213 protein-coding genes, 1 tRNA gene and 1 riboswitch (1 of these 215 running past the window's edge) are annotated in these 228,656 nt (G+C 61.6%); of the genes, 107 read left to right on the top strand and 107 right to left on the bottom strand.

Going from position 1 to position 228,656, the window contains the following annotated elements; all coding sequences use genetic code 11:
* The 3 genes in view from RBB29_RS06150 to RBB29_RS06140 are tightly spaced (at most 4 nt apart) and all read right to left on the bottom strand, a layout consistent with a single transcriptional unit that may run on beyond the window.
* On the bottom strand, positions 1 to 1,711 hold the 5' portion of the coding sequence (locus RBB29_RS06150; protein ID WP_306113678.1) for an acetate--CoA ligase family protein. Its footprint begins 383 nt before the window's first position; the window shows 1,711 of its 2,094 coding nt (coding positions 1-1,711); the start codon lies at positions 1,709 to 1,711; its stop codon lies beyond the left edge, outside the window.
* 4 nt (positions 1,712 to 1,715) lie between these two features.
* Positions 1,716 to 2,876, bottom strand: coding sequence for an acyl-CoA dehydrogenase family protein (locus RBB29_RS06145; RefSeq protein ID WP_306113677.1), 1,161 nt, complete (start codon positions 2,874 to 2,876; stop codon positions 1,716 to 1,718).
* 3 nt (positions 2,877 to 2,879) lie between these two features.
* Positions 2,880 to 3,770 (bottom strand): 3-keto-5-aminohexanoate cleavage protein, encoded by an 891-nt coding sequence (locus RBB29_RS06140; RefSeq protein ID WP_306113676.1) that lies wholly within the window; start codon positions 3,768 to 3,770, stop codon positions 2,880 to 2,882.
* 46 nt (positions 3,771 to 3,816) lie between these two features.
* On the opposite strand from RBB29_RS06140, the gene RBB29_RS06135 reads away from it, so the two are divergent.
* The gene (locus RBB29_RS06135) at positions 3,817 to 4,947 is read left to right on the top strand and encodes a GlxA family transcriptional regulator (protein ID WP_306121109.1); all 1,131 of its coding nucleotides are present in this window, start codon (positions 3,817 to 3,819) and stop codon (positions 4,945 to 4,947) included.
* Between the two features lie 73 nt (positions 4,948 to 5,020).
* Here the strand turns inward: RBB29_RS06135 and RBB29_RS06130 are convergent, their stop codons facing one another.
* The 5 genes from RBB29_RS06130 to RBB29_RS06110 are packed head-to-tail and all read right to left on the bottom strand — an operon-like array spanning position 5,021 to position 10,485.
* Positions 5,021 to 5,959 carry a 3-hydroxyacyl-CoA dehydrogenase NAD-binding domain-containing protein gene (locus RBB29_RS06130; RefSeq protein ID WP_306113674.1) on the bottom strand — a complete coding sequence of 313 codons (939 nt, stop codon included), beginning with the start codon at positions 5,957 to 5,959 and terminating at the stop codon, positions 5,021 to 5,023.
* Between the two features lie 5 nt (positions 5,960 to 5,964).
* Positions 5,965 to 6,768, bottom strand: a complete 804-nt coding sequence (locus RBB29_RS06125) for a carnitinyl-CoA dehydratase (RefSeq protein WP_306113673.1) — start codon at positions 6,766 to 6,768, stop codon at positions 5,965 to 5,967.
* A 12-nt stretch (positions 6,769 to 6,780) separates the two neighbouring features.
* The gene (locus tag RBB29_RS06120) at positions 6,781 to 7,815 is read right to left on the bottom strand and encodes an LLM class flavin-dependent oxidoreductase (RefSeq protein ID WP_306113672.1); all 1,035 of its coding nucleotides are present in this window, start codon (positions 7,813 to 7,815) and stop codon (positions 6,781 to 6,783) included.
* A gap of 22 nt (positions 7,816 to 7,837) precedes the next feature.
* On the bottom strand, positions 7,838 to 9,001 hold the full coding sequence (locus tag RBB29_RS06115; protein ID WP_306113671.1) for an aromatic ring-hydroxylating dioxygenase subunit alpha: 1,164 nt from the start codon (positions 8,999 to 9,001) through the stop codon (positions 7,838 to 7,840).
* A gap of 2 nt (positions 9,002 to 9,003) precedes the next feature.
* A complete protein-coding gene (locus RBB29_RS06110) occupies positions 9,004 to 10,485 on the bottom strand; it encodes an aldehyde dehydrogenase (RefSeq protein WP_306113670.1) in 1,482 nt (493 codons plus the stop codon).
* 368 nt (positions 10,486 to 10,853) lie between these two features.
* Between RBB29_RS06110 and RBB29_RS06105 the strand changes: the two genes are divergently transcribed.
* Positions 10,854 to 11,354: a MarR family winged helix-turn-helix transcriptional regulator gene (locus RBB29_RS06105; RefSeq protein ID WP_306113669.1), complete on the top strand. Its 501-nt coding sequence runs from the start codon at positions 10,854 to 10,856 to the stop codon at positions 11,352 to 11,354.
* On the opposite strand, the gene RBB29_RS06100 is transcribed toward RBB29_RS06105, so the two are convergent.
* Genes RBB29_RS06100 through RBB29_RS06090 form a run of 3 tightly spaced genes read right to left on the bottom strand, consistent with a single transcriptional unit; the run spans position 11,348 to position 13,229 of the window.
* On the bottom strand, positions 11,348 to 12,103 hold the full coding sequence (locus tag RBB29_RS06100) for a DUF1194 domain-containing protein (RefSeq protein ID WP_306113668.1): 756 nt from the start codon (positions 12,101 to 12,103) through the stop codon (positions 11,348 to 11,350). The two genes, RBB29_RS06105 and RBB29_RS06100, sit on opposite strands and share 7 nt — an antisense overlap.
* Complete coding sequence (locus RBB29_RS06095) at positions 12,100 to 12,804, bottom strand: DUF1194 domain-containing protein (protein WP_371931428.1); 705 nt, start codon at positions 12,802 to 12,804, stop codon at positions 12,100 to 12,102. The genes RBB29_RS06100 and RBB29_RS06095 overlap by 4 nt, the downstream gene beginning before the upstream one ends.
* Positions 12,801 to 13,229 (bottom strand): VOC family protein, encoded by a 429-nt coding sequence (locus RBB29_RS06090; protein ID WP_306113666.1) that lies wholly within the window; start codon positions 13,227 to 13,229, stop codon positions 12,801 to 12,803. The genes RBB29_RS06095 and RBB29_RS06090 overlap by 4 nt, the downstream gene beginning before the upstream one ends.
* A gap of 186 nt (positions 13,230 to 13,415) precedes the next feature.
* Between RBB29_RS06090 and thyX the strand changes: the two genes are divergently transcribed.
* The 4 genes from thyX to RBB29_RS06070 all read left to right on the top strand — a co-directional run bounded on the left by thyX (position 13,416) and on the right by RBB29_RS06070 (position 16,343).
* Positions 13,416 to 14,321, top strand: a complete 906-nt coding sequence (gene thyX / locus RBB29_RS06085; protein ID WP_306113665.1) for an FAD-dependent thymidylate synthase — start codon at positions 13,416 to 13,418, stop codon at positions 14,319 to 14,321.
* Positions 14,318 to 14,863 (top strand): hypothetical protein, encoded by a 546-nt coding sequence (locus RBB29_RS06080; protein ID WP_306113664.1) that lies wholly within the window; start codon positions 14,318 to 14,320, stop codon positions 14,861 to 14,863. Before thyX ends, RBB29_RS06080 begins: the two co-directional genes overlap by 4 nt.
* 566 nt (positions 14,864 to 15,429) lie before the next feature.
* Entirely contained in the window at positions 15,430 to 15,876 is a 447-nt protein-coding gene (locus RBB29_RS06075; RefSeq protein WP_306113663.1) for a CAP domain-containing protein, read from the top strand.
* A 68-nt stretch (positions 15,877 to 15,944) separates the two neighbouring features.
* On the top strand, positions 15,945 to 16,343 hold the full coding sequence (locus RBB29_RS06070; protein ID WP_306113662.1) for a DUF2177 family protein: 399 nt from the start codon (positions 15,945 to 15,947) through the stop codon (positions 16,341 to 16,343).
* A gap of 50 nt (positions 16,344 to 16,393) precedes the next feature.
* Here the strand turns inward: RBB29_RS06070 and RBB29_RS06065 are convergent, their stop codons facing one another.
* The gene (locus RBB29_RS06065; RefSeq protein ID WP_306113661.1) at positions 16,394 to 16,600 is read right to left on the bottom strand and encodes a cold-shock protein; all 207 of its coding nucleotides are present in this window, start codon (positions 16,598 to 16,600) and stop codon (positions 16,394 to 16,396) included.
* 163 nt (positions 16,601 to 16,763) lie between these two features.
* Here RBB29_RS06065 and RBB29_RS06060 point away from each other — a divergent pair, with 163 nt between their 5' ends.
* A complete protein-coding gene (locus RBB29_RS06060; RefSeq protein ID WP_306113660.1) occupies positions 16,764 to 17,078 on the top strand; it encodes an arsenate reductase family protein in 315 nt (104 codons plus the stop codon).
* Positions 17,079 to 17,123: 45 nt separating this feature from the next.
* Positions 17,124 to 17,492 carry a hypothetical protein gene (locus RBB29_RS06055; RefSeq protein WP_306113659.1) on the top strand — a complete coding sequence of 123 codons (369 nt, stop codon included), beginning with the start codon at positions 17,124 to 17,126 and terminating at the stop codon, positions 17,490 to 17,492.
* Here RBB29_RS06055 and RBB29_RS06050 read toward each other — a convergent pair.
* From RBB29_RS06050 to thrS, 5 genes are all read right to left on the bottom strand, one after another.
* A complete protein-coding gene (locus RBB29_RS06050; RefSeq protein WP_306113658.1) occupies positions 17,476 to 18,042 on the bottom strand; it encodes a DoxX family protein in 567 nt (188 codons plus the stop codon). The two genes, RBB29_RS06055 and RBB29_RS06050, sit on opposite strands and share 17 nt — an antisense overlap.
* On the bottom strand, positions 18,039 to 18,800 hold the full coding sequence (locus RBB29_RS06045) for a DNA-binding domain-containing protein (RefSeq protein ID WP_306113657.1): 762 nt from the start codon (positions 18,798 to 18,800) through the stop codon (positions 18,039 to 18,041). The genes RBB29_RS06050 and RBB29_RS06045 overlap by 4 nt, the downstream gene beginning before the upstream one ends.
* A complete protein-coding gene (locus RBB29_RS06040; RefSeq protein ID WP_306113656.1) occupies positions 18,797 to 19,654 on the bottom strand; it encodes a DUF692 domain-containing protein in 858 nt (285 codons plus the stop codon). The genes RBB29_RS06045 and RBB29_RS06040 overlap by 4 nt, the downstream gene beginning before the upstream one ends.
* Positions 19,655 to 19,727: 73 nt before the next feature.
* On the bottom strand, positions 19,728 to 20,030 hold the full coding sequence (locus tag RBB29_RS06035) for a DUF2282 domain-containing protein (RefSeq protein ID WP_306113655.1): 303 nt from the start codon (positions 20,028 to 20,030) through the stop codon (positions 19,728 to 19,730).
* A gap of 255 nt (positions 20,031 to 20,285) precedes the next feature.
* The gene (gene thrS, locus RBB29_RS06030) at positions 20,286 to 22,232 is read right to left on the bottom strand and encodes a threonine--tRNA ligase (protein ID WP_306113654.1); all 1,947 of its coding nucleotides are present in this window, start codon (positions 22,230 to 22,232) and stop codon (positions 20,286 to 20,288) included.
* A 383-nt stretch (positions 22,233 to 22,615) separates the two neighbouring features.
* Here thrS and RBB29_RS06025 point away from each other — a divergent pair, with 383 nt between their 5' ends.
* The 4 genes from RBB29_RS06025 to RBB29_RS06010 all read left to right on the top strand — a co-directional run bounded on the left by RBB29_RS06025 (position 22,616) and on the right by RBB29_RS06010 (position 24,972).
* Complete coding sequence (locus RBB29_RS06025) at positions 22,616 to 22,846, top strand: hypothetical protein (RefSeq protein ID WP_306113653.1); 231 nt, start codon at positions 22,616 to 22,618, stop codon at positions 22,844 to 22,846.
* 229 nt (positions 22,847 to 23,075) lie between these two features.
* Positions 23,076 to 23,270 carry a hypothetical protein gene (locus RBB29_RS06020; RefSeq protein WP_306113652.1) on the top strand — a complete coding sequence of 65 codons (195 nt, stop codon included), beginning with the start codon at positions 23,076 to 23,078 and terminating at the stop codon, positions 23,268 to 23,270.
* A gap of 95 nt (positions 23,271 to 23,365) precedes the next feature.
* Positions 23,366 to 24,124, top strand: coding sequence for an alpha/beta fold hydrolase (locus tag RBB29_RS06015; RefSeq protein WP_306113651.1), 759 nt, complete (start codon positions 23,366 to 23,368; stop codon positions 24,122 to 24,124).
* 122 nt (positions 24,125 to 24,246) lie between these two features.
* Entirely contained in the window at positions 24,247 to 24,972 is a 726-nt protein-coding gene (locus RBB29_RS06010; RefSeq protein ID WP_306113650.1) for an alpha/beta fold hydrolase, read from the top strand.
* A gap of 3 nt (positions 24,973 to 24,975) precedes the next feature.
* Here RBB29_RS06010 and phaZ read toward each other — a convergent pair whose 3' ends face one another.
* Positions 24,976 to 26,292: a polyhydroxyalkanoate depolymerase gene (gene phaZ / locus RBB29_RS06005; RefSeq protein WP_306113843.1), complete on the bottom strand. Its 1,317-nt coding sequence runs from the start codon at positions 26,290 to 26,292 to the stop codon at positions 24,976 to 24,978.
* 104 nt (positions 26,293 to 26,396) lie between these two features.
* Between phaZ and RBB29_RS06000 the strand changes: the two genes are divergently transcribed.
* The 4 genes from RBB29_RS06000 to RBB29_RS05985 all read left to right on the top strand — a co-directional run bounded on the left by RBB29_RS06000 (position 26,397) and on the right by RBB29_RS05985 (position 30,454).
* Positions 26,397 to 28,202: an alpha/beta hydrolase gene (locus RBB29_RS06000; RefSeq protein ID WP_306113649.1), complete on the top strand. Its 1,806-nt coding sequence runs from the start codon at positions 26,397 to 26,399 to the stop codon at positions 28,200 to 28,202.
* Positions 28,203 to 28,337: 135 nt separating this feature from the next.
* The gene (locus tag RBB29_RS05995; protein WP_306113648.1) at positions 28,338 to 28,784 is read left to right on the top strand and encodes a phasin family protein; all 447 of its coding nucleotides are present in this window, start codon (positions 28,338 to 28,340) and stop codon (positions 28,782 to 28,784) included.
* A gap of 134 nt (positions 28,785 to 28,918) precedes the next feature.
* The gene (gene phaR / locus RBB29_RS05990) at positions 28,919 to 29,482 is read left to right on the top strand and encodes a polyhydroxyalkanoate synthesis repressor PhaR (RefSeq protein ID WP_306113647.1); all 564 of its coding nucleotides are present in this window, start codon (positions 28,919 to 28,921) and stop codon (positions 29,480 to 29,482) included.
* Positions 29,483 to 29,488: 6 nt separating this feature from the next.
* A complete protein-coding gene (locus tag RBB29_RS05985; RefSeq protein ID WP_306113646.1) occupies positions 29,489 to 30,454 on the top strand; it encodes a LysR family transcriptional regulator in 966 nt (321 codons plus the stop codon).
* A 3-nt stretch (positions 30,455 to 30,457) separates the two neighbouring features.
* On the opposite strand, the gene RBB29_RS05980 is transcribed toward RBB29_RS05985, so the two are convergent.
* Positions 30,458 to 32,659 carry a primosomal protein N' gene (locus RBB29_RS05980; protein ID WP_306113645.1) on the bottom strand — a complete coding sequence of 734 codons (2,202 nt, stop codon included), beginning with the start codon at positions 32,657 to 32,659 and terminating at the stop codon, positions 30,458 to 30,460.
* Between the two features lie 90 nt (positions 32,660 to 32,749).
* On the opposite strand from RBB29_RS05980, the gene fsa reads away from it, so the two are divergent.
* From fsa to RBB29_RS05960, 4 genes are read left to right on the top strand one after another with little or no spacing between them, the layout of a single operon-like run.
* The gene (gene fsa / locus RBB29_RS05975; RefSeq protein ID WP_306113644.1) at positions 32,750 to 33,403 is read left to right on the top strand and encodes a fructose-6-phosphate aldolase; all 654 of its coding nucleotides are present in this window, start codon (positions 32,750 to 32,752) and stop codon (positions 33,401 to 33,403) included.
* Between the two features lie 41 nt (positions 33,404 to 33,444).
* The gene (locus RBB29_RS05970) at positions 33,445 to 34,152 is read left to right on the top strand and encodes a DUF484 family protein (RefSeq protein ID WP_306113643.1); all 708 of its coding nucleotides are present in this window, start codon (positions 33,445 to 33,447) and stop codon (positions 34,150 to 34,152) included.
* A complete protein-coding gene (locus tag RBB29_RS05965; protein ID WP_306113642.1) occupies positions 34,149 to 35,063 on the top strand; it encodes a tyrosine recombinase XerC in 915 nt (304 codons plus the stop codon). Before RBB29_RS05970 ends, RBB29_RS05965 begins: the two co-directional genes overlap by 4 nt.
* Positions 35,064 to 35,098: 35 nt before the next feature.
* Positions 35,099 to 35,803, top strand: a complete 705-nt coding sequence (locus tag RBB29_RS05960; protein ID WP_306113641.1) for a phosphatidylcholine/phosphatidylserine synthase — start codon at positions 35,099 to 35,101, stop codon at positions 35,801 to 35,803.
* 38 nt (positions 35,804 to 35,841) lie between these two features.
* On the opposite strand, the gene RBB29_RS05955 is transcribed toward RBB29_RS05960, so the two are convergent.
* The 7 genes from RBB29_RS05955 to RBB29_RS05925 all read right to left on the bottom strand — a co-directional run bounded on the left by RBB29_RS05955 (position 35,842) and on the right by RBB29_RS05925 (position 43,759).
* Complete coding sequence (locus RBB29_RS05955) at positions 35,842 to 36,342, bottom strand: methylated-DNA--[protein]-cysteine S-methyltransferase (RefSeq protein ID WP_371931427.1); 501 nt, start codon at positions 36,340 to 36,342, stop codon at positions 35,842 to 35,844.
* Between the two features lie 145 nt (positions 36,343 to 36,487).
* The gene (acs, locus tag RBB29_RS05950) at positions 36,488 to 38,437 is read right to left on the bottom strand and encodes an acetate--CoA ligase (RefSeq protein WP_306113640.1); all 1,950 of its coding nucleotides are present in this window, start codon (positions 38,435 to 38,437) and stop codon (positions 36,488 to 36,490) included.
* Positions 38,438 to 38,523: 86 nt separating this feature from the next.
* On the bottom strand, positions 38,524 to 39,279 hold the full coding sequence (locus tag RBB29_RS05945) for an ABC transporter ATP-binding protein (protein WP_306113639.1): 756 nt from the start codon (positions 39,277 to 39,279) through the stop codon (positions 38,524 to 38,526).
* A gap of 18 nt (positions 39,280 to 39,297) precedes the next feature.
* Positions 39,298 to 40,053 (bottom strand): ABC transporter ATP-binding protein, encoded by a 756-nt coding sequence (locus tag RBB29_RS05940; RefSeq protein ID WP_306113638.1) that lies wholly within the window; start codon positions 40,051 to 40,053, stop codon positions 39,298 to 39,300.
* Positions 40,054 to 40,065: 12 nt separating this feature from the next.
* Positions 40,066 to 41,271 carry a branched-chain amino acid ABC transporter permease gene (locus RBB29_RS05935; RefSeq protein WP_306113637.1) on the bottom strand — a complete coding sequence of 402 codons (1,206 nt, stop codon included), beginning with the start codon at positions 41,269 to 41,271 and terminating at the stop codon, positions 40,066 to 40,068.
* Positions 41,272 to 41,274: 3 nt separating this feature from the next.
* On the bottom strand, positions 41,275 to 42,306 hold the full coding sequence (locus RBB29_RS05930; RefSeq protein WP_306113636.1) for a branched-chain amino acid ABC transporter permease: 1,032 nt from the start codon (positions 42,304 to 42,306) through the stop codon (positions 41,275 to 41,277).
* Positions 42,307 to 42,406: 100 nt separating this feature from the next.
* A complete protein-coding gene (locus tag RBB29_RS05925; protein WP_306113635.1) occupies positions 42,407 to 43,759 on the bottom strand; it encodes a substrate-binding protein in 1,353 nt (450 codons plus the stop codon).
* Positions 43,760 to 43,978: 219 nt separating this feature from the next.
* Here RBB29_RS05925 and RBB29_RS05920 point away from each other — a divergent pair, with 219 nt between their 5' ends.
* From RBB29_RS05920 to RBB29_RS05900, 5 genes are all read left to right on the top strand, one after another.
* Positions 43,979 to 45,274, top strand: a complete 1,296-nt coding sequence (locus RBB29_RS05920; protein ID WP_306113634.1) for a helix-turn-helix transcriptional regulator — start codon at positions 43,979 to 43,981, stop codon at positions 45,272 to 45,274.
* A 71-nt stretch (positions 45,275 to 45,345) separates the two neighbouring features.
* On the top strand, positions 45,346 to 45,714 hold the full coding sequence (locus tag RBB29_RS05915; RefSeq protein WP_306113633.1) for a response regulator transcription factor: 369 nt from the start codon (positions 45,346 to 45,348) through the stop codon (positions 45,712 to 45,714).
* Entirely contained in the window at positions 45,711 to 46,007 is a 297-nt protein-coding gene (locus RBB29_RS05910; RefSeq protein ID WP_306113632.1) for a hypothetical protein, read from the top strand. Before RBB29_RS05915 ends, RBB29_RS05910 begins: the two co-directional genes overlap by 4 nt.
* On the top strand, positions 46,008 to 48,692 hold the full coding sequence (locus tag RBB29_RS05905) for a sensor histidine kinase (protein ID WP_306113631.1): 2,685 nt from the start codon (positions 46,008 to 46,010) through the stop codon (positions 48,690 to 48,692).
* An 81-nt stretch (positions 48,693 to 48,773) separates the two neighbouring features.
* Positions 48,774 to 49,949, top strand: coding sequence for a FliM/FliN family flagellar motor switch protein (locus RBB29_RS05900; RefSeq protein ID WP_306113630.1), 1,176 nt, complete (start codon positions 48,774 to 48,776; stop codon positions 49,947 to 49,949).
* Between the two features lie 7 nt (positions 49,950 to 49,956).
* Here the strand turns inward: RBB29_RS05900 and RBB29_RS05895 are convergent, their stop codons facing one another.
* A complete protein-coding gene (locus RBB29_RS05895; RefSeq protein ID WP_306113629.1) occupies positions 49,957 to 50,820 on the bottom strand; it encodes an MBL fold metallo-hydrolase in 864 nt (287 codons plus the stop codon).
* A gap of 501 nt (positions 50,821 to 51,321) precedes the next feature.
* Between RBB29_RS05895 and RBB29_RS05890 the strand changes: the two genes are divergently transcribed.
* Both RBB29_RS05890 and RBB29_RS05885 read left to right on the top strand, forming a co-directional pair.
* A complete protein-coding gene (locus RBB29_RS05890; RefSeq protein ID WP_306113628.1) occupies positions 51,322 to 51,531 on the top strand; it encodes a hypothetical protein in 210 nt (69 codons plus the stop codon).
* A gap of 94 nt (positions 51,532 to 51,625) precedes the next feature.
* Positions 51,626 to 53,644 carry an enoyl-CoA hydratase-related protein gene (locus tag RBB29_RS05885; protein WP_306113841.1) on the top strand — a complete coding sequence of 673 codons (2,019 nt, stop codon included), beginning with the start codon at positions 51,626 to 51,628 and terminating at the stop codon, positions 53,642 to 53,644.
* Positions 53,645 to 53,719: 75 nt separating this feature from the next.
* Here RBB29_RS05885 and RBB29_RS05880 read toward each other — a convergent pair whose 3' ends face one another.
* Positions 53,720 to 53,935: a hypothetical protein gene (locus RBB29_RS05880; protein WP_306113627.1), complete on the bottom strand. Its 216-nt coding sequence runs from the start codon at positions 53,933 to 53,935 to the stop codon at positions 53,720 to 53,722.
* A gap of 153 nt (positions 53,936 to 54,088) precedes the next feature.
* On the opposite strand from RBB29_RS05880, the gene RBB29_RS05875 reads away from it, so the two are divergent.
* Complete coding sequence (locus tag RBB29_RS05875) at positions 54,089 to 54,346, top strand: DUF2312 domain-containing protein (protein WP_306113626.1); 258 nt, start codon at positions 54,089 to 54,091, stop codon at positions 54,344 to 54,346.
* Between the two features lie 6 nt (positions 54,347 to 54,352).
* On the opposite strand, the gene RBB29_RS05870 is transcribed toward RBB29_RS05875, so the two are convergent.
* Positions 54,353 to 55,198, bottom strand: a complete 846-nt coding sequence (locus RBB29_RS05870) for a hypothetical protein (RefSeq protein WP_306113625.1) — start codon at positions 55,196 to 55,198, stop codon at positions 54,353 to 54,355.
* A gap of 267 nt (positions 55,199 to 55,465) precedes the next feature.
* On the opposite strand from RBB29_RS05870, the gene RBB29_RS05865 reads away from it, so the two are divergent.
* The 6 genes from RBB29_RS05865 (at position 55,466) to mdoH (ending at position 64,389) form a co-directional block, all read left to right on the top strand.
* Positions 55,466 to 57,067 carry a thiamine pyrophosphate-binding protein gene (locus RBB29_RS05865; RefSeq protein WP_306113840.1) on the top strand — a complete coding sequence of 534 codons (1,602 nt, stop codon included), beginning with the start codon at positions 55,466 to 55,468 and terminating at the stop codon, positions 57,065 to 57,067.
* The gene (locus tag RBB29_RS05860; protein ID WP_306113624.1) at positions 57,051 to 58,268 is read left to right on the top strand and encodes a CaiB/BaiF CoA-transferase family protein; all 1,218 of its coding nucleotides are present in this window, start codon (positions 57,051 to 57,053) and stop codon (positions 58,266 to 58,268) included. The genes RBB29_RS05865 and RBB29_RS05860 overlap by 17 nt, the downstream gene beginning before the upstream one ends.
* Before the next feature lie 125 nt (positions 58,269 to 58,393).
* Positions 58,394 to 59,755, top strand: coding sequence for a tetratricopeptide repeat protein (locus RBB29_RS05855; RefSeq protein WP_306113623.1), 1,362 nt, complete (start codon positions 58,394 to 58,396; stop codon positions 59,753 to 59,755).
* Positions 59,756 to 59,787: 32 nt separating this feature from the next.
* Complete coding sequence (locus RBB29_RS05850; protein WP_306113622.1) at positions 59,788 to 60,978, top strand: OpgC family protein; 1,191 nt, start codon at positions 59,788 to 59,790, stop codon at positions 60,976 to 60,978.
* Positions 60,979 to 60,982: 4 nt separating this feature from the next.
* Positions 60,983 to 62,506, top strand: coding sequence for a glucan biosynthesis protein (locus RBB29_RS05845; RefSeq protein ID WP_306113621.1), 1,524 nt, complete (start codon positions 60,983 to 60,985; stop codon positions 62,504 to 62,506).
* Positions 62,503 to 64,389 (top strand): glucans biosynthesis glucosyltransferase MdoH, encoded by a 1,887-nt coding sequence (gene mdoH, locus RBB29_RS05840; protein WP_306113620.1) that lies wholly within the window; start codon positions 62,503 to 62,505, stop codon positions 64,387 to 64,389. The genes RBB29_RS05845 and mdoH overlap by 4 nt, the downstream gene beginning before the upstream one ends.
* A 49-nt stretch (positions 64,390 to 64,438) precedes the next feature.
* On the opposite strand, the gene RBB29_RS05835 is transcribed toward mdoH, so the two are convergent.
* Genes RBB29_RS05835 through RBB29_RS05825 form a run of 3 tightly spaced genes read right to left on the bottom strand, consistent with a single transcriptional unit; the run spans position 64,439 to position 66,299 of the window.
* Positions 64,439 to 65,287, bottom strand: coding sequence for a PHB depolymerase family esterase (locus RBB29_RS05835; RefSeq protein ID WP_306113619.1), 849 nt, complete (start codon positions 65,285 to 65,287; stop codon positions 64,439 to 64,441).
* 31 nt (positions 65,288 to 65,318) lie between these two features.
* Entirely contained in the window at positions 65,319 to 65,777 is a 459-nt protein-coding gene (locus tag RBB29_RS05830) for a rhodanese-like domain-containing protein (RefSeq protein WP_306113618.1), read from the bottom strand.
* Positions 65,778 to 65,780: 3 nt separating this feature from the next.
* Positions 65,781 to 66,299, bottom strand: coding sequence for a YHS domain-containing (seleno)protein (locus RBB29_RS05825; RefSeq protein WP_306113617.1), 519 nt, complete (start codon positions 66,297 to 66,299; stop codon positions 65,781 to 65,783).
* 335 nt (positions 66,300 to 66,634) lie between these two features.
* Between RBB29_RS05825 and RBB29_RS05820 the strand changes: the two genes are divergently transcribed.
* The 11 genes from RBB29_RS05820 to RBB29_RS05770 all read left to right on the top strand — a co-directional run bounded on the left by RBB29_RS05820 (position 66,635) and on the right by RBB29_RS05770 (position 80,826).
* Positions 66,635 to 67,762, top strand: coding sequence for an efflux RND transporter periplasmic adaptor subunit (locus RBB29_RS05820; RefSeq protein WP_306113616.1), 1,128 nt, complete (start codon positions 66,635 to 66,637; stop codon positions 67,760 to 67,762).
* A gap of 1 nt (position 67,763) precedes the next feature.
* Positions 67,764 to 70,898 (top strand): efflux RND transporter permease subunit, encoded by a 3,135-nt coding sequence (locus RBB29_RS05815; protein WP_306113615.1) that lies wholly within the window; start codon positions 67,764 to 67,766, stop codon positions 70,896 to 70,898.
* Between the two features lie 215 nt (positions 70,899 to 71,113).
* Entirely contained in the window at positions 71,114 to 73,993 is a 2,880-nt protein-coding gene (locus RBB29_RS05810; RefSeq protein WP_306113614.1) for a monovalent cation/H+ antiporter subunit A, read from the top strand.
* A gap of 1 nt (position 73,994) precedes the next feature.
* Positions 73,995 to 74,363: a Na+/H+ antiporter subunit C gene (locus RBB29_RS05805; protein WP_306113613.1), complete on the top strand. Its 369-nt coding sequence runs from the start codon at positions 73,995 to 73,997 to the stop codon at positions 74,361 to 74,363.
* Positions 74,360 to 75,901: a monovalent cation/H+ antiporter subunit D gene (locus tag RBB29_RS05800; protein WP_306113612.1), complete on the top strand. Its 1,542-nt coding sequence runs from the start codon at positions 74,360 to 74,362 to the stop codon at positions 75,899 to 75,901. Before RBB29_RS05805 ends, RBB29_RS05800 begins: the two co-directional genes overlap by 4 nt.
* A gap of 1 nt (position 75,902) precedes the next feature.
* Positions 75,903 to 76,403 carry a Na+/H+ antiporter subunit E gene (locus RBB29_RS05795; protein WP_306113611.1) on the top strand — a complete coding sequence of 167 codons (501 nt, stop codon included), beginning with the start codon at positions 75,903 to 75,905 and terminating at the stop codon, positions 76,401 to 76,403.
* Positions 76,400 to 76,687, top strand: coding sequence for a K+/H+ antiporter subunit F (locus tag RBB29_RS05790; protein ID WP_306113610.1), 288 nt, complete (start codon positions 76,400 to 76,402; stop codon positions 76,685 to 76,687). The genes RBB29_RS05795 and RBB29_RS05790 overlap by 4 nt, the downstream gene beginning before the upstream one ends.
* A complete protein-coding gene (locus RBB29_RS05785) occupies positions 76,684 to 77,076 on the top strand; it encodes a Na+/H+ antiporter subunit G (RefSeq protein WP_306113609.1) in 393 nt (130 codons plus the stop codon). The genes RBB29_RS05790 and RBB29_RS05785 overlap by 4 nt, the downstream gene beginning before the upstream one ends.
* A gap of 174 nt (positions 77,077 to 77,250) precedes the next feature.
* The gene (locus RBB29_RS05780; RefSeq protein WP_306121115.1) at positions 77,251 to 77,991 is read left to right on the top strand and encodes an ABC transporter substrate-binding protein; all 741 of its coding nucleotides are present in this window, start codon (positions 77,251 to 77,253) and stop codon (positions 77,989 to 77,991) included.
* A gap of 9 nt (positions 77,992 to 78,000) precedes the next feature.
* On the top strand, positions 78,001 to 80,298 hold the full coding sequence (locus RBB29_RS05775; protein ID WP_306113607.1) for a response regulator: 2,298 nt from the start codon (positions 78,001 to 78,003) through the stop codon (positions 80,296 to 80,298).
* A 126-nt stretch (positions 80,299 to 80,424) separates the two neighbouring features.
* Complete coding sequence (locus RBB29_RS05770; protein WP_306113606.1) at positions 80,425 to 80,826, top strand: response regulator; 402 nt, start codon at positions 80,425 to 80,427, stop codon at positions 80,824 to 80,826.
* 41 nt (positions 80,827 to 80,867) lie between these two features.
* Here RBB29_RS05770 and RBB29_RS05765 read toward each other — a convergent pair whose 3' ends face one another.
* The 6 genes from RBB29_RS05765 to RBB29_RS05740 form a co-directional block, all read right to left on the bottom strand.
* Positions 80,868 to 81,662, bottom strand: a complete 795-nt coding sequence (locus RBB29_RS05765) for a phytanoyl-CoA dioxygenase family protein (protein ID WP_306113605.1) — start codon at positions 81,660 to 81,662, stop codon at positions 80,868 to 80,870.
* A 132-nt stretch (positions 81,663 to 81,794) separates the two neighbouring features.
* Complete coding sequence (locus RBB29_RS05760; protein ID WP_306113604.1) at positions 81,795 to 82,619, bottom strand: ABC transporter permease; 825 nt, start codon at positions 82,617 to 82,619, stop codon at positions 81,795 to 81,797.
* Positions 82,619 to 83,488, bottom strand: coding sequence for an ABC transporter permease (locus RBB29_RS05755; protein ID WP_306113839.1), 870 nt, complete (start codon positions 83,486 to 83,488; stop codon positions 82,619 to 82,621). Before RBB29_RS05755 ends, RBB29_RS05760 begins: the two co-directional genes overlap by 1 nt.
* Positions 83,489 to 83,499: 11 nt before the next feature.
* Entirely contained in the window at positions 83,500 to 84,594 is a 1,095-nt protein-coding gene (locus RBB29_RS05750) for an ABC transporter ATP-binding protein (RefSeq protein ID WP_306113603.1), read from the bottom strand.
* Between the two features lie 66 nt (positions 84,595 to 84,660).
* The gene (locus RBB29_RS05745; RefSeq protein ID WP_306113602.1) at positions 84,661 to 85,701 is read right to left on the bottom strand and encodes a polyamine ABC transporter substrate-binding protein; all 1,041 of its coding nucleotides are present in this window, start codon (positions 85,699 to 85,701) and stop codon (positions 84,661 to 84,663) included.
* A gap of 107 nt (positions 85,702 to 85,808) precedes the next feature.
* A complete protein-coding gene (locus RBB29_RS05740) occupies positions 85,809 to 87,140 on the bottom strand; it encodes an FAD-binding oxidoreductase (RefSeq protein ID WP_306113601.1) in 1,332 nt (443 codons plus the stop codon).
* Positions 87,141 to 87,300: 160 nt separating this feature from the next.
* Between RBB29_RS05740 and RBB29_RS05735 the strand changes: the two genes are divergently transcribed.
* The gene (locus tag RBB29_RS05735; RefSeq protein WP_306113600.1) at positions 87,301 to 88,203 is read left to right on the top strand and encodes a LysR family transcriptional regulator; all 903 of its coding nucleotides are present in this window, start codon (positions 87,301 to 87,303) and stop codon (positions 88,201 to 88,203) included.
* 19 nt (positions 88,204 to 88,222) lie between these two features.
* On the opposite strand, the gene RBB29_RS05730 is transcribed toward RBB29_RS05735, so the two are convergent.
* From RBB29_RS05730 to RBB29_RS05680, 11 genes are all read right to left on the bottom strand, one after another.
* Positions 88,223 to 88,723, bottom strand: a complete 501-nt coding sequence (locus RBB29_RS05730; RefSeq protein ID WP_306113599.1) for a DUF3299 domain-containing protein — start codon at positions 88,721 to 88,723, stop codon at positions 88,223 to 88,225.
* A 19-nt stretch (positions 88,724 to 88,742) separates the two neighbouring features.
* Complete coding sequence (locus tag RBB29_RS05725) at positions 88,743 to 89,993, bottom strand: ABC transporter permease (RefSeq protein WP_306113598.1); 1,251 nt, start codon at positions 89,991 to 89,993, stop codon at positions 88,743 to 88,745.
* A complete protein-coding gene (locus tag RBB29_RS05720) occupies positions 89,990 to 90,721 on the bottom strand; it encodes an ABC transporter ATP-binding protein (protein ID WP_306113597.1) in 732 nt (243 codons plus the stop codon). Before RBB29_RS05720 ends, RBB29_RS05725 begins: the two co-directional genes overlap by 4 nt.
* A complete protein-coding gene (locus RBB29_RS05715) occupies positions 90,687 to 91,334 on the bottom strand; it encodes a DUF2796 domain-containing protein (RefSeq protein ID WP_306113596.1) in 648 nt (215 codons plus the stop codon). The genes RBB29_RS05720 and RBB29_RS05715 overlap by 35 nt, the downstream gene beginning before the upstream one ends.
* Before the next feature lie 31 nt (positions 91,335 to 91,365).
* Complete coding sequence (locus tag RBB29_RS05710) at positions 91,366 to 91,752, bottom strand: Fur family transcriptional regulator (protein WP_306113595.1); 387 nt, start codon at positions 91,750 to 91,752, stop codon at positions 91,366 to 91,368.
* A gap of 197 nt (positions 91,753 to 91,949) precedes the next feature.
* Positions 91,950 to 92,879 (bottom strand): DMT family transporter, encoded by a 930-nt coding sequence (locus RBB29_RS05705; RefSeq protein WP_306113594.1) that lies wholly within the window; start codon positions 92,877 to 92,879, stop codon positions 91,950 to 91,952.
* A gap of 268 nt (positions 92,880 to 93,147) precedes the next feature.
* Positions 93,148 to 93,222 (bottom strand) — tRNA-Glu (locus RBB29_RS05700).
* A gap of 124 nt (positions 93,223 to 93,346) precedes the next feature.
* Positions 93,347 to 95,092 (bottom strand): single-stranded-DNA-specific exonuclease RecJ, encoded by a 1,746-nt coding sequence (gene recJ / locus RBB29_RS05695; protein ID WP_306113593.1) that lies wholly within the window; start codon positions 95,090 to 95,092, stop codon positions 93,347 to 93,349.
* Between the two features lie 72 nt (positions 95,093 to 95,164).
* Entirely contained in the window at positions 95,165 to 96,130 is a 966-nt protein-coding gene (glpX, locus tag RBB29_RS05690; protein WP_306113592.1) for a class II fructose-bisphosphatase, read from the bottom strand.
* Between the two features lie 67 nt (positions 96,131 to 96,197).
* Positions 96,198 to 97,484, bottom strand: a complete 1,287-nt coding sequence (locus RBB29_RS05685; RefSeq protein WP_306113591.1) for a homoserine dehydrogenase — start codon at positions 97,482 to 97,484, stop codon at positions 96,198 to 96,200.
* Between the two features lie 104 nt (positions 97,485 to 97,588).
* On the bottom strand, positions 97,589 to 97,867 hold the full coding sequence (locus RBB29_RS05680; protein WP_306113590.1) for a hypothetical protein: 279 nt from the start codon (positions 97,865 to 97,867) through the stop codon (positions 97,589 to 97,591).
* Positions 97,868 to 97,974: 107 nt separating this feature from the next.
* On the opposite strand from RBB29_RS05680, the gene RBB29_RS05675 reads away from it, so the two are divergent.
* On the top strand, positions 97,975 to 98,562 hold the full coding sequence (locus RBB29_RS05675) for a TetR/AcrR family transcriptional regulator (protein ID WP_306113589.1): 588 nt from the start codon (positions 97,975 to 97,977) through the stop codon (positions 98,560 to 98,562).
* A 33-nt stretch (positions 98,563 to 98,595) separates the two neighbouring features.
* On the opposite strand, the gene RBB29_RS05670 is transcribed toward RBB29_RS05675, so the two are convergent.
* Entirely contained in the window at positions 98,596 to 99,507 is a 912-nt protein-coding gene (locus RBB29_RS05670; protein WP_306113588.1) for a pirin family protein, read from the bottom strand.
* 167 nt (positions 99,508 to 99,674) lie between these two features.
* Between RBB29_RS05670 and RBB29_RS05665 the strand changes: the two genes are divergently transcribed.
* From RBB29_RS05665 to RBB29_RS05655, 3 genes are all read left to right on the top strand, one after another.
* Positions 99,675 to 100,877, top strand: coding sequence for a hypothetical protein (locus RBB29_RS05665; protein ID WP_306113587.1), 1,203 nt, complete (start codon positions 99,675 to 99,677; stop codon positions 100,875 to 100,877).
* 89 nt (positions 100,878 to 100,966) lie between these two features.
* The gene (locus tag RBB29_RS05660; protein ID WP_306113586.1) at positions 100,967 to 101,911 is read left to right on the top strand and encodes an NAD(P)-dependent oxidoreductase; all 945 of its coding nucleotides are present in this window, start codon (positions 100,967 to 100,969) and stop codon (positions 101,909 to 101,911) included.
* Positions 101,912 to 101,977: 66 nt separating this feature from the next.
* A complete protein-coding gene (locus tag RBB29_RS05655) occupies positions 101,978 to 102,469 on the top strand; it encodes a hypothetical protein (protein ID WP_306113585.1) in 492 nt (163 codons plus the stop codon).
* Here RBB29_RS05655 and RBB29_RS05650 read toward each other — a convergent pair.
* Genes RBB29_RS05650 through RBB29_RS05640 form a run of 3 tightly spaced genes read right to left on the bottom strand, consistent with a single transcriptional unit; the run spans position 102,448 to position 105,373 of the window.
* Positions 102,448 to 103,038, bottom strand: coding sequence for a TadE/TadG family type IV pilus assembly protein (locus RBB29_RS05650; RefSeq protein WP_306113584.1), 591 nt, complete (start codon positions 103,036 to 103,038; stop codon positions 102,448 to 102,450). The genes RBB29_RS05655 and RBB29_RS05650 overlap by 22 nt on opposite strands.
* Positions 103,038 to 103,583, bottom strand: a complete 546-nt coding sequence (locus RBB29_RS05645) for a TadE/TadG family type IV pilus assembly protein (RefSeq protein ID WP_306113583.1) — start codon at positions 103,581 to 103,583, stop codon at positions 103,038 to 103,040. The genes RBB29_RS05650 and RBB29_RS05645 overlap by 1 nt, the downstream gene beginning before the upstream one ends.
* Positions 103,580 to 105,373: a vWA domain-containing protein gene (locus tag RBB29_RS05640; protein WP_306113582.1), complete on the bottom strand. Its 1,794-nt coding sequence runs from the start codon at positions 105,371 to 105,373 to the stop codon at positions 103,580 to 103,582. Before RBB29_RS05640 ends, RBB29_RS05645 begins: the two co-directional genes overlap by 4 nt.
* Positions 105,374 to 105,709: 336 nt before the next feature.
* On the opposite strand from RBB29_RS05640, the gene RBB29_RS05635 reads away from it, so the two are divergent.
* The 13 genes from RBB29_RS05635 to ribD all read left to right on the top strand — a co-directional run bounded on the left by RBB29_RS05635 (position 105,710) and on the right by ribD (position 120,165).
* A complete protein-coding gene (locus tag RBB29_RS05635) occupies positions 105,710 to 107,140 on the top strand; it encodes a Glu/Leu/Phe/Val dehydrogenase (RefSeq protein WP_306113581.1) in 1,431 nt (476 codons plus the stop codon).
* 149 nt (positions 107,141 to 107,289) lie between these two features.
* The gene (locus RBB29_RS05630; protein ID WP_306113580.1) at positions 107,290 to 107,640 is read left to right on the top strand and encodes a hypothetical protein; all 351 of its coding nucleotides are present in this window, start codon (positions 107,290 to 107,292) and stop codon (positions 107,638 to 107,640) included.
* A 127-nt stretch (positions 107,641 to 107,767) separates the two neighbouring features.
* Entirely contained in the window at positions 107,768 to 109,021 is a 1,254-nt protein-coding gene (locus RBB29_RS05625; RefSeq protein ID WP_306113579.1) for a sarcosine oxidase subunit beta family protein, read from the top strand.
* 63 nt (positions 109,022 to 109,084) lie between these two features.
* Entirely contained in the window at positions 109,085 to 109,363 is a 279-nt protein-coding gene (locus tag RBB29_RS05620; protein ID WP_306113578.1) for a sarcosine oxidase subunit delta, read from the top strand.
* Positions 109,353 to 112,283, top strand: a complete 2,931-nt coding sequence (locus tag RBB29_RS05615) for a sarcosine oxidase subunit alpha family protein (RefSeq protein ID WP_306113577.1) — start codon at positions 109,353 to 109,355, stop codon at positions 112,281 to 112,283. Before RBB29_RS05620 ends, RBB29_RS05615 begins: the two co-directional genes overlap by 11 nt.
* Complete coding sequence (locus RBB29_RS05610) at positions 112,276 to 112,833, top strand: sarcosine oxidase subunit gamma (RefSeq protein WP_306113576.1); 558 nt, start codon at positions 112,276 to 112,278, stop codon at positions 112,831 to 112,833. The genes RBB29_RS05615 and RBB29_RS05610 overlap by 8 nt, the downstream gene beginning before the upstream one ends.
* A gap of 128 nt (positions 112,834 to 112,961) precedes the next feature.
* A complete protein-coding gene (locus tag RBB29_RS05605) occupies positions 112,962 to 113,264 on the top strand; it encodes a hypothetical protein (protein ID WP_306113575.1) in 303 nt (100 codons plus the stop codon).
* A gap of 66 nt (positions 113,265 to 113,330) precedes the next feature.
* Positions 113,331 to 115,283: a DNA primase gene (gene dnaG, locus RBB29_RS05600; protein ID WP_306113574.1), complete on the top strand. Its 1,953-nt coding sequence runs from the start codon at positions 113,331 to 113,333 to the stop codon at positions 115,281 to 115,283.
* Positions 115,284 to 115,404: 121 nt separating this feature from the next.
* Positions 115,405 to 117,387 carry an RNA polymerase sigma factor RpoD gene (gene rpoD, locus RBB29_RS05595; RefSeq protein WP_306113573.1) on the top strand — a complete coding sequence of 661 codons (1,983 nt, stop codon included), beginning with the start codon at positions 115,405 to 115,407 and terminating at the stop codon, positions 117,385 to 117,387.
* Positions 117,388 to 117,662: 275 nt separating this feature from the next.
* Positions 117,663 to 118,010, top strand: coding sequence for a type II toxin-antitoxin system Phd/YefM family antitoxin (locus RBB29_RS05590; protein WP_306113572.1), 348 nt, complete (start codon positions 117,663 to 117,665; stop codon positions 118,008 to 118,010).
* Between the two features lie 65 nt (positions 118,011 to 118,075).
* Complete coding sequence (locus tag RBB29_RS05585; protein ID WP_306113838.1) at positions 118,076 to 118,489, top strand: secondary thiamine-phosphate synthase enzyme YjbQ; 414 nt, start codon at positions 118,076 to 118,078, stop codon at positions 118,487 to 118,489.
* Between the two features lie 102 nt (positions 118,490 to 118,591).
* Positions 118,592 to 119,074: a transcriptional regulator NrdR gene (gene nrdR, locus RBB29_RS05580; protein ID WP_306113571.1), complete on the top strand. Its 483-nt coding sequence runs from the start codon at positions 118,592 to 118,594 to the stop codon at positions 119,072 to 119,074.
* Positions 119,071 to 120,165 (top strand): bifunctional diaminohydroxyphosphoribosylaminopyrimidine deaminase/5-amino-6-(5-phosphoribosylamino)uracil reductase RibD, encoded by a 1,095-nt coding sequence (gene ribD, locus RBB29_RS05575; protein ID WP_306113570.1) that lies wholly within the window; start codon positions 119,071 to 119,073, stop codon positions 120,163 to 120,165. Before nrdR ends, ribD begins: the two co-directional genes overlap by 4 nt.
* 5 nt (positions 120,166 to 120,170) lie before the next feature.
* On the opposite strand, the gene RBB29_RS05570 is transcribed toward ribD, so the two are convergent.
* The 3 genes from RBB29_RS05570 to RBB29_RS05560 all read right to left on the bottom strand — a co-directional run bounded on the left by RBB29_RS05570 (position 120,171) and on the right by RBB29_RS05560 (position 124,726).
* Complete coding sequence (locus RBB29_RS05570) at positions 120,171 to 122,189, bottom strand: capsular polysaccharide biosynthesis protein (protein WP_306113569.1); 2,019 nt, start codon at positions 122,187 to 122,189, stop codon at positions 120,171 to 120,173.
* A complete protein-coding gene (locus RBB29_RS05565; protein ID WP_371931441.1) occupies positions 122,189 to 123,277 on the bottom strand; it encodes a polysaccharide biosynthesis/export family protein in 1,089 nt (362 codons plus the stop codon). The genes RBB29_RS05570 and RBB29_RS05565 overlap by 1 nt, the downstream gene beginning before the upstream one ends.
* A 156-nt stretch (positions 123,278 to 123,433) precedes the next feature.
* A complete protein-coding gene (locus RBB29_RS05560; protein WP_306113567.1) occupies positions 123,434 to 124,726 on the bottom strand; it encodes a capsule biosynthesis protein in 1,293 nt (430 codons plus the stop codon).
* A 183-nt stretch (positions 124,727 to 124,909) separates the two neighbouring features.
* Between RBB29_RS05560 and RBB29_RS05555 the strand changes: the two genes are divergently transcribed.
* Positions 124,910 to 125,494, top strand: coding sequence for a riboflavin synthase (locus RBB29_RS05555; RefSeq protein WP_306113566.1), 585 nt, complete (start codon positions 124,910 to 124,912; stop codon positions 125,492 to 125,494).
* Positions 125,495 to 125,500: 6 nt separating this feature from the next.
* On the opposite strand, the gene RBB29_RS05550 is transcribed toward RBB29_RS05555, so the two are convergent.
* The 7 genes from RBB29_RS05550 to RBB29_RS05520 form a co-directional block, all read right to left on the bottom strand.
* Entirely contained in the window at positions 125,501 to 126,541 is a 1,041-nt protein-coding gene (locus tag RBB29_RS05550) for a proline racemase family protein (protein ID WP_306121107.1), read from the bottom strand.
* 151 nt (positions 126,542 to 126,692) lie between these two features.
* A complete protein-coding gene (locus tag RBB29_RS05545) occupies positions 126,693 to 127,562 on the bottom strand; it encodes a DUF2189 domain-containing protein (protein WP_306113564.1) in 870 nt (289 codons plus the stop codon).
* Positions 127,563 to 127,776: 214 nt separating this feature from the next.
* The gene (locus tag RBB29_RS05540) at positions 127,777 to 128,430 is read right to left on the bottom strand and encodes a DUF3726 domain-containing protein (protein WP_306113563.1); all 654 of its coding nucleotides are present in this window, start codon (positions 128,428 to 128,430) and stop codon (positions 127,777 to 127,779) included.
* Positions 128,427 to 130,124: a hypothetical protein gene (locus tag RBB29_RS05535; RefSeq protein WP_306113562.1), complete on the bottom strand. Its 1,698-nt coding sequence runs from the start codon at positions 130,122 to 130,124 to the stop codon at positions 128,427 to 128,429. Before RBB29_RS05535 ends, RBB29_RS05540 begins: the two co-directional genes overlap by 4 nt.
* Before the next feature lie 43 nt (positions 130,125 to 130,167).
* Positions 130,168 to 131,154 carry a membrane dipeptidase gene (locus RBB29_RS05530; protein ID WP_306113561.1) on the bottom strand — a complete coding sequence of 329 codons (987 nt, stop codon included), beginning with the start codon at positions 131,152 to 131,154 and terminating at the stop codon, positions 130,168 to 130,170.
* Complete coding sequence (locus tag RBB29_RS05525; RefSeq protein WP_306113560.1) at positions 131,151 to 132,602, bottom strand: aldehyde dehydrogenase family protein; 1,452 nt, start codon at positions 132,600 to 132,602, stop codon at positions 131,151 to 131,153. Before RBB29_RS05525 ends, RBB29_RS05530 begins: the two co-directional genes overlap by 4 nt.
* Positions 132,603 to 132,716: 114 nt before the next feature.
* Positions 132,717 to 133,595 (bottom strand): LysR family transcriptional regulator, encoded by an 879-nt coding sequence (locus RBB29_RS05520; RefSeq protein WP_306113559.1) that lies wholly within the window; start codon positions 133,593 to 133,595, stop codon positions 132,717 to 132,719.
* 159 nt (positions 133,596 to 133,754) lie between these two features.
* Between RBB29_RS05520 and RBB29_RS05515 the strand changes: the two genes are divergently transcribed.
* The gene (locus RBB29_RS05515) at positions 133,755 to 134,768 is read left to right on the top strand and encodes an NAD-dependent epimerase/dehydratase family protein (protein ID WP_306113837.1); all 1,014 of its coding nucleotides are present in this window, start codon (positions 133,755 to 133,757) and stop codon (positions 134,766 to 134,768) included.
* A gap of 192 nt (positions 134,769 to 134,960) precedes the next feature.
* Here RBB29_RS05515 and RBB29_RS05510 read toward each other — a convergent pair whose 3' ends face one another.
* The 5 genes from RBB29_RS05510 to RBB29_RS05490 all read right to left on the bottom strand — a co-directional run bounded on the left by RBB29_RS05510 (position 134,961) and on the right by RBB29_RS05490 (position 138,837).
* Complete coding sequence (locus RBB29_RS05510) at positions 134,961 to 135,500, bottom strand: adenine phosphoribosyltransferase (RefSeq protein WP_306113558.1); 540 nt, start codon at positions 135,498 to 135,500, stop codon at positions 134,961 to 134,963.
* A 65-nt stretch (positions 135,501 to 135,565) separates the two neighbouring features.
* Positions 135,566 to 136,039 (bottom strand): DUF2269 domain-containing protein, encoded by a 474-nt coding sequence (locus RBB29_RS05505; protein ID WP_306113557.1) that lies wholly within the window; start codon positions 136,037 to 136,039, stop codon positions 135,566 to 135,568.
* Between the two features lie 2 nt (positions 136,040 to 136,041).
* Entirely contained in the window at positions 136,042 to 137,325 is a 1,284-nt protein-coding gene (locus RBB29_RS05500; protein ID WP_306113556.1) for a DoxX-like family protein, read from the bottom strand.
* A complete protein-coding gene (locus RBB29_RS05495; RefSeq protein WP_306113555.1) occupies positions 137,322 to 137,948 on the bottom strand; it encodes a LysE family translocator in 627 nt (208 codons plus the stop codon). Before RBB29_RS05495 ends, RBB29_RS05500 begins: the two co-directional genes overlap by 4 nt.
* A 1-nt stretch (position 137,949) precedes the next feature.
* Positions 137,950 to 138,837 (bottom strand): S-methyl-5'-thioadenosine phosphorylase, encoded by an 888-nt coding sequence (locus tag RBB29_RS05490; protein ID WP_306113554.1) that lies wholly within the window; start codon positions 138,835 to 138,837, stop codon positions 137,950 to 137,952.
* 198 nt (positions 138,838 to 139,035) lie between these two features.
* Here RBB29_RS05490 and RBB29_RS05485 point away from each other — a divergent pair, with 198 nt between their 5' ends.
* The gene (locus RBB29_RS05485; RefSeq protein ID WP_306121106.1) at positions 139,036 to 140,673 is read left to right on the top strand and encodes a SulP family inorganic anion transporter; all 1,638 of its coding nucleotides are present in this window, start codon (positions 139,036 to 139,038) and stop codon (positions 140,671 to 140,673) included.
* A 178-nt stretch (positions 140,674 to 140,851) separates the two neighbouring features.
* Here the strand turns inward: RBB29_RS05485 and RBB29_RS05480 are convergent, their stop codons facing one another.
* Complete coding sequence (locus RBB29_RS05480) at positions 140,852 to 141,457, bottom strand: flavin reductase family protein (RefSeq protein WP_306113552.1); 606 nt, start codon at positions 141,455 to 141,457, stop codon at positions 140,852 to 140,854.
* Between the two features lie 78 nt (positions 141,458 to 141,535).
* Here RBB29_RS05480 and RBB29_RS05475 point away from each other — a divergent pair, with 78 nt between their 5' ends.
* Both RBB29_RS05475 and RBB29_RS05470 read left to right on the top strand, forming a co-directional pair.
* A complete protein-coding gene (locus tag RBB29_RS05475) occupies positions 141,536 to 142,021 on the top strand; it encodes a GNAT family N-acetyltransferase (protein ID WP_306113551.1) in 486 nt (161 codons plus the stop codon).
* Between the two features lie 32 nt (positions 142,022 to 142,053).
* Positions 142,054 to 142,824, top strand: coding sequence for an EcsC family protein (locus RBB29_RS05470; RefSeq protein WP_306113550.1), 771 nt, complete (start codon positions 142,054 to 142,056; stop codon positions 142,822 to 142,824).
* A 3-nt stretch (positions 142,825 to 142,827) separates the two neighbouring features.
* Here RBB29_RS05470 and ptsP read toward each other — a convergent pair whose 3' ends face one another.
* The 5 genes from ptsP to RBB29_RS05445 form a co-directional block, all read right to left on the bottom strand.
* Positions 142,828 to 145,071 carry a phosphoenolpyruvate--protein phosphotransferase gene (ptsP, locus tag RBB29_RS05465; protein WP_306113549.1) on the bottom strand — a complete coding sequence of 748 codons (2,244 nt, stop codon included), beginning with the start codon at positions 145,069 to 145,071 and terminating at the stop codon, positions 142,828 to 142,830.
* 146 nt (positions 145,072 to 145,217) lie between these two features.
* Positions 145,218 to 146,456, bottom strand: a complete 1,239-nt coding sequence (locus tag RBB29_RS05460; protein ID WP_306113548.1) for an aspartate kinase — start codon at positions 146,454 to 146,456, stop codon at positions 145,218 to 145,220.
* An 82-nt stretch (positions 146,457 to 146,538) separates the two neighbouring features.
* Positions 146,539 to 147,183 (bottom strand): SDR family oxidoreductase, encoded by a 645-nt coding sequence (locus RBB29_RS05455; RefSeq protein WP_306113547.1) that lies wholly within the window; start codon positions 147,181 to 147,183, stop codon positions 146,539 to 146,541.
* A gap of 23 nt (positions 147,184 to 147,206) precedes the next feature.
* On the bottom strand, positions 147,207 to 147,620 hold the full coding sequence (locus RBB29_RS05450) for a DUF1178 family protein (RefSeq protein WP_306113546.1): 414 nt from the start codon (positions 147,618 to 147,620) through the stop codon (positions 147,207 to 147,209).
* A gap of 75 nt (positions 147,621 to 147,695) precedes the next feature.
* The gene (locus RBB29_RS05445) at positions 147,696 to 148,163 is read right to left on the bottom strand and encodes an NUDIX hydrolase (protein WP_306121105.1); all 468 of its coding nucleotides are present in this window, start codon (positions 148,161 to 148,163) and stop codon (positions 147,696 to 147,698) included.
* A gap of 192 nt (positions 148,164 to 148,355) precedes the next feature.
* Here RBB29_RS05445 and modA point away from each other — a divergent pair, with 192 nt between their 5' ends.
* From modA to modC, 3 genes are read left to right on the top strand one after another with little or no spacing between them, the layout of a single operon-like run.
* Positions 148,356 to 149,114: a molybdate ABC transporter substrate-binding protein gene (gene modA / locus RBB29_RS05440; protein ID WP_306113544.1), complete on the top strand. Its 759-nt coding sequence runs from the start codon at positions 148,356 to 148,358 to the stop codon at positions 149,112 to 149,114.
* Positions 149,111 to 149,803, top strand: a complete 693-nt coding sequence (modB, locus tag RBB29_RS05435) for a molybdate ABC transporter permease subunit (RefSeq protein ID WP_306113543.1) — start codon at positions 149,111 to 149,113, stop codon at positions 149,801 to 149,803. Before modA ends, modB begins: the two co-directional genes overlap by 4 nt.
* A complete protein-coding gene (gene modC, locus RBB29_RS05430; RefSeq protein ID WP_306113542.1) occupies positions 149,800 to 150,876 on the top strand; it encodes a molybdenum ABC transporter ATP-binding protein in 1,077 nt (358 codons plus the stop codon). The genes modB and modC overlap by 4 nt, the downstream gene beginning before the upstream one ends.
* Positions 150,877 to 151,040: 164 nt before the next feature.
* Here modC and RBB29_RS05425 read toward each other — a convergent pair whose 3' ends face one another.
* Genes RBB29_RS05425 through RBB29_RS05405 form a run of 5 tightly spaced genes read right to left on the bottom strand, consistent with a single transcriptional unit; the run spans position 151,041 to position 156,482 of the window.
* Positions 151,041 to 152,009: an ABC transporter ATP-binding protein gene (locus RBB29_RS05425; RefSeq protein WP_306113541.1), complete on the bottom strand. Its 969-nt coding sequence runs from the start codon at positions 152,007 to 152,009 to the stop codon at positions 151,041 to 151,043.
* On the bottom strand, positions 152,006 to 152,995 hold the full coding sequence (locus RBB29_RS05420) for an ABC transporter ATP-binding protein (RefSeq protein WP_306113540.1): 990 nt from the start codon (positions 152,993 to 152,995) through the stop codon (positions 152,006 to 152,008). The genes RBB29_RS05425 and RBB29_RS05420 overlap by 4 nt, the downstream gene beginning before the upstream one ends.
* On the bottom strand, positions 152,995 to 153,903 hold the full coding sequence (locus tag RBB29_RS05415) for an ABC transporter permease (RefSeq protein WP_306113539.1): 909 nt from the start codon (positions 153,901 to 153,903) through the stop codon (positions 152,995 to 152,997). The genes RBB29_RS05420 and RBB29_RS05415 overlap by 1 nt, the downstream gene beginning before the upstream one ends.
* Positions 153,900 to 154,886, bottom strand: a complete 987-nt coding sequence (locus RBB29_RS05410; RefSeq protein ID WP_306113538.1) for an ABC transporter permease — start codon at positions 154,884 to 154,886, stop codon at positions 153,900 to 153,902. The genes RBB29_RS05415 and RBB29_RS05410 overlap by 4 nt, the downstream gene beginning before the upstream one ends.
* Positions 154,887 to 154,946: 60 nt before the next feature.
* On the bottom strand, positions 154,947 to 156,482 hold the full coding sequence (locus RBB29_RS05405) for an ABC transporter substrate-binding protein (RefSeq protein WP_306113537.1): 1,536 nt from the start codon (positions 156,480 to 156,482) through the stop codon (positions 154,947 to 154,949).
* A 289-nt stretch (positions 156,483 to 156,771) separates the two neighbouring features.
* On the opposite strand from RBB29_RS05405, the gene RBB29_RS05400 reads away from it, so the two are divergent.
* Together RBB29_RS05400 and RBB29_RS05395 are read left to right on the top strand one after the other, a co-directional pair.
* Positions 156,772 to 157,623, top strand: a complete 852-nt coding sequence (locus RBB29_RS05400) for a MurR/RpiR family transcriptional regulator (protein ID WP_306113536.1) — start codon at positions 156,772 to 156,774, stop codon at positions 157,621 to 157,623.
* A gap of 188 nt (positions 157,624 to 157,811) precedes the next feature.
* Positions 157,812 to 159,476 (top strand): iron ABC transporter permease, encoded by a 1,665-nt coding sequence (locus tag RBB29_RS05395; protein WP_306113836.1) that lies wholly within the window; start codon positions 157,812 to 157,814, stop codon positions 159,474 to 159,476.
* A 1,455-nt stretch (positions 159,477 to 160,931) separates the two neighbouring features.
* Here RBB29_RS05395 and RBB29_RS05390 read toward each other — a convergent pair.
* Positions 160,932 to 162,275, bottom strand: a complete 1,344-nt coding sequence (locus RBB29_RS05390; protein WP_306115318.1) for an NAD(P)-binding domain-containing protein — start codon at positions 162,273 to 162,275, stop codon at positions 160,932 to 160,934.
* A gap of 167 nt (positions 162,276 to 162,442) precedes the next feature.
* Between RBB29_RS05390 and RBB29_RS05385 the strand changes: the two genes are divergently transcribed.
* Positions 162,443 to 163,744 (top strand): ABC transporter substrate-binding protein, encoded by a 1,302-nt coding sequence (locus tag RBB29_RS05385; protein ID WP_306115319.1) that lies wholly within the window; start codon positions 162,443 to 162,445, stop codon positions 163,742 to 163,744.
* Positions 163,745 to 163,846: 102 nt separating this feature from the next.
* Here RBB29_RS05385 and RBB29_RS05380 read toward each other — a convergent pair whose 3' ends face one another.
* Positions 163,847 to 165,088 carry a M20 family metallo-hydrolase gene (locus RBB29_RS05380; protein WP_306115320.1) on the bottom strand — a complete coding sequence of 414 codons (1,242 nt, stop codon included), beginning with the start codon at positions 165,086 to 165,088 and terminating at the stop codon, positions 163,847 to 163,849.
* On the bottom strand, positions 165,081 to 165,746 hold the full coding sequence (locus RBB29_RS05375; RefSeq protein ID WP_306115321.1) for a DUF1028 domain-containing protein: 666 nt from the start codon (positions 165,744 to 165,746) through the stop codon (positions 165,081 to 165,083). Before RBB29_RS05375 ends, RBB29_RS05380 begins: the two co-directional genes overlap by 8 nt.
* A gap of 99 nt (positions 165,747 to 165,845) precedes the next feature.
* On the opposite strand from RBB29_RS05375, the gene RBB29_RS05370 reads away from it, so the two are divergent.
* The 5 genes from RBB29_RS05370 (at position 165,846) to RBB29_RS05350 (ending at position 172,073) form a co-directional block, all read left to right on the top strand.
* Positions 165,846 to 167,426, top strand: a complete 1,581-nt coding sequence (locus RBB29_RS05370; protein WP_306115322.1) for an ABC transporter substrate-binding protein — start codon at positions 165,846 to 165,848, stop codon at positions 167,424 to 167,426.
* A gap of 148 nt (positions 167,427 to 167,574) precedes the next feature.
* Positions 167,575 to 168,522 carry an ABC transporter permease gene (locus tag RBB29_RS05365; RefSeq protein WP_306115323.1) on the top strand — a complete coding sequence of 316 codons (948 nt, stop codon included), beginning with the start codon at positions 167,575 to 167,577 and terminating at the stop codon, positions 168,520 to 168,522.
* Positions 168,519 to 170,384, top strand: coding sequence for a dipeptide/oligopeptide/nickel ABC transporter permease/ATP-binding protein (locus tag RBB29_RS05360; RefSeq protein ID WP_306115324.1), 1,866 nt, complete (start codon positions 168,519 to 168,521; stop codon positions 170,382 to 170,384). The genes RBB29_RS05365 and RBB29_RS05360 overlap by 4 nt, the downstream gene beginning before the upstream one ends.
* Positions 170,381 to 171,340 carry an ABC transporter ATP-binding protein gene (locus tag RBB29_RS05355; protein WP_306115325.1) on the top strand — a complete coding sequence of 320 codons (960 nt, stop codon included), beginning with the start codon at positions 170,381 to 170,383 and terminating at the stop codon, positions 171,338 to 171,340. The genes RBB29_RS05360 and RBB29_RS05355 overlap by 4 nt, the downstream gene beginning before the upstream one ends.
* Positions 171,309 to 172,073: a FadR/GntR family transcriptional regulator gene (locus tag RBB29_RS05350; RefSeq protein ID WP_306115326.1), complete on the top strand. Its 765-nt coding sequence runs from the start codon at positions 171,309 to 171,311 to the stop codon at positions 172,071 to 172,073. Before RBB29_RS05355 ends, RBB29_RS05350 begins: the two co-directional genes overlap by 32 nt.
* Positions 172,074 to 172,229: 156 nt before the next feature.
* Here RBB29_RS05350 and RBB29_RS05345 read toward each other — a convergent pair whose 3' ends face one another.
* Complete coding sequence (locus RBB29_RS05345; RefSeq protein ID WP_306115327.1) at positions 172,230 to 173,132, bottom strand: LysR family transcriptional regulator; 903 nt, start codon at positions 173,130 to 173,132, stop codon at positions 172,230 to 172,232.
* A gap of 94 nt (positions 173,133 to 173,226) precedes the next feature.
* Here RBB29_RS05345 and RBB29_RS05340 point away from each other — a divergent pair, with 94 nt between their 5' ends.
* A complete protein-coding gene (locus tag RBB29_RS05340) occupies positions 173,227 to 174,021 on the top strand; it encodes an aldo/keto reductase (RefSeq protein WP_306115328.1) in 795 nt (264 codons plus the stop codon).
* A 184-nt stretch (positions 174,022 to 174,205) separates the two neighbouring features.
* On the opposite strand, the gene RBB29_RS05335 is transcribed toward RBB29_RS05340, so the two are convergent.
* From RBB29_RS05335 to RBB29_RS05320, 4 genes are all read right to left on the bottom strand, one after another.
* Entirely contained in the window at positions 174,206 to 175,825 is a 1,620-nt protein-coding gene (locus RBB29_RS05335; protein ID WP_306115329.1) for a calcium-binding protein, read from the bottom strand.
* A gap of 254 nt (positions 175,826 to 176,079) precedes the next feature.
* Positions 176,080 to 176,526, bottom strand: a complete 447-nt coding sequence (locus RBB29_RS05330) for a globin domain-containing protein (RefSeq protein WP_306115330.1) — start codon at positions 176,524 to 176,526, stop codon at positions 176,080 to 176,082.
* A 377-nt stretch (positions 176,527 to 176,903) separates the two neighbouring features.
* Entirely contained in the window at positions 176,904 to 177,812 is a 909-nt protein-coding gene (locus RBB29_RS05325; protein WP_306115331.1) for a LysR family transcriptional regulator, read from the bottom strand.
* Between the two features lie 28 nt (positions 177,813 to 177,840).
* Positions 177,841 to 178,221 carry a nuclear transport factor 2 family protein gene (locus RBB29_RS05320; RefSeq protein ID WP_306115332.1) on the bottom strand — a complete coding sequence of 127 codons (381 nt, stop codon included), beginning with the start codon at positions 178,219 to 178,221 and terminating at the stop codon, positions 177,841 to 177,843.
* Positions 178,222 to 178,692: 471 nt separating this feature from the next.
* Between RBB29_RS05320 and RBB29_RS05315 the strand changes: the two genes are divergently transcribed.
* Positions 178,693 to 179,598 (top strand): LysR substrate-binding domain-containing protein, encoded by a 906-nt coding sequence (locus RBB29_RS05315; protein WP_306115333.1) that lies wholly within the window; start codon positions 178,693 to 178,695, stop codon positions 179,596 to 179,598.
* Between the two features lie 222 nt (positions 179,599 to 179,820).
* Here the strand turns inward: RBB29_RS05315 and RBB29_RS05310 are convergent, their stop codons facing one another.
* The 4 genes from RBB29_RS05310 to RBB29_RS05295 all read right to left on the bottom strand — a co-directional run bounded on the left by RBB29_RS05310 (position 179,821) and on the right by RBB29_RS05295 (position 183,425).
* Positions 179,821 to 180,318: an AAA family ATPase gene (locus tag RBB29_RS05310; RefSeq protein ID WP_371931421.1), complete on the bottom strand. Its 498-nt coding sequence runs from the start codon at positions 180,316 to 180,318 to the stop codon at positions 179,821 to 179,823.
* Between the two features lie 178 nt (positions 180,319 to 180,496).
* The gene (locus tag RBB29_RS05305) at positions 180,497 to 181,324 is read right to left on the bottom strand and encodes an NmrA family NAD(P)-binding protein (protein ID WP_306115334.1); all 828 of its coding nucleotides are present in this window, start codon (positions 181,322 to 181,324) and stop codon (positions 180,497 to 180,499) included.
* Between the two features lie 106 nt (positions 181,325 to 181,430).
* A complete protein-coding gene (locus tag RBB29_RS05300) occupies positions 181,431 to 182,435 on the bottom strand; it encodes an AraC family transcriptional regulator (RefSeq protein WP_306115335.1) in 1,005 nt (334 codons plus the stop codon).
* A 120-nt stretch (positions 182,436 to 182,555) separates the two neighbouring features.
* Complete coding sequence (locus RBB29_RS05295; protein ID WP_306115336.1) at positions 182,556 to 183,425, bottom strand: LysR substrate-binding domain-containing protein; 870 nt, start codon at positions 183,423 to 183,425, stop codon at positions 182,556 to 182,558.
* A 212-nt stretch (positions 183,426 to 183,637) separates the two neighbouring features.
* Here RBB29_RS05295 and RBB29_RS05290 point away from each other — a divergent pair, with 212 nt between their 5' ends.
* Both RBB29_RS05290 and RBB29_RS05285 read left to right on the top strand, forming a co-directional pair.
* Positions 183,638 to 185,320 carry a sodium:solute symporter family protein gene (locus tag RBB29_RS05290; protein WP_306115337.1) on the top strand — a complete coding sequence of 561 codons (1,683 nt, stop codon included), beginning with the start codon at positions 183,638 to 183,640 and terminating at the stop codon, positions 185,318 to 185,320.
* A 21-nt stretch (positions 185,321 to 185,341) separates the two neighbouring features.
* The gene (locus tag RBB29_RS05285; RefSeq protein ID WP_306115338.1) at positions 185,342 to 185,461 is read left to right on the top strand and encodes a putative transporter small subunit; all 120 of its coding nucleotides are present in this window, start codon (positions 185,342 to 185,344) and stop codon (positions 185,459 to 185,461) included.
* A gap of 153 nt (positions 185,462 to 185,614) precedes the next feature.
* Here RBB29_RS05285 and RBB29_RS05280 read toward each other — a convergent pair whose 3' ends face one another.
* The 11 genes from RBB29_RS05280 to RBB29_RS05230 form a co-directional block, all read right to left on the bottom strand.
* Complete coding sequence (locus RBB29_RS05280; RefSeq protein ID WP_306115339.1) at positions 185,615 to 186,634, bottom strand: iron ABC transporter permease; 1,020 nt, start codon at positions 186,632 to 186,634, stop codon at positions 185,615 to 185,617.
* A 1-nt stretch (position 186,635) separates the two neighbouring features.
* Positions 186,636 to 187,580: an ABC transporter substrate-binding protein gene (locus tag RBB29_RS05275; protein ID WP_306115340.1), complete on the bottom strand. Its 945-nt coding sequence runs from the start codon at positions 187,578 to 187,580 to the stop codon at positions 186,636 to 186,638.
* A gap of 13 nt (positions 187,581 to 187,593) precedes the next feature.
* Positions 187,594 to 188,379: an ABC transporter ATP-binding protein gene (locus RBB29_RS05270; protein ID WP_306115341.1), complete on the bottom strand. Its 786-nt coding sequence runs from the start codon at positions 188,377 to 188,379 to the stop codon at positions 187,594 to 187,596.
* A complete protein-coding gene (locus tag RBB29_RS05265) occupies positions 188,379 to 188,735 on the bottom strand; it encodes a DUF1636 domain-containing protein (RefSeq protein WP_306115342.1) in 357 nt (118 codons plus the stop codon). The genes RBB29_RS05270 and RBB29_RS05265 overlap by 1 nt, the downstream gene beginning before the upstream one ends.
* Positions 188,736 to 188,835: 100 nt before the next feature.
* A riboswitch (cobalamin riboswitch) is annotated at positions 188,836 to 189,048 on the bottom strand.
* 104 nt (positions 189,049 to 189,152) lie between these two features.
* Positions 189,153 to 189,434, bottom strand: a complete 282-nt coding sequence (locus RBB29_RS05260; protein WP_306115343.1) for a DUF6525 family protein — start codon at positions 189,432 to 189,434, stop codon at positions 189,153 to 189,155.
* Positions 189,431 to 190,066, bottom strand: a complete 636-nt coding sequence (locus tag RBB29_RS05255) for a DUF1826 domain-containing protein (protein ID WP_306115344.1) — start codon at positions 190,064 to 190,066, stop codon at positions 189,431 to 189,433. Before RBB29_RS05255 ends, RBB29_RS05260 begins: the two co-directional genes overlap by 4 nt.
* Positions 190,063 to 191,274: a GTP-binding protein gene (locus RBB29_RS05250; RefSeq protein ID WP_306115345.1), complete on the bottom strand. Its 1,212-nt coding sequence runs from the start codon at positions 191,272 to 191,274 to the stop codon at positions 190,063 to 190,065. The genes RBB29_RS05255 and RBB29_RS05250 overlap by 4 nt, the downstream gene beginning before the upstream one ends.
* Positions 191,271 to 192,362: a GTP-binding protein gene (locus RBB29_RS05245; RefSeq protein WP_306115346.1), complete on the bottom strand. Its 1,092-nt coding sequence runs from the start codon at positions 192,360 to 192,362 to the stop codon at positions 191,271 to 191,273. The genes RBB29_RS05250 and RBB29_RS05245 overlap by 4 nt, the downstream gene beginning before the upstream one ends.
* Before the next feature lie 78 nt (positions 192,363 to 192,440).
* Positions 192,441 to 193,364: a nickel/cobalt transporter gene (locus RBB29_RS05240; protein WP_306115347.1), complete on the bottom strand. Its 924-nt coding sequence runs from the start codon at positions 193,362 to 193,364 to the stop codon at positions 192,441 to 192,443.
* Entirely contained in the window at positions 193,355 to 194,002 is a 648-nt protein-coding gene (locus RBB29_RS05235; RefSeq protein ID WP_306115348.1) for a DUF1007 family protein, read from the bottom strand. Before RBB29_RS05235 ends, RBB29_RS05240 begins: the two co-directional genes overlap by 10 nt.
* 52 nt (positions 194,003 to 194,054) lie before the next feature.
* On the bottom strand, positions 194,055 to 195,149 hold the full coding sequence (locus RBB29_RS05230) for a zinc ABC transporter substrate-binding protein (RefSeq protein WP_306115349.1): 1,095 nt from the start codon (positions 195,147 to 195,149) through the stop codon (positions 194,055 to 194,057).
* Positions 195,150 to 195,205: 56 nt separating this feature from the next.
* On the opposite strand from RBB29_RS05230, the gene RBB29_RS05225 reads away from it, so the two are divergent.
* The 15 genes from RBB29_RS05225 to RBB29_RS05155 all read left to right on the top strand — a co-directional run bounded on the left by RBB29_RS05225 (position 195,206) and on the right by RBB29_RS05155 (position 211,658).
* Positions 195,206 to 195,724, top strand: a complete 519-nt coding sequence (locus RBB29_RS05225; protein WP_306115350.1) for a transcriptional repressor — start codon at positions 195,206 to 195,208, stop codon at positions 195,722 to 195,724.
* Positions 195,721 to 196,473, top strand: coding sequence for a metal ABC transporter ATP-binding protein (locus RBB29_RS05220; RefSeq protein WP_306115351.1), 753 nt, complete (start codon positions 195,721 to 195,723; stop codon positions 196,471 to 196,473). The genes RBB29_RS05225 and RBB29_RS05220 overlap by 4 nt, the downstream gene beginning before the upstream one ends.
* A complete protein-coding gene (locus RBB29_RS05215) occupies positions 196,473 to 197,267 on the top strand; it encodes an iron chelate uptake ABC transporter family permease subunit (RefSeq protein ID WP_306115377.1) in 795 nt (264 codons plus the stop codon). The genes RBB29_RS05220 and RBB29_RS05215 overlap by 1 nt, the downstream gene beginning before the upstream one ends.
* Positions 197,268 to 197,507: 240 nt before the next feature.
* The gene (locus RBB29_RS05210) at positions 197,508 to 198,458 is read left to right on the top strand and encodes a LysR family transcriptional regulator (RefSeq protein WP_306121114.1); all 951 of its coding nucleotides are present in this window, start codon (positions 197,508 to 197,510) and stop codon (positions 198,456 to 198,458) included.
* A gap of 135 nt (positions 198,459 to 198,593) precedes the next feature.
* Entirely contained in the window at positions 198,594 to 199,793 is a 1,200-nt protein-coding gene (locus tag RBB29_RS05205) for an efflux RND transporter periplasmic adaptor subunit (protein ID WP_306115353.1), read from the top strand.
* A 30-nt stretch (positions 199,794 to 199,823) separates the two neighbouring features.
* Positions 199,824 to 203,003: an efflux RND transporter permease subunit gene (locus RBB29_RS05200; protein ID WP_306115354.1), complete on the top strand. Its 3,180-nt coding sequence runs from the start codon at positions 199,824 to 199,826 to the stop codon at positions 203,001 to 203,003.
* Positions 203,004 to 203,316: 313 nt separating this feature from the next.
* Positions 203,317 to 204,912 carry an ABC transporter substrate-binding protein gene (locus tag RBB29_RS05195; RefSeq protein ID WP_306115355.1) on the top strand — a complete coding sequence of 532 codons (1,596 nt, stop codon included), beginning with the start codon at positions 203,317 to 203,319 and terminating at the stop codon, positions 204,910 to 204,912.
* Between the two features lie 42 nt (positions 204,913 to 204,954).
* Positions 204,955 to 205,941, top strand: coding sequence for an ABC transporter permease (locus RBB29_RS05190; protein ID WP_306115356.1), 987 nt, complete (start codon positions 204,955 to 204,957; stop codon positions 205,939 to 205,941).
* Positions 205,941 to 206,774: an ABC transporter permease gene (locus RBB29_RS05185; RefSeq protein WP_306115357.1), complete on the top strand. Its 834-nt coding sequence runs from the start codon at positions 205,941 to 205,943 to the stop codon at positions 206,772 to 206,774. The genes RBB29_RS05190 and RBB29_RS05185 overlap by 1 nt, the downstream gene beginning before the upstream one ends.
* Positions 206,771 to 208,390: an ABC transporter ATP-binding protein gene (locus RBB29_RS05180; protein ID WP_306115358.1), complete on the top strand. Its 1,620-nt coding sequence runs from the start codon at positions 206,771 to 206,773 to the stop codon at positions 208,388 to 208,390. Before RBB29_RS05185 ends, RBB29_RS05180 begins: the two co-directional genes overlap by 4 nt.
* 308 nt (positions 208,391 to 208,698) lie before the next feature.
* The gene (locus RBB29_RS05175) at positions 208,699 to 209,733 is read left to right on the top strand and encodes a TonB family protein (protein ID WP_306115359.1); all 1,035 of its coding nucleotides are present in this window, start codon (positions 208,699 to 208,701) and stop codon (positions 209,731 to 209,733) included.
* A gap of 93 nt (positions 209,734 to 209,826) precedes the next feature.
* Entirely contained in the window at positions 209,827 to 210,261 is a 435-nt protein-coding gene (locus RBB29_RS05170; RefSeq protein WP_371931420.1) for a hypothetical protein, read from the top strand.
* Complete coding sequence (locus RBB29_RS05165) at positions 210,258 to 210,899, top strand: MotA/TolQ/ExbB proton channel family protein (RefSeq protein ID WP_306115360.1); 642 nt, start codon at positions 210,258 to 210,260, stop codon at positions 210,897 to 210,899. The genes RBB29_RS05170 and RBB29_RS05165 overlap by 4 nt, the downstream gene beginning before the upstream one ends.
* Positions 210,900 to 210,924: 25 nt before the next feature.
* Entirely contained in the window at positions 210,925 to 211,272 is a 348-nt protein-coding gene (locus RBB29_RS05160; protein WP_371931419.1) for a biopolymer transporter ExbD, read from the top strand.
* Positions 211,272 to 211,658 carry an ExbD/TolR family protein gene (locus RBB29_RS05155; RefSeq protein ID WP_371931440.1) on the top strand — a complete coding sequence of 129 codons (387 nt, stop codon included), beginning with the start codon at positions 211,272 to 211,274 and terminating at the stop codon, positions 211,656 to 211,658. Before RBB29_RS05160 ends, RBB29_RS05155 begins: the two co-directional genes overlap by 1 nt.
* A gap of 52 nt (positions 211,659 to 211,710) precedes the next feature.
* Here the strand turns inward: RBB29_RS05155 and RBB29_RS05150 are convergent, their stop codons facing one another.
* The 3 genes from RBB29_RS05150 to RBB29_RS05140 are packed head-to-tail and all read right to left on the bottom strand — an operon-like array spanning position 211,711 to position 215,360.
* Positions 211,711 to 212,340, bottom strand: a complete 630-nt coding sequence (locus RBB29_RS05150) for a class I SAM-dependent methyltransferase (RefSeq protein WP_306115363.1) — start codon at positions 212,338 to 212,340, stop codon at positions 211,711 to 211,713.
* Positions 212,337 to 214,733 carry an FAD-dependent oxidoreductase gene (locus tag RBB29_RS05145; protein WP_306115364.1) on the bottom strand — a complete coding sequence of 799 codons (2,397 nt, stop codon included), beginning with the start codon at positions 214,731 to 214,733 and terminating at the stop codon, positions 212,337 to 212,339. The genes RBB29_RS05150 and RBB29_RS05145 overlap by 4 nt, the downstream gene beginning before the upstream one ends.
* A gap of 3 nt (positions 214,734 to 214,736) precedes the next feature.
* Entirely contained in the window at positions 214,737 to 215,360 is a 624-nt protein-coding gene (locus RBB29_RS05140) for a helix-turn-helix domain-containing protein (protein WP_306115365.1), read from the bottom strand.
* A 67-nt stretch (positions 215,361 to 215,427) separates the two neighbouring features.
* Here RBB29_RS05140 and RBB29_RS05135 point away from each other — a divergent pair, with 67 nt between their 5' ends.
* The 4 genes from RBB29_RS05135 (at position 215,428) to RBB29_RS05120 (ending at position 219,560) form a co-directional block, all read left to right on the top strand.
* Entirely contained in the window at positions 215,428 to 216,258 is an 831-nt protein-coding gene (locus tag RBB29_RS05135; protein ID WP_306115366.1) for a hypothetical protein, read from the top strand.
* Positions 216,255 to 217,037, top strand: a complete 783-nt coding sequence (locus tag RBB29_RS05130; RefSeq protein ID WP_306115367.1) for a sulfotransferase family protein — start codon at positions 216,255 to 216,257, stop codon at positions 217,035 to 217,037. Before RBB29_RS05135 ends, RBB29_RS05130 begins: the two co-directional genes overlap by 4 nt.
* On the top strand, positions 217,034 to 218,203 hold the full coding sequence (locus RBB29_RS05125) for an aromatic ring-hydroxylating dioxygenase subunit alpha (RefSeq protein WP_306115368.1): 1,170 nt from the start codon (positions 217,034 to 217,036) through the stop codon (positions 218,201 to 218,203). Before RBB29_RS05130 ends, RBB29_RS05125 begins: the two co-directional genes overlap by 4 nt.
* Before the next feature lie 316 nt (positions 218,204 to 218,519).
* Positions 218,520 to 219,560, top strand: a complete 1,041-nt coding sequence (locus RBB29_RS05120; protein ID WP_306115369.1) for a LacI family DNA-binding transcriptional regulator — start codon at positions 218,520 to 218,522, stop codon at positions 219,558 to 219,560.
* Here RBB29_RS05120 and RBB29_RS05115 read toward each other — a convergent pair.
* Positions 219,511 to 220,308: a GntR family transcriptional regulator gene (locus RBB29_RS05115; RefSeq protein ID WP_306115370.1), complete on the bottom strand. Its 798-nt coding sequence runs from the start codon at positions 220,306 to 220,308 to the stop codon at positions 219,511 to 219,513. The two genes, RBB29_RS05120 and RBB29_RS05115, sit on opposite strands and share 50 nt — an antisense overlap.
* Positions 220,309 to 220,402: 94 nt before the next feature.
* Between RBB29_RS05115 and RBB29_RS05110 the strand changes: the two genes are divergently transcribed.
* From RBB29_RS05110 to RBB29_RS05100, 3 genes are read left to right on the top strand one after another with little or no spacing between them, the layout of a single operon-like run.
* Positions 220,403 to 221,272: a phytanoyl-CoA dioxygenase family protein gene (locus RBB29_RS05110; RefSeq protein WP_306115371.1), complete on the top strand. Its 870-nt coding sequence runs from the start codon at positions 220,403 to 220,405 to the stop codon at positions 221,270 to 221,272.
* On the top strand, positions 221,262 to 222,092 hold the full coding sequence (locus tag RBB29_RS05105; RefSeq protein WP_306115372.1) for an Asp/Glu racemase: 831 nt from the start codon (positions 221,262 to 221,264) through the stop codon (positions 222,090 to 222,092). The genes RBB29_RS05110 and RBB29_RS05105 overlap by 11 nt, the downstream gene beginning before the upstream one ends.
* A gap of 14 nt (positions 222,093 to 222,106) precedes the next feature.
* Positions 222,107 to 224,557, top strand: a complete 2,451-nt coding sequence (locus RBB29_RS05100; protein ID WP_306115373.1) for an FAD-dependent oxidoreductase — start codon at positions 222,107 to 222,109, stop codon at positions 224,555 to 224,557.
* Positions 224,558 to 224,634: 77 nt separating this feature from the next.
* Here RBB29_RS05100 and RBB29_RS05095 read toward each other — a convergent pair whose 3' ends face one another.
* Positions 224,635 to 226,188 carry an ABC transporter substrate-binding protein gene (locus tag RBB29_RS05095; RefSeq protein ID WP_306115374.1) on the bottom strand — a complete coding sequence of 518 codons (1,554 nt, stop codon included), beginning with the start codon at positions 226,186 to 226,188 and terminating at the stop codon, positions 224,635 to 224,637.
* Positions 226,189 to 226,530: 342 nt separating this feature from the next.
* Here RBB29_RS05095 and betI point away from each other — a divergent pair, with 342 nt between their 5' ends.
* Together betI and betC are read left to right on the top strand one after the other, a co-directional pair.
* A complete protein-coding gene (gene betI / locus RBB29_RS05090; RefSeq protein WP_306115379.1) occupies positions 226,531 to 227,103 on the top strand; it encodes a transcriptional regulator BetI in 573 nt (190 codons plus the stop codon).
* Entirely contained in the window at positions 227,100 to 228,608 is a 1,509-nt protein-coding gene (gene betC, locus RBB29_RS05085; RefSeq protein ID WP_306115375.1) for a choline-sulfatase, read from the top strand. The genes betI and betC overlap by 4 nt, the downstream gene beginning before the upstream one ends.
* The last annotated feature ends 48 nt before the right edge of the window (positions 228,609 to 228,656 follow it).

Genomic DNA, 228,656 nt, shown 5'->3' with positions numbered 1-228,656 from the left:
CATCGCTGACCGCTTCCGGGTTATAGCGCGCGACGTCCTGGCGCATCTGCGCGGCGGCGGCGGCGAGGGCGTCTGCGTTTCGCAGGTTCAGCGCGACGGCACCAGCCTCGGTCTTGTGGGCGAGATCGCGGCTCATCATCTTCAAGACAATTGGAAACCCGATCTCCCGGGCGCCATCACGCAGGGCACCCGCGCCGCAAAGACGCCCCTCCGGCACTGCGATGCCTGCCGCTGCCAAATGCGCCTTGCCCTGTGCTTCGGTCAGGTAGGCCCCTGCTGCCGTGGGCCGGGGGCCGATGAGCGGGGTAGGGGCGCGGGACAGGATGCGGGCGCGATCCGTCGACCACCCGGCGGCGTCACGGATGGCATTCAATGTCTCGTGAATGCCCTGCATCGGCGCGATCCCCTCGGCCACATACCTGTCACGGATCTTCGCTCCCATGTTTTCCGGCAGGGTGGCACAGATCGCGGCGGGCAGCCCCGCAGCGCGCGCGGCCCGGGCAAAGGCCAGCCCGTCATTGAGGTAGAAATGTTCGCTCTCGTCCAGACCGGGGGCGGGGTAATCCTGCACCAGCACGGTTGCTTGCGCGGGGATCATGCTCAGAGCCGTGGCGAAAACCGGTTCGGTCTTGTCGGGCTGCCCCCAGATTGGCGTTGTGTAATCCAGCGGGTTGGAAACGGTGGCGATCGGCGGCAGCAATTCTGTCAACTCCGCCCGGGCCGCGTCGTCCGGCGCCGGAAAGGACAGGCCGATGGTCTCGGCATGATCGGCCAGCATCGTCGCCCCGCCACCCGAGCAGGTGAACCCGGCAAGTGCGGTCCCCTCGGGGGCGCCCGCGATACTCAGGAATTTCAGCGTCTCCAGCATCTGCGACGGGTTGGTCACCGCAATGATGCCGGTCCGGCGGAAGAGCGCGCGGTAAAGTGCGTCAGAGCCCGCCAGCGAGCCGGTATGACTGATGGTCAGCGCCTCGCCGATGGCCGAACTGCCGGTTTTGAGGGCCACGATGGGTTTGCCCGCCCGGATCGCTGCAAGGGTCGCGCGTTCGAACTTGGCGATATCGGACAGCCCTTCGATATGCAGGCCAATGGCGCGGACTTCATCTCGGTCCGCCATGAGGTCCACGAAATCCGCGATCTCCAGATCCGCCTGGTTGCCGACCGAGATCATGTAGGCGAGCGGCAGGGATCGTTGGCTCATGGTGATGTCCGAGGAAAACATCCCCGATTGGGTAATGATCGCCACACCTTCGCCCGCGCAGCCGCCGCCATGGGCGAAGGGCCAAAGCGCGGATTTGCCCACATAGTTGATGAGGCCATAACAATTCGGCCCGATCAGGACCATGTCGCCCAGGGCCGCTTTCAACGCCTCCTCAAGCGCGCGCCCGTCCTCATGCGCCTCGGAAAATCCGGCGGCGTAGCAGACGATGCCACCGGCGCCCATCTGCGCCAGTTCGGCAACCGCCGCCGGGATCAGCGCCGCCGGAATGGCCAGGAAAACGGCATCTGGCGCCTCGGGGAGGGAGGCGATGTCGGGCACGCATGGGTGCCCTGCCAGGGTCTCGCGTTTTGGATTGACCACCTGGATTTTCCCCGCGAACCCGGCGCGTTCGGCCTCGCCAATGGCAATGGCCGCATCCGTGCCGCCGATAAAGGCGATGTGGCGCGGGTTCAGCATCCGCTCGAAATTCCGGCGCTTGGCGGGGGTCATCGGGTTACGCGCCCAAGGGCCGGAGGATCGACCGGGAGATGATGTGGCGCTGGATCTCGGAGGTGCCGTCCCAGATCCGTTCGATCCGGCTATCACGCCAGAGCCGCTGGATCGGCAGTTCTTCCATTAGGCCCATGCCGCCGAAAATCTGCACCGTGTCATCGGCCACCTTGCCCAGCATTTCCGAGCAATAGACCTTGACCATCGCGGCATCCTCATCCGCCATCACGCCCGCATCGGCGCGGCGCACGGCATCCGCGACCAGCAAATCCGCCGTCCGCAGACCAATCGCCATATCGGCCAGCCGGAAGCCCGTTGCCTGGAACCGCCCGATGGGTTGTCCGAACTGCTTGCGGTTGGCAGCCCAGTCCGTGGCCAGTTCCAGCATCCGCTCGGCCTTGCCGCAGCAGGTCGCGCCCACCCAGATGCGGCCCATGCCGAGCCATTGCCCGGCCAGATCGAAGCCCTTGCCTTCTTCACCCAGCACATGACCGGGGCCAAGGCGCACATCGTCAAAGATGAGCTCATAGGTCTTGTAACCGCGGTTCGAGACGCATTTGTTGCCCTCGCGGAACGTAACCCCCGGCATGTCACGATCAACGAGGAAGGCCGTAACCCGTTTGCGCGGCCCACGTTTGGTCTCGTCCATCCCGGTCGTGGCAAAGACAATTGCGAAATCGGCCATCGTCGGGGCCGAGATGAAATGCTTCATCCCGTTAAGGATCCAGTCATCGCCATCGCGCCGGGCATTGGATTTCATCCCCATCGCGTCCGACCCGGCCTCGGGTTCGGTCAGGCCGAAAAGCTCGCGTTTTTCGCCGGTGACGCAGGGTTTCAGGTAAGTGTCGATCTGATCACCTTCACAAGCCAAGAGCAATTCGGTGGGCCGGGCGATCCAGGCATGTAACGCATGGCTGGTGCGGCCGAATTCACGTTCGATCACGGCCATCTGCGTGTGATTGAGCCCGCCGCCGCCGACGCTTTCGGGCAGGTTGGCCGCGTAAAGCCCCAATTCCTTGCCCTTTGCCTCAATCTCGCGGCCGATCTCTTCTGGGACCTCGCCCAGACGGTCCACTTCCTCCTCATGGGGAATGACGTGATCGTTGAAAAGCCCGCGTACCGTGTCGCGCAGCATCTCGTCTTCATGGGACAGGATCAGGCTCATGGCTTAGCTATCCGCGCCGCGGAGTTTGAGCTTGTTGCGCGCCTCCTGCGGGGTCACGGCGCGCCCGCCCATGCGTTCGATGATCTCGATCACGCGCTCAACAAGCTGTCCGTTGGTGGCCAGCACGCCACGATCAAGAAAGATGTTATCCTCCAGCCCCACGCGCACATTGCCGCCCATGGCGACGGCGGCAGCGGCCATCGGCATCTGCATCCGGCTGATCCCGAACGAGGCCCAGCTTGCACCCGCCGGCAGTTGCGCCTTCATCGCGGCCATTGTCTCGACCGTCTGATCGGCACCCCAGGGGATGCCAAGGCAGATCTGGAACATCGGCGGATCGGCGATCAACCCTTCCTCGACCATCGCCTTGGAAAAGCGGATATGGCCCAGCTCGAACACTTCCAGCTCCGGTTTGACGCCCCATTCCTTCACGAGTTCCGCCATCCGTCGCAGCGTCGGCGGGGTCGAGATGTAGATGTTGTCGCCATCGCCGAAATTCAGCGTGCCGCAGTCAAGCGAGCAGATCTCGGGCAGGCATTCCTTGATGTGGATAAGGCGTTCCTCTGGGCCGATCATGTCGGTACCGGGACCGGGCAGGGCGGGATCTTCGGCGGAGGGGATCCAGTCGCCGCCCATACCCGCGGTCAGGTTGATAACCACATCCGTGCCGCTGTCGCGGACCCGATCCACGGCCTCCTTGAAGAGCTTCGGGTCTCGCGATCCCTGACCGGTTTCGGGGTCACGCACATGCAGATGCGCGATCGCCGCCCCGGCTTTGGCCGCTTCGATCGCTGCATCGGCCACTTCCTTCGGGGTCACGGGCACATGTTTGCTCCGCCCCGTCGTATCGCCCGCGCCGGTTACGGCACACGTCACCACCACATCGAAATTCATTTGCGATCCTCCCTTTGGCGCAGTTTGCGTCGAAGATGCGCCAAAAATGTCGATTATTCGCCACCTTGGTGATATGTGTGGCGAATATTCTCACTATTGCCGATTGATCGCGCCTGTCATGACCCCGCCCGAAACCCCGCCTGCCCGGATCATCTGCGTGTTGCTGCCACGGTTCAACATGATGAGCCTGCTCGGCCTGCTCGAGCCGCTCCGAATCGCCAATTACCTGTCGGATACGCCGCTCTACGATCATGTCTATGTCTCTGCCGAAGAGGGGATGGTGACGGCCAGTAACGGCATGCGGTTGGAGACCGGCCCGTTGCCGGACAAGCTCGGGCGCGATGATCTGGTCTTCGTGCTGGGAAGCTGGGGGGCGGAGCATTATGCCAATGCCAAGCTGACCGGCTGGCTGCGGCGGCAGGAACGCGCGGGCTTGCGCCTCTGCGCCGTCGAGATGGCCAGCTATGTCTTTGCCCGCGCGGGCCTTTTGGCGGGACGGCGGGCGACAACGCACTGGTCCTATCTGCCGGGATTTCAGGAGCTTTTCCCCGATGTTCTGGCGAGTGAGCAGCTTTTCACGATTGATGGCCGCATCCTGACCTGCGCGGGGTCAACCGCCGGGCTTGACCTGATGCAGCACCTGATCCGGCAGGACCATGGTGATGCGCTGTTGGCCGAGGTTGCCGATAACATCATCCACCATCCCGTCCGGCCCGAGACGGCACCGCAGCGGCAGACATTTGGTCAGGGTCTCGAAAAACTTCCCGCCGGTGTGCGCGCGGCCGTAACGCTGATGGATGCCAACCTGAGCGATCCGATGACCGTGCCCGAGATCGCCGCCGAAGTGGGGATATCGCAGCGGCAGTTGGAGCGTCAATTTCACCGCGCTATGGGCTGCAGCGTTGTGCAGTTCGGCCTTGTCCTGCGGCTGCAGCACGCCCGGGTGCTGCTCATCTCGACCGATCTGGGCGTACGCGAAATTGCCGCTGCCTCGGGCTTCAATTCACTGTCGCATTTCGCCTATGCCTTCCGGAATTGTTTTGGCCGGCGGCCCAGTGAGTATCGGCAGGCCTGGCCGGAGCAGAAGGAGACGCCGAACTGGCCAGGGACGCTTTCCAAGTATCTGGAAACATTGCAGCTTAACCAGCGGATGCGTGACGAGAAATCGGCAGGTTAGCACCTCATGAGCTCACGCGTGTGAACAGGGGCAAGGCTCCTGTCGTACAAGCCGGATTATCCGGCCGGGCGCGTCATCCCTCCTTGAGCGCCTTCAGAACCGCAACGATCTTGCGATCCCGTTCCGCTGCCATGTCTTCGAAATGCCGGTCCCCGGCGATTTCGTTGCAGCCATCGACCATCCGGTCGCGTAATTCCTGCGTCAGCTCCGGCGCTTCCAGCCGGGTCCAGGGCCATTTGAGGGCTGGGCCAAACTGATCGAGATTGGTGGCCATGCCGCCCGCGCCGCAGGCCACATGAAAAGCCATGCATTGCCCCTGTACGACCATCCGGGGTGCAGGGCCGTTTTTCAGCGCGATATCAATGTCTTCGGGTGTGGCTTCGCCATTCGCGACCATATGCAGCGCCTCGCGCCACAGCGCCTCTTGCAGGCGGGTGGCGACAAAGCCGGGGATTTCCTTCTTCATCACCAAGGGGGCCTTGCCCGCCACCTCATAGAAATCCCGCGCCCAGGTAACGGCCTCTGGCGCGGTTTTCTTACCGCCGATGATTTCCACCAAAGGCAGAAGGTAGGGGGGGTTGAACGGGTGGCCAATCACCGTGCGCTCAGGTGTGGCGCAGTCGGCCTGAATATCGGTCATCATCATGCCCGAGGTCGAAGAGGCGATGACCACCGCCGGGGGCACGATCTCGCCTAGCTGCTTGTAAAGCGCCTGCTTCAGATCAAGCCGCTCCGGCGCGCTTTCCTGAATGAATTCAGCGCCCTCCATAGCCTCCGCAATGTCGGTGACGACCCGAAGGCGATTCCGTGAGGCCCCATCGGCGAGGCCAAGCGCCGTCAGGCTGACCCAGCCCGTATCGACGATCGCATCGAAACTGTCGCGCTCGGCGGTGTCATGGATATAGGCGGTAACGTCATAGCCCCGCGCGAGGAAATGCGCGGCCCAGCCCGCGCCGATGGGGCCCGCTCCGATCGTGGTGACGCGGGTGACCGATTTGGGATCGGGATACATGGGTCTCACTCCCCTTTGAAATTGGGTTCGCGCTTTTCGACAAAGGCCGCGACACCCTCGGCGGCATCGTCGGATTTGAGCATCTTGCGGTAGGTCGGCATCGGGTCGGTACGCATCTTGTGGAACGCCTGCTCCAGCGGCACGCATTCGATCTCGCGCTGCACTTCCTTGACTGACTGCATCGCCAATGGCGCCGACCATGCGATGGAGGCCGCCCATTCCCGTGCCGCGTCCATCAACTGGTCCTTTGGGACGACCTTGTTGACCAGCCCGTAATGGGCGGCCTCCTCGGCACTCATCCGGCGGCCCAGAAGGAACATTTCCATCGCGATATTATGCGGGATGCGCCGGGGCAGGCGTTGCAGCGCGCCCGCATCCGGGACGATGCCAAGCGGCATTTCCGGCAACCCGAATTCGACGTGATCCGCGGCGATCAGCAGGTCGCACCCCATCGCCATCTCGAACCCGCCGCCAATGGCCAGCCCGTTGATCGCGGCGATCACCGGCTTGTTGAGCGCCCAGTTCTCGGTGAGGCCGGTGAAGCCGCCAAAACCGTAATCGTCGGTCTCCCACCAGTTATCGAGGCTCATCTCACCATCGTTGAGCGCCTTGAGGTCCCAACCGGCGGAAAAGATCTTGTCGCCGCCCCCGGTCAGGATCGCACAACGCAGATCCTTGTCCTCGTGCAATTCCTGAAACGCGGCGGCGAGCGCCTGCGAGGTCGGGACGTCAATCGCGTTCACCTTGGGACGGTCCAGCGTGACCTCCAGAACATGGCCCTCGCGGACCACCTTTACGCCGTCAGACATAACCTGTTCTCCTTAGTTGAAAGCGGGGATGACTTCGTCGCAGAAGAGTTTCATCGACCTCTTCTGCGTCTCCATATCGAGCCCCATCGAGGCGTAGTAGATGAACTCATCCACCCCAAGCGCCTCATATCGTTTGATTTTTTTGATCACCTGGTCCGGCGAGCCGAAGAGCAGGTTTTCTTCGAGCATGGCGGGATCGTACTGTTCGCGGCCTTCAAGCTCTTCCAGCGGGATTTGCTTGGGGAAGCCATCCTGCACGCCACCTGCATTGCGGAACAGGTTTTCGAACTGTCCCAGCACCAGGCGGATCGCATCGAGCGCCTTCTGCCGGTCGGCGTCGTTGTCATAGACCGCCGCGTGGCGCATCATCGCAAAAATGGGCCTGAACCCGTTATCTGCCTTGATAACTGCCTCATCCAGGTGCTTTTTGTACAATTCCGCCTCGGAGAACGGGCGGGTCAGAGGCCAGCTCATCACATGGCATTTCTCGCGCAGGGCGTAATCATACGTAATGGGCGAGCGCGCCGCGACCCAAACGGGAACCTCCGCCTGCACCGGTTTGGGGCAGGAGGTTGCGGTTGGGAATTGCCAGTATTCGCCGTCATGGGCCAAATCACCCTGCCAAAGGGCGCGGACGACAGGCAGCATTTCCTGCATGTATTGCCAGGCATCGGATTGCTTCAGCCCGGGCCGCATCCGGTCGAACTCCCGCTGGTAAGCCCCTGATCCAATACCGAATTCCAATCGCCCGCCACTGATGAGGTCAAGCATTGCGGCCTCACCGGCGAGGTTGATCGGATGCCAGTAGGCGGCGGTGGCCACGGCGGTGCCAAGCCGGATGCGGTCCGTATGCTGCGCCCACCAGGTCAGGATCTGGAACGGGTTGGGCGCAATGGTCATCTCAAGCGCGTGGTGTTCGGCGGCCCAGACGATGTTGAACCCGCCCTGTTCGGCCATCTGCACCATGTCGAGCGTATGTCGCGCGACATCCTGCATGTCCGCGCTTGCGTCCATGCGCTCCAGATTGACAGCCAGTTGAAACTTCATGGATATCCTCCGCACAAGCCCGTCAGATCTGCCGGGCTTCCCCCATCATTTTCGTTGCGTACCAGTTGGCAAAACGTGCGACGTTCGGCTCCAGTAACGGCTGAAACCGACCCTGTGTCGCTGCCGGAGAGCGCAATCCGCGCTGTTGGTTCTCCAGCGCCGGAATGTCTTCGGCCAAGGCCGCGTCGAGGCGTTCGTGATAGGCCGCGATCTTGGTGTCCGATCCGGGCAGAGCCAGCGTTTCCGGCGGGAAGCAGGCCGATTGGACGACCTTGCAGCGATTGGGACCAAGCGGATAGGCCTCATAGACCCACAGCGCGTCGGTCCCGGCAGCGAAAGTCATGTTGGGAAAGACCCAAGTATAGCGCACACCCGATGCGGCGCGGCCCTTGAGCTGCGGGATGGGTGGCAGCGCCTGATTTTGCTGCCGCTCGAGCAATCCGCCAGTGCCCTCGGTCGCGCCGAACTGCGTTGCGTAGGCCCCGGTGGTCTGCTCCGCCGGGTCGGGTTGGTCATAGACCGCGTCAATCGAGTCGCGATGCACGAAGGGGAGGTGATAGTATTCGTTGAAGACCTCCAGAAAGGCCTTCCAATTGCACGCGACCTCCAGCACCTCGCGCCGGGTCGTCACCATGCCCGCCAATGGCCAAGGGGCGTGGATATCCGCGAAATCACCCAGGGCGTCGTCCAGCGGCTGTGCGGGCGGGGCCAGAGAGATGAAGGCAAACCCTAACCGTTCTTCGGCGGCATAACCGTGCAGCCCGTAATCGCTTTTGCAGAAACCTTCCGCCTCGTCCATGCGCGGGGCAGCGGCGAGGGTGCCGTCCAGCCGGTAGGCCCACGCGTGGAAAGGGCATTTCAAGCCCCGGCAATTGCCCGTGTCATCGACCAGCCGCGCGCCCCGGTGCCGACAGGCATTGGCGAAGGCGCGCAAAACCCCGTCGCGGTCGCGCAGCAGGATGATCGCGTGACCCAGTATATCGAGCGCGATGTAGTCGCCCGGTTCCGGCACCATATCTGCGCGTCCGACCCCAATCCAGCCGCCGAATACGGTCGCCGCCTCGACGTCGCACAGCCCCGCAGAGGTATAGCAGGCGGGCGGCAGCGAATGCGCCTGTTCGACCGGCGCCTGACACCGCGCGAAGGCCGCCGACAAATCTGGTGTGAAAGGAGGCAGAGCCTGCATGGTCAACGCATCACGAACGGGTTGGCCATCGGTTCGTCCGACGTGTTCATCCAGACGGTCTTGGGGCGGGTGTAATCATACATTGCCTGGAACCCGCTTTCGCGGCCATAGCCGGACCCCTTGATGCCGCCGAATTCGGCGATGGGCGAGACGACGCGATAGGTGTTCACCCAGACGATCCCAGCGCGGACCGCATCGGCCATGCGCAGGCTCCGCGCGCTGTCACGGGTGAAGATCCCGGCGGCGAGCCCGTGTTCGGTGTCGTTGGCCAGTTCAATCACTTCTTCCTCGGTCTTGAAGCGTTGCGCGCAGAGGACAGGGCCGAAAAGCTCGGTATCGACGATGCGCAAATCCTGCCGCGGGCAGGCGAGGATCGTGGGCTCAAAAAACAGCCCATCTTTGCCCTCGGGCCGTTTGCCGCCGGTCAGCACATCGGCGCCTTCGGTCACGGCATGGGCAATCTCCGCCTCGATGTGATCTCGCTGGCCCACCGTGCAGAGCGGCCCCATCTGGGTTTCCTCCAGAAGCGGGTCGCCAATCATGATCTCGCGCGCCTGTGCCACCATCCGGTCGAGGAACTCATCGGCGATGTCTTCGTGTAGATAGAGCCGCGATCCGGCAACGCAGCTTTGCCCTGTGGCGCCGAAAATTCCCGCGATGGAGGCGTTGACCGCGCTTTCGATATTGGCGTCGTCAAAGACGATGAAGGGGGACTTGCCGCCGAGTTCCAGCGACACTTCGGCGAAGTTGTTCTTTGAGTTCTCAAGCACATGGCGCGCGGCGCCCGGCCCGCCGGTAAAGGAAATCCGCGCCACCAGCTTGTGCCCGGTCAGCGCGCGACCGCAGGGATCGCCATGGCCGGTCACGATATTGACGACGCCCGGTGGAAAACCGGCCTCCTCGATGAGTTTCCCGAATTCGAGCATCGCGGCAGAGGCATGTTCCGACGCTTTCAGCACCACCGTATTCCCCGCCGCCAGCGCCGGGCCGATCTTCACTGCCACGAGGAAAAGTTGCGAGTTCCACGGGACGACGGCGGCCACCACGCCAAGGGGTTCGCGCTTGGTAAAGGCAAACATGTCGGGCTTGTCGATTGGCAGGGTCTCGCCGCTGATCTTGTCGGCGCAGCCGGCGTAGAACTGGAAGAACTCGGCGATGTACTTCGCCTGCCAGCGGGTTTCCTTGAGCATCTTGCCGGTGTCAATCGTCTCGATCCGGCCCAGCTCTTCTGATTTGTCGGCCAGAAGTTCGGCGAGCCGCCGCAGGTGTCTACCGCGCTCGGAGGGTGTCATTTTCGACCAGGGGCCCGTGGTAAAGGCGTCATGGGCTGCGCGCACGGCGCGGTCAACATCCGCCTCGGTCGCCTCGGGGACACGGGACCAGACCTCACCGGTGGTCGGGTTCCGGCTGTCGAACGTACCGCCGTCGGACGCCGCGACCCATTCGCCTGCGATCAACATCCGGTATTCCTGTATGTCGCCCATCTTCACCTCCCCGTTCGATGACCCGTGATTCTCATTCTTGACCGATCTTTCGGATTGATGTGCGAATTATCGACGCCTGATGGCGAAAAATATTCTTCATGCGCGTTGGTCATGGACGAGCAGGGGCCAATGCGTGGGGCTGTATGCGGTCTTCACTTTGCATGGACACACAGGTGGGCAGAGCGAGCACCACCGTTGTGGGCGGGCCTATATGCGCCCCGGGCGGTGTGCCTGTCGCGCGGCTCGGGCGTGATTGAGGCCCTGTTACACAGGGTAGATTAAATTTTAGACGCTATTGTTTGTGTTTAACCGATTATTGGGCATTTTCACCTTATGTTCCGTTTGAGCAGTATGTCACGGAGACAATTATGAGTTTGCACACCCCTATCAACGCGCCACTTGGCAATACGGAATTCATGAGTGGTTATCTCGATGCCCTCGCCCTGGTGGAACGTCTGCATCGGCTGTTGCTGGATGTTATCAAGGATGAGTTTGAGCGTGTCGGTGTTCTGGAGATCAACGCGGTACAGGCGCTGTTGCTTTTCAATATCGGCGACAACGAAGTGACGGCGGGCGAACTCAAGACCCGTGGTTATTACCAGGGCAGCAATGTCAGCTATAACCTCAAGAAACTGGTCGAAATGGGCTACATGCACCATCAGCGTTGCGAAATCGACCGCCGCTCGGTGCGCGTGCGCCTGACCGAAAAAGGCCGCAATATCCGCGACATCGTGAGCGGCCTGTTCGAGCGCCACGCGGAGGGGCTCAAGGGCAAAGGGGTTCTGGGCGACGATGGCATCGACCGGATCACGGCATCGCTGCGGCGGGTGGAACGCTACTGGACCGATCAGATCCGTTACATTTACTGAGGCAAGGGTTCATCCCCGGGCAAAGACACCGGGGAAGCCTGGGACAGTGAAAGGCCCGCAAGCTCTCGCAGGAGTTTGCGGGTCATCGCGTTTTCGAAATCCGCAAAATCATCTGCCGTTTCGACAAATGCACCCGGACCGCGGGTGACCTGCGCCTGGTAGTATTCCAGAAGGGTCTTCACGTTGCGAAGGTTCTTGGTGGTGTTCGCGCGGGATGCGGGGGTGATGACAAGGCCGTTAATCGTGATCCCGCCGAGTACCGCATCCGGAATAAGGCCCGGTGCGGGGCCGATATTGGCCGGACCGTCACCGGAAATGTCGAGCGTATGCTGCCAGCAATTCTGCCGTTGGTCCAGAAGGCCCGCGCCGAAAACCATTGCCGCCCCGATGGCAGTCGAGGGGTCGGTATAGCTGCCGAATGTGCCTCTGAGACGGGCTGAAATCCGGCCCAGTGTTTCCGCGTCGGTGACCGGGGTCCAATCCACCAGAAGCCGGTGCTGGTTCAGGCCGCTCCATTCGAAAATCGCAAGCTCCACCGGGGCCTGGGGCATGGCCAGGAACGCCTCCTGCACTTGCGGTGCGCGCAAGGCTGCCGCGAGGCCGTCCAGTTGAAGACGGTATTCTTCTTCATCAACAGAGCCCGAGACATCAAGACCAAGTGCCAGTGCTTGCCGGCATGCAAGGTCGGCCCCAAGGGCAGGTGCGGCCAGACATGCTGCCGTGGCGAAAGCGATCGCCCGCCGGATCATCCGCGCGGACCGGGTGCCGATTGCTCCGGTCGGGGTGTACCAATCACTAGATCGCTGATTTCCCGATAGAGCTTGCGCGTCATCGCCGCTTCGAAATCGTCGAACCCGTTGGCCACCTCTACGAAGGCGGCGGGTCCGAATTTGACCTGGTTGTGGTAGTAGTCAAGCACGTCGCCCTGATCGCCCATGATGACCAGCCCGTTGACGGTCACCCCTTCCATCGGGAAGTGCCGGTAGGCGGCGCGTGGACCAAAGCCATGGTTGTTGCGCCCGTCTCCCGACACGTCGATGACCCGGCGCGCGCAATCCGGTGCGCGTTGCAACAACAGCGCGCCATACGCCAGCCCATGGCCGATGGCCGTCGGAAACTCATCAAAACTGCGGGTCATACCGGCGAGGGTAACAACCGCCCGATCAATGTCGGATGCGCTGCGCAGTGGAACCCAATCGAGATGCAGCTTCTGCTGTGTGCGGCCACTCCATTCATAGACCGCGAGGGCCACGTCGCCCGGTGCGCCGTTCAGGATCGCGTGGCGCACGTCTTCGGAATTCAGCGCCGCGGCCAGCCCCCGGCGCTGCAGGTCGTATTCAACACCATTGACCGACGACGACACATCGAGCGCCAGAGCAAGCGCCAGCCTGCATTGCGCCTGCGCCACCCCGGCCAGCAAACACGCGGCCAGTATGGCCGCGGCCCTCACCAATGTCCCGTGTTCTCCATGCTGGCCCAAGGCTCGTGCGGGGGCAGGCTGTCGCCCTCCTGCAGCAACTCGATCGAGACATTGTCCGGGCTGCGGACAAAAGCCATGTGACCATCGCGCGGCGGCCGATTGATCGTAACGCCATTGTCCATCAGGTGCTGGCAGATGTCGTAAATGTTCTCGACCCGGTAGGCCAGGTGACCAAAATGCCGGCTGTCGCTCGGCAGCCCGTCATCCCCGTCCCAGTTATAGGTCAGCTCGACCGGGCATTCCTCCTGTCCCTCGGGCGCCATGAACACAAGTGTGAAACGTCCGCCCTCATTGTCCCACCGCCGGGTTTCCTTAAGCCCCAACAGCGCGAAAAACGCGATCGACGCGTCCAGATCCTTCACCCGCACCATCGTATGTAAATACCTGATTTTCATCCCCGCGCTCCTCCTGTTGACCTCACCCAAAGATAGCCCCGTTCGCGGGTGTGTCGACCCCCGATGGCAGATTCCTCCGAATCCCTGTTGCCCTGTCCAAATCCCCTGATATTGTCTGTACCCTCAGGTCTCTCCACCAGATATAGTGGAAGCCGACTCGCCCCTTTGATGTGGAAAGGACAACCCATGCCGCTTAGCCCCGAACAGCAGGCCGAAATCGACGAATTGCGCAGCGCGCCCACGCAGACCTTGCGCGCCACGGCGCCCGGTATGGAACAGCATCTCTATACCGCGCATCCGGTGCTCGACCACGGGTTCGTTCGGGTCATCGACTACATGGGCGACGACAACGCCATCACCCAAGCGGCGCGCGTCAGCTATGGCAAGGGCACCAAATCGGTCCAGAATGATGAGGGGCTCATTCGCTACCTGATGCGGCACTGGCATTCGACCCCGTTCGAGATGTGCGAGATCAAGCTGCACGTCAAACTACCGGTCTTCGTCGCGCGTCAGTGGATCCGCCACCGCACCGCCAACGTTAACGAATACTCGGCGCGCTACTCCATTCTCGACCGCGAATTCTACATCCCCGCGCCGGACGATCTGGCCGCGCAATCGACGATCAACAACCAGGGCCGGGGCGAGGCGCTGACCGGTGAAGAGGCCGAACGCGTGCTGCGTTACCTCCGCGATGACGCCACCCGGTGTTATGACCACTACGAAGAGATGATCTCGGACGACGGTCAGCAGGGCCTTGCGCGCGAATTGGCCCGCATGAACCTGCCCGCGAATGTCTACACGCAGTGGTACTGGAAGGTCGACCTGCACAACCTGCTGCACTTCCTGCGCCTGCGCGCCGATGCCCACGCCCAATACGAGATCCGCGTCTATGCCGACGCCATCTGCAACATCACCGCCGACTGGGTGCCGTTTGCGTACAAGGCGTTCGAAGACTACCGCATGGGCGGCGCCACCTTGTCGTCAACCGCCCTCAACTGCGTCCGCCGGATGTTGAAAGGCGAAGATGTGACGCAGGAGAACTCGGGCATGTCCAAAGGGGAATGGCGGGAGTTTAAAGGGGTGATTGGGTGAGTGAGTTTTTCACCGGAATTTGGAGTAGTTCTGCCTTTCAAAACGCGCTTTGGCTCTTTGTAGGAATTGTTGCCGGGGCTCTAGTCCAATTTGTCCTGGCTCGCATGCAAGTACGGTCGTCTGCAAACAACGCGCTCCGAGTAATGAAGACCGAGGTTGAACTGAATTTGGACGAATATGAACGTTTCAGAGAACAAATTACCAAACTAAAAGAACTGATTTCGGCTCGGCAAGTAAAGGAAGAAGAACTATTTATCCACATGGACGGATTTGACTACTCGGCAGTCAATCCGCTGGTTCAACAAGGTTTTTTCCACTACATGCTCGGTGCCGAGAAAACAAAGGAGTACTTTGCGTTCATGCGTTTTTTCAACAACAGCAATGCAAACACACTTACCGATGTATTGAGGCATCAACATCTACGCGATGAGTCGATGGCTTTCTTGAACTACATCGAGCATGAAGGCGTGAAGCTCAGTGCCGGGCTATCCGAGATAAAGACAGCCAAGCTGCGCCGTGGTTTGTTGTTGTCCCGAGAATGAAAACCGAGTTGTCGCGTTTTGGAACCTAAGCCCGGCATCGCCGGGGCGCGCCCGCGCCCGACCCGCCCCATGGGCGGGCGCGACTGCGCCGTCAGCCTCCTTCACCGGCGTTACCCATGAATTCACTGACAGCGCCATAATCACCCCGTCCACGCGCCAGCCCCGGGTCGGGCGCGGCCCTCTGTTGGGCGATCATTTGAAGTCTCGCCACCCGCGCGGGATCAAGGCCGAAGGCCGCCGCGCGATCGCCAGACCGCCCGCAAGAGCTGGCGATTGGGAGAGGTTACGCCCCGATCCGAGGTTTTCCGGATTTGGCAAGATAATGTGCATCCGAAAACGGTTGATCGCCACCCCGCGGTCTGACGATCGCGCGGCTTGCAAGCAGAGCTACAGGGTGGGATTGGCTCGTCCCTTGCCCGTCCGTTTCCACCCCAACGGTGCCATAAATCCGCCGACATTAGCAGACAACTTGCGGATGCGCGCCGATCCCGGGTCGGGGCGCGGACTTGCGTTGTGCCATTTTGGCGCATCGCGATAGGTTTTTGCACCCGTGCCGGAGATGTCTGATGCGTCTTGTTCTGATCTTCTGTCTTGCCCTCGGTTTTGCGCCGCCGGTCGGGGCGTCGGGCAATGTGGAAAACCTGAGCAGCGCGGCGATGACGCAGGTAAACAAGATCCGGGCGCGCAAGGGGCTTGCGGCGCTCAGGCCCGATGACAAGCTGACCCGCGCCGCCGGGGCACATGCGCAGGACATGATCCGCAATCGTTTCTTCAGCCATACCGGTTCCGACGGATCGACCATCGGCACCCGGGCGCGCAATCAGGGCTACGGGCCGTGCGTGATCGCTGAAAACATCGCCAAGGGGCATCCGCGCCTGGACCACGTGCTATCGGCCTGGATGGGGTCCAGGGGGCATCGGCGCAATATCCTGCATGCGGATGTCACCGAGTTCGCCCTCGTGCGGGGGAGCGGTAATGTCTGGGTCATGGTTCTGGGTCGGTCCGGATGCTGAGCCAAGATTGATCGGGGGCGGCCCTCGCCACGTATGAGATGTACCCGGTTTAACAAAGGCCCCACTCGATGCAGATTGTCGTCCTCTACCTCGTCACCGCGCTGGTTTTCCTTGGCCTCGACGCGGTCATGTTGAAAAACGTGATCCGGCCGGTCTTCGAAAAACACGTGTCGGACCTGTTGGCGGCAAGCCTGAACCTGCCGGCGGCGGTGGTGTTTTACCTCTTTTACATCGGGGGTGTCGTCTGGTTCGCCTCGCTGCCCGCTCTGCGCGAGGGCGCGCCGGTCAATGCGTTGATTTCCGGCGCGCTTCTTGGGGCGATGGCCTATGGCACCTATGAATTCACGAACCTCGCGACGCTCAGGGGCTGGCATTGGCAAATGGTGGCGGTGGATCTGGCCTGGGGGACGTTCCTCACGGGGGTGTCGGCCTGGGCAGGTGTTATGGCAGCCCGCGCCATCGGCTGATTGCCTTTGGCGAAGGCCCTGATTTCAAAGATAAAACAACCGGTTCTGTTTCAGAGCAGTTTGAGGTCGCCCGCCATCTGGCGTCCGTCTCTTCCGTCCTGCAGCTCGAACGAAACCTTCTGATTATCCGCCAGGCCCGTCAGGCCCGAGCGTTCGACCGCAGAGATATGCACAAACACATCTTTGCCGCCATCTTCGGGCTCAATAAACCCGAAGCCTTTCGTCGTATTGAACCATTTCACGGTGCCATTTGGCATGCCGCTTCTCCTTCTTGACTTCTAGTCCCCGGGAATATGCCGGGCCATGCGACGGCAGCCGCCGCGCTACCGATGATTGCATGGCGCTGACAAAAAGCAAGCGAAACCCCGTGACGTTTGCGTGTGGAGGCAGTAAGGAAGGCGCAAAAAACGAGGGGAAACCATGGTTCTGTACGGTTTGAAAAACTGTGATACGTGTCGTAAAGCGTTGAAATTGCTTCCAGATGCGGAGTTGCGCGATGTCCGGGAAGACGGTGTTCCCGAAAACGTGCTGAAATCCGCCTATGCCACTTTTGAAGGCGCTTTGTTGAACACGCGCTCTACAACCTGGCGTAGATTGGATGAGGCCGAACGCGCGCGGCCTGCTTTGGAATTGCTGGCAGATCACCCGACATTGATGAAACGGCCGTTGATCGACGACAACGGGCAGTTGCATCTGGGCTGGACCAAGGATGTTCAGGCGGCCCTTCTTGGATAGGCGTGCCTGAATGCCTATGTCGATCGGGTAAGGTGGAGGGTTCACATGCGTAACGCAGCTTTGGTTCTGGGCATTATCGGCGGGGTTTTCGCCATGCTGGTCGGGTTTTTCGGCTATGGCTATACCGAGGCCATCGAACGGTATGGCGAGATCGAAGGGCTTGCCAAGCAGGTTGACAATGTGAGCCTGACCCGCGCGGCAAGCTTCCTGTCGCCACTTCTGGCCATCGCTGGCGGGGCCATGGCATCGGCCCGGGCGCTATGGGGTGGTATTTTGATGCTGATCTCTGCCGCGTTGATGCTTGCGGCCTTCGGGTTCAGCGTTTTTACCATGTTCCCGATCGGATTCACCGTGTTGGGCGGCCTTCTGGCGATTGCCGCCGGCAAACCGGATGAGCCTAAAGCTCACTTTTAGGGGCGGTGTTGTTGGCGATCACGCGGTCGACCGAGATCGGACCGGCGCCCTTGAAGACGATCACCAGCAGCAAAAACACCCAGAGCGCGCGTTGATCCATGATGATCGAGTCGGGCACCTTGTCGAACCACGCACCGAGCGCCTTGGGCTGGTTGATGATGTTGTGGCCATAGAGGTCGGTCAACGTCTGCACCGCGACAAATCCGATCATGCCAAGCGCCGCAAGCCGCGTCATCAGGCCGATCACGATCAGCAGGGGCAGGATGAATTCCGCATAGGTCCCGGCGAGGACGACAAGGGTATGGAAGATCGTGAAGTTGGAGATGTCGTAATTCGCGGCCTCCATCGCACGGGGGAAGATTTGCGCATAGGCGTTGAAGGAGGGCACGAAAAGACCCGTGAACCCGTCGCCCAGCTTGGTCAGGCCCGAAACCCAGAAATAGAGCACGAAGAGCGCGGCAAAGAGAAAGCGCGCGATGGTTGGCAGGAGCCAGTCCGCCTTTTCCAGACCGTGGAACACGGCGTTGTGGAGGTAAATCAGGGTGCTCATGGGGCATCTCCAAAAGTGATCCGGGTGATGGCCTGCCCGGAGAGCAGGAGGCCAAGCCCGTGGGAAAGGTCAAAATCACCGCCCTCGGCCACGGCCAGGTCGTTGGCCTCGGCCAGCGTCGTCCGGCGCTGCAACGCGGTGATGAAAGCGGCGCAGCCGTCGGATACGGGCGTCATCTGCGGGTCGAATTCCGGGCGCAGGATCAGGACGTTCTGCGCGCCGCCGGTGGGTTTGGGCGCGCCGGGTTCAAGATTGTAGGCCCAGATCTGATGAATGGGCCAGGGGGAGCGGACCAGCCGTAGGGCGGGGGCCAGGTCAAACCTCAGTTCGCCCAGCCTGTCGGGATCGACGGCCTGAAGCGCGTCCGCCGCGATGGGGTCGGCATCGGCGGCGTGATAGGAGGTGCGCAGCGCCTGCTCGAGCTGCGCCACGTCCGGCAGGTACCCGATATGCGATAGCCCTTCGAAGCCCGCGAGGAAGTCGGGAAACGCCGCGCCATAGTGCATCATGATCGGCGTGTCGGGCGGGTGCTTGCGCAGGAAAATCCCGGCCAGCCCCTTGAAGTTGTCCGGCCCGAGCAGCTTCGCGATCGCCGGGAAACTCTGCTCCAGCGCCTCGGTCAGGCTAACGGCGACATTGTTGCGGTAGACGGCGAAACGGCTTCCCGCGGGCTGACCCAACCCGTCGCTGAGGCCGCCGGGTACGTCTTGCGAGGCGTCCAAAAGGGCGCTGTGGAAGGCCGTTTGTGAGACACTCATGCCGGGACCTTTTGCAACGCGGTGGCGGCGCGTTCAGCCTCTTCGGCCAGCGCAGCCCATTCCGGTACGTCGGTGTCCCATTCGATCAGGATGGGCCTGGGTCCTGCACGCTCCAGCGTATGGTCCAGCAGGGTCCAGACCGGATCGGCCACTTCGCGACCGTGGCTGTCGATCAGCAGTGGCGCGCCATGGTCGTCGGTCTCCTCGTCGTGACCGCCGAGATGGATTTCACCTACGCGGGCCACAGGGAAGGCGTCGATATAGGCGTAGGGGTCGATTTGCAGGTTGGTCGCAGAGACAAAGACGTTGTTCACGTCAAGCAGCAGGCCGCAGCCAGTGCGTTTGGCAACCTCGTCAAGGAACTCGGTCTCGGCATAGGTGCTTTCGTCGAAGGCGAGGTAGCTTGACGGGTTCTCGAGCAGCATCTGGCGGCCGACGACCTCCTGCACCTGGTCGATATGATCGGCAACGCGGCTCAGCGTGGCTTTGGTATAGGGCAGCGGCAGCAGATCGTTGAGATAATGGCTGTCATGGGTGGACCAGGCCAGATGTTCGGAAAAACTCGCCGGTCGCAGCCAGTCGCAGAGGGTCTTCAGGCGAACGAGGTGGTCGGCGTCCAACGCGCCTTCACCACCAATGCTGAGGCCGACGCCATGGACCGAAATCGCGAATTTCTCGGAGAGATGGCGGAGTTGCGCTATCGGGCGACCACCGTCCCCCATGTAGTTTTCGGCGTGGATCTCAAGCCATTCCACCGGCGTGGCATCGTTCATAACGTCGCTGAAGTGCTGCGGCTTGTAGCCGACGCCGGGGGCGGCTGGCAGTGCGGTGAAGCGGGGAGAGTTGTCCAGCATGACACAAGATCCTTGGTCAGTTCCGGCGGTAGGGTGGTACGCGCACCGGACATGCGCGCACCGGAATTCAAGTTCAGGACGGCAGGTCGCGGTCCAGCTCTTCAAGCGAGCCTTTGCGCTCGGTGCCGTCTGCCATTGCGGGCAGTTCGATCTCGGCGCAGGTGCCTGCGTCAACCAGCGTCCAGGCGTTGCCCTGGTAGTCTACGGTCGAGGTACCAGCGCAGGTTGTGCCCGCACCCGCGGCGCAGCCATTTTCACCGGCCAGAGAAACGCCGTAGCACTTTTCCTTGCTTCCTGCGGTCGCGCCAGTTGTCTGAGCGGCGATGGCAGCGGTGACAGCGCCTGCGATGGCAACGGTTTTCATCATTTTCGACATTTGGGGGGACTCCCTCATTGGTTGGATCGTATCGCCTTGGGCGATGGGTTCATCTTATCGCTGCGGTTGCGATGTGAGTTAATTAAATAGGTTGCTGGGCAAAAAACCACTCACGAGCGCGTTAGACACGTGCGTGTCAGCAAGCGTGAGGCGCAAAACAGAGGTTAAGGCACTGTTTTTTATGAATTTAGGCCGGGGTGTGCAGCCGGAAACTCGTAAATTGTTACAGTTTCCGGCTGCGTATTCGGCGGAATGTTACAGCAAATCCGGCGGGGTCGCTTCGCGGGCGAGTTCCGCTGTAACACTGTCCAGAGGCTGAACGCTGGTTTGCTTCTCGCCGAGGCGCCGGACCGAGACGGTCCCTTCCTCGACTTCCTTCATGCCGCAGGCAAGGATCACAGGCACTTTGCCTACCGAATGCTCGCGCACCTTGTAGTTGATCTTTTCGTTACGCAGGTCCGCTTCGGCGCGGATGCCTGCCGCCTGCATTTTGCCCACCACCTCGCGCACATACTCATCCGCGTCCGAGATGATCGAGGCCACGACAACCTGCCGCGGGGCCAGCCAGAACGGCAGTTTGCCCGCGTGCTCTTCGATCAGGATGCCGATGAAGCGTTCAAACGAGCCGAGCGTCGCGCGGTGCAGCATGACGGGCCGGTGCTTGGCGCCATCTTCGCCGATGTAGTTGGCATCGAGCCGCTCCGGCAGGACGAAATCAACCTGGTGGGTGCCGCATTGCCAGTCCCGCCCGATGGCATCGGTCAGCACGAATTCCAGCTTCGGGCCGTAAAAGGCCCCCTCGCCGGGGTTCAACTCCGGTTCGATCCCGGCAGCGCGGGTCGCGGACAAAAGCGCCTCTTCGGCCTTGTCCCAAACCGCGTCCGATCCCGAGCGCGTTTCGGGACGATCCGAGAACTTGACGCTGAACTCCGCAAAGCCGAGATCCTTGTAGACCTCGCTGAGAAAACGGATGAATTCGGCGGTTTCCGACTCGATCTGATCCTCGCGGCAGAAGATATGACCGTCATCCTGGGTGAAGCCGCGCACGCGCATGATCCCGTGCAGCGCGCCGGACGGTTCATAGCGGTTACAGCTTCCGAATTCGGCCATCCGCAGGGGCAGGTCGCGATAGGATTTGAGACCCTGGTTGAAGATCTGCACATGGCAAGGGCAGTTCATGGGCTTCAGCGCGTTGATCGCCTTTTCGCGGGCGTGGTCCTCGTCCACCTCGACGATGAACATGTTCTCCTGGTATTTTTCCCAGTGGCCCGACGCCTCCCACAGCTTGCGATCGACCACTTGCGGCGTGTTCACCTCGACATAGCCGCCTTTCACTTGCCGGCGGCGCATGTAGTCCTGCAGGCTGGTGTAGATGCGCCAGCCATTGGGGTGCCAGAAGATCTGCCCCGGTGCTTCTTCCTGCATGTGAAACAGGTTCATCTCGCGACCGAGCTTGCGGTGATCGCGCTTGGCGGCCTCTTCGAGCATATGAAGGTGCTTTTTCAGCAATTCCTTGCCGGTGAAGGCCACGCCATAGATCCGTTGCAGCATCTGGCGGCTGCTGTCGCCACGCCAATAGGCCCCCGCGACGCTCATCAGTTTGAAGGCGTCCGCCGGGACCTGCCCGGTATGTTGCAGATGCGGACCCCGGCACAGATCCTGCCAATCCCCATGCCAATACATGCGCAGTGGCTCATCCCCGGGGATGGCTTCGATCAGCTCGACCTTGAAAGGCTCGCCATTATCTTCGTAATGCTTGATCGCGCGGGCGCGGTCCCAGATTTCGGTTTTCACCGGGTCGCGAAGATTGATGATCTCTTTCATCTTCTTCTCGATCGCGCCGAGGTCTTCGGGTGTGAAGGGCTCTTCGCGGTCAAAGTCGTAATACCAGCCGTTTTCGATCACCGGGCCGATGGTGACCTTCACGTCGGGCCAGATCTCCTGCACCGCGCGGGCCATGATATGGGCGAGGTCATGGCGGATCAGCTCATTTGCCTGCGCCTCGTCCTTCATGGTGTGGATCGCGATATTGGCATCCGCATTGATGGGCCATTGCAGGTCCCAATGCTGATCGTCGACGGTCGCGGAGATCGCCTTTTTCGCCAGCGAGTTCGAGATATCGGCAGCGACCTGTGCAGGGGTGACCCCGGCCTCGTAGGACCGCGCATTGCCATCGGGAAGGGTAAGGGAAATCTGGGCCATCGGCCTTAAGCTCCTCGTCAGTTTGGCGCCCACGGAACGCCCGGTTGCGGGTTATGTGTTTCGCGGCCTATGTGACGCGGGCCTCCTGCCAAGTCAAGCCCGGCTGTTTTTCCTGTCTGCCGACGTGGCGCCGCTGCATGTCGTAGGTCACCAGCTTTTTGTGCAAGCGATTGATTTAACAGAGCTACATCCATTGGGTGTGCGATGGCATCCCGAAAGGTGCGCAATTGCATACGGTCTTTGTGCGCAAATGTATGCGAATGCGAAGCGTAACATATTGACGCAGAACAATAATTTTCCTGTACTAAGTTGGTATGGCCTCTATAACTATTGACATCCTACCGTTGTGGCAGGGCGTTTTGAAAGTCAGTAGGGAGGCTTGAATGACCGCGTATAACGCAAATTTTGAACTGTCCGTGGAAGACGTTGATCTGATCGAAACGGCACTGCGGCAGTCGAAGAAGGAATTGTCCAGCCAGATGATCGGTGCGGACAACACCGATGTCGTGCCGGGGGATGATGGCACCCTGCGCCAGATCCACGACCTGCTGGGCCGTCTTCACAATCAAAAGGTGTTTTACCGCCCGCGCAGGCAGGCCTATGTAGGCGGCTGAGCAGACAGCAACCGAATTTCGGGCCGGAACCGTGGTGTTCCGGTTTTTATTGTGCCTGGTTCAGGGGTGGAAGCAACGTATGCCTTGGTGCGCAAAAGTATGCGAATGTTTACGGTAATAGATTGAAACAAAAAGATATTTCCAACCTGAAATACAGGCGATAAGGTGCCGGAAAACGCCACGCTTTGTGGCGCGGGACAAAAACAACGACGGCACCGGGACAAGACAGATGGCCAGCAGTTACGATACCCACAATGACCGTACTCAGGGCAGTGGCGACGAAGGCGCGCAAATGCCTGCATTCCACAGCACCTCAGACAGCAGAGAGGCCGATGCGCCGCCAAAAGCGGTCTGGGCCGGTGTAAGAACGGGCCGCGATGGCCTTCTGGGGCGGATTGAAACGACGCTTGGCTCGATCAGTTAAGCCGTATCGTTCTGGTCCTGCGGCGTGATTGACCGCTTGCAACTTGCCTCGCAATACGGCCAACTCTCCATGACATGTTGACGATGGGGGCGGCCATGACAGCGCCTGATTTTCTGACGACACCCCAGGGGCGTCGGATCGCGTATCACCAGATGGCGGGGCGCGGACCCGGCGTCGTTTTCCTCGGCGGGTTCAAATCCGACATGGACGGGACCAAGGCCGTGCATTTGGAGGCATGGGCCGCGCTGACCGGGCGGGCTTTTCTGCGCTTTGACTATTCCGGCCACGGGCAGTCCTCGGAGGCCTTCACCGATGGCTCAATCGGCGACTGGGCGGAGGATGCGGCGTCTGCGATCACGGCACTGACCGACGGGCCGCAGGTACTGGTCGGGTCGTCCATGGGGGGCTGGATTTCGTTGCTGACGGCACGAGCGCACCCCGAGAAGGTCGCCGGGATGGTAACCATCGCCGCCGCGCCGGATTTCACCGAGGATTCGATGTGGGCCGGTTTTGACGCGGCACAGCGAACGGAATTGATGGCGCAGGGGCAAATTGCCCTGCCAAGTGACTATGGTGAGCCCTACATCATCACAAAGCGGCTGATCGAAGAGGGGCGGACAAGTCTCGTGTTGCGCGACCCGCTGCCCCTGCCGTTTCCGGTCCGGTTTTTGCAAGGTACGGCGGATGCGGACGTTGATATGTCCGTTGCCCTGCGGCTTCTGGCCCACGCTGAGGGGCCGGATATGCGCCTGACGTTGGTCGATGGCGCCGATCACCGGTTTTCCGATCCCGATTGCCTTGCCCTCATCGAGACGGCGGTGGAAGAGGTGCTGTCGCGGGTCGGCGCCACCTGATCGCAACGGATTGCCGCCCATCGGAGCGCCTTGCGGATACTAACGGTTGACGCGACAGGCTGCTGTGGCAAAGCTGAACCGGAGCTTATTCAGGCATCTGCCCCGGCAAAGGAAGAACCTCTATGCACAATCCCGTCGTGTTTTTACCGGGCATGATGTGCGATCTTCGACTTTTTGCATGGCAACTTCTGGAATTTGGCCGCGACCGGGCGGTAACGGTTGCGCCGATCACGATGGGCGAGCGGATCGAAGAGATTGCGTCGAACATCCTTGACCGGGTGCCGCCGAAATTCGCGCTGGCGGGCGTGTCGATGGGGGGCATCGTAGCGATGGAGATGTTGCGACGCGCGCCCGACCGGATCACGCGGATCGCGCTCATCAGCACCAACTCCCTGGCCGAAACGCCGCAATCGGCGGCGGAATACGAGCCGTCGATCATCAAACTGCGCTCGGGCCAGTTGGAAGAAGCGGTGAAGGCGCTGATGCCCGCCGAACATATCGCGGCGGGTGCCGGGCGGGCGGCGGTTCTGGCCGAGCTCAATGAAATGGCCAAAGACCTCGGCCCCGAGGGAATCATCAAGCAGCTCCGGGCGTTGCAGCGCCGCCGCGATTACCAATCGGTGCTGCGCAAGTGCAAGGTTCCGGCGCTTGTCATGTGCGGCGATCAGGATGGGTTGACCCCGGTGAAACGTCACCGGCTCATGGCCGAACTCATCCCCTACGCCGAGCTAAAGGTGATCGAAGGGGCGGGGCATTTGCCGACGCTGGAGCAGGCCAGCAAGACCAACGAGGCGCTGCACGGGTGGCTCAAGCAGCCCTTTGTTTTGCAGGCGGGCGCGAAAGTCTGACGCTTAGGCCGCGGCGTTCTTGTTCGCCGGCTTCTTGGTCTTGTTCTTGGATTTCTTGCGCGGCGAGGTGCGGTTACGCGGCTCGGGCGCGTCGCTGTTGGCGTCGATGAAATCCAGAACCAGCGGGCGGATATTGTTGCGCCAACTGCGTCCGGCAAAGATGCCGTAGTGACCGGCGTCCGGCTCGACATAGCTGGCCTTCTTGCTGTCCGGCAGGCTGGTGCAGAGATCAAGCGCGGCGATGCACTGACCCGGGGCCGAGATATCATCCTTGCCGCCTTCGACGGTCTTCACCGCGACATTGGTGATCTTGCCGAAATCGACCTTGTGACCATCGACGACAAATTCGTTCCGGGCGATTTCAAGGCCTTTGAAGATGCGTTCAACCGTCGAGAGGTAAAACTCAGCCGGCATGTCCATGACGGCCAGGTATTCGTCATAGAACTTGTTATGCGGGTCGCGGTCGCTGGCATTGCCTTGGGCGACGCGGGAAATCTGATCACTGAACGCCTTCAGGTGCCGGTCCTGGTTCATCGACATGAAGGAGGCGAGTTGCAGAAGGCCGGGATAAACCATGCGGCCGACGCCGGGGTATTTGAAGCCCACGCGTTGGATCATCGTCTCTTCGAGTTGGCCCATGGTGACGCGGCGGCCGAAATCCGTGACGTCGGTGGGGGTGGCATCGGGATCGACCGGGCCACCGATGAGCGTGAGCGAGCGCGGCTGCGCTTCCGGGTCCAGTTCGGCCAGATAGGCGGTGGCCGCGAGGGTCAGCGGCACGGGCTGGCACACGGCGATGACATGCAGATCCGATCCAAGCTCTCGCATGAAATCCATGAGGTAGAGGGTGTAATCCTCGATATCGAACTTGCCGGCGGAGACGGGGATGTCACGGGCATTGTGCCAATCGGTGACATAGACCTCGCAATCGGGCAGGAGCGAGCGGACTGTCGAGCGCAGAAGCGTGGCGTAGTGGCCCGACATCGGCGCCACCAGAAGGACGCGGCGGGCCATTTCCTCGCGGCCCGAGACGTCGAAATGGATCAAGTCGCCGAACGGGCGGCTCATGACCGTTTCGATGTTGATCAGGTGGTCGCGGCCATCCTCGCCGGTGATGCTCTCGATGCCCCAGTCGGGTTTCGTGACCATGCGTTGGAAGGTGCGTTCCGTCACCTCGCCCCAGGCGGCCATCCATTGAAAGGCGGGATTTGGCGCGAGGCTGAAAACCGGATAAGATGCCAGGGACAGGGCGGTGGCCCCGAGCCACTGATTGGTGTTGCGGAGGGTTTCCATCAGGTCATAGGTGGCCATGTAGCGCATCTTGATCTCCTTGGGGCCGATCGCCCGGTTCCATTCGTCGCACTGCCCCTCCCGCAATGCAACGCTATGCTGCATAGCAGAAAGTCTAGAAGGATTTATTCAATATGGCAACGCAAGACGACGTCGCAGCTGTTGATATCGACAAATTGAACGCGAATCTCGCGCGTGTCGAAGAGCTCTCGAAGCGGTTGGTGAATGCGTTTGCAAACCATAATCCGGCCAACCCTTCGCTGGGCGGCCCGTCGCCGGATTTGTTTGCAAAAGCCGCAACTTCCTATTGGACAGAGATGCTGGGCAACCCCGGGAAACTCTTCGAGAACCAGTTGGAGTTCTGGGGCAAGTCGGTGCAGCATTACATCGATGCCCAACAATTATTGCTGCAAAGCGGCGCCGAAGAGGGTGCGGATGCAGAAAAACCGCGCCCGAGCGACAAGAGATTCGCCAATCCGCTTTGGGAGACGAACCCTTATTTCAAATATATCAAAGATCAGTATCTGCTGAACGCCGAAGCCATCGAAAAGGCCGTCAGCGAGGCGGATGACCTCGATGCCAAGGATCAGCAACGGCTGAACTATTTCTCGCGGCAGATCATCGACATGATGTCGCCCACGAATTTCCTTGGCACGAACCCCGATGCGCTGGAGCGCGCGGTGCAGACCGAGGGCGAATCGCTGGTCAAAGGTCTGGAAAACCTGGTGGCTGATCTTGAGGCGAATAACGGAGAGGTCGTCGTGCGCCTGGCGGACGAGACCGCGTTCGAGCTGGGCGAGAATATCGCGACCACACCGGGCGAAGTGGTCTATCGCAACAAGATGATGGAGCTCATACAATATGCGCCGACGACCAAGAAGGTGCATGAGATCCCGCTCGTGATCTTTCCGCCCTGGATCAACAAGTTCTATATTCTTGACCTCAAGGAACAGAACAGCCTGATCAAATGGATCACGGATCAGGGTTACACGCTTTTTGTCGTCTCCTGGGTCAACCCCGATGCGTCCTTGGCGGATGTCGGCATGTCGGATTATGTCGAGGACGGGTTCCTGACCGCGATCCGTGAGGTCAAGGCGATCACCGGGCAGAAGCAGGTCAATGCGGTAGGCTACTGTATCGCCGGGACGACCCTGCACCTGACGCTCGCGCTCCTTGCCAAGCGCAAGGACAGCAGCATCAAATCGGCGACTTTCTTCACTGCGCTGACCGATTTCTCGGATCAGGGCGAATTCCTGCCCTTCCTGCAGGATGATTTCATCGACGGGATCGAGGAAGAGGTGAGCGCGCAAGGCATCCTTCGGTCCTTCATCATGGGGCGCACGATGTCGTTCCTGCGCTCGAATGACCTGATCTACACGCCCGCGATCAAGAGCTACATGATGGGAGAAACCCCGCCTGCTTTTGACCTGCTCTACTGGAACGGTGACGGGTCGAACCTGCCGGGCAAGATGGCGATGGATTATCTTCGGGGCCTGTGTCAGCGCAACGAATTCGTCGATGGCGGGTTCGAGTTGCTGGGCGAAAAGATCCATATCAAGGATGTGAAGGTACCGCTGATGTCCATCACCTGCGAGACCGACCATATCGCGCGGTGGAAAGATTGCTATCGCGGGTTCCAGATGACCGGGGCCAAGGACAAGACCTTCATCGTCTCGCAATCCGGGCATATCGCAGGGATCGTCAATCCGCCGTCCAAAAAGAAATACGGGCATTACACGAATGACGATCTGAGCCTCGGTGCCGATGCCTGGATGGAGGGCGCCGACTTCCACGAAGGGTCGTGGTGGCCGCTTTGGGAAAAGTGGCTGCGCAAGCGGTCTGGCAAGAAGGTTGACCCTAGGGAACCCGGTGATTCGAAGCATGAACCGCTGAGTCCGGCCCCCGGGACCTATGTCCGCCGCAAGGCAAATGCTTTGTGATCAAGGCTTTAGGTCGTCGTGTAAAAATTTTGCTGCAGTGCAGAAAAAAGACTTGAAATGCTGCGGCGCAGCATGCATATTCTTTGCATACGCAGAAGGGCGGTTTGGGCCGCCGAGAGCAAAAGGAACAACACAATGGCTAAAGCACAAGACATCAACACCGTAATGAAAGACATCATGGGCGCATTCCCCGTCGACACCAAAGCGATGGAAGACGCGTTCAAGAACCAAGCCGCTCTGAACGAAAAACTGTCGGGCGTTGCTCTGACAGCTGCTGAGCAGTCGGCTGAAATCTCGAACAAATGGACCAAGGAAACCCTGGCCAAGCTGAACGACATGACCAAAGCGAAATCGGAGCCTGCCGACTACGCCAAAGCCATGACCGACTTCGCATCGGCCAGCGCCGAAGTTGCCGCCGAGAACATGGCTGCCTTCGCTGAAGTTGCCAAGAAAGTTCAAATGGAAACTGTTGAGCTGCTGATGTCGGCCGGCAAAGACCTGCAAGAAGACGCAGCCAAAGCCGTCAAGAAAGCAACTGACGACGTGACTGCCGCTGCCAAGAAAGCTGCAAGCGCGAAGTAAGTAGACCATACGTGTCCGTACCCTCCCTGTCGGACGCATCAAGCGGGGGCGAGCCATTGCGGCTCGCCCTTTCTTTTTGTGCTGCAGTAGCATAAGCTATGCTGCACCGCTGCATCTTCGGGGAGGAAAGCGACTTGGCTGATAGTGATAAACCGTTGCTGATAAAGCGATATGCCAGTCGGCGGCTCTATAATACCGAAACGTCCGATTACGTGACGCTCGAGGATATTGCCGAGTTCATCCGCGACGGTCGCGAGGTGCAGATTATCGACCTGAAATCCGGTGATGACCTGACCCGGCAGTACCTCTTGCAGATCATTGCCGAGCATGAAAGCCGCGGTGAAAACGTCCTGCCGATCAACGTGCTGAACGACCTTGTCCGCAGCTACACGAACCACGCGACGAGCATGGTGCCTGAATTCCTGCAAAGCAGTTTCGAGATGCTGCGCGAAGGGCAATCCAAGATGATGGAGAACATGACCAAGGCCAACCCGCTTGCCGGAATGCCTGGCATGGAAGCCATGCGCGCGCAGCAAGAAGCCTTCATGAAGGCCATGACCGGCGGGTTGGGGGCCATGGGGTCCACTCCCGAAGCGAATGCCGACGAGGGCGAGAGCAGCGCCGATGACGACAATCTCGACGACATCAAGAAGCAGCTTGCCGACCTGCAGGACAAGCTCTCCAAACTGGGAAAATAAGCGCCGATGGCCAATAGCCCGGGCCGGATCACCCTTTGGGGTATCGAAGTTTTCATGGCCGCGGCAGATGAGCGGTCGATCTCGGCTGCGGCACGCAGGCTCGGGGCCAGCCCGTCTGCGGTAAGTCAGCAGCTAACCAACCTGGAATCGGCGGTGGGGGCGACGCTTCTGCAACGCAATGCGCGCCCCATCCGGCTGACGCCCGCGGGCGAGATCATGCACCGCCGCGCGCAGGCCATCCTGAACGAGGCCGCGCAGGCCCGCGCCGAACTGGCGATGTCGGATCTGTCGATGCTGACCCGGTTCCGGCTGGGCATGATCGAAGACCTTGAAGCCGATGTGACGCCCAAACTCCTGACCCATATGGCCGGGGAGTTGAAGGGCTGTCAGTTCCTGCTCGAAACCGGGGCGAGCCATCACCTTTATGACCAGCTCGACGCGCGCGCGCTCGATGTTATCGTGGCCGCCGAACTGGGGGCCGAAGATGACTGGGTCGAGGTCCATCCGCTCCTTTGCGAAGGGTTTACCGTTGCCGCCCCGCGCGGGGTGATCGACCCGAAGGGCAACGTGCTGCGCCAACTCCGGCGTCTGCCGCTGATCCAATACACGCAGCGGCAATATATCGGGCGGCTCGTCACCTCGCATCTCGCACGGCAGAACATCTCGCTGCCCCACCGGTTCGAACTCGATAGCTATCACGCCATCCTTGCGCTGGTCGGGCAGGGGGCAGGCTGGTCGATCCTGACCCCTCTGGCGCTGATGCGGGCGCGCCGGTTTGCGGATCAGATCGACGTTTTCGAGCTGCCTTTCGACCCGCTCTCGCGCAACATCTCTTTGACCGCGCGCAAGGGTATTTTTCAGGACATGCCCGGGAAAGTGGCCGAAACGCTCAAACCGATCCTGACCGAGAGCATCGTTGCCCCGGCGATCCGGAAGCACCCGTTCCTGGCCGACCTGATCGAGGTCTTCTGAGCGTCAGTAGAAACTCTGCGGGTCGATATCGACACTCAGGCGCAACTGGTTCGACAGGCGCATCTGCCCGATCCACTCCGCCACGGCACCTTGCAAAGCCACACCTTTCGGCGCCTTGACCAGCAGTCGCACGCGATGGCGCCCCCGGATGCGGGCGATTGGCGCGGGGGCGGGGCCGTAGACCTGTGCCCCGATCCGGCGCAGAGGCGCATCGCGGCGGGCCAGATCATTGCCGACATCAAACACCTCCTGCATGTCCGGTGAGGACAGGATGATGCCCGCCATGCGCCCGAACGGCGGCACCCCCGCATGGTGTCGCTCATTGGCCTCGGCGCGCCAGAACCCTTCTTCATCGCCCGACAGGATCGCGCGGATGACCGGGTGTTCGGGCTGGAAAGTCTGCAACAGGGCGGTACCCTTGCGGGTGCTGCGCCCGGCGCGCCCCGCCACCTGCCGCATCAGTTGGAATGTCCGCTCCGCGGCGCGCAGGTCCGACCCCTGAAGCCCGAGATCCGCGTCGATTACGCCGACTAGTGTCAGCATGGGGAAGTTATGCCCCTTGGCCACAAGCTGCGTGCCGATGATGATATCGGCGCCCCCCTCGGCAATCTCTTCGATCTGAGCCTTCAGCGCACGGGCGGAGCCGTAAAGGTCCGACGACAAGGTGGCGATCCGCGCGTCGGGGAAAAGGGCGCTCGCCTCTTCGGTCAGGCGCTCCACCCCCGGGCCAACGGCGGCGAGCTTGTCTTCGACGCCGCAGGACGGGCAAGCCTGTGGCATCGGCTTCGTTTCGCCGCATTGATGGCAGACCAGACGTTTGAGGAACCGGTGTTCGACCATGCGGGCATCGCAGTGATCGCACCCCACCTGATGCCCGCAGGCCCGGCAGAGGGTGATCGGCGCATACCCACGCCGGTTGATGAACAAAAGCGCCTGTTCGCCTGCCGCGATGCGCGATTGCACCGCCTGCTGCAGGCTGGGTGAGATCCAGCGGTTCGACGGCAGCTTTTCGGCGCGCATGTCGATGGGGCGGATGTCGGGCATCACCGCTTCGCCATAGCGCGAGGTCAGTTCCAGCTTGCGGTACTTCCCGGCCTCCGCATTGGTCCAGCTTTCGAGGCTGGGGGTCGCGGAGGCCAAAACCACCTGCGCACAACAGATCGACGCCCTGAGGACGGCCATGTCGCGCGCATTATAAAGAACGCCATCCTCTTGTTTATAGGACGTATCATGCTCCTCATCGACGATGATGAGGCTAAGGTTGCGAAACGGCAGGAAAAGCGCGGATCGTGCGCCCACGACCACCTGCGCCGCGCCCTGTCCGACCATTTTCCACACCCGGCGGCGTTCGGTCATCGTCACGCCCGAATGCCATTCCGCCGGGGCGGCGCCGAACCGGGCGGCAAAGCGGGTCAGGAATTCGGCGGTCAGGGCGATTTCCGGCAGCAGCACCAGGGCTTGCTGACCCCCGCGGATCGCTTCGGCCACGGCCTCAAGATAAACCTCGGTCTTCCCCGATCCCGTCACGCCGCGCAGCAGGGTGGTGCCATACTGGCCGGACCGCACGTTTTCGATCAGCGTGTTGGCGGCCGCCTGCTGATCGCTGGTCAGCTCCTTGCGGGCGTGGTCGGGGTTGAGCGGCGGGTAGGGCAGGTCGCGCGGCGTGGCCTCTTCATAGACGACGCCCTGCTTGACCAACCCCTTGACGACCGAGGTCGACACGCCCGCCTGTTCCGCCAGTTCCTTGAGCGTGAAAGAGAGCCCACCATAGTCGCGCAGGACCTCGATCACCCGGCGGCGCGCCTCGGTCGCGCGGTCCGGATCCCCCCGGCCCAGCCGATAGACTTTCTGCATCGACGGCGGATTGCTCAGCCCCGGCGCGCGGGTCGCAAGCCGCAGCATCGCAGGCATCGGCGTCAGCGTGTAGTCGGCCGCGCGGCGCAAGAATTCCTGCATCTCGTCCCGCATCGGGGCCACGTCCAGAACGCGGATGATCGCGCGTGCCTTCTTGAGGTCGAAACCGCCAATCCCGGGACCCCAGACAACGCCCGGCACCTTGCGCGGGCCAAGCGGCACTTCGACGAACGCGCCGAGATGACAGCCACCTTCCGGTGCCTTGTAATCCAATGTCCCGCCAAGCGGTTGCGTCGTCAGCACCGCGACCAGCGACCCGGGATCGTAAAACTCAGGCAGATCGGCGGTCAACAGGGGCTCCGGTTCAGGGGTTTCGGCAGGTCACTCTATGAGGTAAACGCTAGGAGATGAAACTCCAACCCGAGTAAATGGACCCTTGAGATGAAATTTTTCGTAGACACCGCCGAAGTCGATCAGATCGCCGAATTGAATGACCTTGGCATGGTCGATGGCGTCACCACCAACCCGTCGCTTATCATGAAATCGGGCCGTGATATCCTCGAAGTGACCAAGGAAATCGCCGACATGGTCGATGGCCCGGTCAGCGCCGAAGTGGTGGCGACCGACGCGGATGCGATGATCGCCGAGGGGCGCAAGCTGGCAAAGATTGCCGACAATATCGCGGTCAAGGTGCCGCTCACCTGGGCGGGCTTGAAGGCGTGCAACGTGCTCACGAACGAGGGCAACATGGTCAATGTGACGCTTTGTTTCTCGGCCAATCAGGCGCTTCTGGCGGCCAAGGCGGGGGCCACGTTCATCAGCCCCTTCATCGGGCGTCTGGATGATATCAACCTCGACGGCATGGAGCTGATTTCCGACATCCGGCAGATCTATGACAATTACGGCTACGAGACGCAGATCCTCGCCGCCTCCATCCGTACCGTGAACCACGCTTATCAATCCGCCATGATCGGCGCCGACGTGATGACCGCGCCGCCGAAGGTCATCAAGCAGATGGCCGAGCATGTGCTGACCGACAAGGGATTGGACGCATTTTTGAAAGATTGGGAAAAAACAGGGCAGCAAATCCTCTGAACTCGTGGTATAAGGCCGAAAAAGAAAACTGAGGCAATTTAATGAGTAGCAAGCACGAGATTGACGAGTCTCTGCGCGACCATATCATCGCGCAACCTGATGTTATCCTTGAAGATCAAGACCTTATGCGCGCGCTTGTGGCCGCGAATGAACGCGCGATGGGCGATAATATCGTCGATCTGCGCGGCATCGCGATGAAGCGGCTCGAGGCGCGGCTTGATCGTCTTGAAGATACGCATCGCAGCGTAATCGCGGCCGCCTATGACAACCTCGCCGGGACAAATCAGGTGCATCGCGCTGTTCTGCGGATGCTCGATCCGGTGGAGTTCGAATCGTTCCTGATGGACCTGGGTGGAGAGGTGGCGAGCATCCTGCGCGTTGACACGATCCGCCTTGTCCTGGAGACAGTGCAGGATGAGAACGATCCGGCGGTAAAGAAACTGGGCGATGTCCTGTCGGTGGCCGAACCGGGCTTCATCGACGCATACCTGAACACCGCCAAGACAGGATCATCGCGGCAGGTCACCTTGCGCCAGACCCATGAGGGTGACAGGCAGATATACGGCGAGGACGCGGAATATGTCCGGTCCGAAGCCTGCCTGCTTCTCGATTTTGGCGAGGGGCGGTTGCCGGGCATGCTGGCGCTTGGCTCTGAGGATCCGCACCAGTTCACGCCGCAGCAGGGTACTGATCTGCTGGCCTTCTTCGCAGGTGTCTTTGAACGGGCGATGCGCCGCTGGCTGTCATGATCTCCGCCGCCGCCCGAGATGCGCTGCAAGGCTGGCTTGAAGCCCGCAAGGCGCTTGGCGGGGCGGCGGATAACACGATTGACGCATACGGGCGGGACGTGACCGGATTTCTGGCTTTCATGACCGAACACAAGGGCGACGGGCAGGGCCTTGGCGCCCTGGCCCGGATTTCTGTCGGAGACATGCGCAGTTGGATGGCGTCCGAGCGTGGCCGCGATGTCGGTGCGCGGTCCTTGGCGCGCAAACTCTCGGCGGTCAAGAGCTTCTATCGCTGGCTCTCCGAGCGCGAGGGGTTAGAGCCGACAGCGGTCCTGGCGACGCGGTCACCCAGGTTCCAGCGTAAACTGCCGCGTCCGCTTTCACCTGAGGCCGCGCAGGAAGTTCTGGAAACCGTCGAGATGCAGCATGACACGCCGTGGATCTCGGCGCGGGATCAGGCGGTGGTGACGTTGCTTTATGGCTGCGGGTTGCGGATATCCGAAGCACTCGGCCTTTGCGGACGCGATCTGCCGCTGGAGGATGTTCTGCGGATCATCGGCAAGGGGGGCAAGGAGCGTGTCGTGCCCGTGATGCCCCCGGTGCGCCAAGCGATGGCGCATTACGTCGATCTATGCCCGCACCCGCAGGGCGATGACCTGCCAGTGTTTCGCGGACAGCGGGGGGGCAAGTTAAACCCCCGGCTGGTGCAGAAACTGATCGAAAATGTGCGCCTGCAATTGGGCTTGCCTGCAAGCGCCACCCCCCATGCCATGCGCCACAGCTTTGCCACCCACCTTCTGAATGCCGGTGGCGATCTGCGGGCCATTCAGGAGCTCCTGGGTCATGCCTCGCTTTCCACCACGCAGGCCTACACCGCCGTTGATACCGCGCGCCTGATGGAGGTCTATCAGGCGGCGCATCCCAAAGCCTGATTGCACCTAGCGGGCTTTTGCGCCATGAGGGGGCCATGACACGAGAAATCAAGGCGTTGGCCGTTCATCTCTTCACCGCCACGGGCGCGGTTTTCGCCATGCTGGCCATGTTGGCAGCCGTTGACGGCAAGTGGAGCCTCATGTTCCTGTGGCTTGTCGTGGCCTTCGTGGTGGACGGTATCGACGGCCCGCTGGCCCGGAAATACGAGGTCAAGAGATACGCGGCCCAGTTCGACGGCAATATCCTCGACATGATCATCGACTATCTCACCTATATCTTCATCCCGGCCTTCGCGCTTTTCAAATCGGGCTTGTTACCGGGCTGGACGGGTTGGTTCGCGATCATCGTCATCACCTTTTCAAGTGCGCTCTACCTCGTCGATACGCGCATGAAAACAAAGGATAATTCATTTTCCGGGTTTCCCGCCTGCTGGAACATGCTGGTGCTGGTCCTCTTTGCGATTGAACCGAATTTCTGGATCAGCCTGGTGCTGGTGGCGGTTCTGGCAGGGGCCATGTTCCTGCCGCTCAAGTTCATTCACCCGGTGCGGACCGAACGGTGGCGGCTGCTGTCGTTGCCGATGGCGCTTGCGTGGACGTTCTTTGCCGGTTGGGCCGCCTGGGTCGATTTCCATCCGCAAAGCTGGGCGCATTGGGGTCTTGTCGTCACCTCGGTCTATCTGATCTTTGCGGGCATCGCCCAGCAGATCGTGCCCCCGCGCAACAAACCCCTGATGTAGCTGATTTGCGGCCTTGTCGGCAGGGTTGGTCCAACTGTTCAGATCAACAATCCGGCCGCTTTTTCATGCTTCAATAGCCACACCTTGGTCTCCACCCCGCCCATGCCGGAGAACCCGCCTAGGGTCGTGGCGCCAAGCACCCTGTGACAGGGAATGATGACCGGGATCGGGTTGCCGCCACAGGCCCCACCGATGGCTTGGGCAGGCACGCCAAGCTCACCCGCCAGATCGCCATAGGTTCGCGTCTCCCCCAACGGGATCGCATACATCGCATCACAAACCGCCCGCTGAAGATCGGACCCGTCGACCTGCAAAGGCAAGTCAAACGCCTCCAATGTCCCGTCGAAATACTGGCGTAGTTGTTCAAGCGCCGCCTGCAATTCGGGCGTCACGTCTCCCGACGGTTCATCCACCCATCGTACGCGGAAAATCCTGCCCTCACGGGCATCGACGGTCAGCGGGCCGATTGGGGTATCGAGACTTGCAGAGGGCATGACGCCAATCTGACCGCGATCCCTGATCCCCGCAACCCGGATCATGACGGGACCTCTTGGTTATGCGCCAATCCGAGGCACGGGCCAGTGGCCCGAGACGAGATAACCGGCGTGCGCGACAGCGCACTCCTTTTGGTAACAACCGACAAAAAAACCGCCCCTGAAAAGAGGCGGTTTCAATGAAAAATCCTCAACCGCGGTTCATGCGATTTTCGATCAGGTCGTCTACCACCGCCGGTTCGGCGAGGGTCGAGGTATCCCCCAAGGCACCATAGTCATTCTCGGCGATCTTGCGCAGGATACGGCGCATGATCTTGCCGGAACGGGTCTTGGGCAGGCCGGGGGCCCATTGGATCAGGTCCGGGGAGGCGATCGGGCCGATCTCCTGACGGACCCAGTTACGCAACTCGGTCTTTAGTTCATCGGTGTATTCTTCCCCGGCCATGAGCGTCACGTAGCAATAGATGCCCTGGCCCTTGATCTCATGCGGGTAGCCCACAACCGCGCTTTCCGAGACCTTGGGGTGGGCGACCAAGGCGCTTTCCACCTCAGCGGTACCCATCCGGTGACCTGAGACGTTGATCACGTCATCGACGCGGCCGGTGATCCAGTAGTCGCCGTCGGCATCGCGTTTGCAGCCGTCGCCGGTAAAGTAATAGCCCTTGTAGTCGGCGAAATAGGTCTTTTCGAACCGCTCATGGTCGCCCCAGACGGTGCGCATCTGACCCGGCCAGCTGTCGCGGATGCAAAGCACCCCTTCGACATCATTGCCTTCGACGATCTCACCGCTTGCAGGCTCCAGCACGACCGGCTCGATGCCAAAGAACGGCTTCATCGCCGAGCCGGGTTTGGTCGCGTGCGCGCCGGGCAGGGGGGTCATCAGGTGGCCACCGGTTTCGGTCTGCCACCATGTGTCGACGATGGGGCAGCGCCCACCCCCGACGACATTGTAATACCAGGTCCAGGCTTCGGGGTTGATCGGTTCCCCAACGGTGCCGAGGATCTTGAGGCTGCTGAGGTCGCAGGCCTCGACAAAGGCATTCCCCTGTCCCATCAGCGCCCTCAAAGCCGTCGGCGCGGTGTAGAACTGGTTCACCTTGTGTTTCTCGCACACTTGCCAGAACCGGCTGGCATCGGGGTAGGTCGGTACGCCCTCGAACATCAGGGTCGTCGCCCCGTTGGCGAGCGGGCCGTAGACGATATAGCTATGCCCGGTGACCCAGCCGACATCGGCGGTGCACCAATAGACATCCCCGTCGTGGTAGTCGAAGGTCATCTGGTGCGTCAAAGAGGCATAGACGAGATACCCGCCCGTTGTATGCACAACCCCTTTGGGTGCGCCGGTGGAGCCGGACGTGTAAAGGATAAAGAGCGGATCTTCGGCGCCCATCGGCTCGGGCGGGCAATCTGCATCAACCCTGGCCTGTACCTCGTGCAGCCAGTGATCGCGCCCCTCTGCCATCGCCACGTCGCCGCCGGTGCGTTGCACGACCAGCATCTTGCAATCGTGGTCCACGTTGTTGAACGCCTTGTCGGCATTGACTTTGAGTGCGGTGTTACGCCCGCCACGTGGGGCCTCGTCGGCGGTGACCAGGAGTTTGGCCTCCGATCCGTTGACGCGGGCCGCCAGCGCATCAGGGGAAAACCCCGCGAAGACGATGGAATGGATCGCGCCAATCCGGGCGCAGGCCAGCATGGCATAGGCGGCCTCGGGGATCATCGGCATGTAGAGCACGACCCGGTCGCCCTTGCCCACGCCAAGCGCCTTCATGGCATTGGCCATCTTGCAGGTATTCTCATGCAACTGCTTGTAGGTGATGTGCTGTGCGTCCGCATTGGGATCGTCCGGTTCCCAGATGATCGCGGTCTGATCGCCCCGGGTCGCAAGGTGGCGGTCGATGCAGTTGGCGGCGATGTTCAACTGGCCGTCTTCAAACCACTTGATCGAGACGTTCCCGAAATCGTAGCTGACATCCTTGACCTTGGTGAAGGGCTTGATCCAGTCCACGCGCTTGCCCTGCTCGGCCCAGAAACCGTCGGGGTCCTGGATCGACGCGGCATACATCTCATCGTATTTCTTGGCGTCGACCAGCGCGTTGGCAGCAAATTCGGCGGAGGGCGGATAGGTATTATCGCTCATATCGGTCCCTGTCTTTGTTGTTTTGTTGAACAAACCTTGCCTGCCTCCTGAGCGGAGTGCAACCCATCAGCATGGGCAGGTCCGGTTCAGATCGCCAGGTATTCGGCGCGCAGCTCTTCGTTTTCGAGCACTTCGGAAGCTGTGCCGTCGAAGGCAATCCCGCCGGTGTCGAGGATGATGCAGCGATCCGCAAGCTCCAGCGCCCGCACGGCGTTCTGCTCCACCAGGATCGTGGTGATCCCCTGTTCCTTGATGATGCGCAGGGTCTTTTCGATCTCGTCGACGATCACCGGCGCCAAACCCTCGTAGGGCTCATCCAGCAAAAGCACCTTGATGTCCCGGGCCAGGGCGCGGGCCACGGCCAGCATCTGCTGCTCGCCGCCCGAAAGGGTCACGCCTTCCTGTTTGCGGCGCTCGCGCAGGCGTGGGAAGAGCTCGTAAAGCCGGTCGATGGACCAGCCGATGGGCGGGGCAATCTGCGCCAGTTGCAGGTTCTCCTCGACCGTGAGGCCGGGGATGATGCAACGATCCTCGGGGACGAGGCCGATACCCGCCGCCGACGCCTCATGGCTTTTCATGTTGTGCAACGGCTGATGGTCGAGCCAGATCTCACCATGGTTGAGCTGCGGGCTATCCATCCGGGCAATAGACCGGAGCGTCGTGGTCTTACCCGCGCCATTGCGGCCGAGAAGCGCCAGGATCTCACCCTCGTGGACGTTAAAGCTGATGTCCTGAACGATATAGCTTTCGCCGTAATAGGATTGCATCCCCCAGACCGACAGGAAGGCGGGGGCGGTTTCGGCGCGGTTCACGCCCTTCGAGAAATCGGGTTTGACGTTCATCTGTTCTGTCCCCCTGATTTATGCCGATTCACCAAGATACGCTTCGCGCACCTTGGGATGGCCCTTGATGTTGTCGGGCGTGTCTTCGACCAGCGGTGTGCCCTGGGCCAGAACGGTGATCCGTTCGGCCAGTGAAAACACCACGTGCATATCGTGTTCGATGATTGCGATGGTGATGTCGCGCTCGTCACTGATCTGCTTCAACAGGTCGATCGTGTTGTTGGTGTCGGCCCGCGCCATGCCGGCGGTCGGCTCGTCCAGCAGCAACAGACGCGGGTTCTGCGACAGGCACATGCCGATCTCGAGCCGCCGCTTGTCGCCCCGGCTCATCGAGGCCGAATTCATGTGCCGCTTGTCGGCCATGTTCAAGCTGTCGAGGACATGTTCCGCCTGTTCGATGATCGTCTTTTCATTCGACGAGCTTTCGATGGCGTGCATGCGGAAGGCCCCGTCACGCTTGGCGAAGATCGGGATCATCATGTTTTCCAACACGCTCAGCTCGCCGAAGATCTCGGGCGTCTGGAACACGCGGGAAATGCCCATCTGGCAGATCTCGTAGGGTTTGCGCCCCAGCACCGACTGGCCGTCGAACATCACCGACCCGGTGTCGGGAATGAGCTTACCGATCAGGCAGTTGAGCAGCGTCGACTTGCCCGCCCCGTTGGGGCCGATGATCGCGTGGACGCTGTTTTCCTCAACGCTGAGGTTCACATCGCCAAGCGCCTGCAGGCCGCCGAAACGCTTGTTGACGTTTTTGACTTCAAGGATACCCATCATTCAGTCTCCTTATTCCGCAGGGGTCGATTGGGTGGCTTCGTCATCGGTGTCCGATGATTTCCGGCGCTTGAAGAGCCGCTTGACGCGCTGGCCACCTTCGACAAGTCCGCCGGGCAGGAAGATCACGATCAGCATGAACATGACACCGAGGGTCAGGTGCCAGCCCTTGCCCACGAAGGGATAGATCAGCGTGACCATCAGGTCTTCGAGCCCCTCAGGCAGGAAGGAGAACCAGTTATGCAAAACGGTGCTGTTGATCTTCGAGAAGATGTTCTCGAAATACTTGATGAGACCAGAGCCGAGGACCGGCCCGATCAGGGTGCCGGCACCACCGAGAATGGTCATCAGCACGACCTCCCCCGAAGCCGTCCATTGCATCCGTTCGGCCCCGGCCAGCGGGTCCATCGCCGACAGAAGGCCACCGGCAAGACCGGCATACATGCCCGAGATCACGAAGGCCGCCAGCGTGTAGGGCCGCGCGTTGAGCCCGGTATAGTTCATCCGCGTATTGTTCGATTTGATCGCCCGGAGCATCATCCCGAAGGGTGAGCGGAAGATACGGATCGACAGGTAGAACATCGCGATCATGATGATGGCGCAGAGGTAGTAACCGGCGTTGAACTGAAACTCCCAGGCACCGATCTGCAGTTTTTCCGTGGCGCGCATGCTGAGGCCGAAGAGATGCGGCAGGTCCGGCGCGCTGGCCGAGTGGAAGATCTGCGGGTCGTCGGCATAGACCTGAAGGCCGGTCTCACCGTTGGTCAGGTTGAACTTGGGGTTCGACAGGACCGAATAGGCCAGCGCGAAGGACATCTGCGCAAAGGCCAGCGTCAGGATCGAGAAGTAGATGCCCGAACGCCGCAGGCTCACGATGCCGATCAGGTACGCGAAGATACCCGAGGTCACGACCGAGAGCATGATGCCCGGCAGCACGTTGTAGCCCAGCAGTTTGAACATCCACACGCAGGAATAGGAGCCCACACCCAGGAAAGCCGCGTGGCCGAAGCTGAGATACCCGGTCAGGCCGAAGAGGATGTTGAACCCGATGGCGAAGATGCCGAAGATCACGAATTTCTGCATCAGGTCGGGGTAACCGGCATTGAACTGCGCCAGCCCGGAGTCGCTTGGGAACGGGTTCAGCAGGAACGGAGCCAGCAGCGCCAGAGCCATGACGATCAGCAGGAGGTTGAAGTCTTTCTTGTTCAGTCCGAGCATGGCTTATTCCTCCATCACGCCTTTTTTGCCCATCAGACCGCGCGGACGTGTCAGCAGGACGATGATGGCGACAAGGTAGATGATGATCTGGTTGATGCCTGGGATGGTCGTGGTGGCCCAGGTGGTCGAGGCATAGCTTTCAAGCACACCAAGCAGGAAGCCGGCGGCGACAGCGCCCGGAAGCGAGCCCATGCCGCCGACCACGACGACCACGAAGCTCAGCACAAGGAAATCCATCCCCATGTGATAGTTGGGCGGGTTGATGGGCGTGTACATGACGCCCGCAAGCCCCGCGACGGCGGCGGCGATGCCGAACATGATGGTAAAGCGTTTGTCGATGTCGATGCCCAGAAGCCCCACGGTTTCGCGATCCGCCATGCCAGCCCGCACGACCATCCCGAAGGTGGTGAATTGCAGGAAGGCAAAGACCGCACCGATGATGAGGGCCGCGAAGAAGAAGTAGATCAGCCGCCAGTAGGGGTAGATGATGACATTCGGATCGAAGCCCACGAGGGTGCCCAGATCGACCGCACCGGCGAGCGCATCGGGCGCCGGGGTCGGGATCGGGTTGGCGCCGTAGAAATACTTGATGACCTCCTGCAGCACGATGGCCAGGCCGAAGGTCACGAGGATCTGATCCGCGTGGGGGCGTTTGTAGAAATGCTTGATAAGCCCACGTTCCATGATGAAGCCCACGGCAATCATCACCGGGATCGCGAAGAGGATCGCGAGCGGCACGGACCAGTCTATGATCGCGGCGCCGGTCTCGGGGCCGAACCAGTTATGGACGTAAGGGGTCTCGACCTTCAGCGGATTGCCGAGAAAGTCCTTCTGGGTCTCGTCGATGGTCACCGTGCTGAGGCTCAAGAGGCGCTGCAGGAAGACCGCGCAGAAGGCACCGATCATGAAAAGCGCACCGTGCGCGAAGTTCACCACGCCGAGCGTACCGAAGATCAGTGTCAGCCCGAGGGCGATCAGCGCATAGGCCGAACCTTTGTCGAGACCGTTAAGCGTTTGAAGAATGATTGCGTCCATTGTTCCCACCCGTGGGTTTAAGAGATGCGGCAAATATACCGGGGAAGGGCGTCAAATTCCGGCCGCACGCACCGGGGCGTGCGGCCGGAGAACAGAGGGCTTAGGCGCCCGGGTTACACTCGCCGAGGGTCGCGTCGTCACCGCCGAACATCGGGTGGTTCGGCGCATAGGTGACCTGGTCAACCGGCGTGATTTCGACGATTTCCAGCGTGTCATAGGCATTGGTCGGGTTTTGCGCGCCGCGCACAACCAAAACGTCCTTGAAGCACTGGTGGTCTTCGGCACGGTACAATGTCGGACCGTTACCGAGGCCGTCGAATTCGAACCCTTCGAGGGCTTCGACAACACCGCAGGGGTTGAACGTGCCAGCACGTTCGCAGGCATCGGCATAAAGCAGTACCTGCGCGTAGCATGTCTGCGCCGAGTTGGACGGCGGTTTGCCGTATTTCTCGCCGAAGGATTTGACGAACTGCTTGGAGCCTTCATTGTCAAGCTGCCAGTTGTAGTTCATCGAACCAAGAACACCCTTGATGTTCTCGCCCGCACCGGCGGCCATCAGTTCCGAGTAGAGCGGCACGACGATCTTGAAGTCCTTGCCGTTCACCTGCTTCGACAGCAGGTCGAACTGGATGGCGTTCGACAGCGAGTTCACCATGTTGCCGCCGTAGTGGTTCAGGACCAGCACGTCGGCGCCCGAGTTCAGAACCGGCGTGATGTAGGACGAGAAGTCGGTCGAGGCGAGCGGGGTCTTGACCGTATTCACGGTTTCCCAGCCAAGGGCCTCGGTCGAGGCGACAATCGACTCTTCCTGGGTCCAGCCCCAGTTATAGTCCGCGGTCAGGTGATAGGCGCGGCGATCCTTGCCCATCTCGTTGGCCAGCACCGGCGCCAGCGCGGCACCCGACATGTAGGCGTTGAAGAAGTGACGGAAACCATTGGCCTTGCGGTCCTTGCCGGTGGTGTCGTTGGCGTGGGTCAGACCCGCCATGAAGATCACACCTGCCTCCTGGCAGAGACCCTGAACGGCCACGGCCACGCCCGAGGACGAGCCGCCATTGATCATGATCGCGCCGTCTTTTTCGATCATCGACTTCGCCGATGCGCGCGCGGCGTCGGATTTGGTCTGGGTGTCGCCGGTCACGAACTCGACCTTCTTGCCCAGGATGCCGTTGCCCTTGAGCGCCTTCGACGTGAAGGTGTTCAGGCAGCCGCCGTCGCCTTCGCCGTTCAGGTGCTCGACCGCCAGCTGCTGCGCCAGCAATTCGTCGCTGCCTTCGTCGGCATAGGGGCCGGTCTGCGGCACGTTGAAGCCCAGCGTGACGGAACTGCCGGTCGGCTCGTTCGTATACGCAGCGGCTGAAGACGCGGTAAAGATCGTCGGCATCGCAATGCCGGCACCCGCGATGGCGCTATTTCTTAGCAGCCCGCGGCGCGTCAGGTTTGATTTGGACATTGATATCCTCCCTTGAATAATTCGAGGGGAGGGCCTCCTCTGCGCCTCCCCCGATGGCACAGTTGTGCAAAGGGATTATCGCGCAGGACAAGAAAATTTCGCAACAAATGCTTTTGGCAAAACAATATTCTTGTAAAGAAATGTACAAAGATACGCTTCCGTTTGTAAAAAAGTTTATATACCGTGTGGGAAGTCGCGCAAATCACTGGAAAAAACTTGATGGCGGAAAGCTCGATTATCGGCACCCGGATCCGCGAAAGGCGGATCCAGCAGGGGATCCGGCAATCGGAACTGGCTAAGCAGGTCGGAATATCGCCGTCGTATCTGAACCTCATCGAACATAACCGGCGCAGAATCGGCGGCAAGATCCTTAATCGTCTGGCCGAGGTTCTGGAGGTGGAGCCGTCGCTGCTTTCCGAAGGGGCCGAGGCCGAGTTGATTGCGACGCTGAACGAGGCAGCGGCGGGTCGCAGCGGGGCCGGTGAGCGCGCCGAGGAGTTTGCTGGCCGCTTCCCTGGCTGGGCGCAGCTTCTCGCCGGGTTGCATCACCAGAATGCCACGCTCGAACAAAGCGTGCGCACCCTGACCGACCGGCTGACCCATGATCCGCATCTGGCCGCCTCGCTGCACGATGTGATCTCGACGGTGACGTCGATCCGTTCCACCGCGTCGATCCTGGTCGAGACCAAGGAGCTTGAGCCGGAATGGCAGGGGCGGTTTCATCGCAACATCAACGAGGACAGCACCCGTTTGGCCGAAGGCGCGGAGGCGCTGGTGCGCTATCTCGAAGCTGCGCCAGACACCGGCGCGGAAATCAAATCGCCGCAGGATGAACTGCATGCCTTCCTGTCGGAGAAAGGGTTCCACTTTCCGGCGCTCGAAGGCGAGGCCAGCGATGCAATGGTCGAGGTGGTTTTGCAGTCCGCCGACAGCCTGCAATCCGAGGCCGCCCGGCAGATTGCCCGCGATGTCCTCTACCAGTACCGTCGGGACGCAGAGGCCCTCCCGCTCCGGGACGTGTTGGAGGCTGTGGGGCGGCATGGCGTTGCCCCCGAACGCCTGTCGGAGGCCCTCAAGACGGATCTGGCAACGCTCTTTCGGCGCCTTGCGATGCTGCCGGAGGCCGAGGTCGGCCTTGTCGGCCTGGCCATCTGCGACGGCTCCGGCACGTTGATTTTCCGCAAACCCCTGCCGGAGTTCTCGATGCCGCCGGTTGGCAGCGCCTGTACACTCTGGCCGCTCTACCAGGTATTGGCGCAGCCGCAGACCCCGGTGCGGGCGCTGGTCCGGCAGGTGGGGCGCGATGCCCAGGTGGCAAGCGCGCTTGCCGTCTCCGAAGAGGTGCGCGCCGCCAGTTTTAGCCAGCCCGCCCTGATGCGGGCGCATATGTTGATCCTGCCCGCCGCAGGGGCCGCGCAGGACGATGCGCGCGATGTCGGGGTGACCTGCCGTATCTGTCCGTTGGCGACCTGCGCGGCGCGGCGCGAGCCGTCGATTATCGAGGGCGGGTTTTGACAGAGGCGCAGACAACGATAATAGTGCGTGGGCGGGGAAACGCTGTTTGATCGGAATGGGAGGCCGGTTGAGTGGGCAGACAAGTATTGCTGATTGAAGACGAGCCGAACATTATCGAGGCGATCCGGTTCATCCTGTCGCGCGATGGGTGGGACGTGAAAACCCATTCAAACGGGGTGGATGCGGTCGATGCCGTACGCGCGCGTATGCCGGACGTCATTATCCTGGACGTGATGCTGCCGGGCAAAAGCGGTTTCGACATCCTGACGGAAATTCGCGGTGATGCCGCCCTGGCGCAGATGCCCGTGCTGATGCTGACGGCGCGGGGGCAGACCAAGGATCGCGAGATGGCCGAGCGGGCGGGGGCGAGCCATTACATGACCAAACCGTTTTCCAACGCCGAGATTCTCGAAACCGTACGGCAACTGGTCGTGACATGAGCACCGAGCCGGGCCCCGTCTTCGTCGAGCGGCGCACCTATCGCCGCCGTCGGCTGGTCGATGCGGCGCGGCTGTTGCCGGTCCTGGGCGTGGCGCTCATCTGTCTGCCGCTTCTTTGGATCAGTGACACCGGGACGACGACATCGACCACCTATGCGATGATCTATTTCTTCGGGCTATGGGTGGCGTTGGTCGTAGTGACGGGGCTTTTGGCGAAGTACCTCAAGGAAGGCACCGATCTGCGGGCAGAGGACGACAACGGCAGCAGCAGCGGACCCCCAGGGGAGGCATAGATGCCAACGCTCAACATGCTTGTCCTGGTCTGCCTGCTCTACGTGGTGCTGCTGTTTTTGGTGGCTTTCGCGGCCGACCGCGCGGCACTTCGCGGGCGGGGCAAGTGGTTGCGTTCGCCCATCGTCTACACGCTCTCGCTGTCGATTTATTGCACCGCCTGGACCTTTTATGGCGCAGTTGGATTTGCGGCGCGGTCGGGTCTGGAATTCGTCACGATCTATCTTGGCCCCACGCTGGTGATGATCGGCTGGTGGTGGGTTTTGCGCAAGATGGTGCGGGTGGGTCAGGCACAAAGGATCACCTCCATCGCGGATCTCATCAGTTCGCGGTATGGCAAGTCGAACACCCTTGCGGTTTTTGTCACCTTGCTGGCGGTGGTCGGCACGACGCCTTATATCGCGCTGCAATTGCAATCGGTTACGCTCTCCTTTGCCGCCTTTGCTGAAACCGGCCCGGACACCGCCCAAGCGATGAGCCGTCAGGCCACGGCCTTTTGGCTGGCGCTGGGTCTGGCGCTTTTTACCATCCTCTTCGGCACCCGAAACCTTGATGCCAACGAACGCCATCATGGCGTTGTCATGGCCATCGCACTCGAGGCCGTGGTCAAGCTCTTTGCGCTGCTGGCGGTGGGGGTGTTCGTCGTCTGGGGGTTGGCCGGTGGGGTCAGCGAAACACTGGCGCGGATCGATGCCTCGGAGATTGCGGAGTGGAACGTCTCGGGCAGCCGCTGGATCGGGCTCACAGCGTTGTCGGCCGCGGCGTTCCTCTGCCTGCCGCGCATGTTTCAGGTCATGGTCGTCGAGAACGAAAACGAAGATCACCTGCGCACGGCCGCCTGGGCCTTTCCGGCCTATCTGATGCTGATGAGCCTCTTCGTGGTGCCGATTGCCGCCGTGGGGCTCGACCTATTGCCGAAATCGACCAATCCGGATCTTTTCGTGTTGAGCCTGCCGCTGGCCGAGGGGCGCGAGGGGTTGGCGATCTTGTCTTTCCTTGGCGGTTTTTCTTCGGCCACGTCGATGGTGATCGTCGCGGCCATTGCGCTCAGTACGATGGTCTCAAATCATATCGTCATGCCCATCTGGCTCAACATGACCGGCGGCAATGCGGTGATCTCCGGTGATGTGCGGCAGGTTGCGCTCCTGGCGCGGCGGCTTTCCATCGCGGGCATCGTCTTCCTGGGCTATCTCTATTTCCAGATCTCCGGCGGCGGCACGGCGCTTGCCAAGATCGGCCTTGTGTCCTTTGCCGGCGTGGCGCAGTTCCTTCCGGCGATGATCGGGGGGCTCTTCTGGCGCGGCGCCACGCGCACGGGCGCTCTGGCGGGCCTGTTGATCGGCTCGGTCGTCTGGCTCTACAGCCTGTTTCTGCCCAGTTTCGGCGCGTCGATGGTGCTCTCCGAAGACATCATGCAAAACGGCCTTCTCGGGTTGAGCTGGCTGCGGCCGCAGGCGCTTTTCGGCGCCGAAGGGATGGACCCCCTGGTGCATGCGGTGATGTGGTCGATGCTCTTGAATACGAGCGGTTTCATCCTGTTCTCGCTCCTGAGCTTCCCCAAACCGATCGAAAGGTTGCAGGGCGCGCAGTTTGTCAACGTCTATGACCATTCGCCGACCACCGGCGGCTGGACCGGCGGATTAGCCCAGACAGAGGATCTGTTGATCATGGCGCAGCGGATCATGGGCGGATCGCAGGCGCAGTCCTTCTTTGCCCGCGCGGCGGAACGTCAGGGGATCGGCGGGTACCTGCCCGAACCATCCCCGGATTTTCTGCAGGCGCTTGAGCGGGAGTTGTCGGGATCGGTCGGCGGCGCGGCGGCCCATGCGATGGTCGGGCAGATCGTTGGCGGTGCGTCCGTTTCGGTCGAGGACCTGATGGCGGTTGCTGATGAGACGGCGCAGATCATGGAGTATTCCAACAGGCTCGAGGCGAAATCGACCGAGCTTACCCGCACGGCCCGGCAATTGCGCGAGGCGAATGAGAAGCTCACCCAATTGTCGCGGCAGAAAGATGCGTTCCTCAGCCAGGTCAGTCACGAGTTGCGCACACCGATGACCTCGATCCGCGCCTTCTCCGAGATCCTGCGCGACAGCGATGCGCTCAAACCCGCGGAGTCGAGCAAATATGCCTCGGTGATCCATGATGAGGCGATCCGGCTCACGCGGTTGCTCGACGACCTTCTGGACCTCAGCGTTCTCGAAAGCGGGCAGGTCAGCCTCAATGTGCAAACCGGTACCCTTGGCGATCTTCTTGACCGGGCGGCGGCCTCGGCGGCGGGCGGATCAGGCGATCTCGAGATCCGGCGCAAGCGCGGGGACGAGGATATCGTGCTCTCTACCGATCTCGACCGGCTAGCGCAGGTCTTCATCAACCTCATCGCCAATGCCCGCAAATATTGCGATGCCAACAAGCCCAGCCTGACGATTTCCACACGGGTTGCCGGTGATACGCTGCTTGTCGATTTTATCGACAACGGGACCGGTATCCCGACGGACAAGCAGGGCGTCATCTTTGAGAAGTTCTCGCGGATCGGCGACACCAAGGCCGGTGGCGCGGGGCTGGGCCTTGCGATCTGCCGCGAGATCATGGCGCGACTGGGCGGTCAGGTGACCTATCTGCCGGGGCAGGGCGGGGCCGCCTTTCGGGTCATCCTGCCGCTGCAAGAGCGTCTGGCGGCACAATAATCTGCGCCTCTAAAGGTATTCGTAACCATATCGCCTGTAGGGTCAGGCCGAACGCAGCCGGAACAGGCAGCTTTGGATCAGATGGCGACAGAAGAACAAAAATCAGTCATTCATCGCAAGGCGATGGGCGGGCGCGATGAATTCGACGCCCGGGTGATGTCACCGTCCAAGGCCCTGCGCCTGGCGCTTGCGAAGGTGTCGGCAGATTTGTTCGGGCTGGCCGTGACCGTCACGACGGTGCAGCAGGTGAAGTTGCCCAACAAGGATATCCAGGCCGAGACCGGCGATGACGGCCTCCTTCTGCTTCTGGATGGGGAGGCGGGCGCGCGGGGGGCGGCCAAGGTCGATTGTCAGTTCCTGACCGCTTTGATCGAGGTGCAGACAACCGGCAAGGTCCGCCAGGGCGAGGCGCAGGACCGCCCTTTTACGCGGACTGACGCGGCCATCGTGGCGCCGCTTCTGGATGCGGTTCTCGCCCGGTATGACAGTCAGCTTGCCGATGCCATGCTAGGATTCCTGAAGGAAAACTTCCGTTTCGGCGACATGATGGAGGATGCCCGCACGCTGGCCCTGGCGCTGGAGGCGCCGGATTTTGACCTCTATCGCCTGACACTGGATGTGGATGACGGGGCCAAGACCGGGGTCTTGACCCTGCTGCTGCCCCATCGTGAAATTGCGCCCGAGACGGAAAAGCCTGGCAAGGTGCGGCAGGAAAGTTCGGCCAGCCTTGCCAAGAACGCGCTGGAAGCGCAGGTCGCGATCGAGACGGTTCTGGCTCGCATCAAGATGCCGCTCAAGGAGATCTGCGATCTGGCGCCCGGTATGGTTTTGCCCTTGAAAGCCATGTGCCTGAAGGATGCGCAGTTGGTGGCGGGCGATGGGCAGATCGTCGCCCGGGTTCGCCTGGGGCAGATGAACGGCATGCGCGCGGTGATGTGCGTGGCGCCGCTCAGTGCTGACGCAGAGAGCGCGGTTGAGCCGGAGGAGGCGGGATCAAAACCCGGTCTGATTGCGAAAAGACCGGCGCCCAGGCAAGGGGGAGCTCATGATGTGGTGGAAGGACAGGCGCACCCGGTGCCAGAGCAACCTCAACCCGGTTCCAAGGACACGCCGCAAAACGCCGCCGAGTTGCCCGAGTTCGGACAGCAGCCAGATCAAGGGGCAGGCGGTGATGAGGAAGATGCCGATGAACTAAGCCAATCGGATCTGATGCGCGCCGCGCAATCGCTGCAGGCTTCGGTCCGCGAAGAGGCCTGAGGTTGTCCTAAAGCTTGTTGACGGGCACCTTGAAAAACACATCACCCTGTTCGTCCTCGGGTGGCATCCGTCCGGCGCGCATATTCACCTGAAGCGATGGGATGATGAGTCTCGGCATCGGCAGGGTGGCATCGCGCGTGTCACGCATCGCGACGAAATCGTCACAGGACGTACCGCCTCCCACATGCACATTGCGCGTTTTCTGCTCGGCAACGGTTGTCTCCCATGCAAACTCGTCACGTCCCGGTGCCTTGTAGTCGTGGCCGACAAAAATCCTGGTTTCGTCCGGAAGTGCCAGGATTTTCTGGATCGAGTTGTAGAGCGTTTCAGACGACCCGCCGGGGAAATCGCATCGGGCGGTGCCGAAATCGGGCATGAAAAGCGTGTCGCCCACAAAGGCCGCATCGCCGATCACGTAGGTCAGGCACGCGGGCGTGTGACCGGGGGTGTGCAGCACGTCACCGCGCAACTGCCCGATGTGAAAGCTGTCCCCTTCGACAAAAAGCTGATCGAATTGCGAGCCGTCGCGTTGAAATTCGGTACCCTCGTTGAACACCTTGCCAAAGGTATCCTGCACCACGCGGATCCGGTCCCCGATGCCGATCTTGCCGCCGAGCCGTTCCTGGATATAGGGCGCGGCAGAGAGGTGATCGGCGTGGACGTGACTTTCCAGAAGCCATTGCACGTCATAGCCCTTTTCCCTGACATATTCGATGATCTGGTCCGCCGACCGGGTGTCGGTGCGACCCGCCGCATAGTCGAAATCCAGGACCGAATCGATGATCGCGCAGGCGCTGCCCTCCGGATCACGCACGACATAGGAAATCGTATTGGTGGCGTCGTCGAAGAACGCTTTGACGTCGGGCTTCATTCTGGCCTCCCGTTACGGTGTGGTGGTTTGCCAAGTACTGCCGACAGACAAGCAATCGCGTTGATCTGTGTCAAGGCAGGCGGCTTCTCGACATGGCAAAGTTGGGCAACGGTCGGTGAGCGGGCAGATGGCACGGCACGCCGTCCTTCCATCGGCCACCACCCTGAAGATTGGGCGGCCCTTGGGAGAGTCGAGGTCGAGATTACCTTAGGTTGTGTTTGAGTGAGAATACCTGTCACACGGCCCAGAATCAGGGCGGATATGCACCGGCCAAGGGGGCCATGGGCGGCCGAGAAACTCGCGAAAGCGCAAATTTTAGAGAGATCAGCCGATTTTTGCCGAGATTAAAATTTACGCAACTGACATATTTCTGTGCAAATTCGGTGCGATGAAGGATTTACGTTCTGTTAACTCGTCGGTGCTTCACTCGTTGAGTTGCCCGACTGGAAAATGAATAATAATACCTCTATGGTTGTAAAATAACGCCTGGGAGAAGTCACTGTGAGCAATTTTGATACGCGGCTTGATCTTCTGATCCACAAGATCAAGCAGGAAAGTCCGAGCGCCCGATTTCGGCTGCAACCCCAATTGGGCCGCCTCATTGTCGAGATGGAGGCGCAGGGATCGAAAGTGCAGCGGCGCACCAAGCTGCTGAACGAAGAGTTGCTTAACGAGGCCATCGAAGCGCAATTTGACAACATGCCCGTCTGAGCACCTTTGACCTGCGCTTGCACGGCGCTGAAATCTTCGTAGTAATTGTCCCCATTGGGTAGCAAAGAGCAGCTGGGAGGGGACGTTGGCCGAAGTGAACCACCAACGGCGGTCTGGCGTCGCGATCCTGACGCTGAACCGACCCATGGCCAATGTCCTTGCGCATTCGCTGCGGACGGATTTGCAGAATGCCCTGAATAGCGCGGTTTCAGATGCGGAGGTTTCCGCGATTGTCCTAGCCGCGTCGGGGGCGGATTTCTCGTCCGGGGTCGATATCACCGACTATGACGGTCCGCCGAAATCGCCCTGGACCAACGACCTATGCCTTCAGATCGAGGCCTGCCCGAAACCGGTTGTCGCCGCGTTGCATGGCGCAGTTCTGGGCGGCGGTGCCGAATTGGCCCTGGCGGCCCACAAACGGGTGGCAGCGACAGGGACCCGGTTCGGCCTGCCCGAAGTTCTGCTGGGATTGATCCCCAATGGCGGCGCCACGCAGCGGCTGCCGCGGATGGTGGGCGCGCAGCGGGCGCTGGAGCTGATGCTGTCGGGACGGGAGTTTGGTGTTGAGGACCCGCGGCTGAAAAACCTGGTCGACGCCGTTGTCCCGGAGGGGGTCATCGAGGCAGCGGTCGAGACGGCTCTGGAACTGGCGCGGGCCGGAAAGTGGACCCGCACCCGCGACCGTATTGCCGGCTTTTCCGATCCTGTGGCGTATCAGAATGCCATTCGCGAGGTGCGGTCGAAATTGCGGAGTTCGCGATCTGCTGAGGCCGATATCGTCACTTGTGTCGAGGCGGCCCAACTGCTGCCCTACATGCGCGGGTTGGAGCTTGAACAGGTCCGCTTCGAGGATCGGCGCCGGACGCCGGATTCCCGCGCGCGGCGTCATTTCCACACATCGGAGCGGCGCACGGCGATCATGCCGGAACGGGCGCGGGGACGTCCGGCGGACGTCCAGCAGGTGGTGATCCCCGGAAGCGGTGCGCTTGTCGCGGAACTGGCGATCATGTGCCTCGATGCCGGTCTGAATGTCAGCCTGATGGCCGAAGATGTCGCGCGGACCGAATCCGTACGGGCGCGTATCGAAGAGATCTACAACGGCGCGGTCGATCACCATGTCCTGAACGCGGAGGCCCGTGACGCCCTGATGGCGCGTCTGACCCCGGCCTGGCCCGCGGAGGCTTTGCCGCAGGCCGATCTTGTCCTCGATGCCGGGCTGGTTGACCTGCAGGTGCATCATCATGCGCTCAATCCGGAAGCGATCTGGGTGTCGGTCGCCTCCGGCCAAGGCATGCCCACCACCGCGCCGCGCGATATTGCCGCGCGCCATCTCGAGGTTCGGGTGTATAGGCCAGTGATCAATACCAAGATGGTCGAACTCTGCGTGCCGCCGGGGGCCACCTCGGACACGGTGGTGACGGTGGCGCATCTCTTCAACCGTATGGGTCGGACGGTCGTGCGCTCGGAATGTGTCGAAGGCCTGGTTGGGGGCAACATGTCGGCGGCGTTTTTTGCTGCCGCACTGGCCCTGGCCAAGGCGGGTGTCGGACCGTACCGCATTGATGCGGCTGCGCGTGGGTTGGGTTTTGCCCATGGACCGTTCCTGCTCATGGACGAAGAGGGGCTCCCGAAAGTGGCCGCCCGTCTGCAGCGCCGGGTCGAGGCTGGCGGCGAAGGCGACAGCGATCTCCTGACGCCGCGGATCGCCGCGGGGGCGACTGGCCGTGGCGCGGGGCGTGGCTTTTACATCTATGATGACGGCGGTGCGCATCCTGACCCGGAGTTGAAGGATGGCGTGGGCGCGGCGCCGGTTGAGGCTGCCGTGGCCAATCCCCGCGCGGCTTTGGAGGCCGCGTTGGTAAACGAGGCGGCCCGGTTGCTTGGGGCGCAGGTGGTGCAGCGCGCGTCGGATATCGACGTGATCATGGTTCGTGGTTTCGGGTTTGATGCGCGCCGGGGCGGGCCGCTGTTTCAGGCGGATGTCACGGGTCTCTTGAGCATCCTCAACGATCTGAAGCGCTTGGCTTCGGTGTCGGCATCCCTGTGGCAACCGCACGAGATGATCGAAACCATGGTCAAGAATGGCACCGGTTTCTTTGGCCGGAAGAGCTGAGCCGCACCTAGGTGGGTCGAACAAGCCCGGGCGGTAGGATACGGACTTCTGGCTCCCAACCGCCTCGACAAGCCCTCAGGTCAGCAGAATGCCGACCACCACCAGCATCAGCCCCGTCATCGAAAGAAAAAGCGCACCGGTATTCATCGGCACGACCTGCTGCAGCTTGGCGCGCAGGGCGTCGTCATCGAGGCCGGCCTTGCGCGCCTTCCAAACGGTGACGATGCACCAGACCAATCCCGCAAGACCAAGCAGCGACACGACGGCACCTAACCAGACAAGAGCTTCCATGGGTTCGATCCTTTGGCTTTTGCGCAAGACGCACACTCCGCGCGCCTACCTGAACGCCGCCAAAACTGCAAGCTGCGGCGGCATGAAGTTGCGCCTTGCAGGGGCCGGGCGGGGAGGGTAGTCAGTGGCTTCGAACCAAGTGGAGGCAGGGCAATGGACGAGATGACAACTGATACGACATACCGGGTGACAGCGGACGAGCTGCGCCAGTTCATTGAGCGGTTCGAACGGCTTGAAGCCGAGAAGAAAGACATTGCCGAGCAGCAAAAGGAAGTGATGGCCGAGGCCAAGGCGCGTGGCTACGACACCAAGGTCATGCGCAAGGTCGTGGCGCTGCGCAAGCGCGACAAGGACGATATCGCCGAGGAAGAGGCCGTGCTTGAGATGTACAAGGAAGCCCTTGGCATGTAGCCCTCGTCACGGTGTGATGAGGTTGACCCCGGACATGCGCTCGATCGCGTAAACATCTTCGTCGTAGAGCTCGGTCATGTGGTCGATCATCTCTTCGGTCCAGCCGGGCACGTCAAGTTCTTCCTCGATGGCTTCCTCATCCGCGAACTTGTCGAGAAAGGCAGCAATGACGCGGCGTTTCTGGATTTCGGTCATGCCGGGGTGGGAACCGACATAGGAATTGAACCGCTGCAGGCCCGGTTCGGTCATAATCTCTTCGAGCAGGGCAAATTCACCTTCAAGCGCGACAGTGGGATCAAGCCCCGCCATTTCACGCATGATCTGCGCCCAGATCAGGGGGGTATCCTCGTTGCACCAGACCGTGAGGGGGATATCGGGAAACGCGGCGTTCAGCCGTTCGATCAGGTGCGACCAGCGGATGGATGTCGGATCGCCGCCGCGCAGGTATTCGGTCATTGAGGTCAGGCCGGTCGCCCCGAGGACTGCGGGCAGGAAGGTTGCCGGATTGCGGATCGCGATGAAAAGCTCGAGCCGGTCGTTCGGGAACATCTGCAGAAAAAACCCGATGCGGGCCTCGGCCGAGCTGTAGAGTTCAGCGCCGCTTGCCGCCATCTTGGGGGTCCCAAAGAAACTCGGCCCTGAAAGGATCAACCGCTCCGGTTCGAACGACAGATTTGCATTCTGCATGACCACGTCCCGGGCGCCTTCGGTAATCCCCTCCCTTGCGGCCGTTCGCAGCAGGATACGCACCGATTTGCGATAGGTGCCGGGGTTGGGAATCTCGGTCCCGTACCCCGAGAGAAGGTCGCGGTTCTTGATCAGGCATGCGCTCAGCCTGTCTTCGTCGGTCATATGTGCGCCTGCGTGGAGGACGACCTGCATCCGGGCCTCGGTTTGGTTCTGCTTTGAAAACAATATACGAGGTTTTTGCGGTAGTTAAACGGGGAAGATACCCAGCACCGTCGTCAATTCGGCGTGGCCTGCGGGGTTTGGCGCCCCTGGGGCGTGATCGTTACAAAAAGACGGTCTTGTTACACGAGGAAGTGTTTTGATACTTGGTGTCAATGGCGGCATGTACGCGGCAGGTATCGAAGAGGTGGGCAGGTGGCCAAAGGACAGATGAGAGCCGCGGATGTGCTGGCGCGCCGCCTTTATGCGGCCGGATGCCGGTGGGCGTTTGGCATGCCGGGGGGCGAGGTTCTGACGCTGGTTGATGCGCTGGAGGCTGCCGGGATTCGCTTCGTTCTGGCCAAACACGAAAACGCCGCCGGGTTCATGGCCGAAGGGACCTATCATCGCACGGGTGCGCCGGGGCTTTTGGTGGCGACCGTGGGGCCAGGGATCCTGAACGCGGTCAACGTGGTCGAGAATGCCCGGCAGGATCGCGTGCCAATGATCGTGATGTCGGGGGCCGTGGATGCCGATGAGGCGCAGGTCTACACCCATCAAGTGCTCGATCAGCAGCAGGTTTTCCGCGCGGTGACCAAGGAGAGTTTCACCCTTTCGGCTGGCGCGGCACATGTAATTGCCGACAAGGCCGTGGGCATCGCCACCGAGGGCAGGCCGGGGCCGGTTCATATCGACGTGCCGATTTCCGTAGCTGATGCACCCGCCACGGGCGACGGGGTGTTGCGCCCCGATGCGGTGGCGATGACGCCCGCGGTGGGACCGGCTTTCGACGCGGCCCGAGCGGCGCTTGCCCGGGCGCAGCGCCCTGTCATTGTCGCCGGTGTCGATGCGGTCGAGGATCGTGCCGGTGACGCGCTTCTGGCCGCGGCGGAGGCTCTTGGTGCGCCAGTCATCACCACCTACAAGGCCAAGGGCCTGATCCCCGAGGATCATCCGCTGGCGCTCGGGGGGGCGGGGTTGTCACCCAAGGCGGACAAGATCCTGCTGCCGCTGGTGGCCGGGGCCGATGTGGTGTTGGCGGCCGGATATGATCCGATCGAGATGCGCACGGGCTGGCAAAACGCCTTTGACCCCGCGCGGCAGGTGGTGATCGACATCACTGCCGAGCCCAACCACCACTACATGCACCAGGCCACCCACAACATGATCGGCAGCGTCACCGAGACCCTGCGCGCCCTGACGCCGGACGCGGTCGCAGAAACATGGTCCGATGATGCACCGGCCCGCGTGCGTGCGGAACTGCGCGAGGCCTTTGCGGTGCGCAACGATTGGGGCCCGGATGCGGTCATCGCCACCTGTCAGGAGGTTTTGCCGCCCGACACGCTGGCCACCGCCGATAGCGGCGCGCACCGGATTTTGCTGTCGCAGATGTGGGAGTGCGGTTTTCCCCGCGCATTGACCCAATCCAGCGGGCTTTGCACCATGGGCTGCGCGGTGCCGCTGGCCATCGGCGCGCAGGTGGCCGAGCCAAACCGCACGGTCGTTTCATTTTCCGGCGATGCGGGCTTCCTGATGGTCGCGGGAGAGATTTCGACCGCGGCGGAACTGGGCCTGCGGACGATCTTCGTGGTGTTCGTTGATGCGAGCCTTGCGTTGATCGAATTGAAGCAGCGGCAGCGCCAGTTGAAAAACAACGGCGTGGAATTCGGCCAGTTTGATTTCGCCGCCGTGGCGCGCGGCCTGGGCGGCAACGGGCAGCATGTACGGTCCCGGGACGAATTGCGCTCGGCGCTTGAGGCCGCCATGAACGCGGATCGCTTTACGGTGATTGCCGCAGAGATCGAAAAGAAATCCTATGACGGCATGTTCTGATCCCAAGGGTCCGCTCGATGGGCTACTGGTGCTGGATCTGTCGCGCATTCTCGCGGGGCCGACGGCCACGCAGATGTTGGGTGATCTGGGGGCGACGGTGCTCAAGATCGAAAACCCCAAGACCGGCGGCGACGATACGCGCGGTTGGGGGCCGCCCTATGCCGAGGTCAACGACGGGCAAAGCGACCTGAGCGCCTATTTCATGTCGTCGAACCGCAACAAATATTCGATCGCGGCAGACCTTTCGACCGAAGAGGGCCAGCGCCTCGTGGCCTCCCTTGCCCGGCGCGCGGATGTCCTGATCGAGAATTACAAGCCCGGCGGCTTGCGCAAATACGGGCTGGACCACGAGACGGTCTGCGCTGACAACCCCGGCCTCGTCTATTGTTCGATCTCTGGCTTCGGGCAAACTGGCCCCAACCGGGACCGCCCCGGATATGACCTGATGGCGCAGGGCTATGGCGGGATCATGTCGTTGACCGGTGCGCCGGACGGGCCGCCAATGAAGGTGGGCGTGGGGATCGCCGACGTGATGTGCGGGATGTATGCGGCGATTGGCGTGCTGGCCGCGCTGCGCCATCGCGACGCCACCGGCGAAGGGCAGCATATTGATCTGGCACTGGTCGATGCGCAGATGGCGTGGCTTGTGAATGAGGGGACGAACTACCTGACCTCGGGCCAATTGCCCGAACGGCGCGGCAATGCCCATCCCAACATCGTTCCCTACGACGTGTTCGCCGGATCCGATGGTCATGTGATCGTCGCCGTTGGCAATGACGCGCAGTTTCGACGGTTTTGCGAGGTGCTGGGTCGCAATGACCTGGCCACAGCGCCCGAATACCGCACAAACTCCGACCGGATCCGGCATCGCGATCGCCTCACACCGCAGATTGTTGAAACACTTGGCAAACTGAGCGTGGGCGAGATTTTGGAAAAGTTACAATCGGTGCAGGTTCCCTGCGGTCCGATCCATGATGTGGGGCAGGCGCTGACATCGGATCAGGCCATCGCACGTCAAACAGTGGCGCAGATACCGCATGACGGGGTGCGGGACGGTGCCGTCTCGGTTCTAGGCAATCCGCTGAAATTCTCAAAGACACCAGTGACTTACCGGCGGCCGCCGCCACGGTTCGGGCAGGATACCGATCGCTTGGCGGGCCTTTTGAGCCGGTTCGAGGGTGATGAAAAAGAAGGCAAGTAGCGCCTTTGAGGATCACTAATTCGTGAAACCGCATCACTTTCCCGCGCGCTAGCAGGCATGTGAGGTGCGAGAGAGCCGTCCACCGGTTAGGTGACTGTAACCAGGCAATAACCAAAAGGCGACCCATGCTTCATGATATCTGCACTTGTCCCGTAAGTCTGTCCCGGCGCGAAACCCTGGACGATTGGGATGCGATGACACGGGCTTTCCTTGCCCATGGCGCTGATACGCCTGTCTACCTCGGCCGTGTTCTTGAGGCCGAGCCGGGCTTTGCCATGGCCCATGCCGCCAAGAGCCTGTTTTCGATGATGATGGGCCGGCGCGAGTTGGTCGATGCGGCCCGCGCGGCCAATGCCCACGCGCAGAAGGCCTTGTCGGCGGGTGGGGCGACGCCACGCGAACGCCTGTGGTGCCAGGCGTCCGATGCTTGGATGCACGGCAGCCCCAGTCGGGCCATTGGACATATGGAAGAGGCGATGCGCCTCAACCCGGCTGACACTCTGTCGATGAAGGTAAGCCACGCGATCCGCTTTATCCTGGGCGACAATCACGGCATGCGCCGCTCGCTTGAGGCCGTGATCGGTGCCCATGGGCCGGATCATGCCCTGCGCGGCTATGCGTTGGGGTGCCTGTCCTTCGCTCAAGAGGAAACCGGGAGCTATGCCGAGGCCGAGCGCACCGGGATCGAGGCCCTGCACTACGCCAGTGACGATGCCTGGGGCCTGCACGCGGTGGCGCATGTCTATGACATGACCCACCGGCCCGATTGCGGCATCTCCCTGATCGAAGGCAACACCGACGCCTGGAACCATTGCAACAATTTCCGCTTCCATGTCTGGTGGCACAAGGCGCTGTTGCACCTCGACAAAGGGGAATATGCCCACACGCTTGACCTCTATGACCAGCAGATCCGCAACGAAAAGACAGACGATTACCGCGATTTCTCGAATGCCAGTTCGCTTTTGATGCGGCTTGAGCTCGAGGGCGTGAATGTCGGCGACCGCTGGGGTGAGCTGGCCGAGCTGGCCGAAAGCCGCAGTGACGATGGGTGCCTGGTTTTTGCCGATCTGCATTACATGCTGGCACTCGTGGGCGACAACCGCCCCGATGCGGTGGCGCGCCTGACTGCGCGGGTGGCTGAGGATGCTCAGACGGGAACCGAGGTTGCGCGCATCATGAAAGACCCCGGCCATGCGGCCGCCGAAGGTCTGGCCGCCTTTGGCGATGCGCAATACGATCGTGCCTTTGCCCATCTGGCCGCGGTACAGCCCCGGTTCCAGAACATGGGCGGCAGCCACGCGCAGCGCGACGTGTTCGAACGCCTGACCATCGAATCCGCCCTGCGTGCTGGTCGCCTAGCCGAGGCCGAGAAACTGATTTCGGCACGGACCCGCCTACGTGACGGGACAGCGGATGCCTTTGCTGATAAACGCTTGGCTTTGATTGAAGCCGCCCGTATGGCAGATCCCGCTGTAGCAGCGCAGTAATTTTGATGAGCCTCGCAGAGACGCCCCGACATATGCCCCGATCGGCTAAGCAAGATATCCTGACGGCCAAGGCCGCGCCCCTGACCGGTGTGCGCGATCCCCGTCTCGATTTCTTTCGCGGGATTGCGATGTTCATCATCCTGATTGCGCACACTCCGGGCAATTGGCTGACGCTCTGGATCCCCGCGCGGTTCGGTTTTTCCGATGCCACGGAAACCTTCGTTTTCTGCTCGGGCATGGCTTCGGCCATCGCCTTCGGCAAGGCTTTCCGTGATCGCGGCATGGCGCTTGGGACGGCGCGCGTGGCTTTCCGCTGCTGGCAGGTTTACTGGGCACATATCTGCCTCTTCTTCGCCATCGCGGCCACCATGGTGGCGCTCAACGCGGCACTGCCCGACGGGCGGAATTATATCGGGCAGCTCAATCTTTTTCCGTTTTTCAAGAACCCGACAGAGAACCTTTTGGGCCTTTTGACGTTAACCTATGTGCCGAACTACTTTGATATCCTGCCTATGTACCTGGTCATCCTGGCGATGATGCCCCTGATGGTGGCGTTGCAGCGGGTGCATATCGGTCTGATGGCGGCGGTCTCTGTGGCGATCTGGCTCAGCGCGCAGATCTGGCACTTCAACCTGCCCGCAGAGCCATGGTCCGAGCGTGGCTGGTTCTTCAATCCCTTCGGCTGGCAGCTTGTCTTCTTCACCGGTTTTTCACTGATGTCGGGCTGGATACCGGCCCCGCCCGTGGACAAGCGCCTGTTCTGGACGGCGGTGGCGATCATCGTCATCACGCTGCCCTTCGCCTATTTCCGCCTCTACAACGAATTCGCCTTCTTCAAGGAGTGGCGCAAGGAATGGGCGTTCCTAATCAACAAGACGGACTTCGGCATCCTGCGCTACGTGCATTTCCTCGCGACCGCCTATGTTGCCTGGGTGCTCGTGGGGCCGAAAGGCGTCAATATCCTGCCGCCCGCGGGCGATGGCGTGATGGCCCGGGTCTGGCGGCGGACGCTTGCGATCATCATGAAGGTGGGGCAGCAATCCCTGGCTGTTTTCGTGGCATCGATGTTCCTGGCGCGGCTTCTTGGTGTCGGATTTGACCTTCTGGGCAAGAGCCATCTGACCATGCTCCTGATCAACGGCGTGGGCTTTGCACTCATCATCGCGGTCGCCTATGGCGCGGGCTGGTTCAAGTCGCAGCCCTGGCGCGTGCAGAAGGCGTAACGCGATGCTGAGACGTGATGTCCTGACCGGCCTTTTGGCCCTTGCCGCCACCCCCGCCATCGGCGGGACCGAGGCGGCCGAACCCGGCCTGCAAACCGGCGCGCCGGTGGACTTCGACCCGTCGGAGGTTATCGAACTTGCGCGCGCCCGTGCCGCGCGGGCCTACACGCCCCGGCCGCGCATCCCCGAGGCCTGGACCAGCATCTCCTACGAAGACTATCGCAGCATCTGGTTCGATACCCGCAACGCGCTCTGGGAGGACGAGCCGGAAACGCCCCTGCGGCTCGATGTCTTCGCGCCCGGCCTCTATTTCCCGCGCCCCATCCATATTGAGATCGTGGAGGGCGGCAAATCCCGGCCCGTTGAGTTCGACCTCGGCGTTTTCGACAAGACCGACAAATTCCCCGACCTGCCGATTGACGAGACGCTGGATTATTCCGGTCTGCGCCTCAGGGCGGAGTTGGAGACACCCGGCATCTTTACCGAGTTCTTGACCTTCCAGGGGGCGAGTTATTTCCGGGCAATCGGCACGGGCGACATCTATGGCCTCTCTGCGCGCGGCCTTGCCATCGACACCGCCGGTCCCAAGGGCGAGGAGTTTCCGGATTTCGAAGCCTTCTGGCTTGAGAAGCCCGCGCCGGGGACGTCCGATTACGTGATCCATGCGCTTCTCGACAGCCCCAGTGTCGCCGGGGCCTACCGCTTTACGGTCACACCGGGACAGCCCTTGGTGATGGAGGTCGAGGCGACGCTTTTCCCCCGCGCCGAGATGAAACATGTGGGCATCGCGCCGCTCACCTCGATGTTCCAGTTCGACGAGACCAACCGCGACCGTTTCTCGGATTTCCGCCCGGCGGTGCACGATTCCGACGGGCTTTTGATCCGCAATGGCGCGGGCGAAACGCTCTGGCGACCGCTCGCCAACCCCCGCGACCTGCAGATCAGCGCGTTTGTCGATAACGGCCCGCAGGGGTTTGGCCTGATGCAGCGGGCGCGGAAGTTCAGCGATTTCGCGGACCTTGAGGCGCTTTATCATCGCAGGCCGTCGCTGTGGGTGGAGCCGCTCGAAGATTGGGGCAGGGGATCGGTCACGCTGGTCGAAATCCCGACCGATAGCGAGATTTACGACAATATCGCCGTCTACTGGCGCCCGCGCGAGGATTGGCAGCCGGGTGACGAACGCAAGCTGAGCTATCGCCTGACCTGGGGCGATCAGAACGATTACGGCAATGGCGTGCGGGTTCTTAACACCCGGATCGGGGCGGCGTTCGAGGACGGCATCATCGTCGCGATTGATTTCGAAGACGGTGCGGATATTCCCGACGATCTGGACCAGGTGGACAAGCTCATCAATGCCAGTGCCGGGGAGGTGACGACCGGCGTTCTGCAACGCAATCCCGAAACCGGTGGCCCGCGCCTTGCGTTCAAGTTCCACCCCGGCGATGCGCCGCTCGTCGAATTCCGCGCGCAGCTACGCCGTGACGGTGCGCCTTTGTCGGAAACCTGGCTTTACCGGTGGACCGCATGACGCGCTATGCCTCCTCCCATATGCCGCCGCGCGCGCCGTTGGCGTTGCAAACGCAGGATTTTGGTGTCCGGCCCGAGCCGCGTGCCAGCTACCGCGCGTCGCTGCGGGATTGGCTTTGGCGGTTTGGTGCCTTTGCCCCGGCCTGTCTTCTGACCCTGTCGCTGATCGTCGGATTGACCGACTGGTTCGCCTCGGGCGGTGTCACACTGATGGAAACGGCGGTGATCGTGCTGGTGGGCCTCACCTTCATCTGGGTCTCGCTGTCGGTCAGCACCGTGACGCTCAGCCTGATCCGGCGCGCATCGGGCGCGACCCCGCGCCGGACCGGTGGTCTGCGGGTTGTGGATGCGAACATGTCCGTGGCCCTTCTGATCCCGATCTATAACGAAACCCCGGCGGAGGTTTTTGGCAACGCCCATGCGATGCTCAAAGATCTCGCCAAGCGGCCGGATGGCCCGCGCTATAGCCTCTTTATCCTGAGCGACACCAACGATCCGGCCATCGGCGAACAGGAAGAGCGCGCCTATTTCGCCCTGCGCGCGTCGTGCCCCGAGGGTGTGAGGGTGCATTACCGGCGCCGGGCGGAAAACACCGACAAGAAGGTCGGCAACCTGAGCGACTGGATCGGCAATTGGGGCGCGGCCTATGACGCCATGCTGGTGCTTGATGCCGACAGTCTGATGAGCGGTGCGGCGATTGGGAACCTCGCACAGGAGCTTGCCAATGATCCCGATGCCGGGCTTTTGCAGAGCTATCCGGTCCTGATCGGGGCCGAAACGCTTTTTGGCCGAATGCAGCAGTTTTCGAGCACGGTCTATGGCTGGCTTCTGGCCGAGGGCGTCGCAATCTGGTCGCTCAACGAGGGCAATTACTGGGGCCATAATGCGATCATCCGCACCCGCGCTTTCGCCGAAAGCGCGCAACTGCCTTACTTGCGCGGAAGGGGCGGGCGCGAGGACCTGATCTTCAGCCATGATTTCGTCGAGGCGGGCCTCTTGCGCCGTGCCGGATGGGCCGTGCGGTTCCTGCCTCAGGGCGGCGGCAGCTACGAAGAGACGCCGCAAACGCTGATCGACTATGCGTTGCGCGACCGGCGCTGGTGCCGTGGCAATCTGCAACATCTGCGGCTACTGACGGCGCGGGGATTTCACCCGCTGACACGGTTTCACTTGCTGCAAGGCGCGATGGCGTTCCTTTTGTCGCCCGCCTGGCTGGCGCTGATCCTGATCTGGTCGATGCTGGGCATCATGAAGCCTGAAAGCACGGTCTATTTCACCGCCGCCAACCCGCTGACGCCGGTCTGGCCACAGGCGAGCGAAGTGAGCGGTTGGGTCTATCTGGCGGTGATATACGGCATGCTGCTGCTGCCCAAACTGGCAGGCATCGCGATGCTCAGCCTGCGGCCCAGGACGCGGCGTAGCTATGGCCATGTGGGCCGATTCATCGCCACCGCGGTTTTTGAAATCATCTGCTCGGTCATTTTTGCGCCGATCATGATGGTGCAGCAGAGCATCGCGGTCTTCCGCGCCTTGACCGGCCAGACCTGGACCTGGGTACCGCAAACCCGCAGCAGCGCGGGATATGGCTGGGGCTTTACTCTCTGGTTCCACAAGGTCGAGCTTGTCTTGGGCGCGGCCCTGATGGTGGCGATCTGGGCGGGCTATGCGTCGGGCTGGCTGACGCTCATCGCTCTCAGTCTGGTCCTTGCCGCGCCCCTGTCGCGGTTGAGCGCATTGCGCGTGGATCGGCGGGTGCCGTCGGTTTTCCGGCTGGATGCGCCCAACAGCTTGCGCGAACCCCGGATCTTCAAATCGGCTCTGAGCGAACGTGCCAGGATGCGCGACCTGCTGGAGCAGCAGCCCGAGGCGATGGCGGCGGAATAGCCGGTTTCCTGTGTCACCGGGGGTTTTCGCGGACCAGCCGCGCATTGCGTCACAAGGCTTCAAACCAATCCAGTGCCATATCGGCCCAGCCATCAGGTATCCTGTGCCCACCGGGAAACAGCGCCAGTTCAAGCGCAGACCCCGGCGCGCAGCGTTCCCAGGTTCGGTGCCAGAACGGACCGGAGGTTTCGAAACTGTCGGCCTTGAGGAAGTGGCAGGCATTGGTCTGCCGCCAGATATTCAGCGCGTGAAAGATATCGCCCTGGATCAAGGCGTCCGGGTCGCGGCTATCGGCCCCACGCAATACGCGCCCTTCAAGCGGGACCGTTCCGTCGGTCCAGCCATGGGTGTGCAGCATCCTGACCGGCCCGGCGCATTTCGTCGGGTGTGGGCGCCAGAAATTGCCGCCCACGGGCGCGTAGGCCGCAAAGGCATCGGGGCTGGCGCAGGCGAGATAGCTCACCATCGAGCCGCCGACCGAAAACCCGGTCAGCAGGATCCTGTCCGGGTCGATGCCATGGCGCGCCACGGCGGTATCGCGAACCGCGGCGATAAATGCTCCCTCATCGCGGGTGCTGGGGAAAAAGGGATGAAAGGCCCAGCTCAGAATGCCGCGGCCCGGGCGTTCGGATCCGGCGGGAGAGATCACCGCATAACCGCGATCCAGCAGCCGGTCGACCAATGCGCGGTTGCGGAACACCCCTTGGCCCGACCCGCCATAGCCATGCAGGAACATCACCGCCGGTGGCGGCGTTTCGGTCGCATCGGGCAGGGCGATGAAATAGGCGCCGCCCTCGATTTCGCAGGCGGTGGTCTCGCTGCAGGCTTGCGCGGGCGATGAGATTGCTGCGGTCGACAGGAGGGCCGCAAGGGCGCAGATGCGCGAAAAACCAGTCATTCAACAAACCTTTTGACGGGGTTGTCCCGGTCTACTGTGTAACGGCGACGACCGGAAGACCGCGCGCCACCCATCCGGGTCCGGCAGAGGAGCCGAGCATTCCTTCGGGGATATCCACGATATTGGTCAGGCCCGCATCGGCCAGGGCATGGGTCACCCGTCGTGACCGCACACCTGCGGCGCAGATGAAGGCGATTGGCAGATCGGGGGTATCACTGGCGGCCTGTTTGACCGCCTGCACGAAATCCGCGCGGCGCATGTCGATGGCGTGCGCGCCCGGTGCTATGCCGGTTCGCGCCCATTCATCAGGTCTGCGAATGTCCACGAGGATGAGCTTCCCTTCGTCCACAAGCTGCCGTGCTTCAGGGGCGCTCAGCGTGACATCGGTCGCGCGGGCGCTGTCGGGCCGGGTCAGAAAATACGCCCCGCCGGAGGCCCCGATTACCAGGGCCCCGAGCAGGACGCGACGATTGATGACCCCGCCCGCCACGGGTCAGTTGGCGACCGGAGCAGGAGAGGTGAAGAACGGGATCGTGATGGTCGAGGCCGGGTCAGGCTCGATCTTGGTCCAGTTGCCATCGGCGGTTTCGATCCGGCCGGGGATGTCCTCTTCCCAAAAGCCCACCACATCTTCGGTGATGTTCAGGTACAGTCTGTCATCGACGATCCGCCACAGGTGAGGGTTGCCCGGCACCTTGCCGCCCACCGACACGCCATAGGCGCAGTGGCCGTCGAATTCGGGCGTGTATTTCTCGGGGTTGGCGAGGAAGGCATCACGGTTTTCTTCGGTGGCGAAGGCAAATGTGCTGCCGTTGTGTTCGGCGGTGATGTCCTTGCGTCCGGGGACAGCTTCGGGCTGCGGCTGTCCGACCTCGGACTGCGGCAGGCTGTGATAGGCCACGACGTCATAGCCCGAGACAGCGAAACCCGTTTCGTCGATAAATTGCGGTCCGGCCCAGGCGGCCATGCCAGACGCCGCGACAAAGGTGGAAGCAAGTAGAATACGTCTCATTTGCGAGACCTCCTGTTGGTCGGTTGAGTCGAGGCCAACATAACGGGGCAGGGACCATTTACAGCCTGCCCTCGCAGGGTTGTGATGGTCTGACAATTGGCGTTACCTGATGCCATCTCTTGCCTGCTCCCGTCCCCTTTGCGCAACAATTAGGCACGCGGCGTGCGCTGCTGACATAATATTACAGGAGAGCTTGAGGCGGTCAAAAATTTATCGCCGATTGTGACCGGGGGGTGTGTGCAATACGAAAAAGTTTGGCTAGTCTCCTCTGGTTCGGTGTTTGGTTCCGTTTGTTTGATGCTGCCGGCCGGCTGGCCAACAACCCGGTATGATCCATGAAAATACGCTTGCTTACAGTTTTCGTTCTGCTCTTGGCTGCAGGTTTCCGCGGCGCGATTGCGCAGGATGGACCACCGCCCGTTACCGTCGCCAAGCCGGTGGTGAAGGAAATCATCGAAACCGACGAGTTCGTCGGCCGGTTCGAGGCCGAATCCGAGATCGAATTGCGTGCGCGGGTGTCGGGGTACCTGAGCCGGGTGCATTTCACCGATGGCCGGGTTGTCAAAAAGGGCGATCTGCTGTTCACGATCGAGCAACGCACCTTCGAGACTGCGTTGCGCCAGGCGCGGACCCAGATCAGCGTGGCGCAATCGACCTTCGACTTCGCGCAGGAGCAGCTTCAGCGCGCCGAGGCATTGGTAACGAACGGCAATATCTCGCAGAGTGCGGTGGATCAGCGGCGCGAGGCATTCCTGTCGGCGCGCGGCGCGCTCGAGCAGGCCTTGGCGGCCGAGGAACTGGCCGAGATCGAGCTGGAATTTACCGAGATCCGAGCGCCTATTTCGGGCAGGATCGACCGGCGGCTTGTCAATCCCGGCAACCTTGTGACGGCCAATGAAACGGTGCTGACGTCGATTGTCTCCAGCGATCCGGTCTATTTCTATTTCGACATCGACGAGCGGTATTTCCTCTCCTACGCCCGCGATGCAAGGGCGCGGGGCGTGCCGCTGCAAGAGGGCGGCGGGGGCCTTGAGGTGCGCGTGCAGCTTTCCGACGAGACCATTCCGCCGCAGGTTGGCGTACTAGACTTCTCCGAAAACCGTATCGACCGTGAAACCGGGACCATGCGCGTGCGCGCCGTGCTCGACAATCCCGACGACCTTCTGACGCCGGGGCTTTTTGGCCGGATCGCGGTGCCGGGCTCTTTGCCCTATGAAGGCGTGTTGGTGCCCGACGAGGCCATCGTCGCCGATCAGAACAGGCGCCTCGTGATGACCGTTGATGGCGAAGGCACGGTGGTGCCCCTTGTCGTTGCGCCGGGGCCGATGGTCGATGGCTACCGCGTGATCCGGTCCGGCCTGGACGGGTCGGAAACCATCATCATCGACGGTATCGTGCGCGCCCGCCCGGGCGGGTCCGTGACGCCGGAAATGTCGGAACTCCCGCCGGTCGCGGAGAACTGACATGGGGCGCTTTTTCGTAAACCGGCCGATTTTCGCGGCGATCGTCTCCATTGTGATGACGATCATCGGGCTGGTCGCCTATTTCCAACTCCCGATCGAGCAATATCCGCAGATTGCACCCCCCTCCATCGTTGTAAGTGCCTCCTATCCCGGGGCTGACGCCGAAACCATTGCCGCCACGGTTGCCACGCCGCTTGAGCAGGAGGTCAACGGTGTGGAGGGGATGCTTTACCTGTCGTCCTATTCCACCGCCGACGGGTCGATGAGCCTGACGATCACCTTCAAGCTCGGCACGGACCTCGATGTGGCGCAGGTGCTGGTGCAAAACCGTGTTTCTGCCGCCCTTCCGCGCTTGCCGCAGGAGGTGCGCAACCTCGGTGTAACCACGACGAAATCCTCGCCCGACCTTATGATGGTCGTGCACATGTTGTCACCGGATGAAACCTTCGATCAGCTCTACGTGTCGAACTATGCCCGCGCGCGGGTGCGGGATCGCCTGGTCCGGCTCGACGGGGTGGGCAACCTGCTGCTCTTCGGCGAACGTGAGTTTTCCGCGCGCGTCTGGCTCGACCCGGACCGGTTGGCCTCGCTCAGCCTGACGGCGGGCGATGTGGTGAACGCCTTGCGGGAGCAGAACGTGCAGGTCTCGGGCGGCTCGCTCGGCGCCCCCCCCAACCGCACGGGCAGCGCATTCCAGATTTCTGTGACGACCGCCGGCCGTCTGCAAACCCCCGAAGAATTCGGCCGCGTCATCGTCAATTCCACTGAAGACGGCCGGATCGTCCGGGTGCGTGACGTGGCGCGGGTGGAGATCGGGGCGCGGTCTTACGGTACGAATTCCTATCTCAACAACAAGCCCGCCGTCGCCATGGGGATTTTCCAGAGGCCCGGGTCAAATGCGCTTGCCACGGCGGATGAGATCATTGCCGTCATGGACGAGTTGAGTGAGGATTTCCCACCCGGCCTTGAATACCAGGTGGTCTACAACCCGACGGCCTTTATCTCGGCCTCGATCAACGCGGTTTACACCACGATTGCCGAAGCAGTGATCCTTGTGGTGATCGTTATCATGGTCTTCCTGCAAAGTTGGCGCATGGCGATCATCCCGCTGGTTGCGATCCCGATTTCGCTGATTGGGACGTTCGCGATCATGCTGGCACTTGGCTTTACGCTCAACCTGCTGACGCTCTTCGGCTTGATCCTCGCCATCGGCATCGTGGTCGATGACGCCATCGTCGTGGTCGAAAATGTCGAGAGGAATATCAAGGACGGCCAATCCCCGCGCGAGGCATCGCTTGTCACGATGGACGAGGTGTCGAGCGCCATTGTCGGCATGACGCTGGTGCTGATCGTGGTCTTCATTCCCTCGGCCTTCGTGCCTGGGATCACGGGGCAGTTCTACATGCAGTTCGCGGTGACGATTTCGGTGGCCACGATCCTGTCTGCGCTCATTTCTCTGAGCCTTTCCCCCGCGCTTTCGGCGGTCCTTCTGCGCCCGGCGGATGCTCATGGCTCGAAAAATCCGATCTCGCGGCTCTTCGATGCGTTTGGGCGTGGCTTCAACCGGGTTTTTGACGCCATCACTGCCATCTACGCGCGTATCATCGCCTTCCTCGTGCGGTCATGGGCGACCTTGTGCTTGTCGCTACTGGTTTATTTCGCCCTCTTGGGCTCGACCGTGTTGACGATTCAATCGGTCCCGACTGGTTTCATCCCCGAGACCGATCAGGGCTATGCCATTGTCGTGGTGCAACTGCCGGACGGTGCCTCGCTGGAGCGGACCGATGAAGTCATCAAACAGGCGACGGAAATCGCGCTCGAGACGCCGGGCGTCAAGAATGCCGTAGCTTTTGCCGGGTTTTCGGGTGCCACCTTCACCAATGCCTCGAACCAGGGTGTGATCTTCACCGCCTTCGAAAGTTTCGAAGACCGCGGCAAGGCGGGCCTGCCGGCGGGGGCCATTGTCGGATCGCTCTTCGGGCGGATGCAGGTGATCCGTGAGGCGTTCATCATCGCCATCGCGCCCCCCTCGGTGCGCGGCGTCGGTACCGGCGGCGGCTTCAAACTGCAATTGCAGGAAAAAGAAAGCGCCGATATGGGCCGCGTTCTGGGTGGGGCCTATGCGATCATGGGGGCCGCGCAGCAGTCCGACAAGGTGACCGGCGTCTTCACCACTTTTTCGGCCAGCAGCCCGCAGGTGTTCTTGGACATCGACCGGGTGCGCGCGCAGATCCTGAATGTCCCCATTGGAGCGATCTTTGAGACGCTCGCGATCAATCTCGGCTCGGCCTATGTCAACGATTTCAACGCCTACGGACGGTTGTTCCAGGTGCGCGCGCAGGCGGACGAAGATTTCCGTCTGGAGAACGCCGATATCGCCAATCTCAAGGTCCGCTCGGCCACGGGCGCGCTTATCCCGCTCGGGACATTGGTCGAAATCCGCGACACGGCGGGCCCTGTGCTGGTGCAGCGGTATAATCAGCTTGTTTCGGTCCCGGTGCAGGGCTCCGCCGCGCCCGGCATCTCGACGGGTGAGGCGCTGATCGAGATGGAGAAGCTGGCCGATGCGGTCCTGCCGCCGGGCATCGACTATGAGTGGACCGAGCTTGCCTTGCAGGAACGCTCACAAGGCAACACCGCGGCCTATATCTTTGCGTTGTCGGTGCTCTTGGCCTTCCTCTTCCTTGCCGCTCTCTACGAAAGCCTGACCTTGCCCTTCGCGATCATCCTGATCGTGCCGCTGTCGATCCTCGCCGCCCTGCTGGGCGTTTCCTTCCGCGGGATGGACAACAACATCCTCACGCAGGTTGGCCTGATCGTTCTGGTGGGGCTTGCGGCCAAGAACGCGATCCTGATCGTGGAATTCGCCAAACAGGCGCGCGAAGGCGGGATGGGCATCGTCGAGGCCGCGGTTGAGGCCAGCCGCCTGCGCCTGCGCCCGATCCTGATGACGGCTTTTGCCTTCATCCTGGGGGTCGTGCCACTGATGATCGCCACCGGGCCGGGCGCGGAGATGCGTCAGGCGCTTGGGACCGCGGTCTTTTTCGGTATGCTGGGCGTGACCATCATGGGCCTTTTTCTGACGCCGGTGTTTTACGTCACCATCATGCGGATCTTTTCGCGCAAGAAGGAGTGAGAGCCTTTGCAGGCAGGCCCATCATGGCCGGCGCTGACGATCCGGGCCGCCCAATCCGCGCGGTTTCCGGGTCGGTTCACGCCCCTTGAGGCCGCGCAAATGAAATTGGCGCTTTCGAATCGACTCAATTGTCGGTTTATTTGGTGAATATCTGAACTATCTTCAAAGAGCATCGAATTCAAAGAATGCTCAAAGTTCTTTAATCAGGGGGCCGTGTGTCACTTTTCCTAATCGTCGCCTTGCCGTTTCTGGGCGCGCTTCTTCCGGGTCTTATGAATTCTGCTGGACGGCAGGCCTGTGCGGGCGTGACTTTCATCGTCTCGCTTGCGGCCTTCGTGGGCCTGCTTACGAACCTGCCCGCGGTGCTTGCCGGCGACGTTGTCTTGGCGCGGGTTGATTGGCTTCCGTCGCTTGGTCTGAACTTCACGCTGATGCTCGACGGGCTCGGGTTCTTCTTTGCCGGCCTGATTTTGGGCATCGGGATGCTCATCATCACCTATGGCCGGTACTACCTGTCGCGCGACGACAATATGGGCGAGTTCTTCACCTACCTGCTGCTCTTCCAGGGCGCGATGGTTGGGATCGTCCTGAGCGATAACATCCTGCTTTTGCTGGTTTTCTGGGAGTTGACCTCGCTGTCGTCCTTCCTGCTGATCGGCTACTGGAAACACCTGCCCGAAGGGCGTCAGGGCGCGCGGATGGCGCTGGCGGTGACGGGTATGGGCGGGCTTGCGATGGTCGGTGGCATGCTGATCCTGGGGCAGATCGCCGGCAGCTATGACCTGAGCGTCATCCTGGAGAACCGCGAGCTGATCCAGGCCTCGCCGCTCTACCTGCCTGCGCTGCTGCTGATCCTGCTGGGGTGTTTCACCAAATCGGCGCAGTTCCCGTTCCACTTCTGGTTGCCGCACGCGATGGCCGCACCAACGCCGGTGTCGGCCTACCTGCACTCGGCGACGATGGTGAAGGCGGGGATCTTCCTCATGGCGCGGATGTGGCCGGTGCTGTCGGGTACGCCGGAATGGTTCATGATCGTCACCACGGCGGGCCTTGTCACAATGGTCCTGGGTGCGGTCATCGCGCTCTTCAAACATGATCTCAAGGCGCTTCTGGCCTTCTCCACGGTCAGCCATCTGGGCCTCATCACCATGCTCCTGGGAACGGGCACGGCCTTTGGTGCCTTTGCAGCTGTCTTTCACATCCTCAACCACGCGACCTTCAAGGCCGCGCTCTTTATGTCCGCGGGGATCATCGACCACGAGGCGCATACGCGCGACATTAGACGATTGGGCGGCTTGCGCAGCCTGATGCCGGTCACCTTCGTCATTGCCACGCTGGCGGCGCTGTCAATGGCGGGCATTCCTCTTCTGAATGGGTTCCTGTCAAAAGAAATGATGCTGGAGGAGGCGCATCACACAATGCTCTTCGGCTCGCATTGGCTTGTCCCGGCGCTGGCCGTCCTGGGGTCGCTTTTCTCTGCGGCCTACTGCTTCCGCTTCATCAGCCATGTGTTCCTCGGTCCGGTGCGCGACGACTATCCCGCCAATCCGCATGACCCGGGTCCCGGCATGTGGTTGCCGCCAGCCATTCTTGTGGTACTGGTCGTCGTGATCGGCGTTGCCCCCTTCCTTGTGCAGGACTTCGTGATCCTTGTTGCGAAGTCGGTGATCGGCGGTACGGCGGAACTCAAGGTCAAATATATCAAGATCTGGCACGGTCTGGTGCCTGCGCTTTACATGTCGATTGCCGCGGTGGTTGGCGGGCTGATCCTGCTGGCGATTTACCGTCCGGCCCTGCGCCTTTGGGACGCGACGCCGCGCCCCGAGGCCAAGGTGATCTTCGAAGCCATCATCGAAGGCGCCGTCGGACTGGCGCGCCGCCTGATACATCCCCTCCATGATGGCGCCTTCAGCCGGTACGGCGCGATCATGGCGGTCACGGTGATTGCCGCGGGTGTGCATGCCTATGGCACGGGCGCCGTTGGCGAGATGACCCGGGCGCTGCAGCCTGCGGGCGCGGTGCCGATTGCGGGCTGGGTCATGCTGGTGGCGGCCACCGGCGGGTTGGTCTTCTTGCACCGCAACCGGCTTCTGTCGCTCATCCTGATCGGGATCGTGGGCCTCATGGTGTCGATCGGTTTCGTCTTCTTCAGCGCGCCGGATCTTGCGATGACGCAGATCACCGTCGAGGTGGTTACCGCGATCCTGCTGCTTCTGGCGCTGAACTTCCTGCCCAACCGGACCCCCATCGAAAGCTCCGTCTTGCGGCGAACCCGTGACGGGGCGATTGCCATTGCCGGCGGCGTGGCGGCGGCGGGCCTTTCGTATCACTACCTGCTGAGGGATTTCATCGCGCCGTCGATTTCCGAATTCCACCTGGCCAATTCCTACAAGGGCGGCGGCGGGACCAACGTGGTAAACGTCATCCTTGTGGACTTCCGGGGCTTTGACACCTTTGGCGAGATCATCGTCCTCGGCATCGCGGCGCTCCTCATCTACGCGCTGACCGAAACGCTGCTTTCCGGCCCGGTTCGCGCGCGCCTTCTGAACCGCAAGCCGGATCAGCCGCGCGCGGGGGACATGCACCCGATGATGATGGTGGTTCTGACCCGGGTGATGATGCCGGTGGTGATGATGGTCGGTTTCTACATCTTCCTGCGCGGCCATAACGAACCGGGCGGCGGGTTCATCGCGGGGCTGATCGTGTCGATTGGTGTCGTGATGCAATACATGGCCAGCGGGTTCAGCTGGGCTTCGGCGCGGCTTCGGTATCCCTATCACGGGATCATCGGTGCCGGGGTTCTCGTCGCGGGTCTCACCGGGATCGGGTCTTGGTTTGTGAGCAAACCGTTTCTGACCTCGGATTTCACCTATGTCCGCATTCCGCCCTTCGACAAGTTCGAACTGGCCACGGCGGCCGCCTTTGACCTGGGCGTGTTCCTGGCGGTGGTCGGCGCGGTGATGCTGTCGCTGGAGAGTTTCTCACGGCTGGCGCGGCGGGCCCATGTCAGGGACAGCGAACATGCGATGGATATCGACCCGTCGCGGAACAAGGCGCCCGATACAGCACAAAAACCAGCAGGGGGGGAGGTGTAATATGGAACTGCTTGTCGCCTCTGCCATCGGCATTATGACGGCCGCAGGTCTTTACCTTGTGATGCGCCTGCGCACCTTCCCGGTGATCCTTGGGATGTCGCTCCTGACCTATGCAGTCAACGTTTTTCTCTTCGCGTCGGGACGCCTGACCGTCGGGGCATCGCCCATCCTGATCAAAGGGGCCGAGGCCTATACCGACCCGCTGCCTCAGGCGCTGGTCCTGACGGCCATCGTGATTTCCTTCGGGATGACCGCGGTGATCGTGATGATCGCGTTGGGCGCCTACCTGGGCGCCGGGGACGACAATGTGGATGATCAGATCCCGCCGGGTGACCCGGAACCCGAACCCGTGGCGGAGGACGCGACATGACCCATTGGATCATCATGCCCGTCGTCCTGCCCGCGATCCTCGCGCCGTTCATCGTGCTGGCCGCACGCTACCACATTGGCATTCAACGGGTTTTCTCTGTTGCAGGCGTCTCGGCGCTGATCGCGATCACTGCTGGCCTGGCCTGGCAGACGTCCGATGGCACGGTCCTCCTCTATCGTCTGGGCGACTGGGCCGCGCCCTTTGGTATCGTCGTGGTCGGGGACCGGTTGTCGACGATGATGATCCTTCTGACGGCGGTGCTGGCGCTCTTCGTGCTGCTCTTTTCGATCGGTTCCGGCTGGGACGAGCGGGGGCGGCATTTTCATGCGCTTTTCCAGTTTCAGCTCATGGGGATCATGGGCGCGTTCCTGACCGGTGACCTCTTCAACCTCTTTGTTTTCTTCGAGGTTCTGCTGATCGCTTCCTACGGTCTGATGATCCATTCCGGCGGCAATGTGCGGCTGAGGGCAGGGGTGCAATATGTGCTCTTCAACCTGCTGGGATCGACCCTATTCCTCTTCGCGCTCGGCTCGATCTATGCCGAGACCGGGACGCTCAACATGGCGGACCTGGCGCAGCGGGTGACGCTCATTGACCCGGAGGCTACAGTCGGCATTCGCGTGGCGGCCGTACTCCTGCTGCTGGTGTTTGCGATCAAGGCCGCGGTGGTGCCGCTGCATTTCTGGCTCCCGTCGAGCTATGCCGAGGCGCCCGCCCCGGTGGCGGCCCTTTTTGCGATCATGACCAAGGTGGGGGCCTATGCGATCATCCGGGTCTACACGATGATCTTCCCGCCGGATCTTGAGGTGACCGCCGGGTTACAGGGCCTGTGGCTCCTGCCCGCGGCGCTGATCTCGCTGGCCATTGGCATGGTGGGTGTTCTCGCCGCGCGGCAACTCAACCGCCTCGTGGCCTTTGCGGTGATCGGGTCGATGGGTATGGTGATGGTGTCCATCTCGCTCTTCACGCCCGAGGGGATTGCCGCGGCGCTTTACTACATCATCCATTCGACCTTCGCGGCGGCGGCGCTTTTCCTGATCGTCGATCTGGCCCGGGCAGGACGCGGTGATCTGCAATTGACCGCGGCCCCGCCGGTTTCGGGTGCAGCGATGACAGCCGGGCTTTTCTTCGTTGGCGCCATTGCGATGACCGGCCTGCCGCCGCTGTCGGGGTTCCTGGGCAAACTGCTCATCCTCGATGCCGCCTTTACCTCGCCGCTGATGGTCTGGACCTGGGCCGTAATCCTCAGCGCCAGCCTCGTGAGTGTCGTCGGGTTCGCCCGCGCGGGCAGCACGGTGTTTTGGAAGGCCGAAAGCATCCCCCATTCCGAAGATGCGGAGCTCGAGGCCCGACCCTCGACCCTGTCCTATGTCGCCGTCGGCGGGCTGATTGCGTTGCTGATCGCGCACACGGTTTTCGCCGGGCCTGTCCAGGCCTATATGAACGCGCTTTCCGCGCAGCTTTTTGCGCCAGAGCCCTATATCTCGACCGTGCTCGACTCGCCCGGCAAGCTCAGTATTCCGAAGGAGGACCACTGACATGGTGAAGATCTTCCATTGGCTGTTGCCACACCCTTTCCTGACCCTCCTGTTGGCTGTCGTCTGGATCCTGCTGCAAAATCAGGTCTCCGCCGGGATGGTCGTGTTTGGCCTGATCCTCGGGATCATCATCCCGCGGGCCACCGCCAGTTGGTGGCCCGACCGGCCACAGGGCATCCGGCTGACGCGCATGGTGTCGTATATGGTGATCGTGCTGTGGGATATCCTCGTGGCCAATGTGCAGGTGGCCTGGATCGTCCTGACCCGGCCTAATTCCAAACTGCGCCCCGCCTGGGTCGTCGTGCCATTGGACCTGGTCCAGCCCGAGGCGATCTCGGTCCTGGCCGGGACCATCACGCTGACCCCCGGAACGGTTTCTGCGGACCTGTCCGACGAGGGGCACAGCCTGCTGGTCCACGCCCTTGATACCGATGATCCCGACGCGGTGCGTGATCAGATCAAGGAGCGTTATGAGCGCCGCTTGAAGGGGATATTCGTATGAGCTTCGCATCAGACCTGATGAACATTGCCCTTATTGTCGCCTTCGTTGCGATCGGTGTGGCACAGATCATGGCGATGATCCGCCTCATCATCGGCCCTGATACGGGCGACCGGATCCTTGCGCTCGATACGATGGTGGTCAATGCAATCGGCATGATTGTCCTCTTGGGCGTGGCGCAGGGCAGCCGGATCTATTTCGAGGTTTCCCTTATCATCGCCATGCTGGGTTTCGTCTCGACCGTGGCATATGCGCGCTTCGTTCTGAGGGGGGATATCATCGAATGAGTATGGACGTGATAGCCACCTTTGCCGTTGCCATCTGCCTCTTCGTCGGCGCGATCTTTTCGCTGGTCGGCTCGATCGGGCTGTTGAAATTCAACGATTCCATGACCCGCCTGCACGCGCCGACAAAGGTTGGCACCGTGGGTGTCGGCTCGCTTCTCCTGGCGTCGATGATCCACTCCTACACCTATGGTGAGGGTTCCATGCACGAGTTGCTGATCATGGCGTTCCTCTTCGTCACGGCACCGATTTCCGCCAACTTCATTGCCAAGGTGAACATGCATAAACGGTCCTGCGACACGCCGCCGTCACCGCCCCGCGACGGGACCTGGTCGACCTACAACGTGCCGGAAGAAGATCGCGAGCTTGCCGAGGCCGATACATCGAGCTGATGCAGGCTGCTGGAGCCGGGCGAGCAGCGCAACCCAAGCGATCCTTTAAAATTTGTTAATAACACCCTAAGGTAGAAATCGCGAAGCTATGCTATTTCGAAAAATGTGGCGATTCGATCATTGCCGCAGCTCATTTGACTGGTGAATTACGGGATTGGAAAACACTTGCTGTCGGTGCTGAAGAATGTCGTCCTTGGGGCTGCGCTGTGGTTGTTGGTGGTGCCACCAGCCACCGCGCAGGAGCCGCTTACCCTTGTTGCGGATGAATGGCCGCCCTTTTCGGGGGGCGACCTGCCTGAATTGGGCATCGCGATGGATGTCACCAAGTCGGTTCTGACCCGCGCGGGGTATGAGGTTGAGGCCGCCATCCTTCCATGGCCGCGGATCGTGCACGGCGCGAAGACCGCCGAATACGATATCGTGACCAGCCTTTTCCTCGATGCCGAGATGCAGGAATTCGTCCACTACTCCGATCCGTTCTACGACACGGAAATCCGGTTTGTGCAAAAGACGGGGGGCGATGCCCGATATGACGGGCTTCAATCCCTGACGGATTACACGATCGCGGTAGGCGCGGGATTCCTTTATGAACCGGCCTTCGACGCGGCGGGGTTTCTTAACAAGTTCGAGGTGACAACCACGTTTCAGGGGCTCCAGATGGTGGCCGCCGGGCGGGTTGACCTGACCCTCGACAGCGTTGACGTCGTCCGTCACTCGATCCTCCGAGGTGATCCTGCGTTGATGGATCAGATAGAGGTACTGGATCCGCCGCTGGCCACACAGCAGGTGCATATGGCGGTCTCATTGTCGCGACCCGATCACCTCAGGGTCGTTGCGGATTTCAATCGAACGCTTGCCGAGATGCGAGCGGATGGGTCCCTGGCGGACTTGCTGGCGAAGCACGGGGTGAATTAGGGCGTTACGATGTCGAGGAAGTTCAACAACCTTCTGGCCCTCAGGTTGCTCGTCGCGGTCTTGCTCTGCAGCACGATCCTGTCGGCGCTCGCGACCTCGGTGCAGCTTTACCTGGCGTTCCGGCAGCAGGACGAAGCCCTGCAGGAGATCACCGGGGACATTGAGCGGGGCTATGGCCGCAGCCTCAGCAATGCGCTGTGGTCCTTTGACGACCGGCAGGTTGATCTTGTCCTCAATGGTGTTCATGCGCAGGCCGATGTGGCCTATCTGAAACTCTCGGCGGATGCCGGGCGCGTTTGGGAGAGAGGAGAGACGCCGGCCGGCCTGGAGTTGAGGACCGGCGTCATCGACCTGGTGCATCCCGATCCGGTCAATGGCGAAACCCGTGTGGGCACGCTGGAACTGGGGCTGAGCCGCGCGCGGATCTGGTCGAATATCTACGCGCAGATCCTTGTGGTCTTCCTGTCGAACATGGCCAAAACGGGTCTCGCCTCGATTGCAATCCTGGTGATTTTCAACCACCTGGTGAGCCGTCATCTGCGCGTCATCGGGGATTATGTCTCCAAGGCGGACTGGCTGACGCGCGACACTGACCTGGCGCTGGAAACCAACAAGCCGCAAGAGGAAAACGACCTGGAATCCGTTGTGTCGGCGGTGAATGTCACGCGGCAGCGGTTTGGCGATATTCGCCGCGACCTGAGCGCCACGTCCGAACAGTTGCGGGCGGTCCTGGACACCACCGTCAACGGGATCATCGGTCTTGACCATGACGGCACGGTCGAGGTGATCAACCCTGCCGCGCGCCACATGCTTGGCGGCAAATCGGAGCCGACGCCCTTCAAATGGCCCAAGGAGATCAAGTTTCTGCATGTCGTTGACCTGCATCCGCTTGATGCCTCTTCAGACCCAGTGAACCGCGCGCTGGCCGGTCAGACACTCACCGGCGAAACCCACCTTATGACCAGCCGCAACAGCAAGGAAAACCGTTACGTCCGCGTCTCGAGTGCGGTGGTGGATGACCCGTCCAACAGGCTGCGGTCCGTGGTTGTTCTTGACGACGTCTCGCAGCTTGAAAGGAACCGGCAGCAGGTGGAACGCAAAGGGCGGCTTGATGCGCTTGGGCAGCTAACCGGGGGTATTGCGCATGATTTCAACAATCTCCTCGCCACCATCCTTTACGCGATGCAACTGACACGCTCGGACAACATCTCCGAACGCTCCGACAGGGTGCTCAACACCGCGATTGGCGCGGTTGAGCGGGGCAGGGAGCTGACCGGCAGGCTTCTGGCCTTTGCCAAGCGCCAACCCGGCCTCACCCGGTCCCGGTCCCTTGTCGAGAGCTTCGCGGAGTTCGAGGCGCTGGCGCGTCCGACCATCGAAGAAACGGTTGAGCTTACGTTTTTGCCGCCTGACCCGGAACTGCTTGTGCATTGTGACCATGGGCAGCTCGACAACGCCCTGCTCAACCTGACGCTCAACAGCCGCGACGCCATCATGCGCAGCGGCAAGGGGAGCCGAATCGTGGTCAAGGCGCGGGCCATTGACGAGGTCGACGCCGATCTCGAAATGCGCCGCCAGGATCAGCAATCCTACATCGCGCAGGGCATGCGCGAGGAACACGCCCGGGACCAGGCCCGCGATGATGAACGCGCCTATCGCTATGTCGAAATTTCGGTCACCGACGATGGCCCGGGCATGCCCGACGCGGTCAAGATGCGCGCGATTGACCCGTTTTTCACCACCAAGGATACGAATTCCGGCACGGGTCTTGGGCTGTCCATGGTCTATGGTTTCATTCAGCAATCCGATGGCGAATTGCGGATTTACTCCGAACTCGGGTTCGGGACGACCATTCGCCTCATCCTGCCGCGGGGTACCATCGACAACGAACGTGAAAAGCCGATGACGCGCCTGCCGATTTCGCGCGGTGATGGTCAGCAAATCCTGGTTGTCGAGGACGAGGAGAGCCTGTTGCAGATGATGCAGGAACTGCTCGGCGAATTAGGCTTTAACATCGTCGTGGCCAGATCCGGCCAGGAGGCGTTGGATCTCGTTGAAGGCGGACAGGCGTTTGACCTGATGCTGACCGATATCGTCATGCCCGGCGGAATCGGCGGGTTCGAGTTGGCCAAGCGCGTTCGCGACATACGCCCCAATGTGCCGATCGTTTACATGTCGGGTTATACCGGGTTTACAACGGCCGAGATGGGGTCGGTTGTCGCGCCCTTGGTGCAGAAGCCGTGCCCCCCGGCGGAGCTTGCCAAGGTGTTGGCAGAGCAGTTGAGCCAGTTCGAGGCGGCGGATTGAATGTCATATGATCGCAGCGACCGGTGACATGAATGCTTTGCGGTGGCCTTTGAAAGAGACGGGGCTATAACAGCCGCACCGGATGGTAAAACGTGATGGGATTTTGATGTGGCCAAGATATTGTTGATGGATGACGACGTCGATTACACGTCGGTCCTGGGCGAGTTGCTGATGGATGCAAATCATTCGGTTACTGTGGTCCGCGCCGCGTCGGAGGCCTTTGAGGCGCTCAAGGAAGCGCGATATGATCTGCTCATTACCGATATCATCGTCTTCAAGGATCAGAGGTCGGTTCCCGATGGGGGAATATCGCTGATCTCCCGGCTTCGGGGGCCGCTGAGCTGGAACTTGGAGCAGTGGCAAAAAGACATGCCGATCATCGCCGTATCGGGTGCCATTCATAACCAGGGCATGTCGAGCATCCTGCAAACCGCCCGGTCGCTCGGGGCCGATTTCGCCTTGGGGAAACCCACGGATTTCAAAGAGCTTCTGCATGCCATCAACACGCTGACAGCGCGTCAGACGTAAGCTGACGGCGTTTTTTTTTGGAAAGGTGTGCCGTCGCCGGTTCAGCGATGGTAGATGACTGGAAACCAGTCTTCGCGCAGCCTCTCACCGGCTTTCATGTCATGGCCCGGAAAGGGTGGCGAGGTCGGCCCGGGTCGCTCCACGTACCGAGCATCATCGCCGATGAGCCGGAGCGAGAATGCCCGCCGCCGCGCCGCCGTCGTGTTGCCCCGCGCTCCGTGCAGCGTGCCGAAGTTGAACGCCACCGCGTCGCCCGGTGCCATGGCCCATTCCCGGACCTCCATCGCCTCGGCGTCCGGGTCCGGCACGGGCATGTATGTGTCGTCATCCGGGTAGAAACTGGTTTCAGCCAGCCACCGGGTCGGCAGGACCGGCTTGGGCCAGGCGTGGCTGCCAGCGACGCAGCGCAGGCTGGCATCGGTGACCGCATCCATGGGCGACCAGAAACTGATCGTTTGCCGGCCTTCGACGAAGTAATACGGGCCGTCCTGATGCCAGGGGGTGGGTTGCGAGGTGCCGGGTTCCTTGACCAGAACGTGGTCGTGAAACATCTGCACGCCGCGAGAGATCATCAGGTCCGCCGCCACCTCCGCCGCCGGAGAGGTGCGGATCACCTCTTCGAATTCCGGGATGCGGGTCCAGTTGCAGTAATCGTCGAAAAACCGCCCGGCTTCGCCCTCCTTGAGGTTCTCGGCCGCGTAGGGGCCGGGGTCGGTCATGTTCCGTTCGATGCCCGCGCGGATCGTCTCAACATGATCGGCGAACAGATCCTTGATGAGGACGACACCGTCGCGCTGAAAACTGTCGATATGAGCCTGGGTGAGAAGCGGGTGCATTGTCGATGTCCTTTGCCTGACGGCCTTCTTGGCGTCATGCCATATCAACTTCTGCGGCAGGTTGGAAAGATGCGATTGCGGGCAAGGGGCGGAGGATGCGCCGCCTTTCCATCCGCCCATGCCGCGCCGTTTTTAGTTGCCGGATTTGCTCCGCCCAAAGATCTGCGCCAGGGCCATCATCACGGTGGTCACCACGATCATGATGGTCGAGATCGATGCGATGGTCGGGTCGATCTGATCGCGCAGGGCGTTGAACATGTTGCGGGTGAGCGTCGGGTTGTCACCGCCCGAGATGAACATGGCCACCACCACCTCGTCAAAGGAGGTGAGGAAGGACAGCAGCGCGCTGGTGACGACGGCAAACCGGATCTGGGGCAGGGTGATGGTCAGGAACGCCTTCCATCGGGGCGCGCCGAGGGAACGTGCGGCGTTTTCCTGGTTCATGTCATAGCTCTTGAGCGCCGAGCCGGTCACGATCAGTACCAGCGGGATTGCCAGCATCGTGTGCGCGAGGACAAGCCCCGTCATCGTGTAGAGGATCTTGAGCTTCACATAGGCATAGAAGGCGCCAATCGCGACCAGCACCACCGGCACCATCATCGGCGTGATGAGCAGGACAAAGGCCGCGCGGATATAGGGCAGTTTCGACGCATGCAGCCCATAGGCCGCCAGCACACCGATCGGCGTGGCCACGAGCATCGTGAGGATCGCCGCGGTGAAGGAGGTGCGCGTGGCGCGCATCCATTCTTCGGACCCAAAATAATGATTGTACCAACGGGTGGACCATTCCTCGGGCGGGAATTCGAGATATTGCGAGTCCGAGAAAGACATCGGAATGACAATGAGCGTCGGCGTCACCAGCAGAAGCATGGTGATCCCGCAGAAGATGTAGAGCCAGAGGCGCTGGCCGTGGGTGACCTGCGTTTCCGACGCGGGGCTGCGCAACCATTTCAGCATCAGTGGCCCCCTCCGGTCATCTGTTCGAGCTTGAGGAAGCGTGACGCGATCCAGAGCACCACCACCGTGAGGACCAGAAGGACAACGCCAAGCGCACTGGCTGCGCCCCAGTTCACGAAAAGCTCGATATTCGAGACGATCTTCATCGACACCATGATGACCTTGCCACCGCCCAGCACCGCTGGCGTGACGAAGAAGCCGAGGCAGAGGACAAAGACCATCAGCGCGCCCGCGAAAAGCCCCGGGGTAGAGAGCGGGAAAAACACGGTCCAGAAGGCGCGCGCGGGGCTTGCGCCCATATTGGCTGCGGCCTTGAGGTAGTCGCGGTCGATAGCCTTCATCGCGCCATAGGTCGGCAGGACGAGGAAGGGCAGCATGATATGCACCATCCCGATCAGCGTGCCATTGAGGTTATGCACGATCTTGATCGGCTCGTCCCAGAGACCAAGGTTGATTGCCCAGTTGTTGACCAGCCCCTTCTTCTGCAGCAGCACCAGCCACGCATAGGTCCGCACCAGGAGCGACGTCCAGAAGGGCAGGAGCACGGTGATAAGGCAGAGGTTGGCGATCCGGTTGGGCAGTTGCGACATGAAATAGGCCAGCGGATAGCCGATCAGGATGCAAAGCGCGGTGGTCAGGAGGCTGACCTCGAAGGTGGTGCGGAAGATCCGCGCATAGGATTTGCGCTTGACCATGCGCTCATAGTTTTCCATCGAAAACGTGCCGTCGGCGCCGATGAAGGACACGTAGAAGAGCCAACCCACAGGGATGACGAGGATCACCAGCACCAGCAGGATCGCAGGCGAACTCAGCCCGAAGAGCTTCAGCCGTTCCAGCCTTTCATCGCGCCTCAGGCCGGCGGCGTTCATGTCCGTTGCGGTCACGGGTGCGGCTCCTCGTCTGCCAGTATCACCGTATCGGCGCTTTCTAGGCCAAGGCGAACCGTCTCGCCGGGTTTGGGGAGCGCGGCAAATGAACCGCTGCGGATCGCGCCGCGCACGGCCATTTCGGTGCCGCTGTCAAGGGCCGCATATAGTAGGAAGCTCTCGCCCTGATAGACGACTTCGCTCACCGTGGCGGTGAATTCGTTCACATCATCCGCTGCGGTGCCGGTCAGCAGATGCAGACGCTCGGGCCGCATCATCAGCGACAGGCTCTGACCCTCCGGCACAGGCCGGGTCGTTTGGAGCGTGGTTCCCCCGGCCACAAGCGCGTCGCCATCGCGGCGCACATCAAGGAAGGTGGAATCGCCGATGAAATCCGCGACAAAGCGGTTCTCGGGCTGATCGTAGAGCTGCTGCGGGGTGGCAAGCTGCATGATCCGGCCGAAATTGACCACCGCGATCCGGTCCGACATGGTCAGCGCCTCGCGCTGGTCGTGGGTGACGTAAACCGTTGTCATGCCGAGCTTTTCATGCAGGTGACGCAGTTCGATCTGCATCCGGTCGCGCAGTTTCTTGTCGAGCGCCGAAAGCGGCTCGTCCATCAGGAGGATGCGCGGCTCGAACACGATGGCGCGGGCCAGCGCCACGCGCTGCTTCTGCCCGCCCGAAAGCTGGTCGATGCGCCGCTCGCCGTAACCGCCAAGCTGTACCGTCTCAAGCGCGCGTTCGACCCGCTCGGCCATCTCGGGCTTGGGGACACGGCGCAGGCGCAGGGGGTAGCCCACATTGCCCGCCACGGTCATATGTGGAAAGAGCGCGTAGTTCTGAAAGACCATGCCCACATCGCGCAGGTGTGGCGGTTTACGGATCACCTCGTCGGTGCCGAATTTGAGGCTGCCCTGGTCCGGACGCGTAAAGCCCGCCAACACCATCAGAAGCGTTGTCTTGCCCGACCCCGACGGCCCCAGAAGCGTCAGGAACTCTCCGCTTTGCACGTCGAGCGATACGTCGTCGAGCGCATGGACCGGGCCATAGGTCTTGGTCACGTTGCGCACACTGATCGGCAGGGCGCCCTGCTTTGTCTTTGTCACTTACCTGTCCCCATCCTTGTGTCACGGGCAGAGCTTGCCCGCGACTTTTTCTTGGTTGCCGGACGCCTATTCCGTCAGCATTTCCTGATACATCTCGGCCGCAATGGTTTCCCACTCAGCATACCATTCCAGCGAGACAGGCACTTGCATGGCCGCGTTGTCCGGAGAGGAGGGCAGACCGGCGGCCACCTCGGCGGTGATTTCGCCCGTGTCATAGGCCGCCTTGTTGGTGGGGCCGTAGGTGATGTATTTGGGCAGGTCGTCCTGGTACTCCGGCTTGGAGATCTCGTTCAGGAACTCCATGGCGACGTCCTTGTTGGGCGCGCCCTTGGGGATGGCAAAGCAGTCGTAGTCTAGAAGCGCCTGGTTGAAGCTATAGGCCACGTTGGCGCCATCCTTCTTGGCATTGTCGAACCGCCCGTTCCAGCCGGTGGTCATGTCGACCTCGCCATCCTTCATGAGCTGCGCATGCTGCGCACCCGAGGTCCAGAAGACGTCGATATGGGGCTTCAACTCGCGGATCTTGTTCAGCGCGCGTTCGATCCCTTCTTCGGAGCCCAGCACCTCATAAACATCCTCGGGGGCGACGCCATCGGCCATGATCGCAGGCTCCAGCGCGCCCGCGACCTTGCCGCGATAGGCGCGTTTGCCGGGGAATTTTTCGACATCGAAGAAATCCGCCCAGCTTTGCGGGCCATCGTCGCCGAACGTGTCCGTGTTCCAGGCGTAGACCGTGGAAAACACGTCACCGCCCACGCAATACTCGGAATAGAGCGTCGGATAGAAGTTCGAGACGTCGATCACGTCGTAATCCAGCGGCTCAAGAAGCCCTTCAGCCGCGGCGCGCGCGGCCGATCCCGACCCGCTGGCCACGATATCGAGCGTGACCTGGCCCGAGCTGACCTGCAGGCGCACGTCGGACATGCCGCCATAGGTTTCCTGCTTGACCTCGATGCCGGTATTCGCGGCAGCCGGTTCAAAGAGCGCCTTGCTCTGCGCCTCCTGATACGAGCCGCCCCAGGACGCAATCGTCACCGATTTATCCGCAGCCATGGCCGTTGTTGCCAGCAATCCGGCCACAAGGGCCGTTGTTGTCTTGATCTTCATTCCGGTTTTCCTCCTTTGTTGTCTTGAACGGGCGGCGCTTTGTCATGTCGCCCTTGGTCGCCATTTTTCTGCGCCGGACAGCCTGGCGATGTACCGTCCGGGTGTTCTCATCCGATGCTCTTGGCCCTCTCATGCTGAACCCGGTCCCGCCAGCGATACCACGCCACGATCGGGGGCAGGAACCAAGGCTTTCCGGTGTAGAGGGGCCGGGTCGGGAAGGGCAAGTCGTCAAAGGCGGTTTGCCCGTCCTTAAGGCCCAGCACTTTCTGTCCCGCGCGCATGCCCAGGTAGCTGGCCATCGACACGCCCGATCCACAATACCCCATGGCATAGTGAATACCGTCATGGGTACCGGTATGGGCCAATTCATCAAAGGTATAGGCCACCGTCCCCATCCAGGAATGCGAAATGCGGGTGCCGCGCAGATCCGGGAAAATCCGGCACATGTCCTGGTAAAGTCGCGGCCCGCTGAGCGCCGGGTCAGTCTCGCCCGCCGACACACGTCCGCCAAAGAGAATGCGCCGACGATCCGGCGAGGTTCGATAGTAATAGACGACCTTGCAGGTGTCGCTCGCGATGCGGCCCGTGGGGAAAAGCCTGTCGATCAGGTCCGGGGCAAGCGGTTCGGTGGCAATCACGTAGCTGCCGATCGGTATCACCCGCCGTTGCAGCCATGGCGTCAGGCGGCCGGTATAGCCATTCGTGGCAACGATCACGTCACGTGCGCGGACCACACCCTTTTCGGTGGTGACCTCATGGCCGCCATGGATCGTCCTGATGTCGGTCGCCGCGCAATGGCCGATCACGGTCGCGCCTGCATCCGTCGCGCAGGAGAGCAATCCGCGGTGATAGCGCACAGGGTCGAGCGCCGAGTGGCGCGGAAAGATCAATCCGCCATGGTAGACGTCGGTGCCCAGTTCGGACCGTTGGTCTTGCCGCGAAACGGGCTGGGTTTCGATGCCTTCTTCGGCCTTCAGGCGCTCCGCGTCGCGCATCAGTTGCTCGTAGCTTTGCGCACTATGGGCGGCGTGAAACCGGCCGGATCGGTGGAAGTCGCAGTCGATCCCCTCGTCGGAAATCCGCGTCTCGATCCAGTCGAGTGCTGCCTCACCTTCCCCCCGGATGGCACGGGCGCGGTTGAGGCCGAATTTGGCGGAGAGCTTGCCAAGCGACGGTTTCACGCTGGTGCTGATCTGCCCGCCATTGCGGGTGCTGCACCCCCAACCCGGTGCCTCGGCATCAAGCACAAGTGTCGAGCGGCCCGCCCGCGCGGTCTCGATCGCCGCGTTCAACCCGGTATAGCCCGACCCGACGATCACAACATCCGCCGCCGTCGGCAGCGATGCGTCGATCCGTTCCGGTGCGGGGTATCCGTCGAGCCAGTATGGCGCGTCTTTCCATCCGTTGGCCCAAATCGACTGCGCGGTGGCTTCAGTCATCACGTGGCCTGCCTCCCGCCCTGCCGGTGGTTCGCCATGCTGTATCCTGGGGGCCGTTTTGCGTGAACATTTCACGACGGTAGTAACGTGACATTAATTAAGCAATTCAATATAGATAATATTTGTATTCGAAAAATTTATGCATCTTGGACGGGGTGATTTGCGACTTAAACTAAGACATCTCGAGGTCTTCAACGCCTTGTTCGATGCCGGGTCCGTGTCGCGGGCGGCGCAACGCCTCAACCTGTCGCAACCCGCGGTCAGCGTGGCTCTTGGCAAGCTGGAGGAGGAGTTGGGGTTTCGGCTGTTCCACCGTGACCGGGGTTTCTTTGCGCCCACCAACGAGGCGATCCTGCTTTACGAAGAGGTGCAGCAGGGCATCACCGCTCTCGCCCGGATCGAACAGCGCGCCGACGAGATAAGATCGGGCGCAACCGCGGGGATCAGCATCGCCACCAACGGGGCGATGTCCTATAACTTCCTGCCCCGCGTCATCGCGGATTTCCAGCGTGACTATCCCGGGACCCATGTCGAGCTGCGGGTACATAGTTCCCGTCGGATTGCCTCCTGGGTTGGCAGTCGGCAGATCGACATTGGATTGATTGACGCGCCGGTGCCCGTGGCGGGTCTTGATACGCGGCTGGTGAGCATGGAATGCGTCTGCATCATGCGCGAGGATGACCCGCTGTCTGCCCGGGAGGTCATCACCCCGCAGGATCTCGCAAATCGTCCTGTCATCGCGATCACCGGTGATCACAGTATCGACCGACAGCTTGCGCGGATCATGTCACATGCGGAAACGCCGTTGATCCACAATGCCTCAAGCTATTTCTATGCCATTGCGCGCAATCTGGTGGCGGCGGACAATGGTGTGTCGATCATTGATCCGGTGAACGGCACCGCCGCTTTGGGCGATGGTGTCACCTGGCGTCCGTTCAAACCGGTTGTCGTGCATGAATTGGCCATGATCACGAACCGCGGGCAGCCGGCGGGTATTGCCGCAGCCTTGTTCCAGGCGCGCATCAGCGAACAACTGGTGCCCTACGCTATCTCTGATCCTTGAACTGACTCGGTGGGCCAGCCTACCAGACATAGACCTCCATTTCGTCCGCGGAGATCGAATAGCCGGTCTGACCGAAATTGGTTGATTGCAATTGCGTCCGCATGGTGCCTGTCACCCAGACCGCTTCCCACAGTTGATCACCGGGCCAGGGGTCCTTGGCACTGACCATCACAAGTTGATTTGCCGGTGGGGGCGGGGTGTGGATGCAGGCGCCGACATAGGGGACCAGCATGAATTCCCTCACCCCGGCAGCCGTTACGTCGAAGGGAATGATGAAGCCGGGCATCTTGATATAGGCGCCATTCAGGGATTCGTTCAGCTTGGTGCCATTGGCGTCATAGACGGGATTCCAGGTGTCGTTGACCACGTCCATCTCGCCTTCGCCAATGATCTCCGAATACGGCACGCCGGGCGGGATGAGGTCGTCCCACATGATTTCGCGGGGCCTCTTGGAAAACGCCGCCACGGGCGCAACCGCACCCCCGGCCAGCAGCAACAAGGTGAGCCTGCGGTTCAGCATGGTGATCTCGGTTTCAGCATCATGTCCGCACCATCATACCATCTGCCAGCGACATCCGGTAGGCCCGTAACGCCGGGAAGAAGCTCACAATTGCGCCAGCGGCGATCACGGCCACCACAACAACGCCCTCGCGGATCGTGGGCGCGGTGATCGGTATCCAGAGGCCATAGGCGCTGTCGAGGATCGGCTGGGCGATCACCAGACCGGCATAGAGCAGCGCAAGGCCCAGAAGGGCGCCAATCGCAGCGGTCAGCATGGCCTCGAGGATCAGAAGGCCGAGGATCGTCCCGGGCCGCGCCCCCATCGCGCGAAAGATTGCCATTTCCCGGCGTCTTTCGTTCAGGCTTGAAAAGATCGTGGCCATCATCCCGATCAGCGCGGTCACGACCACCATCGCCGACACCGCAAGAAGCGCGGTTTCCGCAATCCCGACGATGCCCCAGAGTTCCTGTAGTGCCACGCCGGGCAGGACCGCGAGCAAAGGCTCTTCGGGGTATTCGTTGATCGCCCGTTGCAACGCAAAGGTCTGCAGCGGGCTTTCGACGCCAACAAGCGCCGCGGTCACGGCTTTTGGTGTCAGGTCCATCTGGCGGATGACCTCCACGGGGGTGGATTGCCCCGGGATCTTCGCGCCGCTTTGCCAGTCCACATGGATCGCCTCGATGGCTTCCATGCTGACGATCACGGTTCTGTCCACCGGCGTGCCGGTCTTCGCCAGGATACCCGCGACGCGAAACGGCTGATCTTCATGTTCAGTAAATGACGCGATGCCATGGGCCACCACGATCGGATCATCCACCCCGTAGTTCAGCGTGGCGGCAACATCCGCGCCGATGACCGCATCAAAGAGGTCTTCCATGACAAGACCATCCGCGATCTCAAGCGATCGGCCCTGCCGGTACTTGTAGTGTTCGAAAAAACCTTGTGTCGTTCCCATGACACGGAATTGCCTGTGGCTGTCACCAAGCGAGATCGGCACGATCCATTCGACGTCACCGCGCGCCGCGATATCCTGATAACTTTGCCAGGTGACATTGTTCGTCGCGTTGCCAATGCGAAACACCGAATAGAGCAAAAGCTGTACCGAGCCCGACCTGGCCCCGACGATCAGGTCTGTGCCAGAGATCGTGTCGGCAAAACTGGCCTTCGCCCCGGTACGCACCTTTTCAACGCCCAGAAAGAGCGCCACGGACAGGGCAATGGCAAGGATGGTCATCCCGACCGTCAGCGCCCGCGCCAGAAGCGATGCCAAGGCCAGACGCAAGATCATGCGGCCACCCGTTCGATCCGGGCGATCTCTTCCATGCGCAGAACACGGTCGAACCGATCCGCCAGCCGCGGATCGTGGCTCACCATCAGGAGGGAGGTGCCATGTGCCGATGTTTGTTGAAACAGCAGCTCCAAGAAGGCCGCTTGGCTATTGGCGTCCAGCGCGGATGTCGGCTCATCGGCGATGATAAGCGGCGGGTGACCGATCAGGGCGCGGGCCACGGCGACACGCTGCTGTTGCCCCACGCTCAGGGTCCGGGCCATGGCGGTGAACACCTCATCGGGCAGGCCAAGTTCCCGGCAGAGCGACGCGGCGGCGGCCCTTGCATCGCCCGCGCGTTTGCGCCGTTCAGGGGCGAATTGGAGGGGGAGCAGGATGTTGTCGGCCACGGTCCCGAAGGGCAGGAGATTGAATTGCTGAAAAATCACGCCGATCTGCTCGGCACGGAACCGGTCGCGGCATCCACCCGAAAGCGTGGTGATATCAGTCCCCGCGACCTGCACCTTGCCCTTCACGGGAAGGAGCGTGCCGCAGATCAGCGACAAGAGCGTTGATTTGCCGGACCCGCTTTCCCCCAGAAGAAGCACGGTTTCGCCCTCATCGACCGTGAGGTTCGACAAGGATAACGAGAACCCTGTCCTGCCGGGCCAGCGAAAACGGACCTCGGAAAGCGCAAGGACCGGTGGTGCCAATTCAGAACAGGCTCCGCAGGTCGAGCACCGGGGCATCACGCTCCACCTCGAATGCCTGCGCGCCCGAACCGGTGACGATCTGCACGTCCAGTTCCCGTGCATTTTCAAAGGTTTCAAAATAGGCGAAGTTGATTTCTGTCAGGGCCGATGGGTTCGCGCAGCTGAGCGTGTACTCCGCATGGAACTCCGAATGCTGAGCCTCATCCGCGTGGTCGTCATGGTCATCGTGCGCGGCATGCTCGTCATGTTCGCCGTGTTCTTCATGTTCGTGCGCCTCATGATCGTGCTCGTCGTGATCATGTTCTGCATGATCATGTTCGTCGTGGTCGTGGTGCTCGTCGCTTTCCAGCTTGGCGCTTGCCTGGGTTACCGAGCATTCGGCCGCATCTGGCATCACGAAAAGATCGAGAGGGGTTGCAAGCGTGGCGACAGCCGCGTCCACCGCCGCGCGATCTGCTTCGCTTTCAGCGGCGTATTCAAAGCCGACAATGTCCGCCCCGGGGGCATGGAATTCCATCGCCACGGTCGTCTCTTCGATGGCGATATTCAAAGCACCGACGCCGTGTTCATGCGCGTCAAGCTGGCGCGTGTCTTCTGCAAATGCCGGGGCCACGGCAAGAAGGGGGATCAGGGAAAGTGCGTGTTTCATGTGATGTCCAATATGGCTGAGTCAGATAAGGTCACGATGCGCAGGTTCGGCACTGCCCATGGATTTCGACGATATGGCGTTTCGCGCGGAACGCGCCGGGGTCGGTGAGCTTCGTCAGGTGCTGCAAGACGCCGCTGCCATCATGCTCTTCCACCGCTCCGCAGTCTTCACAAATCGCGAGGACAGGGACGCTTTCGGCATGATTGCACCGACAAGGCACGAAGGCACGGATGGATTCGAGCCGATGCGCGCGGCCCTGTTCGGTCAGTGCCGACAACGTGCGATAGACGGTCGGCGGTGCGATTTCCGGCTCCTGCGCCTGCAATTCTTCGAGGATCTGGTAGGCGGTCAGAGGTCTCTCACACGCATTCAGAACGCTCAAGACATCGTCCTGCCGCGCGGTGGCGCGCTTTCTCATGGTCGACCCTCCGTTGGTGAGAATTTTCTATTTTATAAAGTAACAAATCTCAAGGGGGGAGGCCCGCACCAGGATGGTCAACGGTGCCTCCATTTGAGCCATAGTGGTACCTGGCGCAATTTCGGCCAGCTATAGATCGTCAACTGTCAGCGGCACGATTGTAGACTTTGCTGCCGCCGAAAATCTCGAAGAAAAGGTCAGCTTGTGATTTTTGGCCGCCGAACTGCGAGCATTCCAGCGACCACAATGAGTGCGATTCCAGTAACCGCTACTGCATCGGGTCGTTCATCAAAAAAGACTGCTCCCCATATCAATGCAAAGCCCACATATGCGAAGTCGAACGTGCCGACGGTTGAGGCTGGGGCGGATTGATAGGCAACAGCAGTTCCAACAGACGCGACGAGGATCAGCGCCGCCAGGATCGCGATGTTTCGCCATTCTTCGGGTGACATGGCCACCCATGAAGTCGTCAAAAACCCGGCGGTGTCCAATCCCAACAACGCCCCCAGAGCCAGCCCAGCCGACCCGAAAAGAATGAAGGTCGCATTTAGCCCAAGCGCGAGTGTTGCAGGGTGCTCGTTCAGACATTTTGTTCGTGTCAGGATCATCGCCGCCGCATAAAGAATTGCGGAAAATATCGGAAGAAGTGCAGCCCACTGGAACGCCTCGCCGCCCGGGCGCAAAACGAGGATAATTCCCAGAAAGCCCAAAAAGACGCCAGCCCACTGCGTTCGGCCCACGGCCTCGTCCCCAAAAATGGCAGCGAACGCTACAATAAACAGAGGTAGGGTGTAGTAAGCAGCTGCTGCGACTGCCAATGGAAGAAGCGGAAGCGACAGGTAGTAGGCGATCCACATCAACGCCAACATGGATGATCGGACAGCAATCCAAGGAATCGACCTTGGTGCCAGTCTATGTGAGCCAAAGATCAGTAAAGCTCCGACAAGGAGAACTGGGAAGGCCAACAGAGAGCGAACAGCAAATAGCTGCCAGACACCAATACCACCGCCACCCCCGAGTGCCTTAATGAGTGCGTCGCCTAGCGAAAGTGCGAGCACGGTCCCGACTATGGTCGCCACTCCGAGACGAACATTATCAGGCGTCTTGATATCTGAACTATTGGCCATGCCCAACGTTAGCTGGTGTGGATAGAGTTGGAAAAGCTGAAGTTGACTGCAGAAACAAGTGAGTTTGGCCGCCGGACCTGCGATCGCGGAGGGTTCGACTGCCTATGGCCGGTTATTTGCGAATTTAACCGAAGACACCCGGCATTTCGTCCCTGTCCGAAGTGATTTGATGCCGAGCAATCACTGTCCAGGTGACGGGCATCATAGGAGCTGAGGATTCGCCAAAGACCATTTCACCTTTGATGCTCAAAATCTTGATGAAATAGAGTGGCAGCCCGTAGGGGAATCGAACCCCTCTTTCCAGGTTGAAAACCTGGCGTCCTAACCGATAGACGAACGGGCCATGCCTTGGCGTGAGGCGTTCTCTAGGCAAAACCCGGGGCCGACGCAAGAGGCATTTTGCAAAAAAGTGGCGTGATGGCGCCTGTAGACGGCTTATCGCCGGGTTGGACAAGAAGAACCTTATGTCAGGTCGCCGGCGCCGCGTCTTCCAGCCTCAACTGGACGGTCTGGCGGCCGCCCCAGCTATTGATGTCGAGCCGCCCAGCCAGGTGGAACCGCGCGCCTCTATGGGCCTCCAGCGCCGCGCCAAGGGGGCCGTCAAACGCGCCAAAGGCGATTGCGTCCATCTGGGGGCCGGTGCCATCGCCGAACCGCAGCTTGAGGTGGCTGTCGCCAACACGTTTGGCATAGCTGATTGCCATGTCGGGAAAGGCATATCTTGGACCCGGAGCACCGGCACCGAAAGGGCCCGCGGACTCGATCTGCTCGACGAGTTCAACCTGCGCCGCCCCTGGCATCAAAACCCCGTCCAGCCGCAGATCAGAGGGGCCGACCTCGCCGGCGCCCTGTTTCTCCAAGAGTGCCGACAGCCGCGCCATGGCCGCCTCCAACTGGTCACGTTCGACGGTCAGGCCCGCGGCCATCCGGTGGCCGCCACCCTTGACCAACAACCCCTCGACGGCCAGCCGCTGGATAGCCGCACCGAGATCCACGCCACTCACGGACCGACCTGATCCTTTGCCTTCTCCCCCTTCCAGACCGATCACGATTGCCGGGCGGTTGGTGGCTTCCTTGAGGCGGCTGGCGACAATGCCGACCACGCCCGGGTGCCACCCCTCACCGGCGGCCCAGACGAGGGGCGCATCGAGCCCGCGCGCTTCGGCCTGGGCCATCGCGGCGGCGCGGACCGATGCTTCGACGTCGCGCCGTTCGGTATTCAACTGGTCCAGACGATCCGCGAGGCTTCGGGCCTCGTTCAGATCGCTGGTGGCCAGCAATCGCGCGCCGAGATCGGCCTTACCGATGCGCCCCCCGGCATTGACCCGCGGCCCCATGACGAAACCCAGGTGATAGGCACTTGGCGCGGTGTCAAGGCGCGCCACATCCGACAGGGCAACAAGGCCGGGCCGGTGTCGTCTGGCCATGACGCGCAGGCCCTGCTGCACAAAGGCCCGGTTGACGCCCTTCAAGGGCGCGACATCTGCCACGGTGGCCAGAGCCACCAGATCAAGCATGGCCAGCAGGTCAGGCCCCTTGCGGCCCGCTTCACGCAACTGCCGCCCCGCTTCGACCAGCATCAGGAACACAACCGCCGCCGCGCAGAGATGGGCGAGCGCACCATCCTCATCCTGCCGGTTGGGGTTCACCACCGCGAGCGCGTCGGGCAATGTCTCCACGCCGAGGTGGTGATCCAAAATGACCACATTCGCGCCCTTTGCTGCCGCAACCGGCCCGTGGCTCAACGTCCCGCAGTCAACACAGATGATGAGGTCATGCGCCGCTGCCAGCTCCGCCATCGCGGGCTCGTTCGGGCCGTAGCCTTCATCAATCCGGTCGGGAACATAAAGTGTCGCGCTCAGCCCCATCTGCCGCAGCCAATCCAGAAGCAAGGCCGCAGAACTGCCACCGTCCACATCGTAGTCGGCGAAGATCGCGATCCGCTCACGCCGTTCCACCGCCCGCAGGAACCGGGCCGCGGCGGTCTCCATATCCTTCAGGCCGCGCGGATCCGGCAGCAGATCGCGCAGTTGCGGCGTGAGATAGGTCTGGGCCTCCTCAGCCGCCACGCCAAGCCGGGCCAATGTCTGGCACAAGGGCCGGGGCAGGGCGGTCTGCTGCGCCATTGCTTCGGCCAGCCGTTCCGCCTCCGCGGACGGCCCGACCCATGCCCGCCCGGTCAGAGATGAGGTGATGCCGAGATATGCGTTCACCGTCCTCTCCCCGGGCGTCCCCTTTTCATCTTGCCAAAAATACTCGCGCCGCAGGCATCCATTGCCCGCCGGTTACTCCACCGGGTTGCGATAGATCATCCGCCGGAAGGATCCGGTTTTGGACCGCATCAGCACGGTTTCGGTTTCAACGTAACCCGGGCGCCGCTTGACGCCCGACACGATCGAGCCATCGGTCACCCCGGTGGCGGCAAAGATCACGTCGCCGGTGACCATTTCATCGCGGCTGTAGATGCGGTCGAAATCTGTGATCCCCGCCTTGCTGGCGCGGCCGCGTTCATCGTCGTTGCGGAACAAAAGACGTCCCCAGATCTGCCCGCCCATACATTTCAGCGCACTTGCCGCCAGCACCCCTTCGGGCGCGCCGCCGGACCCCATATACATGTCGATGCCTGTCCGGTCCGCTTCGGCGCAGTGGATCACACCCGCCACATCGCCATCTGTTATGAGATAAACCGATGCCCCGGTCTGACGGACCTCGGCGATCATGTCCTGGTGGCGCGGGCGTTCGAGAATGCAGACCGTGATGTCGCTCGGCTTGCATCCCCGCGCCTTGGCCAGCGCCTCGACCCGTTCGGCAGGCGACATGGACAGCGACACGACATCCTTGGCATAGCCCGGTCCGATGGCGAGCTTTTCCATATAAGTATCGGGCGCATGCAACAGGGTGCCGCGTGGCGCCATCGCGATCACGGTCAGCGCATTGGGCATCGCCTTTGCCGTCAGCGTGGTACCTTCAAGCGGATCAAGCGCGATATCCACACCGGGGCCGTCACCGCTGCCGACCTCTTCGCCGATATAGAGCATCGGCGCCTCGTCGCGCTCCCCTTCGCCGATCACAACGACGCCCGCGATGTTGAGCAGGTTGAGCTGTTCGCGCATCGCATTCACGGCGGCCTGGTCTGCGGCCTTTTCATCCCCGCGGCCGATCATGTCGGCACAGGCAAGCGCCGCGGCCTCGGAAACGCGCGCCAACCCCAGGGACAGCATGCGGTCGTTGAAATCGACAGTGGCAGACATCGGCAATTCCTTAGTTTTTTGATCCATTCAGCATTATCGGGCAGGCCGCCCGGGCGCAAGCGCCGGCTCAGACGGTTTCGATCCGCAAGGCAACGGGGTCACCGTCGAGCACATCGAGGTTCGACATCGCCGCCAGAGCGACGTCCAGCGCATCGCGGGTGATCTTGTGTGTCACGATCAACACCGGGGCGGTCGTCTCGGAATGCTGGTATTGCCGCATCCGGTCGATGGAAACCCCTGCCTCGCCCAGAACGCTCGTGACCTTGGCCAATGCGCCGGGTTTGTCCTCAAGCGCCATGCGCAGATAGTAGGGCGCCGGCGTGACGGCCTTGGCCGGTTTCGCGGGGCTCAGGCCCTTGGCAGGCTGTCCGAAGGTCGAGATCCTAAAGCCGCGCGCGATGTCCATCACGTCGCCCATCACGGCGCTGGCGGTCGGTCCTTCGCCCGCGCCAGGGCCTCGCAACACGATCTGCTCGACATTGTCACCTTCCAGGACACACATGTTGGTGCCGCCTTCGAGCTGTCCCAGCGGGCTGGTCACCGGAACGAGGCAGGGCGACATGCGCTGCTCCAACCCCCGGCCGGTCATCTGGCAGACGCCCAGCAGTTTGATCCGAAAGCCCATATCGGCGGCCTGATGGATGTCGTCGATGGTGATCCGTTCGATCCCCTCCAACTCGACACCGTCAAAGTTCACCTGCGTCCCAAAGGCGACAGAGGCCAGCAGCGACAGTTTGTGACCTGCGTCGATCCCGCCCACATCAAGCGTCGGGTCGGCTTCGAGATAACCAAGCTGATTGGCCTCTTCGAACACTTCCGCATAGGGCAGGCCCGCCGATTGCATCCGGGTCAGGATATAGTTGCAGGTGCCGTTCATCACGCCCATGACGCGGGTGATATCATTGCCTGCAAGCCCTTCGGTCAGCGCCTTCACAACCGGGATGCCACCGGCAACAGCGGCCTCAAACCGGATCACGCGGCCCGCGGCCTCGGCCGCTTCGGCCAGCGCCTGACCGTGATGGGCCAGCATCGCCTTGTTGGCGGTCACGACGTCCTTGCCCGCGGCGATCGCGGCCTCGGTCGCGGCCTTGGCGGGGCCATCGCTGCCGCCCATCAGTTCCACGAAAACGTCCACATCGTCGCGCTTGGCCAGGGCCACTGGATCGTCTTCCCACGCATAATCCGAAATGTTCACGCCCCGGTCCTTATCTCGCGACCGGGCGGAGACGGCGGTGATGACCACGGGGCGACCGGCCCGATTTGCCAGAAGGTTGGCCTTTTGCCGGACGATCTTGACGACGCCGGCGCCAACGGTGCCCAATCCGGCGATGCCAAGGCGCAGGGGTGTTGTCATGGGGTTCTCCGATCCGCGTTCTGGAATGGTCTGAGGCTGCGATGTAACGGGTTCAATCGCCCCTTGCAACGCGGGTTTTGACCCGGTGGCACGGCGAAGGGGACCTATTCGATCCCGTCCTGCATCCGTTGATGGGTTTCATCGTCGATCACGTCGCGCTGAAGCCGCGCCGCGCGGGATTTGAGCCGGTCGATGCGGGCCTGGGTATCGGGCGCGGTCTCCGGTTCGATCCGTGCATCTGGCGTCTTGGCGGTCAGCGATTCGATTGGCACGAGATCGGGATAGGTTGCATCACTGTCCACGGTATCCTCGAGCTCGGGAAAATCACTGCATGCGCTCAGCGCCGCAAAAAGGGTCGGGAACAGGAAAAGGGGCAGGCGCATGGCTCGGCAGGTCCGTTTGGTCGTCTCTGACGCCCTTCATGGCATTTTAATCCCGTGCGGGGCAAGCAGGGGATTGATTTGAACGCATGTTCAGTTAAATCTTGCGCATGGCTCGAACCCAAGGCTCTCATTCGGATATTACCGGCCCGCGCGTCCGTGAGGCGGCGCTGCACCTCTTTGCGCGCCACGGGTTTGCCGCCGTGTCGATGCGCCAGATCGCAGGCGAGGTCGGCGTACAGGCGGGGGCGCTTTACAATTACACACCCGACAAGCAGACACTGCTTTTCGATCTCATGAAAGCCCATATGGATGAGCTTCTGGCCGGTTGGACGGCGCAGGGCGAGGCCGATGATCCGTTGGCGCAGTTGGAGCGGTTCACCCGCTTTCACATACGTTTCAATTCGCGGCGCCCCGAGGCGGTGTTCATCTCATACATGGAGCTGCGGAACCTGAGCGCCGAGAACTTTGCGGTCATCGAGAACCTGCGCCGGGTCTATGAGGACGCGCTTGCCGATATTCTTCGCGCCGGTGTGGCCACGGGGGCGTTTAACGTGTCGGAACCCAAGGTGGTCGCGATGGCGATCATCGCTCTGCTGACCGGCGTGAACACCTGGTATAGCGAAGAGGGGCGTCTCAGCCTTGAAGAGGTTGAGGAGGTGTACTGGACCATGGTGCGCCGGGCCGCCGCGGGGTAGAGAGGATGCCGCCGCAGAACGGCGGCATCAGGTTTAGTGCGCGGGTTTGATGAACGTGTTGTTCTGCAAATCGCGGATCGCTTGCCGCAGTTCATCCTGAGTATTCATCACGATCGGACCGTGCCAGGCCACGGGCTCGGCGATGGGCGCGCCCGAGATCAGCAGGAAGCGGATGCCGTGTTCGCCCGCCTGAACGGTGACCTCATCCCCGGTGCCAAACCGGATCAGGGTGCGATCCCCGGACATGTCGCGGATGTTGACCTCCTGACCTGCGATCTCTTTTTCCAGCAGAACGCCGGTTGGTCCCGACGCATCGGCGAAGGCGCCCGCACCCTGGAACACATAGGCAAAGGCCCGGCGGTAGGTATCCACCTTGAAGGTCTTGCGCACACCGGGCGGGACCGAGATATCGAGGTATTGCGGTTCCGCCGCGATCCCGTCCACCGGTCCGCGCTTGCCCCAGAAATCGCCCACGATGACACGCACAACCGTACCGTCATCGTCGATCACCTCGGGGATGTCCGCGGCGGCAACGTCCTGATACCGCGGGGCGGTCATCTTGAGCGACGAAGGCAGGTTGGCCCAAAGCTGGAACCCGTGCATCTGTCCCGCCGCGTTCCCATGCGGCATTTCCTGGTGCATGATGCCCGATCCGGCGGTCATCCACTGCACATCACCGGCGCCGAGCGTGCCGGTGTTGCCGAGTGAGTCGCCGTGATCGACGCTGCCGGCCAGCACATAGGTGATCGTCTCGATCCCCCGATGCGGGTGCCACGGGAAACCCTGGGCATAGGCCGCCGGGTCGTCGTTGCGGAAATCATCGAACAGCAGGAAGGGATCAAGCTCGCTCGGGTCGTGAAACCCGAATGCGCGATGCAGGTGAACCCCGGCGCCCTCGATGGTGGGTTGCGCGTTGCTTTTTTCCAAAACAGGTCTGAGTGACATGGTAATGCCCTCCTTTCCCGACAGAGCTAGGGCGCGAAAAGTTATACAACAAGCGCGCAATATGTGGGTTTGCACACCGGTTTTGTGCAAAAACCCATAGCAACGTGCGTATCGTTAAAACTATGCTAGGCTCGTACAACCAGAAGACTGCCTGAACAGGAGGGGCCGTGGCAGACGATTTCACCGAAAGCGAATGGGCGCAGATCAATGCGCATCTGGATGCGGATCCGGGGGGTTATGGCATCCCCGAGCGGCGCGCGGACTCGGTTGTGCTGCTGAGCTGGAACATCCGGAAATTCGGCGCCCTGCGCAAAGGTGACACGCTCAAGAAAACAGCGGGTGCGTTCGACATGATCACCCGCGTCTGCGCGCAGGCTGACCTGATCGCGATCCAGGAGGTGCAATCCGACAGCGAGAGCATTTACGAGTTGCGCGATCGTCTGCGCGCCGACGGGGCGCCATATGAGGTGGTCATCAGCGATGTCACAGGCCGCGCGCCCGGTTATACCGGCATGGCCGAACGCATGGCCTTTCTCTATCGCTCGGACCGCGTGCGGCGCGGCGACCTGGCCTCGGATCTGTCATTTGACCGCTCGGCGGTGTTCGACAACGTCAATGAGGCGCTGGCCAAGGTGGTGGCCAAGAAGATCGAATTGGAAGGGCAGGAGGGATTTTGGGCCCGGCTGACCAGTTGGATCAGCGGCCAGGCGCGGCTTTCGGTGGCGACGTTTCGGGGGTTCGTGCAGTTCATCCGCACCCCCCACCTGGTCGAATTCGTGATTGAGGGCCCGGCGGGGGCCTACACGTTTTACTGCGTCAATGCGCATCTGGTGTCGGGCAAGAGCAAGGACGAGCGGGAGCTGGAGTTTTTCGCCCTGGTCGAGTGGCTGATGCTGTCGAGCAAATCCATGCTCGATACGCCCGACAAGAGTTTCGTTCTGCTGGCCGATCTCAACCTCGACTTCAAGGCCAATGTGACCAAGCGGCGGGAAGCGTTCGAAGAATACATCACCACGCTCAACGTCGAAAAGAAGCTGAAGGCGCGGGTGAATTTTCCGTTTCTTGACGGGCAATACTTCACCAATGCGCGGCGCACAGAGACCTTCGATCACATCGCCTGGTTCACCGCCGACACCCGCCTGCCGCGCGGGCGGCATAATGGGTTGGCCGGGACCCTGGGCGCAGACGAATATGATTACGGCATGTTCGATTTCGTGCAGGCGTTTCTGGACGCCGGGCCGGGGGCCACGCCCGATGGCAAGCCCGACTATGGCCGCTACACCCATGACTTCACCGATCACATGCCGATCTGGGTCCGTCTGCCTTTCCCCCATGACGGACAGACCGATTTTACCGTTGCCGACGAATAACGCCGGTTTGCGGCAAACGTGTCGCAGTCAGGATAGTTTGCCCGTTTCGGCACGCTAACGTCCCCCGAAACACATAGGGAGGATCGCCCGTGAAAATCGGATTTATCGGACTTGGCAATGTCGGTGGCAAGCTGTCGGGTAGTCTGTTGCGCAATGGTGTCGACATTACCGTGCATGACCTGAATGCCGATCTGGTGGACGGTTTCGTGGCCCGCGGCGGCAAATCGGCGCGTGGTCCTGCGGAATTGATGCGTGATTGCGATGCAGTCATCACCTGCCTGCCGAGCCCTGCCGCCAGCGATGCGGTGATGCAGGAGATGCTGCCCGAAATCGGCCCCGGCAAGATCTGGATGGAGATGTCCACGACAGATGAGGCCGAGGTCAAGCGCCTTGGCGCCATGGTCATCGACAAGGGCGGCGCAGCGGTGGATTGCCCGGTTTCGGGCGGGTGTCACCGCGCCGATACCGGCAATATCAGCATCTTCGCGGGCTGCGACCGTGCCACTTTCGAGCGTATCCTGCCGCTTCTGACCATCATGGGCCGTCGGGTGCTGCACACCGGTGAGTTGGGCAGTGCGTCGATCCTCAAGGTGGTCACGAACTACCTCGCGACGGCAAACCTCGTCAGTTGCGCCGAGGCGCTGACCGTGTCGAAGGCGGCGGGCATGGACCTCAATGTCGCCTACGAGGCGATCCGGATCAGTTCCGGCACCTCCTTTGTGCATGAGACCGAAAGCCAGGTCATCCTCAACGGCAGCCGGGACATTTCATTCACGATGGACCTGGTGGCCAAGGATATCGGCCTCTTTCAGGAGGTTGCCGACCGGGCGAACGTGCCATTGGAACTCAGTCCGCTGCTGATCGACATCTTCAAGGACGGGATCGACCGTTTTGGCCCGCGCGAGCTCAGCCCTAACATCATCCGCCGCCTCGAAGAGGCTACGGGCCTTGATATCACCGCCCCCGGTTTTCCCCCGGAAATGACCGATGATGAGCCCGAGGAACCGGGTGCCGAGGTGCATCCCAAGATCTGATCGCTTGCCCCCTCGCATCCCATGCCCAAAACGGGTATGGGCAGGTCAAGGAAGGGGAGCCGATCCATGGATGACGAGATTCTGGCCACGATACAGGCATCCGGACCGCGCCGGGCCTTCGGTGTTGGGGTTCTGGGCGCGCTGGGCGTTATCTTGATCTACGTGGCGCTCTCGCAGCCGCCAGCGAACCTCTTCTGGGGCGTGTTTCTCGTTGTGATTGGCGGCGGTGCGCTCTGGGCCGGGTTCCGGATGTGGGACGCAACCCAATCGCGGATCGAACTGACCGAGACGCAGCTACGCACCAGCGATGGCACGTTGATCGCCGACGTGGCCGATATTCTGTCGCTGGACCGCGGGATGTTTGCGTTCAAGCCATCGAACGGTTTCATGCTGCGGCTCAAAAACAAAACCCCGCGCCGTTGGTGGCCAGGCCTTTGGTGGTCTCTCGGGAACCGGGTTGGCGTGGGCGGTGTCACATCCGCCGCCCATACCAAGGCCATGGCCGAGATCATCTCGGCCATGATCGCGCAGCGGGCTCAGGACGACGCTGGCGGTTGATAGCAGTAGGAGCCTTCATAGCAAAGCTGGCTCGCGAAGCGGATCTTGGTGAAAAGCCGCGTATCAATCGGCAGGGTATCACCCAGACCAACCTTGAAGGTCGGCGTGTAATCCGAGATCGATTCGACCAGGATCAGGTCTTCGCCATCATTCATGATCGGCAATTCCGAATGCGATGATGCCACGTCGGCATCGGCCAGCTCCGAATAATCACCGGTACCACGGGTTTTCGACCAGCGAATGAAGTACTTATCGTCATCGGCGTCGTAGCGGACCACCGAAATACGCAGCTGATTGACACCATCGTCGTTGGTAATGCTGTCGAACAGGCGCATGGCGTTGTCCATGTAGGTATCCGTGATACCCGCCGTTTCGCGCGACAGCATGTCGGCCAGCGTGTAGGTCGCCTTTTCGCGGGCGCTTCTGTAGCGATGAACCTCGAAGAATTCCCAGGTTGCCACCAGGGCCCAGATCAGCAGGGGCAGACAGATCACCGTCTCCACCATGACCGAGCCGTCACGTTCGCCGCAGAACCGGCGGATCACTCTATGCAGGAATGGCTTTTTCATTACGTGGGCTCCTGAACAAAGGCGGTGGTCGTTACAATCTGAACCTTGTCATCCTGGTCCTTTTGCAGCGCACGCCCCATCATCTCTTCGGGGAAGAGCGGCTCATACCGGTAGCAGGCGCGCAGAACCATCAGGTCGTTGACGCCGCCAAAGACGAAATCGTCGTCAAACACGGCCGGATCAACGGACTGGGCGTTGTCGATACATTTCGGCGTGGCGTCCAGCGTCGCATACGCGCGTAGATCGACCGGCATCATCTCGAGCCGCAGTTCGTCCTCGCAATTGGCCAGGGCCGGCGCGTTGTCACAGATCACCTGTTTGATCTGGGCGTGGTCGCTCGGGTTGCCTGTGCCTAGGCGGATTTCCCGCACCGCGATGTCCAGGCCACGTTCCATCATCGTGTGACGGATGGTGACGAAGCCAAGTTCGATCGACATGGTCATCAGCATGATGAAGGTCGGAACGATAATGACGAATTCAACCGATCCATTGCCTGACTCGTCGTCCTTCAGGCGTCGGAAATATTTACCCAACCGATGTATCATTGTGTCAACCTCAGGTTCTGGATGTTCGTCGCGATCGAGTTGAAGGCATCGTTGATGTTTACACCTTCCGCACGGTAGTATTGCGAGTGCGATGTGGCGCAATTCTTCAGCTCGGTCTCCGCAGTTCCACCCGCGTCGATTTCAAAACCGATCGTGTAGATAATGATGTCCTTGCCGGGTGCTTTCGCCGCGGTACAAGCCGACGACATCCGCGTGTTCTTCATCGAACCGGAGACATTGTTGTTGTACTTGTAGTCGCTATAGGCACCCGAACCGGTGATGTCGGAATGATAGTCCGGCGACATCAGGCCCCAGGCATCTTCCCAAGACAGCTGCTCTTCCGAGACAAGCGTGGGATCGTCGGGGTCAACAGGGTTTGCGAGGTCATATTTGAAGTCCGCAAACTCTGCCGGCGACATCCACTCTTCGTTGTCGATATCCCAATAGCGGTCGTCGTTGGCATCATAGAGGAAGTAAGCCGACACGGTATCGTTGCTGGGCTTGTAGTAGCACTTCCATTTCTTCTTGCCGCATTTCGACTCGCTGTTCGAACGCTTCGACGGCTTGTACTTGTGCTGAGCATAATCGAAGACCTGTTCGGTGTATTCGATGTGATGCAGGTCGGAGTTCGGCCCACGATAGTCGAATTGCGAGTGGGTCGACACGGTGTCCATGTCCAGCAGGCCATTCGGGTCGCTGAAATAGTAGGACGTGGTGTTTTTACCGTCGCCCATCATCACGATGACTTTCTGGGTCTCGAGCTCGTTGTATTCCGCTGGCACGTTGGCCAGGTCGGGGTTCACGACAGCCGCGACATCGTCAAATGCCGGGTCGAGCAGGGCCGCACCCCACTTGATGCCCAGGTGGCCCGACGTGTTGCCGTCTGCCTCCAGCGACTCGATTTTGGCGTGAAGCTCCGTCACGTTGTGCGAGTAGGGCAGGAAGCGGAAGTAGTCGTCGTCATAGCACGACCGCCAGCCCGAGCTCAGGGTATTGAAGTCACCGTTGACGTCGTAACGCGATGTATAAATCTGCTGCGCGTATGTCGTATCGGGATCAATGGCGGTGTCGCCGAAGTCATCCTCGGAAAACACGATACAGGTCGAGTTTTGGTGGGTTTCATCAACGGTCAGCGCCTCATAGACCGCATCGGGCGGTGTCACGCCGAAGCTGAACGGCACGATCGAGATGACAGCGTCACCTGCGTCGGCACTGTTGATGATGGTGGTCACGAACTGCTTCGCCGCAGCTTTCAGGTTGGTGAGCTTGTCGCCACGCATCGACCCCGAAACGTCAAGCACCAACGAGATTTCCAGCTTGGGAACGCGCTTTTCGGCGGTTGCACCAGCCGCGGCACTCAGGGTTTCGATGCCCATGATACGCATCAGGTATGTCTCGACGTCGATCGACGTGTTCACGGATACCTTGGCGGTGTTGAGCGTGATCTGAATATCGTCCGGACCAAATGCGTCCAGGTAGTCCGACATTCCGTTCTTCGCGAAATAGTCCTCGACGACGGCCTTCGCCGCATCGTTGTTGGGGGCGGCAGCGCCAGCGAGAGAGGCAGCATCCGCTACGGCAGCAAGGCGCGTGCGCTCCATCTCGTGTCGCATGGTATCAATACCGATGCCGGCCATCAGCATGAAGACCAGGAACATATAGATGGTGAACGCAACCACGGCGCCGTCTTCGTCCTGACGGAAACGGTTCAGCCGGGGCGTCAAATATCGCCGCAACGCGGATTTGCGGGGCGATTGCACCGTCGAATGGATTTTTGTCATATTACTCATGTCGTCACCTCTTTGGGCTAGCAGACGCCCGAAAGTACACAATGCACCAACCTCTTCATGACCAACTTCTGTGGCGAGAATATGGCGCTGAGCCTAAAAATATCTGTTAAATTACATGTAATTAGCCTCAAATTAACGACAATATCCATCGCGTCGGGGCATTGTTGGTAATTTGTTAACGATTGTGGGGAAGAGGCCTGTTGGGGGTTCCGGGCAGGGCTTCCCCGAAAACCGTGGGTGGACAAAATTGTCGCATGGTTTAACGATTGGCGTATCTCTGACGCGCACAGATCAGAGTTCTTAACAGCCGCCAGATCATTTCAGGGAGAGATAGACATGAGTGTACCAAATGAACCGAGCTTTCGCGAAAGCGTAGATTTGATGTTCAATCGTGCGGTGGCCCTGATGGATCTCCCGCCCGGGCTGGAAGAGAAGATCAGGGTGTGCAACGCGACCTACACGGTGCGCTTCGGGGTGCGTCTTCGCGGTCAGATCCACACGTTTACCGGATATCGGTCGGTGCATTCGGAACATATGGAGCCGGTCAAGGGCGGCATCCGCTTCGCCATGGGCGTGAACCAGGACGAGGTCGAGGCGCTTGCGGCGCTGATGACCTATAAATGTGCCTTGGTGGAGGCGCCGTTTGGGGGCTCGAAGGGCGGTTTGCGGATTGATCCGCGCGAATGGGATGCCCATGAGCTGGAACAGATCACCCGGCGTTTCGCCTATGAGCTGGCCAAGCGCGACCTGATCCACCCCTCGCAGAACGTCCCGGCCCCGGACATGGGCACCGGCGAACGCGAGATGGCCTGGATCGCCGACCAGTACAAGCGCATGAACACCACAGATATCAACAGCCGCGCCTGCGTGACGGGCAAGCCGATCAATGCGGGCGGCATCCAGGGCCGGACCGAGGCGACCGGTCGCGGCGTGCAATACGCGCTGCAAGAGTTTTTCCGCCATCCCGAGGATATCAAGGCGGCGGGCCTGTCCGGGACGCTGGATGGCAAGCGGGTGATCGTGCAGGGCCTGGGTAATGTGGGATACCACGGCGCCAAGTTCCTGCAGGAAGAGGATGGGTGCCGCATCACCGGCATCATCGAACGCGACGGGGCGCTCTTCAATCCTGACGGGATTGATGTCGAGGGCGTCAAGGCGTGGATTACCAAACATGGTGGGATCACAGGTTATCCCGATGCCACCCACACAGCCGAAGGTGCTGCGGTATTGGAAGAGGAATGCGATATCCTGATCCCGGCCGCACTTGAAGGCGTGATCAACATGTCCAATGCCGAGCGGATCAAGGCACCGCTTATCATCGAGGCCGCGAACGGCCCGGTCACGGCGGGCGCCGATGAGATCTTGCGCAAGAAGGGCTGCGTCATCATCCCCGACATGTATGCCAATGCGGGTGGTGTGACCGTGTCCTATTTCGAATGGGTCAAGAACCTGAGCCACATTCGTTTCGGCCGCCTGGGCCGTCGCCAGGAAGAGGCGCGCCACCAGTTGATCGTGGACGAGTTGCAGGGGCTGGACGATCATTTGGGCAAATCGTGGTCGATGACACCGGATTTCAAGCAGAAATACCTGCGCGGTGCGGGCGAGCTTGAACTGGTTCGCTCTGGCCTGGACGATACGATGCGCGCCGCTTACCAGGCGATGCGCGAAGTCTGGCACTCACGCGACGATGTCGAAGACCTGCGCACGGCGGCCTACCTGGTGTCGATCGGCAAGGTGGCGGACAGCTATCGCGCGCTCGGGCTCTGAGCCTAAACCTGATCTTGCAGACGGCGGTATCTCCGTGGGGAGGTGCCGCCGTATTGATTTGCCCACGTTGCATCGTCCATCGCCGCATGAAATAGGTGCCCGTGAAGGCATTCGAAAATACCTTATCATCCGCAACCAAGGTGAAAATCATGAAATCAACAGGATATCTCGTAACGGTCGCAATGGTGCTGGGCCTTGCCGGTTGCGGCAGCGGTGCCAATTCGGTCAGCAATCCCGGTTTTTTCAGTTTTCGAATGGAGGACGGGGTCATGATCGGGCGTTACAACCCCGAAGGTTTCACCGCCACGGAGGTGCGCAAGCTGCTCAAGGCGCAATGTGACCCTGCGGTTCTGGGTTCTTATGCCAAGCGCAGCCCTGATGCGGATGGCCTGATCGGGTTCAACGCGCGTTGCCGGAAATCCGGTCGGTTTGCCCGCGGGTCTTTCCAGGTCGAGAAGGTGGAGGGCGGCAAGGTCGTGATCGAAGCGACCGGTTCCTGAGCGGCAGCAGGTCGCGGTCAGGCCTCAATTTGTCGATATAGCGGGAGGGGTGCGGCAGGGTGGATTGCTATTCTGCGGCAAAGCCGTTTCACTGCAATCCTGTAATCACCGGGGAGGGGTCACCATCATGCGGTTCTCGGGGCTGCGCGTTCTCAAAGAGGGTCTGACCGGCAACAAGGGCTGGGGGGCGCATTGGCGCGATGCCAGCCCCCGGGAGGCCTATGACGTGGTGATCATCGGCGGGGGTGGTCACGGGCTGAGCACCGCGTATTACCTGGCCAAGAACCACGGTATCACCAACGTCGCGGTGCTGGAAAAGGGCTATCTCGGCGGCGGCAATATCGGGCGCAACACCACCATCGTGCGGGCCAATTACATGCTGCCCGGCAACGCGGAATTCTACAGCCATTCGCTGAAGCTCTGGGAAGGGCTGGAGCAGGAGCTGAACTATAACGTGATGATGTCGCAGCGCGGTCAGATCGTACTGTTCCACTCCGATGGGCAGCGCGATGCGCTGGCGCGCAAGGGCAATGCGATGCTGGGGCAGGGCGACGATGCAGAGATGCTCAGCCGCGAAGGTGTGCGGAGACATCTGCCCTATCTCGACTTCGACAATGCGCGTTTTCCGATCTATGGCGGTATTCTGCAGCGCCGGGCGGGGACGGCGCGCCACGATGCGGTGGCCTGGGGATTTGCCCGGGGGGCTTCGGACCGGGGGGTGGACCTGATCCAGAACTGCGAAGTGACCGGCATCGACATCGAAAATGGCACGGTACGCGGGGTGCAGACCACACGCGGGGCAATCCGCGCGAAGAAGGTCGCGATTATCGTCGCCGGCCGGTCGAGCCAGGTCGCGGCGATGGCGGGGATGCGCCTGCCCATCGAAAGCCATGTGCTGCAGGCATTTGTCTCCGAAGGGCTGAAGCCGGCCATCAACCACGTGGTGAGCTTCGGTATGGAGCATTTCTATATCAGCCAATCCGACAAGGGTGGGCTGGTTTTTGGCGGCCATCTCGACATGTATGCGAGCTATGCCGCGCGCGGCAATCTGCCGGGGGTCGAACATGTGATGGAGGCGGGCATGGCGCTGATGCCGATGGTCGGCAAGGCGAAAGTCCTGCGCGCCTGGGGTGGGATCATGGACATGTCGCCCGACGGCTCACCCATCATCGACAAGACACCGACCGAGGGGCTTTTTCTCAACTGCGGCTGGAACTACGGCGGCTTCAAGGCAGTGCCGGCTTCGGGCTGGGCGACGGCGCATCTGGTGGCGACCGGAACGCCGCATGAGACCGCCGGGAAGTTCCGGCTGGACCGGTTCCGGACCGGGTATGGATTGATGGATGAGGAGGCCAGCGGTGCACAGCATAACCTGCATTAGGATGGTTTCCCGGACGGTTGGAAGACTGAGTATTTCCGGCAAGGTGAAGGGGAGGTGCGGCGCATGAGGATTACCTGTCCGACATGCGGCGAACGGGACCGGCGCGAGTTCTACTATGCCGGTGCGGCGGTGGCGCTTGATCGCCCGGATGCCGGGGCGCCCCCCGAGGCGTGGGATGATTATCTCCACAATCGCGATAACCCCGCCGGGGTGACGCGCGATCTTTGGTATCACGAATATGGCTGCGCCGCATGGGTTGTCGTGACCCGCAACACGGTCACCCATGAGGTCCTCAAGACCGAGTTGGCCAGCGATGTGAAAGGGCAGGGCAATGCGGGTTGAGGGGCATGGTCTGATCGACCGGACCACGCCGGTCGGGTTTTCCTTCGATGGTCATCAATACACGGGCTATGCGGGCGACACGCTGGCCTCGGCGCTTCTGGCCAATGGCATTCGGCTCGTGGGGCGGTCCTTCAAGTACCACCGCCCGCGCGGCATCCTGACCGCGGGGAGCGAGGAGCCGAACGCGCTTGTGACCCTCGGGCTCGAGGCCGGGCAGGAGCCCAATGTGCGTGCCACCACGGCAGAGCTTTTCGAGGGGATGCTGGCACGCAGTCAGAACGCCTGGCCGTCGCTGAATTTTGATGTCATGGCGGTGAACGATCTGGCCGCGCCGTTTCTTGGGGCGGGGTTTTATTACAAGACCTTCATGTGGCCCAAGGCGTTTTGGGAAAAGCTCTATGAGCCGGTGATCCGCCGTGCCGCGGGGCTTGGGGCGCTGTCGGGCGCGCCGAATGCCGACAAATACGAGAAAGCCTTTGCCCATTGCGACCTTCTGGTCATTGGCGCCGGGCCTGCCGGGTTGATGGCGGCGCTCACGGCGGCGCGGGCGGGTGTCGATGTGATCCTCTGTGACGAGGATACGCGCACCGGCGGGCGGCTCAACGCGGAGACGCTCGAGGTGGCGGGCCAGCCGGGTGCCGATTGGGCGGCGGCGTTGACCGCCGACCTCTCCGCCATGCCAAATGTGCGGATCATGACGCGAACAACGGTCATGGGGGCCTACGATCAGGGCACCTATGGGGCGATCGAGAAACTCGCGCCTGACACGGTGATGCGCGCCGGTGCGCCGCGTGAGTGTTTCTGGCGGATTGTGGCGAAACGCGCGGTTCTGGCGGCAGGTGCGCTGGAACGGCCCGTGGCGTTTCAGGACAATGACCGCCCGGGCGTGATGATGGCGGGGGCGGTGCGCGCCTATCTCAACCGCTGGCGGGTCAGCCCGGGCAAAAATGTCGTGGTGTTCGGCAATACAGACAGCGCGCACCGTACGGCGGCGGACCTTTTGGCGGCGGGTGTGCATGTCTCGGCGCTGATCGACGCACGCCACCATGCGACCTGCGATCTGGATGTACCGTTTCACGCCGGGGCGAAGGTCGCGCAGGCCCATGGCCGCAAGGGGCTTGAGGCGGTATCGGTGGCATCGGTCAGCGGCATCGACAAGATACAGGCCGATTGCCTGGCCATGTCGGGCGGCTGGAACCCCTCGGTGCACCTGACGTGCCACATGGGCGCGCGGCCGGTCTGGAGCCCGGATCATGAGGCGTTCCTGCCGGTGGCGGGTGCTATCCCGGGGCTTGAGACTGCCGGTGCCTGCCAAGGCGATTTTTCAACCCGCGCCTGCCTTGAAGGCGGTGTTGTCGCTGCCAATCGCGCGCTGGATGACATGGGAAAGAAGGCACAATCACCCGATCTGCCGATGGCGGAGGACAGCGCATACGACATCACCGCGCTTTGGGCGGTGCCGGGCAAGGGCCGCGCCTGGCTCGATTTTCAGAACGATGTGACCGTCAAGGATGTCAAACAATCGGCCACGGAGAACTTCCGCTCGGTCGAGCATATGAAACGCTACACCACCCAAGGGATGGCCACGGATCAGGGCAAGAACTCGAACGTGGCGGCGCTGGCGGTCCTGGCGGACGCGACCGGGCAGGGCATCCCCGAGACCGGCACCACCACCTTCCGCCCGCCCTATGTGCCGGTCTCCGTCGCGTCCATGGGCGCGGGGTCGCAAGGGGCCGGGTTCGCGCCACAACGCCACATGACCTCGCACAAGGCCAGTATCGAGCGCGCCGCGCCGATGATCGAGGTCGGGCTTTGGTACCGGCCAAGCTATTTCCCCAAGCCGGGCGAGACCCATTGGCGGCAATCGTGTGACCGCGAGGTTACGATGGTGCGCACCCATGTGGGCATTGCCGATGTCTCGACCCTGGGCAAGATCGACATCCAAGGGCCGGATGCGGGGGCCTTCCTCGATTTCGTCTATACCAACACCTTCTCGACGCTGAAGGAGGGCCGTGTGCGCTATGGCCTGATGCTGCGCGAGGATGGGCATGTTATGGATGACGGCACCACGGCGCGCATCGGCCGGGATCATTACCTGATGACGACCACGACCGCGGCGGCGGGGCAGGTGATGCGCCATCTGGACTTCGTGCATCAATGCCTGTGCCCGCAGATGGATGTGCGTTTCGTCTCGGTCACCGAACACTGGGCGCAGTTCGCCATTGCCGGGCCCAAGTCGCGCGCGTTGCTGAACGGGTTGCTCGATCAGGCGATTGACGACGCGGGCTGGCCTTTCATGTCCTGCGGCGGCGTACAGGTCGGGGGCATTGGCGGCCGGCTCTTCCGGATTTCGTTCTCGGGTGAGCAGGGGTATGAGCTGGCCATCCCGGCGCGCTATGGTGACAGTCTCTTTCGTGAGTTGTTGGCCCGGGCTGAGGCGATGGAGGGCGGCGCATACGGCATGGAGGCGCTCAACATCCTGCGCATAGAAAAGGGGTTCATCACCCATTCCGAGATCGATGGCCGGGTCACGGCGTTCGATATCGGCATGGACCGGATGGTGAGCGGCAAGAAGGAATGCATCGGCAAGGCGGCGGCCGCACGGCCGGGCCTCCGGGACCCGGCGCGCCCGCAACTTGTGGGGCTGAAGCCCGTGGGCGCAGTGCAGGAATTGCTGGCCGGTGCACATCTTTTCAACGCGGATGAGGAGGCCATCAGCGCCAACGACCAGGGCTATATCACTTCGGTTGGCTATTCCCCCACCGTGGGGCATTTCCTGGGTCTTGGGTTCCTCAAGGACGGGCGGGCGCGCCATGGCGAAAAAATCCGCATGGTGGATCATCTCCGCAAGTCGGAAACGCTCTGCGAGGTGATAGATCCGGTGGTTTTCGACCCGGAAGGAGGGCGTTTGCGTGGTTGAGCTTCAAGCGAAATCCCCGTTCGAGGGGCTGTTGCCACTATCTGTCGGCTCGGTCGGTGTGTCCGAGGTTGCGCCCGGCCACCTGACCAGTATCGCGCCCTTCAGGGGGCAGGCCAAGGCATTGTCAGCAGCCCTGAAAGACGCCCACGGCATGGCCGCCCCTGCACCGAACCGTGTCACCGGCAGAGAGGGCGCGCGGGCGCTTTGGTTCGGTCATGACATGTTGATGTTGCAAGGCCCCGCCGCCGATGGCGCATTGCGCAAACACGCGGCGCTGACGGATCAATCCCACGGCTGGGCAATCGTGCGGCTGGAGGGGGCGGATGCCGCCGAGGTTCTGGCGCGCCTCGCCCCGATTGACCTGCGTGACAGTCAGTTCAAACGCGGCCACACGGCGCGCACGGAACTCAGGCACATGATGGCCAGCATCACCCGGTTGGGGCCGCAAAGCTATCAGGTCATGGTGTTTCGCGGATTTGCCGAGACATTGGTACATGATCTGAAGGTTGCGATGCAAAGCGTGGCGGCGCGGGCGGTCGGATCGGGTTGACCGCCCGGCCCCTGCAATCGGCAATCCTTTGCCACAGTCGCAAGATCCGCAAAATTCCCCCTATGCCACCTGACAATCCTGACCAGATAAGGTAGGTATTTCGCACCACTCACATCCAAGAGGTCAACATGATCCGCTCAACCGCCCTCGCCGCCCTGTTTGTCTTGCCGATGGCAGCCCCCGTGTTCGCGCAGGACAAGGAAACGCTTTGCAATACGTCGGGTGAAATCGTCGATGCGGCGGTGGCCGAACGTCTGGGTGGCGCCGATGAGCAATCCGCGACCCGCAACGTGGCCGATGCCCTTCCGGACGAAAAGGCCAATTTCAAACCGGCGGTCGAGCACCTCGTGCAATGGGTCTACACGCTTGAAAAAGAGCAGCTGACCGAAGAGGCGGCGAAATCCTACGTGCTCGCCTGCCTGTCACAGTAGAGTTACCCCCAAGAAATCACCGGCGGGTCACTGGACTCGGGGCGGCATGCGCCCGATATATGAACCATGAGCTTGCCACCCGGTTTTCTGGACGAATTGCGGACGCGCACATCACTGAGCCAGGTGGTGGGGCGCAAGGTCATTTGGGACCCGCGCAAGTCAAACCAGGGCAAGGGCGACATGTGGGCACCATGCCCGTTCCATCAGGAAAAGACCGCCAGTTTCCACGTCGATGACCGCAAGGGGTTCTACTATTGCTTCGGCTGCCACGCCAAGGGCGACGCGATCTCCTTCGTGCGCGAGACCGAGAATGTGGACTTCATGGAAGCCATACGCATTCTTGCGGCAGAGGCCGGGATGACCATGCCCGAGCGCGACCCGCAGGCGCAGGCCAAGGCCGATAGGCGCACGCAACTGGCCGATGTGATGGATATCGCGGTGCAGTATTTCCGCCTGCAGCTCAAAACCGCCGCCGGGTCCGCCGCGCGGGATTACCTTGACCGGCGGGGCCTGAAAGAAGCCACGCAGGACCGGTTCGAAATCGGCTTTGCGCCGGATAGCTGGCAGGGGCTTTGGGATCACCTGAAATCCAAGAATGTCGAGGACGACTTGATCCTTGGCTGCGGTCTTGCCAAGCCATCGACCAAGGGCGGCAAACCCTATGACACGTTCCGGGGCCGCATCATGTTCCCGATCCGCGATGCGCGCGGGCGCTGCATCGCCTTTGGCGGCCGGGCGATGGACCCCAATGACAATGCCAAATACCTGAACTCGCCCGAGACCGAGCTTTTTGACAAATCCCGGACGCTCTACAATTTCGGCCCCGCGCGGGAGGCGGCGGGCAAGGGGCAGCCCCTGCTCGTGGCCGAAGGGTATATGGATGTGATCGCGCTGGTCGAGGGCGGGTTTGGTGCGGCGGTGGCCCCCCTTGGCACGGCGGTGACTGAGACGCAGTTGCAGATGATGTGGCGCGTGGCGGATGAGCCGGTGGTGGCGCTTGATGGCGACACGGCGGGCCTGCGCGCGGCGCATCGGGTGATCGACCTGGCACTGCCGCTTCTGGAGGCCGGGAAGAGCCTGCGTTTCGCATTGATGCCCGAGGGCAAGGACCCCGATGACCTGATCCGCGCCGAGGGCAAGGCGGCGGTGCAAAGGCTGGTCGATGGTGCGCTGCCCATGGTGCAGTTGCTCTGGCAGCGCGAAACCAACGGTCAGAATTTTGACAGCCCTGAACGTAAGGCGGCGCTCGACAAGGCGCTGCGTGACAAGATCATGCTGATCCGCGATCCGTCTATCCGGAGCCATTACGGGCAGGCGATCAAGGATCTGCGCTGGCAGCTTTTCAACCCGCGCCGGGCGGATAATGCGCCCCGGCAATCGCGCGGCGGCCGGTGGCAACCGCAACCCGCCGCCGCCATGCCCGCGACCAAGTCATCGCTTTTGGTGGCGGCGGGGGATAGCGCGCAGATGCAGTTGCGCATCGGCGTGATCCTCGCATCTCTGATTGCCACACCGGGTGTCTGCGAGGAGTTCGAGAGCGCGATCGAGAACCTGGATTGTCCGAACCCTGATACGGCCCGGCTGCGTGATCTGATCCTGCGTCACGCCGATGCCGGGGCCGAGACACTCTGCGCCCAGATTTCTGCGGATATGGGCGATGATGCCCTTGAAAAACTGCGGTCACTGCCCCATGTGGCCTTGGCACCACCGGTGCGAAATCCGGGCGATACGGAGATTGCCCGCCAGACCATTGCCGAAGAGCTTGCCAAGGTCGAAGCCGAGCGTGGCTTGAATGCCGAGATTTCCGAGGCCGCCGAAGATATCGTTGGCGTGGCGGACGAGGCGGTGACATGGCGGCTGCAACAGGCCGCCGAAGCGCATAACCGCGCGGTCCGCAGTCAGCAGGAAGACAAGGCCGAATACGACCTGGGCGACAATGGTGCCCGAATCAATCGTGGGGAGCGCGAGCAATTCTACGCGCTTCTCGACAAGATCACCTCTTCCAAACCGGACCGATGAGCCACGGTGGTGAGGAAAAGGTAAAGAAAACAGGGTAAACGGGAGTGCGAATCACTCCAAACCGCGTTAATGATTCGGTTTAAACGAATCACCTCGCCGCCCTTCTGAGCAGGAGACCTTCATGGCCGCCAAAGACAACGACGACCAAAAGACCGAAGACCAGGACGGCGAACACTCGCTGGATATGAGCCAGGCCGCGGTCAAGAAGATGATCGCCGAAGCCCGCGAAAAAGGCTTTATCACCTACGATCAGTTGAACAACGTCCTGCCGCCGGATCAGGTGAGCAGTGAGCAGATCGAAGACGTGATGTCGATGCTGTCAGAGATGGGCATCAACATCATCGAAGCCGAAGAAGCCGAGGAAGAAGAGCAGAAATCAACCGCGCTCGCTGAGACCGGCAAGCGGGGCGAGATCACGCTTGGCTCGGGCAAAGAGGAAAAGCTCGACCGGACGGACGACCCGGTGCGTATGTACCTGCGCGAGATGGGCAGTGTTGAACTGCTGAGCCGCGAGGGCGAGATTGCCATCGCCAAACGGATCGAGGCCGGGCGCAACACGATGATCGCGGGGCTTTGCGAAAGCCCGCTGACCTTCCAGGCGATCACCATCTGGCGTGACGAACTTCTGGGCGAAGACATTCTTCTGCGTGACGTGATCGACCTTGAGACCACGTTTGGCAATCAGATGGGCGAGGACGAGGACGAAGCGCCGGTTGTTGCCAATGTCGCGTCGGCCCCGTCTTCCGAGGGCGGTAAATCCGAAGAGCAGGAACTGGATGCCGACGGCAACCCGATTGCCAACGACGATGACGACGACGAGGATGAACAGGCCAATATGAGCCTGGCCGCGATGGAGGCCGCGCTCAAGCCGCGGGTTCTGGAAACCCTGGACCGGATCGCCGATGATTACGTCAAGCTCTCCGAGATGCAGGATAGCCGGATTTCGGCCACGCTGAACGAAGACGGGTCGTTTTCCAAGAAGCAGGAAGACACCTATCAGAAACTGCGCTCGGAAATCGTGGAACTGGTGAACGAGCTTCACCTCCACAACAACCGGATCGAGGCGCTGATCGACCAGCTTTACGGCATCAACCGCCGGATCATGCAGATTGACTCAGCGATGGTCAAACTGGCCGACCAGGCCCGTATCAACCGCCGGGAGTTCATCGAAGAATACCGCGGTCGCGAGCTTGACCCGAACTGGCTTGATGACATGGCCAAGAAATCTGGTCGCGGTTGGCAGATGTTCATGGAACGCTCGCCTGAGAAGGTCGAAGAGTTGCGTGCTGACATGGCTCAGGTCGGTCAATATGTCGGCCTCGACATCCCCGAATTTCGCCGCATCGTGCAGCAGGTCCAGAAGGGCGAGAAAGAGGCCCGCGCGGCCAAGAAGGAAATGGTCGAAGCGAACCTGCGCCTGGTGATTTCGATTGCCAAGAAATACACCAACAGGGGCCTTCAGTTCCTTGACCTCATTCAAGAGGGTAATATCGGCCTGATGAAGGCGGTCGATAAATTCGAATACCGCCGCGGCTACAAGTTCTCGACCTATGCGACCTGGTGGATTCGTCAGGCGATCACCCGCTCCATCGCGGACCAAGCGCGCACCATTCGTATTCCGGTGCACATGATCGAGACGATCAACAAGCTCGTGCGCACCGGTCGCCAGATGCTGCACGAGATCGGTCGCGAACCGACCCCGGAGGAACTGGCCGAGAAGCTGCAAATGCCGCTTGAGAAGGTCCGCAAGGTGATGAAGATCGCCAAGGAGCCGATTTCGCTTGAGACCCCGATCGGGGATGAGGAAGACAGCCAGCTTGGCGATTTCATCGAGGACAAGAACGTCGTCCTGCCGCTGGATTCGGCCATTCAGGACAACCTAAAGGAAACCACAACGCGGGTGTTGAGTTCGTTGACACCTCGGGAGGAACGGGTGCTCAGGATGCGTTTCGGCATCGGCATGAACACCGACCACACGCTCGAAGAGGTGGGTCAGCAGTTCAGCGTGACCCGCGAACGGATCCGTCAGATCGAGGCCAAGGCGCTGCGCAAGCTGAAACACCCCAGCCGGTCGCGCAAATTGCGGTCCTTCCTCGACCAGTAAGAATTTCGGCGCCAACAACGCCTGCGGCGCGCCCCTCCTCGTGAAGGGCGCGCCATTTTTTGCGCATTGATCTTCAGTGTTGCGCGGTATCCTGCCGCGAAACCGTGGATCCACCTCTGGTATTTTGACGGGATGACAGGCTGCATCTAACCTGCTGGGTGAAGACCTGCTGGCAACTCCCTGAAATACATCAAAAAAACAACCTATAGGCGAATGTTTGCCGAACAAGTTTCGCATGGGTTGCTGGATGTGGGGCGGTCTCGTAGGGGATAGGCATGAAACAGGCTAGCCTTGCCCAATTGCGCAGAAACCTCATTACGATCCTGAACGCGGTCAATGACGATCATGAACCGCTGATCGTGACCCGTGGGCGCGGCAAGCCGGTAGTGATGATGTCACTCGACGACTACCAGGCGATGAGGCGGGTGCCAAAACCTGCACCGGCATCAGACAGCGCCGCCGGGTTGTGGAAGTCCCTGTCCGAGGTGGATGAATTGGCGTTTTCCCCAAGGGCAGAAGCTCCCACCAAACCCGTGGCCAAACCGCCGGTGCGGACAAAACACGTCATGCCAGCCACGCCCGCAGATACAGGTCCTGCGTTCAAACGACATCCCTCCCGATAGGTCATAACAAATCCTGCGATACGCATCTTGCGTGGAGGGCCGAGATGTCTCAGTTTGCTGGGGTGATGCAGACGGAGTTTTCGGTAAATACGCGGGGGCAGGGCCTCTATGAGTTCACCTCTGAGGTCGGCGCGTGGGTACGGGGACGGCACACTGGCCTACTGACGCTTTTCATTCGCCATACCTCTGCCAGTTTGCTGATCCAGGAAAATGCAGATCCGGAGGTGCAAACCGATCTGCTACACTATTTCCAAAGGCTTGTGCCGCCCTCGACCGATCCGTCGATGAGTTATCTGACGCATACCTACGAGGGGCCCGATGATATGCCCGCCCATATCAAGGCCGCGATGATGCCCGTGAGCCTCCCCATTCCGGTGACGGATGGGCGTCTTGCGCTTGGAACCTGGCAGGGGATTTACGTGTTCGAGCACCGAAATGCGCCACACGTCCGGCGGGTCGCTGCTCATCTAGCGGTTTAATTTCCCCTCTACCCAAAACCTTGCGGCTCCCCTATAGTGGCTGTGGATAATTGGGCATCAGACCCAATCGCCAACTGGCACGGAAGAAAGAGGGAAACGGCAATGCGCTGTCCATTTTGCGGAAATATAGACACACAGGTCAAAGACTCGCGTCCCGCCGAAGATCATGTATCCATCCGCCGGCGCCGGTTCTGTCCCGCATGTGGCGGTCGGTTTACCACTTATGAACGGGTACAGCTCCGCGATCTGGTCGTGGTCAAGAGCAATGGCCGGCGCGAGGATTTTGATCGTGACAAGCTGGAACGGTCGATCCGCATCGCGCTGCAGAAACGCCCGATCGAGCCGGACCGGATCGAGCAGATGATCTCGGGGATCGTACGGCGGCTGGAAAGCATGGGCGAGACGGATATCCCCTCCAAGACCGTGGGTGAGATCGTGATGGAAAGCCTGGCGCGGATTGATACCGTTGCCTATGTCCGCTTTGCCAGCGTTTACAAGAACTTCCAGGCGGCCGACGATTTTGACAAGTTTGTCAGTGAGTTGCGCCCGGACACCTCCGCCACAGACGACTCCTCGGACGGGTGAGCGCCCGGGACGAGAGGTTCATGTCGCTGGCCCTGATGCTGGGCCGGCGCGGTCAGGGGCGGACGTGGCCCAACCCGGCTGTCGGCTGTGTCGTCGTGCGGGATGGCCGGATTGTCGGACGGGGCTGGACCGCCGATGGTGGACGCCCCCATGCCGAGACACAGGCGCTTCAGCAGGCCCGTGAGGCGGCCAGAGGCGCAACCGCCTACGTCACCCTTGAGCCGTGCGCCCATCACGGCAAAACCCCGCCCTGCGCCGAGGCGCTGGTGCGCGCCGGGGTGTCCCGCGTGGTCGCCGCGATGGAGGACAGCGACCCGCGCGTCGCGGGCGAAGGCTTTGCAATTCTGCAAAAGGCGGGGATCGAGGTCACCGTCGGCGTATTGGCGGAAGAAGCGGCGCGCGACCTCGACGGGTTCCTCTTGCGGATCGAACATGGCCGCCCGCACCTGACCCTGAAACTTGCCAATTCCTTCGACGGCCGGATCGCCACGGCGACCGGTGAAAGCCAGTGGATTACCGGCCCTGAAGCCCGCCGTCACGTCCATAGCCTGCGCGCCCGGCACGACGCGGTCATGGTCGGTGCCGGGACGGCCCGGGTCGATGATCCTTCGCTGACGGTGCGCGACCTGGGCGTCACGCGGCAACCGGTTCGGGTCGTCGTGTCGCGCCGTCTGGACCTGCCGATGATGTCGAAACTGGCCCGCACCGCGCAGGAGACACCCGTCTGGCTGTGCCATGGCCCCGACGCCGATCCGGCGCTTTCCGATGCCTGGTTGGGCATCGGGGCGACCCTGATCCCCTGCGGCCTGACCGGGCGGCAACTCAACGTGCGGTCGGTCTTGCAGGAGCTGGGTGCGCAGGGGCTGACCCGGGTTTTCTGCGAGGGCGGCGGCGGTCTTGCGGCGTCGCTGCTGGCGGCGGATCTGGTTGATGAGCTGGTGGGCTATAGCGCGGGGATCACGATCGGTGCCGAAGGTCTTCCCGCCATTGGGGCGCTTGGCCTGAGCCGTCTGTCCGAGGCGCCGCGTTTCAAGCTGATCGAATGCCGCGCGCTTGGGGCGGATGTGATGCACCGATGGGTCCGCGCCTGACCGCGCTAGCGCCAGAGCCCCGCGTAGGAGGCAAACAACCCCTGGAGTTTCGATAGAAGCCTGTTGGCCGTGCCGGGATGCGGCACGTCTCCGCTGGCCAGACGATCAATGGCCACTTCGACCGGGCAGGGGGTGTTGGTCACGGGGTCGTGGTAGCGCGGATAGTCGATCAGGCAGGCATGCACCAGCCCGGTCAGGTACGGCCTGGCCTGCCGCCGCCCGGGGACATCGCCAAGATCGCGTGTGAGGCCCCATCCCGCATAAAAAGGCGCGCCGGTAGTGGTTACTGGCACCCCGCGAACAAGTGCCTCGAATCCCAGAAGCGAGGTCATGGTCCAGACCTCATCGACCTCTGCAAAAAGCGCGGCGGGGTCGGCACGTTCCAGAACCAGATCGGCGAGATCGTCCACATCGGCAGGCGCGATGTGGCCCGCCCGAAGGCCCGCTTCAACATCCGGGTGCGGCTTGTAGAGAATGACCGCCTCGGGGTTCTCGGCCCGTACCTTTTGCAGCAGCGCGAGGTTGGTGTGGATCGGTCCCGCGCCGAGGCGGATAGAGGCGTCGTCTTCGACCTGTCCGGGGACGAGGATGCGGTGACCCGAGGGCAGGTCGGGTGGATCGCCGCCGAGGTTGTACTTCGACAGGCCGCGTTTGTTGAGGCTGGCAATCACCCGTTCGGCGCGCCGTTCCTGGTCCGGGCGCAGGGTGGCGCGTTTGGCGATCAAGTCCTCAAGCTGGCTGGACCCAGACGGATCGTAATAGATGCCCTGCTCATCGCAGACGAGAGACAGGGGCGGCACCAGTTCGGCACCGAGACCGCGGGAGCGGAGGAACCCGTCCTCGATCCGAACGGCATCGGGCGCGTCCACCGCATGACTGGCCCAGACCATCGCGCGCCGCGTGTCGGAGGGGCGGGCCGCACCGAACCGCATGGCTCGGTGGCTGCCAAAGAACTGCTGCAGCGGGCGCCGTTTCCACAGGCGCATCCCCTGTGCCGACCAGCCGCGATGATCTTCGCGCCAGCATCGGGAGGTGGCTGCCAGTGACGCCATCGCCTCCTCAAGGGAACAGAGGCGGTCGCGGTAAGGGTCATACCAGACCGGATAAAGGATCATCGACGCGGCAAAGAGTTGCGCGCGGCTGAGGCTTCTGCCGCGGCGGGGCAATCCCACCGGGTGCCGGTCCTCGGTCAGGCCCCATCCGGCATAGAAGGGATGGCCGAAAACCTTGGGACGGTGGCCTGCAAATATCGCCTCAAACCCCATGGTGGAACTGACCGTATAGACCGCCACCGCCCCTTCGAAGAGCGCCCAGGGGCTGACCAGATCGGCCAGCAGGCGCACGCGGTCGGATTGGTCCTCGGGTCCGAAGTAACCCGTCCGGTGCCCGGCTGTGGTCTCGGGGTGGGTCTTGATGAGGATCGGCGCGCCGGGGTTGTCCTCCTGCGCGTAGTAGAGCATCTCGCGGAAGGTATTGGCGTCGGCCTGGCCATGGGTCACGCTGGCATCGCCCCTGGTCTGGTCGATCACCAGCACATAGCCCGGATCGGGGCAGGGGGTGGCGGGATCGAACGCAGCATATTTGCTCAGATGGGCCTCTTGCAGATACTCGATTGCCCCGCGCGCGCGGTCCATCAGGGCGGTGTCGTCCAGCGGATGCGTGGCCAGGAGGTGTTCGAGATCGGAAGGCTGGCTGCTATCGAAATGCACCCCGCGCTGGTCGATCAGAAGCCCGATGGGCGGCTCTCCGTCGCGACCGGGATGGAGCGAGCGCAGGAACGCATCTTCGACCCGGATCAGCCCCGCACCGGTGGCCTCTGCCGCAGCCTCCCCTCGCTTGGCATAAGGCGAATGGCCCCAGACCGCGATCAGGTCGTCGGGCCCCGGCTTGCCCAGTTGCAGGGGATAGCCCGCCAGTTCCATGATCCGGCGAATCCGCTGTTGCTTCAGGAAACCGGCGTTGAAATAGAAAACCCGCCGGGGCTCGGTGGCCTCGGCGGGGTCATCCGAATGCGTGTCGGACATCACTGCCCGAGCGTGTCGCCCGCGGTCGATACCGAACCGACGGCCGAAAGGGTGCCGGTCAGGGCCGAAATCACTTTGCTCCACTGCGCGAATGGTGCCTCGGTCACGTATAGCGTGTCATCGTCCCGGACGGCGAAATCACGGGCCATGAACATCCCGTTGGGCTGCGTCAGATCCAGCACATAGACCACCCGTTGCGCCCCGATGAGGTCGTTGCGGCCAAGCACCTGATTGGCGATCTCGGCGGGCTCATTGCGCATGATGAAGACGCCGGTGGGATCGGCGATGTTGGAGGTCAGGCCGCCCACGGTCGCAATCGCTTCGATGGCGCTCAGGGTCTGGGTCTCAAACGTTACACGCGCCTGGGAGCCGGTGGCCCCGAGGGCGGTGAAGGCGCGGGTGTCCTGTTCGACCAGAATGCGGTCACCCCCCCGCAGGGCGATGTCGAATTCGGGATGTTTGAAGAGATCCTGGAACCAGACCTTGGATCGGTGCTGTCCCCGGATCACGCTGACCTGCGCCACCTCGGGGGGGATTGCCACACCACCGGCGGCGGCCAGCATGGTGGAAAGCGTCCGGGTCGGGGCCTCGATCGGATAGACGCCCTGGCCGTTTACCGCGCCGATGATCGACACGGTGGAGCCGTTGCCCGCCAGCCTGCGCACTTCGACCTGCGGGTCGGGGGTCTGCTCGTCAAGTTTGGCGGTGATGATGCGGCGGATCGCTTCGGGGGTGTTCCCGGCGGCGCGGATACGGCCCGCATAGGGCACGAAGATGAACCCGGCGCCGTCAACCTGCACTTCTTCAAGCACGGTCTGGCTTTGGGAGGCGCCCGCCAGCAAGCCGTCATCGACGTTTTCCCAGATCGTCAGCCCAAGGGTGTCGCCGGGGCGGATCGTATCGGCGCCGAGCGGCGAGGCGTTGAGGAATCCCTGGCTAAAGCCAAGCGCGGGTTGCACGGCGGTGGCGCGTGTCACCCGGTCATTGACCGAGACGACAAAGGCATCGCCGGAGCGTTGCACAGACCCTTCATAGATTTCACGCTTGTTCGGTCCGACGCGGGGAAGCGTCCCACAGGACGCAACCATGGCCAGAACGACCAAAAGGGCGACGGGTCTCGCCCACCGTTTGGATTGGGAGTTCACTGCTCGGTCTCCTCGACCTGTTTTTACTGCCTCGGTCTTCTTTTTTGGCAAAAGCTAGCGGAATCTGTGAATAAAATCCAGCGTTTGTCGTAGATGGGCCTAGCTCACGACGCGCAACTGTTGCCGCGGTGCCGCGGTGCCGGATTTCAGCGCATCATAAGGATCGTCCGCGGACAGCATCATATCGACTGCCTGCCGCAGCAATTGGCGACGCCCTTTCGCCGAGTAGAAACCGCCCGCAACCTGGCTGGTTTCGAGCAAAAAACGCCGGTAATCGCGGTAGGCCTTGTGATCGGGCCGCGCCGCGCCGGCAAAGAAATCGGCCGGAGGTTTCGTGGAGACAAACTCGGGTTTGTCATAGACCGCCTGCCCGAAGGTCTTGAGCGGAATACCGCGCCAAAGCACTTGCTGCGCAGCGGTGGAGTTTACCGTGATTGCGCTACGGGCCTCGTCCAGAAGTCGCGCGAGCTTGCCGCCGCGCACATAATGTACCCGCTTTTCAATGCCATGGGCGCGGGCTAGGCGTCTGAGTTCCCGCCGGATCGGCGCGCGGCCATCTTCCAGCGGATGCGCCTTAACCACCAGGTGATGATGGGGTGGCGCCCCTTTGGCGAACCCTTCCACGGCGGTTTTCAGGAAATCCGTCATGGTCGAAAACGGTGAATGTGCCTGGAACGAGGCGTCGTGTTCAAGCTGCAGGAGGGCAAGGTGATAAGGGAAGCCACCATATTTGATACGGGTGGTGGCGATATGGCGGTCCAGCGCCTGAAACGGCATCAGCAGCAGGCGTTTCAGGTAGAGTTTGAATTCCTGCCGTACGCCAAGCGCCCGGTGCGGGCGGAAATTGCGGTACCGGCGGTTTCTGAGCAATACCTGTCCGTGGTAGAGCGCGCCGTAGAAGATATGTTCGCGCATGTCGCCCCAGCTTGCGGGCGGCAACGGGGCGTCCATGTCCGACTGTGCCAGCGCCGCGCGCATATCGTCGATCCCCATCTCCATCAGGCGCGAATGCCCGTTGGTGCCACCGCGTTCATAGGTCACCCAGTAGGGGCGCATATACCCCTCTTCAAAGACGTGGATCGTGAGCCCCGCAAGGCGTGCCGCCGTAATCGCCTGGGCATGGATCGGGCGGGTATCGCCATAGAGCACGATATCGGTGACGCTCTTGTCCGCAATCAGCGCCGCGATGGTCTCTGGCCAGGCGGCGGCATCATCGAGAAAGGGGATGTAGGATGCCCGGTCACCCCAAAAGAACTGATCGCCCGCGTTGAAGCCCACGCGCCAGACCTCGGCGCCGGAGGCGCGCAACATCTTTCCGAGCCTGCTGAAGAACGGGCCATGCGGCCCTTGCAGGAACAGGAAAACCCGGTCTTTTCCACTCGAAACAGTCATTTACACACCGGCTCGTTAACAGTTATGGCCGCAATAAAGCCGAAATCGGGCAAAAATGTGGCCGGACGAGAGGCGCATCTTGCCTCCACGCGGTGGTAAGTCTAAAGCGTGTATGGTTAATTTTGCATCACGTTATGTGCAGAACCGGCGAGAGTTGTTGCGAAAATACAAGCGGAGACGACCATGTTCACGGGCATCATCACCGATATCGGCAGGGTTCAGGGTTTGACGCAACGGGGCGATCTCCGGGCACGGATCGGCACGGCCTACGAGACCTCTTCGATTGATATTGGCGCGTCGATTGCCTGCGACGGGGTGTGCCTGACGGTCGTGGCGCTTGGTGACGATTGGTTCGACGTGGATGTGTCGGCGGAAACCCTGTCGAAGACCAATCTTGGCAAATGGGCCGACGGCAGCCGCATCAACCTGGAACGAGCGCTCAAGGTCGGCGACGAGCTGGGCGGGCATATCGTATCGGGCCATGTGGACGGGCTGGCCGAGATCGTGGCGATTGCCGATGAGGGCGACAGCACCCGCGTGACCCTGCGCGCGCCCAGGCACCTGGCCCGGTTCATTGCGCCGAAAGGGTCCGTCGCGCTCAACGGTACGTCGCTTACGGTGAACGAGGTCGATGACTGCGATTTCGGGATCAATTTCATCCCCCATACCAAGCAGATGACCACCTGGGGCGACGCGTCCGTGGGGGACCCCGTCAACCTCGAAATCGACACGCTGGCGCGCTATGTGGCGCGTCTGGCGGAGGTTTGAGGCCGCTCAGCCCCAGATATCACCGATGGTGAACCCGTCCTGGAACGGATCGGTCGGATCGACCATGTAATTGGACGTGCCATAGATCCACCCCTGACCCGATATGGTCGGCACGATGGCCGGGTAGGGGCCAATGCTCGTGACTTCTTCGATCCGGCCGGTAAAGGTCGTGCCCAAGGGGCCGGCATTGACGTAGTCCTGACCGATGTCGAGCTGCCCGTGCGCATGAAGCACGGCCATCTTGGCGCAGGTGCCGGTGCCGCAAGGGGACCGATCCAGGATACCGGTCAGGGCGTGGGGGCGTTCGGGATCGAACGCGCCGGTCGACAGGGTGATGGCGCCGCGCCCATGGGTGTCCGGGGTGATCGGTGCGCCCCAAAGGTTGGTGATGGTCGGGCCGGTAATCTCGGGGTTCTCGGGATGGGTGACCGGCAATTGGTCGATAGCGGCGGCGCGGATCGCCTCCGAAACCTTGACGATCTCGGCCCCGTTCGCACCGTCGAGGTCGATGCCGAGGGTGTCCGCATTGGCGAGGACATAGAACATCCCGCCCCAGGCGATATCGACAGGGATCTGTCCGAGACCTGTCACTTCAATCGGCGCATCCAGATGCACGGTGAAGGCGGGTACGTTGCGGAATGTCACGCGGGTCACCTTGCCGTCGCTGCACTCGGCCTGCACGGCGATGAGACCCGCGGGCGTCTCCAGGGTCAGTTCCGTCACCGGTTCGACCATCTGCAGAATGCCGGTCTCCAGCAAGACAGTGACGACGCAGATCGTGTTGGAGCCGGACATCGGCGGGTATTCGGTCTGCTCCATGACGATGAAGCCTGCATCGGCCCGCGGATCACAGGGCGGGACCAGGATGTTACAGCAGAGCGCCGGTTGCCCGCGCGGCTCCCGCAGCATCAGCAACCGTATATCGTCCGCATGTGCCTGTATCCATTGCATTTTCTCGAAAACGCTGTCGCCGGGAAAATCCGGCACGCCGCCGGTGATGACACGGCCCGGCTCGCCCTCGGCATGGGCCTCGACGGCCGTGATCATTCTGCTGCTGCGCATCCTCGTCCCCCGCTTTTTGGATCACCCTAAAGCGATGACGCATGAATCGGAAACGATTTTCGGCCTGGACATGACGCAAAATCAATATGTTAGCGCATCGCCTTCTGGGCGGGTTCACGAAGGTCCGACCTGGTTTTCAGCCATGGTCAGCGCGTGGCACCGCGGCACGATAGAGGTGCCATGTCGCGTGACCCAGAACCGGCAGCACGATGATGAGGCCAAGGAAGAACGGCAACGATCCAAGCGCCATCAGCACCGCCACGATCAGCCCCCATTTGGCCACGGTGACCGGGCTCTGTTTCGCCACCTGAAGCGATGTGGCAACCGCCACCGGGATGCCCGCGCGCCGGTCGATCAGCATCGGGAAGGATACCATGCTCACGACGAGGACGATGGCGGCAAAGATGAAGCCCACGGCCATCCCGATGATGATCATCAGCCATCCCGCACCGGTGGTCAGCACGTCCCGCGCAAAGCTCCAAACCGTCGTGGGCGGTTCCGGTCCCAAGGTCACGCTATAGATCAACATGGCGGCGAGAATCCACAACACGAACATTGCGAAGAGATAGACCGCCAGGGCCATCACCGGCCCCACCACATGCGCCCGGAGCGCGTTTAGTGCGGCACCCCAGCCGACCTCATCTCCGGCTTCGCGGCGTCGGCTCATCTCGTAAAGGCCAATGGCGGCAACGGGCCCCAGAAGCGCAAATCCCGCAGCAAGTGGAAACAGAAGCGGCAGCAGTGCCAGGTTGGACGCCACGGCGATGAGGCCTATGCCGATCAACGGGTAGATCGCCACCAGGAACATGACATCGCTCCGAAACGTCTTGAAGTCATCATACCCCTTGCGCAGCGCACCGCGGATATCGGCGTCCGTGATAGAGCGTGTTGCAGGTGGCGTCGTCTCGTGGCTTGCCATCGCCTCTGTTGCCGCGCCGAGGCTGCGGCTTGTGCCAAAGACCGCGTCGGCGGCCCAGGTCAGCGGATTTCCTATTGTTTTTACCATGATTTTCTCCCGATCTTCCGCTCAGGAGGACAGTGATCGCCCATCCCGGGCTGATATCTGCAGGACGGTTGCCAGGCGCGGTGCGCCGACCCATCTATGGTTGAGTATAGCAGATTTTGCGCGCTCTGCGGGTCACGATTTCGGAACTGGCTTCGTGGGTAGGTGGTAAGTTGTTGAAGTTAAATTGATTTCGCCCATTTGGATGGCCGGGATCTCAGTCGTTATCGGTCAGGCCCGCACCCGCACCCGCCAGGCGGCTTTCGGGCGTGTCGGGGGCATAGGTCCGATGCGCGAAATTGCCAAGCGTGGTCACAACATCGGCAGGGATATCGCAACGGGTCACCTTTTCCCGTGCGCTCGCCCGCTCGCCCGTGGCCGCGCGGATCTTCACCGCCGTGGCCTGCGCCGTCTCGAGGCCAGACATGTCATCCACCTGGATTTCGCCCTCGGGGCCGAGCGTGACCGCACAACCAGCCCACGTGACCTCCATCTCCTGCCCGGTCAGCGCCGCGGCGCCGGCGGCAAAGGGCAGCAGCAGGATCGGAAAGGACGTGGTCTTGAGTTTGATCCCGTCCCCCTTGGCGATTTCCGCCGCGTGATCGCAGATCACCGCCCCCGAGATCAGCGGGCAGAGGGCGCCGCCATCCTCGGCCTGCCATTCATCCTCGGTATCGACCGGGCAAAGCGCGCCATAGGTCAGGCCATCATTCTGGGTCAGAAGTCCCGCGAGCGATTCCGCACCCGGCATCCCGGCGGCCATCAGCCAGCGCGTGGATTTCCCGGCCTCCTCCGCCAGACCCCAGCTCAGGCCCGATCCCCGCGCGGCCTTGCGCGCCAGCCCTTCAACCTCGTTCAGGGACCAACTCATCCCTCGGAGCCCTTTAGGTAAGGGTATGTCCAGTCATCGGCATTACCGGTGGCCAATTCGTGCGGGAAGGGCGCGTGTTGGAACATGTTGATCCGCACCCACCGATCGGAACGCGGGTCGAAATGGCAGGCCCCGAAGAAGGAAAGTTTCGCGCGTAGAAGGTCGATCGGCATTACCGACGCGCTGATCGTGTTGTCGCGGATTTCCGCATAGGGGTGCTTGGCGGCGATCTGCGCCCGGCGCACCACGTGACGATGTTCGGGGTGGCGCAGCAGGAAGGCGGCAATCGGCCCGTCGTCGAAATCCTTCAGGTCAGCATACATGCGTGCGGCATCGCGGCCTGGGCAGAGCGGCTGCTCATAAGGCTCAATCGGCTCCTCAAAGCGTTCGCCCATGCGCGGTTCCAGCTTTTCCTCAGACACGTACCAGACGCGGGCCTGTGCCGCTGGATCGGTCCAGTCGGTTTCGAGCGCCCAGGCATAGATATCTTCGATCAGGGCTTTCAGCCGGCTCACCGACATCGACCCGTCGATGCGGTAAAACCGCGCCTCGTCGGCGGACATGCAATCGCTGAGGCCGTCCACGAGATCACCGTAAGGTTCCATCAGGAGCGAGGCGAGCTGTTCCTGTCCCTCAAGCGACAGAGCGCCCTCCGCCCAGAGCCAGAGGCGATTCCAGGGGTGGTCGCCCATTAGATCGGCGGTTTCCAGGTGTGCGCGCAGGGCTTCCATGTCGGCGCGGAGATCGCTGAGCTTTTCGACCTGCACCGGGTGTTCGGACGTCCAGTAATTGGAATGCAACTGCGCCCGCGCGGCGAAATCGCGAAACGCCTGCGCGTCTTCCTCGCTGGCGGTCGGCAATGACCTGATCCGCGCCAGCGCCTCTTCGCGGGCATGGATCCAGTTGCTGATAAGGGCGGGGTGGTTCAATAGAAACGGCGCCATGCCAAGGCCGGTGGAGTTGCCGATGCCAAACCGGCGGCGCAGGGCCGGGTCGAGCGTCACCGCCGTCTCAGGCGCGCGCAGTTTGGCCATGTACTCCACCAGGTCCATGACAAAAGCGCGGGTGAGGAAGACCGACAGCATCTCGATCTGGAACGGCCCCTGGCATTCGGGCCGGTTGGCGGATTGTTCACGGTCGGCGGCACCGAATTTACCCGAGCCATAGACCGCGGTGGTGCGCATCAGGTATCCCACCGCCTCGACCTTTTCGAGATCGGGCTGAACCCCGCGTGACAGGGCATCGACCACGTAATCCCAAAGACGCACGGAACGGTTGGCCCGGCTGAGCGACAGTTCCTTTTCGCTGACCCGTCCCGCCTCTTGTTTGGGGACGTTGCGGGACAGACGCTCAATATCGGCCTCGTCTGGGATGCCGTCAAACAGTGTGAAGGTCGCGTCCCATTCCGTGGCAATCACCCGGTCCGAGCGTTTCTCCGGCGGCAGGTCGTTGGCGAAGGCCACGAGGGAATAGCTCCGCTCCGGCCCATGGGCGGTATAGACCGCGTGGCCAACGCCAAGGTCATTGATGTCAAACCGGGCACGTTCGAAAGTCCAGTCCTGCGCTTTCAGGCGGCGCAGCAGCACCCGTATGAACGACAGCCGCGATTGATGGAACGATCCAAGCCGATCCAGCCGCATGACGACGGCAGGGTCGCGGGGGGCGATGGTGCGGTCGGGGCTTGGTTCGTGCATGGTCGTCCTCCTGGTCTATGCGGGCAGATATAGAGTGTTTTCGTCAGCTTGCCTGTACCGGACCAAAATTTTCGTCGTAAAAGCGCAGCCAGTTATCGCCCATCACGCCGGCGACCTCTTCGTCGCTGAATCCGATCTTGCGCAGGCCCGCTTCGATATTGCCGAAATCGCGGTTGTCCTTGAACCAATTGGGCTGCGGCGGGAAGCCCGGCGCGCTGGCCGATCCTTCACCATAGTCGATTTCCTTGGACCAGCGGCCCACGCGCATCCATTCGACGATGCTGTCGGGCTGATCCTGGCAAAGGTCGCTGCCGATGCCGAAATGCGCGGCCCCGAAGGTTTCGGCGGCCCGCGCGATCATCTCGCAGAAGCTCTCGACCGTGCAGTCGGATTTGTCCTTTAGGTGATGGGGATACATCGAAAAGCCCATCATACCGCCATTTTCCACGACCGCGCGCACCACGTCATCGCGCTTGTTGCGCAGGGCAGGTTGCCAGGAATGGAGGTTGGCATGGGTGATGGTGATCGGGCGCTCGGAGATCTCCGCCGCTTCGATGGTCGAGCGGTCGGCGGAATGGCTCATGTCCACCACCAGGCCGACGCGGTTCATCTCCTTGATGACCTGGCGGCCCATACGGGTGATGCCGGTATCCTCGGCCTCGTAGCAGCCCGTCGCCAGCAGCGACTGGTTGTTGTAGGTAAGCTGCATGAACCGCGCGCCGAGCTTGTGCACAATTTCGACAAGGCCGATATCGTCCTCGATGGGCGAGGGGTTCTGAAAGCCGAAGAAGATCGCCGTGCGGCCGGTTTCCCGGGCGCGGCGTACATCGCTGCCCCACTGGCCATGAAAGATCAGGTCCGGGAATTGCTCGAACCAGCGGTTCCATTTCTCGAAGTTCAGGACAGTTTCACGGAAATTCTCATGATACGAGATGGTGACATGGACCGCGTCCACGCCGCCCTCGCGCATCTCGCGAAAGATCTTCTCGGACCAGTTCGCATATTGCAGGTTGTCGATCAGGTAGGTCATTCAGGCGTGCCCGCCGAGATGTAAGCGGTCTTGACCGTGGTGTAGAATTCCTTGGCATAGGTGCCTTGCTCGCGGGGGCCGTAAGAGCTGTCGCCGCGCCCGCCGAAGGGGACGTGGTAGTCGGTCCCGGCGGTGGGCAGGTTGACGGTCACAACCCCGGTGCGGGCGTTGCGGCGGAAATGGGTGGCGCGGGCGAGGTTTTGCGTCACGATCCCGGCGGTCAGGCCGAAATTGGTGTCGTTGACCGTGGCCAGCGCCTCGTCATAGCTGTCGACCTTGATGACGGCGGCCAAAGGCGCGAACATCTCTTCGCGGTTGATGCGCATGTCGTTGTTTGTATTAAGGAAAACGCCCGGGGTCATGTAATAGCCTTCGGTCGCACGCTCGACCCGGACACCGCCACAGGCCAGCTCGGCCCCTTCGGATTTGCCCAGATCGACATAGGCGAGGTTTTCACCCAATTGCTGTTCGCTGACCACCGGGCCGATTTGCGTGCCGTCGGCCAGTGCGTGGTCGACCTTCATCGCCTCGGCGCCTTTGATGAGCTTTTCGACAAAGGCGTCATGCACCCCTGCGTGGACGATCAGGCGCGAGGAGGCGGTGCATTTCTGCCCCGAGCCGCCAAAGGCGCCGCCAAGGGCCAGGGTGACGGCCAGGTCGATATCGCCATCATCCATGACGGCAAGCGCGTTCTTGCTGCCCATCTCAAGCTGCACTTTGGTCAGGTTCTGCACCGCCGAGGCGGCGATGCCCTTGCCCACGGGAACAGACCCGGTGAAGGAAATCGCGTTGATCTTTGGGCTGTCCACCAACCGTTGACCCACGTCGCGGCCCGCACCCATCACGAGATTGAAAAGGCCTGCGGGGATGTCCTGACGGCTGATGATCTCGGTCAGGGCCACGGCAGAGGCGGGGGTCACGTTGGCGGGCTTCCAGATCACCGCGTTGCCGTAGCAAAGTGCGGGCGCGATCTTCCAACTTGCGGTGGCTGTGGGGAAGTTCCAGGGGCTGATGATGGCCACGGTGCCGATCGGTTCGCGGCGCACATCGACCTCGATGCCCGGGCGGACACTGTCGGCGTTTTCGCCCAGTTGCCGCAAGCATTCAGCAGCGTAATAGGTAAAGAACTGACCGGCGCGGAAGACCTCGCCCTTGCCCTCGGCGAGCGGTTTGCCTTCCTCGCGGCTCAGGAGCGTGCCAAGCTCTTCGGCGCGGGCCATCAACTCGTTGCCAATGGCCATCAGCACCGCCTGCTTGCGCTCCATGCCGTAGCCTGCCCATTCCTTCTGAGCGGCGGCGGCGGCATCCAACGCCTCTTCGAGTTGATCGCCGCTGGCCTGCGCGTAGACGCCAATCAGATCACTCAGGTCCGATGGATTGCGGTTTTCGACCTCACCGGTGCCGGCGACCCATTTCCCCGTGATGAAGTTGTGCTGTGTCTGGCCCATGTGTTGTCCTCTTTGTGCGTCTGCTGTTGGCAAAAAACCCGAAGCGATTACACCATATCGGGATCATTCAATCAAACGCGAATTAGTTTATGGAAATTCAGAAAATCTGAAAGATCAGTGATTGATCGGGATGTCGGCATTTCGGATGGCATCGGCCATGGCCTGTGCTGCCGGTGTCAGCATGTGACCGGATGGTGTGACCATCCACACCTCGCGCCGGGCAGAGCAGTCGACCAGGGGCAGAAACTCAAGATCCAGGAATTCCGGCAGCACGGCCAGTTCCGGCAGGATGGTGATGCCGACGCCTGCGCGCACAAGGCTCAGGATCGAGGCGGTGTTGGGCACCATCAGGTTCGACGCGTTCAGGATCGGCGCGAAGCCTTCATCGGCAATGTTGAAGCACAGACCGTTGGCGATGAAATTCATCCCCTCGATGTCCTTCCAGGTCAGTTCCGACCAATTGCGTGCCAGCGGGCTGTCGACCGGGCAAACAACACCGAACCGGTCGGAAAAGATCAACTCCCGGTCAAAGCCGGGCATCTGCCGAAGGGTCGCCATGCCGATATCGGCCCGCTCAGAGGTCAGTTCGCGCTGCACCGAAGCGCTGTCGGTGTCGCGCATGTCGATCTGAACGCCCGGATGACGACGCATGAAATCCTGCAGGATCTTCGGCAGGATCGCTTGCGCGACGGACGGTGTCACCGCCAGACGCACCTGACCCTGCTCCGCGCGGGACATCCCCTCGATCGACTTCACGGTCCGATCGAAATGTTCCAATTCGCGCCGCGCTTCAACCAGAACCATTTCACCCAGGGGCGTCAGGCGCGATTTCCGCGCGCTTTCAAACAGGGGGGCGCCGATATGATCCTCGAATTGGCGCAGCATCATCGAAACGGCCGAAGAGGTTCGGCCAAGCTGCTGCGCCGCGTCGGCAAGACTGCCGTGGTCGGCCGCCGCGCGGAAACAGCGAAGCATTTCGATCTTGATCGCCAAGTTCAGATTTCCTGTATTTTGGATGTTTAAAACGACATTATCTTAACAAATGGTAAAATGATGTCAATCCCAAAGGCGGTACGCTGGCTGCGAAACCGGGGTTGTCCGGTTGCGGTGCAGCGGCTATCGCTGGACGCGGTATCCAGCGAAAAGGCACCGATGACACGCATCTTCATCACAGGCACGGCCGGTTTCATCGGCTTTCATCTGGCACGGCTTTTGTTGGATCAAGGCATGCAGGTCCATGGCTTCGACGGCATGACCGATTACTACGATGTCACGCTCAAGCGTCGGCGGCATCAGGTCCTGCTGCAAAGCCCCGGATTCGCCGCAACCGAAGGCATGTTGGAGGATCGCGATACGCTGGACCGGGCCATTGACGGGTTTGCGCCGGACGTCATCGTGCACCTGGCCGCGCAGGCGGGCGTCCGCTATTCGCTTGAAAATCCGCGGGCTTACATCGACGCCAACGTCACCGGCACGTTCAACGTGATGGAGGCCGCGCGGCGCAACGCGGTATCGCATCTGCTGATGGCCTCGACCTCGTCCGTCTATGGCGCCAATACCGCGATGCCCTATGCCGAAACCCACAAGGCCGACAGCCCGATGACGATCTATGCGGCCACCAAGAAGGCGACCGAGGCGATGGGGCATTCCTATGCCCATCTGTGGAACCTGCCCACGACGATGTTCCGGTTTTTCACCGTCTATGGCCCCTGGGGCCGGCCCGACATGGCGCTTTTCAAGTTCGTCGATGCGATCCTCGATGGGCGCCCGATCGACATCTACAACCACGGCGACATGTACCGCGATTTTACCTATGTGGACGATCTGGTGCGGGGGATTCGGTTGCTGATGGATGCGGCTCCGGTGCGGCCCGATGGGCCGGACGATATCCCCGAATGGGACAGTCTTTCACCGGTGGCGCCCTACCGAGTCGTGAATATCGGCAACTCGGACAAGGTTCGGCTTGGCGATTTCGTCGATGCGATCGAGGCGGAGCTGGGCATTGCCGCGCAGCGCAATTACATGGAAATGCAGAAAGGCGATGTACCGGCCACATGGGCCGATGCGCGTCTTTTGCGCGAACTCACCGGATATGCACCGCGCACGGATTTTCGCGATGGCATCGCCGCCTTTGTACGGTGGTTCCGCGACTATTATCAGAAGTAACCAGAGAAGAAACCGCACCCTGCCAAGGAGGGGGGAAGCAGGGTGCGGTAACCGATCCCGTTAGATCGTTGCAAGCAGTGCCGCAAAAATATCGGCACCCTGACCCTAGGCGCGAGTGGTTATCAAAACCTTAAGCGGAGTGGAGAGCCACCATCGGGGCAGGTGGGTTGATTGCGCCAAAAGGTGCGCGCGTCATTCACCCTCGAAAGCGCAGAGGGCGTGGACATCCATGCCAAGCGCCTCAAGCCGCCCGCGCCCGCCGAGGTCCGGCAGGTCGACGACAAAGGCACAGCCGATGATTTCACCGCCCAGCCTTTCGATCAGTTTGATGCCCGCCTCGGCGGTCCCGCCGGTGGCCAGCAGGTCGTCGACCAAAAGGATCTTCTCGCCCGCGTCGATGGCGTCGTCATGCACTTCGACAACCGCCTCGCCGTATTCAAGCTGATACCCCTGGCTGATGGTCTGACCGGGTAGCTTGCCCTTTTTGCGAATGGGCACGAACCCCTTGCTGAGCTGATGCGCAATGGCCCCGCCGAGGATGAACCCGCGTGCTTCGAGCCCCACGACCTTGTCGATCTGCATCCCCGCGTAGGGGTGCAGCATCTGGTCGATCGCCATGCGAAACCCGCGCGGATCGGCAAAGAGCGTGGTGACATCGCGGAACATGATCCCCTCATGCGGAAAATCCACGATCGTGCGAATGTAATCCTTGACCGATTTCACCTGTGCCATCATGCGCTCTCCGCTGTTGTCCCCCTACCGGTTTCGCCGAAAGCGCGGATGCACGCAAGGGACCTCTACCATAGCTCGGGTTTCGCGATCATCAGCCAGAAGATCAAGATCATCGACCCGAAGGCGGGCCAGCCCAGGCGAAACCACCAGCGATAGAGGCGGGCCATGGCCTCGGCCCCGCTTTCGCCACCGGACAAGGCCGCCCGCGCGAGATTGCGGATACGGATCTGCATATGCACGACCGGCGCCCAGCAGATGAACGCGAGACCATAGAGCGCGTAGGTCGCGATCAGCCATGGCTCCCACAGCGAGTACCCGGTCAGATAGACGAGCCACAGCCCGGTCAACGGCTGGATCACCCCGGCAGGCGTGGTGAAGAGCCAATCGGCAACAACGACGCCCGACGACACCGAATGGATCGTCTCAACCCGGCCCGTTCGCATGGCCCAGACCATCTGGAACGCCGTGCCCATGCCGGTGCCGAAAAGCACTGTCGAGCTGAGGACATGCAGCCATTTCGCGATCAGGTAGGGGTCCATGGCTACCTCTCATCCTCAAGGATCGCCTGGACGGCAATCAGCGCCAGCAGCGGGATGTTCTTGAGCAATCCGCCAAGGGGCAAGAGCCAGAGCGCAGGGGCGAGCCATGAAAACGCCACCGTATAAAGCGCGATCATCACCCCCTGCACACCGGCCATCAGCTGCGGCCGCCAACCGCGCAGCAGTGCGAGGGCGATGGCGATATCCGCCAGACCGCCCAGCCGGGCGAGGAGGGTCAGCGTCATGTCGCTTGCGCTGGCCTCGGGGATCAACGGCAGGAACTGCGCGGCGGGCAGGGTCAGGCCGATCAGCCCCGAGACCAGCCATAGCGCGGCAAGGGTGAGGCGCAGCAACGGGCGCATCAGGTAGAGCCGGGCGTGCCAGAGATCCTGCGTCCCCGCCGGCCGCGCCGCCAGGAAATCGGAAAACCCCCTTGGTTGGACCGGCAAGGCGGTGATCGCCGTGTCGGGGCGGGCCAGAACGCTGGTTTCCAGTTGCGTCACAGCGGTCGAGGAAATCGGGCCGAGGCGCATCGCATCCCCGATGCGACCGATGAGCCGCGCAAGGGGCAGGGGCAACCGGAACAGTGGCGCCTTGCGCAACCCCAGCCAGCGCCGCACCGCGCGCAACATCTCGGCCAGCGTGATTTCCTCGGGGCCGCCAACCTCATGCGGACCGGGCGGGGGCGGGTGGTGCAGCAGATGCGCGATCATCTCGGTGAGGTCGCTGGCATGAATGGGGTTGAACACCTGTTGTCCCTTGCCCACCGCTGGCATCAGCAGCGGCATGGCCGCAAGCGCCCGCATCAGGGAAGAGCCGCCATAGGACGTATCCCCCAGCACCAGCCCGGGGCGCAGGATAGAGACGTCGTGCCGTGATGCGATTTCTTCGCCCGCGCGCCGGAAAACCGCGAAATCGGTCTCGGCCTCGTCAATGCCCACGGCCGAGATCAACAGGCCCCGCGCACCGTCGGGCAGCGCCTGATAGACCGCCTCGGGGGCTGATACATGCACCGCTTCGCAGATCACGTCCGACGCGCTGAGGACGCCCGCGGCGTTTACCAGATGCGTCACCGCGCCCAGATGAGGCCGCCAGAAGGCCGGATCAGCGGCGCGCGGCGCGGTCAGGTCCGCCTTGAGCGTTTTGAACCCCATCTGCGCCAAACGCTTGGTGCGGCGGGCCGAGGCGATTACCTGCCAGCCCTGATTGCGCAGGCCAAAGGCGATATGGCGCCCGATGAACCCGTCGGCCCCGAGGATCAGAACCGTGCCGGGTGTGCCGATCATGAGGCCCGGCGCAGCGTCGCGGTCATGACGCCCATGCCAACAAGCGCCACGCCACCGCTACGGGTCAGCCAGGTGATGACAGCGGGTCGTTTGATCGTCATGCGCAGCCGGTCCGCCAAGAGCGCAAAGGTTAGCGCGTTCAGGGCCGCGAGCCCCACGAATGTGGCGATCAGGATGGCGAATTGCGGCGCGAGCGGTGCGCTGACGCTCACGAATTGCGGGACGAAGGCGATGAAGAAAGCGATGGATTTCGGGTTCAGCGCGGTGACCGCCGCGGTGTGGCCAAAGACCTTGCGCGGGGTTGTGTCGGCGGTCGCGACGGTGTCCAACCCTTCCGACCGCGGCGCGCGGAGCAATTTCAGACCCATCCAGATCAGATAGATCGCCCCGATCCATTTAAGCGCGGTAAAGAGCGTGGCCGAGGCCAGCACCAGCGCCCCAAGGCCCAGAAGCGACGCTGTCATGGCGATGAGATCGCCCAGGGCCACGCCCGCCGCACTGGCCAGCGCGACCCGCCGCCCCTGGCTGAGCGCGTAGCTCAGCACCAGCAGAACGGTGGGGCCGGGGATCATCAGAAGCGCGGTCGATGCCGCCACGAAGGTGAGCCAGAGTTCGAGAGACATGTCAGGTGTCCTTTTGGGCAAGCACGCGGCCAGCAACCGCGTCAAGTTTGGCAAGCAGGGCGGGATCGCGCGCGTCGGGGGCGGTGAGGATGGCGTAGTCAAGGGCGCGGTCACAGCCATGCGGGCAGGGCGCCCGGTCGGGGCCCAGCAGTGCGGGCAGGCGGGCCACCATGTCACGGGCCTTGCCGGCGTTGCCCGTGAGCGTTGCAATGATCTGCGTGACATCCACTTCGCCATGATCCGGATGCCAGCTATCATAGTCGGTAATCATCGCGACGGATGCGTAGCAGAGCTCGGCCTCGCGGGCGAGTTTGGCCTCTGGCATGTTGGTCATGCCGATCACGTCGCAGCCCCAGACCTCGCGGTACATCTTCGACTCCGCCAGGGTAGAAAACTGCGGCCCTTCCATGGCGAGGTAAGTGCCGCCGCGGTGCACCGTCACCCCGGCCTCCCGGGCGGCGGTCTCGCAGGCATCGCCCAGGCGCGGGCAGGTCGGCTCGGCGACGCTCACATGGGCGACGCAGCCGGTACCGAAGAAGGATTTTTCCCGCGCGAAAGTCCGGTCAATGAACTGATCTACAATGACAAAATCGCCCGGCGCCATCTCTTCGCGGAACGAGCCACAGGCCGACACGCTGATAACATCGGTCACGCCCAGGCGTTTGAGGGCGTCGATATTCGCACGGTAGGGGACGGTCGTTGGCGAATGCACATGCCCCCGCCCATGACGCGGCAGAAACGCCATGCGCACCCCGCCAAGCGCCCCGGTCAGGATCTCATCCGACGGCGCGCCCCAGGGGCTTTCCTGCCGGACCCATTCGGCCCCTTCCAGCCCGTCGATTTCATAGACACCGGAGCCGCCGATGATGCCAATGATGGTCTCGTTCATTATCCCTCCGTTAGTCTTTCGACCCTATTGATACGTCCGCATTCTGCGAAAGGAAATGGGTGATATGGGCATCGCCGCCACACCGGCCCGTGGTATGGCCGCAGCACATGACGGCTTCCCCATCTTGTGGCTGGTCATTTCCGGTGTGGCCTTGTAATGGGGCGGTTCGCGCGCAACGACACCAGCAGGATTTCTTCCTTGAAACACGCAATTCTGGCAGCTTTTGCTAACAATATCTCCATGCCCGACCTTCGGATCATGGAGGATGAGACGCTGAGCGTCGGGCGGCTCAGGATTGAGTTGTTGTCGGGGCTGACCGTGGCGCTGGCGCTGGTGCCCGAGGCGGTGGCCTTTGCCTTCGTCGCGGGGGTACATCCGCTGGTTGGGCTCTACGCGGCGTTTCTGGTGGGGTTGATCACCGCGCTCATTGGCGGGCGGCCTGGCATGATCTCGGGGGCGACTGGTGCCTTGGCCGTTGTGATGGTGGCGCTGGTGGCGCAGCACGGGGTCGAATATCTCTTTGCGACCGTGGTCTTGATGGGTCTTTTGCAGATCATCGCAGGGGCGCTCCGATGGGGTAAATTCATCCGGCTGGTGCCACATCCGGTCATGTTGGGCTTCGTGAACGGGCTGGCCATCGTGATCTTCCTGGCGCAATTGGGGCAGTTCAAGGTGCCGGGCTCGATGGAGAACACCGGTCACGGCATGGGCGGCGGCGAATGGCTCGCCGGGGCGGAGCTTTATACCATGCTGGGCCTGGTGGCGTTGACCATGGCGATCATCTGGGTGATGCCGCGGATCACACGTATCATCCCCGCGCCCCTGGCCGGGATCGGCGTCGTCGCAGGGCTGGTCATCGCCATGGGCCTCGAGGTGCCTCGGGTGGGCGATCTGGCCTCGATCAAGGGCGGGCTGCCCGAATTCCATCTGCCCATGGTGCCGCTGACTTTCGAGACGTTTGAGATCATCCTGCCTTATGCGGTGATCCTCGCGGCAATCGGCCTGATCGAAAGCCTTCTGACGCTGAACCTTGTCGGTGAGATGACCGGCAAGCGCGGCGGGGCCAGCCAGGAATGTATTGCACAGGGCATCGCCAATACGGTCACCGGCTTCTTTGGCGGCATGGGCGGTTGCGCGATGATAGGGCAGTCGATGATTAACGTGAAATCCGGCGGGCGCACGCGGATTGCCGGGATCGCAGCGGCGCTATTCCTGCTGATCTTCATCCTCTTTGCAGCACCGTTGATCGAGCAGATCCCGCTCGCAGCACTTGTGGGCGTGATGTTCATGGTGGTGATCGGTACGTTTGCCTGGAACTCCCTGACCATCCTGCGCAAAGTGCCTTTCTCCGACGCGGCGGTGATCGTGCTGGTGACAGTGGTCACGGTGAAATACGACCTGGCCATCGCGGTGGTCGTGGGCGTGATCGTGTCGGCCCTGACCTATGCCTGGAACAATGCCACGCGCATCCATGCGATCGAGCGCGACTCCGTGACGGAGACCGGCGCCAAGGTCTATGAAATCCAGGGGCCGCTGTTCTTCGGCTCGGCGGAAGGATTTTCCGAGCTTTTCAAGGTGTCAGATGATCCGGATGTTGTGATCGTTGATTTTGCCGCCAGCCGGGTTGTGGACCAGTCCGCATTGCAGGCAATTGAGGCGATAGCCCTCAAGTACGAGGCGGCGGGCAAACGCATCATGCTGCGCCACCTCAGCCGCGATTGTCATCGGCTGCTGACCAAGGCGGGCCACCTCATGGTTGATAGCGACGATGACCCGGATTACGAGATCGCCGTGGATTACGGGGTGCGGACCGGTGTGCTGGGGGCGGGCCACTGAGGGCTGTTTGGAGCAGCGCGATTTGGGTTGGTTGGCTGTTGGTAAGATATACGCTGAGCCGTGCGTTTGCCAGCCCTGGCGGGCGGTCTGGCGATCGCGCGGCGGCCTTTGGCCTTGATTCCGCGCGTGCTGAATCGACCCGGTCCGGGCAGCACTCATCAAACCACATCCAATCTGGTTATTCTCCCGGGCGGGTTAGGCTGAACACCTCGCGGACAACCGAATAATCCTTGTATCCCAAGCGGGCCAGCGGATTGAAGCGGGTCACGTCGAAGGCACCGTCGACGACACAATCATCACGCATGTGCACGCCAATGACCTCGCCGAACGCCACGAAATTCGCCGCGCCCGGCAACTGCACGATCTGCGTCGACCGGCATTCAAGCGACGCGGGTGCGGCGGCCACGCGGGCGCAGTCAATCGTCTCGCAATCGGCCTTCTCGATCCCCGCATCGGTGAACTCATCGACATCCCGTCCCCAGGGGCCGGAGCTTTGGTTCATCACGCCGCGCATCTCGTACTCCACGATGTTGACGCAAAACACGCCCGTTTCCCGGATATTGGCGATGCTGTCCTTGGTGTCTCCACGATCCTCTTTGGCGCTTGTTGAGGCGAACATGACCTGCGGCGGCACGTAGGCCACGGCGTTGAAGAACGAATAGGGCGCGAGGTTGTCACTGCCATCCGAAGCCCGCGTCGAAATCCACCCGATCGGGCGCGGCGTGACGATGGCGTTGAACGGGTTATGCGGCAGACCGTGGCCGTCCTCGGGTCGATAGAACATGACACCCCTCTTAGCTGTTTGAACCAGACCTAGCGCCGTGCTAGGCGCTATGCCACCTGAATTCGCAAGGAAATTCGCGTGTTAGAGCTGCGGCCTGAGGAAAAAGACGATTGGTGGGAGGTCGAGGCGCTTTACGACCTCTGCTTTGCGCCGGGCCGCGAGGCGCTTTCGTCCTATCGCCTGCGGGACGGCATCGACCCGGTCAAGGGGTTGAGCCTCGTGGCGCGAGACACCGATCAGATCCTTGGTGGCGCAATCCGCTTCTGGCCTGTGCGTGTGGGCGGCGAGAAGGCGCTGTTGCTGGGTCCCGTCGCCGTGCACCCGACGCGGCAGGGCGAGGGGCTTGGCGGGTCGCTCATCCGCGAAAGCCTCTACCGGGCGGAAACGAGCGGTTGGGAAAGGGTCATGCTGGTAGGTGATGCGCCCTATTACGGGCGCTTCGGCTTCACGCGGCTGGAGGGGGTGGAAATGCCGCCACCCACCAATCCCGACCGGGTTCTGGGGGTCGATCTGATGCCGGGGGCCTGGGCAGGGATTTCGGGTAAAGTCACCCGATACGCTTGAAAGCGGTTGCCCAAATGCCGATCTGTTAGGTCATGGAAATCTTGGACAAGACGCTTGGCGCGCGGGACACGGAACGTCAGCTTGATCTGCTGGCAAAGCGGCACGCCTCGGCGGGTAATCTTGGCATTCAGGTTCTGAACGCCATCGGCGGTCAGGCCGAAGGGCTGCTTGACCGGTTGCCCAGTGGCATTCGTGACCGGCTGGGTGTCGGAACCGAGCAGGCGTTGAAACTGGCGATGAGTGCTGCGCACCGCTCCCGCGGGGTGGTGGGCGAACAGCCCGGCTGGCTGACGCGGCTGGCCACGACGGCCATGGGGGCCGCGGGCGGTTTCGGCGGCTTGCCCAGTGCGATGGCCGAACTGCCGGTGACCACAACGATCCTGCTGCGCGCCATTCAGGACGTGGCGATTGAACACGGGTTCGACCCGGCCGAGGAGGCGGTGATGTTCGACTGCATCCAGGTGCTGGCCGCTGCCGGGCCGCTGGATCACGATGACGGCGCGGATGTTGCGTTCCTGAGCACAAGGCTGACCGTGACCGGCACAACGCTCAACACGCTGATTGCCCGCGTGGCGCCACGTCTGGCCACGGTCCTGGGGCAGAAACTCGCGGCGCAAACGGTGCCGGTGCTGGGCGCAGCGGCCGGAGCGGCCACGAACTATGCCTATACCAGTTACTATCAGCAGATGGCGCATGTGCATTTCGGCCTCAGGCGGCTGGCGATCACGTCGGACCGCGACCACGCCGAACTGCTCGAGGATTTCCGCAAACGCGTCGCCCGCGATCCGATCAAACGCGCCTGAGCCTCAGAGCTTGCCTTTGAGGTATTTCATCACGAAGGGCCGGACCGTCTGGTGGCCTTCATCGCTGGCCTCGTGAATGACCGCGCGCAGATCGACCAGATCAATGCGCCGCAGGATGGATTTGACCGGCCCGATGGAGGCCGGGCGCATCGAAAGGGTACGCAGGCCGATGGCAGCGAAACAGGCGGCCTCGACCGGGCGGCCCGCATCCTCGCCACAAAACGAGAGCGGTGTGCGCGTGGCGTCGCAACGGGCGACGATGTTTTCCAGAAAGCTCAGGAAGCTCACGTTCAGCGTGTCATACCGCCGCCGGACCCGCTCGTTTTCGCGGTCCGCAGCAAAGAAGAACTGCTTGAGGTCATTGCCGCCAATCGAAAGGAAATCGACCTCCTGATAGAAGCGGTGCGGGGCGAAGGCGAGCGAGGGCGTCTCGAGCATCGCCCCAACCTCAAGGCTTTCAGGTATCGGATGGCCCAGAATGCGTTCGCGCTCCAACGCCTTCTCCATTTCCGCCCGGGCGGCCCGGAATTCTTCGCGCTGCGCAACGAAGGGGAACATGATGCTCAGGGGGCGGCCTGCCGCGGCGCGGATGAGCGCCTGCAGCTGCATCCGCATCACGCCGGGCTTGTCGAGCCCCACGCGAATGGCGCGCCAACCCATGGCCGGGTTCGGCTCATCCGTGGCGGTCATATAGGGCAGGACCTTGTCCGACCCGATGTCGAGTGTGCGAAACACCACCCGCTTGTCGCCCGCCGCGTCAATCACCCGCGCGTAAAGCTCGCTTAGCTCCGCGCGCTTGGGCATGTGGTTGCGCACCAGGAATTGCAATTCGGTGCGGAAAAGGCCCACGCCTTCGGCACCCGATCCGCCAAGGCTGGGCAGATCGGCCATCAGTCCTGCGTTCATATGCAGCGCAATCGTCGTCCCGCAGAGCGTCTCGGCGGGCTTCTCGCGGATCGACACATAGCGTTCCTGCGCCTGTGCCTGCATCGCCATCTTGTCGCGGAAGGCCGACACGACGGTTTCATCCGGTCGCAGGTGCACGATGCCCTGATCGCCATCGACCAGCACCAGATCGCCATTGAGTGCCTCGGTGGTGACGCGATCAGCATGGATCACCAGCGGAATGGCCAGCGCCCGCGCGACAATCGCGGCGTGGGAGCCGACGGAGCCTTCTTCGAGCACGATCCCCTTGAGCTTGCGTCCGTAATCCAGGAGTTCCGCAGGCCCGATGTTACGCGCGATCAGGATCGGATCGGCGGGCATTTCCGCCCCGGTCTCGCCGCCCTGACCGGTCAGGATGCGCAATAGGCGGTTGCTGAGGTCGTCTAGATCATGCAGGCGTTCGCGCAGGTAGGCATCGTTCACCTGTCCCATGCGCGCGCGCGCGGCGGATTGCTCCTTTTCGACGGCGGCCTCGGCAGACAGCCCGCGGGAGATGTCCTCCTCCATACGCCGCATCCAACCCTTGGAATTGGCGAACATGCGGTAGGCTTCAAGAACCTCCAATTGTTCCTTGTCACCGGTGGCGGCCCGCGACAGCATACGATCCACACCGACGCGCAGTTCCTCGACCGCCTCATGCAGACGTTCGATTTCGCGGTCGGGATCGTCGGCAATCGGGTTGGTGACCACGACGCGCGGCTCGTGCAGCCAGACATGACCCTGCGCCGCGCCTTCCTGGCCGGTACCGCCTCGGAAAAGCACCTGTTGCTGGTGCCGGGCGGACATGGCCGCGCCTTCGCCGACAAAGGCGCCCAGCTCGGTCATTTCGGCCAGGACCATCGCCACCACTTCGATGGCGTACACTTCCTCTTCGGAATAGGTCCGCGCATCACGGGATTGCACCACCAAAACGCCCAACTTCTCGCCAAGCCGTTGAATTGGAACACCAATAAAGGAGTTATACGCCTCCTCCCCGGTCTCTGGCATGTAGCGGAACCCCTTGGTCCCAGGGGCGTCGTCGGTATTGATCACATCGCCGGTGCGCGCCACCAGACCCACAAGCCCTTCGCCCATGCGCATCCGCGTCTGGTGGACCGCCTCGGGGTTCAGGCCTTGCGTGGCGCAAAGTTCAAGGGTGTCTTCGTCACGGAAAAGGTAGATCGAACACACCTCGGTGTGCATCTCGTCGGCAATGAGCTGCGTGATTCGGTCGAGCCGCTGCTGCCCTGCGGCGTCATCGGCCATGACGTCGCGCAGGCGGCGCAGCAGTTTTCTGCTGTCAGTTCCCGCATGATCGTCCATTCTGGCGACCCCTCCTCAGGTGCATCGCACCACAGTCCACTGCGTAAGTTAGACCACAGTCTTTTCCGGTGTGAAACGGATTTCTGGGCTGTCCCGCGCAAGAAAAGGGTTAACGCAACGTCCTGGCGAAATGGCAGGTGACCGGCCTAGGCGGCCTTGTCGAGCTCGAACGCATCGTGCAGCGCCTGCACCGCCAGTTCCATGTATTTCCTGTCGATCAGCACGGAAATCTTGATCTCGGACGTGGCGATGACCTTGATGTTCACCCCCTCGTCGCAGAGGGTCTTGAACATCTTGGCGGCAACGCCCGACTGGCTGCGCATGCCGATCCCGACGGCGGATACCTTGGCCACATCGGTGTCGGCAATCAGATCGTGATAGTTGATCTCGCCCCGTGTCTTGGCGTCCTGCAGGGCCTTTTCGGCGCGGGTCACCTGCTCGGTCGGGCAGGAGAAGGTCATGTCCGTGCGGCCTTCTTCGGCGATGTTCTGAATGATCATGTCGACATTGATGCCCGCATCCGAGAGCGGCCCAAAAATGGCGGCGGCGATACCGGGGCGGTCCGCGACCGACACAAGGGTCATCTTTGCCTCATCCCGGGAGTAGGCGATGCCAGAAACGACGTTTGATTCCATGATTTCCTCCTCGGCGCAGACAAGCGTGCCGGCCTCGTCCGATTGTTCTTCGAAACTGCTCAGAACCCGCAGTTTGACATTATAGCGCATCGCCAGTTCGACTGAGCGGGTTTGCAGAACCTTCGCGCCCAGGGAGGCCAGTTCCAGCATCTCTTCAAAGGCGATCTTGTCGAGTTTGCGGGCCTTGGACGCGATACGCGGATCGGTGGTGTAGACGCCATCCACATCAGTGTAGATGTCGCAGCGTTCCGCGTCGAACGCGGCGGCAAAGGCCACGGCAGTGGTGTCCGATCCGCCCCGCCCCAGGGTCGTGATGCGCCCCTCGGGGGAAATCCCCTGGAACCCGGCGACCACGGCCACCCGCATGCCTTCGCCAAACTTGGCGTTGATGTTGTCGGTCGGGATTTCCTCGATCCGCGCGGCGGAATGGGCGCTGGTGGTCTTAAGTGGCACCTGCCAGCCCTGCCAGCTCCGCGCGGGCACATCCATTTCCTGCAAGGTGAGCGCCATCAGACCCGCGGTCACGTTCTCGCCCGAGCTGACCACGGCGTCATATTCCCGCGCGTCATAAAGCGGCGAGGTCTCATCTACATAGCCCACCAGCTTGTTGGTCTCGCCGGACATGGCGCTGACGATGACGATCACGTCATAGCCCTTGGATACCTCGACCCCAACGCGCTTGGCCGCGCGGCGGATACGGTCCAGCGTGGCCACCGATGTGCCACCGAATTTCATCACGAGAACGGGCATTGATGCGTCCTTGGCGGGTAAGTCGCCGGGGGTTTATGCCGATCCGCCGGGCAGGGCAAGGGGGCAGGGCGCCGCAAGCGGCTCAGTAGGGGTGATCGCGCCCGTCCCACGTCTGAAAGCAGCCGGTGCTTTCGAGCGTGAGTTCATCGAACCGCGCGGTTAGACCTTGGGCTGCCTCATCAACGGAGATATCGGCCGCGCTGCCGCCCATCTCCGTGCGCACCCATCCGGGGTGGTAGATGCCCACGGCAACCCCTTCGGCCGCAAGATCCGTGGCCAGGTTACGCCCCAGATTGAGCGCCGCCGCCTTGGACGCGCGATAGATGTAGCTGCCGCCAGGTGCACGGGTGTGACTGGCCATCATGCTGGAAATAATCGCGATTTTCGGTTCCGTGGCGCGTCTGAGATGCGGCAGCAGGGCCTGGATCGTCAGGAAAACGCCGGTGACGTTGGTCGCAAAACTCTGGTGCCACATTTCTGCGGGAAACCCGTCCTCCAACGATTGACCTTTGTCGAGATAAACCCCCGCGTTGCAGATCAACAGGTCGACAGGCTTGCCGTCGATACCGCGCGCAAACGCGGCCTGTTGATCGGGGTCCGTGACGTCCAGCTGCGCAAGGGTGCTATCCGAGCGCGCGGTTCCGGTGACAAGATCGCCACGTGCGGTATACTGGGCGGCGAGCGCCTGTCCGATGCCGCGATTGGCACCGGTGATGACGATGTGCATGCGCGCAACTCCTTAGTTTTTTGTCAGTTGGATTTCCGGCCGGGAACAAAGGGCAGCGGGGCGACCGGCACGCCGTCTTCGATCAGCTTTTTTGCCTCTTCCGGCTTGGCCTCGCCATAGATTGATCGTTCCGGTGCGGTGCCGTCGTGGATGTCGCGGGCTTCCTGGGCGAAGTTGACGCCGACATATTCGGAGTTCTGCTCAACCTGCTTCTTGAGCTCCGCTAACGCCTGTTCCGCGACTTCGGGCGGCTGTTCGATCCGGCGTTTTTTGCTGTCGCGGACCTTCGGGGCCATTAATGCCTTTTCGACCTTGGTCGAGCCACAGATGATACAGCTGACCATGCCCGCCGCATGCAGCTTTTCGAAAGCCTCGGACGATTGGAACCAGCTTTCAAACCGGTGATCATCGACACATCTGAGCGCAAACTGAATCATTTTCTTCCGTTTCCAGACCCAACGCGACAAAGCTATAGTCGAAATACCGTCTGGCAAGCAATCGCCCGAACCGGATCAGAGCTTCCGGTGGTCGAAATCCTTGATAATGCGGGCAAGTTCGGGCTCCGACACCCGTTTTGCCGCCTTTTGAGGGCTCAGCCATTTGCGATCCCGTTGTCCGGCTTCGGGATAGTCGTCCTCGACGGATTTAACCTTCACCGGATAGACCATGGCGACGCAGGGCACCTCTTCACCCGAAATCGTGCGGGTGTAGGAGTAGAGGCCAAGCGTCGCTTCGAGCGCCTTGCCTTTTACGCCTGCCTCTTCCCAAGCCTCGGTCAATGCCGCTTCGCTCGGGGTCTTGTTGTCCATCGGCCAGCCGCGCGGGATGATCCAGCGGCCCGTTCCCCGAGAGGTGATCAGCAAGACCTGCGTCTTGTCATCGACCACGCGAAAGCACAGCGCCGCAAACTGCGTGCGGACGTCTGACTTCAGCGCGGACTGAAGATTGATTGGTTCCTGTTTCACCTTTTGGAGTGTCATGCGCGCGACCAACTTCCGAAAACTTTCTCTATCTTACCTAAAAATATGGATAAATCATTTAAAAATACCAATAAATGCGCGGCAAAGAAATGTGCATATGCGAAATCTGGTAAAATTATGCGGCAAAAACACCACATCTGGCGTCAGTCGAGTACCTTGCACCGCCCGCATGGCGCTGAAATACTCTGACCGATGTCCGTTTATCTCCGCTTCCTCATTGCGATCTTTGGTCTGCTCCTCGCGCCCGTCGCCGCCGCCGGGCAGGCGGTGGTCGTTTTCGCGGCGGCCTCAACGCGCGATGCCCTGGATGATGTCGTGCGTGCCTATGATGGCGACGTTGAGGTCTCCTATGGCGGCAGCGGTCAGATCGCGCGACAGGTCGCGCAAGGTGCACCGGCGGACATCGTCATCCTGGCCAATGTGACCTGGATGGACTGGTTGCAGGATCAGGGGTTCGTTGAGGCAGATAACCGATTGAACCTGCTGCAAAACAGTCTGGTTTTGGCCGGACCCGCCGGGTCAGCCGCCCTTGATGGTGTTTCCGCGCCAAAGCTGCTGGCCCGTTTGGCTGGTGGGCGTTTGGCCATCGGGCAGACCCGTGGCGTCCCGGCGGGCATCTATGGGCGGCAATGGCTTGAAAACACGGGGATTTGGCCCGATATCGCGCCGCATCTTGCCGAGACGGAGAATGTCCGCGCGGCGCTTGCATTGATTGCGCGGGGTGAGGCGCCACTGGGCATCGTTTATGAGACCGATGCGCGTGCCGATGACGGTGTCGTCACTTTGTATAGTATTCCTGACGAACTGCATGATCCTATCATCTATCCAATGGCGAAAGTAAACACGAAGAATAAGTCGCAAGTCACAGAATTTATGCAGTTTATTTCCTCACATGAGGCAGTCGATCTCTTTTCCACCCGCGGCTTCGTTGTGCCGGAAAGATCGCCATGATGGGCTTGCGGCCGGAAGAATGGGCGGCATTGCTTTTGTCGCTCAAGGTCTCCTTCTGGGCTACGTTGTGCAGCCTGCCGCTTGCATTGGCGGTGGCCTGGTTACTGGCACGGCGCGACTTCTGGGGCAAGTCTCTCCTGAGTGCGCTTGTGCATCTTCCTCTCGTTTTGCCGCCGGTCGTCACCGGATATCTGCTCCTGCTGACCTTCGGGAGAAATGGCGCCATCGGCGCTTTTCTGGAGCAATGGGGGATCGTGTTTGCCTTTCGCTGGACCGGGGCTGCGCTTGCGGCGGCGATCATGGGGTTCCCCCTCGTCGTCCGGGCGCTGCGGCTTGCGATCGAGGCGGTCGATCCGCGTCTGGAACAGGCGGCATCGACGCTTGGTGCGGGGCGCTGGGCCGGATTTTTCCTTGTCACGCTGCCACTTATCGCGCCGGGCATCCTGGCGGGTGCAGTGTTGGGATTTGCCAAGGCTATGGGAGAATTCGGCGCAACCATTACCTTCGTGGCCAACATCCCAGGCGAAACTCAGACATTGCCATCGGCGATTTATGCTTTCCTGCAAATCCCCGGTGGCGAGAGTAGCGCGCTGCGTTTGGTCGGACTATCGCTGGTGGTCGCCGTGGGTGCGGTGCTTGTCTCGGAGTGGTTGGCCCGTCGGGTGGCGGAAAGGATCGGTCGCGGATGAGCCTCTCGGTCCAGATCACCCACAAGTTGGAGGGTTTCTTGCTTGATGTGGCCTTCGATGCCGGGAGTGGTGTGACCGCGCTTTTCGGCCCGTCCGGTTCCGGAAAAACGACTATTGCCAATGTGATAGCCGGGATACTTCAGCCGGATGATGGAAGGGTCACGCTGCAGGATCAGGTGCTCTTTGACGCCAAGGCGCGGGCCTGCCTGCCGCCACATAAGAGGCGGATCGGCTATGTCTTTCAGGACGGTCGGTTGTTTCCGCACATGACGGTCGACGGCAATATCCGCTTTGCCATGCGTTTCGCCAGGCGCAGGGGCGATCCGGGCGAGGTGGTTGCTCTGCTCGGCTTACGACCCCTGTTGCAGCGTCGCCCCGGGACCCTCTCCGGCGGAGAAAAACAACGGGTGGCATTGGCGCGCGCGTTGATGTCCGATCCGGAAATTCTTGTGATGGATGAACCGCTTGCCGCCTTGGATGAGCCGCGAAAGGCGGAGATTTTACCCTATCTGGAAAAGCTGCGGGATCAGACGGATATCCCCATTCTCTATGTCAGCCACTCAGTTGCAGAGGTGGCGCGTCTGGCGGACGAGATGGTGATCCTGCAGCAAGGCCGGATCGTCCGGCAAGGACCGACCGAAGAGGTCCTGAGCGACCCGGCGGCCATGCCCTTTGTCGGCGTTCGAGAAGCGGGATCTATCCTGCGGGCCACGGTGGTGGAGCACGGGCCTGACGGGCTGGTCCGGCTGGCGATCAGCGGCGGTGAACTTTTCCTGCCTGGTGTGGACGCCAATATCGGTTCTACCATTAGAATCAGAGTGTTGGCGCAGGATATTCTCCTGTCGCTTCAACGCCCCGAAGCCTTGTCATCCCGGAACATCCTGCCGGTTGAGGTCGAAGCCCTGCGGATGGGTGACGGACCCGGGGCCGCGGTATCCCTTCGCGCCGGAGAGGACCGTTTGTTGGCCCGGATCACCGCGCAGGCCGCGCGGGAACTGGAGCTGGCACCCGGTTTGCACTGTTTTGCGATCCTGAAAGCGACGGCGGTGGCGAAGAGTAATATCGGTAACTGACACGATACCTGCCGAATTTTCGGGATTTTTTGCATTCTTTGCCCGTGTTCTGTTGATTTCACGACTTTTGGGTCGGTTATCCACATTCCTAACGTAATGCGTGAAGTAACGCGCTGCGATTGGCGGCCAAAAGATCACCCCAAATCCACAAAAGGTCGTGCTGATTACTCGGCGAAATGGCAGGCGACTTCAGTACCGTTCGACAGGGGCCGCAGTTGCGGTCGTTCCTGCCGGCAGCGGTCTTGCACCATGCCGCAGCGCGCCGCGAAGGGGCATCCCTTCGGCAGGTTCACCGGATCGGGAAGCTCGCCCGGCTGTCGGGGCTTGTCGAAGGAGCCGCCTTCGAGCTTGGGGATCGCGTCGAGCAGAAGCTGGGTATAGGGATGCTTGGGTTCGGCAAAGATCGTCTCGGCCGCGGCCAGCTCCATCACCTGACCCAGATACATCACCGCGACCCGCGTGCCGAAATGTTCGACGACGCTGAGGTCGTGGGTGATGAAGAGGTAGGTCAGGCCGCGCTCTTTCTGAAGTTCCGTGAGCAGGTTCAGAATCTGGGCCTGGATCGACACGTCGAGTGCCGAGATCGGCTCGTCCGCGACGACGAAGGCTGGATTGGTCACAAGCGCGCGGGCGATGGCGATGCGCTGCCGCTGCCCGCCGGAGAATTCGTGGGGCAGGCGGCGCTGCCAACTTGGGTCGCAGCCGGTCTCGGCCAGAACCTCTTCGACGCGGGTGCGGACCTCATCGGCGGAAAGCTCGGGCATCAGGTGGCGGACCGGTTCGGCCAGCGTCTCGAACACGTTGCGGCGTGGATTGAGCGACGCGTAGGGGTTCTGGAACACCATCTGCATGTCGCGGCGGATGGGTTTGCGTTCGGCCTCGTCCATCTGGTCGATGCGTTGGCCACGGAACATGATCTCGCCCGCGGAGGGGGAGTTCAGGCCCAGAATGGCGCGGCCCAGCGTGGTTTTACCGCAACCGGATTCGCCCACGACGCAGAAACTTTCACCCGGCATCACCGAGACATTGACCGTGTTGAGCGCGTGCAGCACCGGTTTTTCCTTGCTCAGGAAATGGGTGGGCAGGGGAAAGCGGACCTCGACCCCTTTGGTTTCGACAATCGGTTGTGTCATGTCTCGGCCTCGGTTTTTGTCTCGGTCTTGGCATCAGAAGTTAGCGGGTTGTAGCAGGCGACGCCGTTCACAAGGTCCGGCTCACCGCCATGGCATCGCTCCGTCGCGAAGTCGCAGCGCGGGTGATAGGTGCAGCCCTTGGGCAGGTTGGTGATCGGCGGCATGGAACCGGGGATCTGATAGAGCTTGGTGCCGCGACCCGCATGCTGGGGCAGTGCTTTCAGAAGGCCGCTTGCATAGGGGTGCTTGGGGGTGTCGATGATCTGCCGCGTGGGGCCGGTCTCGACACATTTGCCCGCGTACATGATCATCAGCTTCTCGGTCACCTCGGCCACAACGCCCAGGTCATGGGTGATGAGGATGAGCGCCACGTCTTTCTCGCGGCAGAGCTTGAGAATGAGCGCCATGATCTCGGCTTGGATCGTCACGTCGAGCGCCGTGGTGGGCTCGTCTGCAATGATGATCTCGGGGTCGGTCAGGAGCGCGATGGCGATGACGACACGTTGGCGTAAACCCCCCGAAAGCTCATGCGGATAGGCATCGAGGCGCGACTCGGCGGAGGGGATTGCGACCTCTTTGAGCTTGGCGATGCAGAGTGCGCGGGCGTCCTTGTCGGAGATCTTGCGGTGGGCGCGCAGGGTTTCCATCATCTGCGTGCCGATCGAGAGGACCGGGTTCAGGGTCACCATCGGATCCTGAAAGATCATCGAGATGCGGTTGCCGCGGATATCGCGGATCTTGCGCTCGGGCAGGTCGAGCAGGTTTTCGCCTTCGAATTTCACCGTCCCCTGGCTTACCCGGCCCGGCTCAGCGATGAGATTGAGGATGGCGAAGGCAAGCATGGATTTGCCCGCCCCGGATTCGCCCACGACCCCCAGCCGTTCACCTTTTTCCAACGTCAGCGAGACGCCGCGCAGGGCCTCGACCTCGTCGCGTTTACCGCGCGGGAAGGCGACGTGCAGATCATTGACTTCAAGTAGGGCCATCAGTCTTCTCCCCGCCGCAGTTTCGGATTGAGGACGTCACGCAGCCAGTCGCCCAGAAGGTTGAGCGCGAGGATCAGCGCGATCAGCACCAGCGCCGGATAGAAGGTGATCCAGTACTGGCCCGAGAAGACGAACTCGAAGCCTGAGCGAATGAGCGAGCCCAGTGACGGGCGGTCGACCGGCATGCCAAGCCCGAGGAAGCTGAGCGCGGCCTCGGTCATGATCGCCTCGGCCACCTGAATGGTCGAGATGACCAGCACGGGCGTCAGCGTGTTGGGCAGGATATGTCCCCACATCACCTTGCGCGCAGGCAGGCCGATGACGCGGGCGGCATCGACATATTCCTTGTTCTTCTCGCCCAGCACCGAGGAGCGTACCGTCCGGGCGAATTTCGGCCATTCGGCGATGCCGATGATGAGGATCAGCATGAAGATCGCGTAATCGGCATAGACATTGGCGTCAAACGCGGCCTGGAAGAGGGCCAGCACGATGATCGCAATCATCAGGGTCGAGAGCGACATCTGGATATCGGCAAGGCGCATGAGGAAACTGTCGATCCAGCCGCCCTTGTAACCCGCGATGAGACCAAGGGTGATCCCAAGGATGCCTTGGACGATCACCGCACCGATACCGATGATGAGCGAGATGCCGGTGCCGTACATGATGGTCGAAAGCACACCGCGCCCCTGCGCATCGGTGCCAAGCAGGAAGCGTTCATCCCCGCCCGGGGTCCAGGAAGGTGGCATCTCGCTATCCATGATGTCGAGTTGCAGCAGGTCATAGGGGTTTTGCGGGGCGATCACCGGGGCGAGGACCGCCATCAGCACCAGAACCAGCAGGACGATACCTGCACCGACGGCGACCGGGTCGCCAAGAAACCGTTTGAGGAAGCCGCGCCATGTAATCATGATTTCGCTCCCGGCAGTTTCACCATCGGATTGATGAGCGTGTAGATGAAATCGACGAGCGTGTTGACCACGACGAAGATCAGGCCGACGACGATGATATAGGCGATGATGAGGGGCGTATCGACTCGGTTCACGGCCTCAAGGAACAGGAACCCCATGCCGGGCCATTGGAACACGGTTTCGGTCAGGATCGTGTACGCAATCAGCGTCCCGATCATCAGGCCCCCCACGGTCACGACGGGCAGAAGCGTGTTGCGGAAGGCATGGACGTAGCGGATGCGGCCCGTGCTGAGGCCCTTGGCCTTGGCGAAACGGACGTAGTCGGTACCCATGGCCTCCATCATCTCGGCCCGGATCAGGCGGATGAAGAGGGGCAGCATGATCGACGAGAGCGCGATCGAGGGCAGGATCAGGTGGCTCAGCCCATCCAGCGTCAGGAGGCCGGTATCCCAGCCCCAGGGCATTGTGATCGTGTCGCCGCGCCCGAAAGCGGGGAGCCATTTCAGCTCAACCCCGAAGAACCAGACGAGGAAAATCGCGGTCAGGAAGACCGGCACCGAGATGCCGATGATCGAGCCGGTCATGATCGCCTTGGCGATCCACTTGTCCCGGTTGATCGCGCAGTAGATGCCGCCGGGTATCGACAGCGCGAGGAAGATGAAGGTGGCGCCCAGGACCAGTTCGAAAGTGGCGGGGAACTTGTCCATGATGACTTCGAGCGCCGGACGTTTGAAGAAGTAGGAGGTGCCGAGATCGCCTTGCAGGGCGTTGCCGAGAAAACGACCGTATTGCACCAGGAACGGATCGTTGAGGCCAAGCTCGTCACGCAGGGCCTGGCGTTCGGCCTCGGAGACCGATTGCCCCACAAGCTCGCGCAGCGGATCGCCCAGATTGTCCTGAATGGAAAAACCGATGATGGAAATCACGAACATCACGATCACGGCTTGGATGGCGCGTCGGATGAGGAAAGCTAGGATATGCATGAGAACCTGGCGTCTGAAAAATCGGCGGGCCGGAGAATGTCCGGCCCGCAGCGTTTTGGTTTATTCGATGACGAGATCGCCCAGATAGGGGAAGTTCATCACGTTGAGCACGGGCTCGATATTCACGCCGGTGCGTGCGGCCCAGGCCAGATCCTGCCAATGCAGCGGGATGAAGGCCGCTTCGTCGTGCAAGATCTTCTCGACCATCTGAAGCTGCTCGGCGCGGGTGTCACCCTTGGTTTCCACCAGCGACGCCATTGTCAGCTCGTCCACCTTCTCGTTCGAGTAGTTGCCCGAGTTGTACTGACCTTTGCCGGTGTCTTCGTCCGGGGTCATCGCCAAGAACTCGTAGAAGTTGGCGCTGTCCTCGGTATCCGCGTGCCAGCCGATCATCATGATGTCCGCAGCGCGTTCATCGAACTTGGGCCAGTATTGCGCCTTGGGCATGGTTGTCAGGTCGATCTTGATGCCGATCTTGGCCAGCATCGCGGCCGACGCTTCGCAGATCTTGAAGTCGTTGACGTAGCGGTTGTTGGGGCACATCATCGTGGCCTCAAACCCATCCGCATAGCCCGCTTCTTCCATCAGCGCCTGCGCCTTGGCCAGGTCATAGCGCGGTGTCAGGTCGGGGTTGTGACCGATGTAGCCCTTGGGCGACATCTGCTCACCGGCGGTGCCGAAACCCTTCATGATCTTCTGGACGATGCCTTCGTTGTTGATCGCATAGGCCATCGCCAGACGGACCTTGTCGTTGGCCAGCGCCTCGTGCCGCTTCTGGTTCAGTTGCAGCGTGATGATGCGCGTGCCGCTCATGGTCACAAGCTGCGTGTTGGGGTCGGCGTCGATGCGCTCCAGGTCCGTCGGCGGCACCGGGGCGATGAAATCGACGTCACCGGCCAGAAGGGCGGCCACACGGGTCGGGGCCTCCTTGATCGGGGTCAGGATCGCGGTCTGGACGTTGCCCGGGCTATCGGTGTCCCAATAGTCCGCGTTGCGTTCGAAGACGACTTTGACGCCCTGTTCGCGCTCGGTGATGATGAAGGGGCCTGTGCCCGACACGGTTTTCGATGCAAAGCTGTCACCGTGCTTGACGATCTCCGCACCACCTTCTTCGTAGAACTTGCTGTCCATCGGGAAGACATAGGTGGCCGTGTGCAGCACCAGCGGGCTTGGGCCGTCGGTCTTGATCTCGACGGTGGTGTCGTCAACCGCGGTGGCCGATACCCAGCTTGAGAAGATGCCTTTGAAATCAGGCGATTCTTTGAGCCGGTTGATGGTCCAGACCACATCTTCGGCGGTCATCGGGTTGCCGGAGTGGAAGGTCACACCCTCGCGCAGTTTGAAGCGCATGGTCGTGTCGTCGACGCGCTCCCAGCTTTCGGCCAGACGGCCGTCGAAACCCAGTTCGCTGTTCCAACGGACCAGCGGGTCAAAGATCATGTGGCTGAGCTGCAGCGTGCCGCCCGAAAGCTGCTCATGCGGGTCCAGCGATACCGGGTCCGCGTCATAGGCGAAATTGAGCGTCTGCGCCGGCGCCATGCCGACCGCACCCAAAAAGATGGCTGTTGCAGCCGTTAATGTTCGAAGTGTTTTCATCGAAGTCTCCCTGAAATTTGCGGGGATATCTCAAACGCCGGTTGCGTTCGTCCCCGATCATGTCGGCAAGGTTGTCGCGATTCTGAGAAGGTGTAAAGGTTTGTTGTCGCCACGTTACCCCGTGGACACAAGCGCCGGCTCCTCCCGATGATACGCGCCCTCTTGATAGATTTTGGTATTTTGATACCAATATTAATTGTAATGGGATGAAAATAGCAGTCAACCGGAAAAGCTACCTTCCCAGGCGCGCCTCCGGCTGACCCTGCGATTGCAGGAAAAAGGGGGGCCGATGCCACTGAAGATCGAAGATATCATTCGCAGCGGCGATGTCAGTTTTACCAAGTTGGAACAACGTGTTGCGACCTATCTCGTGGGTCGTCCAGAGGCGCTTGCCCTGGAGACGAGCGCGGAGATTGCACAGAAACTCGACGTCAGTCCGATGACGGTCAGTCGGTTCTTCAAGAAGCTGGGATACGAGCGCGCGTCGGACCTGCGTACCAGGGCGCGGCAGGAAATGGCGGGGCCGCGTTCGGCAAGAATCGGGGACCGCTACCAGAGTTTCGTGCGCTCCAAGGCGGCCCAGGGAGCGGACAGGGACCGCGAGATCGCCGAGGCGGGTCTGACCGCCGCGTTGAACCTGCGGGCCTCGCCGAAATGGCAGGCGGGTGTGCAATGTCTGGCGCAGGCGGATTTCGTCGCCATCGTCGGCTTTCAGCTCTACCATTACCTGGCGACAGGGCTCGCGATGCGGCTCAACTATGTCCGCCCGGGGGTCAAGGTCGTCTCAGGCCTCGATGGCGTTTACACCGAACTCTTCACCCAGGATGAAGGCAGCAAGTGCCTGCTTATCATCGACATGTTCCGGTACGCCTCGCACGGACCGGCGCTGGCGAAACATGCGAAGGAAAACGGATATGACGTGATCCTGATGTGCGACGAGTTCTGCGATTGGGGCAGCGAGTTTGCCGATCATGTCTTTACCTTTCCGAATGAAGGCCAGTTTTTCCTGCCGATGCCCGTGGGCCTGCATTTCGGGCTGAACCTGCTATATCAGGACGTCGTTTGTGCGCTTGGGGATGGGGCCACGGATCAGGTCGAGAAGATGTCGCAATACCAAGAGGTTTTCGGGGCGTTTCTTTAGCGTTTGAAGGGTTTTTTGTCGCAGCGCGTTACGGGCTTGCATTCCGCGCGAGATGACGCTCGGAATGTCCACCCCGGGCTAAAACACCCCGATGCACCTTTGCCGCACGTTTTTTGTCAGGTTCGTCTGGCCTCTTGTCACGATTTGTGGCAGCCATGGCGCTTGAAACCAGCGAAGTACCCGTGCTGATGACCGAACGACTGCTGCACCGACTGGCCTGGGTGGCCGTGATCTTTTGCGTGGCGCCTATTGTGGCGGCTGCGCTGGCGGCGTTCACCGGTGATCTGCAGACCTGGCGCGAGATCCTTTCGTCGGTTCTTCCTCGGTATGCGCGCACCACCCTGACCCTGGTGGTGATTGTCGGGGTGTCCACCGCGATCATCGGCAGCGTGACCGCCTGGCTCGTCACGGTTTATCGCTTTCCCGGATCGAAATGGCTCGAAGTGGCGCTGGCGCTCCCGCTGGCCTTTCCCGCCTATGTGCTGGCCTATGCCTATACCCACCTGCTCGATCATCCGGGCGCGGTGCAGACGCTGTTGCGCGATATCACCGGTTGGGGGCCGCGGGACTACTGGTTCCCGGAAATTCGGTCGCTCGGCGGGGCGGCGATGATGCTGACCGTGGTGCTCTACCCTTATGTCTACCTGCTGGCGCGCGCATCGTTTCGGCAGCAATCGTCGAACGCCTTCCTCGTGGCGCGGACCCTTGGGCGGTCGCCGATCAAGGCCTTCTGGCGCGTGGCCCTGCCGATGGCGCGTCCGGCGATTGCCGGCGGTGCGCTTCTGGCGGTGATGGAAACGATCGCTGATTTTGGCACCGTCGCCTTTTTCAACGTGCAGACCTTCGCGACCGGGATCTATCAGGCGTGGTTTTCTCTCGGTGACCGGGCGGCGGCGGCGCAATTGTCGCTCTGCCTGCTCAGTTTTGCCCTCCTGCTGGCGGGGCTGGAGCGGGCGCAACGGGGCAAAGCCCGTACCGCCGGACGGGGCGCCCGGTTCGAGGCGATGGACAAGCCGCGCCTGAAGGGGGCGCCGGGGTGGATCGCGATGCTGATCTGCCTTGTGCCCGTCATGTTGGGGTTCATCATCCCGGTGATCATGCTCGGGCTGATGGCGCATGGATCGGGGCAAAGCCTGCTGGCGCCGCGCTACACGGCGCTGATGTTCAACTCGGTGAGTTTGGCAGGGGTTGCATCGGTACTGACCGTGATCGGGGCGGTGCTGATCGGGTTCAGGGCGCGCACCCGGCCGGGGCGTACATCCAAGGGCCTCGTGATTGGCGCGGGCCTCGGATATGCGGTGCCGGGCGGCGTCATTGCCGTGGGGTTGATGGTACCGCTGGCCGCGCTCGACAACCTGATCGACGCGGTGATGGAGGCGCAGTTCGGCATCTCGACCGGGCTGCTCATTACCGGATCAATCTGGCTGATGGTGATGGCCTACATGGCGCGGTTCATGGCGGCGGCCCTCAACGCCTATGACAGCGGCATGGCCACGGTGCCGGGGCATTTCGATGCCATTGCCCGATCTTTGGGTCAAAGCAGTCCCCGGATGCTCTGGCGGGTGCACCTGCCGGTCTCGAAAACCAGCGTGCTGACGGCGCTTCTGATCGTGTTCGTGGATGTAATGAAAGAGCTTCCTGCAACGCTGATCCTGCATCCGTTCAATTTCCAGACCCTCGCGGTGCAGGCACACCGGCTTGCCGCGGACGAGCGTCTGCACGAGGCTGCGGTGCCCTCGCTGGTGCTGGTGGCATTCGGCCTGATCCCGGTCCTGATTCTTTGCCGATCCATCGGACGCGAGGGTTGGGGCTTTCGCGCCGCGCGGCTTGGGGCGGCTGTGAAGGCAGGTTAGTGAAGGGTCGCGTTGTGGACAGAGCTGTCGCTCGCACTTCGCTAGTCTGATCGCCCCGATTGATATCAACTATCGTCAAAGTAATTCAGATCTGCGCACGGGTGCTGACAGAATTACTCTTCGCTAATTCTATACGTTGGTCCTGCAACCTTTGGTTTCCATCCTTTCTGGACTGCAATTGAAATCCACCGGCAAACATCGCTAGGCGTAACGGGCTCAACCTTGATAGTACCCCAGTCATTAGGGTGTTGACGGTCAGTTTCGATGTGTAAGGTAGCGCTTTGTTCTGTAGCGTGTTCAATCGCAACGTTGATTCTGCCGGATCCATAGTCAGTTTGGGAATAGGTGGCCTTTCTCCTCACTAACCAGTGACAGTCCTCACCTCCAACTGTAACCTTGCGAGTTCCTTTTCTTGGGATAGCCATCAGGGATTTCGATCCATCGTTGCTGGGGTTTCAGTTTCAAAACACAGCCATGATAAGCGAAGCATGAATGGACAGAAAGGCCCTTAAATTACGCTGTTTGAACGTCCAACCTTCGATGTTTTTTGATCGCATTCGCTGTACGCAATGGGTTAAAAGCGGTCATCCGACGAAAAGCTTCGGGTGAAAGTGGCTGTTTCGGGCGCTTAAGGTCTGGTAAGCGGACAAAGCTGCCGTTCGACTTTCACCTCCCGCGCGGAATCAAGGCCGTAGGCCGCCGCGCGATCGCCAGACCGCCCGCAAGGGCTGGCGATTTGGTGAGGGTACGCACCGATCAGAGGTTTTTCGGACTTGGCAACGATAAAGCGTGTTTGACGACGGTTGATCGCCATCCCGCGGTCTGGCCATCGCGCGGCTTTGGACTCAGCAAGCAGGCGTCCGCCTTGGGCTCGCAACGGACATGTGATGTATTCACTCAGCAATGCGCGGCAGGCTTCGCCCTCGTTTCCGCGCGGGGTTCGAACTCGAACGTCCGCAATGGGCCCAATGCTGACCTCGGACGTTAGAAGTTGGACAGTCCAAGGCAGAATGCTTGGAGTGAGGACAAGACCGCCTTTCTTTGCTTATCGACTTAGTCACGGATTAGGAGCTAACGCTGTCGACTGACGATCCGTGAAGGGAAGGGTGAAATGGAAATTCCGCTTGGTCTTCCCGGACGCAACTTGGTTTCCAACTGACCTCGAAGACGATGTGCGACCGGCTGTCACATGTCGCGACCGGCGATCAGCCTAATTCCTTCCTTACAAGCTTGTCATCCAACGGAGGAAACAAATGTTCAAAGGTCTGAAAACGGCGTCTGCCCTGATCATCGGCGGCATGCTGGGCCTGCCGGCGCTGATGGTCGCGCTCGTCTGAGAAAACTAGCGTCAGCAAAAAACCAAGGCCCCGTGCTGTCGCATTGGGGCCTTTTTTGTTCATCCCGGCCCAAGGGGAGATACGGCCGGGATGAGGGGTGCAGACAGGGATGTCCGCGTCACGTCTGCAGGTAGGATTCCAGGCTGTCGTCCAGCGCATCTTTCCATGGCGTATGATGCGGCGGGGCCTTCTTGCCGGTCATGGGCGAGGTATATCCGTGGTTGCGGAACTCCATGATGCCCTTCTTCTTGTGTTTCTTCCATGCGTAGAAGGCCTGGTTCGCGGCTTCGACATCGAAGCTCGGGTAATCGGTCTCGTCGATCAACTCCTGCACATAGGCACCTTGATAGGCGATGCAGGCGTAGTCGTCTTCCAATGCATCCTCGGCCTCTTCCCGCGCTTTCGGGTCGGCGGCCATTGCGGCGGCGTCGGGCAGGGCGATCTTGCCCATGATCTGGTCACGCACCCACCAGGCCTGCGCGTCGAACATGTTGAACGTGTACCACTGATCCTGCATACCGAGGTAGAACATCTTGGGGTTCTTGTTCCACACGACGCCCTTGTAGAGGTCCGCTGCGGCCAGGCGGTTGGCAGTCTTGAGGCGCAGATCATCGGGCAGGAAATTGAAATGGTGCTTGTATCCGGTGCAGAGGATGATCGCATCGACATCCTTGCTGGTGCCATCCTTGAAATGAGCGGTCCGGCCCTCGACCTTGACCAGCGCGGGAACTTCCTGCCAGTTGTCGGGCCAGCCATAGCCCATCGGCGCGGTGCGGTGGGCGACGGTGATCGAGTTGCAGCCGTATTTCCAGCACTGGCTGCCAATGTCTTCGGCGGAATATGACGTGCCGAGGATCAGGATATCCTTGCCCGTGAATTCCCGGGCGTCGCGGAAATCATGGGCATGCAGAATGCGGCCGTTGAAGGACTCGAAGCCGGGATAGAAGGGCACATTGGGGGTCGAGAAATGGCCCGAGGCGACGATCACATGATCGAATTCCTCGTTGGTTTCGCTGTCGGCCTTGCTGTCGCGGGCGCGGATCGTGAACTTGCCTGTGGTCTCGTCAAACCGCACGTCGCGCACCACGTTGTTGAAACGGATCCAGTCGCGCACACCGGCCTTTTCGACCCGGCCCTTGATATAGTCGAAGAGGACCGCGCGCGGTGGATAGCTGGCGATCTCTTTGCCGAAATGTTCGTCAAAGGTGTAATCGGCGAATTCCAGCCCCTCCTTGGGACCGTTCGACCAAAGATAGCGATACATGGAGCAGTGGCAGGGCTCGCCATCCTCATCGACCCCGGTGCGCCAGGTATAGTTCCACAGGCCGCCCCAATCGGACTGCTTCTCATAGCAGACGATATCGGGGATCTCCTCGCCCTTCTTGGCGGCGGACTGGAATGCCCTGAGCTGCGCGAGGCCGGACGGCCCGGCTCCGATGATGGCAACGCGTTTCTTGGTCATATTTTCTGATCTCCCTGGATTGGTATGAACCAAAATTCTTGCTTTGGTTCTTTTGGTTCCTTTTAATAAGCCAAATACTGGACCAATATGTCAACAAAAATTACAGAACCGGGTGAAATTGGGCGTGCTGCGGTTGGGGCGTTTGAACGAAAGGTGTAGAAGAAATCATGGAAACATCGAGCTTTGCACAGCGATTGGCGATCTCCGGCGCGATGCCCCGGCTGTCGGTTGGAATGGCCAAAACGGTCGATATCGGCTTCCTCGCGCCCCTGAGCGGGCAGGTCGAATCCTGGGGTTTGCCGGGGTTGCATGGCTGCCGAATCTGGGAAAGCTGGCTCAACAGGGCAGGGGGGCTCCTGATCGGTGGGCGCCGTTATCCGATCCGAATCCATGCCTATGATTGTGGCGATGATCCGGTGGCCGCCCGCGATGGCGCGATGCAGTTGGTGCAGGACCATGACATCAAGCTGATGATGATGCTGGGCGGTGACAGTTTCGCGGCGGTGGCGGATTTCCTGGGGGAGCGGCGCATCCTGACCTCGACCCTGCTGCCGAGCGATCTGAGCCCCGACACACCTTACCTGATCGCGCCAAGCGAGGTGCATCCGATCTATGTGGTGACAGGTGTCGATTGGCTTGCGCGAGCGCGGCCCGATCTGAAAACCGTTGCCATGTGTACCCAGACCGACGGGATGGGCCTGCCGTCACTGGCCACGTATCGTGCGGCGTTCAAGGCTGCGGGGATCGGGGTCGCGCACGAGGTGCAATACCCCGCCGAAGGGGGCGACGTGGTCGGGATCGTGCAACCGATGCTGGATGCCAATCCGGACATCCTGTGCTGGTGTACCAGCTACACGCCCATGGTCCATGCGATGACCGAGTATGCTTTCGCGCAGGGCTACGACGGACAGATCCTGTCCTGTACATTGGACCACTATGACGCGCTGGTTGGAAAAACTAGCCGCGATTTCATGGAAGGGGTGGTGTTTCAATTCCCCGATTTCGACGATCCCGCGCTTAGGGAGAAGGCGTTTTTCTTCAATCAACCCAATGTTTTCTATGAGGAATACAACAACCGCTTCCCCGGAAGCTGGAGCGCGGTGAGTTGGGAATATGCCGCGATACTCGATATCTGGCATGCCGCCGTGGAAAAGGCCGGGTCGGTCAATCCGGTGTCGGTTCTGGCGGCGATGAAGCAGCTTGGCCATGTGACCCACGCCTTCGGTCCCGCGGCATGGTGGGGAGAGGATGTCTTTGGTATCGACAACGCCCTTGTGGGGGAATGGCCGGTCGTGACGGTACAGGATGGTAAGGCACGGATCGTCGAATTCGGGTCGATCCCCGATTGGCTCGGTGCCCATAGCGATCTCTTGAAGGCGGAGATGCAGGATCTGGGCCAGATGTGGGAGCAGCGGCTGGGTCGCGCCGACGCGGGGCCGGAGCTACGCGCGCGCACGGTGGACGGCTAATGCGTCATGTAATGCGTCATGCGAAAAACTTGAATCACTTAGAACTGCCTGAAATCAAAGATTTCAACGCGTTAAGCGATGCATGATATCTCAGGTTTTCCGTCAGACGCCATAGGTCTCGGGCTGCTGCCCGACCGCCATCAGGAAATGCGAAATCGCGACGATGGCCGCGCCCATATCCGCGGGTGCGGCGAACTCCTCGGGCTTGTGGCTGACGCCGTCGCGACACCGGACAAACAGCATCGCGATCGGGCAAAGATCCGCCATCGCCGAGGCGTCATGGGTCGCGCCTGAGGGTAGGGTCAGCCCGCGTGCGCCGGTTGCTTTCGCCGCGGTCATGAGGCAGTGGGACAGTTCGGCGCTGCAGGGTTGCGCGTCCTGCGCGTAGGTTCGGGTAGCCTCGATCGTCAGGCTGCGCTGCCGCGCCAGTTCCTGGACAAAGCTGTGCAGTCCATCCCCTGCCTTGCGGCGGATATCGTCGTCAGGGGAGCGAAACTCGGCGGTCAGCCGGACAGCGCGAGGTACTGCGTTGACGACGTTGGGCTCGACGGTGAGGGCGCCGACGGTGGCGCGCAGATCGGTGGTCTGCTGGCCCAGCCTGTCAACTTCCGAGACGATCGCCGCGGCGCCGACAAGCGCATCCCGCCGCCCCTTCATGGGCAGGGTGCCGGCATGCCCGGTCTCGCCGGTCACCTCGATCTGGTGGCGTTCAATGCCGCAGATCGCGGTAACAACGCCAATTGCTTCCCCTTCGCGTTCAAGGTAGGGCCCTTGTTCGATATGGGTTTCAAGAAAGCCGATCACCTCATCCGGGTTGCGCGCCAGCGTGCCGATCCGATCCGGTGCCAGCCCGAAGGTTGTCATCGCGTCCCGCAAGGGGTTCCCGTCGCCATCGCGCATGTCCAGAACGTCCCGGTCGAACGTGCCTGCCAGTGCGCGCGATCCAATCAGGGCGGTCGGAAAGCGCACGCCTTCCTCATCGGCGAAAGCCAGTATTTCGACGGCAAAGGGCAGGTCCACGCCTTCGGCGCGCAGCTTTTCCAGCGCCAGCAGCGGCAGCACCACCCCCATGATCCCGTCATAGGCCCCGCCTTCGCGTACCGAATCCTGATGTGACCCAAGAAGGAAGGTCTTGCTGCCCGGCGGCCCTTCACGCCGTCCGATGAGTGTGCCGGCGGCATCGACGGATACCGTCAGATCCGCCCGTCGCATCGCCTCTTGCAACACTTCAAGGGCAGCCCGGTGTTCGGGCGTAAAAGGCAAGCGCGTGACGCCTGGCCCCGGCTCAGAGCACGCGGCAAGCTCCTGCAGCAGCGCCTCGGCCCGTTGACCCCAGTCAATCAAGGACACGCTCCCTGTCGTTCAGAACGGGCACCTGTTCAGCCCACTTGGCATAAGCGCCGGAGGTCGCGGTTTTGTGCAGGGCGGCAAGGGCGCCTACCGGGTCGTCGGGATGATGGTCGATCCGCAGGGTCAGGGGCGGTTTGTCCGGGTGCAGCACAAGCAAAGCCGCGGACAGGAGGCCCCGAAAGTCGCCGCCCTCAAGCGCCGCTGCCTGCAAGGCGGCGAGCAGGCGGTGATCGAAATCACCTTGCGCCGTTTCAAAGCCGTCCACCATCGCATCGAGGACGCTCGCTTGGGTCAACATGTTGCCGGAGACGATCCCGAACCGAAAACGCCGGCTGCCTTTTTCCGGCTCATTCGAGGCACCGGTGAAGGCAGCGGTTTGCCCGTTCAGGTCCAGCGCGGCCAATTGACGGTGATCCCGTCCTTCGTCGGGGGCCGTAACGGCGTCCACCGCCTGCACCGCGTCTTTCCCATCGCGCATTGCGGCCAGAACATCCTCGCCCCAGAAGGTTGATGGCGCCGCGCCCTGGCTGGCGGACATGCCCGCGTCAAGATCACCGCGCAGCACCCAACCACCCACGCAAAGAGACCCCGTCGCCGCGGCGCCGCCAATGGCGCCGGTTTCCGGATCATGTGCAAGAATCGAAAATGTCATGTTTCACCTTAGCTGGGTTTTCTCTATTTATCATGATAATTTGACGATTGCAATTTATCATGATAAATAGAGGTGAGATTTCAACAGGGAGTTAAGAAAATGACACTCATGACCTGGACCCGCCGGGGTGTGATGGCTGTAACCGCAGGTGCGGTGCTGGCCATTGGTACCGTCGTGTCTCCTGCCGTGGCGCAGACCCCGCCCGGCGTGCTGATCGTCGGCCAGATTGCCGAGCCGAAATCGCTCGATCCCGCGGCGGTGACCGCCGTCAACGATTTCCGGATTCTGGTGAATGTTTACGAGGGGTTGACCCGGTACAAATCCGGCACGCTGGAGGTTGAGCCGTCACTGGCCACCGATTGGTCGATCAGCGAGGATGGCACCGAATACACCTTCACCCTGCGCGAGGGTGTCAGTTTCCATGACGGCACGCCGTTCAATGCCGCGGCGGTGAAGTTCAATTTCGACCGGATGCTGGACGAGAATCACCCCTATCACGATACCGGCCCCTTCCCGCTGTCCTTCTTCTTCGGGGCGGTGCAATCGACCGAAGTGGTCGATGACATGACGGTGAAATTCACCCTCAACGCGCCCTATGCGCCGTTCCTGTCGAACCTGGCCTATCCCACGGGGCTGATCGTCTCGCCCGCTGCGGTTGAGGCGAATGGCAAGGAATTCGGCCGCAATCCGGTGGGCACCGGCCCGTTCAAGTTTGCCGAGTGGCGGTCGAACGAGGCAGTTGTGGTTGAACGCAATGATGGGTATTGGGGCGAGGCTGCGGGGACCGAGGCGGTTGTCTTCCGTCCGATCACCGACGCCAATACCCGCGTGGCCGAGATGCTGGCCGGTGGGATCGACCTGATGGTCGAGGTGCCGCCCACATCGCTGGGTCAGTTCGAGGGGGATGGGTTCTCCATTGCCGAACAGGCGGGGCCGCATGTCTGGTTCCTGATCCTGAACGCCAAGGAAGGCCCCTTTGCCGACAAGAAGGTACGCCAGGCCGCCAATTACGCGATCAACAAGGAAGCGATCGTGAATGACGTGCTGGAAGGCACCGCAACTGTGGCCGCAGGCCCGACACCACCCGCCTTTGCCTGGGCCTATAACGAAGCGCTGGATCCGTATCCGTATGATCCCGAAAAAGCCAAGGCGCTGATTGCCGAGGCAGGAGCCGAGGGCGCTGAACTGACCTTCTTCGTGACCGAAGGCGGCTCGGGCATGCTTGATCCCGTTCCGATGGGTACGGCCATTCAGGCGGATCTTGAGGCCGTGGGTTTTGACGTGAAGATCGAGACCTATGAATGGAACACTTTCCTGGGCGAGGTGAACCCCGGTCTCGAAGGCAAGGCAGACATGGCCGAGATGGCCTGGATGACCAACGACCCCGACACGCTGCCTTACCTCGCGCTGCGCTCGCAGGCTTGGCCCGATCAGGGCGGGTTCAACTCGGGGTACTACGCCAACGAGAAGGTGGACGCGCTTCTGGAAGCGGCCCGCACCGCCACCGATCAGGCTGAGCGCGCGAAGCTTTATCGCGAGATGCAGGAAATCGTGCAGGAAGATGCGCCCTGGGTTTTCGTGGCCAACTGGAAGCAGAACGCAGTGACAAGCGACCGGGTGGCGAATTTCGGCCTTGAACCCTCGTTCCTCTTGCATCTGCAAGGTGTGGTGAAAAACTGAAGATCGGTTTCGGGCCGCGTTTGGCGTGGCCCGGCCCGTTAGGGAGCGCTGCTCGTCGCCATTGTCTCTCGGGCCAATGGCGCGACAATGGCGACACCCCGGAGTATTTTCGGAAAGATGAAAAGCGGGCGTTGGAAGGGGACCAACTGTGGGCGGCTATATTCTGAAGCGGTTGATTTCGGCGGTGCCGGTGCTGCTGGGGATCACGATCATCGTGTTCCTTATCATGTCGCTCATTCCCGGCGATCCGGCAACGGCGATCCTGGGGTCCTACGCGACGCCGGAAAACGTCGAAAAGCTGAACCGCGATCTGGGCCTGGATGCGCCGATGGTACAGAGGTACTTCATCTGGCTTTCCAATATGCTGACCGGTGATTTCGGCCGGTCCTATTCGCTGAACCGTCCGGTCATTGACGAGGTTTTGGAGCGGTTCAACGCCACGCTGATCCTGGCCGGGACGGCTTTCGTCCTTTGCGCCATCCTTGGCATATTGGCGGGCGTCGTTTCGGCCGCGCGGCAATATGGGCTGGCCGACAAGGCGATCACCTTCGTCGTGTTGATCGGCATCTCGGTACCGTCCTTCTTCCTGGGCATGATGATGATCCTGGCTTTCGCGGTGAACCTGCGGTGGTTGCCGGTGTCGGGCATGTTCGCGATCTATGGCGGCGGTGACCTGCCGGATCTTCTCCGTCATCTAATCATGCCTGCGCTGGCGCTGGCCGCGGTGGCGACCGGAGTCATCGCTCGGCTTTCACGCTCGGCCATGCTGGAGGTACTGCGGCAGGATTTCATCCGCACCGCCCGCGCCAAGGGAGTTCGGGAGAGCCGGGTGATCATGGGCCATGCCCTGCGCGCCGCGATGGTGTCGATCATACCGGTGCTGGGCATTCAGGCCGGGTTTGTCCTGTCGGGTGCGGTCTATATCGAGATCGTGTTCCAATGGCCCGGGGTGGGCCGGATGCTGGTCGATGCGATCCTCAAGCGCGACCTGCTGCTGGTGCAGGGTGGGGTGGTCTTCGTGGCCGCCTGCTACGTGCTTTTCAACATCGCGGTCGATGTGGCGCAGAGCCTCCTTGATCCGAGGATCAAGACATGAGCGCGTTTCTTAAACTCCTCTTCCGCAACCGGCTGGCCGCGCTGGGTGCGGTGGTGCTGGCGGCGATCCTGATCCTCGTGCTGATCACCCCGATCCTGCCGCTGCAGAACCCCGATGCCACCGCCACCGCCGACCGGTTCAAGAAGCCGTTCAGCGAAGGCCATCTGCTTGGTACCGATCACCTGGGCCGCGATCTGCTCAGCCGGCTTTTGCATGGCACGCGCCTATCGCTGGCCGTCGGCATTGCGGCCGCGCTCATTGCGGCGACCATCGGGTCGGCCATCGGCATAATTGCGGGGTACTTTGGCGGGCGGGCGGACAACATCATCATGCGCGGCGTCGATATGCTGATGGCCTTTCCCTATATCCTGCTGGCGCTGGCCATCGTCGCGGCGCTTGGTCCGGGCCTTATGAATGCGCTGATTGCCGTGGCCGCCGTCAACGTGCCGTTCTTCGCGCGGAACATCCGCGGCATCACCGTGGGCCTCGCGGGCCGGGAATTCATTGATGCCGCGCGGCTGGCGGGGATGGGGCACACGCGGATCATCCTGACCGAGCTTCTGCCCAACGTCCTGCCGGTCATCATCATCGCCATGTCCACCACCGTGGGCTGGATGATCCTGGAAACCGCGGGCCTCAGTTTCCTCGGGCTGGGGTCGCAGCCGCCGCAGGCCGATCTGGGCTCGATGCTGGGTGAGGCGCGTTCGGCGCTGATCTCGCACCCGCATACATCCGTGGTGCCGGGGATCATGATCTTCCTCATTGTCATGTCGATCAACCTGCTGGGGGACGGCGTGCGCGATGCGCTTGATCCGCGTCTGCGCTCCGGCGCGCTCAGCCGTCCTTTGCCAGCCACGCTGGTGGATCGCACGGGCGACATTCCGGCGGGCACCGATGATCTGCTGGCCATTCAGGATCTGCAAACCCAGTTCCATGTGGGCAAACGCACCTACCGCGCGGTGGGGGGTGTTTCGCTGGCTGTCAAACCCGGCGAGTGCCTGGGCGTGATCGGCGAAAGCGGTTCGGGCAAGTCCGTGACGGCGCTCAGCGTCATGGGCCTTGTCGCCTCGCCCCCGGGCGTGATCACCGGCGGTGCCGTGCGCTTTCAGGGGGAGGATCTGATTGGCGCCCCCTACGAGGTGCTCCGGCAAAAACGTGGCGACCGCGTGGCCTATATCTTTCAGGATCCGCTGGCCACGCTGCATCCGCTCTACCGGATTGGCCAGCAACTCGCCGAGGCGATCCAGTCGCATCACAAGATCGGCAAGGCCGAGGCCCGCGCCCGCGCCATCCAGTTGCTGAAAGACGTGCGCATCCCCAATGCCGAAAGCCGCGTTGACAACTTTCCGCATGAAATGTCGGGCGGGATGCGCCAGAGGGTCGGCATCGCAATGGCGCTGGCAAACGAGCCTGACGTGATCATCGCGGATGAGCCGACAACCGCGCTCGATGTGACCGTGCAGGCGCAAATCCTGTCGCTGCTGGACGATCTGCGCCGTGACCGGGGGCTGGCGATCATCTTCATCACCCATGATTTCGGCGTAGTGGCGCAGCTTTGTGACCGGGTCGCGGTGATGTATGCGGGTCGCATCGTCGAAGAGGGGCCAACGCAAGCCGTGCTGGACGCCCCCGCGCATCCCTACACAAGCCGCCTCATTGCCTGCGTGCCGGAACTGGGTGGCGGGCGGCGCGAACTGGCCGCCATCCCGGGCTTGCCGCCGGTGGTCGATGACCTGCCGCCCGGCTGCGCATTTGCCCCGCGTTGCGACAAGGCGCAGGAGGCCTGCCGGGTGGGCGACGTCGCGCTCAAAGGCATGGCCCCCCGTGCGGTGCGCTGTCTTTTCCCCGAGGAGGCCGTGTGATGCCCGCGCTCAAGGTCGAAAACCTCGCCAAGACCTTCCCGCTGAAAAAGCCGCTATTCGGCCCGGCGCCGCCCGGTGTGCGCGCGGTGCGGCCCATGAGTTTCGCGGTTGAGACCGGGGAGACGCTTGGCGTCGTGGGCGAATCCGGTTGTGGCAAATCCACACTGGCGCGGATGCTGGTGGGGCTGCTGGAGCCCACAGAAGGCGCGATCGAAATAGATGGCAAAGCCTTGGACAACGCAGACCCGGCAGCGTTTGGCAAGCTGATCCAATATGTGTTTCAGGACCCGCAAAGCAGCCTCAACCCGCGCAAGACCATCCGACAGGTGATGGAGGCGCCCCTCAAACGCCTGCATGCCTTGTCCAAGCCCGAACGCGACCAGCGGATTTCCGAGATTTTCGCCTCTGTCAATCTGCGCGAGGAATTCCTTGACCGTTACCCGCATGAGTTTTCCGGCGGGCAAGCGCAGCGTATCGGCATCGCCCGCGCCCTGGCCGCCAGCCCGCGCATTATCATCCTGGATGAACCGGTCTCGGCGCTCGATGTTTCGGTACAGGCGCAGGTGCTGAACCTCTTGGCCGACCTCAAGGCCCGGTTCGGCCTGACCTATCTATTCATCACCCATGATCTGGCGGTGGTCGAGGCGGTCAGCGACCGCATCGTCGTGCTGTACTTCGGCGCGGTTGTGGAGATCGGCAAGGCCGAGAGCATCTTTGCAAACCCCCGCCATCCCTATACAAAACTTCTGGCAGAGAGCGCGCCGGTCGTCGGTCGCCCGCTGACCGCACCCGAGCAGATAGGGTCCGAACTGCCCGATCCGCTCAACCCCCCGCCGGGGTGCGCCTTTGCGGGCCGCTGCCCGCGCGCCACAGATTTATGCCGCTCTGCCGTGCCGGAGCTGACAGACATGGGAGAAGACCAGCTTGCCGCCTGCCACCACCCGCTCGAAGGCTGAGCCGAAACTCAGCCGTCCGGTTCAGGTCGCCGAGGCGATCAAGGACTGGGTGGTCGAACGTGGGCTGCAGGCCGGGGACCGCCTGCCCGGCGAGGCTGAGCTGATCGAAGAGTTCGGCATGGCCAAAGGCACGATCCGCGAGGCGATGCGCGTGCTTGAGGCGCAAGGGTTGATCAAGACGCGCACCGGTCCTGGCGGCGGCAGTTTCGTCCATGAGGTCAGCCGCCAGCGCGCCAAGGCCCTTTTGGGAAACTACTTTTATTTCAAGGACCTGACCATCGGCGACCTCTACCAGCTTCGCCTGACCTTGGAGCCTGAACTGGCCGCAGCATTGGCGGGAAAACTGCCCGAGGACGTGTTGCGGCAGCTCGAAGAAAACATCGCCGCCTATTCTGAGCCGGCCAAAACGCTTGACGCGGAACGCGAGCAGCATGTCGCCTCGCTGAGGTTTCATGCCATCCTTGCAGAGCAGGCCAAGAACCCGCTCCTGGGGTTCATCATTGATTTCATGGTCAATCTGCTGACCGATCTGACCGTTTACCGGCGTCTTTATTCGCCGCCCAATATCGAGCTTTGGAAACAGGGCCGCGATCACCAGCAGCGGCTTGTCGTGGCGCTGCGCGAGGGCGATGCCGATCAGGCCCGTGCGATCATGTCCGACCACATGGAAACCGCCTGGACCCTGATGCGTCAGCAGGAGGTCGAGATGCAAAGCCGGTTTATCTCGGAATAGGGTGTGGCGTAGTAGACCACGATTACCTGTAACCTTACGTCAGCCAGGTGTGCGATTTGGATCGGGTCAAGCAGTGGTTTGCAATGGCCATCTGCAAGATACCGCAGCGCGCCGGATTTTGGGCGCACGGCTCTTCCCGAAACTCCAGCGACGCCCTCACCGCGAGGGGAGGTCCAGCTCGGTCTCACACCAGCTTTGCAAGGTTTCACAAAACCTCTCCACGCGGGCGGGTCGCCGGGTGCCTGCGGCCAGCGCGAGGTTCACGGCCAGCCGCGCCGCGCGCCAGTCAGGCGCCACATCGCGCAGCGCGCCGGTCTGCAAGTCTTGCGAGATGAACCAACGCGGCAGAATGGCCACGCCGACCCCCTGTTTTGCGGCCTCGTGAATCGCAAAAATGTTGTTGCTGGCCATTCTGGGCGTGACGGAAAAGGACTTTGACTGGCCTTCCGTGCCGGTCAATTCGATGCGGTTGCCTTCAAAAGGGCCGAGGGTCAGCCAAGGCAGGTCCTCAAGATCCACAGCCTTGTGCGCAGCCAGGCACTCCGTCGTCCCGACCACCAGGCGCTCGACACGTGCAAGCTCACGAACGACCAATGTGTCGTCGGGCACCGGTCCGATTTTCAGCCAGATATCACATCCTTCTTCGGCAAATCGGATCGTGTCATCGCGCAGTTGCCAATCGACGGTGACGTCCGGGTGGCTTTTCATGAATTGACAAGCGGCCCTGACGAAAAGGCTCTGGCCAAGGGCAACCGGTGCGATGGCACGTATCGTGCCGCGCAGCGCCGTGTCCTGGGTGTGCTGTTCCTCGATCGCCTCCCATTCCCCCAGAAGGCGCCGCGCATCGGCCAGCAGCGTGCGACCATCCGGGGTCAGCGTCAAATCATGTGTCGTGCGCCGGGCCAGGACAACGCCAAGGCGTTTTTCCAATGCGGCAAGTTGTCTTGAGATTGACGGCTGCGAGGTGCCCAGGTCACGCGCCGCCGCGGACAGGGATCTGCGTTCAGCAATCCGTACGAAGGCTTCCAGCAAAGCAAGGCGGTCAAAGCGAGTCGTCATACGTTAGATGTATAACAGTTGTTCTTGCCATGCGGCTACCGATTTTCACCTGCATCCGTATTTTCGTGGTCATCGCAATGAAAGGACCCCCAAGATGACCAAAGATCTCAACAATACCTTCACCTTCCTGAATGGACGCGTGGTCAACAGCGTCGGATACGGCGCGATGCGCCTTACCGGTCAGCCGCGCAATTTCGGACCCTATGCGGACTGGCAGGGCGGTATCGCGTTGCTGCGCCGGGCGCGTGATCTGGGGATCACCCACATTGACACCGCGCGCGCCTATGGTCCCCATGACAATGAAAAACTCATCGCTGATGCGCTTTTGAACGAGGATGGTACGTATGGCGAAATGTTCATCGCCTCCAAGGGCGGCATTGAAAAGGATGCCAAAAGCATCAGCCGCGATACGACACCCGCGACCATGAAACGCCATGTCGAGGAGAGTCTTGCCAATCTGCGGGCTGACAGGGTCGACCTTTACTACGTTCACTCGCCCGATGGTACGACGCCGATCGCCGATAGCATCGCCGCGCTGGAGGAGATGCGGCAGGTTGGAAAGATCGACATGATCGGATTGTCCAATGTCTCTCAAAAGCAAGTCGAGGAGGCGCTTGAAGTCGCCCCAATTGCGGCCGTTCAGAACCGGTATTCGCCCGCCGATGTGCGTGATGGCGCGCTGGAGGACATGATTGATTGGCTCGACCTGCGGGGCATCGCGTTCGTTCCGCATGGCCCCTTGGGCGCAAACCCGATGAAACAGGGGGCTGCCGTTGATCCGGCTGGCGCGCTTCGGACGCTGCTGGCCCGGTCGCCAAACATCCTTGTCATTCCCGGCACCACGAAAATCGCCCATCTCGAAGCCAACGCCTCGGCATTGGGTGTCTGAGATGCGCGGCCTGCGCCTTTTCCGAATGGCTGCATGCCTGCGAGAAATCCAACGAACAGAGAAAGCGGACAATTGCCGGACGCAGAAGGGCACCGATCGAGATTGCCCCAGGGCATTCCCCAATGGCCTCTTTCATTCACGGCGCCGCGGTTTGCAGGGGAAGCCGCGGCGCACCCCCCCCGGATCAGAAGATCAGCGTATCGTTACCGAACATCACGATCTCTGAGTTACCGAGCCCCTCCTCGGGGAAGGGGGTGTGATCGACATTCAATTCGACATCAAAGATATCGCCGTTGCCGATCCGCTGGTTGATTGTCGCGGCATAGACGTTCTTGAGCAGAACGAACGCCTCCCAGTCATCCTCGGCGCGTTCAATGAAGACAAGCGTGTCGAGCCCAACCTGCACCGCGGCAAGCGCCTCGCTGGCGGATTCCGCATGGTCAAATGTGCCAGTCTCAAACGCGAAGCTGTCGCCCCAGGCGTTGAAATCAAAAACCGTATCGACGCCGCCGGTGTCCTTGTCCCAATAGAGCGTATCGGCACCACTGCCGGTATGGATCGTGTCCGACCCTTCACCGCCGATGATAAAGTCATCCCCGGCACCGGCGTCGATCAAATCATCGTTCTTGCCGCCATCAATGCGGTCATCGCCATTGCCCCCTTCGAGCGTGTCGTAACCGGAGCCACCCTCCAGGTCGTCATCGCCATCCTCGCCCTTCAGGCGGTCTGCGCCCGAGCTACCGCGCAGCACATCGTTGTTATCGCCGCCTCTAAGCAGGTCATTGCCGCTGCCACCTTCCAGCACATCTTCGCCTTCGCCACCATAAAGCGAGTCCTTGCCGCCTTCGCCGCGCAACGTATCATCGCCTTCGTGACCCTTGATCTGGTCATCGCCATTGCGCCCGTTTGCGTAATCATCACCTTCCTTGAGCCACAGGATGTTCTTGCCGCCGTCGCCATAGACAACGTCATGCCCGTCGCCGGTTTCGACCCGTTCGATGCTGTAGAGCTCGTCATTGCCCAACACGCTGTTCGCGATGCCGGTCATCAGATCGACAGTGACCGATCCGTTCGTGTCGAATACCGCGAAATCGAGGCCGGCGCCCCCGAATAGCTTGTCATTGCCCTTGCCGCCCTCCAGCGTGTCGTTTCCGGCGCCGCCATCGACCGTATCGTTACCATCGTCTCCCCTGAGCCTGTCCTGACCCGCGTCACCGTCGATCCGGTCGTGACCGTCCCCGCCTACCACCAGGTCGTTATCGTCACCGCCGAGCAGCCAGTCATTGCCGTCGCCGCCCTGCACAGTGTCGTCTCCATCGCCGCCGACGATCGTGTCCTTGCCGTCGTTTCCGCCCAGGAGGTTGGCGGCGCTGTTGCCACTGATCAGGTCATCGCCGGACCCGCCGAAGACATTTTCGATCGAGTTGAATTGCATCGGGATGTCACGCGGGATCGAAATTTGCTGCCCGTCACGCCAATAGACGTAGGGCGGTATTGAAACGGTGCCCAACCCGCTGCTGAGGTTTATCTCTACGTCCCAAACGGAGGGCGCGAGGCTCATCGAATCCCTGCCGCTGCCGCCGTTGAACGACAGCTTGTAGGGGCCGTTGGTTAAAATGGTCGGGTCCCAGTTGAGAATTGGGTCGAAAATGATGAAGTCATCCCCGCCCTTGGCAATCACGGTCCCGTTCCAGTAACCAACAACCGCATCCTGGGTGGCTGATGGACCTTCGACCAGGATGAGGTCGTTGCCGTTGGTTCCTTCAATGGGTTTGGCTTTGATCTGTGGTTTGGGTTTAGCCATCTGAAAATCTCCTTAATGCAAACTGGCTCATATGCCTGGGCAAGAGCTGAAAACGCGGACGGCATGATCCGCCGCAGCCTGACAGTAAGCAGCCGAATTACGCCGCGGAACACGCAGGGCCGCATACATCTCGTGCAAGAATGCAGGACGCATTAGAGGTCTGATTTACTTTGGAAAATGTGGCGCCCTGTGCGCCTTCGTGCCCGTGGGAAACCGGTCGCATCGGTAGAAGCCTTGGGGGAAGCAGGTGCTCTTTAGCGCGCCGCTCGATGGGCGTTCTCCGGATAGGCAGCGGCCAGCATGACCCCGGCCAGACGGTCATAGGCCCGCGCCCACGCGTCAAATACTTCACTAGTCGTCGGCTCGCTCAGCAGGGTCTTCAGCATCCGGATCAGGGCTTCGCGCACGAGGCCGTAATGCTGCGGCTCCACCCCGTAGGCCAAATGGCGCAGGGCAAGATCGCGGATGACCGGTTCAAGCTCTTCGGTGTTCTGAAGCTGCGAGACAACCAGCCCCAAGGTGCTCATGAGTTTGGCGGCCTGCGCGGTCATGTCCTGCAGGAACAGGTGCCGGGTTTCGGGGGCGAGTTCGAACAGTTTTTCATAAAACACATCTCCCGCGCGCTGCAGATCCGCCGAGAGTTGCAGATAGGATTCTCGAATGAGGTCGATGTCATCCCGGCTGAGCTCCTTGACCGTCATTCTTGACCCCGCTTGGTAAGTCGCTGGCCGTTCACGCCGTTTGTACGGTCGCGTGAACAATCCACCGGCACCGGAAGTCTAGGGCTGGTTGAGAACCCCCACAATATGCAGCTTTGCAGGAGCGTCATGCAAAAACGCCTGTAGCGGGATGCGATCGGTCGTGGACCCGAAAATTATCAGTATTTTCAGCGCACTAATTTTCTCCCCACGCGGGAACTACGCGAGCTTGGCGTGATGCGCCACGCCCTCATCGGTAAGTGTAGGACGGTCTTGCGCAGACCCCAAAAGGTGGGATCGGAAATGATCTGCCACCCTCGGACGACAAAGATCAGGCTGGAGCCGCCCTTGATGTGTCTAGTGGCGTTTCACGATCTGCGTCAGGCGCTATGGGGCGCGGGCGTCGCGGGGAGGCTCATCGGGGCCTCCCCCTTCTTTTGCGGCGTGCAGAACAGGTTTGGCGCCGCCTCGCGTAGGGATCTGATCGTTGTCTGCACCCGGAGGCTCTGCACCGTGTCGGGATGGGCATGCAAATGCAGGGGGCGCAGAACCTGCAACTCTTGCCCACCGACCCTCTGCAACTGCGGATCGCCTTCCGCGAGACAGACCGGCAACACCCCCTTGCCCAGCCCATGGCGGATGGCGCGTCGCAGGAAATTCGGGTCGTCGCCGGTGAACCGTATCGGTTCGTCCCCCTGGCGAAGCGTGTCGAGAAACTTTGCCGGGATGCGCCGGGAGGCGGTGTCATCCAGCATCGCCACCCATGGCAGCGCGCAGGGGTTCGCCCCCTGCGCCGCGTAGAGCGCGAAGGGGACATCGGTGAGCTTGATTGCGAACTCTCCCATTTGCGGTGGATCCTCGAACCAGAGCGAGACGGTGGCCGCCGTCCAGGCCGCGAAACTGGGCTTTCCGGCGCTGAGGCGGACGTTCACTTTGGGATGTTGGTCAAGAAATCTCGGCAGGAACCGGTCCGCCAATTGATCGAGCACCCAGTGATCGCCCATGACCCGCAACTCACCCACGGGTTCGGTGACAGGCGTAGCGGCGATCTCTGCGATATGGTCGGTGCGGCGTTCAATCTCGGTCGCGTCCGCGATGAGTTTTTCGCCAGTCTCCGTCGGGATCAACCCGGACTTGGAGCGCAGGAAAAGCGTCGCCCCGAGTGCCGCCTCAAGCGCCGATAGCCGCCGCCCGACGGTGGATTGGTCGATCCCCAGCATGAGCGATGCCCGGGTCAGGGAACCGGATCGGACCAGTGCCAACAAGATGCGCAAATCGTCCCAGTTCACGCGGGTAATCCTTTAAAAACAGGCGGCCCTAGCTCTGGTCGATCAGCCGCAAAATCAATCCGTCCTCGATTTCAAAGAGCGAGGCACCTTTCAATGAAATAGTCTCAATCCCGGTATTGGTGTCCGACGCGGGCAACGCGAGGGAGGCCGTGTAGTCAATTTCGGCAAGGGTGATGCGGTCCACGGTGATTGCATGGGTCACGGTTTGTTGCCGCGCCAGCATCTTGCCGCATGCCATCTCCGCGAGGTTCCGAAAAGCCACCTTGCCGCGGACGCTGACCGTCTCCTCTTCTCCCACCAGGTTGACGAAGTGGATGTCCTCCGCGAGGCAATCCAGCATCCGGTCAACGTCCATTGCGTTGTAGGCGTGGATGTACTCCCGGATCACCTGTGGTAGTTTATCACTCATGTCTCGCACCTCAGTGTTTCGGAGGGCCCGGCACACGGAAAATGCCGGGCTCAATGAGACCAGAAGTTGAACATATGCGGGTCGTTGCGTCGACCCAGCCGAGGATCGTCACGTTCCAATCCCAGGTCTCTTTGGAAATGGCGAAAGTAGTGTGCCAAAGGGCTTTCACCGCCGCGAGCGCCGCACCAGATCACGGCCCTGACAAATCCAGCAATGCCGCGGAAACCCGGATGTTTCGAAAATCTGAACGGGCGTCGCATCTCTAAATCCACTTGTGTTCATGCTTGGTGGAGATATGGGTGATGGCCGGTCGGAACGCCAATTAATCGGCGCGTATGAGCCATCAGCCAGATTTATGTGTAATCGCGCTTCGATCCTCTATCGTCCGCCAATCAAGGCATATGCAGATTGATCAGTGCAGTAGTTTTGGGTCATAATGTGTGAAACCCAAGCGATCAAAAGGGCTGATTGATGTCCCGCGCCGACCTTCCACCTCTGCCAGCGTTGCGTGCGTTCGAAGCCGCCGCCCGGCACAAGAATTTCACGCAAGCCGCGTCGGAACTCGGGCTGACACAAGCAGCGGTCAGCTATCAAATCAAGGTGCTTGAGGAAAGGGTGCGCGCTCCGCTCTTCGTCCGCCAGGCTCGCGGCGTCGACCTGACCGAGGTGGGGATGCGGCTGGCGGGGCAAACCGGCACGGCCTTCGACATGATTGCAGACGCCTACGCTCATGCAATCGGGGCGACACAGGGGACCTTGTCGCTCAGCGTCATTCCGACGTTCGCGACGAGTTTCCTTGCGCATCGCCTGGGCCGCTTTCAGATGGAAAACCCGGATATCGCCGTACGGATCGAGATGAGCGAAGTCACCATAGATTTCCAGACGTCGGGCTTTGATGCCGCCATTCGTGCAGGTTACGGGGACTGGCCGGACCTGATGGCGCACCGCCTGCTGGATACCCGGTTTTCGCCGATGCTGAGCCCCGATCTGGCCGCGAGTATCGGTGGTGTGAAGACGCCGGGCGACCTTCTGAAATTACCGCTTCTGGCCGGGGCGTGCCCGTGGTGGAAAGCATGGTTCGACGCGGCAGGTGTGCCCCATGTTGCCCTGAATGATCTTCCGCGGCATCAGTTCGGGCCACAGGTGCTTGAGGCGACGGCGGCAATCGCGGGGCATGGTGTGGCGATGTTGACCCCAAGCTTTTTCGAGGAGGCGCTGAAATCAGGCCAGTTGATCCAGCCTTTCGACCTGACCTGCGACGATGGCAGCGCCTATTGGTTGACCTATCCCAAGGCTTTTCGGAACACCCCCAAAATCAAGACGTTCCGCAGGTGGCTCCGGCGTGAGTTGGAAGGGTATCCGCCTGGCAAGGCATAGACTTGGCCGGTCATGCAGATTGCTGTCGACGAGTTCAACGCTCGACTGATGTTTTGGCGGGCAAAGCCTGGTCGTCGAAAGCGCCTGCTCCAGGTATTGCGCTGACCCTTGCTCGCCTAGAGTATCATGTGTGCGGATCCTCCGCAGCCCACCCCGGATCGGGCCACTGGATACCATCAAGGGTCATCATCTGCCGCAGAAGTCGTCGCAGACAGGTGGGCGTTACGCTGTGTCGTCGTGGATCACGAGTGTGAAACCCTCGTCCTCGGTCGGTGGCACGAAGTATCGTGAAACTTCATGGAATTGTTCGTCACTTACCGAAAACGGATGCTCACCAATGGCGTTCCGGGCGCGGAGGCGGGACAGGCAGACTTCATCTGGTGGTGACAGCACATGCAGCTGGTTGTTGGCGCCGGTCTCTTCAACAATCCTGCGCATCCAGGCACGGCTTTCGATCGTGTTGGCCTGAAAATCAAGGACCACGGAAACCCCCGTTTTCAGGAGTGTGGCAACATGCGGTCCCATGACCTTCCGGAGTCTGGAGGCGCAGCGCATGTAGTCCTTGGCGCTCGACAGTTCATGCGAAAACAAGGCTGAAAGCCATGCGTCTTCGGCAATCAGGACCGCTTGATTGGTTGCCGCCAGTGTCGCCGCCAAGGTGGATTTACCCGCAGCGATCTTGCCGCAGAACATGTAAAGGGTAGCTTTCTTGCCGGGCAAACCGAATGCTCCTCTTGGCAATGAAAAACGGCGCTGACCGTGTCACCGCCGGATATCAAATCGAACCTGTCCTGTCAGCCATTCTCGGCAGTCTGGCCGGGGCGCGCGCGATAAAGACGCGGAAATCCTGCTACCTCATCGCGATGGATGGGAAGGCGGGGGTGTCCCCGCCCCATTTTCACGCGGCATTGGCCCAAGCGCCTGATCTTGCGGCATCGACCGCAAAATCGGCGAAATCGCGGGGTGGCCGGCCCAGGGCACGTTCGACACCATCGCAGATCTCTGCGTTGCGCCCGTCCAGCGTTTCGCGCGCGATCCCGGTGAAGACGTCGGCAACGAAATCTCCGTCCGCTTGCGCGACATTGGCGTGGAAATCCTCGAAGCTGATCGGGATATGCCGGATTGGCCGCCCGGTGGCCTGTGACAGGGTATAGGCTATCTCGGCAAAACTCATCAGGCGTGGACCTGTCACCTCGTAAAGCTGACCTTGATGACCATCTTCGGTCATGCAAGCAACAACGACATCGGCAATGTCGTCTATATCAATGATCGGCTCGCGCACCATCCCGCCGGGCATGGGCAAAACACCGGCCAGAATGGGATCTCGCAGGTAGCCTTCGCTGAAGTTCTGGGCGAACCACGACGCGCGCACAAGCGTATAGCCAATGCCCGAACTGCGGACCACCTCTTCGCCCAGACGGGCATGATGTTCGCCGCGACCGGACAGCAATACCAGATGCTGCAGACCGGCCTCTTTGGCGGTCTTGCAGAAAGCCGCGATTTTTTCGACCGCCCCGGGAAAGGCGAGGTCCGGAAAATAGGTCACATACGCCTTGGTGACGCCATGAAGGACGGGGCCCCAAGTTTCGGGATCTTCCCAGTCGAAGGGGATCGCGGCGCCGCGCGATCCATGACGCACGGGGACGCCCGATGCTTCGAGGCGGGCCGCGACGCGCGAGCCGGTCTTTCCGGTGGCGCCAATGACGAGGATGGGTGTGGGTTGCATTGATTTGCTCCTTGGCTGCAATTGATGCGCAGGAAATAAGCGCCAAGGTGCATGTGGTTATTGACCCGTCCTGCCAGTTTTTTGACCGGCGCTGCCAAATGGCATGTCAGTGGCCGGTTTGGTCCTTGCGGTAGCTGGCAGGTGGGCGGCCAACCCATCGCTTGAAGGCCCTTGTGAACGAGCTTTGTTCGGAAAACCCGGTCAGAAACGCGATCTCGGCCAGCGCATAACGATCATCGCGCAAGAGCCCTTCGGCCAATTCACGGCGGGTTTCCTCGGTCAGGGACTGAAAGCTCAACCCATCCTCGGACAACCGGCGGTGAAAGGACCGCGCACTCAGGCCGAGACCGCGGGCAATATCCGCCATTTTAGGGACCCCTTCGCTGAGCGCGTTCGCGATGGCCCTCTTGGCCTCGGTTGCCAATGTCCAGTCGTCACCGATCTCGGCAAGTTCCGCGTCGAGATGAGACAAAAGGAACCGGGTGATCCCCTCGTCGCCAAGGATGTTCGGCGTTCTCAGCCTGTCCTCGTCCAGCAACAAGGCATCCAGTTCCGCACCAAACCGAACGGGGCAGCCAAAATAGGCTTCATGCGCCTCCTGTCTCGTCGGGCCTGAATGTCGGATATGGACTTCGAGCGGTGTGAATGTCCCCGGTGAAACTTGCCGCGCCAGGGACACCGCGCTTGCCAGGCTGGCCTCGTTGGACATTCGGAGCCCAAGCCGGCGTGGCCCGTCCCGATGGAGGATGAAAAGCAGGCCCTTTGCGCTTGGGCGAAGTTCGTATTCCACCACGCTGGTCCAAAGCCGCGCGTAGCGTTCCACGCGCGAGAACGATCCCATCAGGTCAGGTGCGGCTTTCCATGCGAGGCCAAGGGCACCGTATTCGTCACAGCGCATTGATGCCCCGGTTTTCAAGGGCAGTTCCGTGACATCCGTTTCGGCAGCCATCCGTTCCAGCATGTCGTAGTAGGCCGCCGCGGAGATCATGACTTTTGGATCCCACGGCGCGTCAGGATCGAGCCCAACCGATGTCAAGAAAGCAGCGCCATCCAAGGTTTCACCCGCGGCAGCCACCATCTTGCGCGCAAAGAGTGAAGTGACGTTTCCCATGGCCGGATATTAATCGAAGCGGTTCAGTCAACCAAGCCATGGTCTTGCGGGAAACCCATAGCGTCACGCGGAGGTCCGCCCGCAGAGCTGGCTTTCCATCGTTAATGATCTGTTCGGCCGTCACACACTTTGGACGATCCAGTTTTCCAGGATCGTGGCCTCTTGCGTCAGCTTCACACCCGACCGCTTCACAAGGAAATAGCCGCGCCCGGTCTTGAGGGAAACGTCAAGGGGCTGCACCAGCTCGCCCGACTCCAATTGCCGGTCCAGGAGCCTGTTCCACCCGAGGGCTATGCCCTGTCCGGCGCAGGCCGCCTGGATGAGCAGGGGGAGATTGTTGAACCCGAGCGACCGCATGTCATCCGAGAAGGGAATGTTCTTCTTGGTCAACCATTGATGCCAGTCAACCCAATCCCACCTGTCCCCGCGAAGGTCCAGAAGCGTGTGTTCTAGAAAGTCATTCGGAGTGGCGATGGGTGCATTGTCCAACAGGTATTCGGGCGTGCAGACCGGGTAAATTTCTTCTGCGACGAGCAGTTTCGCGTCAAACCCGGGCCAGTTTCCATCGCCATAGAGCAATGCCATGTCGACGCTGCTTCGGAGGCAGTCTTCTTCGCTGTCTGACGCGATGATGTTGACGGAGATCTCGGGATAGCTTTCCTGGAATCTGGGAAACCGCGGCATCAACCAGAGATGCGCCATCGACAGATCCGCGCCCAGCGTCAGGTCATGCGGCTTGTCTTCCACGCGGATCGAACCCGCAGAATTTGCCAGAAGGTCCAATGCGACAGATACCGAGTGCTGAAACCTCTGCCCCGGTTCTGTCAGTTCGATGCGCCGGTGCGTCCGGTCGAACAGCTTCACGCCAAGATGCTGCTCGAGGATCCGGATCTGCCGGCTGACCGCTGCCTGGGTGATGAACAATTCTTCGGCCGCCCGGGTAAAGCTCCGCAGGCGGGCCGAGGCTTCGAACGCCGCAAGTGTCGTCATAGGGGGAAGCTGACTTCGAATTCGTTCCATAAGTATTCCTGATGATATAACCAAAGTTTATATCGTTTGAGCGATATCAGGCACAACTATACCTTATGTTACATGGAAAATGGGCGCGATGTTGGTCACTGCGCCGATCATCTTCAACAGCCCGTTGTTCCGGCAAAGCAGGCCCAAGCCTGCCAACAAGCAAACAATGGGGAGTATCAATAATGACTGATCCAGTGTTTTTCCAGTTTTCAACCGTGACCGTTATCATCCTGCTGGCGCTCTTCTATGGCGGCACCTTTTACATGTCGACCTACGTGAACGAGAAGGAAGAAAATGTTGACGGTTTCATGGTGTCTAGCGGTGAGGTCGGCTTTGGCATCTCAGCAGCAAGCATGACCGCCACGTGGATCTGGGCGGCATCCTTCTACGGGGCTGCGATCTCGGGGTATAATTACGGCCTGTCCGGTCCCATGCATTACGGGTTCTGGGGGGCGTTGATGATCCTCTTCATCTATCCGTTTGGCCTGCGTTTCCGGCAGCTTGCACCGAATGCGCATACGCTTGCCGAGATCATGCACGCCCGCCACGGATCGGGGAGCCAACTGATCCTCGCGATTTCCAATCTGCTGGGCAGCGTTATCAGCCTCATGGTCAATTTCACCGCGGCGGGGGCGTTGGTATCGGTTCTGTCGCCGCTGTCGTTCCAGGCGGGTGTCTTGATCGCGGGTATCGGTGTTCTGTCCTACACGCTCTGGTCCGGGTTCCGGGCCTCCATCCTCACGGACTTCGCCCAAGTGGTCGCCATGATGTCGATCGCGGTGGTGATCATCCCTTGGGTCTATTTCAGCGCGGGGGGCAGTGAGGCCCTGAGCGCCGGTTTGGCCAAGGTGACCGAACAGCAGGCCGATTTCTTTTCGACAACGGCCATTCTGGAGCAAGGTGCGCCCTTCTTCGTCGCCGTACTGGCCTATGCGATTGGGAACCAGACCATCGCGCAGCGGCTCTTTGCCGTGCGCCAGGACCTGATCAAACCGACCTTCGTGACCGCGACGCTTGGCTATGGCTCGATCGTGATCGGCCTTGGCATGCTGGGCCTGATGGCCTTGCTCCTGGGCGTGGCACCGCATGAGGGGGATCTTAACAACATCATCCCGCAGATGGCCTCGGCCTACCTGCCGCCGGTGATGATCGCGCTCTTCTTCATCCTGGTGATCGGATCGCTGTCTTCCACGGCGGATTCCGACCTTTCGGCACTCTCGGCGATCATGATGACCGACATCTATGGCCGTAATATCGCCAAGGGTAATCCGAACGCCCGCAAGATGCTGCTGCTGGGTCGTCTGACCATGATCGTGGCCACGGTCGCGGGGCTGATTCTGGCCAGCTTCTCGCTCGATATCCTGGTGATGCTGGTCTTCGTGGGCGCGCTTTGGGGGGCGATCGTCTTCCCGGTGATTGCAAGCTGCTACTGGAACCGGGTCACCAATGCGGCCTTCATCTGGGCCGTGATCGGCGGGCTGGTGCTGTTCACCATCGTGCGGTTCGAGGTGCTGCCGCTCAATGGTGTCGTTGGCGGGTTCTTTGAAATCATCGCGGCCGCGGGTGGCGGTGTCGTTCTGGGGCTGATGGCCTTCGGGTTCTTCGGTCGCATCGTCGGGCTGATTGTCGGGGTGATAGCGGCGGTTGTCTGCGTCTACTACTTCGCGGGCTTCCTGCGGGACTACACTGTTCTGCTTGGGTCGCTGACCGCCTATGGCGCCAGCACGATCATCTGCGTGATCCTGAGCTTTTTGGGTCAGGAGGAGTTCGACTTCGACCTGATCAATGAACGGGTGACCAGCTTCGACGACGATGCGGCAATGGCCGCGGTTCGTGCAGAAGATGAACGCCTGAAAAACGCCTGAAAACATGAAAGGAAACCAACCATGCTCACACTTTACATCCTGATCTGGCCCGCCATTTCCGCGGTGGTACTGGCGCTGATTGTAACCACCTTCATGCGCGAATTGCGGCAAGCCAAGAAGGACGGCAAGAAGGTCGTGTAGCAAAGCGATCATCGCCTGCGGGTGCCCCGTTTTGCACCTTGCCAAGACCTTTGAAGCAAGAGCCTCCACGACCTTACGCGTCGTGGGGGCTCGATTGCCGTGATCGCGGCCTCAGTGCCTGAACAGGACCCGGCATGAGTGCCAACGAATTGGTTACTGCCGGTTTTTCCTTGGCCTGAAACCGATCAGCAGGGCGAAGACAAAGAAGCTGCCGATTGAGGTTGTGACGATACCAACCGGTATCTCTTGCGGGGCGAGAACCATGCGGGACAGGATATCCGATGCCGTCAGGAGCGTGGCCCCGATCAGCGCCGCCGTTGGGATCAGCCGGGTGTGCAGCGTTCCGACGAGGCCGCGGGCCAGATGCGGCACCATCAGCCCGACAAAACCGATGACGCCTGCCACCGATACGAAGGTTGCCGTGCTGAGGGCCGCGCAAAGAAACATCATCATGCGCAGCCGTTGCACCGGTACGCCGAGGCTGGTGGCGGTCCGGTCGCCGGCCAGCAGCGCGTCGAGCCAGCGCCGCCGATAGAACGCATAGGCGAAGATCAGCAGCAGGCCGAAGAGGACAAGCGGCAGGGTCTGCCACCGCGACAGGCCCAGCCCGCCCAGCATCCAGAACACGATCGAGTGTGCCGCGCGGCTATCCCCGGCGAAAATCAGGTAATTCGTGATGGCCGCGAAGAGGAAGGACACCGCCAGACCTGCTAGGATCAGCTTTTCCGGCGCGCTGTTGCGCAGGCTGTGCACAAGGGCAAGGACGATCAGCGATGCCACGATGCCACCGCAGAAGGCCGCCAACGGCAAGGTCCAGATGCCGAGCACATCGCCCGTCACGGTGATCACGAATACCGCCCCCGCAGCAGCGCCGGAGGAGAGGCCAAAGAGGAACGGATCGGCTAGGTCGTTGCGCGTTGTCGTTTGAAGGACAACCCCCACGATGCCAAGACCCGCCCCGATGATGGCCGAGAACAGGGCGCGGGGCAGGCGCAGCTCCAGGATGATCCGCTGCGTCGGGGAGGGGTCGGTATCTGCCCCCGCAAGACCCGCGCGCAGGGCCGCCGTGATCTCGGCGAGCGGGATCGAGGTCGTGCCGACAAGAACCGACAACAGGATAAGGGCGGCCAGTAGGGCCGCCCCCATGAGGGTCGTTGCGCCAAATCGGCTCAAGTCAGAACAGGTCCGGGTGCATCGCCTTGGCCATCTTTTCGATCGCGTCGATATTGGCGGGGCCGGGGGTCAGCTCTTCGTAGCGCAGCCCGATCCAGCGTTCGTTCTTGACCGCATCCGTGGTCGCCATCACGGGATGGTCCTGCAGGAACTTGAACGTATCTGCCGCGCCGTTTCCGGTCTGATAATCCAAAAGGACGAGGAATTCCGGATTGCTCGCCGCGACGGCCTCCCAAGAAGTGCGGCCCCAGCTTGTTTCCAGGTCATGGGTGACATTCTCGCCGCCCGCCGCCGCGATCATCGCGTCGGGGATGGCGAATTTACCGGCGGTAAAGGGCGCATCGGCAGGGCCGTCGAGCAGGAAGACACGTGGCCTTGCCTGATCGGCGGTCATGGCTTCGATGGTCGAGAGCTGCTCTTTCCAGCCTGCGACCAGATCCGCCGCCTTGGGTTCGACATCCATGACCGCGCCAAGCCGCATCACATCATCAAAAAGCAGGTCCATGCTTGCCTCGGGGCGATCTTTGCTCAGGTGCACGCAGCTTTCGGTCAGGACCATCGTCTTGATGTCAAAGGCCGCCAGGGTGTCCGGCGTGACCTCGCCACCCGGTTTCATGCCGTAATACCAGCCCGCAAAGAACAGGTCGGGCGAGGCCGCAACCAGGTTTTCGATGGTCGGGTATTTCGGCGCCAGTTCGGGGATATCGCCACGCTGCGCGTCGAAGGTGGGGCTGGTCTTGTACCATCCGGTGATGCCGGTCAGCCCCACGATCTTGTCCTGCAGCCCCAAGGCAAAGGCCATCTCGGTCATGTTCATGTCATGCACCACGAGGCGTTCGGGCGTCTCGTCGATCACAAGCGGCTTGCCGCAATTGTCGACGGTGATCTCTGCCACCGCCGGTGCAGCCAGGCCCAGCATAATACAGGCAGACCAAAGTTGTTTCATTTCGGGTGTTCCCTCAGGTTGGAGTGTTTGATTTTCGGATGTCGAGTGCCGGTATCTGCCGGCCTTCATGCGGCAGCAGGTGATAGCCCACGCCAAAGATGTCGCGGACCGCGTCGGGGGTCTGAACTTGATCGACCCGGCCGAAGGCGGTCATGCGCGTCTCTTTCATCAAGGCGACATGGGTCGCGAATTCGGGGATCAGGACCAGATCATGCAGGATCATCACCACGGTGATGCCAAGCGCGGAGATCAGTGACAGCATGCGCCCCTTGGCGTCCGGGTCGAGGTGATTTGTCGGCTCGTCCAGGAACAGAAGTTGTGGCCGTTGCGCCAGGGCGCGGGCAATATGAGCGCGCTGCCGCTCACCGCCCGAAATCTGACCCATGAGTTTCGTCGAAAGCCCGGTCAGGCGCGTGATCGACAGGACATGGTCCAGCGCCTCCGCGTGATCGCGGGCAGCGTGATCGGCCCAGATCGGCGTCTGCCCCAGGGCAACATAGTCGCGCAGAGAGAGGCGCGGATCGGTGAAGGACTGCTGATTGACCACGGCGATCTGCCGCGCGCGTTCTAGCGGTCGCAGGTCGCGCAGGTTCTGTCCGTCAAGGGTCACATCGCCGGACGTGATTTCTTCGAGCCCCGCCAGAAGGTTCAAGAGCGTGGTCTTGCCCGCCCCGTTCGGGCCGGTAATGGCCAGGGTTGCCCCCCGGTGCAGGTCAAAGGAAACGTCCCGCAAAAGCACTTCGCCCGCGGCGGTGCGGTAGTGCAGGTTGCGCACGGACAGAAAGGCGGGCGCGGGCATCAGGCGTCCTCCGCCGCTGCGAAACCGGGCAGGCGGGCCAGGGTCTTGGTGTAAAGCGCGGCAGGGCGGTCCGTGGCCGATGTCCAACCGCTTTGGCTTTCGCGGTACTGCCGCGCGAAACTGGAAAGCGCCGCAAGGTCGGCGGCGGTTTCGATATCGCCAAAGAGATAGGACGCCTTGCCCGCCGCCTGGAACCCGACGGTCGCGGGCCGGTCGCAGCCCGCCATGCAATTGACAGCACGAATGGCAAAGCCGGGCGGAAGATCGGCGGTCAGCGCCGCGCGCACCCTTCCGGCCGCCGCGCGGCCATTGCAGCCGGTGCAGATGAGAATGAAATGATCAGCCGGTTTGGTCATCTCGATCCCCGCCAATTTCCAGGCGCAGATCGAAGGTGCCAAATGTGCCGTCTTTTAAGGGCCGTGCCATAAAGCCTCCTTCCAGAGCGCCCCGCCCTGGGTTCGTGGAAAACAAGATGGCAGGTCTCCTGACTTGCGGGTCCTAGCTTGGCCAACCTTCCCAACCCTGCGTGGGTCAGTGGTGTCTCAGCGTCGCTTACCGCCTACAGTTGCGGGGGCAGTCACGGATTTGGCGCCTTTTGGCTACACCACACCGTATTCCCTATTAATCCCGATATCGCTATGCGCGGGAACCATCTCCTGAACCATTGAAAGAGAGCAACGCGCCTGTCAACGCTGGATTTGACCGTGGCCCAAGAAATCCAGGCCTTGGTCTTAGTGGTCATTGCGCATTTCTCGCGTGAACGAAGCGTCGCCCTAAGAAGAAAATCCGACCTCCTTGACGTATGTTCCGTTCCTGGTCTCCTCGCGCTTCAGCGCGCGCAATTCGCAGGCCTCAAGGCGCTCGATCCTGTCCGCAGGGACCAATCCCTCCCGCGCCGCCCGGGTCCAGATCTTTGCGCAGGACCGGGGCGACCATGGCAGCGCCGCCTTGGTCAGCCAGATCCGCAATTCCGGAGGAAGCGCGTCGAACGCCTCCATCGGGTCACCCTTACGGCGGCGCTTCTTGAGGTGGGTGGCGCCAAGATTGCCACTCATACTTCTTCCTCCGGATCGAAGATCGGGTCGAGGACAAGGACGAAACGCGCCTCGTCCGTGCCTTCGATCGGGGGAGAGCGGTGCATGAGGCCCGAAGGCGGATCGCTGGGCCATAATGTTCCGCGCAGGATCATGGGCATGCCGGTCGTCACGGTGAAGACGCGCGACGGCTCGGCGCCATTGGTCGAAATGCCATACTGCGTGCCAGTGCCGCGATAGGTGCAGATCAGGCGGGCCGTGACCGCGTCGATATGGAATTTGCGGCAGGCATCGGTCGTCACGACCTCAAGCCTCAGGCGGAGGTAGGGCGCCTTTGTGAGGACCGCGAATTGACCGGCCAGTAGTGCGACATCGTCAATCCACGCTGCCCGCTCGTCGGTGTCGGGCATGCCCGAGGCGGCGCATAACTCTGTGACGGTTCGATGAACGGCGTCCGGGCGGAGCATGATCCGGGCCCGCGGGAACACGGCGGGATCGAGCGCATCCAGGTAGGATTGCAGGCCGGGCCCGACCTGGCGGCGCCAGATCGCGGCGGCGCAGCCAGGTTTGTGGATGACCGACAGATCCGCGGCCGCCGACGCGATCCCCACGCCGATTGCCGCGTGTTCGAGCAGCCCGTGTTGCAGGCTCATGCAGCGGCCTCCGCGCGGCGCCAGATCGGGAAGGGGTCCGGCAGATCGGGGAGCGCATCGGGGCCGGGGGCAAGGTCTTCGGCCACAAGGGCGGCATCCAGCCGGGCCTTCAGCGCCGGCCAGTCGATCCCTGCGCCGATAAAGACGATCTCCTGCCGGCGGTCGCCCCACGGTTCGCACCAATGCTGCGCGACATAGTTTCGCGCGCCTTCGTGATCGGGCCACCGGTCCTTCGGCACCGAGGCCCACCATGTCCCCATGGGCGCGACGCTGGACAACGCGCCGGCAAGCGAGAACTCCGCGACCCAATCCGGCCGGGTCGCAATCCAGAAATGCCCCTTGGCCCGGATCACGCCAGGCATGTTACCATTCAACACGGCCATGATCTTTTCCGGGTCAAACGGTCGGCGCGCGCGGTAGACGAAGGAGGTCACGCCATATTCCTCGGTCTCCGGCACGTGGTCGGCAAATCCGTACAGTTCCTTGGCCCACATCGGATGCTCATGCGCCTTCTCGAAATCGAAAAGGCCGGTATCGAGGATGCGGTCGGCGGGAACATCGGATTGATTTGTCTCGATAATCTCCGCATCCGCGTTCAGGCTGCGGATGATCTTGCGGGCGGCATCGGTGCGGTCCGGACCGGCATCCGATACCTTGTTGAGGATCACGACATCGGCAAACTCGATCTGATCGGTCAGCAGGTGCACCAGGGTGCGTTCGTCCTCGTCACCCATGGTCTCGCCACGGTCATGAAGGAAGTCATGGCTGGAATAGTCTTTCAGAAGATTGACCGCGTCGACAACGGTGACCATCGTGTCCAATCGCGCCACATCCGACAGGCTTTCGCCGTCTTCGTCCCGGAATTCGAACGTGGTTGCGACGGGCAATGGCTCTGAGATGCCGGTTGATTCAATCAAGAGGTAGTCGAACCGTTTTTCCGAGGCGAGACTGCGCACCTCGGCAAGAAGGTCATCGCGCAGCGTGCAGCAGATGCAGCCATTCGACATCTCGACAAGTGTTTCGTCGGTCCGGCTCAACTCGGTGTCGGCGCGGACGAGGTCGGCATCAATGTTGACCTCGGACATGTCGTTGACAATCACCGCCACGCGCCGGCCCTGCCGGTTGTTGAGGATACGGTTGAGCAAGGTGGTTTTGCCCGCGCCTAGGAACCCTGAAAGCACGGTGACGGGAAGGCGTGTATCGGTCATTTTGCAAGCTCTTCGTTGAGGGTGTCGCCGGATGCGGCGTCAGGTTGCGTCGCGCGCAGGGTTTCAAGGCCGCGTTGCAGTTCGGGGCGCGAGATATCCCGTGCGATGATAACGATCCGCGAGCGGGTGTTGCCCTTGGGCCAGTCGTTCAGTTGGACCGGGGGATCGAAGATGTGCTGCACGCCGTGAAAGACAAAGGGCGCGTCAATACCTTCGAGAAAGACAATTCCTTTCACCCGCAGGATATCCGACCCCCTGACAGCGATCAGCGTGTCGAGCCAAATATCGAACGCCGCACTGGGCAAGGGGTGATCCAACACGACAGAGATCGACTGTATCCGCTCGTCATGCGGGGAAAATGTCGGGGTTTCCTTGGCGGGGGCGAGGCCCGACAGGTTGGCCAGGGGATCAGCTTTGGTTGGCGCCATCCACGCCAGCGCCTGATCCGACTTCGCGTCGCGCCGCAGGCCACTGAGGTTGAAGATGCTGTCGGGCGGCAGATCGCCATGGTCCGACGCAACCATGCGCGCCGTCGGATTGATCTGGCGTAGCCGGTCCCGGAACGCCTTTGCTTCGGCTTTCGTCACCAGGTCGGTCTTGCTGATGACGATCAGGTCGGCCATCGCGGCCTGCGACACGGCTTCGAACTGAGCGTCGAGCGTCGCGGGGCCGGCGGCGGCATCGGCGAGTGTCACGACCCCATCCATGCGCAAGGTCGACGCCAGCGCCCGATCGACAAGCAATGTCTGCAGAATCGGGGCGGGATCGGCGAGGCCCGTGGTTTCGATGACAACCCGGTCAAAAGCGATAGCGCCCTTGTGACGCCGCACCAGCAGGTCGCAGATTGTTTTCGAAAGATCGCCTCGGATCGAACAGCACAGGCACCCCGACTGCATGAGGATCACGTCATCCTTCGATGTCTCCACCAGATCATGGTCAAGCCCGGCCTCGCCGAACTCGTTCACGATCACGGCGATGCGGCCGGAACTGTCATCGCGCAGGATGGCGTTCAGGAGCGTTGTCTTGCCCGCGCCCAGAAATCCGGTGAGCAGGGTGACAGGCAGGCGGGGGTCGGTTTGATCGGTCATGATATCCCGGAACTGTGATTCAAGTTATGTTATGACATAACATTTTGGGAATGCAAGCACCGGCGAAACGAGGCGGCATCAGATCAGGAGAGCGAGGAGGCTGAAAGATAGGATCAGGCCGCCGCCGATCATGTGAAAAAGCGCCGAAAGACGCATCACCCCATCGGTATCGGCGCCTTGTCCAAGGAGCGCAAGACGGCGCGCCATGCCGCCACCGCCGGCGACGATCAGGTTGAATGTCGCCGTGCCGAGCCCCATGGTCAGGACCGCAAGGCATCCGGCGGCAAAGGCATCGAACCGCGCGGCGATGACCAGCACAAAAAGTGCTCCGGTACAGGGGCGGATTGCGATGCTGCCGACAAGCACCGCAGCATCCCGGAAGGTTTCAAGCGATTTGACCTCCTGCACCGAGGGGCCATGAGCATGACCGCAGCCGCAGGTGTGATCGTCATGGGCATGGTGGTGATGATGGTGATGGTGACCGCCATGGTTGGTCTTGGCACGGGTCACGAGCCGCCCCCAGGATCGCAAGCCGCGCCAGACAAGGAGCGCCCCGATGGCCCCCATGGCGGCCACGCTGAGCGGTGCAAGCCAAGTTTCTGTCAGGTCCGCTGCCTCGCGCGCCCCGATCCGCGCCCCGAAGACCAGCACCCCGATCAGCAAAATCGCCGTCAGCGATTGCGCAAGGCTCGACACGAGGGTCAGCGCCGCCAGCCTCCGGAAAGTGGCCCCGCTGGCAAAGGCCGCGCCGCCGATCAGCACCTTGCCGTGGCCGGGTCCGATCGCGTGCACCACCCCATAGGCCGCTGTCGCCGCGCACAGAAGCCAAAGCGCCTGCGCATCGCCCCGGCGGATGGCATGAAGTGCGCGGGCCATGGCATTCTGGAATTCCTGTTGTTTCATCGAGGCCCATTGGCCCAGATCCCCCCACGGTATGACCGTCCAGGCGACCAATGCCAGCACAACAACCACGGCAAAGGGCCAGATCCAGTTCAGCCGCATTTCAGGATGACCTCGTCCGAGAACATCCGGCCGATGCCTTCCTGTTCCGGCTGCTCCTCGCGCGAGAGGCTGCCGAGTGCCACCAGAAGGTCGCTCGTCAGCGCATCTGGTTCAAACGGCACGAGATCAACAGCGCAGCCATCGGGCAGGTGGGTGGCGTTGGTGATTTCGGCCACGGTATAGGCATAGTAATAGTTCGGATCGTATAGCCTGAGCACCACATCCTGACCGGCCACATCGACGGGCGTCGCAAGCGGCAGATCGAACCGGATGGTGATAAGCTCATCACGATAAAGGGCCTCGGCGTCAACCGGCACAAGATGCGGCTTAACAGTGTCGTTCACCTCGAAGTAGATGTCGCCCACATAACCTTCCTGCCATTCGGTCTCGCCGCGCAGGATGGCCGCGTAATCCGCGTCATCGAGCGCACCGTCGCCATCCCGGTCGAGGTCGAGGACGTCGAACAGGAAAAGTGTCGTGAAGGCGTCATAGGTCCAGGAGATGCGAAACCCGGCCACCTGACCGGCATCGTTGAACCTGAATCCGGCCTTGGCATCGACGAAGATATGCGGGTGCGCCAGGGCCGGCCCCTGGAGGAGCAGCAGCGGTAGTAAAAGACTTCCAAGCCGTCTCATCATGACGTTCTCCTGGGCGTTTCGAAACCATCACGGTGCCACGCAGGGTCAGGGGTCACAAGCACCCGGCCAGCGAGGTGGCAAGGTTCCGCAGAAGCTGCGGATAGAGGTTCGGGCCGAGCTCAAGATCAACTCCGAGCGGGTCGATGACTGCCGTCTTTGCCGGGGTGCCATCCATCACCGTCGCAACGAGCTTCTGATCATATTGCGGCTCGGAAAGGACGCAGGCGATCCCTTCGTTTGCCACGCGTTCCTGGATTTCGGCGATCCGGGCCGGGCTCGGGTCCGAAGCATCCGACAGGGAAATCGCGCCAGAAGCGGGGAAATCGAAGTCGGTCTCGAAATACTGGTAGGCATCGTGGAAGACGACGAACCGCTTGCCGCGCACCGGCTCCAGCACACCGCCAATTTCGCCGACCAGTTGTGCCAGCTCTTCGCGCCCTGCGGCGGCGTTGGCATAGTAGGTGCCTGCATTGTCAGGATCTGCCGCCGACAGCGCCGCGGCAATGGTGTTCAGCCAGACGGACGCATTTTCAACCGAGAGCCAGGCATGGGGGTCATGGTCGCCGTGGTCATGCCCATGGTGGTCGTCGTGCCCGTCGTGATCGTCATGATCCGCCTCGGCATGGTCGTCGTGCTCATGGCCCTCATCTTTATGATGTTCGTCATGTTCATCGTGGTCGTCGTGGGCGTGTTCTTCCTCCTCGGCGTGGTCGTCATGGGCATCATCGTGGCCGTCATGATCGTCGCCCTCATCGCCGTGACCGTGTGAATCGTGGTCATGCGCCTCGAAGAGCGCGCCTTCCCGGAAATCCAACAACTCCGTGCCATCTGACTCAAGCAGCGAAATCACCTTCGCGCCTTCGGCAAGGGTTTCGATCGAGTTTTCCATCCAAGGCGTCAGGTCCTCACCGATCCAGAAGACCAGGTCGGCGTCCTGCAAGGCGCGGGCCTCGGAGGGCCGCAGACTGTATTCGTGCGGGCTTGCCCCCTGCGCAATGACCAGTTCCGGCGTTCCGACGCCCTCCATGACGCGGGCCACGAGGGAATGGACAGGGGTGACATCCGTGGCGACATCGGGGACCTCCGCCAGCGCCGTGCCACCGAGAATTGATGCGATGGACCCAAGGGCGACAAGCTTTCTGGACATCTGGCTCTCCATGTGATTGTATAACATTACACCTTCGATAGACGAAACGATAATCCATGACAAGTCGCGCCTCTCGCAGCGGAAACGGCAATCCCGACGCGGTCGGTTTCGAACAGCATGACCATGCGGCCTGTGTCCGGGACGGCATGGCTGCGGCCGAGGCGCGCTGCGCCGAAGAGGGCCTCCGGTTTACCTCGGTCCGGCGGAAAACCCTTGAGATCCTGCTGCAGGAACATTCCGCGCTTGGCGCCTACGAGGTGCTCGACCGGCTGAGAGAGGCCGGTTTCGGCTCGCAGCCGCCGGTGGCGTACCGGGCGCTTGAATTCCTTGTCAGCAACGGGTTTGTCCACAAGATCGAAAAACTGAACGCCTTCATCGCCTGCACAAATCCCGGCACGGCGCATTACCCCGCGTTCATGATCTGCCGTTCCTGCGATTCGGTGGCCGAGACGCAGTCGATGCCCGCCCGGGGGGCCTTGGGCGATGCGGCCCGGGCAGCGGGCTTCCTGATCGAGCGCACCGTAGTCGAGGCCGAAGGGCTTTGCCCGACATGCGCGGACAAGGCCGACACATGAGCCTGATCACCGTCGAAAACCTGAGCGTCCGCTACGGCGCGCATCAAGCTCTGCACGATGTGAACCTCGTGGTTGAGGCAAACGAGATCGTTACCGTCGTCGGCCCGAACGGGTCCGGCAAGACCAGCCTCTTGCGGGCCATCGTCGGTGCGCTGCCCGCGGCCAGCGGGTCGATTGCCCGGAAACCGGGGCTCCGCATCGGTTATGTCCCGCAACGCCTGCATGTGGATCCGACCTTGCCGATCACGGCGGAGCGGTTCCTGCGTCTGCCGCGTCATGCGGGCAGGGTGGCGCTCGAGGCGGCGCTGGAGCGCACCGGTGTGCCGGATATCGGGCCCAAGCAAATGTCGCAGCTCTCTGGCGGGCAGTTGCAGCGGGTTTTGTTGGCGCGCGCTCTGGTAAATCAGCCTGACCTGCTATTGCTCGACGAACCCACGCAGGGGCTTGATCAACCGGCATCAGCCGCTTTCTATCGGTTGATCGAGGAGGTCCGTCATGAGACCGCCTGCTCGATCCTGATGATCAGCCACGAACTCCATGTCGTGATGGCAGCGTCGGACCGTGTCATATGCCTCAACGGGCATGTCTGCTGTCAGGGCTCGCCCGAGATCGTATCCTCCGCACCGGAATATCGCGCACTCTTCGGCAGCGGCACGGGCGGGGCTCTCGCGCTTTACCGGCACGATCATGACCATGCCCATGACGATGCCTGCACCCACACCCACCACCCGCATGAGGCGGCCGAATGATACTTGATGATTTCATGGTACGCGCCGCGCTGGCGGGCGTTGGCGTGGCCTGTGCTGCCGCACCACTGGGGAGTTTCGTTGTTTGGCGACGCATGGCCTATTTCGGTGATGCGACGGCCCATGCTGCGATCCTGGGTGTGGCGCTGTCGCTTGCGTTGTCACTGTCGGTCTTCGTGGGGGCTGTCGCGGTGGCGATGGTCATGGCGTTGACCGTGTCGGCCCTGTCCGGGCGCGGCTATGCGATGGACACGCTATTGGGCGTTCTGGCCCATTCCGCATTGGCGTTCGGGTTGGTTGCGGTGTCGTTTCTATCCGGGGTGCGCATCGACCTGATGGCCTATCTCTTCGGTGATATCCTCGCGGTTTCCCGCGCTGATCTGCTGGTGATCTGGGGCGGGGCGGCGCTTGTCGTGGCGCTGATCGCCTGGCGATGGGAGCAGCTTTTGACCTCCACCCTGAACGAGGACCTTGCCTATTCCTGCGGCATCGACCCGAACCGCGAAAAACTTGTCCTGACCCTTGCCCTGGCGATCACCGTGGCCGTTGCGATCAAGGTGGTGGGGGTGCTGTTGATTGCGGCGCTGCTTATCATCCCGGCAGCCGCCGCAAGGCCTCTGTCGCGCACGCCCGAGGGCATGGCAGTCACCGCGGCCCTGATTGGCACATTCTCTGCGGTGGCGGGTCTGCAAAGCGCCTATGTTTTCGACACGCCCGCAGGTCCCACGATCGTCTGTGTCGCTGCGATCTGTTTTGCGGTGACCAGCATGTTCAGCGTGCTGCCGCGCTCCCGCTGAAAGGCGGATTGCGCATCAATTTGCCGGGGATCGCGTTGGTAGGGCCCTGGTGCGTAATAGCGCCCCACGGCCTCTGGTCCAACACACCAACGGCGCGATCATCATCAAACTGCCCGCTGGCCGTACTCCGACGCCGCGTCGTTTTGTGTATTTGAATCACTGGCCTCTGCCACCGGCTATCGCCTTCACATCGAAGACAGGTCCTTCGCGCATCAGGAAGATTGAAAACCAACATGATTGGTGGGCATAAAAGGTCCGGAGACTGCAGGGCACACAAGAATGGATAACCTCTCAGACCTTCGCGTTTTTGTCCAAGTTGCCCTTGCCGGCAGCTTTGCCGCGGCATCGCGTGTACTTGGGATGACCACCTCTGCCGTATCAAAAGCCGTGCAGCGGCTCGAAGCAGAAGTTGGTGCAAAGCTCCTGTCGCGAACGACGCGCGCGGTCTCGATGACTGTTGAAGGGGAGCGGTTCCTGGAAGGTGCGCGCAAGCTACTGGATGATGCGGATGCCCTGAAATCCGAATTCACGGACAGCCTGGAAGAGCCGCGCGGAAAACTGGTCGTGTCCGCGCCTGCCGTTTTCGGGCGGGTCTGGCTGATCGAGCGTGTGCTGGACTTCATGTGCCGTTTTCAGGACGTGGAGGTCGAGCTCAAATTTGAGGACCGCATCGTCGATTTCATGAGCGAGGGGATCGACGTGGCGATCCGCCTTGGCGACCTGGGCGACAGCGTCAATCTCGTGGCGCGCAGGCTTTTCGAGGACACGATTCATACCTGCGCTGCGCCATCTTACATCGAAAGGTATGGACAGCCGGAGACGCTGGAAGAAATCGCGTGCCATCGCGGTATTCACTACCGGGTCCAGAACACCGGGTTGCTGTTCCCATTCATCTTCGATTGCAAGGGCGAAACCGTGCGTCGCACGCTTGATCCCGTCCTGGTGGGAAATAATATCGATGCGATCCACCGCGCTGCCGAGGCCGGGTTGGGTTTGGCACAACTGCCCAGCTTTCTCGTGAGAGAGTCGTTTTCATCCGGACGTCTTGTCGAAGTGATGAAGGACCACAGGATGGAGCGTTTCCCTTATTCTATTGTATATCTCGACCGCCGATTGGTGGCGCCGCGTGTGAGGGCTTTCGTGGATTTCCTGGTGTCCGAGCCGCCGAACTTTCTGGATCCCGACGCCTGATCGCACCCCGGTCTGTCTGATTATGTCCTGACAGGAAATAGTGACCGTCCCCGCGACGGGCTACCCAAGCCATGCCATGATGCGACATTCTACTCCCAAGACGGGGCACTCGCCTCATTGCTTAGGATAGAAAAAATGGCAAATCAGACTTCTCTCTTTTCAGGTGTCGCCATCGGTGCAGTGCTTGCCGCGGGGGCCTGGTACGGCTCTTCGCAAGTGGATATCGCCGGCCTCGTCCGCCCGGCCGAAGCCTCCGCAGCGCCGCAGGAAATGCAAGCGCCGACGGTGGACGTTTTCACCGCTGAACGCCGGACCATTACCGAATGGGACGAATTCACGGGTCGTTTTGAACCCGTTGACGAGGTGGCGATCCGTGCCCGGGTATCGGGCTATCTGGAGGCGGTCTATTTTCAGCCCGGTGATGTTGTCCAGAAAGGGGAGTTGCTCTTTTCGATTGATCCGCGCCCCTATCAGACAGCCCTCGCCGAAGCTGAAGCGCGCGTAACCGAAGCCAAGGCGGCAGCAGAACTGGCGCAAAGCGAACTCGGACGTGCGGCGCAGCTCAGCGATAATGGCCATATCAGCCAATCGGTCCTCGACAGCAGGTTGCAGGACGCGGCGATTGCCGAGGCCAGCATTGCCTCAGCCCAGGCCGCCGTTGATCGCGCCCGGCTGGAGCTTGGTTTCACGCAAATCCATGCGCCCGTGACGGGCCGGATTTCGGATGATTTCGTGAGCCGCGGGAACCTCATATCCGCGGGTGCCGCATCGGATGCGCTGACCACTATCGTGTCGCTTGATCCGATCCACTTCGTTTTCGATGCGACGGAACAGCAATTCCTGGACTACATCCGGGCCAATGAAAACACCGGTTTCCGCGCCGCCGCCGCGACCCTGCCGGTTGCCGTTCAGCTTGTTGACGAGGCCGATTTTTCCCACGAGGGCCGGATCGACTTCATCGACAACCAATTGGACCGTGCGACCGGCACGATTCGCGGCCGCGCCGTTCTGGACAACCCCAATGGCACGCTGACGCCCGGCATGTTCGGCAGGATGCGCTTGGCCACCGATACCGACAGCGAGCGGGTCCTGATCCCGGATCGCGCCATCGGCTCGGACCAGGCAACCAAATTCGTCATGACCGTCGATGCCGAAGGCACCGTCGCCCGTCGCGAGGTTACATTGCACGATCAACATGACGGCCTGCGCATCGTCGACGGCCTGGCGGGCGGCGAACAGGTCATCGTGACCGGCCTGCACATGGTGGCCCCGGGCGCGCATGTTGCCGTGCGCAGCCATGACATTTCCGAAAACACGGATATCGCGATGCGCTAGCGCGTCGCGACCCTAGGTGAGGACATTCCAATGAAACTTCCGCATTTCTTTATTGATAGACCGATTTTTGCAATCGTGATTTCGGCCTTTATCACCATCGTTGGCGCGCTCAGCTACTTCACGCTGCCGGTCGCGCAATATCCCGAAGTGGCCCCGCCCACGGTTCAGGTGCGCGCCCAATATCCCGGCGCGTCGGCTGAGACCATCGCAGCCACGGTCGCCACCCCGCTGGAGCAGCAAATCAACGGTGTCGAGGGGATGCTTTACCTCTCGTCCCAGGCCACCGGTGACGGCAACCTGACCATCACCGTCACGTTCGAGCTGGGCACCGATCTGGATGCCGCGCAGGTGCTGGTGCAGAACCGTGTTGCCATTGCCGAGCCGCGCTTGCCGGAAACCGTGCAACGGCTTGGTGTGATCACGCAAAAGGCCTCACCTGACCTCCTGTTGGTCGTGCATATGTATTCGCCCGACAATTCGCGCGATGATCTTTACATCACCAATGCGGCGCAGCGTGTCCGCGATGAATTGACCCGGTTGGGCGGCGTTGGCGATGTGACGATCTTTGGCGCGCGTGATTACGCGATGCGGATCTGGCTTGACCCGGAACGTATCGCCGCCCTTGGTATGACGCCCGGTGAAGTGCTGACTGCCTTGCGGGCTCAGAATGCTCAGGTCGCCTCGGGCCTTCTGAACCAGCAACCCACGCCTGAAGCCGCCGACTTCGAGGTTTCGGTGCAAACCGCTGGTCGCCTGGCCGATCCTGCCGAGTTTGAGCGGGTGATCGTGAAACGTGGTGAAGATGGCCGGATTGTCCGTTTGGCCGACATTGCCCGCGTGGAACTGGGCGCGGCGAACTACACGACGCGCGCCTATCTGGATACCAACCCCGCCGTCGCCATGGCCGTGAACCAACGCCCTGGTACAAATGCGCTTGAGACCGCGGCCGAGGTGCTCAGCACCGTTGAACGATTGAGCGAGGATTTCCCCGAGGGCCTGACATATGACGTCATCTACAACCCGACGGAGTACATCAGCGCCTCTATCGACGCGGTGATCACCACCATGGTCGAGGCCGTGATCCTCGTAATCGCGGTCGTGCTTTTGTTCCTCGGCACCTGGCGGGCGGCGGTGACACCCATTCTGGCGATCCCCGTCTCCTTGGTCGGCACTTTTGCTGTCATGTCCGCGCTTGGCTATTCGATCAACAACCTGTCGCTCTTCGGCCTCGTTCTGGCCGTGGGCATCGTGGTTGACGACGCGATCATCGTGGTCGAAGGCATCGAAAAGCATATCCGCGAGGGTCTGTCGCCCCGTGAGGCCGCGCGCAAGACCATGACCGAAGTTTCCGGTGCTCTGATCGCGACCTCCCTGGTCTTGGCAGCGGTCTTCATCCCGACCGCGGCAGTGGCCGGTATTTCAGGCGAGTTCTATCGTCAGTTTGCGGTCACCATCACCGCAGCCACCGCGATTTCGCTGCTGGTCTCGCTGACCTTGTCGCCCTCGCTGGCTGCAATGCTGCTGAAGCCGCATAGCGAGAAAAAGCACGGCCTGCTGATGCGGCCGGTGATCTGGGCATTGTCGAAGTTCAACACGGGCTTTGATCGCGCCTCGGACGGCTATGCCTGGGCAACGACACGCCTCGTGCGCGTCCCTGCCATCATGCTGAGCGTCTTCGCCGGCCTGATGATCCTGACCGATGCGCAGTTCTCCAAGGTTCCGGGCGGTTTCGTGCCGGAGCAGGACCAGGGCTATTACATTACCGTTGTTCAACTGCCCCCGGGTGCGTCGCTTGAACGGACGGACACGGTTGTGCGCCGTGCGGTGGACGAGCTGCTGGACATCCCGGGTGTTGAAAACGCCGCTGTTTTCTCGGGCTTCAACGGTGCCACCTTCACAACGGAATCCAATACCGGTGTGATCTTCTTCACCACGACACCGTTCGAGGAGCGCGAGGAACAAGGCATCGTTGCCGCAGAGGTCCTTTCCGAAGCGCGTCAGCGTATGGCGGCGATCAATGACGCGGCGATCTTCGTGATTTCGCCTCCGCCTGTGCGCGGCATCGGGACCGGTGGTGGCTTCAAGATGATGCTGCAGGATACCGGTAACGTGGGCCCTGTCGCCCTTGAACAAGCCGCCCGCGCGCTTTCTGCCGAAGCCAATGCCGATCCCGGCCTGGTGGCCGTCTTCTCGCTCTACTCCACGGGGACACCGCGGGTCTGGGCCGAGATCGACCGCGAACGCGCAGAGATGCTGAACGTGCCGGTGAGCCGGGTCAACGAGGCACTCGAAGTCTATCTTGGGTCGTCCTACGTGAACGATTTCAACCTCTTTGGCCGGACCTACACGGTGGTGGCACAGGCGGACGCAGTCTTCCGCGAAACGGCCGAGGACGTCGCGCGCCTGCGGACCCGCTCGGACGATGGTGCCATGGTGCCGTTGGGGGCTGTGGCCACGTTCGAGGACACCACCGGGCCATTGCGTCAGCCGCGCTACAACCTCTTCCCTGCGGCCGCTGTTCAGGGGCAAACCATGCCTGGCGTATCGTCCGCAGAGGCCTTGGAGAAGATGGAGGCACTGGCCGAGCGTATCCTGCCTGCTGGCGTCAGCTATGAGTGGACCGAGTTGAGCTACCAGGAGAAGAACACCGACGATACCGCCGCAATCGTCTTTGGCTTTGCCGTGCTCTTCGTCTTCCTGGTTCTGGCCGCGCAATATGAAAGCTGGGCCCTGCCGGCGGCGGTGATCCTGATCGTGCCCATGGTGCTTTTGTCAGCGATCACAGGCGTTTGGATCGCAGGTCTGGACAATAACATCCTCGTGCAGATTGGCTTCGTGGTCCTCGTCGCGCTTGCTTCGAAAAACGCCATCCTGATTGTCGAGTTTGCCCGGCAGGCCGAAGATGAAGGTCTGGATCGTTGGGCCGCCGCCGTTCAGGCCGCCCGCACCCGCCTGCGTCCCATTGTGATGACCTCGCTGGCGTTTATCCTCGGTGTGGTGCCGCTGATGCTGGCCACTGGCGCCGGTGCCGAGATGCGTCAGGCGCTGGGTGTCTCAGTCTTCTCCGGGATGCTTGGTGTCACCCTGTTCGGTCTGCTCTTTACCCCTGTCTTCTATGTGATGCTGCGGGCCACTGAGGAGAGGTTTTCGGCGAGGCGACCGGCTGGGCTGCAGAACGATGCGCGCAAGATCCCCGGTTTCGGCGTCTGACCCCTCACCTCAAGACGCCCTCTGGGAGCCCGGCACTGGTTGTCGGGCTCCTTCTTTTGCAAGCACAGGCATGCAAACACCCGAATGGCGCTATCACCAGGCCGCCTTGTTTATGCGCTTCCTCAAGTGTCACCAGTTCTGGTGCCCTGGGAAAAAACGGTCGAAGGCAAATATCTTGGTTGTTGGGTCATGAATGCGCGGTCGCGGGAAATACAAAGGTCGTAGGTCCGGAGCAAGAGGGTTGTTTGGCTTCTGAAATTCAGGCAGGTTTCGGCTACGACCCCAAAAAATTTAAAAAAACAGGGAGAGTAATATGAAGATAAGTATTTGGTTGGGCGGTGCGATTACCGCCGCTTCGATTGCATTGAGCGGGTTGGCCGCCCATGCGCAAAAGGCCGGTGGCACCCTCGTGATGCTGGTCCAGCCGGAGCCACCGTCGTTGGCCTCTTACATTTCGACATCCGGCCCGATCGGGCTTGTTGCGCCGAAAATTTATGATGGGTTGCTCGACTACGACAAGGACCTGAAAGAGATCCCGTCGCTTGCCGAAAGCTGGGAAGTGAGCGAGGACGGCAAGACCGTCACGTTCAACCTGCGCCAGGGTGTCAAATGGCATGATGGCGAACCTTTCACCTCGGCTGATGTGCAGTTCACGGTGATGGAGGTACTCCGGAAAGTGCACCCGCGCGGCCCGAATTCGTTCAAGGAAGTCACCTCGATCGACACGCCGGACGAGCATACCGCCGTCTTCAACCTGGCAAATCCCGCGCCTTACATGATGCGCTCTCTGGGCGCCTACGAGTCGCCCATGGTGCCGAAACACCTGCTCGAAGGGCAGGACGTCAAGAGCGCGAGCCTTGCCAACAACCCGGTGGGGACGGGGCCTTTCAAGTTTGTTGAATGGAAGAAGGGACAGTTCATCCGCCTCGACAAGAACGAGGAATATTGGAAAGAAGGCCTGCCCTATCTTGACCGGATTGTAGGCCGGTTCATCCCCGATGCGTCCACGAGGGCAGCGGCGATGGAAAATGGCGAGGTGCATTATGGCGCCTATGGTGCGATCCCGAATGTGGACGTCGTGCGCCTGCGCGAGCTTGACAGTATCGGTGTGACCACCGACGGCTATGCGATGATCAACCCGGTCTCGCTCATTGAGTTCAACACGACCGAGCCACCCTTCGATAACCCGGCGATCCGGCAGGCCATTTCGACGGCGATTGACCGGCAGTTCCTGATCGACAACATCTGGTTCGGCTATGGCAATCCCGCGACCAGCGCCCTGTCGAGCAGCTATGCGGCGACCGGGCTTTATGCGCCGGGCATGCCGAACTATCCGGCCAATGCGGATGTGGCCGCGGCGGTCAAGATCCTCGATGACGCCGGGATCACGCCCGACGCGAATGGCGTGCGGGCCAAGGCGGTGCTGGATCTTATTCCTTATGGCGAAGATTGGCGCCGCGCGGGTGAGTACATGAAGCAGGCGCTTGGCGATATCGGTATCGAGCTGGAATTGCGCTATGAGGACGTGCCGACCTGGCTGAAGCGGGTCTATGCGGATTACGATTTCCGCATGAACGTCAACTACTTCTACCAGCTTCCTGATCCGGTCCTCGGCGTGCATCGTCATTACGGCACGGATCAGATCCGGCAGGGGACGCATTTCGTGAACTCGTCACGCTACAGCAATCCCAAGCTCGATCAGTTGCTGGCCGATGGCGCGCGGGAAGCCGATGCCGACACGCGCAGTGCGATGTACAAGGAAATTCAGGAGATCCTGGCTGACGACATGCCTGTTGTGAACCTGTTCGAGATGAAGTTCCTGACCGTCTACAACTCCAAGCTCAAGGGTCACGACCTGTCGGGCTTTGGCGCGTATGGCTCTTTCGACCAAGTCTGGTTCGATGACTGACGCGGCACTCAAGGGTGTCGGCCTTGACGGGCCGGCACCGCAATGAGCCACACTGCAAAACGCCTGCGATACGTGCTCAAGCGCCTGTTGCAGGCGATCCCGATCGTCTTTGCAATCATCGTCGTCAACTTCTTCCTGCTGCAATTGGCGGAAGGGGATGCGGTTGACGTGCTCGCCGGGGAGGCCGGGTCGGCCACGCCCGAATACATGGCCGAACTGCGCGAGAAATTCGGCCTCGACAAACCCCTGCCGGTACAACTGGCCGTCTATCTCAAGAACGTGCTGGCTTTCGATCTGGGCTATTCGTTCCGCCATGAAATGCCGGTGCTTGATCTGGTGCTTGACCGGTTCTTCCCGACGCTCCTCCTGATGACCAGCACGATTGTCCTGGCCGTTGGGGTGGGCATCGTGCTGGGCCTTCTGGCGGCGACGGGGCTCAATACCTGGCGCGACACGCTGATCTCGGTCTTTGCCTTGTTGACCTATGCGACGCCGCTCTTCTGGGTGGGGCTGATGTTCATCGTGGTCTTCGCGCTCAATCTCGGCTGGTTCCCGACCAGCGGAATGGAGAATATCGCGGCCTTCCACGAAGGCTGGGACCGGGTATGGGATATCGCGCACCACCTTGTGTTGCCGACGATCACGCTCTCGCTCTTCTACCTCGCGCTCTACACGCGGCTCATGCGGGCCTCGATGCTGGAGCAGGCGGGGATGGATTACGTCACCACGGCACGGGCCAAGGGCCTGACCGAGCGGCGGATCATGTTCGTGCATGTCCTGCGCAACGCGCTCTTGCCGGTTGTGACCATGGCGGGGGTGCAGGTCGGTGCACTGATCGGCGGATCGGTGATCGTGGAGTCGGTCTTTGCCTGGCCGGGCCTTGGCATGCTCGCGTTCGAGGCGCTCTTTTCACGCGACCTGAACCTGCTTCTGGGGATTTTCCTGCTGTCGGCACTGCTGGTGGTGGGGGTCAACCTGATTGTCGATATCATTTACTCATGGCTTGATCCGCGGATCGAGGTGGACTGATGCGGGATTTCTGGAAACTTTACCGCCGAAACCGCTCCGCCGTCGCGGGGCTTTTCATCCTCGGGCTGGTCATCCTGATGGCGGCCACGGCGCCGCTCATCTATCCCGAAGACCCCTTCCGGCTGGCCGGAGCTTCGATGCAGCCGCCGGGCGAGGGTGGGTTCCTTCTGGGCAGCGACAGCCTTGGCCGCGATGTGGCCGCGGGCATTGCGCATGGGGCCAAGACCTCGCTCCTGATCGGGTTGCTGGCGACCATCGTGGCCGTCGGTTTCGGCACGGTCATGGGCGGGCTCGCGGGCTATTACGGCGGGCGCATCGACAATCTCCTGATGCGCACGACCGAGATGTTCCAGACGATCCCGTCTTTCGTCTTCGCGATCCTTTTGGTGGCGATCATGAAGCCGTCGATCGAAAGCATCGTGATCGCCATCGCGGTGGTCTCCTGGCCCGCCGTGGCGCGGCTGGTGCGGGGCGAATTCCTGTCACTCAAGAACCGCGAATTCGTGCAGGCCTGCCACACGATCGGCATGGGCGATGCGCAGATCATGCTGCGGGAAATCCTGCCCAATTGTCTGTCGCCGATCATCGTCATCGGTTCCCTCATGGTCGCCACGGCGATCCTGATCGAAAGCGGTCTGGCCTTCCTGGGCCTGGGCGATCCCAACATCATGAGCTGGGGTTTCCAGATCGGCGCCGGGCGCACCTTGCTGCGGTCCGCCTGGTGGGTCTGCACCTTCCCGGGCATTGCGATCCTGATTACCGTGCTGGCGATCAACCTGGTCGGTGAAGGCCTGAACGATGCGCTGAACCCGCGCCTGCGAGAACGCCAATGAGTGCACCGCTTCTGGAAATCCGCAACCTGCACATTTGCCTACCGGAAGGGTCCGAGCGCCCCTTTGCGGTTGAGGAGGTCGATCTTGATCTCGCGCCGAATGAGATCCTTTGCATCGTTGGTGAAAGCGGCTCGGGCAAATCGCTCACGGCGCGGGCGGTGATGGGGCTTCTGCCCAAACCGCATGTGCGCATCGCCGATGGCAGCATCCGCTTTGGCGACGAGGACCTAGCCGATGTGTCGGACGCCCGTATGCGGCAGATCCGCGGCAGCGAAATCTCGATGATCTTTCAGGAGCCGATGACCGCCCTCAACCCGGTCATGACCATCGGCGACCAAATCGACGAGGTGTTTCGGTTCCACGAAAACATGGGCCGCAAGGAACGACAGGAGCGGGCGATTGGCTTACTGGGTGATGTTCACCTGCCCGATCCCGCGCATATCATGCGCTCTTACCCGCACGAGCTTTCGGGCGGGCAACGGCAACGGGCGATGATTGCCATGGCCCTGGCGCTTGATCCGAAAATCCTGATCGCGGATGAGCCGACAACCGCGCTCGATGTGACGACGCAGGCGCAAATCCTCAAGCTCATCAAGGAGATGCAGGCCAGCCATAATACTGGCGTGTTGTTCATCACCCATGATTTCGGCGTGGTGGCTGATATTGCCGACCGCGTGGCAGTGATGCAGCAGGGCAGGCTGGTCGAGGCGGGTACCGTGGACGACGTTCTCAACAATCCGCAGCATCCCTATACCAAGGATCTGATTGCCGCAGTGCCCAGCCTGACGCCCCGCCCGCCGCGGGCGCAATCGGCGGAGCCCGTGTTGCAGGTAGAGAACCTTGAAAAGGAGTTCCGCAGCGGTGGCGGGTTTTTCGGCTTCGGCGGCAGCGAACGTGTGGTCAAGGCTGCGCAGGACGTGAACCTGGAGCTGCGGCGCGGGGAGACGTTGGGCATCGTTGGCGAAAGCGGATCGGGCAAATCGACCGTGGCGCGGTGCATCGTGCGGCTGGTCGATGCGGATAAGGGCAAGATCCTGCTTAACGGCACGGATTTGCAACCGCTGAACCGGGCGGAGATGCGGGCGCACCGTTCCAGCATCCAGATGATGTTCCAGGATCCCTTTGCCTCGCTCAATCCCCGCTCCAAGGTGGGCCGGATCATCACCCAGGGGCCGTTGCTCCAAGGTGTCGACAAGAATGAGGCCGAAACGACCGCGCGAGAGCTTTTGTCGGTGGTCGGCCTTGATGAGCGGGCCTATGACCGCTACCCGCACGAGTTTTCCGGCGGTCAACGGCAACGCATTGGTATCGCCCGCGCGTTGGCGCTCAATCCAGATGTGCTGGTCGCGGACGAGCCGGTCTCGGCTCTCGATGTGTCGATCCAGGCGCAAATTCTCCGCCTGCTGGATGAAATCCGCGAACGCATGACCTTGTCGATGATCTTCATCACCCATGACCTGCGTGTGGCGGCGCAGGTCTGCGACCGCCTTGCGGTCATGCGATACGGCGAGGTTGTCGAGACCGGGCCAACGGCGGAAATATTCCGAGACCCGCAAGCCCCTTATACCAAAGACCTGCTCGCGGCGGTTCCCGGAAAATCCTGGCGCTCGGCCTGATATCCCGTCCGGCAACGATGATTGGGGTCGCTATGTCTGGGTCATTGCCGCGCCCGCCGCGCGGGTAAACGCTGCCCGTCATCACAATGATGTAGGTCTCTCTTTCAGATGGACCTGCCGACGGGTACAAGGCGGGACAAGACGGTCGTGTCGTTCAACCTCGCAGCCCGGCCGGTGCGGAAACATGTAAGACGGACGCATTACTTGATCAGGCCGCTAGTCAATCTCTCCAAGGATCTACCGGATACGGGCGGTGCAGGACGCGGTGTCGCGATGCCAGCGATCTTCTTTGCTGCGCGGGGACACGCATGATCCGGCGCTCTATCCTGGTCGGCGTGATGGCGGTCCTGATGTCCTTGCTCGTGCATGGCCTGGGCCTGAGCATATCGTCCCGCGAGGCTCAGCCGGAACAGGGGCAGGAAAACCCCGTTGACGTGGCCGATGTGGGGGGCGCTTTCGAGGATTTTACCGAAGCCGTGGCCGAACCGGCTCAGCCTGAGGCCGCGCAGGTGCCGGACGTGCCGGATGTGACGCCGCCCACATCCCGGGCCCTGGTGGCTTCGGACAACCCGCAGGATGTGACCGCGCCGGATACCGGGCTGGCCGAGGCGATCAAACCGGACGGTGCCGCGCCCGGTGGTGGTGAAGAAGATACAGTTGCCGATGTGGCCGCCGAAGACACAGCATCGGTCAACCCGGATCCACCGGTTGCCGAAAGTTCGCCCGAGCCGGCTGAGGCCGAGGCCGACGAACCATCGGCCGAACAACCTGATCCCGTCGCCTCCGACGCGGTTGCTGCACTCGCTCCGGACAAAACGATTGCTGCGACACCTGACGCCCCCGAGATACTGACTGCTGAAGACGTTGACGAAGAGACCGCTTCGGCGGTCACCCGGTCCTTGCGGCCACCGCCGGAACGGCCTTCTGCCGAGGCACTGGGTGTGCCGGACAGAACACAGCAGCAAGCTGCGGCCCGCGTGATCGAGTCGCCGCTTACCGCCTATAAGCGAAGCGGTGTCGATCTGCTCCGCGGTGGCGGTTCGGGTGCCGGCGGCTTCAGCGGGTCGCGCGGCGTCGGGAACGCCAGTGTCACCAACTACGCGGGGCAGGTCCTGAGCCGGCTCAATCGGGCACCGATCGTTTATGCCTCCGCCCGGGGGACGGCGCGCGTTTCGTTCCTCATAAATTCGGACGGCTCGCTGGGGTGGGTCCGGGTGCTGAACAGTTCGGGCAGCAGCGATATCGAAAAAGCCGCGCGCGCGCAGGTCCGAAGCGCGGCCCCGTTTCCACGACCGCCGGACGGCACCAGCCAGCGGTTCGTGTTCAACTACCGAAACAGGTGAGCGAATGGATCGTGGCGCGCACCGATATCCGAGATCAAAATGCCCTGTCATCGAAACCGGCAGGCGTTATGTTCCAGAAAAGGAAGGACAGATATGAAGATGATGCAGATGGCCCGGGCGACGGTTCTTGCCGTTCTGGGCTGTGCCAGCGCAGCGGCGGCGCAGGATGACGACCTTGGCGCGGCTGTCCTGATCGAACTCAATGCGGCGAAGACCAATGAGGGCAGTTGCACGCTCTCGTTCCTCGTCCTCAATGGCCATGCCGGTCAAATCGACAAGGCGGTCTATGAAACCGTGCTTTTCGACGCCGCGGGGCAGGTGGACCGCCTGACGCTTTTCGATTTCGGCACGTTGCCGCCCGGCCGTCCGCGGGTGCGGCAGTTCACGATCCCCGGCGCTGCCTGTGATGGTTTCAGCCGTATCCTGATCAACGGTGCGCATACCTGTGAGGCCGCTGACCTCGCCGATGGCGCGTGTGAGACCGGGCTGCTCCTCAAGACACGCACGGAAATCGAGGTGATCGGATGAATGCAATTCTCGAAGGTCTTCGTCAGACGGTCGATCTTGGCGGCCCCGTTGTCGTGATCCTGCTGGCGATATCGGTGGTGACGCTTGCGACGATTTTCTACAAGCTGTGGCAGTTCTCCGCAGCAGGTGTCGGACGCCACAGGGCGCTCAAGGATGCTGTGGCGGCATGGGACAAGGGCGACCGGGCCGCGGCGGGTATCGCCTTGTCAGCTTCCAGCAGCTACCTCGCCCCGGTGGTCGAAATGGCCTTCAACGCCGGGCCGGAACACGCCAAGAGGCTCGAAGCCGAGGCTGAGACAAGGTTCGCCCGGCTCGAAGGTGGGTTTCGCCTGCTTGATAACGTGGCGCAGCTGGCTCCGCTTCTGGGGCTGTTCGGCACCGTTCTGGGGATGATCGAGGCGTTCCAATCGCTGCAGGATGCCGGTGCGCAGGTTGATCCGTCGCTGCTTGCGGGGGGGATCTGGGTGGCGCTCCTGACGACGGCGGTGGGGCTTGCGGTTGCCATGCCCACGGCCATGGTCCTGAGCTGGTTCGAGGCCCGCATGGACGCCGAACGTGTCACCGCGGAGCGGGCGATTGCCACTGTCCTGCGTCCGCAGGGGCGCCCTGCAAATCAGGCAGCGCGGGCCGGTGCGTAAGGCGGCCCGAACCCGGCGTTTGTCGATGACATCCCTGATTGATGTCATCTTCCTGCTGCTGCTTTTCTTCATGCTGTCCTCGACGTTCTCGCGGTTTTCCGAGGTCGAGCTTTCGGCGGCGGGATCGGGCGGCGCGCCCGCCAATGACGTCAAGATGACCTTCCTGCAATTGGGGGCCGCGAACCTGAGCGTCAACGGCAATGATGTGACGCCTGAGGCGTTGCCGGACATGTTTGCTGCGCTTGCCCCAGAGGCCGAAACCCTTCCCGTGCTCATCAGCCTTCGCGACGATGTGACGGCGCAGAGGCTGACTGACATTCTGGTCATTCTGCGGGGCATTGACCGGCTGAGTATCCGGGTGTTGGGATCATGATGCGCAAGCGGCGCCACAGCACGCGGCGCGAGCCGACGATTGCGCTTATCAACATCGTTTTCCTGATGCTCGTTTTCTTCATGGTTGCCGGGACCCTGGCCCGCCCGCTGGATGCAGAGCTGCGTCTTGTGCGCACCGCCGAGCTCGAAGGGCGCGCGCCGCCGGATACGCTCGTGGTGCATGCGGATGGCCGGATGATGTACCGTGGCGAGGCCATCGCCTCGGCCGAAGCCTTCTATGCCGCGCGCCCCGAGTTGGAGCGTGACCGGGTGCGGATTGTCCCCGATCAGGCGTTGCCGGCGGTTACACTGGTGAACCTCGCCCGCGATTTGCGCGCTGCCGGGGCATCAAGCGTGGTCATTGTCACTCAACGCGGACTGAACTGACCGTACCGCGGCGGGTGCATCGCGAGGCCGTACCGCTTGGTCCGCAGATCGGCTAGGGCGCGGCCTTTCGGTAGACATGCACCCGATGGGTCACGTCTTCGGCGCCATAGGGCATGGAATGCAGGCTCGGGCTGCTCCAGATCTCGGTCCAGGCCTTGGCGGCGGTCAGGGCGGCGACCCTTTCGGGATAGGCGGGCTCCTGCGCCGGATCATCGCGCAGACTGAAGACAATCGGCGCACCGGGCTTTGCCGCGCGCAACAGCCCGTCAAGGCTGTCGGGCGGGGCATGGTTGGGCGTGATCGTCCCGATACAAAGCACCGCGCCCATGCTGTCATCTGGGATCTGCAATTGCGGACCCAGAGCGCCCTGGTGCAGGTCGGCATAGATATCCTTGCGCCGCGCCACGTCGAGCATCCCCGGCGACAGGTCCAGCCCGATGAGCGGACCGTACCCCAGGAGCGATAGTGCTTCCGCCTGGATCCCGCCGCCACATCCGGCGTCCAGAATGGGGCCGGTATCGAGCGGGACAAAGCGGGCGAAGGCCCCGGCGGCGATGGCGGGCAAGCGATACCCCATCGCGCAGAGGTCTTGCTCATAGCTTTCCGCCCATTTGTCATAGGTGGCTTGTTGCGCGTCGGGGCCGGACTTTTCGTAGGATTTGAGAACCTTGTTGTCGGTCATTTCGTGAGCCTCTCGTTTTCGGGATCCCACGGCGCATCCCGCAGGACCCTGGCCTTGATCCGCGCGCCGAGCAGGGAGATTTCGAGCAATGTACCAGCCGCGCGTGCCTCATCGCGCAGAAATGCGATCGCAAGGGAGCGCCCAACGGTGTGGCCATAGCCCGCGGAGGTGACCGACCCGACAAGTGTGCCGTCCTTGAAGACCGCTTCGCCGATCAAGGCGTCGGTCTCTTCACCGTCGAGCGCCAGCAGGGCGATGCGGCTTCGGGGGGTGCGGCGCAGCATGGCGTCACGTCCCACGAATTCCTTGGAATGATCCGCGAAGCGTTCCTGGGCGACATCCTTGTGGCTTGCGTCATTGGCCAATTCGTGGCCCCCGCGATAGAATTTTTCGAGCCTGAGGGCATCAAGCGCCTTCGACCCGAAGGGTGCGATGCCATGGGGCTGCCCGGCCTGCCAAAGCGCATCCCAGAGCTTTTCAAGCTGATCGTTGGGCGCGTGCAGCTCATAGGCCAACTCCCCGGCGAAACTCAGCCGCAGTGCGAGGAGAGGCACGCCCACAATCGTCATCTTCTTGACGCCGAGCCAACGCAGGGCGTCATTAGACACATCATCCGGGGTTGCGGCCGCCAACACGTCGCGAGCGCGGGGACCGGTAAGGCAAAGAATGCCGGTCTCATCGGTGATATTGGTCATGGTGACGTCCTTCATTGCGACGCCGCAATGAAGGGTCAGCCAATCCCAGACCCGGCGCTCGGACGGCGCGCCGGTGACGAGGTGGAAACTCTCCGGGCCGATGCGCGCAATGGTGGCCTCGCCCTCGATCGTGCCCTTGCGATTGAGCAGGAGGGTCAGGCAGGTGCGCCCCTCGAGCGGCATCCGGTTGGCGCAGACGGCGTTCAGCCAGTCTTCGGCGCCCGGACCTTCAACCCGAAACTTCGCAAAGGCCGAAAGGTCCGCAAGACCGACCCGCTGCCGCACCGCCTCGCATTCCTTTGCGACTTGGTCAAAGGCATCGCTTCTGCGCCAGCTCAACGGTTCAGGCCCGTAAAGGCGTGGCCGTTCCCATCCGCCGACCTCTTCGAAACATGCACCGAGGGCCCTGGTGCGCTCAAACGCGCCGGATGTCTTGATGTTGCGGCACCGCTCGCGTTGATGCTGCGGGTAGGGCATCGCCTGGCGCAAGGTGTAATCTTCGGTCGCCCGCGCCCGGGCATATGCCGCATCGGCCCAGGTGCCGAAACGGCGCGGATCGAAGCCCCGGGTCGAGATATCGGCGGAGCCGTCAATCATCCATTGCGCCAGCGCCCGCCCGGCACCCGGCCCCCAGGCGATCCCGACCGTGGCGCCACAGGCAAGCCAGTAGTTCCTGAGGCCCGGCGCGGGTCCCAGCATCATCGCGCCGTCGGGTGTGTACGTAATGCCGCCATTCACCACCCGCTTGATCCCCCGGTTCATCAGGGCAGGCATGCGTTCGAAACAGTTCTCAAGCCAGGGCGTGATCCCGTCCCAGTTCGGCTCGAAAAGTTCGTTCGCGCTCTCCCATGGGCAGCCGTCAAGCCACACCGACTGCGGGTCCTGCTTATCATAAAGGCCGATCAGGGCCGATGCCTGTTCGCGCCGAATATACCCGCAGAAATAGTCGTCCCGTGTCACGGGGATTTCATGCTCCATGTCACCGAATTCCGGCACAGCGTCGGTCACAACGTAATGGTGCAGCATCGTGGTAATTGGCAGGTCCAGTCCCGCCATCGCGCCGACCTGACGGGCGTGGTAGCCGGCGGCGTTGACCACGTGTTCGGCAAGGATGCGGCCCCCGTCGGTCGTCACTTCCCATTCGCCGGATGGCAATTGCCGTGTTGCGGTGACGCGGCAATTGCAGATGACCGACGCCCCCATCTGCCGTGCGCCCTTGGCCATCGCCTGACAGGTGCCCGAAGGGTCGACATGCCCGTCATCAGGCGTGTAGATCGCGCCCAGAACACCCGCCGCCGCGACGTCGTAGAGCGGATTGAGGCGCGCCACCTCGGCCGCGTCGATGATATGTGCTTCCTGTCCGCGTGCCAGCACCGCATCGCGGATATGGTTGATCCAGTCCATGTGCTCGGGGCTTGTGGCCACCCGAAGTGAGCCGCAGCCGTGCCAGCTCACGCCCACATCGGTTTCGCGCTCGATCCGCTTGTAGAGATCGACCGCATGATCGTGGATCGCACCCAGGGCCTGCCCGCCGATCATGCGGCTGACCAGCCCGGCGGCGTGCCATGTGGCCCCGCTCGTCAGTTCGGCCTTTTCGATCAGGACGCAATCGGTCCAGCCCATATGGGCCAGGTGATAGAGCACGCCCGCCCCCATGTTGCCGCCCCCGATCACAACGACGCGCGCGTGGCTTTGCATGGGCTACCTTCTCAGATTGACGGGGGTATTGGCCCAGACGATCTGCGCCTCGCCGGTGCCGGTATTGCTGTAGCGATGCGGGATGCTGGCCGCGAAGGAGAAGCTGTCACCCGCTTCAAGGTGAAACACCTTGTCTTCGAGATGCAGGTCAATCTGCCCCCGGATGACCAGTCCCGCCTCTTCGCCATTATGGGTGTAAAGCTCATCACCGGTATTGCCGCCGGGCTGATAAGTCGACATGCCAAGCGCAAGCTGCCCGTCGAGCGTGGCTGACAGAAGATGGTCTTCGAAGCCCATGTAATCGGTTGAGCCAAGGCCCGAATAGCTGAGCTTGCGACGCCGGTTGGCGCGTACGATGAACGGGCGCTCGTCGGCGGGGGAGGGGCCGTCAGTCTCGAAGAACCACCCGACCGGCACCCCCAGTGCGCCCGCAAGCTCCTGCAGGGTCGTGACCGAGGGTCGAGCCAGCCCGCGTTCGATTTTCGAGATGAAAGAGACGGATTTGCCACTCGCCGCGGCCAGGTCTTCGAGTGTCAGCCCCCGCGCGCGGCGCAGGCCACGCAGATCCTCGCCCAATTGGTTCAGCGCGTCGTCAGGGTGTGTGATATCATTTTTCTTGACCTTCATGAAAAATTGATGCCAAAAATTTTCCCATGAGGCAAGATCGAATCCATAATTCCATCAGGGGCGACCGATGAAACCCGAACGCTGGAGCGATCCAACCAAGAAGATTTTCCCCCATCAGGTGGGCTTTACCGCACCGCCGCATGATTTCGACGCCGCGCCCCATGATTTTCTGCGGATCGCGCCGGAAGGGGTCGGGGTGCATGGCCGGCTGATCCATGTCGAAGACTATGCCCACCAACTGTCGCAGCGGGTCGATAACTTCCACAAGCTCGAAGAGGTCGTGCATTGCATGTCCAATGCCGGGGCCGATGTGGTGGGGCAGGTCGGCACCAACTGGTCCCATGCCGGCGGCAAAACCCCGCAAGACATTCGGGATTTTTGCGACCGGATGGCCGACACGTATCGGGTACCCCTGCACATGGCCGGCCTGTCGCTGGTCGAGGCGCTCAATGAGATCGGCGCGCGGTCCATTGCCGTCAATGGCGGGTATTTCTGGCCGGACTGGCGCGAAGGGACCACGCGGTTCCTGGCCGATGGCGGGTTCGATATTCTCTACTCCGGCAATTTCGTGGATCACGGGTTGATGGCGACGCAGGAAGAGGTGAACGAGGCGACATGGATTTTCCCCGGTGATTTCGCCATGCGCTCGTTTGAATATGTGGCGGAACAGGCGCCGAAGGCCGATGCGCTGGTCATCATCGGCATGCCCAATTTCCGACGCGCCGATGGCTTGCCGCAGCGACCGGTCAGTCTCCTGCGCGAAATCGAGGCCGCCATTGGCAAGCCCATCGTCGCCTCCGATTGCGCGCTCTACTGGAATGTTTTCCGCACTCTTGGCGTGGCGCCCGTCGGCGCGCAACCGCATCTTCTGGCGACATTGCAGGAGGGCGGCAGATGACCGGGCATCCGATCTATTTTCTCTGGGCCACGCCGCGATCGACCTCAACGGCGTTCGAATGGATGATGCGCCAACGCGGCGATCTTGCCTGCTTTCACGAACCGTTTGGCATGGCGTGGTACCAGGGTCCGCAGGCCCGCGCGCCCCGGCCTGCGCCACCTGACCGACAACGACCGGAGGCGACCTTCGAAAAAGTCTGGCACGATATTCTTGAGGCCGCCGAAAAAGCCCCGGTTTTTGTCAAGGACATGCCGCATCATACCGATCACATGTGGACCGATGCGTTTCTGGACCGGATCAACCACAGTTTCCTGATCCGTGATCCGGCCAAGGTTCTGGCCTCGCTCCACCGTTCCTATCAAAAGGCGGGGATGACGGACGGTTTTGAGGCACATGAAATCAGTTTCGGACCGCAGCAGGCCCTTTTCGATCTGTTGCACCGCCGGAGCGGTGTGATGCCGCCGGTCCTGGACAGCGATGACCTCTTGGAAGACCCCAAGACGATGGTGCAGACCTATTGCGAGGCGATTGGTATCACCTTCATTCCAGAGGCCTTATCGTGGGAGCCGGGCGCGCGCGATGACGTGCTGTGGTACGACGGCAATGACGAGATCTGGCATGCGTCCTTGCGCGACAGCGATGGGTTGAAACCAATCCCGCGCAAGCATCAGGACCCGGCAGACCTGCCACCCAACCTTTCGGGCCACCATGCCACGTTCCGGGGCCATTACAACGCGCTTCATGCGCACCGACTGCGGCCGCAAACGGTGCCCTCATGAACCGCAGCGATATCCGCTCCCAGGTCGTGGCGCTCATCGGCGAAGAGGGGCTTGCGCAGGCGTTTGCCTCGATCGAAGACGCCAGCGGCCTGCCCAATGCGGCCTATTGGTCCGATGATTGGCTGGCGCTGGAGCAGGAACACTGTTTTCGGCGCTCTTGGGTTTTTGCCGGTGCCGAGGCGGAACTGCCGGAACCGGGGGACATGAAACCGATTGAGATCGGCGGCGCCCCCCTGATCATCCTGCGCGATCAAGCGGGAACCATCCGCGGGTTCCACAATGTCTGCCGTCATCGCGGTGCGAGGCTCTTGACGGCGCCCTGCCGGAAATCGACCCTGACCTGTCCCTATCATGCCTGGAATTATGCACTGACCGGCAAGCTCCGCTCCCGGCCGCATTTCAGCGGCCCGAACGTGGTGGACAAGTTCGAGGATGGCGGTGGCGACAAGCTGGACCTGATTGAGATACGGGTCGAGACATGGAACGGCTGCATCTTTGCCAACGTGTCAGGGGATGCCGAGCCACTTCTGGACTGGTTGCACCCCCTGCTGGAGCGGACCGGGCAATATGATTTCTCGGCGATCCGGTGGGCCGGCAAGCTCGACTTCGAGGTCAATGCCAACTGGAAGCTCGTCTATGAAAACTACATGGAGGGGTATCATGTTTTTGCGGTCCATCCCAAGCTGCTGAAATTCGCGCCGATGAACGTGCGATGGTCGGGCGAATGGGACCGTCATGTCTTCTACAACGACTATGTCTTTCCCGAACTCGAAGAGGGCCGTGGCGAGGGCCTGCCGCACTACCCGGGGCTGTCCGAAGCGGATGCCAAGCGCGGTCTCTGGTTCCTGTGTTTCCCGCATTTCGCCGCCGAGGTTTTTCCCGATCAGTTCTCTGTCCTCGTCAGCTACCCGGTCGCGCCCGACAAGACCCGGGAGGAGTTGCATGTTTTCCTGATCGGCGATGCGGCGCATTCGGATGAACATAAGGCGGCGCGGGAGGCGACCCTGAACATGTGGGATGATCTCAACCGCGAAGATCTTGGTATGCTGGAGCTGTTGCAGCAGGGGCGTTTGTCGCCCGCCTATGACGGTGGCCGCCTGAGCCCGCATTGGGAAGGGCCAACCCATGATTTCGGGCGCCGGGTGGTCGAACGCATCCTGTCGTGATCCCGTCGGTCGGGGTGAGCCGCCTTCGTCATGGTTACGATCGGCTGAATTCTTAGAATCGACGCTACTAACAGACCCAGCATTTCCCGGACATCGCCTAAGAAGACGTTTCCCGCGAAAACGCCCGCCGCAACATTCTGGAAACAAACGATAATTGCGGCGATTGAAGCGGCAAGGAACATGGATGTGCCTTCAGAGGGGCCGTTGTAGTTAAAGATGTAAGAGCTTGTATCGCATGCATGAAAGCCCTTACATTTTCTTGCTGCATATGGCGGTTGCTGTGGTATCTTCGGGCGATGATCAATTTGGGCGATACATGAGCAGCACCAGGACGGCCCCGACCCTCGACGATGTGGCAAAAGCAGCCGGCGTCTCTACGGCGACGGTATCGCGGTGTTTGAACACGCCGGACCGGGTGATTGAAAGCACGCGGAAGCGGGTGACGGACGCGATTGACGCGCTGGGATATACGCCGAACTTCGGCGCCCGCGTGATGGCGGCCAAGAGGACCTTCACCATTGGCGCGATCATTCCGACGATGGAGAATGCTATTTTCGCACGCGGTCTGCAGGCGTTTCAGGAGGCTTTGCACGACCGCGGGTATAACCTTCTGGTGTCAAGCTCCGCCTACCGGCCGGAGATCGAAGAAGAGCAGATCCGGGCGCTCGTGGCGCGCGGGGCGGATGGGTTGCTTCTGATCGGGCATGACCGGGATCCGGCGATTTATCCCTATTTGGAGCGGCAGAATGTGCCGGTGCTGGCCGCCTGGACCTATGCGGACGGCGCAAGCCTGCCGTCGATTGGGTTTGACAACCGCGCAGCGATGTCGGCTTTGGCGGAAGAAGTCCTGGCGCGTGGACATCGGCGGATCGGCGTCATTTCGGGCGCGACTGCGGGTAATGATCGCGCGCGGCAGCGGGTTGAAGGGATCCGGGATGCGGTGGCGGCCCATGGTCTTGATCCGGCGGCTCTTGCCATCATCGAAACGACCTATCAGATCGAAAGCGGCGGCGATGCGTTCGATACGCTGATGGGGGCGAATGACCCGCCCACGGCAATCATTTGCGGCAATGACGTTCTGGCCGCCGGGGCGGTGGCGCGGGCGCGGGCGCACGGGCTTGACGTGCCGGGCGATGTCTCGGTCACCGGGTTCGACGACATCGAACTGGCCCGCATCGTGTATCCGGCGCTGACCACTGTGCATGTGCCGCACGGCGAAATGGGTCGCAAAGCGGCCTGTGCGCTGGTCGACATGGTCGAAACCAAGCAAGCCGGCGTTTCGATACGGCTCGATACGTCGCTGCGTCTCAGGGGGTCGCTTGGCCCCGCGCCCCGTCAGGGTCACGGCCCCCGCTGATGCTCTGCGCCTGTTTGATGATCGCACGGGCCGAGAATTGCGCCATTTCTCCGCGCCATATCTGTCGGCTGAAGCAGAAGGCCGTCCCCGATGGATCGCGTACCAACTGTTCTTGTTCGATGCCCGATTGATAGGGCATGAGGCCCAGCAATCCGGCTTCTTCGGGGGCGAGGGCGCGCATGCGGATGACAATGTCGGCGGTATGGCCCAAGGGGCTGTAGCGTTGTTTTTGAAGGAAGCTTTCGGGGTGCGGCGGGGTTTTGGGCAGCAATCCCGCGCACCTGTCGGCCAGGACGGTTTCGGTTTCAAGAAACGTGGCGTGGCCTTCGCGCCGAAAGAGCCGGGTGTTTTCGTAGAGTGCTGTGCCTTCCGGGACGGCGAGGATCTCCGCGATGCTGCGCCCCGCCGGGAGGGACCTGCTCTCCAAATGCTCGACCTGGAGGTCGATCCCCCGGGCCGCGGCGCCGGAGATGAAATTCGACATGCTGCTCACGTCGTAATCCAGCCGTTTCGGCGAGACGAAACGCCCCTTGCGGTCCTTGCTATAGGCCAGCCCCTCGGCCTCAACCGCCTCCAATGCGCGCCGGGCGGTCATCCGGCTGACCGCGTGCAGTTCCGCAATGGCGCGTTCGGACGGCAGGGGCATATGCTCCGACAAATCCCCGGAGACGATACGGCTCTTCAGGTCATCCACGATCTGCCGGAAGAGCGGCAGCGGGGCAGGGGTCTGGTGGCTGGTGGTAGACATTTTTCAACACCGGGTGATTTTTTCGGATTGCTTAACATGCTAGCTGGTATATACCAAGTGGATATCTGGTATATACCAACTTGGGAGAGAATTGATGGCACATCTGACGCAAGAGCAGAAAGACCAATTCTGGCGCGATGGGGTTCTGGTGGTCGAGGACGCGGTGACGCCCGACCAATTGGCCCGCCTGCGGGAGGTTTTCGCGGCATGGGTCGAGGAGAGCCGGCAGCATGATGCAGATTACGGCGAGACGCTCGATGGGCGTCCCCGGTTCGATCTGCAGCCGGGTCATACGGCAGAGGTGCCGGGCCTGCGCCGGGTTCAATCGCCCGAAGAGGTGTCGGACGTCTATGCCGACGTGATGCGCAATGCCCGCACGGTCGATATCTGCGCAGAACTCATCGGCCCCGCGATCCGGTTCCACCATGGCAAGGTCAATTCCAAACTGCCCGGCACCGCGACCAAGGTGAACTTCCACCAGGATTTCCCGTTCGAGCCGATGACCAATGACGACATGATCACCTGCCTTCTCTTCATCGACGATGTGACGTTGGAGAACGGCCCGCTCGAAGTGGTGCCCGGCACCCACAAGGGGCCGCTTTATTCGCATTGGCATAATGGCGTTTTCACCGGCTCGGTCTCGGATACGGTGCTTGAAGAGCACAAGGGGAACATCGTGAAATGCACCGGTCGGGCGGGATCGGTCTGCTTGATGCATGCGAGCCTTCTGCACGGCTCTGCGCCCAACTTGTCGCAGGCCTCCCGCACCCTCTACATCTCGACCTATTACGCCGAGGACGCCATTGAACTGAGCCCCAACCACCTGCCCAGCACCCTGACCCATGAGCTTGTCCGGGGCGAGGCGTCGGGGCGGGTCCGCTGCACCCCATACGAGATGCAATTGCCCGAAGTGCCGAAAGACACGTCCTTTTTTGCGCAGCAGGCCATGGCCGATGCTGGATAAGCGAAACGTCGGGGCGGGGGCGGCGATGGATATGGATACGCGGCAGGCGCGGATCGAACGGCTGAGCTTCACGACGGACCAGGGGGCCGGGGAGCGGGCGCGCCTTGGTCTTCTGGTGCTCGAATCCGATCAGACGATGGAATGGGAATTCCGGACGCTGACCGATCTGCCGGGTGTGTCGGTCTATCACGCGCGGCTGGCCAATGATGTGACGGTCACACCGGAAACCCTGGGCCGGATGGCAGACGAACTGCCCGTAGCGGCGCGACTTTTGCCGGACTATCTGGGCCTCGACGCCATCGGTTATGGCTGCACCTCGGGCGCCACCATCATAGGCGAGGACCGCGTGGCGGAGATCTTTGAAGGCATCCATCCCGGCGTGCCGTCCACCAACCCGCTGACAGCGGCCAAGGCCGCGTTGAAGGCCCTGGGGGTGCGGCGGCTCGGGTTGGTCACGCCCTATTCGCCGGAGGTGACCGAGGCCATGCAGGCCAGGTTCATTGCCGCCGAGATCGAGGTGACCGTTGTCGGGTCGTTCTACGAGGAGAGCGATTTCAGCGTGGGCAAGATTGATGCGGAATCCATCCTTGAGGCGGCGCTCAAGGTCGGGCGTTCGGCGGATGTTGACGGGGTCTTCATCTCCTGCACCAGCCTGCGGGCCGCAAGCATCATCGACGCCGCTGAAACGACGCTGGCCAAACCCGTGACCGCCAGCAATCACGCCCTGGCCTGGCACCTGCTCCGGCTTGCGGGGATCAACGACACGCGGACCGGCGCCGGGCGGCTCTTCCGTAAACCATTGACGCCTGGCGCACTCTGACAGGACAACTCCGAATGAGTAAAAGCCTCCCCTCCCACGCGCAGGTCGTCATCATTGGCGGCGGTATTCATGGTTGTTCGGTCGCCTATCATCTGGCGCGCGAGGGCTGGAATGATGTTGTGCTCCTGGAGCGCAAGCAACTGACCAGCGGGACCACCTGGCACGCCGCCGGGCTTGTCGGGCAGCTGCAGGGCAGCCATGCCACGACCGCCATGGCGAAATACGGCATCGAATTGCTGGAGCAGATCGAGGCCGAGACCGGCCAGAACCCGGGCTATCGCCGGTCGGGGTCGATCTCCATCGCGGTTAACGAAGAGCGCCATGCGGAATTGAAGCGCAAGGCGGATTTCGCACGCCTCTTCGGGATCGAGGCCCATGCGTTGTGCCCCGAGGAGATCGCTGAACGCTGGCCCCTGATGAACCCCGACGGTGTGTTGGGCGGCATCTATATGCCGAGCGACGGATCGGCCAACCCGATTGATCTGACCATGGCGCTGGCCAAGGGCGCGCGGATGCATGGCGCGCAGATCTTTGAGCAGACCCGCGTCGAGGAGGTCTTGGTCGAAGGCGGACGCGCCAAAGGGGTGCGGACCGGCGCCGGGACGATCACCGCCGATTTCGTGGTCAATTGCGGGGGGATGTGGGCACGCGAACTGGGCCAGCGGAACGGTGTGGGCGTGCCGCTTCATGCGTGTGAACACTACTACCTGGTGACCGAGGCGATCCCGGATCTGCCAAGCGATCTGCCGGTGCTGCGATCCTATTGCGATGGCACCTATTGGAAGGAGGATGCGGGCAAGCTCCTCTTCGGGTTCGCGCATTTTCACGCCAAACCTTGGGCCGTGGACGGCATCCCCGCCGCGTTCGAATTCGACAGTCTGCCTTTTGTCGAAGAGGACGTGATGGAGGTGCTGGAGCTGGCCATGAACCGGGTGCCAATCCTGCAGGAAACCGGCATTCGCACCTTCTTCAACGGGCCGGAGAGCTGTTCCTATGACGGTCGGTTCACCCTTGGGGAAGCGACTGATATCAAGGGATATTTTGTGCTGGCCGGGGTGAATTCGACCGGTATTCAATCCGGCCCCGGGGCGGGTAAGGCACTGGCTGACTGGATCAGGCTGGGCCATCCCCCAATGGACCTCGCAGAGATGGACCCGAAACGCTGCGAAGCCTTCCAGGCGCGTGATCTCTACCTGCGCGAACGCTGCCCGGAGACGCTGGTGTTGACCTACGCGATGCACTGGCCCGGTCGGCAGCGCGAGACCGCCCGCAACCTGCGCCGCACGCCGTTTCACCATGCGCTGAAGGCCCGCGGCGCCTGCTTTGCCGAGGTGCAGGGATGGGAGCGGCCCGGGTGGTTTGCGCCCGAGGGCGTGGCGCCGGAGTACGACTACAGCTTCCACCGCCCAAGTTGGTTCGATCACGTTCAGGCCGAGCAGAGGGCCGCGCGCGAGGCGGTGGCGATGATCGACTATTCCATGCTGGGCAAGCTCATGGTCGAGGGGGCGGATGCCGAGAGCTTCCTGCAACGGGCCTGTACCAATGACATGGCAATGAAGCCGGGCCGCCTCGCCTATACCCTGATGCTGAACGACCGCGGGGGCATTGAAAGCGATGTGACCGTGGCGCGCCATGGGGCGCAGAGTTTCATGGTGATGTCGTCGATTTCGCATACAAGGCGCGATTACCTGCATCTGCGCGATGCGATCGGGCCGGGGGAGGATGTGCGCCTGCGCGATGTGACCGCGTCTTATGGTGTTCTGGCCGTGATGGGGCCGCAGAGCCGCGCGTTGCTGACCGAGGTCAGCGATGCCGATTTGTCGAATGAGGCGTTCCGTTTCAACAGCTTTCAGAGCTTTCATATCGGCCACGCGCAAGTGACCGCGCAGCGCCTGTCCTATTCCGGCGAACTCGGGTGGGAGGTTTTCGTGACGCCCGATTTTGCCGAGCATGTGCTGGAGGTGTTGTTTGAGGCCGGAGAGAAATACGGGCTGCGCCTCATCGGGGGCGAGGCGCTCAACGCGCTGCGCCTGGAAAAAGGGTTTCTGCACTGGGGCCATGACATGGCCTATGCCGAAGCGCCGCATCAGGTCGGGCTGGAGTTTGTCTGCAAGCCAGACAAGGCGATCCCGTTCGTTGGCCGCGATGCCTATCTTGCCCGCAAGGCCGAGGGGCAGGGGCCGTATCTCTGCTCCGTGAAACTGCGCGATCCCGGACCGCTTTTGCATCACAATGAGCCGGTGCTGCGCGATGGCGCGGTGGTGGGATATGTCACCGCCGGGGCCTTCGGGCAGTCCATTGATGCGGCGGTGGGCCTCTGTTTCGTGTCGGTCCCCGATGGCGGGGCCGACAAGACGGCGATCGAGGCGGGCAGCTATACCGTTCTGATCGAAGGTTGCGAGGTTGCCGCCGATGTCAGCCTGACACCTTTTTACGATCCCAGAAGCCAGCGGATGCTCTCATGAGGCGGCATGCCTGACATCCCACCAAGAAAAAAGGGCCGGAAAAACCGGCCCTTTCGCATTGGATAATCGCGCCCGTCTTAGGCGAAGGACCAGCGTTCCGCCCAGCGTTCGCCGTCCATATCCCAGTTCGAGCCGAAGCTCTCGGGGGTTGCGATCTTCTTGGAAGTCGCGAAGACGTAGTTCGCGAACATCGGGATGATCACACCACCCTGGTTCGACACGATGTCCTGCATTTCGTAGTACATCGCCTGGCGCTTGGCCGGGTCCAGCTCGGCGCGGGCTTCGACCATGAGCTTTTCGAACTTGTCGTGGCACCAGAAGCTGTCGTTCCAGGCCGCGCCGCAGCTATAGGCGGTTGCGAACATCTGATCCTGCACCGGACGGCCCGACCAGTAAACGGCCGAGAACGGCTTCTTCATCCAGACATCCGACCAGTAGCCATCGTTGGGCTCGCGCACGACCTTGAGGTCGATACCGGCGGCCTTGGCGGAGTTCTGGAAGAGAACGCCCGCATCCACCGCACCGGCAAATGCCGCATCGGCGGCCGACAGGCTGACTTCGAGGCTGTCGAGACCGGCTTCCTTGAGGAAGAACTTGGCCTTGTCGGGATCGTAGGTCTTCTGCTCCAGCTCCTTGTTGAAATAGAGCTGACCCTGACCAACGGGCACGTCATTGCCGACCGAGCCGTAACCGAAGAGGATCTTCTCGACCATTTCTTCACGGTTGATCGCGTATTTCAGGGCCTGACGCACGTTGTTGTCGTCAAACGGTGCCTGGTTGGTGGACATCGCGAAGGTGAAGTGCTGCGTGCCGGCGACCGAGTTGATCTGGATGTTCTGGTTACGCTCCAGCAGGCCAACGGTTTTCAGGTCCAGACGGTCGATCACGTCCACATCGCCCGATACGAGGGCCGTGGTCCGCGCGTTCTGGTCAACCAGCGCCAGCATTTCGATCGAGTCGAAGAAGCCTACATCGTCACGCCAATGGTTCGGGTTTCGCTCCATCGTGCAGGAGACGCCGAAATTGTGGTTCTTGAGGATATAGCTGCCGCAGCCATCGCCGGATTGCCAGTCGATGCTGTCATCCTTGGCGGGGTGGATCGTCAGGTGATAATCGCTGAGGATGAAGGGGAAGTCGGCATTGCCGCCCGAGAGGTCAAACACGACCGTGTCGCCCTCGACGGTGATGTTTTCGACCGGCGCGACGAGCGGGCCCGCGGCCGAGGTCGAATCTTCGCCACGGTGGAAGTTGATCGAGGCGGCCACGTCTTCCGCGGTGAGCGGCTTGCCGGAGTGGAATGTCACACCCTTGCGGATGTTGAACCGCCAGGTCTTGGCGTCCGGTGTCGCTTCCCAGCTCTCGGCCAGCTCGGGCGCGAGCGAGCCATCGCCAAGCACCTCGGTCAGGCGGCCATGGATGGCGAAGGCCATGCCGATGGTGAAACCGTTTTCCCAGGTGCCGGGGTTCAGCGTGTCGGTTGTCTGACCGTGGGCCTTGCCGACGCGCAGGTGGCCGCCGCGCTTCGGCGCCGCCATTGCGCTGCCCATGGGCAGGGTCGCGGCCATCGCCGTTGCTGCCGTCGTCTGCAGAAAGCGGCGACGGTTCAGACCGCCGTTTGATAGGATCGTCATAAAGGTATCTCCCTGATTGTTTTCAGTTCATGGGGCGTCGCCGCTGCAGGGCAGGGCTTTTCCGAATGCCATTTTGTCGATCGAGATGTGCCGCCTACGGAAACATTCGTCAAAGAAACGGTTGTTTTCGTCATTTTTGAACACACACCGGCTGCACACCAACAATCGTTGAACGGCCAGAGCTTAGGCCGACCCTTCGATCATGTGCAAGTTCATTGTGACAGACAGATGTATTGTGGGCGATCAAGCGGCACCATTTTTATTGATTGACGAGTCAATTAAACACGACTACGACCGATTGGCAATTCAAAATAAAGGGGGGTGCCCGTGCCGAAAGTGGGGATGGAACCGATACGTCGTTCGGCGCTGGTCGAGGCGACGATCCATGAGATCGGCGCCCACGGTACGCTGGATGTCACCGTCAGTCAGATCGCCAAGCGGGCAGGGATGTCGAGCGCGCTGGCGCATCACTATTTCGGCTCCAAGGAGCAGATTTTTGCCGCCGCCATGCGCCACATTCTGACGCTCTACGGGGCGGAGGTGCGTGGTGCGATGCTGATGGCGAAAACACCGCGTGATCGGATCGAGGCGATCATCCGCGCCAGTTTCGCCCCGGCGCAGTTTCGCCCCGAATTCGTTTCGGCGTGGTTGAATTTCTACGTGCAGGCGCAGAAATCCGACGAGGCCCGGCGATTGCTGCATATCTATCAGCGCCGGGTGCGGTCGAACCTCCACCAGGCCTTTCGCCAGATCGCCGGTGCCGATGCGCGGATGCTGACCCGCGGGTTGGCCGCGATGATTGATGGGCTCTACATCCGGCAGGCGCTGCGCGAGGACCCGATGTCACCGGGGGCCGCGATTGATGTGCTTCTGCATTACCTCGATACCAGTCTGCCTAAAGGATCACATGAATGACTGCGCCCAACATATTGATTTTCATGGTGGATCAGTTGAACGGGACGCTCTTTCCGGATGGCCCTGCGGATTGGTTGCACGCGCCAAACCTGAAGAAGCTGGCGGCGCGCTCGACCCGGTTTGCGAATGCCTATACCGCCTCGCCGCTCTGCGCGCCGGGACGGGCGAGTTTCATGTCGGGCCTCTTGCCTTCGCGCAGCCGGGTTTATGACAACGCGGCGGAGTTTGCCGCCGATATCCCGACCTACGCCCACCATCTGCGCCGCGCGGGGTATCAGACCTGCCTCAGCGGCAAGATGCATTTCGTGGGCCCTGATCAGATGCACGGGTTCGAGGAGCGCCTTACCACCGATATCTACCCGGCGGATTTTGGCTGGACCCCCGATTACCGCAAACCGGGAGAGCGGATCGACTGGTGGTATCACAATATGGGATCGGTCACCGGCGCCGGTGTGGCCGAGATTTCGAACCAGATGGAATACGATGACGAGGTGGCCTATCACGCTACGCGCAAGGTTTACGATCTGGCGCGCGGCCATGATGACCGGCCCTGGTGCCTGACGGTCAGCTTTACTCATCCGCACGACCCCTATGTGGCGCGCAAGAAATACTGGGATCTCTACGAGGATTGCGAACATCTCGCTCCGCAGGTGCCGGCGATGGAGTACGACGATCACGACCCCCATGCGCAGCGGATTTTCGACGCCAATGATTGGCGGTCTTTCGACATCACCGAAGAGGACATCCGCAAGTCGCGCCGGGCCTATTTCGCCAATATCTCCTATCTCGATGACAAGATCGGTGAGGTAATGGCGGCGCTGGAGACGACGCGGCAGGAGGCCGTGATCCTTTTTGTCTCCGATCATGGTGACATGCTGGGCGAGCGGGGCCTCTGGTTCAAGATGTGCTTCTATGAGGGGTCATCGCGCGTCCCGCTGATGGTGTCGGCGCCCGGTATGGCGCCCGGGCGGATTGAGGCGCCGGTCAGCACGATCGACGTCTGCCCGACGCTGTGTGACCTGGCCGGTGTGAGCATGGATGAGGTCGCACCCTGGGTCGAAGGGCAAAGCCTTGTGCCTTTGGGGCAAGGGGCGGAGCGGGATGCGCCGGTGGCGATGGAATATGCGGCAGAGGCGTCCTATGCGCCGCTGGTGTCGTTGCGATACGGCAAGTGGAAGTTCAACCGCTGTGCGCTTGATCCAGATCAGCTTTTTGACCTGGAGGCCGACCCGCATGAGTTGACCAACCTGGCCGGCGATCCGGCCCATGCGGGCACGTTGGCGCAGCTGCAGGCCAAGGCCGAAGCGCGGTGGGATCTCGACGCCTTTGACGCGCAGGTCCGCGAAAGCCAGGCGCGGCGGTGGGTGGTTTACGAGGCGCTGCGCAAGGGCGGCTATTATCCTTGGGACTATCAGCCGCTGCAAAAGGCGTCGGAACGCTACATGCGCAACCACATGGACCTGAATGTGGTTGAGGAAAACGCGCGCTTCCCGAGGGGCGAATGATGCAGGTCGCGCGCGGTATTAAGCGGGGTCGTCGCATTGGCACGTCGC

Origin of the sequence: Roseovarius sp. MMSF_3359, assembly GCF_030733385.1 — a bacterium.
Lineage (GTDB): Bacteria > Pseudomonadota > Alphaproteobacteria > Rhodobacterales > Rhodobacteraceae > Roseovarius.
This window is presented reverse-complemented; position numbering and strand designations above follow the sequence as displayed.

Coding starts and splice junctions, on each gene's coding strand:
- RBB29_RS05960 (WP_306113641.1), top strand. CDS start 35,099: ATGACACGAGAAATCAAGGCGTTGGCCGTTCATCTCTTCACCGCCACG.
- RBB29_RS05200 (WP_306115354.1), top strand. CDS start 199,824: ATGAAACTTCCGCATTTCTTTATTGATAGACCGATTTTTGCAATCGTG.
- RBB29_RS06100 (WP_306113668.1), bottom strand. CDS start 12,103: ATGATCCGGCGGGCGATCGCTTTCGCCACGGCAGCATGTCTGGCCGCA.
- RBB29_RS05510 (WP_306113558.1), bottom strand. CDS start 135,500: ATGGCACAGGTGAAATCGGTCAAGGATTACATTCGCACGATCGTGGAT.
- RBB29_RS05265 (WP_306115342.1), bottom strand. CDS start 188,735: ATGACCAAACCGGCTGATCATTTCATTCTCATCTGCACCGGCTGCAAT.
- RBB29_RS05970 (WP_306113643.1), top strand. CDS start 33,445: ATGAGTAGCAAGCACGAGATTGACGAGTCTCTGCGCGACCATATCATC.
- glpX (WP_306113592.1), bottom strand. CDS start 96,130: ATGTCTGCCACTGTCGATTTCAACGACCGCATGCTGTCCCTGGGGTTG.
- RBB29_RS05460 (WP_306113548.1), bottom strand. CDS start 146,456: ATGCCCGTTCTCGTGATGAAATTCGGTGGCACATCGGTGGCCACGCTG.
- RBB29_RS06135 (WP_306121109.1), top strand. CDS start 3,817: ATGTCGATTATTCGCCACCTTGGTGATATGTGTGGCGAATATTCTCAC.
- RBB29_RS05715 (WP_306113596.1), bottom strand. CDS start 91,334: ATGAAACACGCACTTTCCCTGATCCCCCTTCTTGCCGTGGCCCCGGCA.
- RBB29_RS06020 (WP_306113652.1), top strand. CDS start 23,076: ATGGCCAGCAGTTACGATACCCACAATGACCGTACTCAGGGCAGTGGC.
- RBB29_RS06075 (WP_306113663.1), top strand. CDS start 15,430: ATGCGTCTTGTTCTGATCTTCTGTCTTGCCCTCGGTTTTGCGCCGCCG.
- RBB29_RS05820 (WP_306113616.1), top strand. CDS start 66,635: ATGAAAATACGCTTGCTTACAGTTTTCGTTCTGCTCTTGGCTGCAGGT.
- RBB29_RS05945 (WP_306113639.1), bottom strand. CDS start 39,279: ATGAACGTCAAACCCGATTTCTCGAAGGGCGTGAACCGCGCCGAAACC.
- RBB29_RS05835 (WP_306113619.1), bottom strand. CDS start 65,287: ATGACTGGTTTTTCGCGCATCTGCGCCCTTGCGGCCCTCCTGTCGACC.
- RBB29_RS06110 (WP_306113670.1), bottom strand. CDS start 10,485: ATGGGCGACATACAGGAATACCGGATGTTGATCGCAGGCGAATGGGTC.
- RBB29_RS05245 (WP_306115346.1), bottom strand. CDS start 192,362: ATGACCGATCAAACCGACCCCCGCCTGCCTGTCACCCTGCTCACCGGA.
- RBB29_RS06125 (WP_306113673.1), bottom strand. CDS start 6,768: ATGTCTGACGGCGTAAAGGTGGTCCGCGAGGGCCATGTTCTGGAGGTC.
- thrS (WP_306113654.1), bottom strand. CDS start 22,232: ATGGCCCAGATTTCCCTTACCCTTCCCGATGGCAATGCGCGGTCCTAC.
- RBB29_RS05125 (WP_306115368.1), top strand. CDS start 217,034: ATGAACCGCAGCGATATCCGCTCCCAGGTCGTGGCGCTCATCGGCGAA.
- RBB29_RS05540 (WP_306113563.1), bottom strand. CDS start 128,430: ATGAGTTGGTCCCTGAACGAGGTTGAAGGGCTGGCGCGCAAGGCCGCG.
- RBB29_RS05345 (WP_306115327.1), bottom strand. CDS start 173,132: ATGACGACTCGCTTTGACCGCCTTGCTTTGCTGGAAGCCTTCGTACGG.
- RBB29_RS05535 (WP_306113562.1), bottom strand. CDS start 130,124: ATGCACGAACCAAGCCCCGACCGCACCATCGCCCCCCGCGACCCTGCC.
- RBB29_RS05445 (WP_306121105.1), bottom strand. CDS start 148,163: ATGACACTCCAAAAGGTGAAACAGGAACCAATCAATCTTCAGTCCGCG.
- RBB29_RS05235 (WP_306115348.1), bottom strand. CDS start 194,002: ATGATGAGACGGCTTGGAAGTCTTTTACTACCGCTGCTGCTCCTCCAG.
- RBB29_RS05555 (WP_306113566.1), top strand. CDS start 124,910: ATGTTCACGGGCATCATCACCGATATCGGCAGGGTTCAGGGTTTGACG.
- RBB29_RS05145 (WP_306115364.1), bottom strand. CDS start 214,733: ATGCAAAGCCACGCGCGCGTCGTTGTGATCGGGGGCGGCAACATGGGG.
- RBB29_RS05880 (WP_306113627.1), bottom strand. CDS start 53,935: ATGGAAGCTCTTGTCTGGTTAGGTGCCGTCGTGTCGCTGCTTGGTCTT.
- RBB29_RS05605 (WP_306113575.1), top strand. CDS start 112,962: ATGATCCGCTCAACCGCCCTCGCCGCCCTGTTTGTCTTGCCGATGGCA.
- RBB29_RS05505 (WP_306113557.1), bottom strand. CDS start 136,039: ATGGACCCCTACCTGATCGCGAAATGGCTGCATGTCCTCAGCTCGACA.
- RBB29_RS05825 (WP_306113617.1), bottom strand. CDS start 66,299: ATGAGACGTATTCTACTTGCTTCCACCTTTGTCGCGGCGTCTGGCATG.
- RBB29_RS05495 (WP_306113555.1), bottom strand. CDS start 137,948: ATGTCTCTCGAACTCTGGCTCACCTTCGTGGCGGCATCGACCGCGCTT.
- RBB29_RS06105 (WP_306113669.1), top strand. CDS start 10,854: ATGAGTTTGCACACCCCTATCAACGCGCCACTTGGCAATACGGAATTC.
- RBB29_RS05965 (WP_306113642.1), top strand. CDS start 34,149: ATGATCTCCGCCGCCGCCCGAGATGCGCTGCAAGGCTGGCTTGAAGCC.
- RBB29_RS05105 (WP_306115372.1), top strand. CDS start 221,262: ATGCTGGATAAGCGAAACGTCGGGGCGGGGGCGGCGATGGATATGGAT.
- RBB29_RS05940 (WP_306113638.1), bottom strand. CDS start 40,053: ATGGGTATCCTTGAAGTCAAAAACGTCAACAAGCGTTTCGGCGGCCTG.
- fsa (WP_306113644.1), top strand. CDS start 32,750: ATGAAATTTTTCGTAGACACCGCCGAAGTCGATCAGATCGCCGAATTG.
- RBB29_RS05680 (WP_306113590.1), bottom strand. CDS start 97,867: ATGCGCCTGCCCCTTTTCCTGTTCCCGACCCTTTTTGCGGCGCTGAGC.
- RBB29_RS05410 (WP_306113538.1), bottom strand. CDS start 154,886: ATGCATATCCTAGCTTTCCTCATCCGACGCGCCATCCAAGCCGTGATC.
- RBB29_RS05260 (WP_306115343.1), bottom strand. CDS start 189,434: ATGAGTGGCAATCTTGGCGCCACCCACCTCAAGAAGCGCCGCCGTAAG.
- RBB29_RS05400 (WP_306113536.1), top strand. CDS start 156,772: ATGCCACTGAAGATCGAAGATATCATTCGCAGCGGCGATGTCAGTTTT.
- RBB29_RS05450 (WP_306113546.1), bottom strand. CDS start 147,620: ATGATTCAGTTTGCGCTCAGATGTGTCGATGATCACCGGTTTGAAAGC.
- RBB29_RS05275 (WP_306115340.1), bottom strand. CDS start 187,580: ATGAAACAACTTTGGTCTGCCTGTATTATGCTGGGCCTGGCTGCACCG.
- mdoH (WP_306113620.1), top strand. CDS start 62,503: ATGACGCGCTATGCCTCCTCCCATATGCCGCCGCGCGCGCCGTTGGCG.
- RBB29_RS05115 (WP_306115370.1), bottom strand. CDS start 220,308: ATGTCTACCACCAGCCACCAGACCCCTGCCCCGCTGCCGCTCTTCCGG.
- RBB29_RS05860 (WP_306113624.1), top strand. CDS start 57,051: ATGACGGCATGTTCTGATCCCAAGGGTCCGCTCGATGGGCTACTGGTG.
- RBB29_RS06025 (WP_306113653.1), top strand. CDS start 22,616: ATGACCGCGTATAACGCAAATTTTGAACTGTCCGTGGAAGACGTTGAT.
- RBB29_RS05375 (WP_306115321.1), bottom strand. CDS start 165,746: ATGACATTTTCGATTCTTGCACATGATCCGGAAACCGGCGCCATTGGC.
- RBB29_RS05920 (WP_306113634.1), top strand. CDS start 43,979: ATGGCGGAAAGCTCGATTATCGGCACCCGGATCCGCGAAAGGCGGATC.
- RBB29_RS05095 (WP_306115374.1), bottom strand. CDS start 226,188: ATGACGATCCTATCAAACGGCGGTCTGAACCGTCGCCGCTTTCTGCAG.
- RBB29_RS05565 (WP_371931441.1), bottom strand. CDS start 123,277: ATGGTTGCGTCCTGTGGGACGCTTCCCCGCGTCGGACCGAACAAGCGT.
- RBB29_RS06090 (WP_306113666.1), bottom strand. CDS start 13,229: ATGAAAATCAGGTATTTACATACGATGGTGCGGGTGAAGGATCTGGAC.
- ptsP (WP_306113549.1), bottom strand. CDS start 145,071: ATGGACGATCATGCGGGAACTGACAGCAGAAAACTGCTGCGCCGCCTG.
- RBB29_RS05405 (WP_306113537.1), bottom strand. CDS start 156,482: ATGAAAACACTTCGAACATTAACGGCTGCAACAGCCATCTTTTTGGGT.
- RBB29_RS05170 (WP_371931420.1), top strand. CDS start 209,827: ATGAAGATGATGCAGATGGCCCGGGCGACGGTTCTTGCCGTTCTGGGC.
- RBB29_RS05530 (WP_306113561.1), bottom strand. CDS start 131,154: ATGACCTACCTGATCGACAACCTGCAATATGCGAACTGGTCCGAGAAG.
- RBB29_RS05740 (WP_306113601.1), bottom strand. CDS start 87,140: ATGACTGAAGCCACCGCGCAGTCGATTTGGGCCAACGGATGGAAAGAC.
- RBB29_RS05805 (WP_306113613.1), top strand. CDS start 73,995: ATGGAACTGCTTGTCGCCTCTGCCATCGGCATTATGACGGCCGCAGGT.
- RBB29_RS05425 (WP_306113541.1), bottom strand. CDS start 152,009: ATGACACAACCGATTGTCGAAACCAAAGGGGTCGAGGTCCGCTTTCCC.
- RBB29_RS05190 (WP_306115356.1), top strand. CDS start 204,955: ATGAGCCACACTGCAAAACGCCTGCGATACGTGCTCAAGCGCCTGTTG.
- RBB29_RS05470 (WP_306113550.1), top strand. CDS start 142,054: ATGGAAATCTTGGACAAGACGCTTGGCGCGCGGGACACGGAACGTCAG.
- RBB29_RS05670 (WP_306113588.1), bottom strand. CDS start 99,507: ATGTCACTCAGACCTGTTTTGGAAAAAAGCAACGCGCAACCCACCATC.
- RBB29_RS05100 (WP_306115373.1), top strand. CDS start 222,107: ATGAGTAAAAGCCTCCCCTCCCACGCGCAGGTCGTCATCATTGGCGGC.
- RBB29_RS05870 (WP_306113625.1), bottom strand. CDS start 55,198: ATGACCGACGAAGACAGGCTGAGCGCATGCCTGATCAAGAACCGCGAC.
- RBB29_RS05175 (WP_306115359.1), top strand. CDS start 208,699: ATGATCCGGCGCTCTATCCTGGTCGGCGTGATGGCGGTCCTGATGTCC.
- RBB29_RS05490 (WP_306113554.1), bottom strand. CDS start 138,837: ATGAACGAGACCATCATTGGCATCATCGGCGGCTCCGGTGTCTATGAA.
- RBB29_RS05725 (WP_306113598.1), bottom strand. CDS start 89,993: ATGATCTTGCGTCTGGCCTTGGCATCGCTTCTGGCGCGGGCGCTGACG.
- RBB29_RS05545 (WP_306113564.1), bottom strand. CDS start 127,562: ATGGTAAAAACAATAGGAAATCCGCTGACCTGGGCCGCCGACGCGGTC.
- RBB29_RS05335 (WP_306115329.1), bottom strand. CDS start 175,825: ATGGCTAAACCCAAACCACAGATCAAAGCCAAACCCATTGAAGGAACC.
- RBB29_RS05775 (WP_306113607.1), top strand. CDS start 78,001: ATGTCGAGGAAGTTCAACAACCTTCTGGCCCTCAGGTTGCTCGTCGCG.
- RBB29_RS06050 (WP_306113658.1), bottom strand. CDS start 18,042: ATGAGCACCCTGATTTACCTCCACAACGCCGTGTTCCACGGTCTGGAA.
- RBB29_RS06055 (WP_306113659.1), top strand. CDS start 17,124: ATGCGTAACGCAGCTTTGGTTCTGGGCATTATCGGCGGGGTTTTCGCC.
- RBB29_RS05130 (WP_306115367.1), top strand. CDS start 216,255: ATGACCGGGCATCCGATCTATTTTCTCTGGGCCACGCCGCGATCGACC.
- RBB29_RS05315 (WP_306115333.1), top strand. CDS start 178,693: ATGTCCCGCGCCGACCTTCCACCTCTGCCAGCGTTGCGTGCGTTCGAA.
- RBB29_RS05230 (WP_306115349.1), bottom strand. CDS start 195,149: ATGTCCAGAAAGCTTGTCGCCCTTGGGTCCATCGCATCAATTCTCGGT.
- RBB29_RS06120 (WP_306113672.1), bottom strand. CDS start 7,815: ATGAAGTTTCAACTGGCTGTCAATCTGGAGCGCATGGACGCAAGCGCG.
- RBB29_RS05630 (WP_306113580.1), top strand. CDS start 107,290: ATGAAATCAACAGGATATCTCGTAACGGTCGCAATGGTGCTGGGCCTT.
- phaZ (WP_306113843.1), bottom strand. CDS start 26,292: ATGCGCTACATGGCCACCTATGACCTGATGGAAACCCTCCGCAACACC.
- RBB29_RS05395 (WP_306113836.1), top strand. CDS start 157,812: ATGACCGAACGACTGCTGCACCGACTGGCCTGGGTGGCCGTGATCTTT.
- RBB29_RS05875 (WP_306113626.1), top strand. CDS start 54,089: ATGGACGAGATGACAACTGATACGACATACCGGGTGACAGCGGACGAG.
- RBB29_RS05370 (WP_306115322.1), top strand. CDS start 165,846: ATGACACTCATGACCTGGACCCGCCGGGGTGTGATGGCTGTAACCGCA.
- RBB29_RS05385 (WP_306115319.1), top strand. CDS start 162,443: ATGGAAACATCGAGCTTTGCACAGCGATTGGCGATCTCCGGCGCGATG.
- RBB29_RS05140 (WP_306115365.1), bottom strand. CDS start 215,360: ATGAAGGTCAAGAAAAATGATATCACACACCCTGACGACGCGCTGAAC.
- RBB29_RS05730 (WP_306113599.1), bottom strand. CDS start 88,723: ATGCTGAACCGCAGGCTCACCTTGTTGCTGCTGGCCGGGGGTGCGGTT.
- RBB29_RS05995 (WP_306113648.1), top strand. CDS start 28,338: ATGGCTAAAGCACAAGACATCAACACCGTAATGAAAGACATCATGGGC.
- RBB29_RS05270 (WP_306115341.1), bottom strand. CDS start 188,379: ATGCCCGCGCCCGCCTTTCTGTCCGTGCGCAACCTGCACTACCGCACC.
- thyX (WP_306113665.1), top strand. CDS start 13,416: ATGCCGCTTAGCCCCGAACAGCAGGCCGAAATCGACGAATTGCGCAGC.
- RBB29_RS05650 (WP_306113584.1), bottom strand. CDS start 103,038: ATGAAAAAGCCATTCCTGCATAGAGTGATCCGCCGGTTCTGCGGCGAA.
- RBB29_RS05935 (WP_306113637.1), bottom strand. CDS start 41,271: ATGCTCGGACTGAACAAGAAAGACTTCAACCTCCTGCTGATCGTCATG.
- RBB29_RS06035 (WP_306113655.1), bottom strand. CDS start 20,030: ATGTCGAAAATGATGAAAACCGTTGCCATCGCAGGCGCTGTCACCGCT.
- RBB29_RS05165 (WP_306115360.1), top strand. CDS start 210,258: ATGAATGCAATTCTCGAAGGTCTTCGTCAGACGGTCGATCTTGGCGGC.
- RBB29_RS05790 (WP_306113610.1), top strand. CDS start 76,400: ATGAGCTTCGCATCAGACCTGATGAACATTGCCCTTATTGTCGCCTTC.
- RBB29_RS05710 (WP_306113595.1), bottom strand. CDS start 91,752: ATGAGAAAGCGCGCCACCGCGCGGCAGGACGATGTCTTGAGCGTTCTG.
- rpoD (WP_306113573.1), top strand. CDS start 115,405: ATGGCCGCCAAAGACAACGACGACCAAAAGACCGAAGACCAGGACGGC.
- RBB29_RS05675 (WP_306113589.1), top strand. CDS start 97,975: ATGGCTCGAACCCAAGGCTCTCATTCGGATATTACCGGCCCGCGCGTC.
- RBB29_RS05850 (WP_306113622.1), top strand. CDS start 59,788: ATGCCCCGATCGGCTAAGCAAGATATCCTGACGGCCAAGGCCGCGCCC.
- RBB29_RS05415 (WP_306113539.1), bottom strand. CDS start 153,903: ATGATTACATGGCGCGGCTTCCTCAAACGGTTTCTTGGCGACCCGGTC.
- RBB29_RS05155 (WP_371931440.1), top strand. CDS start 211,272: ATGCGCAAGCGGCGCCACAGCACGCGGCGCGAGCCGACGATTGCGCTT.
- modB (WP_306113543.1), top strand. CDS start 149,111: ATGATGGGCTTGCGGCCGGAAGAATGGGCGGCATTGCTTTTGTCGCTC.
- RBB29_RS05855 (WP_306113623.1), top strand. CDS start 58,394: ATGCTTCATGATATCTGCACTTGTCCCGTAAGTCTGTCCCGGCGCGAA.
- RBB29_RS05110 (WP_306115371.1), top strand. CDS start 220,403: ATGGCACATCTGACGCAAGAGCAGAAAGACCAATTCTGGCGCGATGGG.
- RBB29_RS05150 (WP_306115363.1), bottom strand. CDS start 212,340: ATGACCGACAACAAGGTTCTCAAATCCTACGAAAAGTCCGGCCCCGAC.
- RBB29_RS05685 (WP_306113591.1), bottom strand. CDS start 97,484: ATGACAACACCCCTGCGCCTTGGCATCGCCGGATTGGGCACCGTTGGC.
- RBB29_RS05645 (WP_306113583.1), bottom strand. CDS start 103,583: ATGATACATCGGTTGGGTAAATATTTCCGACGCCTGAAGGACGACGAG.
- RBB29_RS06010 (WP_306113650.1), top strand. CDS start 24,247: ATGCACAATCCCGTCGTGTTTTTACCGGGCATGATGTGCGATCTTCGA.
- acs (WP_306113640.1), bottom strand. CDS start 38,437: ATGAGCGATAATACCTATCCGCCCTCCGCCGAATTTGCTGCCAACGCG.
- RBB29_RS05955 (WP_371931427.1), bottom strand. CDS start 36,342: ATGATCCGGGTTGCGGGGATCAGGGATCGCGGTCAGATTGGCGTCATG.
- RBB29_RS05320 (WP_306115332.1), bottom strand. CDS start 178,221: ATGAGTGATAAACTACCACAGGTGATCCGGGAGTACATCCACGCCTAC.
- RBB29_RS05900 (WP_306113630.1), top strand. CDS start 48,774: ATGGCGACAGAAGAACAAAAATCAGTCATTCATCGCAAGGCGATGGGC.
- RBB29_RS05585 (WP_306113838.1), top strand. CDS start 118,076: ATGCAGACGGAGTTTTCGGTAAATACGCGGGGGCAGGGCCTCTATGAG.
- RBB29_RS05550 (WP_306121107.1), bottom strand. CDS start 126,541: ATGATCACGGCCGTCGAGGCCCATGCCGAGGGCGAGCCGGGCCGTGTC.
- RBB29_RS05865 (WP_306113840.1), top strand. CDS start 55,466: ATGAGAGCCGCGGATGTGCTGGCGCGCCGCCTTTATGCGGCCGGATGC.
- RBB29_RS05500 (WP_306113556.1), bottom strand. CDS start 137,325: ATGATCGGCACACCCGGCACGGTTCTGATCCTCGGGGCCGACGGGTTC.
- RBB29_RS05295 (WP_306115336.1), bottom strand. CDS start 183,425: ATGACGACACTTGCGGCGTTCGAAGCCTCGGCCCGCCTGCGGAGCTTT.
- RBB29_RS05910 (WP_306113632.1), top strand. CDS start 45,711: ATGAGCACCGAGCCGGGCCCCGTCTTCGTCGAGCGGCGCACCTATCGC.
- RBB29_RS05240 (WP_306115347.1), bottom strand. CDS start 193,364: ATGCGGCTGAACTGGATCTGGCCCTTTGCCGTGGTTGTTGTGCTGGCA.
- RBB29_RS05290 (WP_306115337.1), top strand. CDS start 183,638: ATGACTGATCCAGTGTTTTTCCAGTTTTCAACCGTGACCGTTATCATC.
- RBB29_RS05360 (WP_306115324.1), top strand. CDS start 168,519: ATGAGCGCGTTTCTTAAACTCCTCTTCCGCAACCGGCTGGCCGCGCTG.
- RBB29_RS05305 (WP_306115334.1), bottom strand. CDS start 181,324: ATGCAACCCACACCCATCCTCGTCATTGGCGCCACCGGAAAGACCGGC.
- RBB29_RS05895 (WP_306113629.1), bottom strand. CDS start 50,820: ATGAAGCCCGACGTCAAAGCGTTCTTCGACGACGCCACCAATACGATT.
- RBB29_RS05620 (WP_306113578.1), top strand. CDS start 109,085: ATGAGGATTACCTGTCCGACATGCGGCGAACGGGACCGGCGCGAGTTC.
- RBB29_RS06115 (WP_306113671.1), bottom strand. CDS start 9,001: ATGCAGGCTCTGCCTCCTTTCACACCAGATTTGTCGGCGGCCTTCGCG.
- RBB29_RS06130 (WP_306113674.1), bottom strand. CDS start 5,959: ATGTATCCCGATCCCAAATCGGTCACCCGCGTCACCACGATCGGAGCG.
- RBB29_RS05905 (WP_306113631.1), top strand. CDS start 46,008: ATGCCAACGCTCAACATGCTTGTCCTGGTCTGCCTGCTCTACGTGGTG.
- RBB29_RS05285 (WP_306115338.1), top strand. CDS start 185,342: ATGCTCACACTTTACATCCTGATCTGGCCCGCCATTTCCGCGGTGGTA.
- betC (WP_306115375.1), top strand. CDS start 227,100: ATGACTGCGCCCAACATATTGATTTTCATGGTGGATCAGTTGAACGGG.
- RBB29_RS05455 (WP_306113547.1), bottom strand. CDS start 147,183: ATGCACATCGTCATCACCGGTGCCAATCGCGGCATCGGACAGGCGCTC.
- RBB29_RS05590 (WP_306113572.1), top strand. CDS start 117,663: ATGAAACAGGCTAGCCTTGCCCAATTGCGCAGAAACCTCATTACGATC.
- RBB29_RS05720 (WP_306113597.1), bottom strand. CDS start 90,721: ATGCCCCGGTGCTCGACCTGCGGAGCCTGTTCTGAATTGGCACCACCG.
- RBB29_RS06015 (WP_306113651.1), top strand. CDS start 23,366: ATGACAGCGCCTGATTTTCTGACGACACCCCAGGGGCGTCGGATCGCG.
- nrdR (WP_306113571.1), top strand. CDS start 118,592: ATGCGCTGTCCATTTTGCGGAAATATAGACACACAGGTCAAAGACTCG.
- RBB29_RS05985 (WP_306113646.1), top strand. CDS start 29,489: ATGGCCAATAGCCCGGGCCGGATCACCCTTTGGGGTATCGAAGTTTTC.
- RBB29_RS06140 (WP_306113676.1), bottom strand. CDS start 3,770: ATGAATTTCGATGTGGTGGTGACGTGTGCCGTAACCGGCGCGGGCGAT.
- RBB29_RS05760 (WP_306113604.1), bottom strand. CDS start 82,619: ATGCTGAAATGGTTGCGCAGCCCCGCGTCGGAAACGCAGGTCACCCAC.
- RBB29_RS05255 (WP_306115344.1), bottom strand. CDS start 190,066: ATGAGCCTGCAACACGGGCTGCTCGAACACGCGGCAATCGGCGTGGGG.
- RBB29_RS05330 (WP_306115330.1), bottom strand. CDS start 176,526: ATGACGGTCAAGGAGCTCAGCCGGGATGACATCGACCTCATTCGAGAA.
- RBB29_RS05635 (WP_306113581.1), top strand. CDS start 105,710: ATGAGTGTACCAAATGAACCGAGCTTTCGCGAAAGCGTAGATTTGATG.
- RBB29_RS05300 (WP_306115335.1), bottom strand. CDS start 182,435: ATGGGAAACGTCACTTCACTCTTTGCGCGCAAGATGGTGGCTGCCGCG.
- RBB29_RS05185 (WP_306115357.1), top strand. CDS start 205,941: ATGCGGGATTTCTGGAAACTTTACCGCCGAAACCGCTCCGCCGTCGCG.
- RBB29_RS05250 (WP_306115345.1), bottom strand. CDS start 191,274: ATGACCGATACACGCCTTCCCGTCACCGTGCTTTCAGGGTTCCTAGGC.
- RBB29_RS05420 (WP_306113540.1), bottom strand. CDS start 152,995: ATGGCCCTACTTGAAGTCAATGATCTGCACGTCGCCTTCCCGCGCGGT.
- RBB29_RS05925 (WP_306113635.1), bottom strand. CDS start 43,759: ATGTCCAAATCAAACCTGACGCGCCGCGGGCTGCTAAGAAATAGCGCC.
- RBB29_RS05525 (WP_306113560.1), bottom strand. CDS start 132,602: ATGGGCCAGACACAGCACAACTTCATCACGGGGAAATGGGTCGCCGGC.
- RBB29_RS05120 (WP_306115369.1), top strand. CDS start 218,520: ATGAGCAGCACCAGGACGGCCCCGACCCTCGACGATGTGGCAAAAGCA.
- RBB29_RS05135 (WP_306115366.1), top strand. CDS start 215,428: ATGAAACCCGAACGCTGGAGCGATCCAACCAAGAAGATTTTCCCCCAT.
- RBB29_RS05745 (WP_306113602.1), bottom strand. CDS start 85,701: ATGAAGATCAAGACAACAACGGCCCTTGTGGCCGGATTGCTGGCAACA.
- RBB29_RS05765 (WP_306113605.1), bottom strand. CDS start 81,662: ATGCACCCGCTTCTCACCCAGGCTCATATCGACAGTTTTCAGCGCGAC.
- RBB29_RS06040 (WP_306113656.1), bottom strand. CDS start 19,654: ATGCTGGACAACTCTCCCCGCTTCACCGCACTGCCAGCCGCCCCCGGC.
- RBB29_RS05515 (WP_306113837.1), top strand. CDS start 133,755: ATGACACGCATCTTCATCACAGGCACGGCCGGTTTCATCGGCTTTCAT.
- RBB29_RS05615 (WP_306113577.1), top strand. CDS start 109,353: ATGCGGGTTGAGGGGCATGGTCTGATCGACCGGACCACGCCGGTCGGG.
- modA (WP_306113544.1), top strand. CDS start 148,356: ATGTCCGTTTATCTCCGCTTCCTCATTGCGATCTTTGGTCTGCTCCTC.
- modC (WP_306113542.1), top strand. CDS start 149,800: ATGAGCCTCTCGGTCCAGATCACCCACAAGTTGGAGGGTTTCTTGCTT.
- RBB29_RS05160 (WP_371931419.1), top strand. CDS start 210,925: ATGACATCCCTGATTGATGTCATCTTCCTGCTGCTGCTTTTCTTCATG.
- RBB29_RS06065 (WP_306113661.1), bottom strand. CDS start 16,600: ATGCCAAATGGCACCGTGAAATGGTTCAATACGACGAAAGGCTTCGGG.
- RBB29_RS05795 (WP_306113611.1), top strand. CDS start 75,903: ATGGTGAAGATCTTCCATTGGCTGTTGCCACACCCTTTCCTGACCCTC.
- RBB29_RS05220 (WP_306115351.1), top strand. CDS start 195,721: ATGAGCCTGATCACCGTCGAAAACCTGAGCGTCCGCTACGGCGCGCAT.
- RBB29_RS06000 (WP_306113649.1), top strand. CDS start 26,397: ATGGCAACGCAAGACGACGTCGCAGCTGTTGATATCGACAAATTGAAC.
- RBB29_RS05845 (WP_306113621.1), top strand. CDS start 60,983: ATGCTGAGACGTGATGTCCTGACCGGCCTTTTGGCCCTTGCCGCCACC.
- RBB29_RS05930 (WP_306113636.1), bottom strand. CDS start 42,306: ATGGACGCAATCATTCTTCAAACGCTTAACGGTCTCGACAAAGGTTCG.
- dnaG (WP_306113574.1), top strand. CDS start 113,331: ATGAGCTTGCCACCCGGTTTTCTGGACGAATTGCGGACGCGCACATCA.
- RBB29_RS05180 (WP_306115358.1), top strand. CDS start 206,771: ATGAGTGCACCGCTTCTGGAAATCCGCAACCTGCACATTTGCCTACCG.
- RBB29_RS05225 (WP_306115350.1), top strand. CDS start 195,206: ATGACAAGTCGCGCCTCTCGCAGCGGAAACGGCAATCCCGACGCGGTC.
- RBB29_RS05480 (WP_306113552.1), bottom strand. CDS start 141,457: ATGTTCTATCGACCCGAGGACGGCCACGGTCTGCCGCATAACCCGTTC.
- RBB29_RS05640 (WP_306113582.1), bottom strand. CDS start 105,373: ATGAGTAATATGACAAAAATCCATTCGACGGTGCAATCGCCCCGCAAA.
- RBB29_RS05800 (WP_306113612.1), top strand. CDS start 74,360: ATGACCCATTGGATCATCATGCCCGTCGTCCTGCCCGCGATCCTCGCG.
- RBB29_RS06060 (WP_306113660.1), top strand. CDS start 16,764: ATGGTTCTGTACGGTTTGAAAAACTGTGATACGTGTCGTAAAGCGTTG.
- RBB29_RS05770 (WP_306113606.1), top strand. CDS start 80,425: ATGGATGACGACGTCGATTACACGTCGGTCCTGGGCGAGTTGCTGATG.
- RBB29_RS05570 (WP_306113569.1), bottom strand. CDS start 122,189: ATGTCCGACACGCATTCGGATGACCCCGCCGAGGCCACCGAGCCCCGG.
- RBB29_RS06070 (WP_306113662.1), top strand. CDS start 15,945: ATGCAGATTGTCGTCCTCTACCTCGTCACCGCGCTGGTTTTCCTTGGC.
- RBB29_RS05195 (WP_306115355.1), top strand. CDS start 203,317: ATGAAGATAAGTATTTGGTTGGGCGGTGCGATTACCGCCGCTTCGATT.
- RBB29_RS05655 (WP_306113585.1), top strand. CDS start 101,978: ATGGATGACGAGATTCTGGCCACGATACAGGCATCCGGACCGCGCCGG.
- RBB29_RS05390 (WP_306115318.1), bottom strand. CDS start 162,275: ATGACCAAGAAACGCGTTGCCATCATCGGAGCCGGGCCGTCCGGCCTC.
- RBB29_RS05755 (WP_306113839.1), bottom strand. CDS start 83,488: ATGAACGCCGCCGGCCTGAGGCGCGATGAAAGGCTGGAACGGCTGAAG.
- RBB29_RS05705 (WP_306113594.1), bottom strand. CDS start 92,879: ATGGCCAATAGTTCAGATATCAAGACGCCTGATAATGTTCGTCTCGGA.
- RBB29_RS05785 (WP_306113609.1), top strand. CDS start 76,684: ATGAGTATGGACGTGATAGCCACCTTTGCCGTTGCCATCTGCCTCTTC.
- RBB29_RS06145 (WP_306113677.1), bottom strand. CDS start 2,876: ATGAGCCTGATCCTGTCCCATGAAGACGAGATGCTGCGCGACACGGTA.
- RBB29_RS05815 (WP_306113615.1), top strand. CDS start 67,764: ATGGGGCGCTTTTTCGTAAACCGGCCGATTTTCGCGGCGATCGTCTCC.
- RBB29_RS05560 (WP_306113567.1), bottom strand. CDS start 124,726: ATGACTGTTTCGAGTGGAAAAGACCGGGTTTTCCTGTTCCTGCAAGGG.
- RBB29_RS05625 (WP_306113579.1), top strand. CDS start 107,768: ATGCGGTTCTCGGGGCTGCGCGTTCTCAAAGAGGGTCTGACCGGCAAC.
- RBB29_RS06045 (WP_306113657.1), bottom strand. CDS start 18,800: ATGAGTGTCTCACAAACGGCCTTCCACAGCGCCCTTTTGGACGCCTCG.
- RBB29_RS05205 (WP_306115353.1), top strand. CDS start 198,594: ATGGCAAATCAGACTTCTCTCTTTTCAGGTGTCGCCATCGGTGCAGTG.
- betI (WP_306115379.1), top strand. CDS start 226,531: ATGGAACCGATACGTCGTTCGGCGCTGGTCGAGGCGACGATCCATGAG.
- RBB29_RS05340 (WP_306115328.1), top strand. CDS start 173,227: ATGACCAAAGATCTCAACAATACCTTCACCTTCCTGAATGGACGCGTG.